Genomic DNA, 230,686 nt, shown 5'->3' on the forward strand with positions numbered 1-230,686 from the left:
TCAACAGAAAACGGCTCGCGATAAACAAAAACACACCCCGTTACAACGATTCCACCCTTACTGGAATCAGGATCGACATAAACAGTGGGGCTAGTGACAGAAAAAAGCGCGCAATCGACATAAATCGCACCGATTACACAACCCTCCATCCCCCCATCCAATCCCAAAATAAAAAACCGCCCTCAGGCGGTTTTTAAAATTATCGTACCTCTACCCAGCCGTTCTTGATCGCTGTTACAACAGCCTGAGTACGGTCGTTTACATTCATTTTCTGAAGAATATTACTTACGTGGTTCTTAACTGTTTTCTCAGAGATATAAAGCCCTTCTCCAATTCCACGGTTACTCTTACCATCAGCAAGCATCTGCAGCACTTCACACTCACGCTTCGTTAAAAGGTGAAGCGGACGGCGTACTTCAACCTGTTGGAAGTTACCTGTGAATTCAGCTTCAGCAAGACGGCGGAATTCATTGACAAGGTTTACGGTTACTTTCGGGTGAAGGTATGATCCACCTTCTGCAACAGTTTTAATCGCATCAATCAATGCTTCTGAATCCATTTCCTTCAGCATATAACCTAAAGCACCTGACTTAAGTGCATGGGATACATAGTTTTCATCATCGTGAATGGACAGGATAATAACTTTTGCATCCGTATAACGGTCGGTTAGTTTAGCTGTTGCTTCAACACCGTTTACTTCCGGCATATTAATGTCCATTAATACAACGTCAGGATTGTACTCTTCATAAAGTTCAATGATTTGTGAACCGTCTTCTCCTTCACCTACGATTTCAAATGTTTCTTCAAAATCAAGAATGCGTTTTACACCTTCGCGAAATAACTGGTGATCATCAACAATTAGAATTTTTGTCATGGTTGGTTCCCCCTCAATCTTTACTGTAACGGCACTTGAATAATAATCGTGGTGCCTTTTCCCGGATTTGAATTAACTGTCAGTTTTCCTGCAATGAGTTCTACTCTTTCCTTCATCCCGACAAGACCAAAGGAGCCCTGTTTCTTTTCGGTTGGATCAAAGCCTTTGCCATCATCTTTGATAACAGCTGTAATCGAGTCGCGGCGGATTTCCACTTTGACTGCTACTTCCTTTGCTTCAGCATGCTTGATCGCATTTTGAACTGATTCCTGGATTAATCGGAAGAGGGAAACCTCATACTTAGCATCCAGTCTGGAATCCTCTCCAACCTGGGTAAAGGATAATTTAGTACCATTGCTATATTCTTCGATTGAGCTCAGGTACTTTCTGAGGGTAGGAATCAGACCAAGGTCATCCAATGCCATTGGACGCAGATCGTAAATGATTCTTCTTACCTCTGATAAAGCAGCCCGAACATTTTTTTTGAGACTTTTAATCTCAGCTATCGCTTCTTCAGCGCCTTTTTCTTTATACACCCGTTCAATGAGGTCTGAACGCATCAGTACGTTCGCCATCATCTGGGCAGGCCCGTCATGTATTTCCCGGGAAAGTCTTTTTCGTTCTTCTTCCTGTGCTTCAATAATCTGCATCCCGAATTCCTGTTTCTGTTTGGCATCCTGTAAAGCTGCCCCTACCTGCTTTAAATCACTGTTCAAATAGGTTAGGACAACAGTAATTTGGGTGACCAGATTTTCTGCACGTTCAATGGTTTCGACCATGCCCAGTAATCGGCGCTCAAGATCATCTCTTCGTTCTCTCAGCTGTTTTTCTTCTTGTCGGTTAACAGAGAGTTTCATCTGGAGGTCGTGCGCCGTTTCGTACGCCTGTCGGACCTGTTCTTCAGAAAAATCTTTAAAGTGGTGACTTACCTCTGCCAGACGTTTCCTGGCAAAGCGTGATCGCCGCTCAAGATCGTCTCCAATATAAATAACGTTGGTTATTTTTTCACGGATCAATGCAAGTTCGTTGACCAGCAGATCATAATCGCTCCTGGTTTGTTCACCTATCTCAAAAATTTCTGACTTACTGCGGTCCACAGTCTCGATCATTTTACCCAGAATCGTATCAAGCATCTGGGTATCTATACTGTTTGCGGACACATGCCAGACTCCTTCCTCATTATCATATCTTTACAAAAAATTATACTGTTAAACCTGTAAAATTGAAAGTATTGTGAAGAATAAACTTTCGCACCACCACATGTCGAAAATAGGTGATCTTTTTGTTATTTCAATATATTTATATAAGCCTCACCTAATCAATGAGACCTTATTCATTATAACATCATCATTTTGTCGCGATATTAAAGTTGCATTACAATTGACGCATATGACATTTCACCTTTGTTTCATCATTGCAAAAAATGACGAACACCTCTATTTCTTGTTATAATGGCGTAATAAAAGGTCACGAATTAAGGAGTTATGACACAAATGCTAAAAAAGTATTTAACTGTACGTGGATACAGCGAAAGTGAAATCACGATTCAAAAGTCACGCTTTATTACGTATCTGGAAAGAACTGAAACGGAAGAAGACGCACAGGCGTTTATACAGAAGATAAAAAAGCTCCATCCAACTGCGAACCATAACTGCTCTGCTTATATGATCGGTGAGCACGACCAGATTCAAAAAGCGAATGATGATGGAGAACCATCCGGTACAGCGGGTGTTCCAATGCTTGAAGTTCTGAAAAAACGGGAATTAAAAGATACAACGGTTGTCGTTACCCGTTATTTTGGGGGAATTAAGCTCGGAGGAGGCGGTTTAATTCGCGCGTATGGTAAAGCTGTTACAGAAGGCTTATCAGCTGCAGGAGTCGTGGAAAGATCGTTAAACCGTGTTGTTACAACCAATATTGATTACACTTGGCTCGGGAAAGTCGAAAATGAAGTCCGTTCCTCGAAATATCCATTAAAAGAAATACGCTATCTCGATGCAGTAGCTGTTGACACTTATGTAGAAGAGGACGACTTGGAGAAATTTGTCGAATGGATGACGGAGATGACGAATGGTCAATCTGAAATCCAGATTGGAGAACAGGAATATTTAGAGAAACAAGTCGAATGATATCATCTAAATGTAATATAAGTTTCATTTTACGGATGCCGGGAAAACAAGTACAATAGAGATTGGCGATCTTTTCGTCGTGTTATGACAGGTTTTCCTAGTCATTAAACTGTTGATTTGGAAATCCCAAGCAAAGGAGCTTTATAAGTGAATGGATAGAAAAACCTTTAAAAAACAAAATAAAGCAAAAAAGACCCGAAAACGTATTCTTATGATTTTGTTACCAATCTTTATACTGTGTCTATCTGGTCTGGTATATGGCGGTTATTTATATACAAAGGCTCAGGATGTAGCAAATGAATCATTTGAAGCAGTTGAAGGCCGCGAACAGTCGGACTTGCGGGAAGAACAAGTGAATCCAGATGTTGATAATGTATCAGTTCTTTTTCTTGGACTCGATGAAAGTAAAGCACGGGAAGATATGCCCGGCTTTGAAAATGGTATGGCAAGAAGTGATGTGATGATTCTCGCTACACTAAACAATGAAGAAAAAACTGTTAAACTCACAAGTATCCCACGTGACACTTTGGCTTATATTGATGAAGTTGGATATGAGGATAAAATTAATCATGCACATGCTTTTGGCGGACCGAGAGCTTCAATGGAATCTGTAGAAGATTTACTAGGCGTTCCAGTCGATTACTATGTCAGACTAAACTTTTATGCTTTTATGGATGTAGTTGATGCGCTTGGCGGAGTGGAAGTAGAAGTTCCATTTACGATGTATGAACAAGATTCATCTGATCAGGCAAATGCCATCGTTCTTGAAGAAGGGCGTCAGACATTAAAGGGTGAAGAAGCACTTGCTTTCGTTCGTTCAAGGCATCAGGATAGTGATATCGCCCGAGGTGAACGTCAGCAGGAAGTAATGGAAGCTATTTTATCAGAAATGAAATCAGTGACTTCCATCAGCAGCTATGCAAATGTAATTGATGCGATTGGTGATAACTTAAAAACGAATATGCGTTTCTCTGAAATGCGCGAATTTATATCGTATGCTACGAATTCAAACCTATCTGTAGATACTCACACACTTCAAGGTGAAGGTGTAATGCTTGACGGTACTTTCTTTTATCAGGTAAGTGATGAAGAATTAGCAAATGTCCAGGAAGATTTGCGAAATCATTTGGACCTGCCATCTTATACTTCTGAAAACTCTTCATCAGAAGATGATGAATTCAGTACAACTGACAACACACAATCGGACACAGATGATAGTGATACTGAATAGAAAAAAAGCACCCTTAATGGGTGCTTTTTTTCTTGATTTTTGATCTACTCTGAAATATATGACGCCTCAAACTAACAAACAGTATAAGATTATACAGATTGCTTAAAACATGCCCTTGGTAATCGAAAAAATAACCTGACACGGATTAAACATTTAAATCATAATACAAAAAAGCATCCCGTAACGGGATGCTTTTTTGTATTATGACCGGCCTCTTGCACTTCTTGCGCGGATCATTTTAATCAATGGCTGATAATCTTTATTGACTAATCCGATGCTTTCGACAAATAATTCAATCGCAATCAGCATAACCCCAACGACAAGTACCGCTCCCCAAACAGTCGACATGGAGAAAAGCAGTGCCGATACGCCAAATGTAGCGGCAATAGCATAGATGATCAGGACTGTCTGTCTGTGAGTGTATCCCATTGCAAGAAGTCTATGATGCAAATGATTTTTATCAGGTGCAGATAGAGGCTGTTTATTAACGTATCTGCGTATTATAGCAAAAATCGTATCTGAAATCGGAACTCCCAAAATAATAATTGGAATAATCAATGAGATAATCGTTACATTTTTAAATCCTAATAATGCCACTACTGAGATCGCAAATCCCAGGAAAAGTGCTCCAGTGTCACCCATGAAAATTTTTGCAGGATGGAAATTGTACAAAAGAAAACCGAGCACACTACCTAAAAGCAGTAATCCCATAGTCATGACAAAAACATTTCCATCTAACATAGCCATTAAACTGATTGTTCCTAAGGCAATCGAAGAAACACCTGCCGCCAATCCATCCAGACCATCAATCAGGTTAACCGCATTAGTAATTGCAACAATCCAGATGACCGTCATCGGAATACTGAACCATCCAAATTCAAGCTGACCACCAAATGGTAAATTAATGAACTCAAGCTGCACTCCGCCCAAAACAACTACTAAGGCTGCGGCAATCTGTCCAAGTAATTTTACTTTAGCTGAAAGCTCACGGATATCATCCAGTACGCCAACAGCTACAATAATAAGACTTCCGAGAAGTAATGGCATTGCAGCTTCGTTTTCAGGACCTAATACAACAAATCCGATAACAAATGCTAAAAATATTGCCAATCCGCCTAATCTCGGCATGATTTTCTGGTGAACTTTACGGTGGTTAGGTTTATCAGTTGCCCCCACGATGAAGGCTAATTTCTTTACTAATGGTGTCAGTAAAATCGCACTGACAAAACAAATGAACATCGTTAAATAAAGCATACGTTTCCTCCTTGAAAACGATTCGTTTTCTTAATTGGAAAATGATAGATTGCATAAATCAAAGAGATTATAGCATACTTCACAATGAATAGAGAATAGGGTTTTTTACGAATGAACAGTTTGTCCCATCATAAGACCTGTACAACTTACTAGACGTTTTAATAAGTCAGATGGTTTCACCTTCGTAAAAATTTTTTAACCATTTGAATAAATTTGTTTTTCTCTATCCATAAAACCAACATTCCCAAACATAAGCATGTGATTGCAAATCCTACAAATAACTGGATAACGAGCTGATCAAACAAATCTGATACTAATGTAAAAATACCACATAATGTGACAGTTGAAACCAAAATTTTTATGACAGCAGTGCCTTGCATAGGTTTCAGACCCAGTTTAGACCAGCCAAACCATAGTAAAATAAACAGCTGGGTATAGCCACTAATCGTCATCCCCCACGCAATGGCCTCTGCCCCATATATCGGAGCAAAAAGGATAATAATAAGTCCATTTACAATAAATACATTAAATGCACTAATAAATACAGCCAGCCAATTCCTACTGTGTGCATAATAGAATCTGGTTAAGTAAACATTAATGGCATGAGCCGTCATTCCAAGAACAAAAATCATAAGCAGATCTGCTGTAAAAGCGGTTGCCGTCTGATTAAAGGCCCCATATTCAAAAACAAGGGAAATAATCTCATTTGAATAAAAATAAACAAACGTACTAACAGGGAGCATTAGCATTAACAAGTAGCGAATTCCTTGAACATAGACACGTTGCAGTTCTTTTTTATTTTGATCCGTAACCATTTTACTGATGAGTGGAAATAATACAGTGGTTACAGCAGTAATCAGTATACTTTGAGGAATTTGGATTAGCTTGGAAGAATAGTTCAGCGCTGCAATGGTACCTTCGCCCATACCTGATGCAAACACACGCTGAAGTAAGAAATAAAGCTGGATTGTTGCTCCTCCTAATAATATTGGCAAAACCCTCCATAAATAGGTAGGTAAGACCCTGATATGATCCTGTTTGAAAAGAAAGTACGAAAAGTGAAGATTTTTTTTCCTCAGATCCCACAATAAATACACATACATGACTACCGCTCCAGCGAGAACAGACCATGAATATGCTTCAATCCCTACTAAAGGCTGAAATATGAGTGCTCCACCAGCATAGATCACATTGAAATACAACGGCGCAAAAGCTGAAGTTTTATAGTAACGGTTTGCATTTAGATATCCTGTAAACAGCATTGATGTGGTAAGAAAAAAAGTGCCCAGCGACATAATTCTGAATAAATCAGATGTTAAGCCAGCTGCGACTGGATCCAATTGAAAAAAGAGCTTCATAAAAAATGACGGGAATAAAAAAAACATTATGGATATACCGGCTATCGTCAGGCCGATATAAGTAAATATTAAAGATACCACGGTATTTTTTGTCTGGTCCGGCTGATTAACGTATGTACTAATAAAAGCAGTTGTGAGAGCTCCTCCAACTGCTAAATAGAAAAAGTTAGGTATCGTATAAGCGGTGATAATGGCATCTGCCTGAAAACTCGTACCGTAATGAATGCCAATAGCGATTTCCCGAACAAATCCAATCAATCTGGCTATCAGATTAATTACAGCAACGCTTCCAATTATCGTAAGCAGATGCCCAGGTTTTAAGGACTGCATAAAAATCATCCGTTCAGTTTACTCATTTTGATCAATAAACGTCTCTAATATAGAAAGAATCTTCACCCTGCCGCTCGTAAACGGTTCAGGCTGAAAGACCCGTGCTTCTTTAATTGTAAGGCCAAGATCATCTTCATCTGTCCATTTTAGCAAATGGTTGGAGTTTGAGAATTGCTCAACAATTTCTATTTGATGATCATCATTGTGCTCTCCATATTTTTTTAACCGAGGTACCGCTATCATTTTTTTACCAATTTTAATCCCCTGTGTGATAGATCCAGTCCCTCCATGTGTGATAATTAATGAAGCTTGATCATATAATTCTTCCATTTGCTGATATGACATAAAAGGAATAAAAGTCATTTTTTTACTTTTAAAAGCAGTATGTCCATTTTGAACAATCACTTCTTCATCAATAATTCCTGCATCTATTTGTTTTTCGACTTGCTCCAGCAGCCTTTTGAAGGGCAGCTCATGGGTGCCCAGTACAACAAGTATCAATAGATTGAACCCCCATGCACCGCTTTCGGATAATGTTTTTTCATTGCCTCCCATTGTACAATAAATAAATCCGCAATGGGGTACACCATTCTCCCTGAAAGCGTTGGTGTTGTCGTTTTGGCAAAGCTCTCAATAAATACAACTTTTTTACCAAAAAGCTTTGCAATGTAACACATCGGAACGGCCGTATGTGCACCGGTCGTGATCACAACGTCCGGCTTTAATTGTAAGAAGTAAATAAATGAACGGATGACATTATATGAAAATTTAAATAGATACTTTATTGGGTAGTTTCTCGCACCATAGACGAGAAAGGACATATTATTATTATACTTTGTACGTAGCTCTTCAGTGATCACAGATCTTTCTGTAATGATATGATAATCATATTTTTCAAACAGTGGTTTAAGCTGAAGTAATTGCGTCAGATGACCACCCACTGATGAAATGAAGAGTACCTTCTTTTTTCTTTCTGTCATTCCTATTATCCTCCATTAGGAAAATAAGACCTCTTAAGCTCCTTAATGACTCTTTTCTGATCATTTAGTTCAGCTTTCCTGAAGCCGTTTTCCCTGAGCCTTTCCCTGTATTCCGTATCGTTGAGAAGTGTTCTGACTCCCTCTGCCAATGACGCCGGATTTTTAGGCTCTATCAGGTGACCTGATTCCTGATCCAGTAAATAAGGTAAGCCGCCTGTCCGGCTGGCAATGACGGGAGTACCACAGGACATGGCTTCAAGTGCTACCAGTCCGAACCCTTCGATATGTGAGGGAAGGATGAATGCGTCTGAGGCTGACATCCAGACTGCAATCTCTTGTTGATTTTTTGTTCCTACATATCTTACCACATCATCAAGATTTCGTTTACTAATCTCACTTTGAAGTCTTGATAAAAATGCCGGACTTTTATTAGCACCGATTAAATGAATCGAAGTCTGCTCAAAATCTCCACTTTGCTTTAATTGATCCGCAGCAGCAATTAGGTCAAGCAGACCTTTTTGTTCGATCATGTTTCCGACAAAAAGAAGGTTTCTGCTGTTTTCAGACCATCCTAATTTGCCTTTGGATTCATTTTTATCAGAAGGCTTGAAGACAGAACGATCAACACCCATGTTTAATAAAAGAGTTTTTTCTTCAGGTACTTTAAACTCCTGAAGCATCGTCTCATGTAATTGATGTCCAACAGCAATTGCACGGTCACTCTCATGGAGAATTTTTTTCGTCATTGAATGAATGACTGGAGAGATTCTGGCCATTTTATCCAGGTCTCCGCCGTGTGACGTCACAATCATTCTCGTTTTAAAGAGCTTTTTATAGAGCATTGCAAATACGCCGCTCGGAAATAAATAATGAGCATGAACAATATCCGTTTTTTTTCCGTTAGTCAGTAAATAAAGCAGGTTATGTAAAGCCCATATGCCATACTTTCTTAGCGCATTGAATTTACCTGACCTTGGATCTGTTATCGCCAGGACTTTAACATCGTAGCCTTCTGCTTTTAGAGCTTCTACCTGATTTTTAACAAAGATCCCGAAAGTGGGGTGCTCCTGACTTGGGTACATATTCGTAATGACGACAATTTTCTTAGTCAAGTTCCACACCTCCGATCAATTTTTTCTTTAATTGTTTAGGGAACTCTGTTGCTTTTTGATGAAGTTCTTCGGAAACAGTCAGGATATCACCCTGGTGTCTGTCCCAATTAAGATTCATCTCATTTACCATGTGTACGAGATTAAGCTCATCAAGCTGATCAATTTCACAATAAAATGACTCCTGATTAATAGATGAAGTAAACGCTCCGACTTTTCTATGATAGCCCACACCTATTACAGGTGTGCCGGTACGCACTGCCAGGATCAATGAATGAAGCCTCGTACCAATAATCAGGTCCTGTTTAGCTGAGAAAGCCATAATATCTTGAGGTTTCATGTTTTTTTCAACTAATGATGTAGCATTCCCGTGAAGCATTTTTTTCTGAATATCGTTTACAACCTCTACATCCTGTGGATACTTGGTCGCAAAAAACGTGATCTCTGCCTGCTGTTCTTCAATAATCCGGTCAAGGTTCCGGGCAAAACCCGTTATGTATGCCTGGTATTTTTCTTCATTGTGAACCGGCCAATATTGTTTACTGTAATAAGGTACAGCAGTCACACCGATTTTTCGAAGTTGATCCGTTTTGACTCTCGCGCGATTCCATGTCAATCCAAAGGCAGGATCTGTTGCGAGTTGTATCGGATTTGTCACACCTATTCTTTCAAGAAGTTCTTTGGATTCCTGATCCCTGACAGAGATGATGTCTGCTGAAGTCGCCATTTGTTTGATCAGCATCGTACCGAGCGGTGTTGTAATCGGACCCGCTCCCACTCCCCAAATGACTGTTTTACATCCAAAGCGCTTTGCTAAAAATGCCGGTACACTATAGACAGGCGCATCCCGTTTATAAAGGTCCATTAAGAGACCTCCCCCACCAATGATGAGGAGGTCCAGTTTCCGTATTGTGTGAATATGGGATCGAATAGTGGCTGTAATGGCCGCGATCTTCGATTTTTTGCGCGCAATAAGCGGTACCGATTGAACCTGGTGCTCTTCAATTGTCTTATGTGGATGATTGCTAAATACAACAACATCTCTTCTATTTATGCCGGCATGTTCTTCAAGACTTTCAAGTATTCCCGCCAGAATGGCTTCATCGCCATTGTTATCGTGTCCGTAGTTACCGACTATTCCAATTTTCATATCATCACCTGGTTTCCTGTCAAATCTGCAATATCCCCATTATATCAATTAAACGTGGAGGATAAAAACATAAAAAAGAACCAGTTTGCATCAGGGCAAACTGGTTCAGATCAGCAAGTTTATTTCAGATTGTAATAATCTACAATTCCGTCATAAATAGCTGTTGCATATATCTCCATATACGCGGAGCTCGTAAGTTTGGCTAAATCACTTGGGTTTGTCATAAAACCTAATTCCACCAGGATCGCAGGGATGTTCTGATTTCTCAGCACATAAAAAGCTTCAGATTTAATACCACGATCTCTCATACCTGCTCTTGTCACAATTTCCCTTTGAACCTCTCTTGCTAAATAAGAACTCTCAACCGCATTATCGTTATATTGAACATCATAGAATGTTTCAGCACCCGAAACGGTTGAATTCCCAATTGCGTTAGCATGGATACTTACAAAAATCTCACCGTAATTACGGTAAGCAAAGTCAACGCGATCCTGTAGAGAAGGGAACGTATCACCTGTTCTTGTCATTTTCACATTAGCACCTGCTGCCTTAAGTTTAGCCTCTACCCGGCGCCCTACTTCCATGTTAATTGCTTTTTCTGTATATCCATTAACAGTCGCACCAGGGTCTGTTGCACCATGTCCTGGATCGATGACAATGATTCGATCCTTCAGAATTGAACCGGAGTTATTAAGAAGTTTTAAATAAGTCTTGTTAACGTAACCTGTCGTACCATTTGCTTTGATCTTTGCCCAGAAACCGTTGATAGACTCCACAGTTACGCGATCATTAAGCTTTACTGTTGTTACGATAGGATGAGCAGTCCCTGCACCTGAGCGTACATTTAAAGAATCAGCTGTCACTTTACCTGTAAGTGCGCTCGTTGGCGTTGGAGTTGGTACATCAATCGTTACATATGCTTTATGAACAAACTGCGGAAGACTGTTATGTTCGATTTTAAGCCAATCGCCTTGTGTACCATAAATCACAACTTTGTTACCATTGTTAAGTTTCCCTGTAATTTGAGAAGTTGAAGAAGGCTGCGAACGTACATTTAAGCCATTCGTATTTACAGTTCCATTTGCCGTCGGAGCACCTAATGGATGTCCTGCATAATCAAGAAATGTTACATATGCTTTATGAACGTATGCCATTTTACCATTATAGTCGACCTTTGCCCAATCACCTGAAACGCCGTATACAAATAACCGGTGTCCCGTATTCAACTTCCCAAGAACCGAATAAGATGTTCCTGCGCCAGATCTTACGTTCAGACTATCCTCTTTTACTTCCAACCTGGCAATATAAGTATCTTGGGTAGGGGCCGGAGATGGTTCCTGCACAGCTAATTTAAAGTCTTCACTCAAACTTCTGCTCATAAATGCAGCAAATTGAGCTCTGTCTACATCCTGATTTGGCCTGTATAATCCATTATTAGCACTTGAAATTCCATTGTAATAGAGTGCATTGATAAAACTGAAGGCCCAATGTCCTGAAGAAGCATCAGTAAAAACTACCGGCTCCTGAGCTGCAGCTACATCATCAAGATCAAAAGCAACAGAAAGAATTTTACTCATTTGAGCTCTTGTTAAGTAACCGTTCGGATTGAAATTCCCAGAATCGTTCCCGGTGAAAACTCCTAATCTTGCAGCACGCTCAACCCAGCCTGATGCCCAATGGTTCGGCTGCACATCATCAAATGTAGGAGAGGTTACTTTCAGCTCTGTCTGACCTTTTGCCATTACGATCATTTTGGCTGCCTGAGCCCTCGTTACACTATTATTCCATTTATAGAGAGTTGACCCATTTTCTTCATAGCCTGAGATTATTCCTAAACTATGTAAATAATGAATTTCATCTTTTGCCCAGAAGTCTGATTGAATGTCATCAAAGATGGTCGAGGCTTGAGTGATGTTCCCTGGTATCAAAGAACTAAAAACAAGGAAGAGTACAGGAATAATCATAAGCCTACCTAATTTTTTCACACGTTTTTCTCCTTTCAGGTGGTTAATATTGTAACATTGTAATTCTACCAAAATACCAGCGTCAATTCTATGTTACATTTCTCATCTTTCTGACAAATTCGTCACTTTCATAGTTTAAATATCGGCATGACAGGGAAAGTTATATATTCTTTTACTTAAAAAAGGTTCTATTTTCCTAACTATTTTTTAAAGTTCTGCATTTAAAAATTCAATAAATAACTATTTCATATGACAAAAGCAGCCCGCCATTCCGGACTGCTTCTGTATTATCTGTTTATGATTCTGTATAAGAAGGCACTAAATTGACTTCTTTTTACATGATTATTTGGTTTATAGTAATTCCCATCGTAAAGATTCGTAATTCCTGATGCGGCTAATGCATTAATTTCCTTATGAGCCCAAAATGAAGCTGGTGCATCTGCAATCGGCTCGCTGTACATGCCTGTTAAATTATATGCTCTTGTAAGGATTGCAGCCATCTGGGCTCTTGTTAACGGATCCTGAGGATCATAACGTGTTCCATTGTCTCTTCCTGTAATAATGCCAAGGTTCGCGACTGCAGCAATCTCTTTATAATACGTATGACTTTCACTCACATCCTGAAAGCCGGGGTCCTTTACATTATCTGTAGAGAGATCCATCACCCTGGACAACAAAACTGCAGCGTGTGCTCTTGTAAGAGTAGCCTCCGGTTTAAAAGTTCCATCAAGATAACCTGTAATTAGTTCTCTTTCAGTCAAAAACCCGATTTCTTCTCTTCCCCAATAGTTATTAGCTACGTCTTTGAATATTGGTTCTGCATGATCTTTTCCAAACTCAGCTTTTAGATCATCCAGGTAAATTGTTCCTGTTCCTTGTTTTTCAGCTTTCGGTTCCGCAACATAAATCTGATTTACTTTTATAGGACCGATCGCTGTCCCAGGAACGGATGCTTTTACATACTTCCAGCCGTTCCAATTAAGCATTCCTTCTTCTGTAAAATTAATCGTCAAACTTTCTCCTGAAGCATCAGTGATCTTCCCTCTCAACCAGTGCCCGTTGCCATCTCCGTATACCCAGAGTCCAATGTAGTCAGGAGTTCCAGCTATCGTGACAGGGTTTGTTGCATTCACATATGCGGCAGTTGTACCTGTTTCACCTGCTGAGAAATCATAGTTTAATCTTAGAGAAGAAGCACCTTCTCTTGATGGAACTGACCGACTGCTTCCCGGGAATGAAATAGATGCATCAGCCCTCGCTGTACTCACACTCCACATGCCTGCCGATTCAAGAGAATCAAGTTTAATCGTTCCAGAAATAACATCAATCGTTGCAGAACTTGATAGACCCCTTACAGTTGCTGTAACAGTTGCTTTACCCGGGGTACTTCCAGCTTTATAAATTCCATTAGCAGAAATGGAGCCATTACCACTCACTTTCCATGAAATTGAAGATGAGTCAACAGATATAGCCCGTCCATTCGCATCTGTCCCTTGAACGGAGAGCTGAACAGTGTTTTCAGGCGATAGATATTTTGTACTGTTTGATAGACTGATTGCTTTTAATGTATCTGTTACTTCCATTGGTATTCTATGGATTGCGTTTCCTTTCTTTGCCACTATAGCTCCTTTCCCAGGTGCAGTAGCAATGAAATAACGCCCATCCATGCTGCCGATATTACCTTCGACCGAATAGTCGATATCTTCCTGTTTAAAAGTCAGGTTATGACGATTAATATCAGAAATATAATTGACCGTCATTAGTGACCTTGAACCAACAGGTATCTTTCCGCCAGCTTCAGAGTTCGCAGATAAATATGCCGGTTCCATATAAGGAGCTTTGCTTACAGCACCAAGAATAGCTGAAACAGAACGCATTTCCCCGTTAGAAGTAGCATTAATCATTTGTGGATATGCATAGCCATAAGGTCGAGCTACCATTGTAGTAGATCCCCCACCATCAAGATTAAGAGCCTGATATGCCCCAATACTCACTAAATATTGAGCAAACTCATTTAAAGTCATACCAGCACTTGCAGTAGTAGCATCAACAGTCACAAGCTTTACTTTTGTTCTGGTCGAATCTAAAATAACAGCTGTTCTGGCTGCTCTTTGAGTGGCACGTGAACTCGCAGGATCAATCGTCATATTAACTTTTCCATTTTGAACTAAAAGCGGACCACTGCCAAGGATGTATTCTGAATTTTTCCATTTATCCTCAACATTCATTGTTAGATTAATTGTGTCACCTTTTTTAAGTGATGTATATTGAGAAACATCCGTTCCATGAACAGAAATCACGTATCCATCAGACGGCAGCGGAGCATTTCCCGCACCCGGCAGTCGTACACTGTCCACCTTACCTGATATAGTCTCTCCCAGCATAGAACCGTTCTCAAGCTGTTTGGACAATCCGCGAACAACGACCTCAACACCATATGTATTTTGTCTCGTCCCATCAAATCTCCAGGCAGGAGTATAAATGATCGTTTCATTCGTTTGTCTTGTTTTATTGACAGAGGATACATTTAGTTTTTTTCCATTAAATTCGATCGAGGAATCATAAGAAAAAGTACTGATCAAAGGCTTCCCTGAAGAATCCACACCAAATGCAGATGGGATACTCATATATTCGTGCATCCCTGTTGAGATCACTCCAAAGGTAGAAACCCTATTGTCTTTAGCAACTAAATAAGCTGGAAGCGCCGTATTAAAGTGAAAAAAAGACGCGTTAACCGCTCCTACCATATGGTGATTATTTTGAGTTAGCCTTGAAGCCTGTGTTCTAACCGTATCCAGTGAAGTTAATGGATTTGGAATGCCAATATCTACGCTTATATATGGCGATGTTGTATCAATATCCAAAATATTAGATATTTGACCTCTGGCATTATAGGAAAAAGTATTTTGAGTATGCTTTACACCTGGGGTTACCTCGTATGTTGCCGCAGAAGCCTCTCCCCCGCCATTGACCATTGAAACTCCTATCAAAACCGTGGCTATCATACAAAAACGTTTGAACGATCTTGTTTTATTCATAGTACCTCCATATAAGTTGATTCTGGTTGTAAATAACCATTTCACCCTCTAACCTTTTCCATTTTAGTAGATTACTGATCGAAAATACAATGAGATAAAAGTAACAGTATTATGATATTCGTCATTTTAATGAAATTGATTTGAAATACTTTTGCATATTCGTCATACAATTAGGGTAAATGCCTTATACTATAGTAAAGAATTAGATTGGGGGAACACCTTTTGAAATCGTCTCTAAAGTTACATTTTCTTACTCCTTTTGTCCTTTTTTTGTTTATCTTTTTTCCCTCTAATACTCTTGCCTCTGATCAATGGATTCTTCATTTCAAAAATGCTTCTGACTTGGAAGAAACAAAGGAGTTTATCATTCACACTCATGAAATAATTGGAAGTGTTAATAATTCACTGCTCGTTTCAGGGGAAAAACCACACCATCGTCTTATAGAAAAAATAGAAGTAAACTATGAAAAGCAAGCTGTAAAGGATGAGATTCCTGACCCGTTAATACAAAACCAATGGGGACTTGGTGCTATTAACCAGCAAAACGTTCACGGTCTGTTTCCTGAAAAACCGGGAAACCTACTTAAAGACAACTTAATCGTTATAAACGGCAATCAGGAATTAAAAAACAGCTCATCATTTAAGGCTTCAAAAATTAAAATTGATATGTCGGAATTATCACTCTCGAGGTTATCCATCGAGCTCTCCGCTGCACAAAAGTGGGGATTTGAAGCCAGGGATGATAATGGAGATTTAATATCCTTAAATGAAGGGACATTCAAAAAGCTGGATCTATTACTTCCACATGATTTGGATACATCCTATATTGAATTGACATTACTTAACTCGCAAAATATCCCTTCTGTTTTTACAATTGAAGAACTTTCAGGAGTTGACAACCCCATTGTAGCTGTACTCGACTCAGGGGTCACCATGCACGAGGATTTTTGCTCTAACGTTCTGTACAGTCTAAGCAAAGACTATACAAAAGAAGAAATGGATTGGGCCATAGATACATACGGCCACGGAACCCACGTGACCGGCATCCTGTCTGCTTGTCATGATAATGGAATGGGCATATCAGGCGCACTGGGCAATACTCCAATTGATATACTACCTATGAAAGTATTGAATTCCCGTGGTGCAGGCTCTGATTTTCAGATAAGCGAAGCTTTATATGATGCGATTGAATTAAAAGTAAGCGCAATTAATATTAGTATTGCTGGAAAAGGAGAAACATTACTGCTTAGAGATGCCATTTTGTCAGCTGCAAAAAAAAATATCCCTGTTATTGCAGCTGCAGGGAATTACAATTCACTTACGACTGATGTTTACCCTGCCTCATATCCGTCTGTCATTACAGTAAGCGGGATTAATCAGGCGTTTCAAAAAGTAAATACCTCCAATTTCGGTTGGGAAGTAGATATTTCTGGACCGGGTTTTGAAGTGATGAGCACATATACATCACCTCTTTACAAAGCACTTAACGGTACTTCTATGGCTACACCATACGTCACCGGGGCTGCTGCAATATTAAAACATCAATATCCGGAAGACCTGTTGATTCACACACGCGAGAGACTGTTTAATTCAACCAGGGATATTATGACGAAGGGTTTCGATTTACAGACGGGGCACGGTCTGGTTCAATACAGCCCAAAGGATTGGGCGGTTCAACCTGAAGAAAAGTTTGAATGGGTAAATTACCGTGATGGTCAGCCGTTAACATTAAAGGAACTTCACCATTTAACAGACCGGTCATTACTTCAAAAAGACCTTTTAGTGTATGCTAACGGAACAGAGATAAGCAAAACTAAAATTAAATCAAATTACCAATCTATCGCAATAAACAGCTTCACCAAACCTACAGTAAAGTTATTTAGCGTGGTTCTTGACGGTAACAGGATTCTGCATCAATCATATTTAAACCTTACACAGCAGAATGCTCTCTCAGATTCGTTTACAGACGTCCCAACAACACATTGGGCTTTTAAAGAAATCAGCGAGTCAAATAAACTTGGAATTGTAAATGGATATTCTGATCAAAGCTTTAAACCAAATCAATCAATCAGCAGAAGACACGCTACGATGATTCTTAACCGTCTTTTCCAATGGGATTCTCTCGAAAGCATGGATTCCATGTTTGCAGATATTAATGATTTTGATTTTATCAGCCGACATTCAATATTATCTGCTAACAAAGAAAAGGTAATAAACGGATATTCATCAGGAGAATTTAAACCGGAGAACCCTTTATTGAGATCTCAGATGGCTCTGATTTTATATCGCGCGTTACAAATCGAAGACACTACTGATTCCAAAGACCTAAAATTTTCAGACGTTTCATCCTCTGATGAATTTTATCAGGCTGTTTCTTCTCTTACTAAAGCTGGAATTATTACAAATCAGGATCAATTCCGACCATATGATGAAATTACAAGAGCTCAATTTTCCGCAATGATATCAAGGTCTAATCAATATTTAACACAAAAAAAGAAAGAGACAGCACAGTAATGGCTGTCTCTTTCTTTTCGTATATGACATCACTGAAATGTTTTGTTACATAAATGTAAAACGAAATGTTCTGACATTATGCTATGATTTCCCTAGTTGATTTTTTAAGAGACTTTGAAACACTACTTTTGGAGGTACAGGAACTTGAAGTTTATTCGAAGAACGCTAGTTTTAATTTTGACCCTAACGTTACTTATTCCCATGGCCCTTGATGATAACCGAGCATCTGCAGCATCAGCGACCGATGTCGTAAATAATGCAAAGAGATATCTGGGAACACCATATGTATATGGCGGTGCATCTCCTTCTGGATTTGACTGTTCCGGATTTGTTCAATTCATTATGAAAGATGCAGGTGTCAGCCTACCACGAACAACAAGTTCACAGTATGGCGTTGGAACTAGTGTTTCAAAAGAAAATCTACAAGCAGGCGATTTAGTATTTTTCAACACTTTTGGCAGCGGCGTTTCACATGTTGGGATTTACATAGGAAATTCTCAATTTATTCACGCACATAGCTATAAAGGTATTAATATCGACTCAATCAATGACCCTTACTACTGGGGATCCAGATATGTCGGAGCAAAGAGAGTGGCTAACTTCTCAGCTGGAACTTCCACACCAGCTCCTAAACCTACCGGAATCTATGCTGATATCACTAAAAGCTTCTGGGCTTACAATGAAATTGCTTATCTGAAAAATGAAGGAATTATGTACGGTAAAAACGGAACGGAATATTTCCGCCCATCTGATAGATTAACACGTGCAGAGGTTGCATCTTACCTCGCAGAAGCACTTGATTTGCCTCGCGTAAACTCAAAAGCTCCATTTGGTGATGTACCAAGCGGTTATTGGGCACAAGGCGCAATTAACGCTGTAAACAATGCAGGAATTATTACCGGAGATCAGAATGGTAATTTCCGTCCAACTGATAACTTGAGCAGAGAACACTTGGCACTGATCTTCACTCGTGCTTTTAACTTAAAAGCCGCTGCTTCCGAAACACCTTTCACAGATGTTACACCGGATTACTATGCTTATGATGCAATTCAATCACTTGCAGCTTCAGGTATTACAACCGGTAAGGAAGACGGATCTTTTGCACCTAGAGACTTACTAAATAGAAGCCAGTTCGCTGCATTCCTTACACGTTCTATTAAATAGACGATCTGATTGATCAAAAGTTTCACCTTCGCCAAAAAAGACGGGGGTGAAACTTTTTTTGTTTTTAATAGGGTTATGTTCAAAACTGTGCTATTATAGTTTAGATTCAGTTCATTAGTTGGAGGTATTCAAGTTGAAAAAAGAAAGAATTACCGGGATTGACTGGATACGAGCCTTTGCTTGCTTAAGTGTAGTTTGGATACATGCCGTCACCCAGGTATTAGCTAACTATGATTTACCCATACCCTCTGTTGAGATCGCTAAACTATCTCAGATGGCTTTTATTTTTGCAACCCCTATGTTTGTTATGATTTCCGAGTATTTGTTGAGCTACTCCTATCAAAGTAAAGCACCTCAGGGCTTTTGGAAGAAAAGAATTCTTTACATTTTAGTTCCTTATTTCACAATGGCGACTGCATACGCAGTTTTTAATACTTTATTAAATACAATGACAATTGAAAGCTTTTTAAATGCCATGAGAAGCTTCATCTTTTTTGCTGGATGGCATGGATACTTTATTATTATTATTTTCCAATTTTATGTTTTGCATTTTATCTTTAATAAGTATATTTTGAAATACAATCCGTATTTCGTTACAGCTATTTCATTAGCTATCAATATTGCATTTTTACATTATTTCAGAATGACTGAATCACCGGGTGGAGCAATCTTTGATGCGATCTGGCAATCGTATGCAAGAGTGATGTTTCCAGCATGGATTGTTTTCTTCGTGATAGCATATTATGCAGGCCGATATTCAGGAGAGTGGATGGCATTTATCAGGAGGGCTGGAAGCGGTATTTTGCTAATGGCTGTTATGGCAATGCTGTTTATTTTTTATAATGTAGTTGAAGGTCACTATATTGTTGTATCGTCCAGACGTGTGGACGTATTGTTTTATACCGTTCTCGTCTTTTTGACCGGGCTTTATTTAACCACTTATATAAAGGGTGTACCGAAATTTATTAAGTTAATCAGTAAGTATTCATTCTCCATTTACCTTCTGCACATGATGGTGCTTATTCTTTTCAGCCGTTATCTACCAATTGAATTACCTGCACTTGTGTTTGGGATAACAGCTTTTATAATTGGAACGTTTGGAAGTATTGTTTTAGCCTGGATGATTAAAAAAATCCCGGGCTCCAGTTTATTAATTGGACAAGTTGACCGTCCTGCTAAAAAGCCGGACAGTACTCCTGTGCTACAGACTAGAAAAGCAAATTAAAAAACGGCCGGAGTCCTTTAGGGACTTCAGCCGTTTTTTTGTAAGTTAATACCCCCTGTCGTTAATTAGTAAATCTAATATTTTTGCTGTCTGAGCTTTCGTCATAGGTGAATTTGGTTTATACGTTCCATCCGGATACCCCTTTACATATCCATTACCGGACAGTGCACTTACATACTCTTCTGCCCATGCATTACCACCTGTCAAATCCTTAAACTTAACTGGAGTCCCGGGTTGAATGTCGAAAGATAACGTAAACACTTTAGCCATTCTTGCTCTCGTCAGGGATGATTCCGGATTAAATTTATCCGCTTTAATAAAAACCCCTTTGTGAGTCAAAGTAGCGATTGCTTTATAATTCGGATGAGTGAGCGGCACATCACTGAATCCCGGATCAGGAATATTAGTATCGGATTCATCTAAGTATAACGCCCTGTATACGGCTTCAGCAGCCTCTGCTTTTGTTAAGCTTGATTGAGGTTTGAATGACCCGTCAGTGTATCCTGACATAAAACCTCTCTGCGTAAGTGGATCGATATGAACCTTAGCCCAATGCGATACTGGTACATCTTTATACACAGGAACAGGATGATACACTGTGATAAACTGATTTGCCATTACACGGTACCCGTTCTTATTCGGATGAATATCCAGCGGGTTCGGAAAGAACTGTGTCGCATTACGCCCCATCTCAGTATCGATATCTAAAAATGTAGCACCGTTTTGAATAGCCGCTTCTCTTACCATTCTGTTTAGAAAATTAAATGTCTCGTTTAACTGCCTCTTTTGATCGTCTGTAAGCTGAGGGAGTGGGAATCCATATCCAAGCGCATAAATATCAATGTCTGGATTAATCTCATAAATCTCTTTATAAATTTCATTCAATCGCGGTTTCAGAGTAAGAAAGACCGTCGCAATTCGTGAACTGTCGTACCATAGCTCTCCCGTTTCTAAATCATATTGTAATAAAGAGAGAAAATCATTGCCTCCTGCGGACAAAGTTAACAGACTGGCCTCAGCCAAATCCTTCCTGAGATTTTCATCTGATCTCAATTGTTCAAGAATATCAGCGGAATTGAATCCTGATATTGCATATTCTTTTGAAAAAGAACTTAGTTTCCCTCTTTTCATAAAATCCAATGCAATATAATCTGCATAGCTTAAATCTTCTGTTAATTCAGGTGTAATACCTGCTGCGTAAGAGTCCCCTAACGCCAGATAACGTACTTTGTCATGAGTATCAGCGGATGCAGGAATATTCCAAGACACACATAAGAGCAATGTGATCAGAAAAACTGATAAAAAACGTCGGACCACCTTTCCACTCCCTCTCTCTCATTTTCTTCTATTATACATTGTTCGCTCAAAAGAATGGAAAAAACCTTTTTATTCCCTGATAAAAACAAAAAGGAAGATTACCTATCCTCAGGTAATCTTCCTTTCAATCTTTATTATTGATTGGTTCTATTGTATTATCTCACTCAAAGCTTCCATGATCTTCTCTTCAAGTGCCGGAGCCATCGTTTTTGCATAAGTAGCAGTTATATGATGGTTATCACGATAGATCAAAACATTTCCAATTACTGATGGACATTCCTCATCTGTGCAGAAGTATTCTGAAAGATCAGCGAAATAAACGTTTGAAGGAATATTTTCAGTTGTTTCCCATGGGGCTTCCTCTGACAGACCTTCTTCTCTTGGAATTGAACATTCACCCGGTGTTTCTTCAACACAAACGGGAGGATCCATCGGCATTCTTGGGTTATCCCTTATTGCAAAGACATTTGAAATCCCCTCAAATTCTCTCCACATTTCGAGATATCCTTCTGGAACATACTCATTGCGATTTACGTTTGCTGTAGTAAAGATCAGATCAGGCGGATCCTGTTTAAGAGGCTCAATGACTTCGTTATTCCAATCCATACATGACTCCGTTAGTGTTCCGTCAAAATCATCTTTTGAGAACCGACAGGCGTCTTTATTATACAGTTCAATTTCGATATTCTGATTTTGCGCAATGATTTCAAGTGCCGGGAACCAGTGCCCCGAATGAGATCCTCCAACCAGCGCAATCGTATAATCCGGATTTTCTGTTTCTCCATAAGAACACTTAGCAACCCCATCTTCTGTACGTTCTGTATAACAATCTTTCTCTGCGTAAAAAGTCGGGAAGTCCGTTTTAGCATTTACTGCATCAGGAATAGGTATAAGATCCGGAGCTGGCTCAAGGCTTTCCGAAATTGCTCTGGCACCCGGGTAGTCTTCTACACTCGCGTTGTCCTGACTTGCCTGAATCTCTGATAAATAAAGGCTCCAGGAAACGCCAACCAGGATGACCGGCATCATAAATGCCAGTAAAGCACCGGATAATTTCTTTTTCTGTAACTTGTTATTTAAATTTCTCACAGGTGATTCAATACCCTTTATAGAAATCACTGAGAGAATAAATGTAACCACAAGGATCATCATCCCCGCAAATACCGATACAGTCTCTGTCTGGAAAAAGGCAAAATAAAACACTAATAATGGCCAATGCCATAAATAAAAACCGTAAGAAATACTGCCGAAATAAACAAATGGCTTCGATCCAAGTAACTTGTGAACACCTAAAACACTGGCATTTTCAGCAGAAATAATAACCAGGATCACACCAAAAGTCGGAAGTAAAGCTGCATATCCCGGGAAAACATCTGAAACAGGAAGGAGTATTCCTGTCAGACAAATAATAGATAAGCCGACCCAGCCAATCACAAAAGTGATCACTTTGTTGAACTTTAAGTAAGGTAACAGAAGTGCGAGTATCCCCCCGAGACTAAATTCCCATGCGCGTGCAAAAGTATCAAAATATGCCCAGGGCTGGTTGACTTCAGTAATATAAACAGAATAAATCAGCGAACTGGTAAAGATCAGAATCAACACACCTAAAAGCGTTTTCCGTAATGCCGTTTTAAATAACCTTGTCGCAATTATATAAGTCAAAAAGATGATCAGCGGCCAGGTAACATAAAACTGCCCCTGAATGGATAGGGCCCAGAAATGCTGGAACGGGCTCGCAGTACTATTATCAGCAAGATAATCAACAGCTGTGTTCGCCAACTGCCAGTTCTGGTAATAAAACAATGATGAAAATACCTGAGGAATCGTCTGTCCCCATGTCGTTCTCGGTAAAATAAAAATGGCTGCAATAGCTGTGACAAAAATGACAGTGTAAGCAATAGGGAAGAGCCTTTTTCCAAGACCCAATATGTATTCAGTGTAATTAATCGTTTTTGTTTTTTCTAATCTGACAAGCAGGGTAGTGGTGATTAAATAGCCGGAAACGATAAAAAATACGTCTACTCCTCCTGAAACCGATCCAAGCCATATATGATAAACCGCCACAAGGAGTGCGGCTACCGCTCTTACTCCTTCAATTTCCGGGCGGAATTTCTTTTCCGGTATTCTTAAGTCCGTCAATCTTTTCCTCTCCATTTCAACAATAGTCATCTTGATATGTTTAACAACATGAAAAACACTCACTAGATCTTTTCATTTCAGGTCCATTTATTGCAATGATATCACACAAGTTCAATCCATTATTGTGACAATGAATTGAAAACAGGGAAAAAAATAAAGATCCCCGGAGAATGATGAATTCTACGGGGATCAACACAATATTATTTAACAATTGGCAGTGTCCGTATATAATGGCCTGATACATAAGCTTCCTGTTTTATTCCTAAATCAGAAGTAATTTTTATCCATGGAATATCAGATGCTCCTGAAACTTCTCCTTTAAGAATGACTGGCATATTCGTTTTAGGATAAGTAAACAGTTTTGATGTTTCAGTCAAATCCGGCGCTTTCCTTACGTTCAAACCATCCGTTGTCGTTATGCCAATTTGAACAGCATTTTGAAGATCACGGCCGCCTAATGCCTTATCAATACGATACATGTGGCCGGCAGCCTTTGAACCCCAATAAGGGTCCGATGCGTATTTTACATTAAAGCCATAGCCTTTATGACCGAAAGCAGCACCGTTTGCATGAATACCCGTTGGTGGAATATAGTTTTTATTCCAGAACTCGTTCAACAGTTCGTCTACATTTTCGGCCACTGTTTTAAAGTAGTCATTAGCCGGATTATCATCATATACTCTTAACCCGAAAAGGTTATTATAGGTTTGAGCCCGATCGCTTAATCCGTATGCAGATTCATGTTGAGCAAGCGCAAGGATCATCAGGGCATTTACGCCCTTCTCAGCTTCGACTTTCTTGAGATGTGACCCGATTCCAATCAGCTTACTTCGTTTTGATGCATCCTTATAAAGAGTGCTATTCGGATTTCTTTGTTCAAGTGCAACCAGTTCGTTTAGAATATATTGATTTATTTCATCAGCAGTATAACTCGTTTCGCTTCTTGCAGGTAAATGCTGAAAATACTGAAATCCTTCTGCCACCTGAGATCCGGCTGCATTGAAGAAGGTTGATCCATCCCAACTGAAATAAACCTGACCTTGTTGCAATTCGGATGGAGCTGGTCCAACTACGTAACTTGCTGCAGCGTCGCGGCTATTCTGATAGACTTTGTGGACAAGCTCTCCTGAAGAATTGACAGAATAGCTGGAGCGGTCTTTCAGTGCCGAGAAAGGAAACAGTTTTACATTTTCATGTTTAACATATCCAACCTTATTTCCAACTTGAACTTTCACCTTTGTATCATCTGAGTCCAGATAACGGAGTTCTGTATCATTTACTACATAAGTCCACGCAGAGCTCATAGACTCATTGTAGACATTTGTTAATGAACCTGCTTTTGTCGGTACTGTCAGCGCAATCCCTGTATTCATTTTGATAATGGAGTCACCATAAGTCAGTAACTTACCTGAGGAATTTTGCCATGCCTGAAGTGCAGTTTCATAAGAACTATATTCTTTTTCTATAAACAATTCACCGTTTTGATAGCTGGCAATTCCAAAACCAACGTCCGGCTCGACAGGATCCACAGGTGTCGGGTCTTCAACATCTGTTATTAAATTTAAAAGCCTGTACAATACAGCAGCAGCCTGTGCACGTGTTGAAAATTCTTTAGGAGCAAAATAAGTTTTGTTATCTATCGTCCTGCCACCCATAATTTCGTAAAATGTAACGACTGAAACATGCTCTTCATATTGTCTGGCAATCTGGCTGTTATCTACATAACGAAGGGTTGCCCTTTTGGATTCAATCTGCAAATAATCCAGTGCTCTTTTAAGCATAACTGACATATGAACGCGTGAGATTTTATCGTAAGGTTTAAATGAATCATTATCGTATCCGGTGACTATACCAGCCGCAGCTGCTCCCTGAATCCCTTCAGCAAGCCCCTGATCATCAGGCATATCACTAAATGTAATGGTTACATCCGGTTCAAGATTTAAAGCCCTTGTTAAAAGTGTAGCGAACTGAGATCGTGTTACATTTGCCTGTGGATTGAAAACTCCATCCCCATAACCCTTCATAATTCCAAGATCAATAATGGCTCTCATTTCTTTCTCCAGGCCATGCCCTGAAATATCATCCTCGGCGGCAGCCGAATTAATTCCTATAAGACTGAACATGAGACACATGACAACTAGCAACTTCATACCGGCATATATTTTAACCATCAGATTTCTACACTCCCCATCTGTTATTCTGGATGCACAATACGTAAAATTCTTCCTTATCAACTATCTTATATCCTATCATAAATAGATATAAAATCTTATATGTTTTTGTAAAAAAAGTTCTTTATTCATTACAAGTTAATTATATAACCATTAACAGGATGTCTTTTTTCTCTTAAACTACATTTATGTAAATGTTTTTAACAAGTAGTTACAATGCATTGTATTTTACAATATAAGTTGATATCATCTGACAATATCCGCTATTATTAAATGGTGTTAATAAAGTTATTTAATAAAAATGGATTTTCCATACTTAAATAAAAAGACTTAAATAGGACAGGAATGAAAATATGTTTAAATCACTACAGACGAACGAAAAATTGATATTGGTATTTTTCTATTTTATTGCACTTCAGCCTTTGATTGATGTATTGACTACATTTATGATTGTCCAGCTTGAAATGAGTGCAACGATCGGCGTATTAGTTCGTGTTCTTTTCATGGGGATCAGTGCACTTTTTCTTCTGATTAATTGGAAGACAAGCCGCATAGCTAAGTTCTCCGTCATTTATCTGATCGCATGGGGGATTTTCCTTATCCTCAACATTGGTATCAGCTATATGTATAAACCTGTCTTTATAGCCGGAGAAGAAATCAAGTACCTTGTAAAGTTATCCTATTTCAACGTAATTTTACTGAACTTCGTTTTCATATTCCGATATTTCTCAAAAAACCTGCAGCTTTCGAAATTACTCTTCCAAAATATTATGGTCGCTGCTCTAATCTATGGTCTTATTATGCTAATATCAATTTCCACTGGCACTGCTCTTAACAGTTATGGATGGCATAAGATTGGATTTAGCGGATGGTTTTTTGCAGGAAATGAACTTGGTGCATCATTGTCGATGATTTTACCAATTGTATTGTATATCGCTATTACGAAAACAGAGTCTTTTAAACAGGTATATTACTGGCTGCCAGTAGTACTCGTCAGCTTCTCCCTCATCATGATTGGGACGAAGGTTGGTTTTGGAGCGGTTGCTGGAACGCTGCTTGTAGGACTTGTGAGTCTTCTCATCGCACTTGTCTCTAAGAAAGAGCATAGAGGTAATTTAAAGGTCAGTGCCATTATCACTCTTATTCTCCTCGCAATTGTAGGTGCAACGACACCCATTTCTCCAGTTTATCAGAATACTTACACTCATGTGTATTTGATTATGGAAGAAGAGAAGCAGCAGAATGAGGAACCGCCAGAAGATGAGGCAGTTGAGGAAGAACCGGAAACTGACACAAGCAGGTTGAATAACTTAATACTCAGCAACAGAGACCTGTTCCTGGTTCAACAAAGAGAGTATTATTCTGAAGCTCCTCTGGCTCAAAAAATTGCCGGAATGGGTTATGCAGGTAATTTTGAAGAAGCACCAAAAATGATTGAAATGGATTACAGTGATGTTTTCTATTCAACTGGAATTATTGGTACCCTTCTTTATTTCCTTCCATTCCTGTATTTCGCCATTAGCGCAATCAGAAGGTTATTAAAAAATGTGAAGTCAATATTCTTACCTCATCACGCCATGTTTATATCAAGCATTGTACTCGGACTTGGAATCGCACACTTTGCAGGTCACGTTTTCACAGCGCCTGGAGTAAGTATTTTCCTTGCGATTATCACAGCTTATTTTTATCATTACGTTAAAGAAAATGAATTTGTATAATAGAGTATAAAAAATGGAACCGCGTTTAAAATGCCGGTTCCATTTTTATTTTCTCGATGCGGACATGTCCATTGCAAAAAAGGATGCTCAGATAACTGAACATCCTTTTTTGCTACTTTTACTGATTATATGAATACTTATTGAGTGTCTCTATCATACGCTGCAGCACAACGGCCATCTGTGCACGTGTTGAATAATCCTTTGGTGCAAAACGTCCATCTTTCTTACCTGTCATAATGCCTAACTGCTCAGCTTGATAAACAGCTTCCTCAGCGTATCCATCAATTGACTTGTGGTCAGTGTAGTTTTGGGCAAAATCGGTAGGTGGGACTAAATATGGATTAACATATTTAACAGCACGCATGATCATCGCCGCCATTTGTTCACGTGTAATCTTGTTACCAGGTTTAAACGTGCCATCTAATGAACCATTAACAATACCCGCTTTTTGAGCTGCTTCAATTTCTGCTGCTGCCCAGTGCGATGCCGGAATATCAGAGAACTCCCCTCTGTAATCCTCTGTTGGCAATTGTAATGCGCGAGTCAACAATACAGCAAACTCTGTTCTTGTCAGTTGACCATTTGGCATAAATGTATCCGGTGTTTTACCAGTCGTAACGCCAATGGATGCTAATACTTCAATCTGATCTTTTGCCCAGCTGTTTTGAATATCACCGAAAGTGACATCTCTTTCAGTAATGGTAACTCGACCAGTTCCGTTAAATTCAGCAGTAAACCACTGATCTTTTTTAACCCCACCGGCATACTTCCAAACGGAGTTGTCGTAGTCATATAACTGTGCTGAGACTTTTCTCCAGTCTGAAACCTTTTTACCTTTCAAATCAAAAGATGCTTTAAATGGAAGACCGAGATCCATTTCACCGTCTGCTGTTTCAGCAAATAACCCATAGATTGGCACCAATGAATCCTTATGTTGAATCTCTTCTTGTGAATCATAATTCACTGCGTATAAAAATAATGTTTCCTCATTCTTATATTTCTCCAGATCCTTTGCTTCTACTGAATAAACAACCTCTTCACCTATCAACTTGATACCATTTTTAGACTTTGATAAAGCTGATAACGCATCTTCTGTAAGCATAATGCTGTGACGGGTAAGCCCGTTAGTTTCAGGAGCTGCCGGAACTTCAATAAATCCGTTATTAGCATCTTTAATGAATTGATCTACATTAGAAGAATCAATGTCCGTTAAATCTTTTGCCGGAGCATCAGGACCTTCTTTATAAATAATCAGATCTCTAAGCGTTCCAACATTCCCAGCAGCATCTTCTGCTGTAAAGACAAAGCGGTTAACACCATCTTCGAGTGGAAGCTCAATATTTTCGATTACATCCTTCAAAGGATTCATCTTTAGTTCAGCTGTTGGTTCAGATGAATAAATCTCGTTACCATTCATTCGTACTTTTACATCATCAAAATTATCTTTTAATGATAATGAAACAACTGGATTTTCTGCTGCTTCTTCAACAATCGAATCCGGCTTATCACTGGTTAATGTTAACTCAGGTGCCTCAGAATCAACGATAACTGTTCTAATGATACTGATCTCATTTCCTTTTTTGTCTGTCGCAGATACACGGATATCGTGCACACCATCTTTTTCAAAGATAATGCGGTGGAAGAAATACTTATTGTTTGCATCAAACTCAAACTTTTCAACATCTTCACCGTTTACCTTAATGTCAGATACTTCATTGCCGTCTGTCACAAAGCCGGACACAAAAATATCTCTCCACTGGTAGGTACCGAAGAATTCAGGTGAATCCAGGAAAATCTGTGGTCCTTCTGAATCTTCCCCTTCAAGAACCGTTTCAGTTACTACGTTACCCGCATAGTCTCCAACCATCACCTGAACCGTCTGTCCTTCCTTCACACGTTTTGTGAATTCATAAACATCATCTTCAGGAGTCAGATAAAAGTCAATCACACTCATACCGTCAACTAAAACATCTACATACTGAACGCCAAGGTTATCTTCTGTATTAAATGTCAGTGTCTGAGAGTCGAAGTCGAAAGTCGCTTCAACTTCAGGCTTCTCATTGTCTACCTTAATTGGAAGAAGAATCGTTTGCCATTCAGCACCCGGGAAGTCAATTTTGGCCCTTACCTCGAAGTAATACTGGCCATCTTTCACTGTTTTCCCGTTTACTTTTCCATCCCACGCCCATCCAGGCATGTAAGTAGCGCCTTCTTCGTTTTCACCATCAATGTAATTCTTTCTCAGCTCTCCTTCAGTACGAATCGTTCGAAGGAAATTTTCGTTTTCGTCAAGGACATTAACTTTAAGTTCTTTAACGTTTCTTAAAAGAGATACAACAGGTAATACTTCATCCTGCATCATATCTCCGTTCGGAGAAAAAGCAATCTTTTCCGGGTCAGTCGTTCCATCTTCACTGAACCAGTCCTGACCGATTGGATAAGCATAATCCCATTCTCTCTCAACTGCTCTGACAGTAGTATAATCGTAATATTTCATTTCATCCCATACAGGCAGATCAAAAATTGGTGCCTGAGTCCAGTCTCCGTTAAAACCAACATAAGGAATGCTAAGCATTGGATTTACATCCTCAGGGTCTGTAAACGTTACAAATCCTTCAGCAAAATATCCGTTTGTAAATGCTTCTGCTGCTGAAACTTCTGCATCGTCAACAAAAACAGTTGCCTCAGATAAATCAACCTCAAGAGAAACAACTTCCTCGCTGTTTGCATCAACTGTAACTGTATTCGTTTCTTCTCCATCTACAGTCAGTACTGCACCTGTAATTTCCTGACCAAAAATCAAATTCGGTGCAACAAAAATATCAGAGACCGCATCTGTTTGTGCATTAAGTGCTACATCATATGAAACTTGATCTTCTGAAAGGTTTTGAACCGTTATATCGAATGTAGCAACATTATTTTCAATTTCTTTCAGTGCAACTGCTGACGTTCCATCCTCTGCTTTCACAATGGAAGGTGTGGAAAGTGCTGCATGAAGCTGCATTAATCCTGCTCCCTGACGGCGTGGTGAAACCTTTAATCCATTCGGATCAAGAACCGGATAAGAAGTAGACATCAAAATGCTCTTAACAAGCTGGACTCTATCTTCTTTTGAGGCCAGGTTTTCATCTTCAATGCGCTGCATCACAAGCGCAGATCCACCCGCTACGTGTGGAGCAGCCATAGATGTTCCGCCCATGACAGCATAGCCATTATCGTTATCTGTAGAATAAATACTTCCACCTGGTGCTGTAATCTCAGGTTTGAAATCAAGTGAAGGTGTAAGTCCCCACGAAGTGAAGCTACTCATACTTCCACCAGTCGGATTTGGCTGTGTGACCATTTCGCCAGTGAACGCGATTTCGACTGCAACGCCATTTTCAAGCGCATTGGCAAGCTTATCCCCTTCTGATTTCACCATAAATAATTGAGGGATTGTAATTTCAGGATCAGTCGCCATGCTGACAAATCCATCCGTATTGTTATAAATAATCGCCCCCGCTGCCCCTGCATATTGGGCATTCAGCATTTTAGAAACGAAATCAATTTCTCCACGCTGAATTAAAGCGTATTTTCCTGCTACATCAATTCCATTAAAATCTTCTTCATACCCTAATCCTGCATCAACCAATTCATAAGTATCCTGAACAAAATCAAATGGATCCTGGTCGTTAGCAACCGAATATGGTGCTGAACTCTGAGCTTCACCGTCAAAATAAGGTGTCAGAGCTGCAGAATCTACATACAAATTATCCAATGCTGCAACAGTCAGTGCTTCCATTGTAGTAGATGGAGAACCAGTTAAACCGTAATCTGGATTTGAAGCAAAAGGATAAAATGGATCTCCGAAATGAGCTGAGTTACCAGCTGAAATCGCTACAGCAATCCCGTTATCTACCGCTCTTTTAACTGCCTGCTGCTCCGGGTCAGCAGGATTCGTGAACCCAGCTGTTGCACCAAGACTCAAGTTTAGTCCATCTGCTCCAAGCTTAATGGCATCATCAATCGCTTTGATGAAGATATCACTGTACGTTGTAGAAATTTGCGGGTCACTACCGAAAACCTTCAAAGCCAGTAATTGCGCTTCCGGTGCTACCCCTTTAATTCCACCATTCTCTAAATCCCCATTTGCCGCAACGGTTCCGGCAACGTGCATACCATGAGACGCACCTTCTCCAACATCAATCACGTTATCGTTTTTATCAAAATAGTTATAACCATACGGCATTTTCTCAGTTAGATAAGCACCTTTAAGCCCGTGCTCTTCGGACAGAGCCTCAACTTCTTCTGCCGTTAAAGCAGTTTCAGTTCCTTCACTGATCACCATATCTTTATGAGCAAGGTCCATTCCGGAATCAATGATCCCAATTACAAGACCTTCTCCTTTATAACCATAATCCTCCCAGGCCAAATCTTTTTGAATAAGTTCACCTGAGTAATTCATATCCGGAGAGATTTCAGGGCGCTCATATTCGTTTGCAATATGTACTTGTTTAACCCCTTTTAATTCCGCGATATTCTGTACATCCTTCGCATTAATGACTGCACTGAATCCATTAAAAATGGTTGTAAATTCATTTTTATATTCAGCTGAAGACAAAGCTTTCTTCATCTGTGTCTTCACTTCCGCCTGTGCTTTTAATGCATTTTCATCATATGTTTCCTGCTGCTTTGAAGATAGACTGCGATAATCACGCCCGTCCTTCTTTGCTTTTTCCATTGCCGAATCCGCCGCCATTTCAACGATGACACGGACCTTGCTGTTCTCTTTTCCGGAAAGAGAATCGGCCTTTTCACTTTGTTCTGCATACGGCTTTGCTAAAGGAACCGCTCCATAAGCGGCACTGCCAAAAGCAAGTAGCATTACGATGCAGCTGATTAGTACTTTTTTAACCAACTCATCAACCCCTATTATGTAATATGTCTTAATTATCAGACATTACTAATATTACACGAACATTACATTATATGGCAAGTAGTTCTTTTATAATATAAAAAAACCGGAACCACTCCTATAAAGAGTAGTCCCGGTTTTGAAATTAATTTAAAGGATCATCATAAAAGAAATAGTCTGTCCCGTTGGATACAACGGTCGTAATATACTGATACTGTGGTGCATAAATACTGATCCCCTTTTGATCCAACAGCTGGTAAATGGAATCAGGTGTGTTGGACATGACAACTGCCTGATTTGGATTAATGCGGTCTAAAAACTCAGCACTGATTAAATCAGGATTTCCTGGAAGTTGTAGAATATCCGCTTCCGAATTTAATGAATTCAGCATGGCTTCATCTGCTGTAGCCGCAAATAATACTGTTACATCCTCATGGTTAAAGGTTAAAGTCAAAGCACCTTCGTTAACAGAGGACACGGTAAGCTCGATATCATCATCATTTAATATAGATAATCCCTGTTCAGCTTGAATTCTATTAAGGTTGTTCTCTTGTAGAATGTTTTCATACTCTTGAGGTAACGAACCTGTTCCTGCGTCCACTACGTTTCTTATCCAAAATTCATTTACAAGACCTTCAGTAAAGCCTTCAAGGCGATCATCTGAGAGGTCTGTTGAGATATAAGTATTAATGTATTCGATTCCTATTTTCTTTAAATCACGTATTAGATCATTTTCAGGAAGACCGGCATTAATCAATACAGTCTCCCCTCTCTGAATATCAATAACGGCTGCATCACCATTACCGATTCCGAGTCCATCACCCAGAAAATGAATTCTTGCTTCATTATTATCAAAGTCATAAATATAATCATATGTACGTGTAAGAAAAACAGCAAAATGCTGCCTGGAAGTATACTCATACGGGCGATATGTACCATCTTCATAACCTGTCGTTATATTTGCTGAAGCAATTTTACTGATATATTCCTGCGTCTCCTCTGGTAAGTTGAGCGTATCGCTGTAAGTGATGGCGAAGTCTTCAAGTAAACCATATGACTGCACAATGACCTTAGCCATCTGACTGCGTGTTAAAAGTCCTGATGGATCAAAAAAGCGGGTTCCGTCAGCTGCGGTTTTACCTTGAATAATTCCCATGTCTGCCGCGATTTTCACTTCATTGTAACCGTAAGACCCCGGCTTCATATCAGTAAAACCCGGATCAGGAGATGGGGTGTTTTTAATGATCTCTTCTGTAAAACCTAAGTCTCTTAAGATCATCTGGACAGCATTAATTCTTTTAACCTTATCTCTAGGTTTAAATGTTCCATCCGGATAACCATTAATGACTCCTCTCTCAACTAAGCGGTAAATTTCTGATTGATATGAAGTAACATCAGAAAATTGAGCTGCTCTGGTTTCCCCACCTGAAATTAAGGGCATTAGTAGAATTAAAAGGGCGAGGCTTAATAATGTTTTTTTCATGGTGTCTCCTCTCTAACTTTTTTTACTTTTCCTTGTCAATTCTATCACATTTAAACATCTATTTTAAATTCATGTTAGACTGGCGTGAGCATAACTTTCAAAGGAGTCCTTATGAGAAAAGAAAGAATTGATTCATTAAAATTTATGCGGGTTGTAGCAATGAACCTTGTTGTCCTGATTCATGTTACCGGACCTGCAATGAGCAATGTCCCTTACGATCATTATCTTTATGATGTCTACATGATTCTTAATCAATTTACCCGATTTGAAGGAGCAGTTTTTGTCTTTTTGAGTGGATTGGTTCTGTTTTATAATTATGAAGACCGGCCAAATACCCTAAAAACATGGCTGGTTTTTTACCGTAGAAGATTTATGTTCATCTTAGGGCCATATATTTTCTGGTCTTTATTTTATGAAGGATTTTCGTATTACATGGGGTATCGTCAGTTCGAGGGATTCGATGCTATTTTTAATAACCTGTTGGTTGGTGGATCCTTCTATCAGCTTTATTTTATCATGATCCTTGTTCAGCTGTTTTTTTTAACCCCTCTATTCATCTATTTAATTAAAAGATTTCGTTTTCTTAATAAATACATGTTTATTGTGGGATTTGTATTAGAAGTAACCCATGTTTTTATCAACTTTCAAACGGGATGGGTTACATTTCCGTTTTTCATGTCCTATCTGGGTAGCTTCCTTTTTGGAGGTTGGGTTGGCGTTCATTATCAAAAATTAAAAAATATGTGGTCTGGAAGATCCCTCCTGCTATTCGCTATCATGACCATCTCTTTTGGTCTAATTGATATTTACGGCCGTCATTTCCTTTACAGAATTGGAGACCCATTTCTTCCAATCGAAGCACTAGTCATTATACGTGTCTTATTTAATGCTACGTCATGCTATTTGTTGTTTAAAATTGGAATGGTAGTTGAAAGAAAAGCCGCACCGTTCATTCTGAATGGCATCGAAAGATTACGTATATATTCTTTTGGATTTTACCTTGTACATCCATTTATCCTTGCACTTTGGTCAAAAGTTCTCGTTCCGGAAACATTTTTCCAGTTTAATTTATTTCTGATGATTAAGTACTTCCTTGTACTGATCAGTTGTTATTTGTTTATCCGTTCACTGCACTTACTCTTCCCAAAAGCGTGGTTCCTGTTCGGGAATCTACCTTCACCTAAGTGAGCAAAGTGAATAGCACGAACATCATATTACAGATCTTGAACACCTGTAGAACGTTCAAATTAAAAGTGGATTTTTTTGCATAAAAAAAGTATAATATAATCAAAGATGAAAATGGGGTGTGAGTACACCCCATCTCCGCAGCAGCTTGCATTTGCATGGCTGACTCGGTTACATGATGAAGAAATAACCGTAATCCTGCCAGGGGGGACGGTTATTTCTTTTTTTGGCTGATTACCAAAGATAGAACTAGACTCAAAATACTAATTACAACAATACTAGCCTGTCCCACAAGACTGAGTGCTTCAAATACGGTCATCGCATCACCTCCCCTCGCCCGGGAAGCTGCAAATGCCTGCTGTACACTCATCATATCACAAAACGAACATACGTTCTATAATTTGTTGAAAAAAGTACCATTTCCCTTCTATTGATTCAGAAGAGTAATGATCTCTGTGTCTTTTTCCTTATTTATTTCACCGCATTCAGTCATAGCACAAACACGATTGCGTCCTGATTTCTTAACCAGATAAAGTGCTTTGTCAGCTCTTTCATATAAATTTTCACGATTACCTCCCTCATTTCATATATCTGATACGCCTATCGAAACGGTAATATAAATGGTTTGCTCATCGGAGATTGTAAAAGAATGGTCATCAATTAATCGCCGCATTTCCTCTGCCCTCTCAATCGTCTCCTGTAATCGGTATTGTGGAAACAACACTGTAAATTCTTCTCCACCGTTTCTAGAGACAACCCCACTCTAATCTGTATGTTGAACAATAAGAGCAGCAACTTCTCCTAATACACGGTCTCCTGCTACGTGTCCAAACGTGTCATTGGTTCTTACAGAAGCAGTTTTCTAATATAATCATTCTTCCAAAAGATAATACTCTCAATAAATTCAATTTAATTAAGTCAGAATACTCAAAAAAGTATTTCATAAGTCGATATAAATTTAGACAAATAATATAGACAGAGGGGTAAAACAGATGAAAACTGTAAAGGGAAAGCTATTGGGAGTATGCTTATCCATCTTACTTGTGCCAATTTTAGTTTTAGGAAGTGTCAGTTATTTTTCTGCTAAAAACAGCTTAACAGAGAATGGACAGGTGATGATTGAAAACTCTGTGCATCTTGCTCTTCAAATGATTGAAACAGTCAATCAACAAGTGGAAGCCGGGGAACTTTCATTAGAAGAAGCACAGGAAGCCGTTAAGGCACAATTAATCGGAGAACTTCAGCCTGATGGAACTCGTCCGATTGAAACACCGGTTGATTTAGGAGACAACGGATATTTCGCTGTTTATGATGAATCGGGCACTTTAATTGCACATCCAGTTATCGAAGGACAAAATCTTATGGATATTGAAGATGTAAATGGCTTCTCATTTGTAAAGGATGTTTTTGAAAAAGCTTATAATGGTGGCGGTTTTACAGAATACGCGTGGGCACTGCCAAATGATCCGGAAAAAATTGAAGATAAAATCATGTACAGTGCTTACGATCCGAATTGGGGATGGATTATCTCAACAGGATCTTATTACTCGGATTTTAACGAAGGGGCAAACGACATTCTCACACTCATCGCGATCACTGCAGCCATCGCGTTAACAATTGGCAGTGTTCTTGTCATTTTATTCTCAAGAAGCCTTTCAAAGCCAATCATTAAAGTGCGAAATCACTTGAATGAAATGAGTCAGAATAATTTAGCTCTTGCAGATATTAAAGTAAAAAACAAAGATGAGATTGGCCAGCTCGCCGACAGTTTAAATCAGATGAAAAACAACCTTTCCGGAATGGTGGGGAGAATTTATAACGTTTCTCATACACTAGCTGCTTCATCTGAAGAACTGACAGCCAGTGCGGAAGAAACCAACAGAGCGACAGAACAGATTGCCGGATCTATTCAATTAATTTCCGAAAACGCGAATGATCAATCATCTAAAGCGATGACATCGAAACAGACCGTTCAGGGAATTTCCGGGCGCATTTCTGATATACGTCAATACTTGATTTCGGTTAATGACGCTACCAACGATTCCTCCATAAGAGTTCAGGAAGGAAAAAAGAGTATTCAGGACACATCTGATAAAATGAGCACAATCCAGGAAAAAACGCGTGAGGCAGCTAAAGCTGTACATGAGCTGGGGAGCCAGTCTCAGCAAATTGGACAAATTGTCGGCCTTATCACTGAGGTTGCGGAACAGACAAACCTACTGGCATTGAATGCTGCAATTGAAGCAGCCCGTGCAGGTGAACATGGTAAAGGGTTTGCTGTTGTAGCAGATGAAATTAGAAAACTGGCTGAGCAATCAAGCCGTTCTGCCTCACAAATACAGGATTTAATTACTCATATCCGTAAGGGAATCGATCAATCTGTTTCTTTTATGTCAGAAGGAGAACATTCCGTATCCGAAGGTATGGAAGCCATGCACCAAACAGGTCAGGAATTCACTGAGATTGAAGCGTCGACGTCTTCTATTGTATCAGCAGCACAAAAAGTTTTAGATGCAGTCAGTGATCTTGATTTCAGCGCTTCACAAATGGTTAATTCCGTTCAGTCCACAGCAGAAATGATCGAACACTCATCTGCTGAAAGCCAATCCATTGCGGCTGCTTCAGAGGAACAAAGTGCCTCCATGGAACAGGTGGCTGCCAGCTCTCATGCCCTGGCGAAGATGGCTGAGGAATTGAGTGAAGTGGTGGGAGAATTTAAAGTTTAAAACCTCAAAACATAACAAAAACCACCTGTCAGGTGGTTTTTGTTATGTTTCCATGTAATGTTTCAATCCACTGAGTACCTTCGTCGGTCAACGTATAATGAACTTTATTAAACAATTTCAGTTTCTTCGTCAATGGTCTCGTACGGCTTAATCCAAGATGAACCGATCTAATCAACCCGTCATAGCCGTATAACTTAACCATTAAGATATACATAATATTAGGACGGACTGGTCCCTTCATCCCGTGCTTCTTAAGCAGGTACATAAACAAGATGATTCGCTGTTCCATTTCAACGGTCGCATTTAACATCTTCCTATCTTTTTCAGTTAATTGCCGCATAAAAGATTCCACTAATTTTTTTTGTTCAGCTGATTCATATAATTCAACTTTTTTATTTTCATTATCACTGACAATCTGTTTCTCAATAAACGCTTTACCGGATTCAGTGATAAAGTACGTCTTCTGTTTTTCAGATTTTCCGATCGGCTCAAGAAATTTCTTTCTGACACACTGATTAATACACAGATGAATATTTTTGGGAAGCTGAATACCTGCCTGATTATACATCGTCTTAATTGATTTGGCACTGATCAGCTTCTCCCCCAGCTTTTCAGAGAGAAAATATGATACACCCAGTGCATACAGCCATTCAATTCTTGTACCAAGCTCGTTAATAAAAGCAGTAAGCTTCTCGTTTCCGACCTCAGATGTCTCATGATCCGGAATAACCTTTTGCAGGTTAGACGGTGCAGTTTGTGAAACCTCAAACATAATTTTAAGTTTGCCCTGATTTTCTTCCTGATTTTTCAAATGATTGATTGCAAGTGAAAGATGCTGATTCACTGTTTTAAATGTTCCTTCTACGATGTAATCGAAATCCTGATATTTCATCAGTAACTCCCACTTATGATCTTCCACAAAATCCCCTCCAATAATATACCCCTCTTATAGTTAAATAGTCTTATTTAATAGTAGTATATATTTTCCTCAAAAGCAAATGAAACTTCCATCATTGTATATATTTATAAAATATATTTTATTTTCACTAAACGTTTGACTAAAGAATGAAAATAAATTGGAGTATATATGATGAAATCAGTGAAAAATTATATAATAAACACATTAAGTAAGTATAATTACCTATACCCCGCAACCCGCAAGACAAAACAAAAACACGCTCCCTCGAAGGAGAACGTGTTTTTGTTTTGTCTTACTCGTAGAAATCAAGGAAGATCGAAATCATTTTTGCAGCTTGTGAACGTGTTGAACTGTTAGCTGGACGGTACTCATCTCCATATCCGTTAGCAATTCCAAGCTCGAACATCGTTGATACTGCATTTTGTGTTTCTGCATCATAACGCTCAACATCATTGAAGTAATCAACAGCGTTTGGCGTATACGGTGTTTCTTCATCCAGATTGTATGCACGGTAAATCATTAGAGCTAACTGTGAACGGCTGACTGGCTGATAAGGCATAAACTTGCCATCCTTACCCATTACGATTCCAGCCTCATAAGCTGCTGCGATTTCTGCTTTTGTTTCATCTGCTACATTTCCAAGGTCACTGAACGGTGCATCTTCAGTTGCTTCAAGTCCAAGACTTCTAACAAGAAGTGAAGCGGCCTGTGAACGAGTTAATGTTCCATAAGGAAGAAATGTTGTTTCAGTTTTTCCTTTGATGACTCCATCATAGTAAAGATCTGCAACATATGGCTGGAACCAGCTATCGGCTTGAACATCTCCAAATGGAGTCAATGCTGTAATACGCCCCTCAGTCATAGGAGCTACTTCATCAAGGGAAGTGACATGCTCAATAAATGTTTCATAATCACGGTATCCTGGCTCTGAAACGCGCCCATCAGCATATGCTTCAGCAAATACAGTGTAGTTGTCTCCACCCTTAGCTGTAAATACGTTTGTTGCCACTTTATACATCATATCTTCTTCTAAAGCTACAGCCTCGTCACCCATCCAGATCATCACATCCTGAACACGTGAACCTGCTTCCATTGAAGGATCAAAAGAGAACTCCATTCCTGCAACGTGAAGGAATGCCCCATTTTCATTAGGATACTGACTTACACTGTGCTCAAGTGCTTCCAAAATTTCCGCACCTGACAAATTCATAATCGCAAGATCATTTCCAAAAGGTAATACAGTTAACGCTTCACCGATCGTAATATCACCAGCGTCAATAGAAGCACGGATACCCCCACCGTTTTGAAGAGCAATCACTGTATCCTCATCGATTGATTTTGCTTTCGCAAGCATACCATCAGTTATCAGATTTCCAAGATTCGTTTCTGCAGTACGAACACCGCCAAGTCCACGTGTTCCGTCAAGAAATACTTCGGAAACTGCACCTGTTGATTCTTCCTGAAGATCAGCAATAGCCTCTTTATATGGAGCCAGCAATTCTGCTGCTTCAGCATCTTCTTCAGCTTCAGCAACGTCATACAAAGTACCTGCGTAATTTGTAATCGCACCTTCCGCATCAAAAGTAACATCCAGCTGACCCAGGTTACTATTGTTTGCACCAGTTTGAACAACTAGCGTCAACTCTTCGTTCCCATCATATACGTATGGCTCATCCAACTGTGAATGTGTATGTCCACCCACAATGATATCAATACCCGGAACGTTTTCCGCCAGCAGCTTATCATTATCAAAATTGGCAGAATCATCAAATCCAATGTGAGTCAGTGCAATAATTTTATTGACACCCGCTTCTTCAAATGCCGCAACTGCCTCTTCAGCAGCTGTAATATAATTTGAGAATGTCACAGGACCCGGGCTGGCAATTCCTGAAGTTTCTTCAGTCGTTAGCCCAAAAATACCTACCTGCTCCCCATTTACTTCTTTAATGATTCCGTTGTAAATCTCACCGTTGCTAAACTCCCCAGTGTAAATATCGTTCTGAAGGCCTTCAAAATTTGTATCCATTGAGAAGTCTACATTTGATGCTACAAAAGGAAATTCTGCACCTTTTACAAATTCAGCAAGCTCTGCATTTCCTTCCGGTCCACCTAAATCAAATTCGTGGTTACCAAATACCATTGCATCGTAGCCCATTAAATTCATAAACTCTAAATCTGCTAAACCTTGAAATTCATTAAAATAAAGTGTTCCGGAAAATACATCTCCAGCGTCCAAAAGTAGGTTGTTCGGGTTTTCAGCTTTTAACTGCTTTACAAGAGACACACGTTTTGCAACATTATCAAGACTCGCATGCGTATCATTCGTATGTAGCACAGTTAAATCAAATTCGTGATTGTCAGCATGAGATATTTGTTCTTGAAGACCAAATACGCCAAACGCCATTGCCCCAGCAACTGTTGCTGTTACCAACTTCTTATTCATTCGACACCATCCTTATGTTTTGTATGTGACAACTTCTTCATCATACACTTGAACTATTAATCACAGGTAAATCCTATGTAAAAAATAGTACAGAATCATCTGAAAACGCTGTCAACTAAACATATCCTACCACTATTTAAGACCCCTAACAACTTTTAATTCGAGATTTTATTCATATTCAGCGTTCAGTTATTATGGTGTAACAATTTCTATTAATTCATATGAAGATACATAATCCTCACCTTCTTCTTCTGCAAGAATAAGACCAACATTAGGTGCATAATAATAGAAGATATTCATTACTGTATCTTCCACTACTACGACATGTTCAAATGTTCCTGCTTCTGTTGTAATAGTTTCATCAGTCGCAGTGATCACCATTTCATCTGTAGTCTCATCACTATACTCAGCCCATCTGCGGCCTTCTTCTACTGGATAAACAAGATTTACGTTATAAAAATCATCTTCTAACCAGCCATCATATAATCCATCAGCATCTTCTCCAGTATGAAACGGATATTCGAAACTACCGTCCATTGAATTTAACCACTGATCCCAATAAGAATTAACACTCTTATCAAAGCTTAACGTATCCTCTATGCTGTCCGAATAATCCGGAGAATCATAAACTCCTCTCATAATATACTGGTTTTCCGGATCAGGTGAATAACTGATATTTTTCTGATCCGTAGTTGAAATAAATTCTTCGTTTAATAAACGTGCCATAAACACTGCAAAATGCTGCCTTTGAATAGATGCATTTGGTTTAAAAGATTGATCATCATACCCTGTTGTAATGGCATACGATGCTAAAGTATCCACATAATCCTTCGCCCAATGGTCTTTACTTACATCACGAAATACATAACGCCATTCTTTCTCAAGTTCATACGCTTCTGTTAAAACTTTCGCCATTTGAGCACGCGTTAAAGATCCATGTCGGTCAAAAATTCTATTCCCTTTCGAATCTGTTTTACCTGAAATAAAGCCCAACTGAACAGCCTTAGCAACCTCATCATACCCATAGTCACCTTTTTTAACATCATCAAAACCAGGGTCAGGCGCTGACAAATCATTCACACCCATCTCCCGTAAAATCATCTGAACCGCCTGAAGCCGCGTCACATTCGCCCGCGGCTTGAACATTCCATTGTCATAACCATTAATAATCTTCAAGTCAGACAAATAACTGATCTCTTCTTTATAACTTGTCACATCTTTAAAAGACGCATTAACCTGACCCGTAAACCCTGCAGCAACTACAAAAGCACTTAAAATTGACAATCTCTTCTTCATTTTTCTAACTCAACCTCTCAATATTTCTGTAACATTATTAACACTTTTGTAATATCTCTTATTTTTGAGTTGTTCTCAAGAATACATCAGCCTATTAAAGATGGGGAACAAAAGACTCATTAGTGGGGACGGAGCGGGTGTTCTTTTTTCGAGAAAAGAACACCCGCTCCGTCCCCAAAAAAAGTTCGCATTTAGAGTCATTATAATATATAATGTTCTTTATAAAGAACGAAAAGAAAGCAGGTGATTTGAGTGAAAAAACAAAAAAACAGACGGTTATTAAAGATCTTAGTGATTATGGGAGTGATTATGTTATCAGTTGTTGGTGCTTATATGTTTATGATGTATCAGTCTATTGATGCAGCAGCCAATAATATGTATGTTGAGATTGACCGGGAGTTCTCTCCAAAGAGACAGGTACAGATTAGTATTGAAGAAAAACAGCCATTTTCCGTTCTGGTTCTGGGTGTAGACGAGCGTTCCGGCGACAGGGGCCGTTCTGATACGATGATTGTAATAACGGTCAATCCTAACCTTGAATCTATCCAAATGCTCAGTATACCGCGTGATACTTACGTCAACATTCCTGGAAGAGGGATGGACAAGATTAATCATGCTTACGCATTTGGTGATATAGAACTATCCATTGAAACGGTTGAGGATATGTTCGATATTCCAATCGACTATTTCGCTAAAGTGAATATGGAAGGATTTGAAGAAGTAGTAGACGCTGTAGGAGGCGTTACCATTCAAAATGATTTAGTATTTGAATATTCCGGGATCACCTACCCTGCCGGTGAGATCAGACTGGAAACAGGCGAAGAAGCAATGGGGTATGCGCGGATGCGTTATGAAGATCCACGAGGAGATTTTGGACGACAGGAAAGACAGCGGAAAATTGTTCAGGGAATCATCAAAGAAGCCGCTGCAGTTGAATCACTCTGGAACTTTGATGACATCATCTCAGCACTGGGAAGTAACCTTCAGACCAACTTCGAATTCACCAATTTAATAGACTTTCAAAGAGACTACCGTCCTGCGTTGAATACCATTGAGAACAGCTCACTTGATAGCGGCTCTGGTGAATACATTAATGACATCTATTATTATGTTGTTCCCGAGGCTTCGATTGTTGAGTGGAGCGAGCGGTTTAAGACACATTTGGAATTATGAGCCTGGGGGACGGAGCGGGTGTTCTTTTTCTGGAAAAGGCACACCCGCTCCGTCCCCCTAATGACAAACCATTAAAATTCTAATAAAATTAATCCATTACAAAAATGAATCCCATTTTAAAGTGAGGCACTAGATGAAAACTCAAACGATATCTGTTGTAATTCCAACTTATAACCGATTAGCCCAATTGAAGGAATTGCTTATTTCTTTGTCTGTTCAAACACTCCTGCCGGATGAGGTGATTATTGTCAATGATGCTGGTGCTCCAGTTGAGTTGATCACTGAGTGTTTCCCTCAACTTTCTATTAAAATATTTAACCAGCCTGTAAATCAACTTCATGTAGAGGCAAGAAAAAGAGGCGTAAAGGAAGCAACCGGAGAATTAATCATGCTAATTGATGATGATGACTGGATAGTTTCAAGTCATATTGAAAGAATGGCTGCTGCTATTAAAGACTATGACCTGGTTTATTCAGATGTAGAGATTGTAGAATATCACAACGAATCAGGCTTAAGAGTTCCGGTGAACCGATTTCTTTTTGCTTATGAATTGAATTTGCAGGAGATGCGGAAATTCTCTACTTTTGTTCCATCCGGCACCTTATACAGGAAAGCAATCCATGACAGTATTGGTGAATTCGACGCTGAAATGAAAAATTATTGGGACTGGGATTTTTTCCTGCGTGTATCAGAAGTATTTCGTATTCAGCGTGTCCCTGTTGCAGGCGTAATCTATGATTTTACCCCGGGTCACGACAATCAATCAGCAAACCTTGAGGGTATGCGGCACTTCCTCGACAAGCTGAGTGCTAAACATAATCTCGGAACTCTTCCCGTGAAAAACTTTAAGCTTCTATTAAAAGAACCGGAAATTATTGCCCGGCAAGCAGAGACTCTTCAGGTTTGGGATGGACAAATGCCTTATGTGGACAAATTAATAAAATAATGTAGTTCAAAAAAGGGATCAAATGTTGATTTAATAACATTTGATCCCTTTTTTAATAGTCATTGACACGAAAGCCCTATTAACTTAAGATAGCGATTATGTTAAAGTGTGTCAGTTAATAGAATCTCTCTTTCTATGGATTTATTTATTATTGCTGTCAATAGTGGTAGGATTTAGGTATTATGTTTATTTGAAAGGGCTGGTATACATGCAAAACTCAGATGCAAGAGTGTTAATTGTCGTTCCTGCGTATAACGAAGGAGCTTCAATCAGAAATACTCTGCATAATTTGCTGACAATTAAGCAGGAGATCCCTGCGCTTGATATATGTGTTATCAACGATGGTTCAGCAGATAATACGGCTGATGTTGTGCGAGAATTTAAGAATGTTATTTTAGTGGACCTGCCATACAACCTCGGAATTGGAGGTGCTGTTCAAACAGGATATAAATTTGCAAACGATTATGGCTACGACATTGCTATACAGTTTGACGCAGATGGACAGCATAATGCTGATGCACTTCAAAAAATCATTACTTCAATTACAGAAGATGATACGGACATGGTTGTAGGTTCAAGATTCTTAGAAAAAACCGATTATAAAGGCGCTCTATCCAGACGAATCGGTATCTATTATTTCACTTATCTGTTACTAGCCTTAACCGGTAAAAGATTTACCGATCCGACTTCAGGCTACCGTGCAATTAATCGTAGAGTAATTGAAATTTTCGCAAACGACTATCCAAGAGATTATCCTGAACCGGAAGTCCTGATCTCTTTAACGCGAAAGAAATTTAAAATTAAAGAAATCACTGTGAATATGAAATCGCGTCAAGGTGGACGTTCTTCTATTACTCCTTTCAAATCAATCTATTACATGTTTAAAGTTACACTATCAATCGTCATGCAAAAGATTGTAAAGGAGTGAATGAATCAGCATGAATGTTATATTATTATCTTTTTTCCTCGTTCTGATTATCTTTCTTGCCGTTATTGAATCTGTCAGAAGAGGAATTTTGGAAACAAAGTATTCTTTAATTTGGATTATCACTTGTGTCACGCTTGGTATTTTGAGTTCTAACAGTATTTTTATTAATACTCTGGCCAATTGGCTTAACGTATTTTACGCTCCTTCTCTACTATTTCTGTTTGGTCTGCTGTTTGCCATTATTATGATTTTCGACCTCACAAGACGAATTTCAAAGATGAACAAACAACTGGTCGCGATCACCCAGGAGCATGCACTCCTAAAAAAGAAATATGAAGATCGGGAATATGGAAAATGATTACTTTTTTGTTACTGATAATAAATGTTCTAATGCTCGTTGGCGGACAAGTACTATGGAAATTAGCTGTTTCACCGATCACGGCATGGTCATTGGAAGCGATTATGCAATTGGTGATCTCACCATTATTTTTAGGTGGAACATTCCTGTACGTAGTCGCTACTGTTCTATGGTTAATCATTTTATCGAAAATGCCTTTAAGTATCGCCTATCCTTTTCAGAGTTTCAGCTATATTCTAGGCGCCATTGCAGCATATTTTGTTTTTCAGGAAAGCATTTCTCTGGAGCAGGTATCCGGTATGGCTGCAATCGTGTTGGGTGTTTATTTAATTGCAAAATAACTATTAGAAAGTGTGCTTATATTTATGAAGAGATTAATGAAAAAGCAGTATATTCCCATAGCACTGATTATGCTATTGTCTCTGTCCATTCACCTGTTTTTCCTGGTCGACAACCCCGGCTTTTACAGTGAATATGGAAGCAGGGACGCAGAAAAATATGACGAAATGGCGCACCAGCTCGTAGAAGAAGGCTTTTACGGCTATAACGCAGATCATCCAAATGCATATGTAACCCCATCTCATCCACTTTATCTATCGGGAATTATTTTAATTGCCGACGCATTGAACGTGGATAATATGTTTTTAACTAAAATTTTCAATATGCTCTTAAACATGATTGCATTGCTATCCTTGTATTTTACAGCCAAACTTCTGTTTAAAAATGAGTGGATCGCTTCACTGACGGCCTTACTTTACGGTACGTATCTTGCCCCACTTCATTTCTTCAGATCTTTATTAACAGAAGCGCCTGGTACTGCGTTTTTCCTCATAAGCCTGTTTGCACTTGTCTGGGCTCTTAAACAAAACAATTGGAAATGGCATGTTGTGTTTGGAATTATAGCCTGTATCACCATTATGTTCCGTCCAACACCAGCACCAATGCTTTTGTTCGCCTGGTTCATTGTCATTTACCAGGTTGGATTCAAACGTGCTGTTGCAATAGGATTTTTATGGTGCGTTGGACCATTACTGGTGCTCCTTCCATGGGTAATTAGAAACTACCTGGCATTCGGAGAATTCTATTTGTTCTCTTCTCATTCGGGGAACCCGATGCTTGCAGGTACAAATCCGTTTTACCTTGAAGAGTTCGAAGGGATCTTTGCACGTTATCTTGAACTTGGGATCTCACAAGAAGAATATGCTCAAAAACGTATCATCTGGGGACTGCAGGAAAACTTTGCCCTTTGGTTCTCATGGTTTACAATCGGAAAAACCATTGTTATGTTTGAATTTGCTGAACCGATCTACAACTACCGCAGCTACTTCAATTCACTGATTCAACTATTTATCCAATTGCAACACCTTGTAATCGTCATTGGTGGTTTTGTATTTGGATTTATTTTCAGAAAAAACAAAGCGATTATGTGCCTGTTTGTCCTGTTATTAGGTTATGTAGCATTCTCAAACATTTTCCTGCCTTTAACGAGATACGGCTCTTACGTCATTGGCGTTATGTGTATCATTACGGCTTACGGCATTGTCACTTCTGGTAAATGGCTGATTGCCTTTTACCAGAAAATGATTCAGAAAAAGGCGAGTCATTCATGATCTATTTTCTTATGGTATTGAATGCCATTCTTTTGGTGACGGGACAGATTTTATGGAAAATCGCCGTCTCAAAACACGAGTCTCTTTCAGCCGGTACCATGGTGAAAGTCATCCTTTCCCCGTTATTTATCGGCGGCGGACTACTGTACGTCATCGCAACAGGCTTATGGCTCTATATATTATCTGTCATGCCGCTGAGCATCGCATACCCTTTTCAAAGCATCAGCTACGTACTCGGCGCCATGGCAGCCTACCTGCTCTTTAAAGAAACGATCACCAAAAGACAGATCACAGGCTTTCTCGTCATCATCTTTGGCGTATACTTAATCGCAAGCTAAAAAAAGCTTCCTGACTGAACTTCAGGAAGCTTTTCTCATTCATAACCATCCCCATACGCCTGCCAATCCAGAAGAACATTTCCTGGAATTTATCAAAAAGATGAAAAACATTAAAAACAACTAACAAACCAACCAAAACACTGGCACGAGGAAAAATATTATTGTATGATAATTCAACGCTATCCGGTAATACTTTGGTTGGTAAGCCATAGCGTGGGGGACGGAGCGGGTGTTCTTTTTTGCCAGCTCTGTCCCCTTTACTCAAAAAAGGAACGCCCGCTCCGTCCCCTAAAACAACATCAAAAATCCTCCCGCCAACACAATCATCACCAAAAAATAAACACCATTATATTTATAAGCTACGGTCATCCCGCTCCGCTCAACGCTTGTACTGACGATGATATTCAGTGCATTTAATGGAGACAGTGCTGATGCGACCATCCAGGTAAATACGCAGATGAAGGCGAAGAGCAGCGGATCAACATCTGACCCTGTTGATAGAAAAGCAGTTATCAGCAGCGGAACCGTAATAACCTGATGGATTCCTAAAAATGCGCAGATGGAAACACACAGTACAAAGAATAAGAATAAAAATATTAACGAGAATTCTGATGCGTAAATCATCGCATCCTCTAAAAGTGTCCTCACACCTGTTCCTGCCACAGCATTTCCAAAAACCCCAGCACTCAAAAACAGACAAATTTCATTTTTCGACTGATGTTGAAGACGGTTTTGAAAGGTACTCATCTCTTCTTTAAAGATCTTCTTCGTGGCCCGGAGCACAAACCAGATTCCCGGTACGATCAGACTGATCAGGCTGACAAGCAACAGCATTGATTCATCCAGCAGTTGCTCTGAAACTAGCAAGATACCTAAAATCATCAAAACAAACACCAGAATTTTGATTAAATCTAGCCGTTCTTTGCGACTGAATGCCGTCATTGAATCATCCTTTTGAAACTTGCCTGCCGGACGAAATAACAGAAGACCGATTACAAGCTGAAGAAACGCAAAAGTCACTGCAAGCGGCATAAAGGATAAGTATTGAAGATCAAGATAAAACAAAACAATACCTACCGGAGCGAGGAACGGAGACCAGATCATGGCCGGTGTCAAGCCGACGAAATACGATCTCGACAATACCTGAGGCGACGCTTTTATATGCGCAATCAGTCCATTCACAATCCGGATCGCGCCCATATTCAGCACAGGCGAAACAACCGCGGTCATCGACGAAATGCCATAAAATAAATACCTCGGATGATGTTGATACTGCTCCAGATGAGAAATCGCTCCTTCAAGCAATCCCTCCCGGCGGAGCGGGACAGACAATAGCGGTGCTAATAGCAATAGCGCCAGAAGTGGAACGTTTTGCGTCAATCCTTCAATGATGAAATCACCCGTATATATGTGAATCATCATGCCCGCCACAAGCAGGATCATGGTAAATACTTTTGTAAGTCCGGTTAAACGAACCCACATCAGGATAAAGACCCCAGCTGTCAGGATGAGATAGATACTGTTAATGATAGAAAAGGATAAAAATTCATTCATTATGTAAAACAAACACATTAAAACAATCAGGATAAATGCAAGCACGACCTTCCCTGCTTTCTCGTTACACTGTTTGACAATCAGTATAACATGTCATTGCATTGCCGACAGAGTATGTCCCCCTTTTAAAGAGGGACATACCTGCTAAAAAGGCACAGGCGCTCCGTCCCCCTATTCCCTCAGCCTTCTGAGCGCCCCACCCTTCCACTTCTTCACAGCCGAGATACTAACCTGATGCAGCTCAGCTATTTCTCTTACGGACAATTCGTCGATAAACGTATGCCAGAACCATTTTTTCTGGTGATCGGTCAGCAGCTCGGCATATGGCATGAGCATGTCAATTTCAAGCAGCCTGTCATGAATGGCCTCAAGGTTCATCTGCCAGTATTCATCTGACTTGACCGTTTCCCGCTCAGCGATCTTATTTTCTTTTCGCATCAGGTCAAGCATATGACCGCGGATCAGCTGGTAGGCAAATGGCGCAAACTCACCGTTTTCAGGACTGTACCGCTGGGTCGCTTTCCAAAGCGCAATTCTCCCCTCCTGCTCATACAAATCACGATCCCGTCTAATATGAAGCTTCCTCATCATATGAAAAATCATCGGCTGAAACTGTTCATACCGCTCTTCAAATGTCATACTGATCTCCGATTGGAGACGCGCGTCCACCTTGTATTCTCGAGTGGTTTCAGTATAGAAAAATTGGTTAGGGAACTCGAATGAGTAAACATTGCAAATGATGGGTGTAGGATGCTGATTCAGATCGTTTGCGGGGAAATGGTGTAAGTTTAGAAGATAGCGGGTTAAAAATGATCCATTTTAGTATTAAGAAAGGGTCAGACTATGACTCTACTGTGTTAGGGTTAGAATTCTCGTTCTGGTCGAGGATGATCTATTAACAGTTTTCAAGCTGCTATCAACAGTTTTCAGGTCCCTATCAACAAGAATTGTCGGACTATCAACAATGACAGCCTTTTTAAAAGGTCTATCGACATTAATTGACTTACTAACAACAGAAAGTTTCGGTCTATTGACAATATGATTGTTACGATCGGCATGCACTTTTGAAGGGCTGGCCAATTCATCCAGCCGCAACTGAATCAAAAAGGTTATTTCTTGTTGTTTCACAAACTCAAAAATCCTGCTCCAAATAAAGAAGCAGGGTTTCTGAGAATATACAATTATTTCCGCTGCTGATACACATCCATGTAAAACAGCTTTGCTGCGCGCTCGTATTGTTTAATGGCTGTTCTCGGTGAACAGTTGATGGTGAGCGTCTCGTAATTACGAAATAATACTTTTACCTGCTTTGGATCATCCGTTTTCATGAGGTCAACGATGTGTTTAAGGAATAACCAGGTGTTGTGTGGACTTGTTGGAGAGTGAGTAGGGAAAGCCAAGATGTCGGTGTAGGGGTCAACAAGCAGTGGTACCTTGTGCTGAATTCCGTGCCGTACTTTTGCAGAAGCAATGCGGCCCTCAAGCAGAACACCAGCCTGCAGACAGCGGTCATTCAATAAATCCTTCGCCGATTTTGGTGAGCGAAAAACACCGTTTTGATCATACGCAACCGTCTCATGCTCAATCGAAAAATCATACTGCAGAGCAAGAGTCGTCTCCGTTACGCGATAAGGCTCTAACGTAGAACTTCCTGTCATGAATCCGTCTCCTTTTGCACCCGGATACTCCATCCAGGCCTCCTTATTATGAGAGATTTCTCTCACAAAGAAGGTATTTCGACATTTATTTTGAAATTCCTTTTATATTTTTAAAAATATGTAAATTAATTTGAAGAGGGGGACGGAGCGGGTGTTCTTTTTTAAAAATAAAGGGACAGAGCCTGCGAAATTGCACACCCGCTCCGTCCCCCAGTTTAATTAGCAGCTTCCATAATCTCATCAAACGCCCAATGCCATTCTGGAACATCAGAAAACTTACGCTCTTTCCCTTCCTCAGGCAATCTTTCAAAGATGCGATTGAGCACTTTGACTGCCTGTGCACGGGTAAGTGGTGCATTTGGCTGGAAGGTCCCGTTTTCGTATCCTGTCATGATGCCAAGCTGACTGATTTGTTCGATCATTTCAGAAGCCCAATGATCTTTCGGAACATCTGTAAATTGATACGTCTCCGTTGAGGCTTCACATAAAGAATAAGTGTTACTTCCGCTGCACTTTTGATCAATCCATCTCGTGGCGATAGCGGCCATTTGTGCACGTGTGATGGAGTGGTGCGGACGAAATTCACTGGCTGTGTGTCCAGTCATGATACCCGCTCCCCGCACGTATTCAATCTCATTAACTGCCCATGCGCGTTTTAGATCTGAAAATGGGCTGACATTTGCAGCCGGAACGTTACTTTGCGTGAGCTGCCTTGCAAGCATGGCAGCCATTTGTTGACGTGTAATGGCCGCTTCCGGACGGAATGTGCCGTCTTCAAAACCTTTGATATAAGGATTAGATGCAGGCTTTTCAGGTTCTGTCGGCTCCTCACCTTCGTCTGGGACATCAGCAAGCTCAAGTGTCAATAATGTAAAGGTAGAAAATTTGTTCACTTCAAATTGGACTGACTTCTGTCCGTCTGGAAGATCAATAACGGCCCCTTTAATCACTTCTTTTGTGCCATCACTGTGCTCTATAAATACGGCAAGCGACTGTAGCTGACCATTGGATATTCCTTGTGGGAGCGGCAATGTCAGCGTGACCGGCCGAGATTGCAAGTTTGTTTCAATGGTCATTGGACGGCCCAATACTTTAATCGTTGCACCAGCACCAGCTGTTTCCTTTACCATTTCTTCCTGTTTGGCCCGATCCTCTATCTCATTTTTACCGTTTTCCTCTTTTACAGGTACCACGCGGAAGTATAAGTCGTCTGTAAACCCGGATAAAGAAGAAACTGGAATATCAATAGTGACATCATTCATATCAATTTGAACAGAGATATCATCCTGTGTGAGATTATCGAGGGAATCCTTTGGAATGCTGATGTTTGTTTCTATCACTTCATCGTTCGCATCCGGAATCACGATCCGGGCGATTTTATTTGTACTTGCCTCAGCAAATTCCTTTACCTTTTCAGGTGTAAGCAGCACGTCATCACTTTTCGTTCCATCCGTATTGGTGGAACGCTTAATAGGCGTTTGAACAATCGTACCACCGGTTGAACCATCCGTTACATCCACGACAATTTCTTCGACGCTTGGATCAGGTGTAGGTTCCGGGTTCGGTGATGGGCCAGGTACCGGAGCAGAGTTTTGATTCCATTTTGCGTAAAGAGTCAAGTTCTGCGTGACCGGTGTCGTGAAAGCATATAGTGACGTTAACGTGTCATTCGTATACCAGCCGCCAAACTGATAGCCTGAGCGGGTTGGATTCGCTGGCTGAGTCAGCGTGTGTTCGAATAAAACATTCACAGGTAAAACATCACTTCCACCTTTCGAGTCAAAAGTAACCTGGTATTCATTCGGCGTCCATTTGGCAATCAGTCGGACTGATCCAGTTAAAACTTCATCAAAATCAAATGGTTCAGAATCATTTTCATTCACATACCAATCCACAAATGTGTGACCTGTTCTAACGGGATGAGCCGGTTTCGTTACTTTTCCTCCTGGAATAACGGATTGACTTTGTACATCTTCAGGGTCAACTCTCGTATCAAATTCCACGAGATAGTCCCATCGTGCGTACAATGTCAAATCCCCGGTTACCTGGGTTGGAAAATCGAAAAGAGTTTCAAATGTCTGATCAGTAAACCAATTGCCGAAAATATAATCAGCTCGTAATGGATCATCAGGAGACTCCAAAATAGAATGATACTCTTTTGTAACAGTTTCTGTCAGGTCATCATAATTAAAATCAAAAATGATCTGATATTCATTAATCATCCATTTTGCATATAGGGTTAAATCACTTGACACTTCCGTATCAAAATCGTACTCCATTGTCAGCTGTTCATCTGTATACCAGCCAACAAACGTATGGCCTGCTTTCACAGGGCTCTCAGGTTCCGTATAAGTCTGATCATATTCAACTGTTTCAGGGGTGACAGATGTGCCGTCATTTGACACGTAAGTAACGACATAAGTGTTGATACTCCACTTCGCATACAGCGTCAAATTACTCGACACTTTCGTATCAAAATCGTACTCCGTTGTCAGCTCCTCATCTGTGTACCAGCCGACAAATGTGTGACCTGCTTTTACAGGACTGGTAGGCTCTGAAAAAGTCTGATCATAGTCCACTGTTTCAGCCGGGACAAATGTGCCTTCATTTGATACATAAGTAACTGAATAGGTGTTAATATCCCATTTTGCATACAGATCGGTATCTGCATAAATAGCTGTGCCTGGATCAAAAGATTGTGTAAAAGCTTGATCTGTGTACCAGCCTGCAAAGGTATGACCTGCTTTGATAACAGTAAGGTCACCATGCAGAACACCGCCATCATTCACAATTTGAGAGACTGGTCCGGTTCCTCCGTTCGTGTTAAAAGTAACCGTGTGCTTTTTGATTTCCCACTTAGCATAAAGCGTGAGATTTCCGTTTGGAACAATTAATGTATCTCCTGGTTCATACGTCGTCCCCAAACCATCAGCCTGTGTATTCCAGCCTTTGAAATCGTGTCCCGTCTTTACCAAAGAACCTGTATTCCCTGAAACGGTGACAGTCTGCCCGGCATAATTCTGAACAGACGCGGGGACTGAACCATCTACGGCTCCGTTATCGCTATAACTAATCTCATATAAAGGTGAAAGCCTCTCTATGACAACCGTATACGTTTTGACAGTCAAATCAGGCGCAGTCACCACAATGCTGATTGTGTTGAGTCCAACATTTAAAGGGACGGTTTGCTGATTTCCAGCCTGACCATTAATCGTTACCGTTGCATCCTGATCAGCAAGCAATACGTCGATTACCGCCGAGTCGACTGTATTGACTACGGATTGATTGTAAGAAAGCGTATCAGCAGTGAAATCATCTACGTGCATGTTGTTCACCGTAATGTCCATCAGATCGGCGTTGGATGATTTCCAGATAGCATATAAAGTCACATTAGCGGGCGGCATCTGGATAGTTTGACCGCTACTATAGTCAGTTCCTGATCCATTTGATGCTGTATTCCAGCCCATGAATGAATGGCCTGACTTTTGCAGGTCACCTTCAGTCGCAAGCGTGACAGACTCCCCTTCAGGGAAAGGGCTTGAAGGCGCAGGCACAGTCCCACCTTCATTCCCATTCCCATTGTAAGTAATGGTATAGGTAGGGATAAGCTCCCACTGTGCGTAAAGGGAAACGTCAGTATTCGGCATCGGGAACGTTTGTCCTGCAGCGTATGCAGTTCCTGAACCATTCGCTGCCGTGTTCCATCCAGTAAACTCATAACCCGCTTTATCCATTGATCCTTTTGTTGCAACTATGACTGTAGCATCTTGATTATAAGCACCTGAATCAGCCGGAACACTGCCAGAAGTTGAACCATTTCCGTCATAAGTGACTGAATAAGTTGCAAGCGGCGTCCATTTTGCGTAAAGGGTGATGTTTTGCTGAATGTTCGTAATCTGATCAGCGTTCTGATAAACTGTTCCGCTGCCATCCTGATTGAGGGTCCAGCCTGAAAATGTGTGACCGGCTTTCGCAAGGTTCCCTGTGTTTCCGGAAACTAAAACGGAAGCACCGTCTTCAACCGTTGCGCTCACAGGCAAAGAACCTGAATCTGCATTATTCCCATTGTAGGTAACGGACCAGGTCTTCTTTGTTGTAAAGCTGACAGCTTGGTAAATTGATTTATTACCGGCCGCATCTTTTACAATGACATTATAGTAATAGGTTGTATTCGGCGTTAACCCGGTAAGACTCGCTGAAAGCTTGTTCGCTTCAGAATTGCCAATTGAGGTACCGTTTGTTTCAATATTTTGTACCGTGTCCAGGTTGTTTGATGTTGATTGGTAAAGCTGGTACTCCAGATTCGCTGCTTGTGTCACATTATCCGACGCTGCGTTCCAGTTGAGGGAAGCCGTGGTGGATGTGATGTTTGAAGATGAAATGGCAGGATTAGATACAGTTGGTGGTATTGTGTCTCCTGGTGAGATGCCGGTTAGTTGTACCGGACCAGTATTAGTATTGAGATTTCCTGCAATGAATGTTAAATATTCATCGGGAGTAAAACTTGATACCTGTGGGGTAAGCACTAATGTAATGTAATCATCATCTCCAATATTCTCTTGTGTAAATAAAGATCCTATATTAATTTCAACAGGACCTGATACACCATGATTAAATGTTTTAAAAATACTTGCACTATTAGGTTTGATATCAGGATGCGAATTTATTATCTGGTCAGTGACCCAGTTATCATTGCCGCCTACACGAATTTCCATAGTAAGTGAACCGCCAGGATTTATAATTGTATTGTAAACCGGATCTTCAGAAATGTTTAACCTCAAAACTGCATTAGAGTAGTCCATACTCGGTGGAGCATAGAATTTCAAGTAAGCATAACAACAAAAATCTTCTGGTGAAGGCTCTGATCCACCCAAACTCACATCTAAAACATTTTGAAGAGCAGCAAGATCACCTTCACGCCCAACCGACACCTGCCCCACCAATGTCCCTGGCTCCATAGCAGCTTCCGCAACGTTTTGCGGCACACTAAATGAATGAACAAAAAGCAGCACAAGGGACATTAGCATGACATATACTCGAAACTTCTTTTTGTTCATTTTGTGATGCTCCCTTCCTTTACTGTTCTCTGATTGGGTAAATTCCATCATCTATACAAATGATATAATTTAATGCAAGATAAGGCTGCTGGTTGTTATGCGGCTGATTTCCGCCAACCGGATTCAACGCATCTGCTTTCATCGACACTTTGGTGTCCGTGCCCGACTTATAAGGTTTTCTGCTTCTCCCACTTTCTGTACACCAGATCGCCTGCTCAGGGCTTGATACACCGGTAGTTGATGCAGAGCTTTGTGGGATGTGATTATGCAGGGGTGTCTGGGATTCATTTAATGTTACTGTTGGATCTCCTTTTTTATCACCGATTTTCCAGTAGATTGTTCCACCGGTTGCCTGACCCTGTTGAACCGGCACACGGTCTCTTAAATCAGGAAGGTTAAAGTATGTCCTGCTGTCTCCACCATAAACAGATCCAATCACACTAAATAACCCCTGATATTGATTCACATTCAATGGTGATCCGTCACAAAAAGCCCATCCTTGTGGTGCATAAGTGCCTGAAAAGATTTTGATTTCTCCAAGGTATGAATTCATACTTTCACTCCTAACCTCTCGAAGGATAATAGCCGTTTAATGCTATGTAGTACATCATGGTTAAGTAAGGTTGCATATTTGTGTGAGGTGAGCTTGCACCCGCAGTGGCAATCGCTTCGTCACTCATTACTGTATCCCCGTTTGCCGAATAGGCGTTTACCGTATCAGTGGATGTATCCGAGCTGTATACTGTTCCCCATATATTATTGGCAGGAGACAGCTGATTCGCTCTTCCGGAATCAGCAAATACCTGATGCGTGTGATTCGGAATTTCATTGACTGTTAATGTATGTTGATCTTCACCAGCTGATGTTCCTTGCGGGTTTAAGGGACCTCTGTGCATCGGTACTCTCCCTCTGAGATCAGGTAACGCGAATGTCGTTTTACCATCTCCACCATACATTGTGCCGATTATTGAATATAAAGCCTGATTTGACTGGATAGACAGCAGTTGTCCATTGCATTCTGCCCAACCGTTGATTCCACGCTGATATGGAAAGAGTTGAATATCTCCTACATATTGTTCTCCCATGCTTCTTCCTCCTTTAATAGTCAGTTGGATATAGACCATTTAATGCAATGATAAAATTAACGGTAAAAGACGGCATGATATTTGAGTGTGGCTGGCTTCCACCGTAATTGGAAATCGTGTCAGTTCTCATACCAGCCTGCTGTGTAATATTATCCTTTTGATAATTTGCAAAGCTTGTATAGCCCCATACATTGTTTTCAGGATTACTTAAAGAAGCATTCGTCTGGGTTTTATTCGCCTGGGCCAGATGAGTATGTGAAGGTAGCTGGCTGCCAGTCAGTGTCACGCTTTCCGCTCCTCCGTTCATTCCTGGAGAATACACATTATTTCTGTGGATGGGCACTCTTCCACGTAAATCAGGAAGGTTAAAGAATGTTCGCGCATCTCCTCCATATGTAACTCCAATTAGTGAATACAATGTTTCATTATCACTAATCGGCAGTGCTTGCCCATTGCAGATTGCCCACCCCTGCGGCGCGTAATCTCCGGCAAACATTCTGATTTCTCCTACGTAAGCTTCAGCCATTTCATTTCCTCCTCATCTATTTTCTGAAGATCTCCAGACCATTTTTAAATCGAGGCTATTTTCCTCTATTACAAAAAAATCCAACCGTTTATAAAGCTTTAATGCGGGATTATTGCGTTTAACCATTAAACGAACATCTTTACCTTTGCTCTGTGCTTCCATTTGAACGAGTTCAATCATAAAAGAGCCTAATTTCTTATTCTGATAATCAGGCATAATTGCAATATCGATCAGTTGGATTGAACTATCATCTTCGTTTACCATAAGCCTACCGATTTGATCAGTATTCATTTGCACAATAAAGTTCTTTGCTCTACTAAACTGGTGTTGATACGATAGCTTTTGAGCCTGCCACTGCATTTTTAAAAAATGGCTTGCCATTTCATCAGACCACTGCCAACTGCTCACTTCTCCCATCCGGGTGGAAGCAAAAAGCGCGTATAAGAAAGGATCATGATGATTTTCGGCTTCGATCAGCTGAATCGCATGTTGCCCATTAAATTTGTCTGGACATTCAGAGATACGGATCACAATTAAGGATTAACCCCCTTCTCATTTACAACTACAAACAAATATTGCAAACCTTATGCTCTGATTATAAAATAGGATTAAAGTATCAAACCACTAATTTTTTCAATATTCAGGTTAAGATTTCTTAACCAAATAATAAGGAAATAAATCATTGTATGAATGAATACAGAAATGTGTGAGACAACACTTTGATGAGGGTTGATTAAAGTAATAAAATACTGATGAGTGTACAGTGGATTTAATTTACTTTAAGAGGGTGAAATAATGAATTCATATATTCTGGTTTTGACATCAGGTCAGGGAACATTTGATTTCCTTAGCCCTATTATGCATGAACATAGCTTTATTCCCATCACGGTGAAAGACATGACTCAGATAAAAGAGGTCTTTAAAACATTCGATTTAAAGCTGATTTTGATTATAGTTGATGCAAAAAATGATTCTGGATTTGAATGGTGCAAAGAAATTAGATCCACTTCCATCATACCTATTATTTTCATAAGCCCGCTTTATGACGGCACCGAAGTAATCAGAGGCCTTGATATGGGTGCCGATGACTTTATCATCATACCTACCGATCCAAACGTACTAGCAGCCAGAATCAGAGCAACTCTAAGACGTTCACAATATCATTCACAGGCAGCCAAAACAGCTAACACAATCTCCCTTAACAAATCGTTTCACACAATCACACTTAACTTCCAAAACCAAAAAGCCGACATCAACGGAACAGAAATCATCCTGTCATCAAAAGAATTCCACATCCTGGCCACCCTGATCCGTCAGCCCAACCAGCCGATCAGCCAATCAGACCTCTACACCACCATCTGGGGAACCGACAGCCTCGGCGACACCCGCACCCTCAAAGTCCACATCAGCCACCTTAGAAAAAAACTTGAAACTGCAGCACCTGGTACATTTACGATTAATGCTGTTAGGGGTGTGGGGTATGAACTTGGAGTATAGGGGGACGGAGCGAGTGTTCCTTTTTTGGAGCACAGGGACGGAGCCGGTGAAAGTGAACATCGGCTCCGTCCCCTATCTCGCCTTTCTAATCAACCCAACCGAAACACCTAAAATCCGCGACAGCTGCCGTTGGCTGATTCCCTTAATTTGTTTGAGTTGAGCAATGAGCTGATTGCGTTGTTCGACCGGGAGATTTTTGACTTGAGTGTGGGGAAGTTTTCCGATGTAGTGTTTCATTTCGTGTAAGGCCTGCTCGTCAGTGAGTGGATTTTTGGTAAGGACAGGTTGCTTGAGGCATTCGTCAGGAGTTGTTTGTTCGTTGTATTCTTTGAATTTCTGAAATGAGAGGTCAGGATTATCGGAAAAATGGTGGAATATTTCTTGTTTGTTGACGAGAGATGAAAAATAATCGTATTGCCCGTAATAGCTTTTACAGCTGCTCCAGTCCCATTCGGAGGGTCGCTTTACTAAATTTGCTTTTACAGGATTTTGGTGAACATAACGGATGACCGTGAATAAATATCTAATTGATTCCACCGTTTCGCTTCTAAACCTGTCATAAAACACTGGACCGCTCGCCTGGTATTTCCAGTTGTAATACATCGCATAACTACAGGCGATCCTCTGTATCAATCTTGAGACCGTTAGCTCTCCTTCTTCGAGCACAAGATGAACATGATTATCCATTAAACACCACGCATATAACTTAAACCCCTTATCAAGCTTCCCTTTCACTAGAATCTCCAAAAACTTCCGGCGATCCTGCTCATCATGAAAAATCCACTGATAATTAATACCGCGCAGCATGACATGGTACATACCTGTTGAACTCTTTTTTCTTGGTTTTCTTGGCATTTTAAAAACCTCCTTTTTTGGGGGACGGAGCGCCTGTTCCTTTTTAGAAAAAGGAACAGGCGCTCCGTCCCCTAGATGATGTAAAGCCACTCATCCACCACCCGCTTGCACTCCTCTTTTATTTTTCTCACGACCCATCGTTTTGGGATCTCGTCATTTACTGTGATAGGTGCTTTTGCATAATGTGGCAGCAGGAGCAGGAGGAGCTGATATAGCATGAGGGTTTCGCGGTATTCTTTTTCGAGTCCTTTGAGACCCTGATCTGATGAGAGGTAGCGCTTGAAGTAGGTGTCATAATGATTTTGGATGTGTGTTTCTATATGACTGGTGAGGTTTCGTTTAAATTCCTGAAGATCGGCAAGGTGTTCGTTTTGTCTCAGACATTCAGCTAAATGAAATTCGATTTCCTTGATCATTTCAATATAAAAAACGATTTTTTTCAGTAATTCATGCTTGTAATCATCCGGTTCAGAATAGATATAGTTTAGCTGGGTCTGCTTATTTTCTACTAATTTAATTAATTCAACGTGATTAATTTGACGAAGTTGTCTGCTAACATCGTCTTCGATCATGGCAGACAGGCGATCTTTCTCCGTTTGGACCTGATTCATTTCAACTGGTTCAAGGGATTGCTGCTTTTTAAAAAAGGACATCAAGACCACCCCCAAAAGAAAATAAAAAGCTGCATCAGCAGCTCTTAATTATAGAATCTCTTAAAACTTTCAAATTTAGTAGACCAATAAGAATGACTAAGGTTTGTGATTTCTACTCCTTTATCACTTGCGTGGATGAACTGGTCATTACCTAAATAAATGCCAACGTGGGAAATGCCGCTGCGATAGGTGTTTTCGAAGAACACTAGGTCACCCGGTTGTGGTGCACTGACTTCAAAAGATCTCGCATGCATCCCCACCGCATTTGTACGCGTAACGGAAAATCCGGCTTTTTGGAATACGTAGTAAATAAAACCGCTGCAGTCAAACCCATCTGGTGAACTTCCACCCCAGGCATAAGGAACATTTAATAATGCAGAAGCCTCTTTTAATAGAGAAGCTGCTCCTTGAATCGGCACAGCGGGATTAGAAATCTGTTCGGGCGCACCAGGCGAATTGCCTTTCAGCTTTAGCTTCTGTCCGACAAAAATAATATCAGACGTTAAACCATTAATCGTTTTTAATTCTGCTAAAGATATTTTATGTGAAAGAGCGATTTTACTTAATGTATCACCGCTTTTCACGATATATTCCACCGTCGATTGTATTGGCGGTGCGGATGGTGCAGTGACAGGCGGATTATTTACAGATGCATCCGCTGCAATCTTTAGTTTTTGACCAGCGTAAATAAGTGAACCACTTAAATTGTTAAGGTCCATTAATTTAGCCAGGGTGATATTATGATTGATCGCAATTTTGGACAATGAATCTCCAGGTTGAACTGTATAAATACTTTCTTTCGGTTTAGTCGCAATCGGAGTTTGAGGAGAGGATCCTGCATTACCCGGAGCTCCTTTTTTAATAGAAAGTACTTGACCTGGAAAAATAATATGAGAGCTGAGATTATTCGATTTCATTAAATCTTGAAAAGACATACCAGCCTTTGATGCAATCGCTGAAAGTGTGTCTCCAGATTTTACAGTATACGTTGATCCTGACTGCCTGACCGGCGCAGGAGCGGGCGTGTTATTTTGAACAGGAGCTGCTGCAGCCCCCTTCACCGATAAAACCTGATTTGGGTAAATGAGTTCAGAAGTCAGGTTATTCAACTTTTTCAAATGATCAACTGTGACATTATGCTTATTTGCAATCTTCCACAGCGAATCCCCATTCTCAACCTTATAAGTCTCAGCAGCCGCCTCGTCTTCCATCCCGACGCCAAACGCTGTCACAGTCGCAGTCGTTGCAAACGCATATAACCACTTTTTCAACCTGCACACTCTCCTTTTCCCATCCAATTAAAAAGCTGTCCAAGTTTCATTGCGATCTATTGATTCATTTTTCAAAATAATCTTTCATCCTATTTTACTTTGATTTTTATTATAATTGTATTACAAAAGTATTACAAAATAAAGCAGGGGGACGGAGCGGGTGTTCTTTTTCGACGAAAAGAACACCCGCTCCGTCCCCCCAGCCCCTCAAGGTGTATAATAAGAGTGAATTTTCAGAAAAGGAGAGAGACAAATGAGTGAACAGAGAAAAGCAACGGATACTCTTTTGGTGAATTCTTTTATTGATGGGGTACTGGATCCTGCGAAAGAGATGCTTGGACCGGTCAAGGATGGCGGACATATTATTGCGAATACGGCGCCAGGCTGCTGGGGGCCGATGATTACTCCCTGCATTCGCGGGGGTCACGAAGTAACGAAACCTGTATTTGTTGAAGGTGCAGAGCCTGGTGATGCGATTGTGATTAAGATTCATTCCATTAATGTCACATCACTTGCGACTTCTTCAGGTAATGATGCTCCGGTAGAAGGACGGTTTCTCGGTGATCCTTTTGTTGCCGTGAAATGTCCGGAGTGCGGTACGATGTATCCTGATACGGTGATTGAAGGAATCGGTCAGGAAGCCATCCGCTGTGCAAACTGTCATGCGGACGTAACGCCTTTCGTATTTACAAATGGGTATACGATCAGCTTCAGTGAGCACGGCGATGTCGGGGTAACGGTTAGTAAAGAAGCCGCGAAAACCATCGCACGTGATGGAAAAGCGTATATGAAAACGCCTGAGAACTCGATCCAGAATCCGATTGTAACTTTTGCTCCTCATGATCTCGTTGGTGTGGTGGCAAGAATGCGCCCATTTTTAGGACAGTTGGGCACAACGCCCTCACGACCGATCCCTGACTCTCATAATGCCGGAGACTTTGGATCGTTCCTCGTTGGTGCGCCGCATGATTATGTGGTCACGCAGGACGAGCTTGATGAACACCGTACGGACGGCCATATGGATATCAGCCGTGTCAGAGCCGGTGCAACGATTATCTGTCCGGTTAAAGTGCCAGGTGGCGGGGTGTATCTTGGTGACATGCACGCGATGCAGGGTGACGGCGAAATTGCAGGTCACACCGCTGATGTAGCAGGCATCGTCCATCTTCAGGTTCACGTCATCAAAAAAGCTAATCTAAAAGGTCCAATCCTTCTGCCAAATGAGGACGATCTTCCATACACAGCAAAGCCATTTACAAAAGAAGAACTCGCCTCTGCAAAAGCACTCGCAGCTCAATGGAACATCGAACAGCTTGAACAATCACTGCCAGTATCAATCATTGGAACCGGCTCCAACCTGAACCTGGCAACAGACAACGGACTGCAGCGCGCCGCCGACCTCTTCGGCGTCACCGTCCCTGAAATCATGAACCGCACCACCATCACCGGCTCCATCGAAATCGGTCGTAATCCGGGTGTTGTCACGATTACCTTCCTTGCACCGGAGCATTATTTGGAGAAGGCCGGGCTACTGGATGAGGTGAAGAGGCAGTACCCAGGGGCTTAAGGGGGACGGAGCGCCTGATCCTTTTTTAAAAACAGGGGACAGAGCTGGAGAAAAGGAACGCCCGCTCCGTCCCCCTCAAAGGAGATAAAATGAAGAAAACAACCATCTTTCTATTCCTTTTACTAATTTCCAATCTTATATTCGTCACTCTATGGGTTAAGGAGAGGAAGGAAACAGAACTTATATATTTCAATTTATTGGGTGATACACTTCTCTCGTTCCACCTTTTGCAGGAAAGTAATGAATACATAAATAACCCGGGAGATCTGCACGGCAACTTTGCTAGGGGTGTTTATTCTGCAGAAAAGGCAGCTGGTTGGGTTCTGGAAATCTCGTCTTCGGCTGATCAGGAAGAGGCAGCACTAGTAAAATTCTTGCATGAAGCACTTTTATTCAAATATTTAAAAGTATTCGAAGAGGACAATTCATCAGACGAACCCATTTCGACTGAACATCAAAACATTATGAAGGAACTGTATTCAAATCTCGAGGAGGCCTCCTTTCCTGAAAGGTTGAAAACAGAGGAAGACAGGGAACGCTTCTTTATTGCCGTTGAAAAGTTTTTGTGGCTTGAAGACAGGTGGCCCTGGCCTGAAGACGACCAAGGGAATGGAAAGCCTAGTCCATTTTAAAACAGGGGACAGAGCTGGCTAAAAGGCACACCTGCTCCGTCCCCCTGGTTTAAAACAGTCCCAAAGTGGTATAAAGAACTAGGTCGATCATACATAATGACGACTACCTTATCGCTGAAGCACGGATTCGATCCCGTGCTTCTTTTATTTGTTCGCAAACGAACGGTAACGGAGAATCAATTTTTCGTTAGAAAAGGAACGCCCGCTCCGTCCCCTATATGTATAATTGAAACAGGTGATGACAATGTTAATTGGAGTGTACAATGATCGTAAAAATCCACTGTCAGTTTTAACTCCGGAGCGGATTAAGGCTTATTTGGAAGTGGCTGCTGAACAATCTGTGGAGCTTGTGTTTTTCAGTATTGATGAGGTTGATTTTCAATCCTGTCAGATTCAGGGTAAGGGATTTGAGAATGGAACCTGGATCAATCGGTTAACGAACTTCCCTAAGTTAATTATGAATGATTGTTCAACTTCCCCTGATCGGGTTAAGCATCTTGATAAAGAGAAGTTACTTCGTTTAGAGGTTCCATTTTTATCGCATTTGATTGAAGATAAGTTATCGATTTACCAACGTTTAGAGGGAAGTGAGGATTTTTCAGACCTGTTAATACCTTCTTATCCTCTGAGGACACTGAGAGATTTTTCACAGATTGTCAGAGAATCCCCTAAAAGCATCTTGAAACCAACCAATTCTGGAAAAGGGCAAGGGATTTTTGTTGTTACCAGAAAGAGCGAACAATCGTTTATCTTTCAAAATGGTCAGAATAGATCCACATATAATAGATTCTTCACTCAAAAGATGATCAGTGACCTTTGTAAAAAAGGGAACTATATGATTCAGCCTTATATCCCTTCATTAACGCTAGAAGGCCACGTCTTTCATATTCGGGTCCATGTGATGAGAAATTCAAAATCAGTGTGGACATGTGGAGCGGTCATTGCAGACATTGCCGAAAAAGGGTGGCAAATCAGCAATTACAAAGGCAACAAAACCATCCGTGCTATTGACTTATTACATCAACAATTTGAAAAAAAAGGAATCACGATGTATAACAACATCATCCAGCGCTCACTCAAACTCGCTCAACACATCGATCAATTCTATCCCTTTATGATCGACGAACTCGCATTTGATTACGGTCTTGATCCCGACCACAACTTTCGACTATTTGAAGCCAACACCGGCCCAGAAATCATCACATTCGCAGAAACACGCGAAAAAGAACGCGCCAAACATCGTATCGGACTGGCCAAAACAGTGGTGCATGCTTTAGAAAAAATTCCGTTAGAGGATAGAAAGGGAAAGCATTTTAAAATTCATTAGGGGACGGAGCGCCCGTTCCTTTTTAGAAGCTCTGTCCCCACATAAAAGGGACAGAGCTCGTGAAAAAGCACACGCGCTCCGTCCCCCTGTTTATTTCAAAAACAACGACAACACCTTCGCAGCGTGTGCTCGTGTAGACGTGCCACGTGGGTCGAAGCTGCCGTTTTCTCTGCCGCTGATGTAGCCGAGTTCGGTTGCGGCGTCGATGTATTCGGTAAAGACGCTGCTGATGGCGCCTCGGTCTGTGTAGACTGAGTTATTTTCAGCATCGTATGCTTCTCCGTTTTTGACTTCATATGCACGCATGAGCATGGCCACCATTTGTTCGCGTGTTACGCGCTCGTATGGGTTGAAGGTTGCTGTAGTTCTTGTTGTAATGCCGTTTTCTATGGCAAGTTCAATTTCCTGCTCGAGTGTGAGTTCACCATCACTCAGGCCAAGTGAACGCACGACCATGGATAGGAATTGTCCTCTGAGCACAGGATTGTTTGGCTTAAACATACCGTTTGCATAACCTTTTACAACATTCTTTTCTGATAGATCATTGATGTAGGCTGCAGCCCAGAATTCTGCCGGCACATCGCTAAATGTTGGCTCTGCCGGGACTTCTGCTTCTGACTTCATGCTGAAGCGATAAACGCCAAAGCCTCTCTCATCCGTTTCACCTGTATAGCTGATGCGTCCGTCTGCATATTTTTCAGCAGCCGGGCTTGAAAGGAATGTCACGTTCAGGTCAGCGTCGATCGGCTTGATCTGCCAGTTCTGGTCTGCTGACGGGTTTACTTCGCCAAGCTCTGTGATGTAATCCATCAGGATCTGGCGGTTTTCTTCTGCTGAATCAACGACAAGTGGTGCATCTGCGAGACCCGGGAAGTTTCCTCCGCCGCCTGCACGGTAGTTATTGGTGATGACGATAAATTCCTGGTCGTCAGAAACAGGTTCACCGTTGTATTCAAGGTTGACGATACGATTAGCATCTGCCGTTTTCAGCGTGCCGTCATTGTTATATTTAGCCGGTTGCGTGATGTCGATTTCGTAAGTCACGCCGTCGATTACGTCAAAGTTAAACGCAGGGAAGTCAGGGTTCAGGAGCTCCTGCTGTTCTGTTGAATCCGGATCAACCTGATTGAATTTACCGGCTGACATTTCAAGCCACTCGCGCACCTGTGCACCTGTTAACTGAACGGCCTTTAATGTGTTGTCGTATAAATAAAGGTCACCTGCACTGCGGATAGTCAGGTCGCCTTCTGCGATGTCTGTGTATTCTTCAATGCTGTTTCGGCCTGCTTTAAATGGTGCCCCTGCTGACAGGATTGGTGTGTCTGCAAGCTCTGGTGAGTTAAGGCGAATGTATTCCTCCACGTACCATTTCTGCGCATCCGTTACGATTTGTACCGATGGATCGTCCTCTACTAAAGCAAAAAAGCTGTAGATCGGAGCCGTTGTTGTACCAAGTTTTCCTTCAGAATAGCTGATCGTTGCCTGATGATCCGCTTCAACGAATGAAGCAAGCTCTTCATTGATTTCCACATTGGCAATTGAGCGGTTGGCAGATTGAGAGTCTGTAACCTCCCACTCCCCATTTACCTCTTCAAGCGTCAGGTCGATCAGCCCGAGGTAGCCGCCGCCAAAGCCGGCCTGAACTGCAGGAACGCCGTTGATCGTTCCTTTGTCAGCATCAATATACGGAAGTACGCCATTTGCATCTTTAAAGCCCGAGCTTAACTGCGCGCCAGCTGGAGCAGGGAATGTGTTGTGCGTATGTGAAAACGTGATCGCATCAATGCCTTCCACTTCACTTAATGGAAGAATCGCATTTTCAGAGAATGCGCCTTTTTCCGCCATCTGATCAAAACCTGTGTGCGCAATCGCAATAATCACGTCCGCGCCTTCTGCCTTCATCTGAGGAACGTACTTTTCAGCTGATTCCGCAATATCCTTTGAAATGATTTTGCCATCTAAATTTGCTTTATCCCACTGCACAATCTGCGGTGCGACAAAGCCGATATAGCCAACGTTGATCGTCTGTTCGTTACCTTCTTCATCTATAACCGTTTTCGGCACAATCTTATATGGATCATAAGCCGGCTGGTCATTTGACGGATCGTCATCCCCGTCATCTACATATGTATTTGCACTCACATATCCAAAATTCGCATCTCCATACACCTGCTCCATAAAGTCAAGTCCATAGTTGAATTCGTGGTTACCAAGCGTCACCATGTCATAGTCAAGCTCATTCATCACCTTGATCATTGGATGAATTTCGCCCTCTTTCACAGGCTCCACTTTCGCAAAATAAGTCCCAAGAGGTGTACCCTGAATCGTGTCTCCATTGTCCACAAGCACAGAGTTTTTCGCTTCAGCATGCGCCTGCTCAATGAGAGTCGCTGTCTTCAATAAACCAACATTCTGATTCATTGTTCCGCGATAATAATCGTACGGAAATACATTCGTATGCAAATCCGTCGTTTCCATAATCCGCAGCTTCACCTGATCACCCTCCGCTGCCTTCGCGCCATCTGCCAAAACAAAAGGTGTTACCAAAAGCCCCAACGTTAAAACCGATCCTGCAACCTTCCTGCTCTTACCCAAAATCGTTCAACCCGCTTTCGTCATGTATTATGATGGAATGAATTCCATCAATTATCATTTTAGCACAATAAGGATGGGGTTTTTGTTAAATAATTGTTAGGGGGACGGAGCGGGCGTTCCTTTTTACCAAAAAGGGGACAGAGCTGGTGATTTTGAACACCCGCTCCGTCCCCCTGCTTTTATTTCCCTACAAAAACCTGCACAAAATAAGTCCCATAACTTCCGCCTTCAGAATACCCAATGCCAACGTGTGTATATCCTGGATTTAGAATGTTGGCACGGTGTCCTTCGCTGTTCATCCATGCATTCATGGCGGATGAAGCTCCGCTTTGTCCTGCGGCTATGTTTTCTCCTGCAGATTTTCTTGTGATTCCTTTTTCGTCCATCATTTGAAAGATGGTTCCGTATTTAGGCGAGAAGTGATCAAAGTAATCGTTATCTCGCATATCAGCTGCTTTCAGATCAGCAAGTTCCTGTACGGCTGGGTCAAGCTTTAACGGAGCAAGTTCTTCAGCAGCGCGCTCTTTATTTATCAATGTCAGGATCTCGTTCACCATTTGAGGATCTTGTCCACCCGTGCTTGAATCGTCCTTCTGAATTTCACCGTATAATGTACGGTAAATGAACACCGCCATTTGTGCACGATTCACATGCGCTTCCGGATCAAAACGGTCAGGCGTTCTTCCGGTGGTGATCTCATTAGCTAATAGAGTACTGATATAGCCACGTGCCCAATGAGCACTCGTTACATCAGTAAATGTCTTACTCGATGTTCCCGTTAATTCAAATGCCTCTACCAAAATTTTAGACATCTGTGAACGTTTTAAAGGAGCCGCAGGATTAAATTTCTCTGCTTTCATAAATACACCCTCATCAACTAAAGCAGCAATATAATCATATCCACTAGTCGTTGGGGACACATCAGAAAATCCAGGGTCCGGTCGATTCTGTGTATCCAATTCAAGCGCCCTTCCAATCAGCATAGCAGCCTGACCACGCGTCACCTGACGCTCAGGTTTAAACGTTCCATCCTCAAACCCTCTGATAATCTCCTGATCTACCAGCGGCATAATATAATCATAAGCCCAATAAGACACTGTCACATCAGACAACCCGCCAAACGACTTCCCTTCCTTACCAGGCAAGAAACTAAGCACCATGACAAAACTCATCAACAATACAGCAAGCTTCTTCAAAGAAAAACAAACTCCCTTCTCATACAAAATCTCTACTTCAGTCATATTGTAAGGGAAACCAATGAGGAAAAAAGCAATATTTCGACAATAAATTTAAAAAGAACCTTTTGGACTAACGGTGAGGACGTTCAGCTAAAACTTTATTCATGTTAAGAAGAAGCTTTTATCATAGGCTGAGGGACAGAGCGCACGTTCTTTTTTTAAGACTCAGGGACAGAGTTTGCAGAAAGGAACACTCGCTCCGTCCCTTTCTTACATGCAATGACCGATTGATAAATATGAATAAATAAAAAGTACCTATATGAGCAAAAAATGTATTCAAAAACCTCAATCCTTTTTTATCTCGGGGACAGAGCATCCTGAAAAGAACATCGGCTCAGTCCCCATAAAAAAACGGAGTTGTGCAAAATGCACACCATCTCCGTCCCCTAATCAATATTTATTCATTCTCGTCTAAATCATCATCACCATCATCATCTTCTTTATCATCTTTATCATCTTCATCCATTTCGTACTTGATTCGGCTGCCATCAGCAAATTTTACATGTACTTCAAGCTCTTCGGGTGTGAATCCTAGTGTCGCAATGATGGATGTGGTTAGTTCTTCTTCTGTCGTTTCTGAAGTCAAATTCCACTCTTTGACATAGCTGCTTATTAATTCGACTGCTTCAAAATCCTTGTATTCCTGTTCTTCGATACTGTTTTCGATTTCAATTTTGGCTGATTCTTTTCCTTTTTTCAGCTTGTAAGAAAGTTCGAATTCGTCTTCTCCATTTTCGGCTTCTACTTTCAGATGCTGAATTCCATTCATTGATGAGCTATTATCTGGTAATGTCGTATATACTGAAGCTTCCTGTACAACATTGTCCAGGACATAGAGCTCAACGAAGTCACCCTGTCGAATCTGATCTGCAGCCATAAATCTGGTATCGTATTGTACTAGCAAGTTTTTATTTATTGAATAGCTCTGCGCCTCGCCTGTAAACGAGTTGACACTGATCAAACCATCTTCTCCATCAAAAGAAATGCTTTCAACCTGGCCATCAACTGTGACTGATCCATTTTCTTCCAACATATTCCCATAAGATCTATCTAAAACTGCAGCCATTTGTGCACGAGTAATTGTTTTATGCGGATTAAAATTCCCTTCAAGTGTTCCAGTGAAAATGCCATATTCCAATGCTACATTTACATAACCAATGGCTCCAGCCGGGATTTTATCCAAGTCATTAAAATCAGGCAATTCATTCATTGAAGCGAGGGCTTCATCCTCAAGTCCCAATGCTCTTACCAAAACACCTGAAACCCATAATCTTGTAGCAGGTTTATAAGGATTGACAACTGTTTCTTGCATTTCAAAAAGTCCGTTTTCAAGTGCTACAGCCACATACCCTTTGACGTTGTCCGGTAAAGCTTTTGCATCCTTGAATTGTAGTGTTATTTCATCTGGATTCATAGCCTTAGCTTCATCCTCAAGCCCTAATAACCTGACAGCAGTAATGATTGTCTGCATTCTCAGAACCGGTGCGTTAGGCTTAAATGTTCCATCTTCATATCCCTGAAAAATTCCCTTTTCCTTCATCCGTCCAATCGAATCCTTAACCCACTCAAGCTTTTCTGTATCCTTAAAATCAATACTAATCGTCTCCCGATCCTCTTCAGCGAAAACCGGAGCCTGATACAATCCAAAAACAAGTAAAGCAATCATAAACGAAACCAAAACTTTTTTCATCGAATACCTCCCCGAATGAATTTTTGAGACTTAAATCCTATTTTATATAAGGATAGTCACATTTATTAATTTAAAAAAGAGTATAAAGGAGTGTTTTTGATTAAGGAGTGCGGAGCGCCCGTTCCTTTTTTAATAAAAAGACAGAGCTGCTGTTTTGAAAGCCCGCTCCGTTCCCATTCTCATCTAACCCCACCAGCATATAGATAAAGTAGCAACATCACTAAAGAAAACATAATCGCTCCTAAGCTAACAGGTATCTTTATTTTCTTTGTCAATAACCAGTAAGCAACATAACAGATGATGCTCATAGCGGCCGTGAATGGAATGATAGTTAAGTATATGTACAGACTTATGATTACCGATTCCAATAGCGGTTGTTCCAGCCTGTCATTATTATGAAAATATGTAACCACTAAAAATTGATATACGAGCGAGCATAATAGAAAAATACCGGAAAACTTAAGTAACCTAATCACAGTTATCCCTTCTCACCAGTTAAATTCGATTCCATAATACTCCTTAATCACTTTGTTCAAAACCGGGTGTGACTTCGTATGGTCCAGCTCAATAGGAAGAAAATCATTTGATCAGTCGTTTTGTTTGACTGAAAATCCTGTATATGTAAGATTAACTGGATCATTGGACAAGATCACTGACCTGTGATGTTGAACACATTGCATAGCGATCTCACTGCGATTTCCCTCTTCATTCACAAAATAAAAAGCATAGTTTATTGGAATACCGGGCTGAATACTTGAAATTAAATCAGGTGAGGAAGTCGCATAATAACCTTCTTCATTGATAGAATAAGTAACATTCAATTCATCCTCAAATTCCGTGGGCTCAGCAGATGCCAAGTCATTTACCACAACGAATTCCCCGGAAAAATGCTCAGGTATCAAAAATGTCACCGTCCCCTCTCTTATCGGGTCCATCTCCGATAACAATTCATCTTCCTTCATCTCTACTTCCACTGCTTCTCCTTTTACTGAACTGTCATTACCATTCCCCAAAAACATATTCAAAGGAAAATACAATAAAATAAATGAAAAAGCAAAAATCAAAACACCAAATCCCAACAAAACATGCCAGAAATCAAACAACCTCTTCACAACAATCCCTCTTTTCCAAATTTCTCTTTTTATCGTAACATAACTGACATATAAACAGAAGATAGTTTGTGAAGTTTTTCACAATAAAGATAGTGGGGACGGAGCGCCCGTTCCTTTTTAGCAAGAAAGGGACAGAGATGGTGAAAAGACACACCCGCTCCGTCCCCCTCTTCAAAAATCACTCTTAAAAAAAGGCTGTAATTTCATCTCTTCTATGATCAATTTCATAGAAGTCACATGCCGAGAAGCTAATTCTTCATCAATGACTTTTATTAAATGGTCACGAAGCACTGGATCCAAAGTGTTCTCTGTTCGAGATGTTTGAATATAGTCCCTATCTATGTTCTTTAGAAAATCAAGAAGCTGAATATACACATTGGGAAATTCCTTTTTCAACCGGTCTCTATTTCGCAAAATACTCCCAACGTGTTGATCAAATTCATCATCCTTATAAATAACAAAACTGCATGTAGCATCCCAGTTTCCCATGAGAACTAAAAAAGCAGCAAAGGAGTATCTTCTTACTTCAATATCTGGATGATCAAAATATTCATAGTATTGTTTTTTCGGTAATGGATGTGGCGTATCAAAATATCCGATTGGAAAGCTATTCAATCCAATTTTAACCTCTTTTACAAAATTCTCTTCCATGATGTCCTCCTTCATATGTTCTAATTGGCTGGATCGCTTTGAAAGGATGATTAATTATTTGCCAAATTTTTATTCAAGTTTAACATTGTTTTAATTGTAACTTTTTTACTCTCTGAAGCAACTAATCGTTATACAAAACAACCAATATGTTTTAGAGGAGGAAAATCATGAAGTATATCCCCGCTTTATTCGCACTTTTTTTGCTGGCAGAATGCAGTCCAAAGTATATGGAACAGGATGATATAGTAAAAGAATCTGTTACACCGGACCAATCCCTTAACATCTATTTAGAAGAAAAATATGCGGACAGCTTCAACTGGTCTTTAAACGAAGGGGAAAAACACGAATTTACTGCTACTTCTGCAACTTACCCAGAACTAATCGAGTCCTATCAACAACTCGGCATTGATATACAATCATTTGCGGGTCAAACACTATACTCCCACTCATACCCCTTGAGCGAAACTTGCATCCAAAATAACGGAGACACACAAACCTTCTCACTCATCGTGTACGAAGACCAACAGGGAACCTATCTGGCAGACTTTATCCAGCACAACGATTCTGTACCTGGCGGGATTAAGACAGCAAGCGTGGAGGAGGTTATGACATCAATTGATTGCGAATAGGGGGACGGAGCCGGTGTTCCTTTTCACCAGCTCTGTCCCCCCTATATGAAAAAGAAACGCCCGCTCCGTCCCCCTATAAAACACCAAACATCCTAAACTGCCCAATCTCCTTCACTTTCCTCACTTTCACAGGAAGGGCTTTAAAAAACCGTTCGAGATATTCGTAGTCTTTATGGGTGACGGTGACTTGGGCTGGCATGGCGTTTTGTTCGATGACCATTTTACAGAAGGCGTCTTGCAGGGCAAGGGGTTTCGGGATGGGCCCGTATGTCTCGTTGACTAAAAACAGTCCGCTTTTTTTCGAATAGCCTGCAACGATCAGTCCGAAGAATGGTCGGTCACCACGTTTTTCGACGATTGGCTGCCTGGTGTAAGTCCCTCCAAATTCGATATGATCATCCACAATCGGGATCGACTGCAGCTGCTTAATGAGGAGTTCATTTTCAACACTTTGCTGTTCCTCTTCAAGCATCCGGTCAAACTCCGTAATTTCAACGCCGTGTTCTTCATAGAAACCATCGCCCGCCACACGAGTGTACATATAACCTGTTTCAAAAGGGGCGATGACTTCAAGGCCCTCACGAATTCTTTTCGTCACATCAAGCACGTGCCGCACAACAAATGTCACCAGGGACTCTTCATGCTCATTTATGTACCACGGAATATAGCCAGGCTCATAACTGCGGAACATCGGCCATCTCCCTTTTCCTCTAAAGGAAATGCCAGTATCTTTTACCAAACCATAATCAATCGGATCAAGGTCGTTACGATCGTTAAATGTTGCTGTAATCGCAAACTGCTTATACCTATAGTCCTCATCATCTTCTCTAAATAGCGAACTCAACGTGCGCCATCCCTCCATCGAAGGATAAATAGCAAGACCTTTTTCCATTCCTGCCGCACCCATGACAGAGACAAACACCATAAATCCCTGCTGATCAATTGCGAACACCTGATCAGAATGTAGCACTTCCCAAGGAGCAGCTTTATGTAAATCCTTCATCAGCTGAATGAGATCATAACTCGGCTCCATCACTTCTTCACCCTCTGTTTCAGGATCAAAAAAGGAATCGTAGCTGCCTAATGTTTGATGGTATCCCTGAGAAAACAAATCATTAATCTCTTTTAATAACTCATCATTTGGAATTCGCCCAGCATCATTTACTTCTCCCCTGGAATCCTCAGCTGGAGCTGTTCCCATCACTTCCAAACAATACGGCACCACTTTACTCTCATCATGATCATATATATGCTCAACCACAATCTCATGCGCCCAGTCATCACCAAAATCATAAATATAAACAGCGTGATCATTCACGCGATTTAACCAATCCCCAACAATTTCATCCTTTTCCTTAAGCTTAGAGGGATCCTCATACAAAGGATCATCGTCCTCCATCCCAATAGACCTTTCATTCTCCAGCCCATTAGATTGATAAATCATAAAATGATGCAAATGCGAATTCGTCCAATCAAACGCCACCTGCAACACCTCATGCAACTCAAGAAAACTCATCCGGTCATCAACACGAATCCTTCTCCAGACCGGTTTTTCTTCATATAGCAAAGTTACTTTTAGTTCTAGAATCATAGAGTTAGCCTCCTTTTTAGATTCATTATAACAGGGGGACGGAGCCGTTGTTCCTTTTCACCAGCTCTGTCCCCACTAATTCAAAAAGAACGGCCGCTCCGTCCCCCCAGTTTCTCTTGACCCTCACATTAATGTTACAGTTTAAAATAAATATACATTCTTATGAAAGAAGGCATATGTCATGAAGATTGGTGAATTATCAAGGCTGACAGGGGTGAGTGTCCGGTCTCTGAGGTATTATGAGGAGCAGGGAATATTGATGGCTACCCGGTTGGCTAATGGATATCGTGTTTTCAATTCATCGGCTGTGGAGCAGGTGAAAACGATCAGGTTTTATTTGGAGTTAGGGCTTTCTATTGAACAGATTTCAGGATTTTTGCATTGTGTTCTGCAAAATAGGGAGTCTTTTTGTAAGGAAGTGCTTCCGGTTTATGAACAAAAGCTTGAGGAGATTGATAAACAGATCGAAACGCTTCAAATGATCCGCTCTAATTTACTGGAACGCGTGGCAGCCTTTCAACATGAGAGTAATAATGAAACGGGGGAATAAAAATGTTAGAGCTAACTAAAGAATCATTTAACAACGAAGTGAAAAAAGACATCGTACTGGTCGATTTCGGTGCATCCTGGTGCCCTCCATGCCGCATGCAGGAACCGGTGTTAGAAGAGCTGTTAGAAGAACTAAGCGACAGGGTTTCGATCAACAAAGTCGACACCGACGCTCAACCTGAACTGGCCTCACAATTCAGCATTATGGGATTGCCCACTCTATTGTTATTTAAAAAAGGACAGCTTAAGGAAACCATGAGAGGGTTTCACACGAAGGAACAAATTTTGAGAAAGATTGAAGAGGTTTATTGAAAGAGGGGACGGAGCCGGTGTTCCTTTTCACCAGCTATGTCCCCCCTACATAAAAAAGGAACGGCCGCTCCGTCCCCCAGTCAATTCACATCATGCACCTTGTTTTTCTTCTTATACAAATCATCCAACGCCGGCTGAAGTAAAAACGGCGTTCCAAATGGTAAGATAGCTGTTTCGTAGATAACCCCACTGGTGATGACTATATCGATTTCTTCGGTGTCAGGGTTGTATCTTAAGGTTAGATTGAAGGTGTCTTCTCCTGCCTTGGTGTTGATGTCTCCTTTATAACTTCCTTCGTAGATGGTTGAGCCGTCATCGAGTTGGACTTTGTACATCTCTCCATTACCGTTCAGGTCGAAGTTTCCGTCTGTTGAAAGGATAGTCCCTTCCACTTCTGTTTCATAGAGGCTTCCATTCTGTGATTCAATTAGAGTAATAAAATTGTTAAATTCAATTTCCAATTGAGTTCCTTCTAAATCTGTTCCCAGTTTCTCATCATTTTTTTCTGACAGGAGAGGACTGTTATCGAGAACCATCTGGAGATATTCCATATTTAAGTCGAGTTCAAATTGCATTTTCTCTGTAGCGGATTCAAGTACTGCAGCTTCATCAGAAGACGCCTCTTTCACTTCACTTTCCGACAATTCGCCCGAGCATCCCGCAAGCAGCATAGCCAGCACAGAACCACACACAATCTTCTTAGATTTCATCACTTTTCCCTCCATTTATCTCAGTAAAATCACACAAATGATATAGCTCCATTATACTCTAATAAAGGAAAAAATTATCATTTGACTTAAAAACCAATAGTGAATACACCACTTTTATGTAAATATATACATTCGCCAGCGCGTATCCTATCCATTATTTTAAATGACAAAACATTTCTACCAGGCAGAATATCGATACATAAATCATTATTTATTATCTTTTATTGTAAAAAAGAGCTATTCTATTTTATAGGTATTATGTCTTAAAAAATTTACAAGGAGGAGTTATGATGAAAAATCCGGGTATCGCAGCACTTCTTAGTTTCTTTTGGACGGGTCTTGGACAAATTTATAATGGTCATATTATGAAAGGCGTCCTCATGATCGGGCTTCAGATTGTTAATGCACTATTATTCTTTTTGCTTATTGGGTTTATTACTTATCCGATCGTCTGGGTTTGGGGACTCTATGATGCTTATAAGAGCGCTGAGAGAATTAATCAGGAACAAACGAGGCTTCAGAATACAACGGCTATTTAAGAAAAAAAGAGAGCAGTTCACAATGTGCTGTTCTCTTTTTTCTATACAATCATTTAAGAACGATTTGACCAAATTATGTGTTGAATGATTCAAGTTTTAAAAAACTTCATACTCCACTATTTTTTCATTTGATAGTCCGAACACTCGTATAACCCGACACACAACTCCTGTAAATTAAATGCACACAAATGGTCGTCAATACAAAATCAGTAACGGGCGAATCGGTTTTCATAAAAATCGCAAGGGCATAAAAAATAGTAGCAGAAAGAAAGATGGTCATTCCTACGTGTAAGAAAGTCATATAAGTGCGATCCATTAGCACTTCCCCCTAAATAATATAATTGATTTCAGACTACATCTCTTTTATAACTTTTATCGAAAAACTTTTATCCCATAAAATTCCAACACATACCGAGGCACAAAGAATCTCGCCGTCTTTAGCGGATCCACAATCTGGCTCACCTGAACCTGCCCGGTTGCGCTCATCAGCATGGTCAGCTCGGAAAGCGTTAAATCAGTATGTGGTTGAAGATAATCAATCATCAGTTCAACAGCCGTATCTGCCGCTTCATCCAGCGTTTCTTTAGAGACAAGCACAGAAAGACCTTCTTCGTTTTCTAAAAACGGATAAGAAATCTCGGTACCTTTTATCACTTCAACCGTAATTTTGACCTTTGCCTGAATTTCAATCCCTGAAACGCTGATCTCACCGTCACCCATTGCGGCATGCAGGTCACCTAGTGACAGCAGCGCTCCTTCATGGAAAACCGGGAAATAAAGTGTCGCCCCAGTCGTTACTTCCTTCGTATCCATATTTCCACCATGGGCGCCCGGCGTCCCGCATGAAATGCCTTCATTTTCAGGCGCCACTCCAATCACACCAATCATCGGGTTCAGCGGCAATACCAACCGGTCATTAAAAACCGCTTTTCCATCCTGAATCGGAATGATCTTCACCTGAAAATCCTCCATCCGGTGGCCCATCACACCAAGCCCCGGACCCGTCACCATCACACCGCGATCGCCAAGCTCAATATCATCGATCCGGACCTTCAGAATATCTCCCTTCTGCGCACCCTCCACAAAAATCGGACCCGTCGCAGGATTCACCTTATCCCAGTCAATCGCATTAAAATCCGTCATCTCCGACTTAATCTGATTCTCAAAACAGTCATATGTATCAATTTCAATCTGATCGCTAGACCTAACCGTGAGCACAGGCGCATTGCTTTTATCCATTTTATAAACGAAATGCTCCCTCGCAAGATGTTTTGTCATGTGAATCACTCCTTTTAAGAGTAGTTTACAGGAAAAGAGGAGGATTTTGAAATTTCTGATTTTAAGTCAGGGACGGAGCGGGTGTTCCTTTTTTGCATACCTTTCCCCTTTTGATCAACAATATTAATAGGGACAGAGCCCGGCAAATGGCACACCCGCTCCGTCCCCCTTCATCATTCTCCAAAAAGGCTGCTAAAATACCAACTCTGTCCCGCACTCACAAAATTGACCTTACCATCCTTATCAAGAAATTCCACATAATAAGGAAAGCCATCATAGACAAATCTTGAGTAATGCATTTCGCCTGACATATCCGTTAATTTGGTGTAAATTTGAATGTCTTCCCCAATCACACTCTCCAGTTGCTCCACAGTAAGGTCATCATTCCCATTTAGCAGGACATGAGTAATGATCTCGTTATCACTTCTGTAGAGAAGCGTAAACCCATCGTAAAAACGTGCCGAACTGCCAGTTACATATCCTTTTTCCCCCTCACCTGCTTTTTCAATTGCTGTTTCAAGTGAGTCTCCTAAAAGAATACCTGTCTGAAAAAATGCTGAGAATAAATTTTTGAATCCTTCATTATTTGTCAAAGTTTTACCATCAAATAAATTGATCTCATCACTGATGTTTGCCAACTGATCGCCCTGTAGCACGTAGCTTGTATCCGGCACTTCGTTATCATTCAATAAAATATCCAGACTGTCTTCCGTTACTCGATAGTCTGCTTGCTTCCCACCTGTGTCAATTCCCTCAAATCGATAAGCTTCTATTACTTTAAAAGCACTATCCTGATCTGAAAAACGAAGAAGTCTGAATGTATCTCCTGCTGCATCCATTTCGCCCTCATAGACAGTCGTCACCGCTGCCATTTGTCCGACAGTATCGTTTACCATTATTCCACTGAACCCTGTCGCCTCGACCTCATCAACGTATACAACTTCCCACTCACTGCCAGTCATTGCCCCTACCAGTAAATGTGTAGACGTTCCAATAACCATCTCATCCGTGCCATCCTGATTAAAATCCACCGCTTCTTCAAAAACAGCCCCACCATCAGCTGTCCACTTTGAATGCCACGCTGTAGACTCTTCAGGTACAACTGCTTCATCTGCTTTTGAAACTTCAATGCCAGTTTCCTTCGAAACATTAGATTCATCCGAACTATCATTTCCTTTCGAAGCATCCACTTTTTTCGTTTCATTCACCTCCTCAACCTCAGCTGCTTTCACCTCTTCCTTTTCGACCGGCTTAGCCTGATCATCCGAACACGCCGCCAAAGCAAGCGCTGCCGTCATAAACCATACATATCTTTTCATAAAAAATGCCTCCTGAACTCTAGTTGAAATTTTTCTAAATAAAACCTAAAATATAAATAATTACTATCGAAACGTTCCAGTAATATAGACGTAACATAATTGTAATAGTTACAACATGTTTCAAAAAAATTCAGGGGGAAAATTCATGGGGACGGAGCGCGTGTTCCTTTTATAAAAAAAGGGACAGTGCACGTGAAAAGAATCACGCGCTCCGTCCCCCCTCAAAAGGAGTATCATATGAAAAAATCAGTCCGAATTGTATTGAGTATTTCACTAGTGTTAAACGTCTTTTTTGCTTACAAGTGGTATGAACAAAGTCAATCTGTCAAAAATATTTATTATGATGTACTTAACAAAACGATTCGTGTTTCGTCTTTTTTAACGAATGAGAATCCTGATTTGGAGGAGAATAAAGATATCCTGTTTCGTTACTTTTCAGAGGCAACACACTCAGTGGAGATTGCAATAGGGATGGATCAGAATGGAGAAAATGTGCCTGTAAGTTATGACGAAGCTTATGAAATGAAGTCTTTTAACGAGGTACTTGAAATAAAATACCTTCCCTTTTTCGAAAGGATCAAGCATTCTGATGAACCACCCTCTCAGGAAGACATAGAGATTTATAACGAACTTATTTCCAAGCTTGAAAAAGCCGATTTTCCAAACTCCCTGATCACCGATGACCTTTGGGATGACTATATGAAAGCAGTCAGGGAATTCGTAGATTTGGAGGGAAGATAAGAAGCAGGGGGACGGAGCGGGCGTTCCTTTTTAGCAGACCTGTCCCCTCTTAATTAACAATTTCAATGGGGACAGAGCAAAGCAAAAAGAACACCAGCTCCGTCCCCCTAGAACATAATTGGCATTAAATCCGCCTTCAAAAACAAAGGGTGCCTTGGATGCTTTCCATTCTTTGTTTTCTTTATGCAGTGTGGGTCAGAATCTTTAAAGAGCCTGAGTATTTCTCTATTACGATTTAAGATACTTCCGTGTTTTTCTCCCCATGCAAGGATGGTAAGGTCTGAATGTTGAATTTCGCGCATGATGTAACGGTCATTTTCAGGGCCGACCGGGTCCTCATGCAGTTTTAAGTTGCTCGGGTCTGTTGAAATCAACGCAAACAAATTCACAACAGAAAAGCCTCCATAGCCCCAATTACGCGCAAATGTAGCGCACCGATCAAGTGTAGGATCACAAATTTTCTGATCAGCGACACTTGGATTCAGCATCACAAACATTACTGATCCGGCTTGCTCATTCCATCTACACTTTAAAAGGTACCTATACTTTCTGCTTTGTTCATCATTCGTATCAAAGATTGCTTCAACAACTTCATCACTTCTCCATAACCTGTTTGGCATATAACCTCATCCCCTTTTTATAAGTTCCAGGGACAGAGCTCTTCAAAAAGAACACCCGCTCCGTCCCCCTATTTCCCATCCATTACCGCTTTATCAATCAACTCCGATAAAGGATCCACTTCGACAATAAGTAAGCTATACAAAGCTCGTGTTAAGACCATGTAGAGCAGTTTTGAGAAGTATTGGTTGTTTGGATAGTCGATGTCTGATGGGTTGTAGACGATGACGTGGTTGAATTCCAGGCCTTTTACTTGGTGGGCTGGGATGATTGTAATGTTGGCATCGTCCAGACTTGTTTCGTTTTTTGTGATGACTTTTGTTTTGAATTTTCCTATTTTATTTACTACATTTTTTATGGTTTCCGCTTCTTGTACTGAATTGGTGATGATCGCCACTGATTCTTTGTTTTTGTTCCACTTTTCCAAATATTCTTGAGAGATTTGTTTCCAATTAAATGTTAAAGATTCATCTAAATCAAATTGGACGTGAACTGGCTTTACTCCTGTCTCTAACACACCAACACCTTTAAACTCAGGATCGATTAGGCAGCTGGTGGCAAGATCCATAATTTCTTTAGATGAGCGATAATTATAATCGAGTCTGATAAGTTCCGAATCAAAAATGGATGTGATGTGATCCCATGAATCCAATCCCCGCTGAAGATAGATTTGCTGATTTAAATCCCCTACAATTGTAAAGCTCGCGTTTTTATAGATCTTCTTTAAAATCACGTACTGTATATAATTTAAATCCTGGGCTTCGTCAATAAAAACATGATTATAGTCTGATCGCACAGATACAGAATCAATTAAATGTGATAAATAAACAAGCGCTGGTATGTCCTCTTCGAACCATTTTTCCTGCTGATGATTTAATCGGTCCAGCTCAGTGCCGCCAAACATATTTGACGTCTTTAAAAAGCTCTTATAAACCTTATCAGTTTTCGTTTTATGATTTCTGAATTCGATTGTGAAGAGCTGTGAAATCATCGCTGCTTTTTCTTTATCTATTTGATGAAGAATTTGATCAACATATTGTATGGTTCGATCAATCATCATATTAAACGAAACACCCTCAAGCTTTTGAAAAATATTCATCATCAGCTTCTCAGATAAAACAGGATGTATGTGTGCGTAACTCTTTTTAAATATTTGCAATTTCAGCGAATTGACATAGCTTTCGATTGATTCTATATAGGCTAATGACCCTTTATGCATAAACCATTTCGCATAAAGATTCCGCTTTGTTTCATCTAATGTACTGGTAAAATGATAAGTCAAATCGTCTTTAATTTTTGACTCCGCAATCTTTATTCCTTTTGGAGAAAGGTTGAAAAACAGATCCTGTACAGAGGTGAACTCAACTTTATTTAGGTTTAAATTAGGAACAAGGTTTTTGATATAATCGAGAAATAAATTGTTCGGGCAAACGGCTAGGATTTTTGATTGACGATTATTTTTCTCAAGCTGGTAAATCAGGTATGACAGCCTTTGCAGCCCCATCGTTGTTTTTCCTGACCCCGATACTCCCTGAACCAAAACATTTTGATTGCCGGGTGTTCTAATGATTTCATTCTGCATTTGATCGATGGTTTCAAAAACAGGCATCAGTTTTTTTGCATTCCTGTTTACCAGATGATTTTGAAGGAAGTCACTGGATATGTAATGATTAAACGCTTTAAGTAAATCTGATTGCTTTGAATCTAAATGCAGGATTTCAAAATCACTGAAATCAATCAAACACCCATTTTGTATATTGAAATTTCGAATATTGAGCAGTTTAATATTCCTACCGTCCTTCATTTCAAAGTTCGGAATTTTTTTATAAAAAAGATCCCCATACTCAGAAGCCCATGAAATAACTAAATTTCGCTCATTGTGATAAATGTCTGCCTCACCGATATAATACTCCTGTTTAATATCTCCTTCTTCTACATAAATCTTTCCGAAATAAGGCTGATCTTTTAAACTCTCAAGACGTTTGATTTTTTGAGGAAATGTTTTCTTTGCTTCAAGCGCTTTCATTTTCTTGACCTCAAAATCCCAGCTATTAAACAGATCGCCTACAGCATAAACATTTGGACTTTGCTCTTCATACTCTTTATTCAAATCATTAATACTCTCAACCAAGGCACTCGAAACCTTATCAAAATAATCCTGTTCAAGCTGCAGCTGACCATCCAATAGTCTCACCTCTATCAAGAAAATTACATGTTATATAGACTATTATACACATAAAAATGAGAACTTGACGGTGTTAATGAATTTTTTTCCAAAGAAAAACTGAATATAAAAACTCTATCACCAATTAGATTCGTTGATCTAACTCAGGTGATAGAGCTGAATTTGTTTACTTCTTATAATTTGGCGCCATTTTTAATACATCGATTATAAACTTAGCGAATTCTTCATTATTTAACCAGTCAATTTTTTCATCAAATTGCGGAACTGCGTGATCAAATAAATATTCCCAATCGTAATTGATTTCAGCAAGGTCATTCGAGTTCGCAATTTCCATCCTGTTTTCTCTCATTAAAATCCTATATTTATAGGGCCATAAAGGAGCGCCTACTTTATGCTCCTGCATAATAAAGTGTTCAGACTGCTTGATATTCTTCCACCAACTTAATCCTCCAAGTGTTGAAATAGGTTTTCTGAATGCCATTTAGTTTTCCTCCTAGTGTTTGGGGGTCGGAGCGCCTGTTCCTTTTTAGACAATAGGGACAGAGCCCGTAAAAAGGAACACCCGCTCCGTCCCCCATTATTTTAACCTACCTTCTTCCGTTCCTCCTGCCATCTAACAATCTTATTTTCGACCCAATCTATATTGTGACACTTGATCTTAAAGTCTTCTGCCTGAGCTAGTGCATTTTTTGTATAACCTGAGGTTGTGATAAATGTTGCCAGTATGCATTTATGGTTACGTTTTGCTGCATGCAGCTCTCTGATTTTTTCGACTCCAATTCGATTTCCTGAACCTATGTAATGTTTTATTTGGATTGCTTCCTGGGCTTTGTCACGTGGGTGATAGATGATCAGATCCACACCACCATCTGCACCTTTTCCTGTTTCTCTTGGTTTATATCCTTTTGCTTCATAATAAAGAAAACATAGTCTCTCAAATTCTCTCCATGAGAGGTTCTCTAACTTTGAAGCAATAATCTCACGGTCGGACCTCAATTGATTGGTTGATTGTTTTTGTTGTGATCTTGATGAACTTCCCGATCTTTTCCGGTTCGATTTTTCTTTAGCAGGAAGAATAGAATAAACAATTCTATCTACAAAAGGAGTAGACAAAATTAACCCCATCAAAAGATAGATATTACTGCTATCTAATATAATCCAATAAACATATAACCCTACCAATAAATAAATCATCGATATTGTATTTGATATATTTTTTCTTTGTTTCTTTAACATAATGTATCCTTTCCATCCATTCCTGATTTATTCAGACCATGCATAACCCTATGCAGTTGCGCCGCGCTCATATTCTAGGATGACTTCAAGGTATGTTCCCTGCTTAATTAAATCTATGATTTCATAATTTCTTACCAGATGAGCTACTTTTACTTCCCGAGCCGTGACAGCTGCTCCGTATTTTATTAAATAGGCTAAAATATATTTATTTTCTTTCAGAATGGCTAACTCCACGGCAGATTCTCCCGATACGGTACGGGGATTCACAGGGCACAAATCATTTTTCAGGCAATATTTGACCCCTTCAACATTGTCATTCACGATATGATCGAGCAGTCTCTCACTGCTAATCACCCGTTCTTTTTCTTTTTCCTTTTTACTTCTATAAATTGTAATGAGAATTCCTAAAATGATGACAATTGGCCATTTAAATGTCTCTAAAGTTTGCGAAAACACTTGATATTCATAAAAATTCAAGTAAAAACCTCCTTTAAGAATAGGGGAACGGAGCGCCTGTTCATTTTCAGAAAAAAGGGACAGAGCCCGGCAAAAGGCACACCCGCTCCGTCCCCTGTTTCCCCCTGTTTCAAGCGCTTCTCACCTATTAAACTGCACGTTCCAACCCGGTGCGTACTTCAAAATAAGGGCTTTTTCCAATGCTTTTACCGTTTGTACATCCTCACTGGAATTCCCTACAACAAGAATTGAAATCTGTGCATGATCAGCATTTTCGTTCATTAAACTGCCTGATCTGTGAGTTCTTGCGCTGTCACTGTTTCTGTTATAATCGCGGAGTCTTTTTCTGAACCCTCCATTACTGTGCTCAATCGCTCGACCAATATATTGAACTTTCCCGTTAACTTCCGCTTTATAAATGCCGATATCTTTGTTATATTTTTGAAGTTGTTCCGTGGAAAGATCCCGTAGATTACCCAAACGTCTCCACCTAGATTCCCATTGTTTAAGGGTATAGCCTCCAAATGTCACTTCTCCAGCAGCGTTTACAGTTACCTGCTCATTTACTGCACCACCACTATATGCTTTTACCTTTTGCTGCTCCAGGCGTCTTCTTGCCTCCTGAACCTTATTGGCATATTCAGGATCATCCATTCTATTAGATTTTGCAGCTTGGTTTAATTGTGATTCATATTGTTTTAGTGTTCGTGCATTCTGCTTTTGTACTTGAGCCTGCTTTTTCATTCCCTCTTCAAGCAAAGCAGCTCCAATTTGCCCTATAGCCTTCCAAAAACTCATGACATTAACCCCCCTTATTGTATAACTAAGTAGCACTTTATAAATACAAATACCCAATACTATAATATCACTAATATGGAATTTACGTGTTATTTTTCGGATCTGTTCTTACCCCTATAAAACCATCCATAAAAAAAGACCCTGCAACTGATGAAGTTGTTAGGATCTTACTTTTAAATTTGTCCAGTTCTTGTAGCAATAATTGGTCGAAAGCGTCACCTGTTTTGCGTTGAAACGTCTCCTCTGTCTCATCCTAAACTCGGGGGACACACCTGACAAAAAGGCACACCCGCTCCGTCCCCATCAAATTTTACAATTTTTACATCCCTTCTCCCTTTATTTCCTATATAATAAAAAAGTGAGTGTAAAAATCTCGCAATCTATCTATGTTCAAAGGAGAGAGTCTATTGTTCAAAAAGGTTGGTAAGAGGTTAGTTGGCGTGGCACTCAGTGCAACAGTTGCCCTTGGGGTTGTTTTGGTTCCGGCGGGTGAGACTGGTTATGCGCAGGGGGAGAATGTTCAGGTTCAGCTTTTGGGGGTAAATGATTTACACGGTTTTTATACGAGTACATATACCGAAATGGTGGATGGTGTAGAAACAGAGATTGGGCGCATGGATTATTTGGCGACTCATATGAAAAACAGGGAAGCAGAAAATCCGAATACGCTTCTTGTTCATTCTGGCGATATGATTGGTGGAAGTCCGTTGGTTTCTGCAGCGTTTCAGGATGAGCCGATCGTTGAAGTCATGAATGCAATGGGCTTTGATTTTGGTACTGCGGGCAACCATGAGTTTGATGAAGGAATTGCTGAATACCTTCGTATGGTAAAGGGTGGCGATCATCCTGAAGGAAAAGGCAGTGAAGGATACGCCGGCATGGACTTCCCTAATGTCTTAGCGAATGCGATTGATTCGTCAACTGGCGAGTTGTTACTTGAACCTTATGCGATCACTGAAATTGAAGGCCAAAAAGTAGGGTTTATCGGGGTTGCTACGACTGAGACACCAAGCATCGTTGTGAGACAGGGAAATGAAAACCTTGAAATCACAGATGAAGTAGAAGCAATCAATAAGTATACGGAAGAATTGAAGGAACAAGGCGTTCAATCGATTATTGTCCTTGCACATAACCCTGTGAATCAGGAAGGTGAAGGCGGCGCAGGATCAGCTGATGAAATCGCAAGAAATATTGATGCTGAAGTTGATATTATTCTGGCTGGCCATAACCACCAGGCAGTCAATCGTACGGTAAACGATATTTTAATTGTACAAGCCTATGAATATGGTAAAGCGTTTGTGGATGTAGATTTTGAAATTGACCCTGCCACTGGGGATATTGTGTCTAAAGAAGCAGAGATTGTCTATAACGTGCAGGAAGGCATTGAAGCAGATCCTGAAGTTAGCGCGATTATCGACAAATACGAAGCCCAGGTAGAAGACGTTCGTGCTCAGTATGCAGGCGATGCACCATTTACGATTACGGGTGGTTATGGATCACGCGGGCCAATTGGTGATAATGGGCTTGGTAATCTGATTGCTGATGGTATGGCATGGGAAATGGATGCAGACTTTGCCATGATGAATGGCGGCGGAATCAGAGAAAGCCTGTATGAAGGTGAGATCACGTACGGCGATTTATTTGATATCCAGCCGTTTGGCAATACGTTAACTAAATTTACGATTAAAGGCGAGGATCTCGTCACTGTTTTAAATACGCAATTGAGCGATAAATATGGTCCGGATTTTTCAATTTCAGGCTTTACTTATACGTGGGATGGAGAGTCAAACACGATTGATACGTTATATGATTATAATGGGAATCCGCTAGACCTCAATGAAGAGTACACGGTAGTCGTCAACAATTATATGTACGGACGTGAAGCACATCGTATGGAAGAATTCACAATCGGTGAGCCTGAAATCGGTCTTGTTGATGTAGATGCTTCATTTGAGTATATTCAATCATTTGACGGCCCTGTTGAAGCATATGCAGAAGGCAGATACCAGGAAGTAAGGTCTATTTTCAATGATGTCCCTACAAGCCACTGGGCAAATCCGTTTGTCGCTGACTTATTTGCAGACAACATTGTAAAAGGAACTACACCTGCTACGTTTTCACCGAATAAGTCTTTAACGCGCGCGCAATTCGCGTCCATGCTCGTTCGATCTCTTGAGTTAGAAGCTGAAGGAACATCACCATTTACAGACACAACAAGCCTGGCAGCTGAAACGCAAAATGAAATCACTGCTGCTTATGAGAACGGATTAATCAAGGGTACATCCGCTACAACATTTAAGCCGAATAAAGCCATTACACGCGGCCAAATGGTCACCATGCTCAAGCGTGCATTCGAGCTTGAAACAGGTGAGCAGATCATCGTTTCAGAAAACGACATGTTCACTGACCTAGGTAACCTTGATGAAGAAGCACGTGCTGCCGTTCAATGGGCTTCAGATTATGGCATTGTCATGGGTTATGATGATCAGTTCAAGCCTTGGGCAACTGCTACAAGAGCACAGAGTTCGAAGGTTCTTTCTATTAATAACTATATCATTCGATAAGCTTTGTTCATTTGGAAAACTGAGGGGACGGAGCGGGTGTTCATTTCTTAAAAATTGAACACTCGCTCCGTCCCCTTTTTTCCCGGTGTTTCCTTTCTTCATTATATAAATCTCTGCAACTCAGCTACTAACCTGTGGACTGTTGTACTTGGGTTCTTTCTAGCGTATGATTCGCATTTCACATTTTCACAAAGTTTCTCTGCATATGAGAAGGCCATTTTCTGGTTTCCGTGTTCATTTAAAAGTTCATATATATTCTTTTGATTTTTTTTATAATCACCTAGGTAACTTTTCAATTTTTCTACGTATTGATATCTTGTGAGAGCTGACTGACTGTATTCAAAGTGCAGCACATACCACAGTTCAAATGATTCATTAGAATATGCTAGAAAGATATCATTCTGTTCTGCCATTTGACATGCTTCATTAAATTGTTCATTTGTAAAGCTGTCTTTATCAAATACACACCAGACTTGCGAATAATCTGGATTCGCTTGTTCCTTTAGTTGTATAGCAGCTTTGACAAGACTTATGGTATTTGCGCCCTCTCCTTTGATTTCAATATCAACTGAATGTTTCTTTTTTTGATTAATCATTTCTTTAAATGATTTGAAGTAGTTAGGTTCCGTTTTCTCACCTTCACAAACAATTAAAAATCGATCAGGTGCAATAATTCTTTTCTTTCTTCTCCGCTCAAGTTTTCTTTTCTTAAATAAGTCATCAGAACCCATCTGGAACCTCCCGAACAGAATGGTTCACGTAAGGAATGGCTCCATATTTCCCCTGAATGTAATCCTTCTCAAACGGAGCATCTGACCGAATTTTTTGTCCATCTTCTGTTTCGAGATCCTCAAGTGAGTAAAGGTCAGTTCCACCATCCTCGGATTTTTCGGTAAACCAGATCTGATCTTTCCTGAAGAAGCGGTTTGATAAGAACCCAGTATCATGAGTGGTAAAAATGAGTTGTGCATTCTCAGGATTATTTTCTTCAGAATTAAAGAGCTGCACAATATATCTTGTTAACAAAGGGTGGAGTTTAGCATCCAATTCATCTAGAATCAGCACGCCTCCGATATGCAAAGTACTAATAACCATCGCACTTAATGAAAATAACTTTTTAGTTCCTTCGGACTCAACTTCAGAAAAATTAAATTTTTTATTTTTAATGGTACCATCCTTTTGACGGACACGATGTTCACTGTATACAACATAATCATTCATCATCGATTCACGAACCTCGTCCGGGAAAAACTCAGGAATTTCCTTGTCTTCTATCTTCCTGGCTGATAAACCATCAATCCCTACATCTGCATTATTCATGAAGTCAATGATTACCGAACTAATATCAGGTCTATCATGCAAGATCTCTGCAGAAAGTTGAAACAAACTAGATTCCCTGTCGTTCGTAAGAATATTCAGTTTATTAAACCAATCAAGGATTCGTCTCGACAGTTCACCGTTTAGTTCAGAAACTACTGTAAGAAACAGGACAGATTCAGCTGTCTTCTCGTCTAAACCTCTTCCTTCTTTAAACTCACGCCCCAATCTATATTGATTGTCCTTACGTTCATATTGCATCGTTTCGCGAGAACTATTTTTAGTGTATAGCCACTCATCTGTAATTATTGTTCCTTTAACACTAAAACCGAACCTGTAAATAATATCTTCAATTGCAAATACAAACTCAAAGGTCGTCGGTAATTCAAGACAGTTTTGATCAAGGTGAAATGGAGGCGCCATCGGTTTTCTTTTCATATTTACAAAAGATCGTGAATGTTTAATCATCATTGAAGCGTGTTTCAATGCTTGAATAAAATTAGATTTACCACTTCCATTTGCTCCATATACAACAGTTGATTTTAATATTGGACTATTTTTATAAAGAAAATAATTCTCGGGGTGTTTTTGTGAGCTTGATCCAATCATGCTAAAGGTGATTTTATTTTTAATTGATCGGAAATTCTCGACAGTAAATTCAAGAAGCATACTGCTCCCCCCTTCTAGTTTTGTTTTCATTATTAGTATAATGCAATGAATGTTAAAAATATACGATTAAGCTGCATGAAATTTAAATTCGGAGCGTTTTTTTGATCCGAAAAAACAAGAGAGTGAAGTAGCTGTTTCTTTTCAAGTTAGTTCTTTGTCCTATGAACGGAATCAGGACAGTGGTAAAACAAATGAAACATGATCAAATGTTGATCACATATTTGAATTCACTGAGTTTCACGCCCGATATATCAAACTCTGCGAAACGCCAAGTAGTCTTGCTGCCTGTCGGATTGAAAGGTGTGGGATTTGTTTAATTTGATGAAGGATCGGGTCGCGCTGTTCTTTTGGGAGGCTTTTGATGTGAGGGAGGATTTCTGTTCCAACTTTTGCGGCGATGAGCTTTCTTGCCTGCTGGTCAGAGAGTCTGTTTGTATCCGTAAAGGCTGACATACACCAGTCTTGTTTTTTCGTTTCTTCGTTGAAGGTTTTAAAATGAGGAATGCTGTGATTGAAGAAGTTCATGATCAGAGAGGTTTCAATGAGGCTGGAAAAAGGACCGTTTTCGTGATAGTAAGCACTGCAGCTGCTCCACTTCCACTCGTTGGGCTTGTTAGTGATCCCGGCGATAACCGGATTTTGGTGAATGTATCGGACGACTGTGAGCAAGTAATGTTCTGTTTCCACTTCCTCACTTTTGAATCTGTCCTGAAAAAGGTGTCCATTCGTTTTATATTTGCCGTGATAGTATTTCACATAGCTGACACCGATTCTTTTCATGAAGAGGGACAGTTTTTCCATCGGACATTTTATTAAAAAGTGGACATGGTTCCCCATCTGACACCAGGCATGAATGACCAAAGGAAAGTCTCGTCTTTTCCGTTCGATGATGTTGATAAACTCAATCCGGTCATCTTCATCATGAAAGATCTCCTGCCGATTTGCTCCCCGGATAATGACATGGTAAAAGTCAGTTTTACTTAAAGTTCTCTTTTGCCTCGGCATTTACTCACTCCTTTACGACAGCAGGCATTGAATGCTGGATTTTCCGAAGCGTCAGGGCTTCTTCGAGAGATTGATCTGTAATATGAATATCTCCTTTTAAATCAGCTATGGTTCTGGCCAGTCTGATGCATTTTATCTGCACACGGTTACTGAATGCGTATTGACTTGATATTTTTTGAATCCAGTGCATTTGAGCTGAGGTGAGTGGAGAATGTTTGATGAGCATTTCATATGGAACTTGACCATTACAAATGATCTCCTGATAGCGTTCATACTGCCTTTCTCTCGCCTGAGTTACACGGCTGCGAATAACTTCGGAGGTGTCAGCTGTTTCGAATTGCTTCTGTTCCAAATTGACAGGCTGGATTGATAAGAGGATATCAATTCGATCCAGAATGGGGCCGGATACTTTATTTTTGTATGTTTTAATCTGATGGACTGTACATGTACAATAATGTTCTTTTGATCCGTGAAATCCGCAAGGACAGGGATTCATCGCCGCAATAAAAATAGCATCGGCCGGATATGTAACAGTAGAATGGGCTCGGCTAATTGTCACTTTATGACTTTCAAGTGGTTGCCTCATCATATCCAGGGTCCGCTTTGAGAACTCACCCAATTCATCCATGAACAGAACTCCTTTATGCGCAAGTGAGACTTCACCGGGCTTGGGATTGCTGCCTCCTCCTATGATGGACACTGCTGATGCTGAGTGGTGAGGATGTCTGAATGGGGGCTGAGTGAGTGATCGATAAGGTGCTCCTGCAAGTTGGTACAAACTTATTTTTTCAAGCTGCTGTTCCTGATTTAATGGTGGGAGAATGCTGACAAAAGTTTCAGCAAGGAGGCTTTTACCACATCCAGGTGGTCCATCCAACATGAGGTAATGCTCCCCGGCAGCTGCGATTTCCATCGCTCTTTTAGCCATCTCATGACCAAAAATCTGGCTGAAGTCCTTGTCATGGAACCATTCGTCTGATAACTGATTTCTGACTAGGGGAAAAGATAATGTTTGTTTTCCATTAAAAATGTCGATGATTTGCTGTAAGTCATGAATGTAATTTAGCTCAAGTTCGGGAAGATCAATATGAGGTACGTTAGGATCAAGAGGGAGGAATAACTTGTTAAATCCAAGCTTTTTCGCTGCCAAAACCGCGGCCACCATCCCTTCAACAGGAACGACTTTTCCATCGAGTGATAATGCGCCGATGAAGGCTGTATCTGAAGAAATCTCTTTTGTGATCAGGTTCGCACCCTTCATCATCGCAATGGCGATCGGCAAGTCGAATAGCGGCCCGTTCTTTTTCTGCTCTGCCGGCGACAGATTCACAACGACTTTCTTTTCAGTCATCAGCAGACTTACTGATCGTAAAGCCGCGATCACCCGCTCCCTCGATTCACGAACTGACGCATCAGGAAGTCCTACAATCGTCACGCTTTCCATCCCTTTATTCACTTGAACCTCAACCGTCACCCGGTAACCTTCAAGGCCTTTTAAACCGATACTTGAAACGAAATAAGTCATAACAGACCTCCTGTGCGGATATTTTCATGCGTGGAATTGATTTTTATGGAATTCTGAGGAGTACATCTAATTTACCATACAACATTTGAAGCCACAATGAAACAGGGGGACAGATAACAAGGCTCTGTCTGGGACCTGAGGGATGGAGAGGCTATTCCTTTTTACTGATCTGTCCCCCTAATCAAATGGATAGATCATGACAAATAGCACAGCCGCTCCGTCCCACCTTCCAGGAGCTAACCTCTATTCTTCTTCAGCCTTTCGATCGGCGAATGAAACAGGATCTACGTCCCGGCGTTTCTTCCCTTCTCACACTCAATTGAATATAATAATAGTAAATCGATTAAAATACCGGTAACAGGAGTGATACTGATGCGAACCATATCTTTACAAGAGATCAATGAAAAAATCGTTAAAAATCGCAAAATGGCGGATGCAGTGATCAGATCTTCTTCTCATGGTCGCAGAAAGAAATCCCGGACGAGAACGCCTGGCGAAGTAAAAGCTCTGAATGAAATTTCCATTGCACGCTGGCAGAAGGCGGTTGAAAATAAGAAAATCATAAGAACAAGTATGAGGTCGATGTATTATGACTACCGTGAGTGATTTAAAACAAGCGCTTGTTAACCTGGCTGATAAACCGAAATTTGAAAGACAGCTTGAATTTGCTTCCCTACTGACTGATTACTTTCTTCAAAAAGGGATCAAACCCATCGTAGTAGGTGGACTGGCAGTAGAGATTTATACGCGTAATGATTACCATACCCATGATATTGACTTTGTCAGCGAAGGCTGGCATTTGTTTAACGACTTGCTGATAAATGAATTAGGATTTGAACGCAGCGAAAGAGAGTGGTATCACATAGATGCTGAAATTGCGGTTAAAGTTCCTTCTAATCATCTGGAAGGCAACCCGGACAAGGTCTATGAAATTACCATTCCCAATCAAAAAAAGCTATACGTGATAAGCATTGAAGATATCATTATTCACCGTCTTGAAGGCATTGCGTTTACATTGGTTTATCCAAAAGACGATGAAGACTATGAGTGGGCCTACCGAATGTTTCTCATTCATAAAGAGGATTTAGACCTTGATTATCTTACTTCCAAAGCAAAAGAAGTGAAGGTTTTTTCGTTGATTGAAGACTGGCTTTGAAGTAACTGGACCGAGCGGCCGTTCCTTTATTTCTGCATTGTCCCCGGATCAATAAATAAGAGTAACAGAGCCCTCCAAATAACGCACCTCTTGTCCATACAACAAAACTCCTGCCATCTCAACTAAGAGACAGCAGGAGTTTTCTTTTCAGGAGCACATCCAGTTCATTCAACAGCCTTTCGATCATCGAATGAAACAGAATCTACGTCCCGGTGTTTCAAAGAGATAACAGGAGTCTCATTTCAGGAGCAAACCCAGTTCATTCAACAACCTTTCGATTGCCGAATGAAACAGAATCTACGTCCCGGTGTTTCCCAGCAGGAGTTTCCTTTTTCAGATTCAAATCCAGTCCACCCAACAACCTTTCGACCACCGAATGAAACACCATCTACGTCCCGCATTTACCCGGTGTTTCATCTTAAATGAGAATGGAAAAACTTGAAGTAGGTCGAGACGGTTGTGTGAAATTTGATATAATGGAACTAAATAACTGTGCTGTGATTATCGACAATGGTAAAGCCAAAATGGTTCCTCTTCCTGAATACGGAGAAGCGCGGATCATCACTCACCAGGGTAAGATCAAGCGCGTAAAGTTTGAGGAAGGGGAAGAGTTTTGAATACTAGAAAAGAAAGATTACAAAATAAAAAAAATGTATTTAAGATTTTTTTGAAACAACTTCTATTTCATCCAATAGTTTTCCCGTTTGTAGTAATCATATTTAATATAGTAGTTATTTGGTTAATAGGTACTACAATTGAGTTCTTAGGAATATCATATAAAATTATAGAGGTTGTTACATTTTTTCTTTTTTATGCAGGTGCAGCTTACAGTGTTCGATTAGTAATAAATAACGTTTTGAATCGACCTCCAAAAAAACTATACAAAAAATATAAAGATGTTAACGACTGGTATCATAAAGGGGCAGAGTTAAATAGTTCTGAATATTTCATCGGAATTTTGAATAAATCAGATTTTAATAATGATCCAATAGAAGATATGAGATCTATTTTGAAACAATTCCAGTCAGAATCATTAGAAACTTTAAAAATTTTGAGAGTTCAATTTCAATCTGCTGTTACAACATCCAAACATGTAGCGATATTATCAGGTTCTTTAATAACTCTTGCAGTTTCAACTTTTATAGTTTATATAAGAACTTTCGATAATTTTGAAAATTCAATAAGTGATTTTTTTCAAACGACAATGTTATTAATTGTTTTATTCGTAGTTATTTTTGAGGCAATTCGGGGCTTTGTAATTGTTGGATTCAGATCAAATAATAAAGCTCAATTGTTTATCGATTTAGTTGATATTGTTATTGAGGAAAAAGATGAACAAAAGAAACAAGAGTCCGACCGGACACCTCCCCCCTAAATAACCCCTGCCATCTCAACTAAGAGACAGCAGGAGCCTTATTTCAGGAGCAAACCCAGTTCACTCAACAACTTTTCGATCACCGAATGAAACAGAATCTACGTCCCGGATTTATCTAGCACTTGACACACCAAAAAACTCCTACCGTCTCATCTAAGAGACAGCAGGAGTTTCTTTTTCAGGAGCACATCCAGTTCTTTCAATAACCTTACGACCATCAAATGAAACAAGATCTACGTCCCGGTGTTTCAACAGTTCACCCAACAACCTTTCGATCATCGAATGAAACAGAATCTACGTCCCGGTGTTTCCAGTGTTTCCTTTTTAAAAAGTCGATACAATCAGATTTATTAATATATACATTAATATATTTTAAATATATTGACACGAAAACGAAAGTGCTTTATTATCAAATTAACAAATATATTTGTAATATATCAACGGAAAAGAGGATAATATTATGTTTGAAAAAACAAATGTTCAAAATGCTTGGATTTTACGTCCAAAGCCGCACGGGACTGATCAAATGAGATATTTTCTGAAAAACAATCGAATATGTATTGGTTACCCTCTTGGATATTCATTAAATGACTTTAACTTTACAGAGTTAAAACGCGCTCTAATTGAGGAAGATGACAAACGTAAGAATAATGGTGAATTGAACTCAAACTGGATTGGAGGGTTGAGCAACTTAAACATTTTGGTCCGGGAAATGGGTATTGGTGATTTGGTGGTGGTCCCCCATGGAAACGAAATTTATTTCTGTGTGGTTAAAAGCGAGTACACCTACCTCCCTGAATTCGATGAAGACAAAAAAGGTTCAGGATTTCCGCATCAGCGCGAAGTTGAATGGCTTTTAGAGGGAAAATCCATTTCTAGAAATGAATTACCTGAAGCACTTAGACACTCACTACAGTTTCCAGGAACAGCTGCAAGTATTTCAAAGCATATTAATGTCCTTCTTGACTTGCTCTCAGATACCCGTATTGGCGATGTTCCTGAGAAAAATAAATTGAATATCTTAAAAGACGATAGTTTAAAATTCGTTACTAATGTATTACACAACGAAAAATATCCGACTGAACAAAGGCTACGTGCAGCTGAGATTATTTTGAATATGAAATAGTACTTTGATAAAAAGCTACTGTCTCAGTATTCAGGGGACCGAGCGGTCGTTCCTTTTCTTAAGCTCTGTCCCCTAAAGAGGAAAAAAACACTGGGACAGGGCCTCGGTAATAGCACAACCGCTCCGTCCCCATGTATCGGATTAATATAACAATTTAAAAGAAAAGGATGTTGCTCAATGAATTGCAATTCTAGCCCGCTCGGCGTCCCTGGCGAATTACTAAATGGATTTTCTGAGCTGAAACTATCTGACTTTGACAGACCAGGTGTGTATGGTCTCATTCTAAATGAAACAGAATATCTGTATATTGGAAAATCTAATACTTCTATGTTTAAAAGAATTTGGGATCATATAGGGAACTTGTTAACGAAACCCGAATTATTTGGGCTATTACCTTCTGAATTAAAATGTAGGAATATGAGGATCAGTATTGTCGAGGTTAAGGATTTTGGTGACGACAAAATTAGTTTAAATGATAAAGAACTAAATGCTATTAATAAAAATAAACCAATCTTACAAATACAACCTAACAGTGATCGGTGCATCCGCGGCAATGACAAAAGAAGGGCTGCTGTAAAAGAAAGGATGCATATTGTTTGAGTATTACGGTTTATAAATTAAGGCCGGAAAAGAATCAATCAAATTCGGCTCTTTTTCGTATTCGGAATTTTATGCGTCATATTAAACATCAGAGAACATATTTTAATTGGCAATTAAGTAATGTAGGTTTTGGCAATTAGCAGTACTCATTCATCTGTATTTATATACCTATTCGAGGGGCTTGACACGGAGCTTCTATGGTCATGCTTTTAGGCATTAGGGCAAGGTTTAAACTTGACAGGCGAGTTAGCATACCATGACCACCTCTCCGTGTAAAGCCATGAAGTATTCAATATGTCCTGCATACTCTTATTTGCCGTTTCCTACAATATTAAATTGACATAATTAGCCATACCAACCAAGAGACAGCAGGACCCTTCTTTTTCAAGACAAACCACACCTCACTCAACAACCTTTCGATTGCCGAATGAAACACAATCTACGTCCCAGTGTTTCCACATAGCATCGATCAATTAATAAAAACTAATTCCTGCCGATATATTTAAAGAGTGCAAATTTACCATAAGAGGTGAGGAAATGGGAATAAAAATGGAAGATGCTTTTTATTCAATAAAAAATGACGATATTAGCATTGACTATGCAACAGAAAATTCAATTAAAGAGCATTTGTATTGTGTTACACCAAATTGCAGAATTCCAATTTCCTATCGAAGGGCTTCTATACGTAAAGTTAATGATAAGGATTCTATAGTAAAGGCACATTTTATGAGAAAAGGTACAAAGGAACACGATGAAAATTGTAAATTTAATACGTTAGGTTTTGTGAAAGTAACAGCCCGGGATTCAGATGGTATATTAACAAGTATTGGGGATGGTATGTATAATTTTAGGCTTAATCTTATTACTTCTGCATTGAGGAGCCCCAAATCTATAAATCTGAATGGAGCTGCTAGACCGGACCTTGTACAACCCACAAAACAAGCAACTAAGAAATATGAGAACAAAGGCAAAATAGATCCATATTTATCTACAATGCATAAAATACTGAAATTACGTACTGAAATAGAAGATAATAAGGAATTAAGCAATATTATAAAACTTAAGTATAATGGTCAAGAAATTCCTTGGAAGAATTTTTATTTTGAAAGGGACGACTATAGAAGATGTTTTACTTATTTAGAAAAAAATAAAATTGAGCATCCAATTTGTCTTGAAGGTAAAATCAAAGAAATTAAAGAGCCTAATGAAAAGTTCGACTATTATTCCGTTAAACTTACATCTATTTGGATAGAAGATACAGATCGTGATGGAGTAAAGAGAATACCATCCGTATCAGTTAATGTGTATAACAAGAAGGTGGGCGAGTATATTCAATCCGAATACGTAAAAGGAAAGAGGGATTTAGCTTTTTACTCTTCTTTACAAACAAGAGCAGGAGTTTTTGATCAAGATACAACGTACCTAAACATTATTGGTTATATTAATCATAAACAACAGATTCAATTTCTTTAAAATCAACTTTGTTTAATTCGTTCCCTAAAAAAAGAGACTGTGTAACATTTACATTTGGCGGATTTTGCGTCACCATATCAAAAACTCCTGCCATCTCAACTAAGAGATAACAGGAGTTTCTATTTCAGAAGTAAATTCAGTTCAGTCAACAACCTTTCTATTATCAAATGAAACAGAATCTACGTCCCGGTGTTTCAAGACAAAGTGACAGGAGCTTTTCGATTTAAGAACCAATCCTGATCACCCGGTAGTCCTTCGACAGTCGAGTGAAACAGGATCTACGTCCCGGCGTTTCATGGAATGAAACAGGATCTACGCCCCGTCGTTTCCTTCCCTTCTCTTCCCCAATTGAATATAATGAGAGTAAAACGATTAAAATACCGGTAACAGGAGTGATACTAATGCGAACCATATCGTTACAAGAGATAGATGAAAAAATCGTGAAAAACCGCAAAATGGCGGATGCAGTGATCAGATCTTCTTCTAATGGTCGCAGAAAAAAATCCCGGACGAGAACGCCTGGCGAAGTAAAAGCTTTGAATGAAATTTCCATTGCACGCTGGCAGAAGGCGGTTGAAAATAAGAAAATCATAAGAACAGGTTCGAGGTCGATGTATTATGACTACCGTGAGTGATTTAAAACAAGCGCTTGTAAACCTGGCGGAAAAACCGAAATTTGAAAGGCAGCTTGAATTTGCCTCCCTATTGACTGATTACTTTCTGCAAAAAGGAATTAAGCCCATCGTAGTAGGTGGACTTGCTGTAGAGATTTATACGAGGAATGATTACCATACTCATGATATAGACTTTGTCAGCGAAGGTTGGCATTTGTTTAACGACTTGCTGATGAATCAATTAGGATTTGAACGCAGCGAAAGAGAGTGGTATCACGTAGATGCTGAAATTGCGGTTGAAGTCCCTTCCAACCATTTGGAAGGCAACCCGGACAAGGTCTATGAAATTACCCTTCCGAACCAAAAGAAGCTATATGTGATCAGTATTGAAGATATCATCATTCACCGTCTTGAAGGTATTGCGTTTACATTGGTTTATCCTCAAAATGATGAAGACTATGAGTGGGCCTACCGCATGTTTCTCATTCATAAAGATGACTTAGACCTTGATTATCTTACTTCCAAAGCAAAAGAAGTAAAGGTTTTTTCGTTAATTGAAGACTGGTTTTGAAGTAACTGGACCGAGCGGCCGTTCCTTTATTTCTGCATTGTCTCCGGATCAATATATAAGAGTAACAGAGCCCTCCAAATAACGCACCTCTTGTCTATACAACAAAAACTCCTGCCATCTCAACTAAGAGACAGCAGGAGTTTCTTTTTCAGGAGCAAATTTAGGTCATTAAACAGCCTTTCGACCACCGAATGAAACAGAATCTACGTCCCGGTGTTTCTACAAAAACACGTTGCCAGTTATGAATAACGCCCATCCTCTTCGTTACATCAGGCGGAAGATACGTCATAAAACAAAAGAAGCTCCAGATCACTCAATTAAGAGCAATCTGGAGCTTTCTTTTCAGGACAACCTCTTTCAACCACAACCTTTCGATTACCGAATGAAACAGAATCTACGTCCCGGTGTTTCACAACCGAAGGTTTACGAGCACTTAGTGGCCAGTGGAGTAGAATTTTTAGCGGTTGATTATCAACCCCCTACTGCTGAATAAATGAATATATTAAGAAACCTTAACTCTGTTATACTGATTATAAAATGTTTGGCATGGAGGAATAAAATTGGAGATAAGGTTATTAGATTCTAATGAAATTTCAAACTTAATTGATTTTGTTCATCAAGTAGAAGAAATAGATGAAAATTGTAATGATTTTCTTGAGGTAAGTCCGCATTTTTTTAAGGTAATGAAAGATAAAAAAGTAATTTGTTATGGAATATTTGAAGAAGATAAATTAATAGCATATTATCTTGTGCATTTTGAAGGAGTCCATCCATATAGTTTGCCAAAGGGAATTAACAAAGAATGTATAAACAAAACAGCAGAAATTTTCTCGTTTTTAGTGCACTCTTCATTTCGAGGGAGATCACTTCAAAAAATATTGACTGAAAAGGCAGAATTAGAAGCGATAAATAGAGGTTTTTTATACATGCTTGTAAAGGTAAAAAGTAATAATGAATACTCCAAAAATAACTTCGAAAAAATGGGATATATCACAGATACTCAAAAGAACGGATTGAGAACTTATTATAAATCATTAAGATAACGATTGAAAGAACAACACCCAACGATGATCTTGACCAAAATGAAGATTGTCCTGAATGTTATGTTTTAGATTTATGTCTCAATCGGTAATAGATGCGTCTCAATCACTCCCTAAAAACACGTTATCCGATATGAATAATGCACATCCTCTTCGCCACATCAGGCGGAAAATACGTCATAAAATAAAAGAAGCTCCAGATCACTCAATTCAGAGCAATCTGGAGCTTTCTTTTCAGGACAACCTCTTTCACCCAACAACCTTTCGATCACCGAATGAAACAGAATCTACGTCCCGGTGTTTCAACAGCATTTTAAGCATAGAATGAAACAAGATCTAATCTCTTTATTTCATTTATATATACAGTAAAAAGCCGACTATTTCTGATATTCAGAAATAGTCGGCTTTTTTATAGAAAATTTCAGAAATTTTCATCAAGGATTACTTACAACCGTATTTAAGTCTTAATTAGTTTACAGTTACTTCATAAGTAGCTACTAAACCATTTTCAGAAACGAATGCAATTACTGCTGTTCCTGCTGCTACTGCAGTTACAGTACCGTCAGCAGCTACTGTTGCTACATCTTCGTCAGAAGAACTATAAGTTCCATCAGTTTCTGCACCAGCAGTAATATCTACTCCATACTGATCCTCAACCGTAAGCACTACTGAACCAGATGTAGTTGTTACAGTATCCAAAGCTAATGAATCATCAGCAAATGACACTGAAGTTGGTACCGGAGCCTCTGTAGATGTTGTAACAGTCAAAGTAGCTAGACGAGTCGCACCGTCAAATGCTGAAATAGTAGATGTTCCAGCACTTAATCCAAATGCAACATCTCCAGTAATTCCAACTACACCAGGGGCTGAAGTTGACCAAGAAGTTACTTTTCCAGATACAAGTGCAACCTCTTTATTATCAGACGTCATACCCATAACAGTCAAAGTTTCAGCATAATCACTTGCAGCTGTATGAGCAGCATCAGCATATAATACGCCTACATCACTGATTGAGTAAGAAGTGATTTCATCTTCTGCAACTGAAGCTAATGTTAATTCAAATGTATCTGTTCCACCTGGAAGAGAGATTTCAACAACTTCATTGTTATCATAATCTGAAGTACCTGTGAAAGTGAAAACATCAGTAGTTGCATTGAATGTTCCATCTCCACCATCTGTTGTTTGGGATGCAGTTACAGTATCAAATGAACCATCAACAGCTGATACAGAAATTTCTTCTGTTGTTAGGTTGAAGTCACGTCCGTACTGATCCTTTACAGTGATGTCACTGAAAGTAAGTTCTGCAGTCCCACCATCTTCATATCTTTCAGCAAGATCAACTGAAACGATTGAGTTAGCAACAGCTTCTTCTTGAACGTCAAGAGTTACAGTACCAACTGTCACCCCACCTTTAGTTGCAGTAAGAGTAACCTCACCATCATCAAGTGTCGGAACTTGAAGTTTACCTTCAGAGTCAAAATCAACTGATGCTCCATTAACAACTAAATTGTTAGATGAAGTAAAAGTAATTCCGTTTAATAGAGTACTATCCGGCGCAATAGCATCACCGTACTGATCTACTGCACTGAATGGAACTTCAACAGTTTCTGTAGCAGCAACTAATACACTTGGCTCAGAAAGGTTAAGAGCTTCTAATTCAGCAGCTTCTTCAACAGTTACTGTAAAGCTTGCAGTTTCACCAGTCGAGTTAATGATCGCTGTTACGATAGCTGTTCCAGCAGAAGCACCAGCTGTGAATAAAAGTTCTCCATCAGCATTAACTGTAAATGTATCTGGGTTTACAACTGAAAGATTAGAAGATGTAAATAGTACACCATCAATTGTTTCAGTGTTAGCAACTCCATCTGCGTTAGCAGTGTGAGTATCAAATTCAATTTCTTCACCAAACTGATTAGATAAAACATATGGTACTTTCAATCCAGCGTTCGAAGGGGTAATTCTTACTTCACCTTCTAATGGCTCTACAGAACCAAATGAAACATCAGCTGCAGCTGGAATTTCAACAGCAGTTACAGTTTTTTGGATAGTTTCGCCTTGATAAGAGATAGTAACACGTACTTGATCCCCTACTGCAATTTGATCGTCATCGTTTCCAAGAACATCATCTGCACCGTCAACATCCGTGAAAGAAATTTTACTTTCTGTCGCAGATCCAGTTAAAGATACGTTATTTGCACCAGTAACATTGAATGCTGTCGCTACAACTTCATCTCCATCAATCTCCATGTCTGCTCCATATTGATTAACTACTTTAAAATCAATTGTTGCATTATTCATTGTAGAGAATGTATTAGAAATGATTTCAACTCCAGCTACTTCTTCTGCTTCAACAGTTACAGTTTCAACTAAAGCTTCTTCTGTAAGACCTTCAACTGTAACAGTGTAGTCTCCAGCAGGAAGATCAACTGCAGTTTCAAGTGTTGCTACAGTGCCTTCTTCATTGAAAGTGACGTCAGCATTGTAAACTACAGCACCTCTGCGTAGAGTAATCTCAGCATCTTCTGTGTTTACAGCCTGGTTAAACGTTACAGCAAGTTGATTAGTGTTAACCGCCATTACACTCTCAACCATTACTTCACCAGTAAGAACAGGTACCTCTACTACAGCACCATCAAATCCTACGATAGAAAGCTCAGTCACTTCAGAAAGGTCCTCTTCAACTTCAAAAGTGAATGTTGATGTGTGATCGTCAGCAGCAGCTGTTGCAGCTTCTACAGAACCTTCAACAACCGTTAGAGCTGGATCGAACTCAAGAGTAGATACAAGGTAAGCTGCTTCTTCTTCAGACACGTCGCCTTCGAAAGTTACAGATACTTTTCCGTCTACTACTTCAGCAGAAGCAATTCCGAACGTTTCAAGTGTGTAAGTTGCAGATGCTTCACCAATCATAAGTTCGATTTCTTCAGCATCAAGACCAAGTACACGTACTGCTACGTCAAGGTCAGTGTGAGTGAACGTTACTGCAGTGCGGTCTTCGTTCCACTCAGGCATTAAGTTAAGAGCTGCAAGAAGCTCAGCAGATGCAGGCTCACCATTTACCATTACGCCAGCGTCAACAACTGATGCAAGTAATACGTCGTCAGATACATCTTCAGATACCATTTCATCGAAAGTAGCAGTGAACTCGTTACCTTCTTCGTTGAACATAAGTTCGAACGCTGGAAGTGGGATTGGAACTGGAATCGGATTAACTTCAAGCGCACGGATCAGGAATGAAGCAAACTGACCACGAAGCGTGTTGTCACGTGGATCGAATTCTGTTTGTGTTGTTACTTCGTTCTCGCGAAGGATGTTGATGTTTTCGCGGTGAACTTCGAAAGCAGCGTCAAGGTCAGTTACATCTGACTCAACGTTTTCAAGATCTTCAAGTCCGAAAGTACGAACAAGAACTGTTGCCATTTCCTGACGTGAGATTGTGTCAGAAGGGCGAACATTGTTGTTGCTTCCAACGAAGATTCCAGCTTCTTTCACTACTAGAGAAAGGCTGTAAAGTTCTTTGTCAGAGATTGACTCAGGAATATCATTGAATGGTGTTACTTCTGAAAGGTCAACCATTTCCTGATAGTCTGCAAGTGTTTCAGCACCTGCTTGAGCAATTACGTAACGAGCAAGGATCTTGATAACGTGAGAACGTTTGATATCAGAGTAAGGCTTGAACGTTCCATCTGTGTAACCATTGATTAGACCAAGGTCAACAGCTTTGTAGATGTTTTCGCCGTGAACGTCTGTCACAGATACGTCAGTGAATGTTTTGCCTGCTTGTGCTTCCTGAGCGCCAGCAACTGGTGCTACTACAGATGCAACAAGAGCAGTTGTTACAGTACCCGCAAGAAACTTACGGTAAGACTTTGGTTGGTAAGCCATGTAAAAATTTCCTCCCTTAAATGGAAAATATATTAATGGTCTGCTTTTGAAGGATATGTATGTAGGTACTCATAAAGTCCTAAAAAGCACACCGTGAAGCTACACCCATCAGTATAGTCACAGACTCAAAGAATGTCAAACATTTTACAAAATGTCATTTATTCATATAAATTGACAAATCATAGAATATTTCGTATTCCTCTCGCCTTCCTTTATTCTACAAGATGACAGGAATATTTCAATCTTTTTTTCTGTTTTTTTCGAAGAAAACTGTCTTTACAACCTTTTTTTGAGTAGAATTTTCTGACCATTATATAAACAAACCCTTATGAAATATAGCTGTAACGGTTGTTACATTAAGTTCCAGTCCGGTGTCATTCAAGAAAACTTTTCCCTATTTACAATGACTTTTATCCTTTTTACAGAATATTAATTGTATTTTTACAAAAAATAAAACTGGCGAAAAAAGTCCCGAATATCCTTTTTACACCAGCTTTAATATTTACTATTCTATGAAATTACTTCTCTTCCATCAGTCTGATAGTCCTTTCGACAAACAACGCGTATTGGCCACGCGTCACATCTCTCCATGGATTAAAAGCACGATCAGCGTCAGCTACTGTAATGTCATTATAAACAAGTGTGGAAATGTCAGGGTAGTTCGCATCTGTGACAGCAATATCACGAATCCTGATCACGCCCGTCGGATCTTCATACACATCTCCAAATGCTCTATTAAGGATAGAAGCCATCTGTGAACGCTTCAGCGGTTTCGTTGCATCCATCGTACCGCCACGTCCCATAATATTGTGGTATTCCATAATCGCAAGATCCTCATATCCTGGAGTGGACGGCGTCAGATCCGGTGATTTCACCACATAGTTATCAGGCTTTGTCAGACCGAGTGCCCGTACAATCAGTGCAGCGGCATGACGTCTCTCCAGTACACTTCGCTCGCGGTAAGTGCCATCTGTATACCCATTAATAATGCCTCTATGCTGAAGATAGGCAACGGCTGTCTCTACCTCACCTGTATTCAGATCCGAGAACACCTTCAGATCGTCGCTTGATTGGAGATTTGAACTTGCGATGTATCCAGTCCCAAAGTTTCCTTTCACTTCATAAAACACGTACTGATTTGCTTCACCGGTTGCTTCATACGGTCCACCAGTGATCTGCATTGGCGTATAATGATTAATCCGCTCAGGAGTTGCATCCGTGATACTTTCTCTTAAGTTGGAATAAGAAAGGTCTTCATTATAGGAGAAAACCATATCCCCGATCTCAGCCAACTGAAGACTCTCTGTTTCTGTTGGCCAGGTGTAATCCAGATCTGCCGGGAATCGCATAATGAGGCGATCTTCATCCGTATCACCATAATTGATTGTTAGTTCCGGCGTCTCCCCGAGCGGAATCAGACTGTAATTACGCACATAATCAAACACCCGCTCCTGATAAGACGATACAGGATGCGTACCAGGATCATTAATCTCACTTAACCCGTTATACGCCATCACCGCAAAATACCAGGACTCAAGATCATGCAGCTCGTTGTCATTCACAAGTGGCAAATTCAGATTCTTCTTTCTCAACAGATGATCCGCTGCCTGTTCGATATGATACTTTACATCAGACTCCAGACGATCCGTATCTATCTGGTAACGTGAAATCTCCTCCGGTGTCAGCGTCAGCTGCATCAGCCCAATACCGCCGTCATCCGTCCGAATCGCTTTCCCATTCTCATCAAAATGAACAAAACCCTTACTCTCCGCATACGCCATTGCCTTTAAAATTTCAGGAGGAATGCCCTTATCCCGTCCAACCTCCGTTAACAGCTCCTTAAACCCCTGCACATCATTTTCCGCCGCGGCTGCTCCATCTGCTCCAAAAATCCCGGCAGACAGCACCGCAGCCGCGGTAAAAGTCATAACCTTCTTCAATACGCCTCCCCCTTTAGCATTGCACTTCCCTCTAACCATACCATAATTACCATTCCCATCCATGCAATTTTCCTAATATTCTAATGTCATAACTGGCAGTTAATGCTATACTGTAAGGTGTTTGTAACACTTTCAAAAAAGTTTCGTAATGTTAATTTTTATTTCGCGATTATTAGTTGATCGAAGCGGAGGGCAGGCGACTACTGCGGCCTCAGAAAAGCGGAGGCGACTCGTACAGCCCCGACAAGGATGAGTCAAAGATGATAAAGAGGGCTGACCTTCGCCCTCATTCAGCTTTGACTTATGACCTCGAGGGGCTAGTCGCCGGAGCTGGAAAAAGGAAAGCGCCTCCCGGAGCGGAGATCAACGATTCAGAAAACCATACAAGGAGCGTACACCATGATTACACTCATCAAAAAAATCACCGGCTCCCGGGACGACCGGCAGCTCAAGGACTACCGGAAACACGTCCAGGAGATCAATAAACTGGAAGAATCCATCTCCCTTTTAACCGACGAAGAGCTGCGAGCGCAGACAGCCCGTTTCAGAGAACGTCTCACAGACGGCGAAGAACTGTCAGATATCCGTAACGAAGCCTTTGCCACAGTTCGCGAAGCCTCAAAACGCGTTCTCGGCATGCGCCACTTTGACGTTCAGCTGATCGGCGGACTTGCACTATCTGACAGCAACATCGCAGAAATGCCAACGGGAGAAGGAAAAACACTTGTTGCCTCCCTTCCTTCCTACCTGCATGCACTTGAAGGGAAAGGCGTACACGTCATCACAGTAAACGAATATCTTGCCAGGCGTGACCGCGACTTAATTGGACAGGTTCACGAATATCTTGGTTTATCAGTCAGCTTGAACATCCCTGGCATCGATCCGGATCGCAAACGGATGGCCTATAAGGCTGATATTACATACGGAATTGGCAGTGAGTATGGCTTTGACTATCTGCGCGACAACATGGTCTACGATCTGAATGAGCGCGTGCAGCGTCCGCTTCATTTTGCGATCATTGATGAAGTGGACAGTGTACTGATTGATGAAGCAAAAACACCGTTAATCATTGCCGGAAAAGACGGGATCAGTACTGAACTTAGCTATCTGTGTGCCCGCATTGTGAAAGGCTTTGAAGAAGGCACTGAGTTCCACTTTGATCTGGAAACAAAAACAACGAACCTGACAGAAGAAGGAATTGCCAAGATTGAACGGGGCTTTGATATCGACAACCTGTATGACCTGGAGCACCAGACACTTTATCATTATGTCATTCAGGCGCTGCGGGCACGCGTTATGTTCAAGCGCGATGTGGATTACATCGTGAAGGAAGGTAAAATTCTTCTGATCGATATGTTTACAGGACGTGCCATGGAAGGCCGTTCGTTAAGTAACGGGCTTCATCAGGCGATCGAAGCCAAAGAAGGTCTGGAAGTCACGGAGGAAAACAAAACCCAGGCTGCCATCACCATCCAGAACTATTTTAGAAAATATGAAAAGCTTGCAGGGATGACCGGAACGGCTAAAACCGAAGAAAAAGAGCTTCGCGACATTTACAACCTCGGCGTTGTTCAGGTCCCAACAAACAAACCGATTGCCCGTGAAGATCTTGAAGACCGTATTTTTGATACGATTGAACAAAAGTATGAAAATGCTGTAGACCGCGCTGAGGAAATGCACCAGTTCGGCCGCCCGGTTTTAATCGGTACAACCTCCATTATCCAATCAGAACTAGTGTCTAAAGCATTGAAAAAGCGCGGACTGCCGCATGAAGTACTGAATGCGAAAAGTGTTGAACAGGAAGTCCGTCTGATCTCGATGGCAGGACAAAAAGGCAATATCACTGTGGCTACCAATATGGCCGGCCGGGGAACGGATATTGTACTCGGTGAAGGTGTGCGCGAGCTTGGCGGTCTGTATGTGATCGGCACTGAACGTCATGAATCCCGCCGTATTGATAACCAGCTAAAAGGTCGATCAGGGCGTCAGGGTGATCCTGGAACGGCGGAATTCTTCGTTTCACTCGAAGATGAGATGTACCGTCGATTTGCCGGCGAAGAGCTTGAAAAGTTAAAGAGCAAAATCAGTTCAAATAAAAACGGGGAAATCACAAACAAAAAAGTAAAAGAGTTCATTGATCGAGTACAGCGGATTTGTGAAGGCGCGAACTTCTCTATGCGTGAATATAACCTGAAGCTGGATGATGTCCTTGGGCTGCAGCGGGCAACCATTTACGACCTGCGCGACAAGCTGCTTGAGCGTGAAGCCGTCCACCCGATTCTGAAGAAAATCATCTCCTCTCATGTGGAGGAAGAAATCCGCATGCAGTGTCCTGAGGATGAGCCGGAAGAATCGTGGGAGCTTGAACTGTTAAAAGAAAACCTTTCTTACATGATTCCGACTGCTGAATTTGATTTTATAAATGAGGAAACACCTTATAAAGCAATGAAAAAGCAGATTAAAGAAGCAACAGATCATTATGTGGAGCTTGTAGATGAGCACCTGAAGGAACCGGAATTCGCTGAAAAACTGAGACGTTTTCTGTTATCAAGAACAGACTACTACTGGTTACGTCATATTGATGCGATGGACCGCCTGAAGGAAGGCGTAGGACTCAGAAGCTATTCACAGGAAGATCCAATGCGTCAGTATCAGCGTGAAGGCCTTGAACTGTTCCGCATGATGCACTATCAGCTTGAGCAGGATGTAAGCCGTCAGACCGCGCAGCTAATCACACAAATGGAAAAACGAAAGAACGGAGTGACAACAACATGAGCTGGCTGAAAAAATTCACACGTGATAAAAAGAAACAAGGTAAAGACCATGCAGTATCCTCTGATGAAGTGCTCGGCACATCATCAGACGGTTCAGGAGAAGAACAAATCAAAACCAGGCTTTCCATTCATCCGCAGGCGCAGGTAAATGATGAGAGCAAATACTTCTATCAGTTTTTAAATAATGAACTTCCTGATCTGAAGCGCAACCAGCTTTCTCTATCCGGTATTGATCTCGAGCATCACGAAAAAACCGGAATGGTCAGCGTAACAGCCTTTGTCCGCACGAGCCTTGAAAAGCCTGTTACTTTAGGCAAGACAACATTACTGCTACTTAATCCTGAAGGCGAACGAATTGCCCGTAAGGAGTTTGATCTTGCAGAACTAGGCGAGCTTCCGGCAGAAAGCAGCCGTCCATGGCAGTTTGATTTTGAGAAGAAGACCATTGAGGCTAAAGAAATTCCTTCTGAAGACTGGCAGCTTGCTTTTGAATTAAAACCAAAAGAAGTGCCACATCGTCTTGAGCTTGATGAAAACTGGGAGAAATCACTTGCTGTAGAAGAGCAGGAAAAGCTTTCAGCATTCGTCCAAAACACCGAACCGCCAAAACCAGGGGAAGTCAATTTCCTCGGACTGCAGCAGGCGATGAAACAGGACGGCAGTCTCCACGTCACACTGCTGATCCGTAACGGCAGTCAGAAAAACATCTCACTCGAGCAGCTTCCACTTGTGATTGAAGATGCAAAAGGAGATGTCGTGGCAAAAGGCGGCTTCAAGCTTGGACCGCTAAGCGTATCATCCAACACAAGCAAACCATGGACCTTCATCTTCCCAAAAGAAATGGTTCAAAAAACAGACGCTGACTTCAGCCGCTGGAAAGCCTATCCACCTCAGCAGGCATAGGAATTCAATCATAAAACCCCCTTGCGAAACGATTCGCAGGGGGTTTTGTCTTGGATAATACATGATAGAAAATAACAATTCTACCTAAAGTGACGGGGACATCCGAAGACTCCTGTGGCGGAAAGGGACAGGTGAAACCGACTAAAGCGCAGGCGGGTTCACCGCCCGGCCTAGGAAAAGCGGAGGCGGGCGTTTAGGGACGTACAAACTGGACTGGCACCGACGGAGATAAAGGAAACACAGCGAACGCAGTGAGCTGATGTTGACTTATCGTACGAGGGGGCTGGAAGTTTGCTAGTCCCTGCCCGACAGAGCTCGACAGCGGAAAGCGTAGGATGTCCTCGTCACGGTTTTTCAAAAAAATCTGCTGGCTGAAAATGAAAAAGCGCCCTTCAAAAAGAGCGCTCCCGGCCACCAACCAGCCTGTTTTATATTCTAGAGGAAAAATTTATCTGCCCTTACAGTTTACCATCTATTTCTTCTATTCACAATCTTTGTTTTTTTATTATTATATTTTCTTTTCAACGGTAGACGTAACAAAAGCAAAGAGAATCATAAAGATCAAACCAAGATCCAAAAGGCCGGTATGAAGGGAAACCGTAAAGATTGTCAGCACAAAAGCATAGGCGATTTTCTGATAAGAACGCTCTCCTACCTGACGGGTCTGGTTATATAAAATCGTAATCAGAAAACCTGCAAGGCCGAATCCAAGGATCACACCCACATACCCGAAGTCCGCATAAAACTGCCCAAATAACGTCGGTGATGTGGTTCTCCCCGGACGGGTAATATAGATTCCTTCCTCCACTGAAAGCGAGTTTGTCAGCTCTGCTACCAGCTTCCTTGGCATAATCTGCTCGCCCGGAAGTACAGGACCAAGAATACTTGCATGAAGATCTCCAAGCAGGTAACCCTCCTGATCGGTATATTCCATCAGTTTACTTAACACCACGTGTCCCGTCACATTCTTATAATTTATCCCTCTAATGACGTCAGGTGTCTCTTCCATCTTTGCACGCAGCAACGCATTTCGTTCCTCAATCTGGTCCACATTCAGTTCATCAGATACTTCAGGCAGATCACGGCTGTTTAACGGGTTTGACGGATCTTCCGTTGACAGCTGATAAAAACCGATCATGGAAAACGTCAGACCTACAATTAAGAGTGCCGTCATAAACCAGGTGAATTCAATCGGTCTCACCATGTAATGAAAAACAATAATGGCTGTAAAAAGCATGACAATGACTGGTGTAATATAGCCGATCAATGCAAACAAACCGATCAGGATGATTAAAAGTAAAAGAAACGCGCCAATTTTCCGATTTTTCACGAGGAAAAACCAGCTGCCAAGATATAATGCCGCGAACCAGAGCATCGCGCTGAAAAACTGCAGTGACGGATTCGGGTTTCGACGGACTTCCGCATCAAAAATACCGATTTGTCCGGAAATAATTAATAGTATGTATGCAACCAGTCCAACTCCTGCAAGCAAAAACAAGAGAGGTATGCTTTTTCCTCTCAGGCTGTCCGGGAGCGTGATCGTGAACCGCCAGTTTTTACTGCGGACAATCCAGACCATCAGCCAATAGGAGAGAAAGCCTGTCAGCACAACAGGCGCAACTGAATACGTTAAATCAAAGTATTCAAAGCGCCCGAAGTCAAACAGGCTCGTGGCAAAATAAATAAAAATGACAAAAGGGAAAAACAGGTATGGTGAAAACATATCGATGCGATTCAATTCCTGAAGCGTATGTCTGATCTTCATCCTGTTCGTCTCCCCCTCGTTCTGATTAATTCCTTAAATGGTTCACTCTTTAACAGCCACAATGCTGCAGCATAAATGACAATGCCGGCAACACCAATGACAATCAGGTATGGAATGACCGACCAGGAGACAATGGCTGTCTGCTGGAGTCCGTAAAGTACGGCAGCCATCATTCCTGCTGCTGTCATTACTTTAAGATAATTCCATCCGATACTCTTTATATTAAAGCCTTCTGTGATTTTATACAACGTCGTAAATGTCATCAGACAGTACAACATTCCGACCACAGATGATGAAAAAGCGAGTCCAACCGGACCAAAAAGGCTTGAGAACCACCAATTTAATAAGATATTCAGCACGATGGAAACAAGTCCTATTCTCATCATGAGGTATCCTTTTGACATCGTGTAAAAACCTTTGGCAATTACGGCCTGAATACTGTAAAACAGCACCGATCCAACGTAAAAAATCGCATATAGGCTTGTTTCTGACGTATCAGCCGCCGTAAATTCCCCACGCTGATAAAACAGCTGCACAACCTGATCCATCACCAGAATCATCCCGATCACGGTTGGCACAAGAAACATGAACATAAACATCAGACCTTTTTCAATCCCCTGCTTAAACAGCCCCATCTTTTTCTCACTATAGGCAGAAGCAATCAGTGGAAAAACGAGCGTTGCAATGGTGACACCAAAGATCGCCTGAGGAATATTCACAAGGCGGAAAGCCAGCGTCAGATTCGTTACAACCCCTTCCGCAAAACGCGCGGAGAAAATCGTATCCACCATAAGGTTAATCTGGCCGATTGCAATCGTCAGTCCAACGGGCAGGAAAATCAGATAAAAGCTTTTGATTTCCTGTTTGTCCATTTTCTGTGTCCAGGCCATCATTTTACTCGGTTTTAAATAGATCATTTTAATCAAAAACGAAATCATCGTCCCGATCAGATAACCGATTGGCACCGCATAAATACTCAGCTGCTGATAAAATAAAAACGTAAAACCAATCATCACGAGGACAACAACGGTCTGTGAAAACGTTGAAAATGAAAACTTTTTCTGCGAATCAAAAAAGCCTTCATACACCGCATTCATTCCCACAAAGATAATGGCAATGAAATAAATAATCGCCGTCCACGCGGCAATCTGGAACCCGTCTTCATAGTTGCTAAACTCCGGATATAACAGTCTTACGAGAAACGGTGAAGCTGCAATGCCAATCGCTGATATCGCAACAGAGATCCAAAATGTTCCCTTTACCACATTCGTTAAATGGGAAAAGCCTTTTCCCCGACGCTCAAATTCATAGTAGCTCGGCAAAAAGGCATCCTTCATTCCTGTCAGCATAAACAGCACAATCGCATTGGGCACCGTCATCGCCGCAAAATAAATATCCGCCTGGCTTGACGCACCGAACAGCCCCGCGATCGTCATGTCGCGAAGCATGCTCGAAAATTTCAATACAAGTGTAGAAAGTAAAAACAAAATACTCGCTGCTCTGAATTTTGACATCTTATTCTCCTATTTCTTCAGCACTTTCAGCAGAAATTTCGGAAGAATCATTTGTCTCTTAATCCGCTTCGGTTCTTTCAGCAAACGGTAAAACCATTCAAGTCCGAGACGCTGAAACCCCTCTGGCGCACGCTTAATCCGGCCCGACAGCACATCAAATGAACCGCCAACTCCCTGAAAAATATGCGGATACAGCTTTTGCATATTTTCAATGATGAAGTATTCCTGTGCCGGGCTTCCCATCGCTACAAACAGGATGTCCGGCTTTGCTTCATTGATCGCTGCTTCGATCACAGCCGGATCTTTTTCATAACCGTTCAGCGTTCCTGAGACCTGTATACCTGGATAGCGCTCCTCAAGACCTTTTTTAGCCTCTTCCGCTACACCAGGTTTGGCACCGAATAAAAAGACCTTTTTCCCTGTCTGTGCTGCCTCTTCACAAATTCGCATCATCATATCAATACCCGTGACCCGGCTTCTGACATTTCCGCCTTTCAGCTTCGATGCCAGAATAATGCCGATCCCATCAGGAATTTGAAAATCCGCACGATTTAAAAGAGCTTTTAAATTTTGATCATCCTGCGCCTTCATTACCTTTTCAGGATTGATGGCGACAATAAATGATTTCTGTTTCTGCTCAAGTCTATTAAAAAGGGCTTTAATCAGCTCATCATAGTTCTCAGGGCTGACGTCGACACCCAGAAAGTTTTCCTTCATGTCATCACCTATTTCATTGAGGCCTTTGCTCAGGATTGTTTGGAATCTCCAAGTAATCCAAACTCAAAGCCTGCTTCTTCCCACTTGCTGCGGTTCAGACAGTTTTTCGTGTCCAGTACAGCGGCCGTGCGGAGTTCATCCTTAAAGGATGCTGGGTTCAGTTCTTTAAATTCATTATGGTCCGTCAGTACAAGCACAAGATCAGCATGCTTAACAGCTTCTGTGAAATCCTGCGTCTGGCAGGGAACCTTATTTTCTTTCACATGCGGGTCAAATGCTGTGTAATCAAGTCCCGCTTCTTCAAGTTGGCGCAATACTTCCAATGACGGGCTTTCACGCACGTCATCCACATTTCCTTTAAAAGCAAGACCAAATACGGCTACGCGGCCATTCTGGATCTGCTTGCGCTGGAAATATTCCTGCACGCGGCCTACCGTATGAGCAGGCATGCCGTCGTTTGTTTCACGCGCCAGGTGAATCATTTTTGCAAGGTCCGGTGCCAATTCAACAAGGAACCATGGATCCACAGCGATACAGTGACCACCAACGCCAGGACCCGGCTTATGAATGTTCACGCGCGGATGGAAGTTTGCGAAATCAATCGCTTCCCATACATTAACATCGAGCTTTTCAGCGATCTTTGCAAGCTCGTTGGCAAATGCAATATTCACATCACGGTACGTGTTTTCAATCACTTTAACAAGCTCAGCTGTTGTTGCATCTGTTAAATGGATTTTTCCTTTAACGAACGTTTCATACAGCTCTTTCGTTTTTTGTGACGATTCTTCACTGATTCCGCCGACGATCCGGTCATTTTGAACAAGCTCTTCAAAAATTCTGCCCGGGATCACGCGCTCCGGAGAATGAGAAATCAGAAGCTCTGTTCCAAACTCAAGACCTGTTTCCTTCAGAACCGGCATCATCACATCTTCAACTGTACGTGGAGGAACAGTTGACTCAAGGATCACAAGGTTGCCTTTTTTAACAAACGGCACAATAGACTGAGTCGCTTTGCGGACATAGTCCAGGTTCGCTGTCTTATCATCATTAATCGGAGACGGAACGGCAATAATAAACACATCCGCTTGCTCCGGTGTTGTTGAAACGGTTAACGTGCCTGCATCTACCGCTTTTTCAAGGTATTCCTGCAGACCATTTTCTTCGATGTGAAGCTGCTTATTCTGAATCATGCTGACTGCTTTCTCGTTCACATCCACTCCATGAACTTTAATACCATGGTTTGCAAACATCACAGCTGTTGGAAGCCCGATATACCCAAGCCCAACGACACAAATTTTTTCAAACATACGTTACGTACTTCCTTTCACGGTTTATTCCCATAAACCTGCCTTTTATTATATCGAAAAACATCTTAAGTTGACATAGTGGAAATGAAAGAATTTCTTTCATTATCCACGTCCAATTGAATGGTAATCAATGCCATGCTTTTTCATGTCACTAACCGTAAAACAATTACGTCCATCAAAAATAACCGGACGCTTCATTTTTTCTTTAAAATAGGAAGGATCGGTTTCTTTAATTTGCGCCCAATCCGTAATAATAAACGCGGTTTCAGCATCCTGAAGAGCTGTTTCGAGTGAATCTGTATAAGTCAGATCCGGAAAAACCTCTTTCATTTTCTCTGTCGCAATCGGATCATACGCGATAATATCCGCTCCCCGGTTCTGGAGCTCTTCGATAAGACGGATCGCGGGTGATTCACGCGTATCATCTGTGTTCGGCTTGAAAGCAAGGCCAAGCACTGCAGCCTTCACACCTTTTTCAATTGCGTTCTCAGCATCCGCCTTTTCAAGCAGCTTGTTATGCTGAAGTTCATTGACCTCAAGCACCGCATTCAGCATACGGAACTCATAGCCCGCTTCTGCAGACATTGTGGTCAGGGCTTTCGTATCCTTCGGGAAACACGATCCGCCAAAGCCGATCCCTGCCTTTAGGAACTGACTGCCGATCCGCTTATCAAGACCCATCCCTTCAGCCACTTCCTCAACATTCGCACCTGTGAGCTCGCAAATGTTGGCAATTTCATTAATAAAGCTGATTTTTGTCGCGAGAAAGGCGTTAGATGCGTACTTAATCAGCTCAGCGCTCTTTGTGTCAGTCTTCACAATCGGAATCCCAAAAGAGCTGAAGCATTCTGCTACCTTGTCTACAGCCGGCTGGTGGTGTCCGCCGATCACAATCCGGTCTCCGTGGAAGGAATCATGAATCGCGTTTCCTTCGCGTAAAAACTCCGGGTTCGAGACGGCGTGCACCTGAATGTTTGACGCTGCCCGTTCCCGGATGATCGCCTCAACCTGATCATTTGTGCCGACTGGAACCGTACTTTTTGTTACAACGATCGCATCATCCTGAATCGTGTCACCAATTTCTTCCGCCACTTTTTTCACAAAAGAAAGATCAGCGTGACCATTTTCTCCTTCAGGCGTTCCAACTGCAATGAATAGAATATCTTTTCCACGGTAAGCTTCCGTTTTTTCAGTTGTAAATGTGAGCCGTCCTGCAGCCTGATTGCGCTGCATCATTTCCTCAAGCCCAGGTTCGTAAATAGGTGATTTCCCGCTTTTCATCAAAGCAATTTTCTCGGGTGAAACATCCAGACATGTAACGTGATGGCCTGCTTCAGACAGGCACACTCCTGTTACAAGTCCGACGTACCCGGTACCTGCAATTCCAATATTCATGATCTTATCCTTTCTGACGTGCCATTAGCTCCTTAATATATAACTCTAAATCTTCTTTAAGGTCTTCCCGTTTCAAGCCAAGTTCAAGCGTCGCCTTAATAAATCCTAACTTATCCCCTACATCGTAACGGTCCCCATCAAAAAAATAAGCCAGCAGACGCTGATCCTCTGACAGCTTTCTTAACGCATCCGTCAGCTGAATCTCATCTCCTGCACCCGGTTCAAGCGTTTCGAGAATCTCAAAAATCTCCGGCTGCAGAATATAACGCCCCTGAATCGCCAATGTAGATGGCGCATCCTCGATAGACGGCTTTTCAACAAGCGTCTTAATACTGTAAACGCGGTCTTCAAGCAGATGATCCGGGGCGACAATCCCGTACTTCGAGACATCTTCTTTCGCCACTTCCTGCACGCCTACAATAGAAGAACCGTCATAACGTTCATACACATCAATCAGCTGCTTTAAACACGGTGTCTCAGATTCCACAATGTCATCACCTAAAATCACCGCAAACGGCTCATCCCCAATAAAACTGCGCGCACACGAAATCGCATGCCCAAGTCCCTTTGGCTCCTTTTGACGTATATAATGTATATTCGCCAGATTCGAAATTGCCTGAACCTGCGCTAAAATCTCTTTCTTCTCTTTCTTAGCCAGGGTTTCTTCCAGTTCGTACGACTTATCAAAATGATCCTCAATCGCACGCTTCCCCCTGCCACTAATAATAATTATGTCCTCAACGCCCGAAGCAACCGCCTCTTCTACTATGTACTGAATCGTCGGCTTATCAACAAGCGGAAGCATCTCCTTCGGCTGAGCTTTCGTCGCCGGCAGCATACGAGTACCCAGACCTGCAGCAGGTATAATTACTTTTCTAATTTTACTCACGCTAAGTCCCCCTGATCTGCTACTTTTTTATCAACCTATTATAACGTAAACAGAACGGGAACTCCTACTATTACTCTTGAACATACAAGCACAATTCACCATTTTAATTCAGCAACGGTTCAAACGGTAGATTCCGTGATAAAATTTAAACGAAATGTAATTTTTAACGAAATCGCAGAAATGATTGAAATATTCCCGACTACCGCCATCAGGATATGAGATGACTATATCGAAAGTCTCATATATAATAGAAGAATCTAGAAAGTCTCCGGGGTGAGCAACATATGAACGTAGGGTCGATTATTAAATACTATCGAACGAAACAGGGGATGACGCAGACAGAGCTGGCCGAGGGCATTTGTTCCACATCTCATTTAAGTAAAATAGAAACGAATATGTATGCAGCCAATGAAGAAACTGTTGGAATGCTGCTGGAGAAGCTGGGGTTGAAGCTTGAAGAGGTTTCTGGGCGACTCAATGAAATGAAAGAACTGTTACAGGAATTTATTGAAGCGATTTTCACGCAGGATCGGGAGCTTGCAGCTACTTTGTATGTACAAGTTATTGAAAATCAAGATTACATGCTTTCAAGCGAATTAGTAAACCTCTATCATTTATATATATACAGGTATCAGCTTTGGAATCAGGAAGCTGAGAAAGCTAATGAAAGTTTAAAAATACTCCAGAAGATAAAAAATACGTTCAATTCAATTGAGCTGAATATATTCTCCTTTGTACAAGCTGTCCACTGTTCGACTAAAGAAGATCATGAGATGACGATTAAACATATGAACAATTTTCTGGAAAACCCTATTCCTATAGGAAATTATTGGGTCGCAGAGTGCCATTATCAACTAGCATATGCCCACATAAGTATTAATCAAAATGAAGCAGGCTTGATTACAGGAAAAAAAGCCTATGATTTATACGTTGCCGAATGTAATTTCACCAGGCAGATTCACGCACAAATGATTTTAGGTATTTGTTATACCAGACTTGGATTATATAACGAAGCTATAGTAGTTTATAGACCTTTACTAAGAAACGTTAGAATGCATTACAAAAACAGTTTATATGTGAGTGTTCTGATTAACTATTCACGCTGTATGTATTTGTCAAAGGAATATTCTAAGGTCCAACGTCACGTTGATGAAGCACTTCAACTAGTAGAACCATATACTGATTCGCACGGAACAGCATTACTAATATGGCTCGAAAATGCATTAAAAACAAAAAAAGTAAATAAAACCTGGCATAGTCGTGTACTTCTGCTGAGAGAAATTTCAGCAATTATTAACGATAAATACTATCATCATTACTCTATTTATTTAGAAAAGTTAGAATTTTCCCAAGTTGACGGGATCAAATATGCTGTAAAATGGTTATATCCTTACTTGATTAAAGTAAATGCCTATAGTGATGCCCGGGAAGTTGTTGAAGAAATTATCGATTATTTCAATCAGGTTGGGGATTATGTAAAAGCAAAAGAATACTACGATCAATGGCGCACATTGATTGAAAAGGAGAGAAATTATCATGTCTAAAACAGTTAAACTTTTGTTATCAAGCGGTTTGGCATTAGTTGTATTAGCAGGGAGTTATTCATTGACTGAGTCGTCTTTTGGAGATAAATCATCAAATGAATCTTATGGAGAATTACAAATAGCTGCTCCTAAAGGTGATTATAAAACTGAGGATCATAACCACGTAAACAGACCACCTGGTTATTAATGTAAACCCAATTTTCCCAATAGACTTTTGCATTATTTTATACTAAAATAAGATTATGAAATGACCCAGCAATACCCTCTCATTAACCACCTGAACAATCAGGTGGTCTTTTTTTATGATTTTGGCGGTAGATCGGGATTTGTAAGATTTACAGGTCGGATCAATCTTTTTACATGTGTAATGACACTCGTTCTTTAATCGGATAAACTTTTTGGTGAATTATTTGATTAGAAAAATATTTTTAATTCGAGATAAGTTGCTTTGAGTGGAATTGAGGGGCCGGTTCGGAAAAAAGTAATTTTTTTTGAGGGTCGTTTGGCATGTTTTTTAAGAATTTTCCCAAGTATAATACTTGGATATACAATCATATGAAAACCCGCATTTCATCTCTTGCTCATGAAATGCGGGTTTATGGACATCGCTGCGGAACCATTACTGTGCCGCCTCCTCTGTTTTGAGTTTTTCAGTCAACTCCATAAACAGATCACGGTCACCTTCGAGTAGCGCCTTGTCAATCAGCCGGTAGAGGTTTTGCAGTTCTAGGTTCGTAATTTCTTCATTCATGGCTTCTTCCTCCTCTTCTGACTGTATCTGCTGGATGTAAAATTGGGCGATGGCCTGTAGATGTTCAAGCAGATCAGATATCTGCAGCAATTGAAATAATGGGACTCTGAAAATTCTTGTACCGCGCTGGAATACAAAGATATCGGTGAGATTTTCAATCTGTTTCGTTTTCAGATTGATGCGGATCTCGTTCGATTCGACCGGGATAAACTGATAGACTTCGTCACCTTTGACAACGGAGAAATACTGGTACGCAAAGACAAGCTTTAGCTCGTTGCCTTCCTGGAGTGTATAAAACGGCTTCATCATCTTGACTGTCAGCAACATTGGACCCTCCCCCCGTCACGTAAATTTGAAATATTCAGTTATTTAATATCATTATCGTATATTTTATGTAAAAGATAAAGGGAAAATGCTTATGTTGTTGGCTGGAAGTGTTTAGGCGTTTACAGGATGGACAAAATTCGGGTGGTGGGACTCGTGGTGCGTTGCTTATTCTGGTTAGATTATTGGTTATTCTGTATAGATATGCTTGGATTTTATGCACTTTTTTCTTCATTCAGTATACTTTCCCGTTTATTCTGCACACTTCCCTTCTCTTTCTACACACCTCCGCATCCAAATCCCGGCGAAGCTCGGGGGCTCTTCAAGAACTTTCATTACCCAAAACCTGCTTGGCTGGACGCTTCGCTTGGATCCGAAAGCTGGATTCAGTGCGATTGTGAGCTTATTCTTCACACTTCTCCCCCGATTCGATACACCTTCTTCTTCATTCTGCATACTTTCCCGTTTATTCTGCACACCTCCCCTCCCTTTCTGCACACCTCCGCATCCAAATCCCGGCGAAGCTCGGGGGGGCTCTTAAAGATCTTAACAAACCAAAAACCCCTCTCCGAAGAAAGGGGCTTCTCATTAATGCCAGCCGTTCGCAATATGTCTTGCCTTCACTACGCCCTCAATGTTCTGAAGCCGAGCCATGATGTCGTTGGCTTCGTCGTCGTTGAGTTTGTTGTCGATGTCGATCAGGGTGTAGGCCCAGTCGCCTCGGCTTCGGTTGAGCATGTCGGCGATGTTGAAGTTGCGTTCGGCCAACAGGTTGGAGAATTGTCCAACCATGTTTGGGATGTTGCGGTGCATGATGGTCAGGCGGCCGGGTGATGTGAGTGGCAGGCTGACGTTTGGAAAGTTGACCGCGTTTTTGATGTTGCCGGTTTCGAGATAGTTTTTGAGCTGGCGCGCTGCCATGACGGCACAGTTTTCTTCTGATTCGGTTGTGGATGCACCGAGGTGCGGTGTGGCCACTACGTTATCGAGTCCGAAGATTTCGTCGTTCGGGAAGTCAGTGATATATTTTCCGACTGTTCCGTCTGCGAGTGCTTCTTTTAATGCGACTTCATCGACGAGTTCGCCGCGGGCAAAGTTGATGAATTGGATACCTTTTTTCATCGCTTTGAAGGCTTTGGCGTCGATCAATCCGGTAGTTTTCGGGCTGAGCGGCACGTGGATGGTGATGTAATCGCAGACGGCCAGCAGTTCTTCAAGCTGGTGAACACGCTGGACGTTTCGTGAAATGGTCCAGGCAACGTCGACTGAGACGAATGGATCGTAAGCCATGACGTCCATGTCGAGTGCAAGTGCATCGTTCGCAACGACAGAGCCGATGTTGCCGAGTCCGATGACGCCGAGTTTTTTACCGCTGATTTCATGTCCGATAAAGGCTTTTTTATTGGCTTCCACTTTTTCTGAGACGTTTTGTTCCCCGTTTAGCGTGCTGGTCCATTTAATGGCGTCAAACAGATTTCTGGCGCTTGCGATAAGACAGGAGATGACGAGTTCTTTTACTGCGTTGGCGTTGGCGCCTGGTGTATTGAACACGACAATGCCCTGCTCGGTGCACTGGTCGATCGGGATGTTATTCGTTCCTGCTCCGGCGCGCGCGATGGCCTGGACGGAATTCGGGATCGGCTGTCCGTGCAGCTTATGGCTGCGCAGTAAGATGGCGTCCGGATTCTGGTCAGTGTTGATTTCGTATTGGCTGTCGAGTAAATCGAGTCCTTTTTTGGCGATCTGGTTATAGGTTTTAATCTGATACGTCAACGGTAAGTACCTCCCACGGCAATTTTCTCGAATTCTTTGATGGCGTCTGCCAGGCGTTCCACGTGTTCAAGCGGCATGGCGTTGTACATGCTCGCTCTCATGCCTCCTACGGAACGGTGGCCTTTCAGTTCCACGAGCTGTTTGGATGCGGCGAAATGAAGAAAAGCCCGATCCTGTTCCGCGCTGTCTGTTTTAAATGGAATGTTCATAAGTGAACGGTCTTCTTTTTTAACAGGTGAACTAAAAATCGGTGATTCATCGATGACGCTATATAATAGAGAAGCTTTTTCACGGTTGCGACGTTCGATCTCTTCGACGCCTCCGAGCTCCTGCAGCCATTCGAGCATCAGGCCGATCATATAGATGCCGAACGTCGGCGGTGTATTATAAAGAGAGTCGGCTTTTACATGTGTTTTGTAATTGAGCATGGTGGGCACCCATTCAGGAGCCTGTCCGATGAGATCGTCACGGATGATCACGACGGTTACACCTGAGGGCCCGAGATTTTTCTGTGCGCCGGCGTAAATCATGCCATAATCACTGACGTTGATTTTCTCTGACAGGATACCGGATGACCAGTCATTGATAACCGGTACGCTGAAATCAGGTAATCTGGTAATCCGTGTTCCTTCTATTGTATTGTTTCCCGTGACGTGCACGTAGGATGTGTTGTTTTTCAGTGTAAGATTTGATAGATCGGGAATAGAAGTAAATGATGTGTCTTCAGATGTTGCGAGCACCGAAGTATTTCCGGCTTTTGTCGCCTCCTGAAACGCTTTTTGGGACCATGAACCTGTAATAATATAGGCTGCCTCGTGATCTTTTTGTAATAAATTTAAAGGAATCATGCTGAATTGTAACGATGCGCCCCCCTGCAAAAACAAAATTTTATAGTTTTCCGGGATGTTTAAACTTTTTTTCAAAAGGTCCTTGGTTCGCTGTAAAATTTCTTCAAAATGTTGTGAGCGGTGACTCATTTCCATAACTGACATGCCTGAACCATTTGTATTAATAAGCTCAGACTTCGCTCGTATCAAGACCTCGAGCGGCATAGCCGAAGGTCCTGCTGAGAAATTGACGACTCGATCCATTCTTCTATTACTCCTCTCTTCCACGTTAAATCGATAAAAGATTTTTCCTAAAAGATAGGTTATAGTATATGCCTCCTGTATACACATGTCAACGAGACAAAGACAATTAAGCTCGTAATCTAATTGTTACTACATTCTAACTTGAATGACACTCCACTGAAATCTATAGATGTTATGATTGGTCTCGTTAGTGAGAAGGAGGGTATTCATTTTATGAAAAAACAAATCGTTGCACTAACCGCAATCGCAGCTTTATCCGCTGGGACAGCCGCACAGGCGTCAGCAGCAGAGCACACAGTACAAAGAGGAGACACACTGTGGAGCATCTCTCAAAAGAACAATGTCACGGTAGAACAAATTCAAGAGTGGAATGACCTGTCATCAACACTTATATATCCAAATCAAACACTTACAGTATCAGAAGAAACAGCTTCTGAAGAAACGTACACTGTTGTGAAAGGTGACACTCTATACAAGATTGCCACTGAGTACGGCATTACTGTTGGCGAACTCATGCAATGGAACGGTCTTTCAAGTGACCTGATCTTTCCAGGACAAGAGTTTGTTGTAGCTGGTGGAACACCACAGGCAGCCGCTCCTGCTCAGGCAGAAGCAGCTGATCAGTCAGCCGTTGCCCAGGATTCAGGTATGACTCAGTCAGCTGAAGGTGTAGAAGGTACAGGTGGCGAAGCACCATCTGCTGAAGCAACTCAGGAACTGACTGTAACTGCAACAGCTTATACTGCATACTGTGCAGGATGCTCAGGTATCACTGCTACAGGTATTGATCTTCGTTCAAATCCTGATCAGAAAGTAATCGCAGTAGACCCTAACGTTATTCCATTAGGATCACGTGTATGGGTTGAAGGTTACGGTGAAGCGATCGCAGGAGACACTGGCGGCGCTATTAAAGGTAACAAAATCGATGTATTCATCCCATCTCAGGACGCAGCTCTTGACTGGGGCGTACAAACAGTAGACGTCAAAATCCTGGACTAATCAGGTTTGCTATATAAATAGTAAAAGCAAGGGACCCGGTCCCTTGCTTTTTTGTTATTGAGCGATATCTATGATGGCTTCTTTAAAATGAATTTTAACTGTTTCTTTTCCCATCGTGCTATACAGATTGAAGTAATGATACGCCTCGTCTGAACGAAGATATTCCACACGATACAACTGATAACCTTCAGCGTATCCTCTGTAATTGCGATTTTCCACGATGTTAGCTGCCTCTTCTACTGAAAGATTCAGCTCAGGGATATCATCAAAAACGTATTCATCGACTTTCCAATTGCCGCCTTCTTTCACAATCGTGATTTTGACCTGGCGTCCATAAATTAGTCCATCACCTGGCGTAACGGTTTGAATGGAGATCACATCTTCAGTATTCTCAAAGACTTTGTAATTCACTTTCATGCCAAGTGCATCATAATAAAATGAGCCGTCACATTCTCTGCATTGTCTATTGTAGTGATCTACTAAAGTAGGCTCGTAGTTTGCTGTGATGACTTCTCTCATCTCATTCTGGAAGTTTTCGTATGGATAAGCAGGCTCGTTCGGATACGTTTTGCTCAGATTTTCAAAAAAGATTTCAGTCATTCTATTGACTGTATCACGCACCTGAACAAGAGCACGCTCATCCGTGATGGCCTCATTTTCATAAATACGGTCAATAAATGCGGCCAGTTCATAACGTTTCACTGTCCTGTTTGGTGAATAGGTTGTGTCGGATGTCCCTGTTGTGATTCCTGCATCAACTAATGCTTTGACGTAAGGGGCTGACCAGTCGTCTTCAGCTACATCTTCGAATCCTGTCTGGCGATTCGTTTCGGAATAAGGAAGATCAAAGCCAAGCACGATCATCTTGGCAATTTGAGCACGTGTAAGGCGACCGTTCGGATCAAATTGACCATCTCTTCCCGATACGACTTCCTCATTTTCAAGGATTGCCACATAGTCGTGTGCCCAATGGAATTCAGTCATGTCGCTAAAAGTCGTTTTTTCCTGAGAAGCATTTGGATATCCCATTCCAATTGCAATCATTTTCGCAGCCTGTGCTCTGGTCACCTGATTAGTTGGCTTCATTGCATAACGTGGAATACGATTAATCGGGTCCATTCTGTTATAACCCGTCATGATATCCTTGTAATACACGCTTTCAAGGTTGTCATAAAAAGGTGATTCCTTTGATACATCTGTAAATTCGACTCCTGCAACAGGAGCTGCAAGACCTGTTGTTAATAGAATGGCTCCTGTAAATGTTGCTAATGTTTTTTTAATCATGTAAATGCTCCTTCTTATAATCTGTTAACGAATATGTTCCCAGCTTACTTCACCGTACTTCTTACCAACATACACTAATATTTTTTCTTTTGTGCCAGTTGCTTTGAAAATAAATACGTCATCACTTTGGCTTTCATATTGAATAGATTCAAAAGTTTTCATTAACGATCTTGCCATGGTTTCAGCATCATTTATTGCCTGATACCTGGTTGGGTAGTGCGGGATGTTTGATCCCCTGCACTGTAACCATCCAATTGCCACTCTCCATTGTCTCTCACTAATTTAAATTGAATATTATGTTCTCCAAAAGTGGCTGTCTCAAATTGTATTGTATCGTCATTCTTAGTAGAGAATTCTATAAAACGATCAGGATTCAGTTGCGTTTCAAAAAGTTGAACCGAACATTGAGTACAACTTTTTCCATAAACTGATTCCAGAGTAGGCAAGTAATTCTCTGTCATGAAGGGTTCAATGTCATTTTGAAAAGTATCAAATGCTGGCAAAACGGGCTGGGCACCGTCCAGGTAACCTTGCTGTCTATGATAGCCCGTCATCGATTCCAATCTGTACACTGTTTCAATGGCTATTAGTAAGGTTTGTCTTGTATTCATTTCATCTACGCTTACCTGGTTGTATGCCCTGTCCAGAAAAGCAGCTAATTGATAGCGGGTCACTTTGGCAAAAGGGTCAAATCTGTCAGCCGTTCTGCCAGTCGTAATCCCCGCTTCAGTCAGTGCATTTACATAGGGTGCGTACCAGCTGTCAGAAGGAACATCGGAATAAAATGAAGTGCCCTGATACGTCTTATTGAGATCGAAGGCATGCACTATCATTTTGGCCGCCTGTGCTCTTGTCAGTGTATCTTCCGGTTTGAAAGATCCATTCTCTTTACCACTCACAATATTATCCAGCGTCAGTTGCGTGATGTAATCATGAGCCCAATGAGATTCAGGGACATCATTATAATCATTGTTTTCCTGCGTATTCGGATGATATCCTGAAATAATTGAAATCATTTTACTTGCCTGTGCACGCGTCACATACTGGTTAGGGCGGAACTCTGCTTTATCCAGATAGTTCCCTCCATTTTTGTAGCCTGAGATGACTCCCTTATAAAACATACTATCAATTTCATCGAAAAACTCACTGGTTACACTCACATCAGAAAAGCGATTATATACTTCTTTCGTTTCAACAGCATCCGCATGATCGACTCCAATGAAAAGCAGCGCTCCGCAGACAAAACCTATGTATTGCTTTTTTAATGGTTTCATAATGTGTACACCTCCTAATATTAAAATCTACAGATCGTTTCTTACTACATAACAGATCATGCGCTTCTTCTTTCTGTAACAATAATGTAACATTAAATTAATTATATTGAAACAATAATGGTAAAATAAATCCAAAATAATTCTTTTGTCTTGTTTTTTTATTAAAAATAGAAAAATATTCAATCTTACAGACCGTTTTATATCAATTTATGAGCATAAAAAAGAACCCTTTTATATTCATATAAGTAAAATTATTCATTTTCGGTTATAAAAAAAGTCCAGACTGATATCTGAACTTTTACATTAATTATCGTTTAAATCCTATTTCACTAAGTGCTGCTTTCAGCGTGGCATATGATGGTATCTCTTTAAAATCCAGTCCCAGCTGTACGATTGTCTGAGCCATTTCCGGTGATATCCCGCTGATTTTTGGCACAACACCGATTAATTTTAAAGAGTCAATTACCTGGAAAAGCTTCTGGGCGACAAATGTATCGACCATTGCAACACCTGACAGATCAATCACAAATTGATCCACGTTCAGTTCCAGACATTTTGTGAGGGACTCCTCCATAATCATTTTAGCACGGTGTGTATCAATCGTTCCAACGAGCGGTAAGACGGCAACGCCATTGTCCACAGGCACAACCGGGACAGACATCTCAAGCATCTGCTCCTGAGAAGCTTGCAGATTCTTTGTCTGGACCTCTACAAAAGGCAAGCAGAAGTAATAGACAATTTCATTGACGGTCTGGTCCAGTACCGTGATGACTTCGTAAAGCTTTGCTGCTGAGTAATCATATGTAATGGCCACTTCTTTAATGAGTTCTCCAATTGCATTTCTGTACAAAGGGACTTCCTTTAACATTGAATCAAGTGTTGTACCCATTTCGGCACATTGTTTGCCTGTTTCCAGTCCCCATTTTTCAATTCGATTGGCCCGTTCAAGCGGATCCATGGAAAGTGCTTCACCATATAATGTAACAAGCCCAATTCTTAATGGTAATAGGTTTTCTGACATGGAACGCAGCCTGGAATAGCGTTTGTTCTGTTCTTCTGTGATTTGCTCAGCCAACTGTACTCTCTGGTCCAAAATCCGGTCAGTCAGCTCTTCTAAAGTAAGATCTATTTGTTCAGCCATGGGCGACCCCTTTCAAGCACGAAAATTAGGAAATTTCTTAAAAACTTTACCCTATATATTATAAATATAAACAATACTTTCGGGAATCTTTTCGTCACCAGAATGTCATATGAAAGCGGATATTTTGTCGAATCTTGTCTACATATATTATTTGTGTAACAAGCCGATTAAGAAACGATGATTTTGTTGAATCGCTAACTTCAGGGGTTGTATGATGTTGTCAAAAGGAGGCGCGGTCATGCATAAAGAAACGGTTTTCCATTTAGAAGAACGGTTTTTATTTATTCAGTCGCTAAAGCCTTCACACGTTCGTATTGACCATTTAACCCAGATTTCTCCGGAAGGATCCCGCTGGAAAAAGTCAGTCAGCCAGAAACATTTGCAGTAATGATTCAACTTAGAAGACTTACAGGAGGTGTACTTCAGTGAAACTGCTAAATGTCGCCACTTTATTGTCCACGGTCTTATTAGTATCTTATATATTCCTTAGATTTTTCACAGATCTCATTTCACCTGCGTTTAGTGAATCTTTCATTCTGGAGTTTCTTCTTATCTTTATGGTGATCGGCTTACATACTTTTCGGAGTTGGAAAGCTGAGGAAGAGGAGTATTAAAATTTCACAAATAAAAAAGCTGCTAAAATGGCAGCTTTTTTATTTTTTGAGCGTTATAGATCTTTCAGCAATCCCTTCATTATCAAGTTGTGCTATGTCGAATTCAAGAATCTGCTGACGTAAATTTTGCAGTTTGGCAGCATACTCATCTTTTGACGTAACAGGTTCTTCATTTGCGATTGTATCAATGATGTGTTCATTTACAAATTCATAGTAATGAACCGCATCGCCCATATAATTGCCAATATCGAACGTAATTTCTCTGTCATCCTGAAAATCATAAAGCTCTGCATTGTCATATTCGCTCAGTATTTCAAATACTTCTTCTTTGAAAGCCAGTCTTTCTTTTAAGTATTCCGGATGGATCTGATAGAATCTATAATGGTTATACACAGGGTATGGTGCATAGAAAAACGTAAAAGTGGTATCCGGGTTTTCTTCAAGGACAGTCACAACATTTTCTTTAAAGGACTTAATCATCATCTCTTTTGTCTGGTTTTCAGGAAGTTCCTCCAGCGGTTCAGCAGCTCCGAGCCACCTTTCAATTCTATCTGTTGTTTCTTCAGGTGCTACCTGTCCAAATTTATATAACGGCTCAACATCCCGCCTGATTTCACTTCCGTTTAAATTGGCCTCCAGATTATCCTGGGTCAATTGTACATTATAAGAGTTAAAGAGATAACGGATATCGTTAATTTTGTTTTCATCATACATATATGTTGGGAAAGGTGTAGCCGAATCCAGTACTTTGTCCGGATCCTCAGCAAAAGAATAATAATTTAACTCCCAAATAACCTGTTCAACATTTTCCTGTTCCTGAAGGGCAAATTGAGTGACCATCGACTGCTCTTTTGCATAAGAAGAAGCCAGCGAACCGTTTAAAGTATTCGTCTTCAATACTTCATCTACATAAGATTCACGAAAATTCCTGCCCATTGATGTAGCTGTAATTAACGTTTCATATTCCATATTCCTCAATAATCCTGGCATTTGATAACGTGCGTCCGCATTATACTGCGGCTCATAAAGCCCCTCATTCCTGTAATAAAACAATGGGTCGATTATATAAAAAATCAATGCAACAGTTCCGACAAGTGACAGGACTATACTAACGAAAAATAAAATGAATTTTTTGCTGGACAACTGTTTCACCTCTAAAAATTGAAATAGATAAACTCACTGACTCTTGTTAAATAAAGGAGCGATATGACAAAAAACACACTGGCTGCAATTCCTGTACGGACATTGGGCTCAAACGTATTCAAGCGCTCAATCGAATTTCTTGTAAAGAAGACAATCACATATCCTATTGCTAAGTAAAGAACAATCGTTAAATTAAAGAAGTAATCGGCCGATTGAAAATTCATATTCAAAAGGTTACTCAATGCAGCTGAAATTCCCGGAGGAAGATCAAGTGCCCTTACATTAAACATATTTGAAACCATTAGATTGGCCGTTGACAGGTCCGGTGCGCGAAAATACACCCAGGCAACATGTACGAACAGGAACGTGATTCCCCAGGCGATGACTTTCGGAAGCCTTACCTTCCCCTTACTCCATGCCCGGTAAATGATGCTGGCTACGCCATGCATGACTCCCCATACAATGAAGGTCCATCCTGCACCGTGCCAAAACCCACTGATAAAGAAAATCAGAAATAAGTTAATGTATGTTCTGACAGGCCCTTTTTTACTTCCGCCCAAAGGAATGTACACGTATTGTGTAAAAAATCTTCCAAGGGTGATGTGCCACCTTCTCCAAAATTCCTGTATATTTAATGACTTATAAGGAGAATTAAAGTTTACAGGTATTCTAAAGTTAAATAGTAAGGCTAATCCAATTGCCATATCACAATAACCGCTGAAATCAAAATACAGCTGTAAAGTATATGCAAGTGTTGTAATCCAGCTATCTACAACAGTCAATGATGCAAGATTTGAGTAGCCATCATTGGCATATTGAGCAAAAGTATCAGCAATCAAAACTTTTTTCGCCAAACCAATACTAAAAATGAACAATCCTGAAGCGAAATTATGGGAATTGAATTTAGCGTTAGCCTTATCCTTAAACTGTGAGATCATTTCACTATGATGAACGATCGGTCCAGCGATCAGCTGCGGAAAGAAAGTCACAAAAAGTGAGTAATCAACAAAGTTATAATGAGCCGTTTCACCTCGGTAGCTATCTACTATGTATGCAATCTGCTGAAACGTAAAGAAGCTGATCGCCAAAGGCAATGCAATTTCAAGTAACGGTAAATTTGTTTGAAAAAACTGATTGGTACTCTCTATGAAAAAATCGAAATATTTAAAGTATCCAAGCAATGAAATATTAAAAACAATACCAGCAACCAAGTATATCTTTTTAAGAATCGTCCTTTGAACACGATTAATGACGATTGCGATCACATAGTTGATCAAAATCGATATTAAGATCAACGGTAAGTAATTAATATTCCAAAAGCTATAAAAATACAGAGATCCCAATACTAATAGAAGTCTGGAATACAGTTTGTTGTCGAGTTTCAAAAGCAAATAATATGAAACGATGACAACAGGCAAAAAGCAGAGGATAAATACATAGGAATTGAATAACACGCTTTAACATCTCCTCTTTATGAATACAGAACTAGGAAATGTTACCATGATCTTTTCAGGCATGTCAATGAATCGTCAAAAAACTCAATCCTATGACATATCATTTTACTTCTATAGTCTTAGTCCTAATCGACATATAATAAGGAATAAATTAAGTTCTCCATAAAAAAATCCGGAAAATTGATTTTCCGGATTAACGCTATAATATGTTCTTTAGTTCTGATAATAAAGCGGCAAGTCCTGAAGTTTGACCGGAAGCAGAACAATCGGTATTTCCTTCATTTCATCACCGTAAAGTTCGACCATTTTCCCCTCCAGTGTCGTAAAGAGCTGATCCATCCATTGTTGAACTTCCTCATTTGCGAAAGGCTGGTCGATAAAAAACTCGATCGTTTTTGTATCTTTTTTATGCTGAAAATGTGCGACAGAACCAATCGCCTTATTTAAATCGAGTTCTTTTAGCCTTTTTGTATAAAAAGTAAGATGAACACCATCTATCTGGTTCTCCTTCATTTTATCAATTTCTCCTGCAAAGCTTACCTTTGCAATGACTTTCTCAAGCTCAGGATTGTCTTCAGTTTCGATAAAATGATCCGGCAATAAAAAGACTGCCTCTGTTATATCCTTATCATCATAGAAACGATGGTCATCCACCGTCCATTTCTGATCACGTAATTTCTTACATATTTCCATGAATAACATTTTTCCAATCGGGTCCAGTTGCATGATAAGATCCCCTTTCACTTTTGCTTGTTATGTGTATGACCTGTTTTTAGTTTTACTAAACATTTTAAGAGGCCGAATAACATTAAGTGAATACGAACATACTGTAAACATAATGAAGAGAAAAAAGTTCGTTATATAGAACAAAATTATTGTTTTTCTCTGATGAAAGGACTATAATAAAAACTAACAAACAGGATAAAGAGATAAAGAATCCTTTAGGAGGGTTATATATGGGTCAAGAATCGTATCACTTAAGTGTTCGTTATAAAGATTTCGAGTATACCGTCACGGGGGATCGATCTTATGTAGATGAACACCATCAAGAAATTAAAGGTTATTTGTCTAAGTTAATGCGTGAAGATCTCCATCCAAAAGCAACACGTGGATTAGAGAAAATCTCCAGCACATTTGAAATTGAAAAACAGTCTCCTGCCCCTAAGCCGCTTCCAACAGCTGATCCATCAAACAAGCCAAATATTCAACGTTATTTAGAAGAATTGCCATTGCATTCTGAATGGCAATTCACACTAGCCATGGCCTACTATTTATTTCAACACAAGCTGCAGCCCTCATTCACCGCCAAAATCGTCCGCAAACAATTCCGTGAAGCCAGGCATACCGTTCCAAACAATATCCATTTAAGTGTGCATACATGTGTTAAAAAAGGTTATTTAAAAGAGTCCGGTCAGGCTGACCTTCAAAAGACTTACGAAATTACTGAGTCTGGAATTGCTTATATTCAGGCACTGCAAAACAGCAGCGCAGAGGTAAAACAATCCGGAGTTAAAAATATCTCAGATAATGTCGAACAGGAAACAGACCGTACTATCGAAGACTTTAAACTTGAAAATAATCCGGATCCAAGACGTCTCGAACGAATTGAAGACCAAGCATTGAGTATTCTATATATTTACCGAAAAGAATTTGACGTTGAACATCTTTCCGCCCGCGAAGTACATGAAGTCTTGAGAAAGTATTTCGAAACAGAGCACTCATCAAAGGCCGTTCAGATCGCACTCAGCCGCTCCAGACCATTAGTTGAAAAAATAAAATTTGAAGGTCAAATGCACTATAAACTAACGACAAAAGGGTTGGATTACATGGAGACTTTACTTGGAAAGCAAGTTTGAATGGAAACCGGGGCTGCGTGCTCCGGTTTTTTGTGTGCATGGGGATTGAGGTGAGTTTGTTGGTTATTTGATCGAGTTTGCTTCTTATTCTGCACACTTCCCGCTTTATTTTGCAGACTTCGCCATTTATCCGATATACTTTCCACGTTATTCTGCACACCTCCTCCAGAAACATCCCGGCGAAGCTCGGGGGCTCTTCATGCCTTTAAGTATCCTAAAAACTGCTTGGCTGGACGCTGCGCTTGGATCAGGAAGCGGGATTGTGATGAGTTTGCTCCTTATTCTGAACACTTTCCGCTTTATTTTGCAGACTTCGCCGTTTATTCGATATACTTTCCACGTTATTCTGCACACCTGCTACCAAAGTAAAAAAGCAGGAAACCATCTCTGGCCTCCTGCTTCCCTATTAAGGTATTAACTCCAGCACGTCTCCTTCTGCTGTACCATCTGTTTTGGTAAAGTGATAGTTTCCGTCAACCCAGTCCTGTAGCTGGTTGTCGTACCATTTGGATTTGATGTGGCCTGATTGTCCTGGACCTACGAGATGATAGGCGCCGGTTTCATCAGCCATGTCTTTGACGAATCGCCAGGAGGCGCCGTGTGTGACGGTGCCGTCTTCGTTGTAGGATGCTGCCTGGACGGTAATTTGACTGCCACCCATTTCGATTGGGCGCTCCGGAGTGAAGATGCGCTCAAGGATAGGTGAGGCTGCGGCAAGCGGGTGGTCAAAGATGACCTGGTGATAATCTCCCCAGCGCCAGTCTGATGGGTCTTCTCCATACTCTTCAGACAGTCGTTCTGTTACCCGCTCAAGTGAATCAGTGAGCCACTTTTCGACTCCGCCGTATTCTTCAACCCAGACGCTTGTTTCGCCGCTGAATGATTTGCGGAGCATTTCGTCTGTGACGTGGTTCTGTCCGGCAAACAGGGATGCGACGTCTTCTGGGATGTCTTCTTCAAACAGCACAGCAGGCAGTTCTTTCATCCATAAATGAAAGAGTAATGGTCCGGCGCTGTCGACATGATCATAGCGGTCCCACTTGCTTAAAATATCGAGCTCTTGTTCAAAGCCTGATACGGAGCTGATCATGTCATCGAGAAATTCTTCTGCATATAGATTTTTCTGGTCCATTTGCAGGGCGATCATGTCTTCAGCAGTGACCCGATCGTTTTCGCTTAAATATTCATCGATGCGCAGATAACGGTATGGCTGGGCCCAGAAATCAGTGATGTGATAAGGATAGCTCTCATCTACAACAGCATTGTTAGCTGTTGCGATATAGCCTTTTTCCGGATTTACGACAGTAGGCAGCTCGTCAAAAGGAACGTACCCTGTCCAGCGGTAGGTTTCAGAATCACCTGGAACCGGCAGCTGACCGTCACCCGTTTCGCGTATTGGGATGCGCCCGTTTGCCTTATAAGCAATGGTTCCATCTTTACCTGCAAAAACGAAATTTTGCGCAGGTGAATGGAAGTCTTCTAGTGCGGTTTCAAACTCGTTCCAGTCAGTGGCTTTGTTCATGTTGAGCACGGCCTGTAATTCTAACGTCGGTTCCAGTGCTGTCCATTGCATGGCAAACAGAGGTGTATTGTCATCAGTGCCGTCCATTACATTTGAAATGATTGGACCGTGACGTGTGACGACAACTTCAAAATCAACTGTTTCACCGTCTTTTACCTTGATCGGCTCCTGACGGACAGTTGCGGGCAGCCACTGACCTTCGTATAAGAACTGATTTGGATTTTGCGGATTCTGTGTTTCAATATAGAGATCCTGTACATCAGGCCCCACATTGGTCACGCCCCAGGCGATGTCGTCATTGTGACCGAGGATGATGCCCGGAATCCCGGCAAAAATGACACCGCTTACATTTTGCTCTGGAGATGTAAGGTGCATCTGGTACCAGATCGCCGGTGTGCCAAGCCCTAAGTGCGGATCGTCTGCGAGAAGTGGCTCTCCGCTTTCTGTGCGTTCTCCGGAGACAACCCAGTTGTTACTTCCGTTAAACGGATGCGGAATGACTGCGTTATTAAATGCGCCTGCCACATCAACGGGATTTTGTTTATTTGCTTCGATAATGGCTGGTGCGTCCTCCGGGTAAGTAATAAACAATTCACGCGCTTTCTCTTCAGGCATTTCCTGAAGCGCCCAGTGTCTGAAAGCGAGTGATGACCAGTTGCCACCAAGATCAAAAGCCATGTATTTTCCAATAGTCAGGGAATCAACTTCTGTCCACGGCTCCGGCTCATAACCGAGAAGCGTGAATTCAACAGGGAGCGTTCCGTTCTGCTGTGCCTGCTCGATATAGGCATTTACACCTTCTGCATACCAGGCAAGAACCTGTTTGGCTTCATCATTATAACCGTCATATGAGATTTCAGCGGCGTTTCGCAGGCTGAATGTGCGGAAAAACTGATCGGTTTCGACAGCTGCTTCTCCTATGACTTCGGCGAGAGTGCCATTGGCCTGTCTTCTGGCAAGATCCATCTGAAACATACGATCCTGCGCCTGCACATACCCCTGTGCACGATACAGATCGGCATCATTTTTCGCCTCTATATGAGGAACCCCGATTTCATCCCTTGTGACGGTTACTGTCTCTGTAAGTCCATTCAGTTCGATTGTACCTTCTGTAACAGCCATAGATTTTCCTATGTACCAGTTCACAAATAATAATGCACCGATGACTAAAGTGATTAAAACCCCTATTGTGCCAAACACCCATTTTTTCCACCAGCCCGGTCTGAGGACTTTCGGTTCGGGTACGATTTCTCTCATCTCTTTCCTGCCCCCTTTACATAAAAAATTCGACAGTCAGGCCGTATACTCCTTTGTCGGTTTCGATGTTCCATTAAAAAATGACTGCCGGATTGAGTCGCGGCAGTCATTTTACTATTTCCTCATTTCACTTGCGAGCCATTGTACCATTTCTACAGGAGAAATCTTTTCCTGCTCGCCTTTTTTATGCGCTTTTTTTAATATGGCAGATAAATGCTGGCTTGTCAGCTGCTGTTTTGTTTCCATAGAACGATCGCTCCATTATCTGTTATTTTTCATTTAGATACCTGTTTTCGACAAGTATTAAACGTGATAATGGGACTGTTTTTAAACCCAGATTACAAAGTACTGTATTTTTTGTTTGGACGATTTCTGCACGGAAGCGCTGATCGTATTAGCTAAAATTTTGCCTATCGAGTAATAGCTGATTTCTGCACGGTTCGGCATGGACAGCATCAGCAGCTTGTTGTACAGATCGCACACAAAATAGATGGTAAAAGATGATTTTCCGTGAAGTTTGATCTGGAAGTATATGAGGTGGGGGCGATCGGGATGATGATAGGAATGGCAATCATCGAGTGAAACCTGGTGTTCCTGGAAAAAGCGATGGTCGAGCATTCTGAAAAAATTGTGAGGGGGCAGACATTCTGTGTTCTTTTCAACCCTGTACTCACAAAAATCCTTATGTAAAATAGCAAGGTATTGCGGAAGTGCCTGAAACTGCGATCTGTAAACAATCATGAAAAACCTCCAATGGAATTATTCAATATAATTCCATTTTAATGCATCTTTTGACATAAAAATAATAAATTTTTATTTATATTTAAAGAAATGTCATATTGTCATATTTCCATTTTTTCACAGATGTCCTGTGAATCGGTCAGGGCCGTTGTCATCCATTCAAGGAAATTAAGCTCGTCTGTTTTCAATGATCTGTTCAGTCCATGTTCAAATTCATTACATAGTTCTTCAAACCACTCTTTATTATTTTTCAATGACAAGTCCTCCCTGTATTCAGAAAATTACTAATTTATTGTATTTTACAATTCACTATTTTATTAAATATATTTTATTTTGTCATCACTTAATTTATGTCAATACGTCATTAAATTCCTCTGATTGTTTTCTGATCGCTATTGTGAAGGTATTCCGAATAAAGCAGGTGGAGACAATGGCGATTTATCAGCAGTTAAAATTTTACCGTGAAGAAATTCTGGATATTACACAGAGCCAGGCCGCACGTTTATTAAATATTGATCAATCTACTTTATCTCATTACGAACGCGGTAGCAGGCAAATTCCACTTGAGCTTTTGAGACTGTTTAAGGAAAAGTACTACATTGACGATGAAACGTTCATCGCCATGCTTTTTAAGAATCCTTCCAGCTCCGAAGTGATTAAGGAAGGGAAAAAAGAATTACAGGCTAAGGTGGTTAAAGCTGAAGAACAGCAGCTGGTTAAGCTGATCAGAGAGTACCCCTCTCTTCAGGAAGAATTGCGTGAGCTCGCCTCTTTACCAAAAAGTCATCAGAAAAACCGGGCAGAGGTTCTCGTTCGTTTATTGCAGATTCTAAAGAAAAGCCCCATTTAACTTTTACTCCTGCTGATTGAGGCGGGAGTAATTTTGTTTGATTTGATACGAACAATTTGTGACCGTTTTCCTGAATATTTTCTATGTTTGATAAGCGTGTTTTTTCAATGTTTATTAACCTCATCATATCATCTCCTATTTATTTGTTTTCACATAATATTCATCATTTTCCAACATTTAATTTCAAATTACTTCTAACAGTGACAAGATCAGCATTTTTCTTTACAATAGAGAAAGCATGTCATTTTGGGAGGTTTTTTCATGACGTTTCGCTTTCTGGCAGGGTTGAAGGATCCTGTTCAGTTTATTGAAAGCTTACATAATAGTGAATCTGTATTACATATAAAACGGAAGATTACAGGACTATTTTTAGTTTCATTATTGTTGTTCGGATTTGGCGCGTTTATTGGAATCGGTACTCAGGAATGGTCCGGGAATTTTGTATTGTTTTACGGTCTCGAATATGACCTTCAGCGCTTCTATTTTTTACTGGGGCGTCTCGTTCTTGGCATCGCTTTTGTCGGCATTCTGTTGTTCCTGCCTGCTTTATTCTATTGGCTTATCGCAAATGAAATTTCGTATAAAAAAGCGCTTGCTCTTGCTATTTTTCCTGTTGCTATATTGCTGTTCGAACAGCTGAGCTATTTTATTTTAATGGTATGGCAGGGTATTGAATGGTATTCATCACCTTTTTCATGGGGTGTGATTGGCCAGCTGTTTATTGAACAGCCATGGCTTGTTTATTTTACGGGATGTATTTCTTTATTTAAAATCTGGGTGATGTATTGGCAATTCCTTACACTTCGTATGTTTACAGCTTTAAAGTGGTGGGCAGTCGGACTGATCATACTCGGATTGAATCTTTTATTATGGTCTGCGACGGCTACTTTGGAATGGATGCCGTTTCACCAGTATTTATTTAATTGAGGGGGCATCCAGCATGAAAAAACGAATGAAATGGATCGGTCTTTCGGCGCTCATCGTGTTGTTTGCCGGTATTAATTTGTATTTAATTAAACATGACATGGAATTAATTGATCGCGCTTCAATTGTCTATGATCAAAAACCATCAAAGTCTGAAGACGTTGAAACGGTTTTGATGAAAAATGGTGTGATTGAATCATCTGTTGAAGAACGTGTTTATTTTTCAGAACAACTGGGGATGTTTACACGTTTTCTCGTTGAAATTGGGGATCAGGTTACAACCGGAACTCCATTATATGAATATACTGTTTCTGATTTAGAGGAACAGCGGCTGATTTTCGAGTCGGAAATTGAACAGCTTGAAAGCGAAATTGACGCTGTGGAAGACTATATTACAGAGCTTGAATCAATCGAACGGCAGCTGGATGATGCGAAATCCACTTCAACCGCCACAGCGAGACCCGCAGGCTCACTGTCCGGCGATGATGAAGAATTGCTGATAAATATTGAAATTGAGTTTGACCTCGGTATTGATATTTCTAATGCAACGATTGAACAGACAAGCGCGTTACTCGAGCAGAAAATTGGTGAGCAGGAGTCTCAGATTACACGCCTTGAAGCAGAGAGAGACAAGTTTCAGAGATTGACTGACGGTCTTGAAGACAGTCCGGTTGTCACGGTAGAGAGTGAATATACGGGAACAGTAGCAAAGCTTGCAGAGGACATCAGCAGTCCGCTTATCACGATTTACACAGATAATCTCGCTTCGAAGGTTTTACTGACAGATGATGAAGCAAAATTAGTAAAAGCAGATATGAATGCCCGCATTACTTCACCAGTAGCAGAGGAGCAGGTAAACGGAATGGTTACATCGAACCCGCTCCTTCCAGAACAGGATCCTGCTCTGACTGAGAAAAGCTTTTATCCTGTCAATATCGGCCTTCTGACAGCCACAGAAGACTGGTTTATCGGACAGCATGTTGTAAATGAAATTGTTTTGGAATCGTCACCTGGTGCCGTTACAGTACCAGTAAATAGCCTGGATGAATCAAGGCTGCATGTTCTGAATGCAGGTGGTTATGTTGAGCCTCGCTTGATTGAAACCGGTATTCTTGACGGTGACAGACAGCAGATTGCAAGTAATCTTGAGACCGGAGAATGGCTCGTTGTTGATACTGAACAGACAGAGCGGTTCTATCAGCCGTATATGACGCCGATGACATTTGAACGGATGAATTTTGATAATCTCACTTATACAGATTCACGTACGAATTGGAAATTTGTTTTATTAGGTGTATTACCTAACTGAGTGAAGTCTCCTGCTGATGCAGGAGGCTTTTTTGCTGGTCGAGGTGATATAGGATTGGGGCTGGCTTGGTTACTTTCGTACGCAACCTGGCAACGCTCGTGAATGATACTCTGTTTTTTGATGATTGACTCGATCCCAATTACCGATGCTTACCTGTTTTCAGCAATCCTCTCCCTCCCCTTTTGTTTTCAATCAATTATAAGGTATAATTAAAGATACGTTTTTTTTCGAAAAGGTGGAGATTGATTATGCAGACTGATTTGCTGTCTGATGGATTGGAACAGTTGGATCAGAAGCTGTTTCGCAGGTTTTCTCCTGGTGTACAGGAGGATGAGCGCCTGATTCAGAAGGGGCTGTTTTTGTATCGTCAGGGTACGGTTTATGATATGGGATTTGATGTGAATAATCAGATGCTGAAGGCGAAGGTTCGTGATGTCCATGGTGTCAGTGTGCGTATTTCACTAGATCCTGCTAAAGGCAGCAGCTGCAGTTGTCCGGAGGAATCCTGGTGCAGGCATCGAATGGCAGTTTTCTTTAAATTTTATCAGCAGCATGCCAGTGTGAGCCAATGGATCACCACCTGGCGAAATCAAAAGCATGATGTTTCGCGTTTGGAAAAAACGCCGGAATCCTGGGACAGAGTGATTGATCGTGTCTGGACATCCGGAGAGTTTGACGTGCTTTCAGATAAGCCATACCTTGCGGAGCATTACGTTTTGGCGGCTCTGCGAAAATTGACAGATCAGGCTCCTGTTGAAAAAGAATGGGTGCCTTTATATAAGTTATATACTTCCTTTTACCTTTTCTCGAGGCTTGCAGCGTTTTTTGCTGAAGAGCCTCATGAGGATATTAATCATGCATTGTCTATTCCGGTTGACCGGATAAAAGAAGCAATGTATGATCTTGCGGTTTATGCTCATCCGTTTTCATTTGATCCATTTTTAAAAAAGCTCAGGGAGGATAGTTCACAATTCCTGATGCATTCGAACCCGCTTCATTTTACGGTTTATGGGATGCTGTGGTTTCAGCTGTTCACGAAAGCGGGACAGCGTGATCAGGAGTGGCAGCGTTTGAAAGCTTTGAAGGAAACAGAAGAGGTACTGCTTGCAAAATCCCTGTTTTCTTTACTGCTGAAACACGATTCATTTTTAGCGTCATTTCGAAAAACACCGGATGCAGCCGTTCCTCATGCTGTACAGTGGATTGAGTGGCTACTTTGGGATGACCAGAAGCACCAGGCTGTAGAGGTGATGAAAGGCATTCAGGAGAAACTTGAAGGGTACCTTGAAAGGTTGCCGGATCATTCTGACCGCCGTTCCTTTGCGATGTGGCTCATTTATAAAATTGAAGGTGACAAGTTACGTATGCAATCGCCAGATGTAACGATTCGACTGTATGAAAAGCTTCTGCCCTACAGCGGTCGTCATCTCGGTTCCCTGTTGCTTGATGCCGGAAAATATAAGGAGTGGGTCGAGCTCGTTCACTGGATTGATTTTTCACCGGAGGAACTTGAAATGGCCGGTTTCAAAAAGCTGATTGAACAGAAGCCGGAGTATGCTGTACCGCTTTTACATCAGTGGATTGAGGTTCTGATAGTCAGAAAACAGCGGGAGACGTACAAAAAAGCTGTGAGATATTTGAAGAAGTTGAGAAGTATTTATAAAGAAATGGGACAGTCCGCGCGTTTTGATATTTACTTTGACCGGCTGATGAAAAAATATAAGCGTCTGCGTGCCTTCCGTGAAGAATGTGAAAGGGGGAAACTGATTGATGCAAACCATTGATGTATATCCGCTCACAGATGGATACTTTTCTTTGAGAATGGTTAGTGATGATGGTGAAATGATTCCAACTGAAGAGTGGCAAAACTCCCTCCTTCTATGGCATAAAGAAACGTTTCATGGAACGGTCCTGCCTGAAGTTACAGACCTTCCGTCACAAAGTATACCGCTTGACAGCTGGAGTCTGCTGACGCTATTTTCCCAGCCACAATTTCATGGACGTTATGAATGGGAGCTGTCTGAACAGGCACAGTTTGTATTTGATACTGCCCCTCTTCTCTATGAATGGATTACAGAGGGTAAATGGTTGTCAGAATGGAACCATGGGTCTAAAAACGAGACATTTGATATTTCTCTCAGTGAAGATTTTTGGGAGGAATGGACCGATATGTCAGGCGCGCCTGACAAGCCGGACCGTGATCAGCAGACTTTTATGAATGACTGGTATCGTCATTCCATTATCTCTTTTTTTGATCATCATCCCAGAAGCAGCGGGCTTGCTGAGCGTATTTTTAATGAAGGTCATATTCTGGAGGCTGAAGATCTGGCCGCTTATTTCGATGAAGAAAAGTGGCAGATGTGGGTGCAACAGAAGGATCTTGAACTCCCTTACCGGTTTGGCATCAGGCTGGAGGAACCCTCCTCTGAAGAAGAGCTCTGGACGATGCAGCCTTTTTTACGGGATCGCAGGAGAGCTGACTGGACGTATGACCTTAACCTGTATGCGCCGCTTGAGCGCTCTGTTCCTTCCCGCTGGACTGATCAAATTTCAGTGATTGAACAGGAGCTGGAACGATGGATACGCCTTATTCCTTATTTAAAAGAGGACGATGTCTGGCAGTTGGAAATGGCTGAAGAACGGGCATGGCTCTTTCTAACAGAAGGTAGTGAAAAGCTGCTTGCACTTGATGTGGAAATTCTTCTGCCTTCCTGGTGGAAGCAGATTCAGAAATCATCTGTTGCGCTGAAAGCTTCAGTTAAAGGAGATCGGAGCTACCGTCCTTCCTTTGTCGGACTTGAAGCACTTGTTGATTATGACTGGAAAATCTCAATTAATGGCAGTGATTTATCTGATGAAGAATTTCAGGCACTCGTTGATGAGAAAAAGAGATTTATTCAGGTAAATGGGGACTGGATAGCGCTGGACCCTGCCATGATCGCAAGAATTCAGCAGGCCATGAATGCGGCAAAGAGACATGGCATCAGTATGCAGGACCTGCTTGTTGATCAGCTGGATGATGAAGAAGAGGAGGATGCGGATCATCTGCGTATTCAATTTGAGCTGAACCGTTCCATGAAATCCATGATGGAAAAGCTTAATGATGTCGGCAAAATCCCCCTTCTCCCGCCTCCTGGAGGGTTGCAGGGTGAGCTTCGTCCTTATCAGCAGCAAGGCTACAGCTGGATGAGCTTTTTACGTTCGAATCAATTTGGAGCCTGTCTTGCAGATGATATGGGGCTTGGGAAAACGATTCAACTGATCAGCTATATGCTTCATGTAAGAGAATCTGAATCCCCTGAGCATCCATTTCTAATCGTTTGCCCAACTTCGGTTCTCGGCAACTGGCAGCGGGAAATTGAACGCTTTGCACCTGATCTTCGTGTTCACCTGCATTACGGTCCGGCACGTGCGAAGGGAGAAGATTTTCCAGCTTCCATCCGTCAGGCTGATGTCGTTCTGACGTCTTTTGGTCTTTGTCATTCTGATCAGGAGGAACTGACTTCACTGCAATGGGCTGCGGTTGCTCTTGATGAGGCACAGAATATTAAAAATCCGTTTACGAAGCAGTCAAAAGCCATTCGGAGTCTCCGTGGACAGCATCATCTTGCCCTGACAGGAACACCGATGGAAAATCGCTTGTCTGAGCTATGGGCAATTTTTGACTTTATCAACCACCGCTATCTCGGTTCACTGTCAAATTTCCGTAAGGATTATATTGCCCCTATTGAACGGGATGGTTCTGAGGAACTGACGAAAAAGCTGCAAAAGCGGATTCGCCCATTTCTGCTCAGACGAACAAAAATGGATCCTGCTGTCGGTTTAAATCTTCCTTCGAAAATTGAACAGAAGGAGTTTTGTCCGCTGACAACTGAGCAGGCGACCCTTTATGAGCAGCTTGTGAAAGATACACTCGAAAAAATCCCTGCATTGTCAGGTATTGAACGAAGAGGAATGGTACTTCAAATGCTCAATAGACTCAAACAGCTGTGTGATCACCCTGCCCTTTATTTGCAGGAGGAAGCACCGGAAATGCTGGTGGAGCGATCTGAAAAAATGGGTAAACTGATGGATCTTGTTGAGCAGATTATGGAGGCCCGTGAAGGAACCATCATCTTTACTCAATATCTTTCAATGGGCAGGATGATTCAGCAGGTGCTACAGAAGAAATATGGTCAAACTGTTCCATTTTTAAATGGTTCGACTCCTAAGCACCAGCGCGACCAACTTGTTGAAAGATTTCAGTCAGGAGAATTCCCAATCTTTATTCTATCTCTGAAAGCTGGCGGAACGGGGCTGACATTGACAGCTGCCAACCACGTGATTCACTATGACCGCTGGTGGAATCCTGCTGTTGAAAATCAGGCGACAGACCGTGCCTACCGGATTGGACAAACAAAGTTTGTTCATGTTCACAAATTCATTTCTTCCGGAACAGTAGAGGAAAAAATCGATAAAATGCTTGAAAAGAAGCAGTCTCTGAATGAGGAAATTATAAGGGGAGATCAGTGGATTACCGAGCTTTCAAATGAAGAGCTCGAGGATCTTCTTGTCTTATCATAAATGGAAGACCGTCTGGATGTATCAGACGGTCTTTTTATATCTTCTGTTAAACGGGGGTGCTGTTACGAAGTGACCACTATGACAGCACACTTACGGGGAGGGGAAGTTCACCATAAGCAGCTGTCCTGTGACCTGTTAAAAACGGGGAATCAAATGACGTTAACGGATGACTTCAAAATGTGTTTCAGCTGAAGCATTCTGTTCTGCAGGAGTCGGCGGTGGTTCAGGAAAAGGTTCAAATTCGGCTTCAGACGCAGCTTTTTTGCGGTCAAGAAATCTTACGGAGTCAGCGAACACTTCGGTAAAGTAGCTTTTTGAACCGTCATCCCTGTTGAATACCCTTGTCTGGAGTCTTCCGGTAATACCAACAAGCGATCCTTTTTCGCAATACTCCGATGTGTTTTGCGCCACGCGATTCCAGATAGTACACCGTATAAAATCAGCTTCATTTTCACCTGCCTGATTTTTAAAGGGGCGATTCACTGCAACGGTTACATTTAACACATGTTTATTTGATCCAATCTCCCTTAATTCCGGATCCCTGGTCAGCCTTCCGACAATCGTCACCTGATTAATCATGTCTTCCCTCCTTTCTCTTGAGGAATGACCTAAGCATACCGGGTGGGAAAATTGTTGTAAAACAAGGAAAAATTGATTTTACCCTTATCTTAAAGGAGAATTTTCGTTCATTTTGCTTGTGATTTCCCCTGAAATTATTCGATTATTCCCCGGGAAATTTCTAAATTCAACATTTTAAAACAAATTTTCAGAAAATAATTATGATATAATGAGGCAATGGAATGCTGAAGGAGGCGTAGCTATGAAAACGTTTAAACTTAAGCGTGTACAGATTGTTGAAAATGATACTATCCGTGATTTCAATTTGATCGACGGCCTGATTATAAATAAAGAAGATGATCACCACACATGGATTCTAGAGGTTTTTCTGGTTGATAGGGAATTAGAATACTTCCAGCGTATTCAGCAAAACAGAGAAAATATCGAGGTTCTTGCTGTGATTTCCAGCGAGAAAAATGACCCTGCTTCGCTTTATGCCCATGTTCATGCTGTCAGACCGATCGGTGAAAAAATCAGCGTTCTTTTTATTGGTCATATGAGAAATCAGCGAAATGAGTATGCTGAAGAGCTTCTTGCTTCCATTCTTGAAAAGGAAAACCTGAGTGGTGAAGAACTCCTGGCACAGTTTAAAAAGCAGATGAAGGAAAAACCGGGGCTTGTTAAAAGATGATAACAACAATTAAAGCGGACATCCAGTGGCATGGATGTCCGCTTATATTTATGTTATACATATTATGCCTGATTTTTTTCTAATTCACTAATGACATATTTTGCTTCTGCTTTACAGGAATAATCCCATTCTTTATTAGAATATGACTGGAGCTCCTGAATTCGCTCAATCTGTTCAGCTGTTGGTTCTTCATTCAGGATTTTTTCAATAACCTCATTGATCTTATCAGCGAGATTTTGATGAAAATCCGGGCTTTTCTTAATCCCATCATCGAGATTTTCATACCATGATGCCTGTGTTGTTATGTACTGGCTCCACGAATTCATAAAGTCAACCATATCAAATTTGTCCTCTTTCCACTGGATATCGGACATATATTGTTCAAAAGCGATGTTAATGGACCTGGTAATACTGATTTTGGTGCCCGTTGGCAATTGTTGTAGCATGAAAGAATTAAACCTCCTAAACTTTCTGTACACTCTATTTTACGTTCAAAGAATCCCTTAGTGAATTTTACATCATTGATCTCTAAAGCTCAATCATCAATACATCCTAAGAGAAAAACGTATGTCTTTATTCATATGCACCCACTTTTTTCAGGAATCTGGAATGAAAAAAGAATGATATGATATTGGAGAATCCGGAAAAATAATTAGTTATGTATGAAAAACTGCCGGACATTTCCGGCAGCCTGTTTCTTATTCGTCCCGGTTATCCCGGTCTTCACGGTCGATATCATCTTCAATAACATCTTCGCGATTGTTGTCGTTGTTATCAATAATGTCATTATTACCGTTTGTTCCATTGTTGTCACGGCCCATGTTATTATAACCGTCACCACGTTCGCCCGCATTGTTGTCCATGTCGTTTTGTACATCGTTGACACGGTTGTTATCCATCATGGATTCATTGTTATCCGGAACGCCGTCATTGACATTACATCCGACCATAAGTGCAGCTGCCATCATCGCACCTGCTGTAAGCTTTAGTGTTTTGTTCATACCGCTTCCCTCTCCTTTTGTTTTTTTGACCTAATAATGCGGTCTTTGGCTAGTTTTCCCGGAGAGGGTGGGATTATGTATGGGTTAGATATTTTTTGTAACCGGGCGTGGGCCATCCTTCGCTTTCCGCGGCCGCGCGGTGAGCCAGCTAGTGCTGCGCACTACGCTGTCTCACCTGTCGCTTCTCTGCCGCAGGAGTCTTCGGATGGCCCACGCCCTTGTATGAGAAACCAACATAATCTTTATTATAGAACACAGACAGGGATCAACATGTACTTTTCAAGATATAGTGATGAGCTGCAATGAACTACAGGTGGTTGTATTGCTAAAAACTAGCCGGGATTCATCTGACGCTTCTCTCCCTTAGGAGTCTTCGGTGGAATCCCGTCCTCGAATTGTATATTAGCTATATCGCGTATAAATTGAATTATTGAATTGCGAACATGATCTCAGTTTCGCAGGCGATTTCGCCGTCTACGGTTGCGGTTGCTTTTCCTTTGCCAAGCGGGCCTTTGATGCGGATGATTTCGACTTCAAGGCGCAGCTGGTCACCCGGTTTGACCTGACGCTTGAAGCGGCATTTGTCGATTCCGGTGAAAAAGGCGAGTTTGCCGCGGTATTCTTCCTGTTTCAGCATCGCGACTGCTCCTGTCTGTGCAAGTGCTTCAACGATCAGTACGCCTGGCATAACCGGATAGTCAGGAAAATGTCCGTTAAAAAATTCTTCGTTTGCTGTTACATTTTTAATAGCAACAGCACGTTTTCCTTCTTCAATTTCCACCATTTTATCAATTAACAAAAATGGGTAACGGTGAGGAATAATTTCTTTAATCTGCTGAATGTCTAACATCAAATAACCTCCTGCTATTCTGTATCCTGTGTGACAAGATCAATAATATGCGTCCATGTTTCCTTTTTGAGCGCGTCAGTCGGGCTACCGTCCCCAATTACACCGTAACCAACCATCAGTCCTAGAAGTAAACTTCCGGCAGCCAGAGCAATGACCAGAACAAGCCTGATCAGAATTGGAAACAGACGGACCTGTACCCATCTAGGGACACGTGACTCCGTCTTTTCTTCTGTAGGTTTACTGTTTTTTTCACTGCGGGTTTCAGACATTTTCCTTACTCCTTTAACGCATTCCGTTCACAAGACCTGACATCTGATCTGAGATCGAGATCGCTCTTGAATGAAATTGATAATTACGCTGAACTTCAATTAATTCTGTTGCGGCTCTACCCATGTCTACGTTTGACGTTTCCAGGGCTCCCTGCTCCAGTCCGATTTCCTGACGAAGGGCACCTTCCATTTGAGTGAGGAGTTCAGCTTCTGCGACGCCAAGCTCAGCCAGATTCCCCGGAATTCCGAGGTACACGCTTGAGACGCGATCCATCAGTTGAGGACGCTCAATGGTCACAACGCCTAGCTGAATTTCCTGTTGTGCGCCTCCTCCATTTGTGAAGACGAGTGTCCCGTCATCATTTAACTGTACTTCATTGACCGGACCATCAACAATGATCTGCTGGTCGTTCTGATCAAGGACGGCATTTCCCTGACCATCAACGAGCATGACTTCATCATCGTTCATTGGCGTGAAATAAAATGCTCCGTCGCGTGTAAAGTTCTGCTCCTGTGCACCGTCAGCTGATTGAACGAGCACCTTAAAATACTGGTTTTCACGCGTAAAAGCGAAATCGATCATCCGCTCTGTGCGCTGCAGTGCTCCCTGAGTGGTTACGAGCTGGGATTGTGCGATTTTCGCTCCGTTTCCGAGACGCAATCCATCAGGCGTCATACGGGGTGCACCTGTTTCACGTGTATGCTGGATTTCCTGATGCAATAAAGATGTAAAATTTGCTGTTGTCTGCTTGTAACCGGTTGTAGCAGAGTTCGCAAGATTATTCGCGATCATATCAAGCTGTTTTTGCAGCTGATTCATTGTATTGGTTGCAGTCACCATATTGCGGATCATTAATTATCCCCCTTAGTTAAGACGGCCGACTTCGTTGACCGTTTTCTCCATGCTGCGGTCATACGCCTGCAGCACTTTTTGATTGGCTTCAAATGATCGGTAAGCTGTCATTAAATCCGTCATTGTCCGTGCACTGTCCACATTTGACCGTTCAAGTGAGCCCTGCACGACAGTGAAATTCACATCTGCAGCAGCATATGCATCTGGAAGCAGAACGCCTTCAGGGGCACGATACAGCTCGTCTCCTTCTTTCACAAGAGAGCGCGGGTCATCAGAATATGCCATTCCGATTCTGGCAACAGGTGCGCCATCCTGAATGATCTGTCCTTCAGGAGTTATTTCAAACTGATCGCTTGTCAATTCAATTCGCTCACCGTTTTCATCCAGCACATAATGACCGGCCGGCGTTGTTAAAAAGCCGTCAGGATCAAGCGCAAAGTTCCCGTTTCTCGTATAGCGGATGACGCCATCTTCATGTTCGAGAGGGAAAAACACTGCTCCCGGAAAACCAGTTTCTTCGTTAACAGGCATATCTCCCTGTATAATGGCTGCATCGGTTCTCAGCCCCGTTTCCCGGATATCTCCCTGTGTAAAAAGAGGAATCGCTTCCTGCATATATACACCTGTGTTCAAGCCGCCGACTACAGGTGAATTCGGCAAGGTCAAGCCGTTTTGTGTCGGAATTTCTGTTTTGCCAAGGCTTGAGAGCAGCATATCTGGAAAAGCACGCATGGCAGATTGATCCGCCTTGAAGCCAGGTGTATTTACATTGGACATATTGTTGGTCAGCATTTCTGTTTTTCTTTGCTGGGCGATCATGCCGGTTGCAACGGTGTAGAACCCTCTGAACATGTTTGTTTCACCTCGTTATGTATTATGTATCTATTTATTATAGCAATTTTCGACAGCTGTGCCATGAGTTTTTGTAAAATGGTTTATACCTGTACCGGACAAATTCTCTTAGAAGAGCGGCTGACTTCCGCTCCAGGGGACGCTTTCCTCGGGCGGGCGGTGAGCCCTGCGGCTTCGCCACCAGTCTCACCTGTCCCGCTTCTCCCGCAGGAGTCGCCCCCATTCGCTGCAGTCAGCCTGGTTATATTCGTTTGAAATTTTTGATTTTCATTTCGAAAAATAAACATTTAATCTTTTCTACAAATTAAATGACTTGATGGCAGCTTATTTCCGGCTCGCTATTTTATCGATGTTCTCAAGCATGATGCCTGTTCCGATTGCGACACAGTCCATCGGGTTTTCTGCTATGAAAACCGGTACTTTCAATTCTTCAGCAAGCAGGTGATCAATTCCGTGAAGAAGTGCCCCACCGCCTGTCAGAATAACGCCGCGGTCAATGATATCAGCTGACAGCTCAGGAGGTGTTTGTTCCAGAACGTTTTTAGCTGCCTGAACGATCACAGCCACTGATTCGCGAAGTGCTTTTTCAACTTCAGATGAACGGATGGTAATCGTGCGCGGCAGTCCGCTTACCATATCACGTCCGCGGATTTCCATTTCTTCATTGCGGGAATCCGGGAATACCGTTGCAATATTGATTTTGATCGCTTCTGCTGTACGCTCACCGATCAGCAGCTTGTATTCTTTTTTCACATAGTTTAAAATGTCAGAATCGAATTGGTCACCCGCCATTTTGATTGATGACGACGTTACGATATCACCCATTGACAATACAGCTACGTCCGTTGTTCCGCCTCCGATATCCACAACCATGTTTCCGCTCGGCTGGAAGATATCCATGCCGGCACCGATCGCCGCCACTTTTGGTTCTTCTTCAAGGAACACACGTTTACCACCACTTTTTTCAGCTGCTTCACGAATCGCTTTTTGCTCAACACTTGTGATGTTGGTCGGGCAACAGATCAGGATGCGTGGTTTTGATAAAAATCCTTTTACGTTCAGTTTATTGATGAAGTGCTTCAGCATGGCTTCCGTTACGTCAAAGTCTGCGATGACGCCGTCTTTGAGCGGCCGGGTTGCGATGATGTTACCAGGTGTACGGCCCACCATGTTGCGTGCTTCTTCACCTACTGCAAGCACACGGTTTGTTGTTTTATCGATCGCTACAACAGATGGTTCATTTAGAACGATTCCTTTTCCTTTTACGTGGATCAGCAGGTTGGCTGTTCCTAAGTCAATTCCTATATCTTTTGCAAACATCTTACTGGTTGACTCCCTTCTTCTCGCTCACTATTTTTTATATGTTCATATACTCTGATCAAATTAATAAGTATTTATCTAAATCATGTCAGAGAAAAATGATCAGGTTGGATTCTGCAGCAGTCATTTTGGCATACATCGTTTATATCGGGTCAAAATGCACATTGTTTAAAAATAAGCATAGTCCAATAAGTATATCTTACCACAACAAAAACAAGAGGTCATGAACCAAACAAACGTTTGATTCATGACCTCTTATCCATGCTGAACTACTGCTTCTGACCCTCATACTTTTTCTTTGTGGCAAGGCCACCCCTTAAATGGCGTATAGACTTGTGATAATTAAGTATATGTTTTACTTCGTCTGCAAGCGCCGGTTGAAGCTCCGGCAGCCGCTCGGTAAGATCTTTATGAACTGTGCTTTTAGATACACCAAAGGTTTTGGCTGTGGCGCGTACCGTTTCACCCGTCTCAACGATGTGTCTGCCAGCTGAGATCGTTCTCTCCCTGATGTAATCATGCACGATGCCGGCCTCCTATAGGTCCGTTTGTGCATTATATGCCATCAGGAGGCGTCATTATGCTTACTCTGAGAAAGAAATCGGATCAACTGCTACATCATCTTTATATACTTCGAAATGTACATGTGTACCTGCGTCAGGGTTTAGTTCACTCACACCGGATGTTGCGATGACCTGTCCCTGCATAACCTTGTCCCCGTTTGCTACAGCGATATCCTGAACTGCCTGATATCGTGTAACGAGACCATCTTCATGCTCAATTTCCACAGCATTGCCGATAAATGGATCTTCTTGTACCAGTGTAACCGTTCCACTCATCGCAGCTGTTACGTTAAATGATTCACCACTCTGAACAAGATCCACACCCAGATTCGGATAATAAGTCTGATTTACAACAACGAGTGCATTTTGCTGTTCCTCAGCTGATGCTTCCTGATCGTAGAAAGCACGGTGAACCGTTACTGCTGAAGGGTCTTCGACAGGCAAAGCCATCTTTTCAACCTGACTGTTCACTTCTACAGCCTCTTCAGGTCCAAATGTGACGTCCTGCCCGTTTTCTTCATATGAAACTTCCTGCTGCGGATTGACCGCCATTTCCTCATTGCGATCCTGGAGTACGAACACGGTAGTCAAAACGAGTGCCCCGCATCCAAGATACAGCGCCGGTACAGCCCAGCGTTTTTGTGTAAAGCGTTTGAATTTTGTTTTTAGGGTAGATTGAGATTTGTCTCCCTTGATCATTTTCATCACCTCAGCAATCATTTTGAACGGTTAGAGGAAATTCTATACATTGTCACAAATTATTTCTTCAACATTCATCCTGACATGTTACAATCCCGTTAGGATGAATCCGGAAAGGACCTTTTCACGTTATGAAAAAATGGCTTAAGATCATCGTTACTGCACTTCCTTTTCTTTATATGATATTGATTTGGATATTGTCGGGCCTTCCGCATAATGCGGTTGTAGAGCTTCCAAACGGTACCGTAGACCGCTTCTTGAAAGAATCTCTTCACCTCATTGAATTTGGAATTCTTCATTTGCTGTTTATCGCTGCTCTGCTGGTTCATGGACGCCTGACAACGGCTACTCATGCTCTGGCAGCTGTATTTGCTGCTTTTTATGGATTTATTGATGAAATTCATCAGGCATTTGTCCCCTACCGCTCAGCAACCGCCATTGATGCCGTAAAGGATCTGATTGGCGTGCTGCTCGTTTATATGATCGTACAGCGTTTTTACTTCTCAAAACGTTCGAATTGGCTGAGATCTGTTTTTGTAAAGATAGAGGAATGGTTTGGCTATAGAAAAAGAGAAAGCTCTGATCAATGGTGATCAGAGCTTTCTTTTATTGTGTGTAGATTTAATTGTGCCAGGGAGTATGTCTGCTTTACGTTGCGGTGCTGTGGAATGTATACTGCGGCCATGGCTACTAAGTATCAATCATGTGAGGCTTTTGATACTGAATTGACAAACTTCGGGTGTGAGCTCACGAAAGTTCGGACTCAACTCACAAAAGTAGTCGCTGAACTCACAAACTTTACCACTAACCTCACAAATTCACTGCACAACCTCACGAACACAATTTCAATATGACACGAGAGGGCTGTGTTGGCTATGTGGTCTGCGGCCGCGCTACTAAGTATTTATCTTGTGAGGCTTTTGATACTGAACTCACAAACTTCGGGTGTGAGCTCACGAAAGTTCGGACTCAACTCACAAAAGTAGTCGCTGACCTCACAAACTTTACCGCTAACCTCACAAATTCACGGCATAACCTCACGAACTCAATTTTAATATGACATGAGAGGGCTGTGTTGGCTATGTGGTCTGCGGCCGCGCTACTAAGTATTTATCATGTGAGCCTTTTGATACTGAACTCACAAACTTCGGTTGTGAGCTCACGAAAGGACGGACTCAACTCACGAAAGTAGTCGCTGAACTCACAAACTTTACCGCTAACCTCACGAATTCACTGCACAACCTCGCGAACTCATTTATCTATGTGCTACGAGAGATGGCACTGCCTGCTCGATTGGTGAGATCGTGATGTCTTTAAAATAATGGGACACAATTTCTGAATAGTTTTTGCCTTCGAGTGCCATTCCATTCGCGCCATATTGGCTCATTCCGACTCCGTGGCCGTATCCTCTTGTTTCTATCACAACCTGGTCTCCCTGCATGAGCCAGTTAAAGTCTGATGACCGTAAATTTAAGGCTTCCCGGATCTCCCTGCCTGAAAATGTTTTTCCGCCTATTTCGATTGTTTTTACCCGATTTCCGGGGGTCCGTTCTAGAATATTTCCTGCTTCACCTTTAGCAAGTGTAATGCCCAGCTTTTTTTGAAACTCCCCAAGACTGATGGTTACTGTTTCTTCATAGCCCGGCGCTACTTCCTGGTCCCATTTGCTCTCCACCGATTTTAAATAAGGTATATCTTCATTCCAGTAGTCTCCCGCATTCTCAGTCCATCCATTGCTTGTTGAAAAAAAGGAGGCGGTTATGGGTTCCCCTTGATAAGTGATGATCTCTCCTTTTGTTTCCTGAACGGCTTCCTCTATTTTTTTCATTTTCCAATCGAAATCATCTTTCCAGATGGATTTGAGTTCTTCTTTATTTTTGTAGACCTGGTGAGTGGTCGTATCGGTTATTTCAGCACCACCGGGAAGCTCAGGCGCACCTTCTGCCAATATTCTGGTTACATAGGTTCTTGCGGCAAGTGCCTGGGCTTTTAGTGCTTCGATTTCAAATGAAGCCGGCATTTCACTTGCCACTACTCCTGCCACATAGCTTTCAAGGTCGATGGTCTCCACCGTCTGATCCGCATCACGTAATACCGTGATCATCAGCTCCTGATCTTCAGGGGTTTTCTGCTCCTGTAATTCTGGCGTTACTGCTTTCTCTTGAGCGATTGGCTCACTTTTCACGAGGGCCTCTTTATTTACAATTAGTGCAGGTATCAGCAGGATCACAAGAAAGTAAAGAATGGTGAAAAGAATAAGTCGTGTCGTCTGGTTCATCGTCGCTCCTCCTGAATTGGGACATTGTTGAAGCGTATGCCTTTAAAGAATCGATTAGAAGTATGGAGGGATTTTTTATTGACGGTCTTCTGAAGCGTTTAATAAAATGCAAATAAAAATAAAAAAGCAGTATACCCACGCAAAAACGTGTGTATACTGCATATAAACGTATAATTAAGAAATAGAATTCATGATGTATAAGAATAAGAAGGATGAGTTCGGAATTATACGCGTACTGCTTCTTCTCTTGTTTCTGTTTCTTCTTTAATACGTTCTACATCTGCACCAAGTGCAACAAGTTTGCCGTGGAAGTTTACATACCCCCGGTCGAGGTGCTTCAATTCTGTCACCTGTGTACGACCTTCTGATACAAGACCTGCAAGGATGAGTGCTGCTCCTGCACGAAGGTCAGTTGCGGCTACTTCTGCTCCCTGAAGATTGCTTGGCCCATTCATGATAACAGAGCGTCCTTCAATTTTAACGTTTGCATTCATGCGGCGGAACTCTTCAACATGCATAAAGCGGTTTTCAAAAACGGTTTCTGTAATTACACCTGTTCCAGTCGCTTTCAGCATGAGTGCCATCATTTGTGACTGCATATCTGTCGGGAAACCTGGATGCGGCATCGTTTTAATGTCAACGGATTTCAGTTCTCCATTTCCAATGACCCGAAGACCTTCGCCTTCTTCAATGACTGTAACACCCATTTCCTTTAATTTAGCAGTAACAGAAGTTAAATGCTCAGGTACAGCATTCTCAATCAGGACATTACCATTTGTGATCGCTGCAGCAATCATAAATGTTCCTGCCTCGATACGGTCCGGAATAATTGTGTGTTCTGCACCGTGAAGCTCTTCAACACCTTCAATGCGGATCGTGTCTGTTCCGGCTCCCTTGATTTTAGCACCCATTTTATTCATGTAGTTGGCCATATCAACGATTTCAGGCTCTTTTGCACAGTTTTCAATAATGGTTGTACCTTCTGCCAGTGTGGCAGCTGCCATAATGTTTTCAGTCGCCCCTACACTTGGGAAATCAAGATAGATTTTAGCGCCTTTCAGCTTGCCGTCAGCCTTCGCTTCAATAAAGCCATTCCCTACTGTTACCTCAGCACCCATTGCCTCAAAGCCTTTCAGATGAAGATCAATCGGTCGTGAGCCGATAGCACAGCCTCCAGGAAGCGCTACCCTTGCATGACCATTACGTGCTAAAAGCGGACCCATTACCTGAACGGATGCACGCATTTTGCGAACGTATTCGAATGGTGCTTCAATAGCCAGCTCGCTGCTAGCATCTACAATCAGCTTGTTTTCTTCCTTTGTGTAATCAACCTTGGCGTTCAAATGAGTTAATACCTGATTAATGGTACCTACATCAGAAAGTGCCGGCACTTCAAGTAATGTACTTTTTCCTTTTCCCGCAAGCAATGCAGCTGCTAAAATTGGAAGAACTGCATTTTTTGCTCCTTCAACCTTGACTGATCCCTGCAGCGTGTTACCGCCGCGTACGATGATTTTTTCCAAGTGAGTTCCCCTCCGCGTCTTCATTCTTCTATTACTATTCATATTCAACGTTAGTGACTGAAGTGATTGCTCCAATCGCCCAATAGACTCAGTTATCGTTCATCTCAAAAATACAAGTTAACATTTAAAAAACTAAAACATTACACATCTTATCAGTTTGAAACGCTTAAACACAAGAGAAAAAAGTCATAATTCGTCATTTTTCAACCAATTTCATCAATCTTTTACACTTTTATATCGGCAAAGACTAAATTAATTTCAGCTGATTTTCTCTTGTATAGTAAACGTTCCATGTCACATTTGGCCGTATGCTTGAGTATTCCACGGTTGAATAAATTTAAACCACTAAAATCTGCATAAATACAGCATTTTTTTGTTTAGTGCTCTGACTTTCTACCATAAATATGGGAGCTGCTGCGACCAGGTTGTATAGGACAGGAAAAAGTCCGCAACTGATGAACCGATTGCAATACTGACAAGGATAAAAAGAACTCGCGCCTGTAATACGCGGTTTGGCCGGATCGCTTTATCAAAGCGTAACGCCTGCATAGACCAGAACGCTAAAGCAATAAATACAAGATGGATCATCATGCTGATAAGTGCCTGCTGACCAAATACAGTCATCATCTGAACTCCTTTCACTTAGACGTATTAAGTTTATCAAAGGTTTCTTATAATATGGTGAGAATTTGACCGTCTTTCGATCATTTTCGCAAAACAGCCCTTAAGTCATTCCGTGAGGTGACTTATTGTCTACTAATAAAAAAATCAAAATCCGTTCGAAAGTCTTTGATACAACAATGTATTGCTTTCCCGAAGTATTTACAATATAAACATATATTCTTTTAACTATGATTTTGAATGTAAACGCATATACATTTCCATACGGTCGCTTTATATCAATAACATGAAAAAAGCTGTCTGATCCGGCAGGCATTTGCCAATCCGGATCAGACAACCGGTCAATCAAAATTACATTTTGTTTTCGTATACATCAATGCGGTTCATTGCACGGCGAAGTGCAAGTTCTGCGCGTTTGAAGTCAACGTTGTCCTGCTTGGCCTGCAGAAGGCGCTCAGCCCGCTGTTTGGCTTCCTTTGCACGGTCGATATCGATATCTGTCGCCGGCTCTGCAGCCTGCGCAAGAATCGTTACCTTATCAGGACGGACTTCTAAAAAGCCACCCGTTACCGCTACTAACTCTGTGCGTCCTTCTTTTTTCAGGCGGACCGCACCGATTTCAAGAGGAGCAACCATCGGGATGTGCCCTGGCAGAATGCCGAGCTCCCCGCTTTGAGCTTTCGTGCTTACCATTTCTACAGCGGACTCGTACACAGGGCCATCGGGAGTGACGATATTGACGTTAACGGTCTTCATTTTTTCCCCTCCTGGTCCCTAATTATACCTCTACGCCCATGTTCTTCGCAGCTTCGATTACTTCTTCGATACGTCCTACAAGACGGAACGCATCTTCCGGAAGATGGTCGTATTTACCTTCAAGAATGGCCTTAAATCCTGCAATTGTTTCTTTAACAGGAACATAAGAACCTTTTTGGCCGGTAAACTGTTCTGCTACGTGGAAGTTCTGGGAAAGGAAGAACTGAATACGACGTGCACGGGCAACGATCATCTTATCTTCTTCCTGAAGCTCATCCATACCAAGGATGGCAATGATATCCTGAAGTTCTTTATAACGCTGAAGCGTCTGCTGAACTTCACGTGCTACATTATAGTGTTCCTCTCCAACGATTTCAGGCGATAGTGCGCGTGAAGTCGAAGCAAGTGGATCCACGGCAGGGTAAATACCCATTTCAGAAAGCTTACGCTCAAGGTTTGTTGTCGCATCAAGGTGGGCGAATGTAGTCGCCGGAGCCGGATCCGTGTAGTCATCGGCAGGTACATAAATCGCCTGGATTGACGTTACAGAACCAACGTTTGTTGATGTGATACGCTCCTGAAGCTGACCCATTTCAGTTGCAAGAGTAGGCTGGTAACCTACGGCAGATGGCATACGTCCAAGAAGGGCTGATACCTCAGAACCTGCCTGCGTGAAACGGAAGATGTTATCGATAAACAGAAGTACGTCCTGACCCTGTTCATCACGGAAGAATTCAGCCATTGTCAGACCTGACAGGGCAACACGCATACGCGCACCCGGCGGCTCGTTCATCTGACCGAATACCATCGCTGTTTTCTTAATTACGCCTGAATCTGTCATCTCGTGGAAAAGGTCATTTCCTTCACGAGTACGCTCACCAACACCTGCGAATACCGAGATACCGCCGTGCTCCTGTGCGATGTTGTTAATCAGTTCCTGGATTAGTACTGTTTTACCTACACCGGCTCCTCCGAAGAGACCGATCTTACCACCCTTGATGTAAGGAGCAAGCAGGTCAACTACTTTGATTCCCGTTTCAAGGATTTCAGTATCAGTAGAAAGCTGTTCGAACGTTGGTGCAAGACGGTGGATAGGATCACGCTGAACGCTTGCATCAACATCTCCTGCAAGGTCAATCGCTTCTCCAAGCACGTTAAATACGCGTCCAAGTGTTGCATCACCAACTGGAACAGTGATAGGTGAACCAAGGTCTGTTACTTCAGCTCCACGCTTAATACCGTCAGTGGAGGACATGGCAATGGTACGAACAGCGTCGTCACCAAGGTGAAGCGCTACTTCTAACGTCAGTACTTCACCTTCTACGCTGGTTGGTACCGTTAGAGCGTTATAAATATCAGGCAGCTGGCCATTGTCAAACTTAATGTCAACAACTGGACCCATGACCTGTAAAACGCGTCCTTTATTCATTCTTTTCCCTCCTAGCTTGCTGTTAAAAAGCGGGCGGGAAGCCCGCTTTATCTTTTATTCTAACGCTGCCGCCCCACCAACGATCTCTGTAATTTCCTGAGTGATCGCTGCCTGGCGGGCACGGTTATATGATAATGATAATGAATCGATAAGCTCTTTGGCATTATCCGTTGCACTCTTCATTGCTGTCATACGTGCTGCGTGCTCACTTGCTTTTCCATCAAGCAGTGCGCCGTAGATCAGGCTTTCTGCGTACTGTGGTAAAAGCACTTCAAGGATGGCATCAGCAGATGGTTCAAATTCATAAGATGTCAGCTTGTTTGAAACGTTCGCAACATCTGTCAGAGGAAGAACCTTCTTTTCTGTTACCTCCTGTGAAATGGCACTCACAAAGTGGTTGTAGTACATGTAAAGCTCGTCAAACGCTTCATCTGCGTACATACCAACCGCTTTTCCTGTGATTTCTTTAATGTCAGCAAAAGTTGGCTGGTCGGGTAATCCAATGATGCTATCGATGATATTCATGCCTTTTTTCGCAAAGAAGTCACGTCCTACACGTCCAACTGCAAGAATAACGTACTCATCCTTGCTTGAGTGACGGCTGTTGATCGCATTCATTGCTGAACGGATTACGTTGGAGTTATAAGCTCCGGCCAGTCCTCTGTCAGAAGTGATCACGAGATAAGCAGTCTTTTTCACCGGGCGTGATACAAGCATTGGATGCGTTGCGTCTTTTGCACCTACTGCGATGGAGGCTACTACTTCCTGAATCTTGTCCATGTACGGGTTAAATGACTTGGCATTTGACTCGGCACGTGCAAGTTTGGAGGCAGATACCATTTCCATTGCTTTTGTGATCTGACTTGTCTTTTTCGTCGACGTGATTCTGTTTTTAATATCGCGTAACGATGCCACTGGTTCTCACCACCCTTTAATGTTGAATTGCCGGTTCTCTGGAGACTGGCTCCAGAGAATCAACCTTACTCGCTTTTAGCAAATGTCTTTTTGAATCCGTTGATTGCAGCTTCCATAGCGCTGTCTTCCGGCAGACCTTGCGTGGTGCGGATGTGGTCCAGCAGTTCTGTGTGGTTTGAATCCAGCCAGCTCAGGAATTCACCTTCAAAACGGCGAACATCCTCAACCGGAATGTCATCAAGATGTCCTTTTGTTAATGCATAAAGGATCATAACCTGCTTTTCTACTTTAAGCGGCTTGTTCAGGTCCTGCTTCAGTACTTCTACTGTGCGGGCACCACGGTTAAGCTTCGCCTGTGTTGCTTTATCAAGGTCAGAACCGAACTGGGCAAATGCCTCAAGTTCACGGTATGCTGCAAGGTCAAGACGAAGTGTACCAGATACCTTCTTCATCGCTTTGATCTGTGCTGATCCACCTACACGGGATACAGAAAGACCGGCGTTGATCGCTGGACGTACACCCGAGAAGAATAGATCTGACTGAAGGAAGATCTGTCCGTCAGTAATTGAGATTACGTTCGTTGGAATGTAAGCAGAGATATCTCCAGCCTGTGTTTCAACGAATGGAAGGGCAGTGATCGAACCTGCTCCAAGTGTTTCATTCAGCTTCGCTGCACGCTCAAGTAGACGGCTGTGCAGATAGAATACGTCACCAGGATATGCTTCACGACCTGGAGGACGGCGAAGAAGAAGTGAAAGCTCACGATATGCTGCTGCCTGCTTAGAAAGATCATCATATACAACAAGCACGTGCTTGCCGTTTACCATGAATTCTTCACCCATTGTTACCCCTGCATAAGGTGCAAGGAATAATAGCGGTGCCGGCTGTGATGCAGATGCCGTTACAACGATCGAGTAGTCAAGAGCTCCGTGCTTACGAAGTGTTTCAACTGTTCCACGAACCGTTGATTCTTTTTGTCCGATTGCTACATAGATACAGATCATATCCTGGTCCTTCTGGTTCAGGATTGTATCGATTGCAACAGATGTTTTACCCGTCTGACGGTCACCGATGATTAACTCACGCTGACCACGGCCGATTGGTACAAGTGCATCAATCGCCTTGATTCCTGTCTGTAATGGCTCGTGTACTGACTTACGTGCCATAACACCAGGTGCCGGGCTTTCGATTGGACGTGCTTTTGATGTGTTGATTGGTCCAAGACCATCAACCGGCTGTCCAAGCGGGTTTACTACGCGGCCAATCAGTTCTTCTCCAACTGGAACTTCCATGATACGGCCTGTACGGCGAACTTCGTCGCCTTCTTTAATGTCGCGGTATGGTCCAAGAATAATGATACCGACGTTGTTTTCTTCCAGGTTTTGCGCCATACCCATAACGCCGTTAGAGAACTCAACAAGCTCTCCAGCCATAACGTTATCAAGGCCATGAGCACGTGCGATACCGTCACCGATTTCGATAACCGTACCAACCTCCGTTACTTCGATATCCGATTGATAATTTTCAATCTGCTGCTTAATCAGCGCACTGATCTCTTCAGCTTTGATGCTCATGAATGTCACCCCTCATTTCGTGGATCTTATCGTTTCAGTTCACGTTCAAGGCGATTCAGCTTATTGCGCAGTGTACCGTCAAAAATACGGTTTCCAATGCGAATACGTACGCCGCCTAAAAGTGAGCTGTCTACGTGATTATGAATTTCAAGATGCTGCTTACCCACTTTATGGGCAAATGCTGCCGATAAAGCCTGTTTGTCTGCATCTGAGAGTTTTGTTGCTGATGATACGTGTGCAACCGCTGTTCCGCGGGCATTTAACGCTCTTTCAATATACGCATCTGCGACAGCTGCTGCCTCATTAATGCGGCGGCGGTCGATCAGGATGAATAATGTGTGCAGAACGTGTTCAGAAGCTCCGTTAAAGGATGTTGAAATCAACTGCTTCTTTTGATCTTTAGACCATTTAGGTGACTGTAGAATCTGAGCCAGTTCAGGGTTTTCAGAGAAAACCTGACGCACTGTGCGAAGTTCTTCTTCAATCCGGTCTACCTGATGGTGCTGAACCGCAAGCTCAAAAAGTGCCTGGGCATAGCGTGAAGCGACAGTTGATTTGCTCATCGCAGATCCCCTGCCTTTTCAATTGTCTCGTTGATCAGCTTCTGCTGTTCTTCAAGAGTCAATTCTTTCTCAATTACTTTAGATGCTACCAACACAGAAAGGGTTGCAACCTGCTCGCGAAGTGCGGCAACTGCCTGATCTTTCTCTGTTTCGATTTCGCGAAGCGTTGCTTCTTTCATACGCTCAGACTCAGCACGCGCTGCTGTAATGATTTCTTCACGCTGCGCTTCACCTTGTCTGCGGGCGTTTTCGATAAGCTCCTGTGCATCCTGACGAGCTTCTTTTAAAAGCTTGCGCTGCTCTTCAAGCTGCTCTTTCGCTTCTGCACGACTGCGTTCAGCCGCTTCGATCTCACCAGCAATGTGGTCTTCACGCTGTTTCATGATTCCCATTAACGGGCCCCATGCAAATTTCTTAAGTAATGCCATAAGGATAAGGAACATCACTAATTGGAATAGGATGTCTCCTTCACTGAAGCCACCGGCTCCAAGTACAAATGCATCAAGTGTGAACACGCTCGTTTCACTCCCTTCAGAAGTCGATCAAGTCCGAAAACCTTCTATTATATAAGTCATTTAGTTCTGTTTTAAAAAAATACAGAGACAATAACGTGCCTCTTCTTTTGGATCCAGTTCCGGTGCCTAGCCCCTCGAGGTCATAAGTCAAAGATGAACGAGGACAAAACCAGTCCTCTTTTCATCTTCGCCTTATGCTGGTCGGGGCTGAACAAGGCACCTTCACTTTTCTATGATCCAGTTCCGGTTCGCAGGGACTAGCAAACTTCCCACCCTCTCGTCCGATAAGTCAACATCGGCTCACTTCGTTCACCGTGTTTCCTTTATCTCCTTCGAGGGCAGTCCAGTTTGTACGTCCCTAATCGCTCACCTTCACTTTTCTTAAAAAATGGCGAAGGTTCTCTGAGAGTGATCTTCGCCATTTGATCGATGTAGATTATTGACCTTGTACGATGAACGCGATTACTACCGCGATGATCGGAACGGCCTCAACTAGTGCTACCCCGATGAACATTGTAGTTTGAAGCATACCACGTGCTTCTGGTTGACGCGCGATACCTTCTACTGTTTTAGATACGATCAAACCGTTACCGATACCGGCACCAAGTGCTGCCAATCCTACTGCTAGTGCTGCTGCTAAAAGACCAATTGAACCTGTCATTTGGATATATCCTCCTTGTTGTGGGTAATAATTTTTGTAATAAAGGTTTGTTCAATGACTGAACAGGTAAATATATTAATGGTCGTGACTCACTTTGTGCGCCATGTAAACCATCGTTAACATTACGAAAATGAATGCCTGGATTCCACCGATAAAGACAGAGAAACCAAGCCATGCAAGGGTTGGCAATGCTGCTGCCAGGGTACCCCAGACACCTGTTGCCAGACTTCCTGCAAGGAGTCCGAGAAGGATCTCACCTGCATAGATGTTACCGTAAAGACGCAAACCGAGTGTTAACGTGTTTGCAAACTCTTCAATAATCTTCAGCGGGAATAAGAAACCCATTGGACGGAAAAAGTCTTTTCCGTATTCGCTGAAGCCTTTCATGCGAATTCCATAGTAGTGCGTAAGCGCAATTACCATGACAGCAAGAGTCATCGTGATGATTGGATCGGCTGTCGGCGACTTCCACCAGAGATAATGATCATATGTAATCGCAAAAGGTAATCCTAAAAAGTTCGAAATCGCAACATACATAATCAAAGTAATCCCCAGGATGTGAAAGCTTCCACCCGTTTTCCAGTCCATGTTACTCTTGATGATATTCCGCACAAAATCCATAATCCATTCCATAAAGTTCTGCATGCCTGTCGGCTTCATTGCGAGTGTACGCGTTGACAGAACAGCAATCAGGAATACGATGACACTTGCAACGGTTACCATCAGGACATTGGAGAGATTAAAGGTCAGCCCCAAAAATTCTGCTAATGGCGCTTCATGATTCATTTATTTCACCTCTCTTCCCGCTTCTTATGTAAGAGTTGTTGCCAAAAATAATCTATCATAATGACGATGTACACCATCATTAATCCAATTACAGTGGAAATCAAATGAATGAGTTCCGGAAATTCCAGCGCAATCAGCACTGCAGCTCCTGCTGAAGCCATACGGGACAAAGTTCCAAGCGAACGCACTTTCTTTCCTTCATCCAATGCGCGGTCGAACCTTTCCATTCTGTTCTTCATCAGCCATAGATTAAAAAGGCTGAAAGAAGTTCCCAGTATCAGACCGAGAAAAACATCCGGGAAGGGTGTAAATCCCCAGCAAAGGACAAAAATCGATAACAAGTATATTATGTACCTGGTGTATCGCAAGAAGTGCTTTCTAATGTCAGGCATTCTTCTACTCTCCTGAGTCGAAATGATTCACTGTGCGAAGCATCGCGTAAATTCCTGCAGCTAATCCCAGGAGAAGACCGATGATCAAAAACAGCGGTTCTGAATTCCATTGGCGATCAAGCCATCTTCCGCCGAAAATACCGACAAGAATGGAACCAGTTAATTGTGACAGAATGGCTGAGTATAAAGCCATCGCATGGAACGGACGTCTTGACTGACGCATAAGCGCATCCTCACATTCTGAGAATGGAATTGGGGTTGGTATATCAAGGTTTTGACACCTTTGATAAGACTATGAAAACCTTATCATTATACCCTTTAAAAGCATACAATAGGCACCAATCTATGTCAACGCGATCTCGACAAAAAGTTCACAAGATCACATATGCTTTCTTTAGCGTTCACATTTTTGACAAAACGAAGATTTCAGGTGTGTTTTGGTAAGCAGGATGCTTGAGTTGGATGGAGGTTTTATGACATTGGGACGGAAGGATGATGAGGGATCCCACCTGCATAGTGCGCCTGTCAGTCTCTGGGCCAGGCATTTTATCATGGATCCAGAAAAAGACTTTGATGGAATTGTGCACTGATTTGATGGAATGATCGAATTTTGTGAAGGAATCCGGCAGCTTTAGTGATGGAATAAAGGTGATCGGTAGACTGAGTGAAGGAATTAACTTCTGGAAAGAATGAATTAAAATCTGAATAGAAGGGATTTATTTTTAGAAAGAGGGAATCTTTCACTTTAGTGATGGAATCCAATAGAGCTCTCAACTTGGACTCTTTCCCAGTCCGTCTTCCCACTTAAGATCCCAACATAAAACCGCACTTCTTTCCATAAAAAAACCGGAACCACTCATTAAGAGTATAGTTCCGGTTTCAAACCATTTCTTACAACACTTTAAACGTCTCTGGGCGCTCGTCCGTTTCCTTGAAATAATAACGGATCGCATCTGCAATTCTCTCGGATGCTTTGCCATCACCATAAGGATTTGACGCCTGAGCCATTGCTTTGTATGCTGCTTCATCAGTCAGCAGTTCAGTTGCCATTGAATAAATCTGTTTTTCTTCAATTCCGGCAAGCTTCAGAGTTCCGGCTTTAATTCCTTCCGGACGCTCGGTTGTATCACGAAGAACAAGTACAGGTACACCAAGTGAAGGCGCTTCTTCCTGCACACCACCTGAATCGGTCAGGATCAGGTGTGCTTTTGATGCAAAGTTGTGGAAATCGATGACATCAAGCGGCTCGATCAGGTGAATACGGTCATCTCCGCCAAGAATGTCCTGCGCAATTTCCCGAACGGCAGGGTTCAGGTGGACAGGATAAACGACTTGAACGTCTTTTTGCTCATCTACTACCCGTTTAATCGCGCGGAACATGTTTTTCATCGGTTCACCGAGATTTTCACGACGGTGAGCCGTCACAAGAATCAGTCGGTCATTGCCTAACCCGTCAAGGATGTCACTTGTGTAATTTTCATCTACTGTCGTAGAAAGTGCGTCGATCGCTGTATTTCCTGTAACAAAAATCGTTTCCTCTTTTTTGTTTTCGTTTAAGAGGTTTTGCGCTGATTGATCTGTCGGCGCAAAATGAAGGTCCGCCATGACACCAGTGAGCTGACGGTTCATCTCTTCAGGGTAAGGCGAGTATTTATTCCACGTGCGAAGACCCGCTTCCACGTGGCCGACTGCAATCTGGTTGTAAAATGCAGCAAGGCTCGCTACAAATGTGGTCGTTGTATCACCGTGAACAAGAACGATATCAGGTTTTGTTTCCTGCATCACTTTTTCAAGACCTTCGAGCGCACGTGTTGTAATGCCTGACAATGTCTGGCGATCTTTCATAATGTTCAGGTCATAGTCCGGTGTTATTCCAAATATCTCAAGTACCTGATCCAGCATTTGTCTGTGCTGTGCTGTCACCGTTACAATCGGCTCAAATTTATCGGACTGCTTTTTTAATTCCAAAACCAGCGGAGCCATTTTGATGGCCTCAGGACGCGTACCAAAAATCGTCATGACTTTAATTCGTTTCGACATGAATAATCTCCTCGTACAGGTTTATTTTGTTCCAAACAAACGGTCGCCGGCGTCACCAAGACCCGGTACGATATAACCTTTTTCATTCAGCTTTTCATCGAGGGCAGCAATGTAGATGTCTACATCATCATGTGCTTTTTTGATCTCCTCTACGCCTTCAGGTGCGGCAACGAGGCAAAGGAACTTAATGTTTTTTGCTCCACGCTTTTTCAGGGAGTTGATCGCTTCAACCGCTGATCCGCCCGTTGCAAGCATTGGGTCAACCAGGATAAAATCGCGCTCTTCCACGTCAGACGGAAGCTTGACGTAATATTCAACAGGCTTTAATGTTTCAGGATCGCGGTATAGGCCCACGTGTCCAACCTTCGCTGCCGGAATCAGCTTCAGGATCCCGTCAACCATTCCGATTCCTGCTCGCAGGATTGGCACGATCGCCAGTTTTTTACCGGATAGGACTTTTCCTTTTGTTGCACTTACCGGTGTTTGAAGATCAATTTCCTCTAAAGGCAGGTCGCGTGTGATTTCAAATGCCATCAGTGTTGCCACTTCATCCACCAATTCACGGAAATCCTTTGTTCCTGTTTTTTCATCACGGATAAATGTCAGCTTATGCTGAATTAACGGATGGTTAAATACGTGTACTTTTCCCACACCAGTCACTCCTCTTTTTGTGTCGAACTGAATGAGCAGCATTCGCCCCGCTCATTTCATCTTCACTGCTATGTTGTAAAACGTTCCTTCTATTATAAAACAAATCCTTACGAAAGTTATCACACTTCCGATTTTTTGACAAGAACCGTATGAAGGAATGGCCCTGCAACCGCTAAAAAGGCCCCCGTTAAGGGACCTCTTTCATTAAACGTATAGTTCAAAACGACTTGTGATCGCTTCTACTTTGTCCGCTGCTTCCTTCAGCTTCGCTTCATCTTCATGGTTCTTTAGCACGTCTGCAATGAGCTCGGCAATTTCAACCATTTCCGCTTCTTTAAATCCGCGTGATGTAACAGCTGGTGTTCCGATACGGATACCGCTTGTGACAAACGGACTTTCCGGATCGAAAGGAATCGTGTTTTTGTTTACAGTGATGCCGATATCATCAAGTACCTTCTCAGCCACTTTACCCGTAAGATTCAGAGAGCGTAGGTTTACAAGAACGAGGTGATTGTCCGTTCCGTCAGATACGATATCAATCCCCTGATTTTTAAATGCTTCAGCCATCGCCTGTGCATTTTTGACAACCTGATCAATATATTCTTTAAAGTCAGGCTTCAGCGCTTCACCAAAGGCTACCGCTTTCGCTGCAATCACATGCATAAGCGGGCCACCCTGAACGCCAGGGAAAATAGATTTATCAATCTTTTTCGCAAATTCTTCTCTGCAAAGAATCATTCCGCCACGTGGTCCACGAAGTGTTTTGTGTGTTGTCGTTGTCACGAAGTCTGCATGCGGCACAGGGCTTGGATGAGCACCTGTTGCAACAAGACCTGCAATATGGGCCATATCAACCATTAAGTAGGCACCAACCTCATCAGCAATCTCGCGGAATTTCGCGAAATCAATTGTGCGTGAGTAGGCACTCGCACCAGCCACAATCAGCTTCGGCTTATGCTCAAGTGCTTTCTGGCGCACATCTTCATAATCAATACGCTCGTCTTTTTCAGAAACGCCGTAATCGACAAAATTATATAGTTCCCCACTGAAGTTAACAGGGCTTCCGTGCGTTAAATGACCTCCATGAGACAGATTCATGCCAAGCACTGTATCTCCAGGCTCAAGAATCGTGAAATAAACCGCCATGTTGGCCTGTGCACCTGAATGAGGCTGCACGTTCGCGTGCTCTGCACCAAAAATCTCTTTCGCGCGGTCGCGTGCCAGATTTTCAGCAACATCCACATACTCACATCCGCCATAGTAGCGGCGGCCCGGATAACCTTCAGCGTATTTATTCGTTAATACAGATCCTTGCGCTTCCATGACTGCTTCACTTACAAAATTCTCTGATGCGATCAGCTCAATTTTCGTACGCTGACGTTTCAGTTCATTCTGCATTGCTTCAAACAATGCCTGATCCTGCTGTTGAATCTTATTCATTGTGTGTGAATCCTCCCTCATGTCATCGTCGGGACCCGTCCCGTCGTGGTCAAAAATCAACTTAATCTTAACATGATTTTAACGATTGTGAAAATAGAGATTGTGAAGGAATAGACAAATAGGTTGTTAGAATCGCTAATGAGGTGAAGTATTACACAAGAGTACCAGATCATTCCAAACGAATGACCTGGTACGGGTATTATCATTTCACAGCCTAAAACGTCAAATTAGTTTCTTCTCCTGTCCGTTCAAATAAAACCTTATGGCATCGCTGAACATCATGAAGGAGTTTTTCAGGAGCTGCATCCAATCTTAAAAGGTCTATTTTCAACAATGTTTCAAGCTCTTCTATCTCCTGGCATAACAACAGCCACGAATCATTTGATAGTCCAGGCGCTTCAAGCGCTAAATCAACATCTGATCTTTCTTGATAATCCCCATGTGCTCTTGAACCAAATAATAAAAGTCTTTTAACGTCCGGATAGGCAGCAACAATGTCAATCAGGTTATTTTTAAGATTAACAGGAATCAACTTGACCCCTCCTGATATTTATTCAAAACAAACTCACTTACCCTTTTCATTTCAGGAAAATACTGATGAATGTGTGCAAGTATTTCACGGGCTAATTCCTCATTATACGTATGTGACGTTTCATTCCGGTCCTTCAGCATTTGAAGCCACGCGCTCTCGTCATTTAACCATCCCGCTTGATATGCTTCTTTTAAAGCTTCTTTAGGTGTTTTAGTCTCTATCCCCTCTGATTGAAGAGCCCTTTTTAACGTCTTCCAAAAAAGTTCAATGGTAAATTCAAACCGTTGTATCGTTCCATCTACAATAAGTGGATTCGTTGCATCTTCTGATAAAGCTTCTTCGAGTCTTGTGACGGCCAGCTTAAGATTATTCAGGCTGTTTAATAACTTACGATGATTAACGTCCATTTTTGTACCTCCCTGCTCACTTTAACTTCTTGCTTACTATTATAGATGAATCGTTATAGAAAAAACCGGCTCTACGGCCGGTTTTTGGTTTATTCAAGCTCATATACTGCTCTCGCTCCGCCGATCAGCTTCGGGCGGGTGCGGGCGAGTGTGATGTGTGCTTCACCGAGTGTTTTGGTACTGACACGGACAGGGACGGCGACCGGTTTTAAATGCATGCCAATGAGCGTATCCCCGATATCGATTCCGCCATGTGCCTGAATACGTTCAACGGCTACAGGATCTTTAAAATGACGGTAAGCGTAGGAAGCCATCGCACCCCCGGCTTTACGGACAGGAACGACTGTCACTTCATCGAAGCCATACTTTTCCGCTGCTTCCCGCTCCATGATCAGCGCACGGTTAATATGCTCGCAGCCCTGAAACGCCAGATGAATGCCAGTCTGTTCAGAAAAGGTTTTGAACCCATCAAACAAATCAGCTGCCACTTCATCTGTCCCCGAAGTTCCAATCTTCTGCCCGATCACTTCAGATGTAGAGCAGCCAATAACAAAAAGCTGACCTTTTTTCAAAGAAGACTGTTCCTGATATTCATTCAAAATTTCCAGCAATTCCTGGTTCATTGCGATTCCTCTTTTCGTTAAGATTCCTGCGCTTCAAACTCAGTAATTTTGCCTACACGATTAGCGTGACGTCCGCCTTCATATTCTTCAGACAGCCAGATTCTTGCAATATCACGTGCAAGTCCTGGTCCAACGACACGTTCACCCATCGCAAGCATGTTGGAATCGTTGTGCCCGCGCGTCGCTTTTGCACTGAACGTATCATGAACAAGCGCACAGCGGATTCCCTTTACTTTATTCGCTGCAATACTCATGCCAATACCTGTCCCGCAAATCAGAATACCGCGGTCAAATTCACCTGACGCGACTTTTTTTGCGACAGGCAGTGCATAGTCAGGATAATCGACAGACCCTTCACAGTCACACCCGAAGTCCTCGAATGGGATTTCCATTTCCGTTAATAAATCAGCGATTTCTTTTCGTAAATTAATTCCGCCGTGATCTGATGCCAATGCTACCTTCATTAGTAAAGATCCTCCTTTATTGCTGGCTCTGCTTTTGAAGATTCGCCAGCATGCCATCCATTAAGTGATTAATTTCTCTGAACGTCTGTCTGTACATATCAACTGAACCGCCATAAGGGTCTGAAATATCCAGCCCCATTCCTGACGCAAATTCCTTTAAGGTGAAGATACGATCTGCTGCAAACGGATATTGATCCATCAGCATCGCTTTGTGAGCGCTTGTCATGGCAAACACGTAATCCGCCCAGTGTACATCACTCTGGTTCACGGTATGAGAACGGTGATCATGGGAAAGTCCCTGCTCATCCATTACCTGTTGCGCGTTATGAGAAGCTCTTCCGCCCTCCATCGCAAATAATCCGGCTGACCGGACTTCTATTTTCTCTTCAAGACGATTTTTCAAAATCGCTTCTGCCATAGGACTCCTGCACGTATTTCCTGTGCATACAAATAGGATCCTCATGACTGCACCCCCTGTAAAATTCCTTTACGTTCTAGGTTTTCCTATACCTTGCACCTTATTCTATCACAATTTAGACACTTTTTCGCGCGGGAGGGTTTTGAAGCAAGCGGTTAATTAAACGTTTGTTTGATGATGGTATTGAGAGATTTATTGCATAAGGTTGGGGGCGTGACTCCGCGGGAATTGTATCGTTCGTGAAGGTTTTTAAATCGAAAGAAAGGATTTTTTATTCAATCGATTGAGAGAATTTATGTACTGTTCAAATTTTTAATTGTATCGTTCCACTTCAGAGCCACCATTTTTGTTATGTTCCTGCTGTTTTTCACATCGAATCAACTCTGCATTTGTATCGTTTCAAAACTTATTTGTACTGTTCGCCACGAACAGCCTCCCAGTTCGTAAACCAAAATAAAACCCCCGATGATCACCATCAGAGGTTTCTGCTATCCTGTATACGGTCCGCTGCTTTCACGCACTAACAGTGATGTTGGCAGCACGACTTTTTTGGCAATGGTCCGCTTCAGATTGATTTGTTCGAGCAGCAGATCAATCGCTGCTTCTCCCATGTATTCTGTATGGACCTGAATGGTGGTCAGGGATGGCTGCAGATAGCGGGACATTTCGATATCATTGAAGCCGACGATGGAGACCTGTTCAGGTACGCGGACCCCTTTTTCATGAAGGGCACGCATGGCACCGATGGCCATCGAGTCACTTCCCATGATAAATGCCGAGGGACCATTCTTAAGCTTCAGCGCTTCCTTCATCATGGCATAGCCGTCTTCAGCGGTGAACTTCCCGGTCCAGATAAAGGCAGGATCAAACGTATGATAAAGAGACAGGTATTCATAGAATGTCACTTCACGCTCATCCTTGATCAGTTCGTCGCCGTGCACATATTCATGTCCACCGATGTAGCCGATACGCTCGTGCCCGAGATCAATGAGGTGACGCAGTACATCAATCATCGCTTTTCTGAAGTCAACGACAACGGAGTCTACCTGGTCAGATGGTGTGAAATCGACGAGTACGAGCTTGTCTGTCCATTTTTTAAATTCATCCAGATCTTCCACACTGAATTTCCCGACTGCAATGATTCCGTCAAGTGCAGCATCATTGCGGACCCGGAATGTGTCCTGATTTTTATACAATTTGACAAGGTTGATGCTCCTATCCACACAGGCGCGTTCAACGCCCAGCCGCACAGAAAGATAATAAGGATCCTCTAACTCCTGCTCCTCTGAGTACCAGTAGACAAGCCCCACCCGCAATGTTTTGGATTTTTTCACGGTTGCTTTTCGCCTGACTCCCTGGTAATTCATTTCCTTTGCAATCGTCATGACGCGATCCCTTGTTTCTGTCGTAACAGACAGACTGACATCGTCATTCAGTACACGGGAAACGGTTGCGAGCGAAACACCCGCTCTTGTTGCAATATCTTTTAATGTTGCCATTTTCGATCACCACCCATCGTTCTCCGGTTCAGATATTTTATCAGCACTCAGGGAAGACACTTCTCCCCTGAGATTTATTATTTTTCACTTACGTTAACTTTACCACTTTCGAACCATAAGGCGGTAGTGATTCACCCATCACCTTTTGTTCGATCCCGGTATGGTTCATCAGGAAGAGATGATTATCGCGTTTTACCGCCTCTGTCCCCTCCGGCGTTTCAGCATGCCAGATCCCGTGCTCCTGAATCAGATTCAGTGCAAGCGGCTCAAGGTCAGTTGTGGCAAGACCCGTTGCGAGGTAATACACCTTTCCTTCACCAAATGAATTTACAGTCATCGCTGCACGTTCTTCATAGAATTCATCGGCATACTTATATAGCACGTCTGCCGTTGTAACTGTAACCAGATCGCGCCATACTCTTCCTTCTGCCTTTTTGCCGTCAGTGGATTGTACCGGAACGGACTGGTGAGCAGCTAATGCTTCTGTTTCGTAAATTTCAATACCCGCAAGCTCTGCTACCGGCCCCGGCAGCGTCTGTTTGAAGTGAATATTGTTGTCGCGGTCCTTTAAGCCTGCGCGGAACGAGAAGATGATCGTGCCTCCCGCTTCAGCGAACGACGTCAGACGGGCAGCGAGTTCATCATCAATGATCTGCATTACAGGAACGAGCAATACGCGATATTTTGCAAAATCACGATCAGCCGGGATCACGTCGATGGATGCATTATGACGATAGAACGGCGTATAAAGACGCATCAGTTCTGCGTTGAAATCAAAACTCGCACTCTGCACCTGAGATTTCCAAGACCAGATATTATCGTAATCATAGAGGACGGCAATATCTGACTCGACTTTTTGGTTCAACACATTTTCATAAGGAAGAATTTCACTGAACAGTGATTGAACCTCTTTAAATTTACGTCCGTAGCGGTTATCCTGATCCACCACACCGAAGCAGAACTGTTCAGCTCCTTTTGTCATCCCGCGCCAGCGGAAGTACAGCATGTTGGTACAGCCATGGGCAAATGCCTGGTAGGACCACATTTTCGCCTGATTTGGCCGTGGCAGATAGCCAATGACGTTATGACCCTGTGCTCCCATCAGTTCCTCTACGATCCAGTAGTTCTGATCTTTCAGCCCGCGGTTGAAATCATGCGTCATCGCGATCGCGGCAGGTGGAATCGGTTCAGTTAAGCCGCCCCACACAGGATAATTATCGTAAGAAACAAAATCCATCGGACGAACGTTTTCTGCATGATCAAAGGCTTTATCGAAAAATCCGCCGGAAACATTGGTTGTAATCGGCTGGTGAGCACCCGCGTATTTTCTCGCAACGTCTGTCATCCGGTGTGCAAAACCGTTCACGGATTCGGAGCGGAAGCGTGAATAATCCAGCTTCAGTGAAGGGTTGTGCGTGGTCACAGTCGGAACAGGCATCGGAATCTCTGAGAATTCATTGTACGTCTGTCCCCAGAAAATCGTGCCCCAGCGTTCATTTAATTCTTCAACAGTCTTATATTTCTTTTCAAGGAACTGATGGAAACTGCTGTGACACTGTTCACAGAAGCACCAGTCGCTGCCTTCGTGGCCAAATTCATTATCGATCTGCCAGGCTACGACTGCCGGTTCATTGGCATAGTGCTTCACGACTTCCTCAGTGATTTTTGCTGCATAGCGGTTGTATTCATCTGAGTTGAAGCAGTATTGACGTCTCCCACCAAATGCACGCACATGCCCATATTCGTCTTTAGATAAAATGGAAGGATGTTTTTTAGCAAGCCAAGCGGGGAAAGTGGCTGTCGGGGTTCCAAACATCACATCAATGCCGCGCTTTTTGGCTTCTTCAATTACTTTATCAAAAAAGGAAAAATCAAAAGACCCTTCTGTTGATTCCATCAGGTGCCAGGCAAATTCCCCGATACGGATCATATTGGCACCCAGCTCTTTTATTCCGTCTAAATCCTTTTCAAGCATATCCTCCGGCCAGTGCTCCGGATAATAATCGACTCCCACATACATCGTCTGATTCCTCCTCCATTAAAGCTGAAGCTGCGTTACTTCTTCGCCAGTCAGTTCACGTGTTCCACGACCTACTTTGACAGTGTAGAATTCAGGAACTAACCCTGTTTTTGCTGTGTATTCCTCTTTTACATTGGCTTTAAATGATTCAACGTGCTGATCTTCCACGATATTGACTGTGCAGCCTCCAAATCCGGCTCCTGTCATTCTCGCGCCAACCACGCCTTTTTGTTTCCATGCAGCCTCAACCATGGCATCAAGCTCAAGGCAGGATACTTCATAATCGTCACGCAGAGAAAGATGAGAGGCCTTCATCAGTTCGCCAAAAGCAAACAAATCATCCTGCTCAAGCACATCAACGGCCTTTAACGTCCGTTCATTTTCAGTCACTACGTGGCGAACGCGCTGTTTTTCTTCAGGATCTAATAATTGCTCTGCCTGGACAAGCTGACCTTCATTTAAATGACACAGTTCTTGTATTGGAAATTCCGTCTTTAGTTTCTCGAGTGCCGACTCACATACCGCTCTGCGCTCGTTGTAGGCGGAATCTGCGAGCCCGCGCTGTTTATTTGTGTTGGCAATGACAATCGAGTGATTAGGAAGATTCAGCGGGACGTAGCGGTATTCGAGCGTTTCGCAATTCAGTAAAACCGCCTGATCCGCCTCGCCGAATCCTACCGCAAACTGATCCATAATACCGCAGTTCACGCCGATAAACTGATTTTCCACCTGCTGACTCAGCTTCACAAGCTCTATGCTTGAAAGTCCGATCCCATTCATTTCATTAAGGCAGACAGCTGTCACCAGTTCAATGGATGCAGATGAGGATAACCCCGCTCCGTTAGGGATATTGCCGCAGAAATAAAATTCATACCCTTCTGACCCGATCCGGTCTGAAAGGAAGCTGATGACCCCTTTCGGATAGTTCGCCCAACTGTGTGCCGGATCGTTCACGAGCGTTGAAAGATCCGCTTCAATCACCCCTTTATCCTGAAAGTTTTTCGAGTAAAAAAGGAGTCTGGAATCAGAACGTTTTCTCACAGCTAAATACGTGCCAATCTCAAGTGCACAAGGAAGGACATGCCCACCGTTATAATCAATATGCTCGCCAATCAGGTTCACACGGCCGGGCGCAAAAAATACGCGGACCTCTTCACTGCTCCCCCCAAACTGACTGATAAACGCTTCTGTGATCGTCTTCATTCTGATCATCCTTTCTTTACCTCCCTGAACTTCCATACAGCTGACTGAAAATCTCCATAAAAATGTGTGTGTGCGGTCTTTACCGTACCGTTATAAAATGGCGGCACCTGCCAGCCTATGTTCATCAGTTCATCCCCAAAGTAAGTACGTGTATGGATGCGGCTGCCTTCCTGCCACTCAACTTCATATTCCGACTCCGGATGTAATCCGGCTAATCTGATCCTTTTCATGCTACTATTCGGCTTTGCCAGCACGCGGTAAAAAGCAACAATGGCTTCAGACTGATCTTTGCTAACCGTCATCCAGGCTGTATCGTTACTTTCAAACGGGCTGAGCAGTCGGTAAAACGTGCCAAACTGGAGTAAGCCTCTCTCACTTTTAAAACGTTCGATTTGTTTTGCAACCGCTTGCCTGTCTGCAGGATTCATTTTTTCCGGATCCAGCTCGTATCCGAATGCACCGAACATCGCCACGTGAAACCTGAAGTCAAGCGGCGTGACCCTGCCCGTCTGATGGTTCGGAACAGCTGAAACATGCGCCCCCATTGAGGAAACCGGATAAACGAGTGAAGTGCCGTATTGAATTTTCAACCGTTCAACGGCATCCGTGTTATCGCTCGTCCACGTCTGTGGCATGTAATAGAGCATTCCCGGATCAAAGCGGTTCCCACCACTTGCACACGATTCAAAAAGGACATCCGGAAATCTTGATGTAATTGCATCGAGCACCCTGTATAAACCGAGTGTATAGCGATGCAGCACCTCCCCCTGACGATCAGCAGGGAGCGAATCCGAATACACTTCTGTCAGCGTCCGGTTCATATCCCATTTCACATACGAGGCGTTCGATTCTTCCAGAACCTTGCAAATTTCTTCTATTATATAGTCCTGCACGTCCTGCTTCGTCAAATCAAGCACCATCTGGTGACGGCCGGGTGTGTGAGGCCGATGAGGAGCACGAAGGACCCACTCCGGATGCGTTTCATACAAACGGCTCTTTTCAGAGATCATCTCGGGCTCCACCCAGATCCCGAATGAGACTTTCTTTTCTCTCACTTTATCAGCCAGGCTGCCAAGACCCTCCGGCAGCTTTTTCAGGTCAGCCGTCCAGTCACCAAGTGAAGTCTTATCGTTGTTGCGTCCTTCAAACCAGCCGTCATCGAGTACAAAAAGTTCAATGCCAAGATCCGATGCGGAATCAGCAAGACTGACGAGCTTCTTTTCATCAAAGTCAAAGTAAGTGGCTTCCCAATTATTCAGTAATACCGGACGTTCCTTCGTTTTCCACGCTCCCCTGATCAGGCGATCCTGATATAAGGAATGGAAGCTCTGACTGATACCGTTTAAGCCTGATGCGGAATAGACAAGCACAGCTTCAGGCGTTTGAAAGGATTCACCAGACCCAAGTGTCCAGCTGAAGTCAAATGGATTTAACCCGATCATCAACCGCGTTGTGTCATAGGTGTCTACTTCAACACTCGCTCTGAAATTCCCGCTGTAAATGAGGTTCAGACCGATTGCTTCCCCTTCGTTTTCCGAAGTATCAGGTGAACAAAGAGCAAGAAAAGGATTGTGCCAGGAACTGCTGACTCCCTTCTTGCTGTCTATGACGTGGAGGCCCGGCTGAAGCTTCGCGCGGTTGAGATGCCGCTCGCGAATCCACGCGCCATCCAGCTGAATCCGTTCAAAGTCCGAATGAGGTAAATCGATGGAAGCACTCATCAGTCGGTTGATGCTAAATGACTCCTTACCTGTGTTCGTCAGTTCCACATGCCGTAAAATGACGTCCCGATCATGAAACACGGTGTAAGAAAGAATAAGACGGGCATTTAAAATGTCATCCTCCAGCGTGATGTTCAACGTTTCGCATTCGTCCTCCGCCTCTGCATAAACCGCAGGAAGACCTGCAAGTGAAGGTTTCCCTTTTACGATGTCATAAGCGGAAAAGGTGAAATGAGACAGCCTGGATCCGATTGATTCCGTCAATTGAAGTGCTGGTTCGCGGAAATCAGAGGTCCCGAATGAAGGATATTCCTGCCTGGTCCATTCCAGAGAAAATGAACTGTCCTTTAATGGAAAGTTGGCGTTTCCAAGCGGTTCAGCCGGTAAAGGTGCGAGACCGGAGAAATCACTCCGATCCGCTACCTTCTTTCCAAAGTACGTCTGCTCAAGCTGTCCGTTGTCCAGCAGACGGATCACATAGCTGACGTTTCTGCCCTGCAGATGAAATTGTCTTGAGTCATGAACAAATATCGGCATCGCCTGAGTCTCCTTATTTCACTGCGCTTCCAAGCATCCCTGAGATAAACTGACGCTGCAGAAGGAGGAAGAATATAATGATTGGAATCGTTGCAATGGTTACCCCGGCCATCACCTGACCATAATCGATACGCGAAAGGCCAAATAATGTTGAAAGTGCCACAGGGAACGTGTACATATCCGTTGTTGAAAGTGCGATTAACGGCCATAGGAAGCTGTTCCACTGGTACAGGAACAAGAAAATCGCAGTTGCAGCGAGTGCCGGCTTCATGGACGGAAGTACGATGCGGAAAAAGATTTTCCACTCACCCGCTCCGTCAATCCTTGCTGCTTCAATAAGTGACGTTGGAAACGCCAGCAGATTTTGTCTCATTAAGAAAATCGCAAACGGATAAGCGAGGTTTGGTAAAATAACAGCCTGATACGTATTCAGCCAATTAAGCGCCGCCATCATTTTAAACAGCGGAATGATCGTGGCGTGATACGGTACCATCATCGACAAAAGGAAAATCGTAAAGATGACATTGCGTCCAGGGAACTGGAATTTCGCAAATGCATAAGCAGCCATCGTACAGATAAACAAAGCTAAAATGGTATACGTTGTGGCAATAAATAAAGAGTTAAACATGACACGGCTAATACCGATTGACTCATCCAGGTTGCGGATATTCTCCATCAGCATGCTGCCCGGAATCAGAGTCGGAGGCTTCGAGAACATACTTCCACTCGTATTCGTTGCCCCGATCGCTGCCCAGTAAAATGGGAACAGTGACACGAGTGCACCAATGATTAACACGGCTAATAACGATACTTTTTTCATTTTGTTTTGTGTTTTCATTCCTGATCACCCGTCACTTTAAATTGGATAAATGTCATGATTGCAATAAGGATTACGATCACGTATGCAATCGTTGAAGCATAACCGAAATCAAAGAATCGGAAACCTGTCTGGTAAAGGTACATCCCGATTGTCAGCGTCGCATCACTCGGTCCACCTTTTGTTAAAACAAACGGCTCATCGAATAACTGAAGTGTTCCAATTGTTGAAAGAATCACTGTAAACAAAATAACCGGCTTTAAGTTCGGAATCGTAATCGAGAAGAACTGTCTGATTTTACTTGCGCCATCCATACTTGCTGCTTCATAAAGCTCATCTGGAATATTCTGAAGTCCTGCAAGAAAAATGACCATATTATAACCCACCCATCTCCATGTCATCGCAATGATCAGAGATGCTTTTGCCCAGAAAGGATCTGAAAGCCATGGGATACTGTCGAGTCCAATTGCTGTAATAAACTGGTTCACAACCCCGTCGTTCATCAGCATGATTGAAAAAATAATCGAGTATGCTACTAATGACGTTACTGCCGGCAGGAAAAACGATACCCGGAACACGCCTTTAAATTTCAGTAATGCTGAGTTCAAGAGATTCGCAATAATGAGTGCGAGGAAAATCATAATCGGTACTTGAATAATTAATAGGATAAAAGTGTTTTTAAGTGCAGTAATAAAAATATCATCACTGAAAAGCCGTGCGAAGTTGTCTAGTCCTGTAAACTCCATATTGCTTCCCTGTCCTGACTGAAAGCTTAAGATAAAAGAGTAGATAATCGGATAGGCCATAAAAATAGAGAATAATATAACGGCTGGTGCAACAAACATATAAGGTACTAACGTTTTTGATCTCATCTTCTACCTTCTTTCACTCGTTCATTTAAAAGAAGAAGAGATTTAGCAATGGGTCCTGCTAAATCTCTTTTCTTGTCAGTTAGTTATTGATTTCACGATCCGTCCGTTCTGCCAGACGTTCCGCTGCTGCTTTCAATGCTTCTGCAGGATCCATACCGTTAAAGGCATCAGCCTGCGCTTTAATCGCTTCATCTAAACCAAGCGCATAATCTTCTGTGTAGTAAGGTGTTTCAACGTCTGCCATCTGGTTTGCAAACAGCTCCCAGATCTTCTGTCCGCCAAAGAACTCATCTTCACTTGTGAACAGTTCTTCTTCATACGTTGAGTTCAATGATGGGAATAAACCGTAATCCTGCATCGCTACAAGCTGAACTTCAGGTGTTGTAGAGAAGTACTCAAGGAACTCATAAGCCGCTTCCTCATTTTCTCCACCAGCAGGGATCATCCAGCTTGAACCACCAAGGTTAGATGCACGGTTGCCACCTTCTTCAAATGCCGGAAGCAGGAAGACGCCCCAGTCACCTGATGAATCAGCAGCCTGATCAATGATTGTTCCGTAGTACCAAGCGCCAAACGGGATCGCCGCAACAGAATTATCAACCGTTGCTGAAACAACACCATTCCAGCCGTCTACTTCTTTAATCAGTTCAGCTTCTTCAAATTCGATCAGCTTCTCCATCGCCATAACCGCTTCATCACTTGTCAGATCAATGTTGCCATTTTCATCAAAGTAGTAAGTGCCAAGCTGATTCAGCATCATACGGAAAGTTGGATCATCCTTGAATTTATCAAGCGGCATGGCAAATGCGCCTGTTTCTTCTTTAATTTTCTTACCAGCCTCTAAGAAGTCATCCCACGTTTCGATTTCATCCGCGTTCACACCAGCCTGCTCGAACAGCCCTCTGCGGTAGAACATGCCACCCGGACCTGCATCAAACGGCATCGCATAGTATGATCCGTCTACCTGTGCAAGCTCCTGTTTAAATGATGGGAACAAATCAGCATTGTCATCAAATCCCATATCCGACAGATTCACAAATCCTTCCGGGAACGCTGTTGCGTAACCGCCAATCCGGTCATCCTCCACCAGTACGATATCCGGAAGCCCGACACCGCCTGCAGCAAGTCCTGTTGACAGCTTGTCATAAACATCAAGACGGCCCAGATCTTCTACCTGAATTTCAACATTCGGGTTTTCTTCCTGATACATTTCCATCGCATCGTTTAAAGCACCAACGTTTACGTTCCATGCCCAGGCTGTTAACGTCGTTTTTCCGCCTTCACCATCACCTGACGAGCCATTTCCACCGTCTGTTCCTGAACATCCTGCCAACATCATTGCACTTGCAGCGACTAAACCTGTTGCCGACCACCATTTCTTCATTTTTGTTCCCCCTTGTTAAAATGAATAATTTGATGCGAGCGATCTTCATCCAAGCTGCTGTGATTGTCCCTTTGAAAGAAACCGCTTACATTTGATTTTATTTTAGTAAATTTTTTTGTTAAGGTCAATATATTTTAGTAAATTAACTGAAAATTTTTTAGTAAAATAGGTGGGTGGGGTTTGTGTTGTTTTATGTATAAAAAGCCGGACCGCCCACACCCTACGCTTTCCGTGGCCGGGCGGTGAACCAGCTAATGCTTCGCATTACGCTGTTTCACCTGTCCCTTTCCGCCACAGGAGTCTTCGGGTGTGGGCGGTCCTTTGGTAGATTGTAAGTCCACTACTCTATTAGGAGTGAAAGGATGTTTGACGCGGAGGTTTTTGGTGCAACGAGTGAGAGTGGTTTCGCGACAAGTAGGGGTGTGTAATGATGGAATGGTGAACTGGAAAGAAGGAATTCATTTTTCAAAGGAGGGGATTATTTTATGGAACGAATGAATAAGCAGCGCGAGTGAGGGAATCTTTCCACAGTCACTAAGCAAGCTTTCAAAGTAAGTACAGGTACTGTTTGACGCGGTGGTTGGGTCGGGTTTTACTAAGTTCTTTTCCGCGTGAAGTAATTGATTTGATAATTTGAAGTGGTGATCTATACGCAACATGCCGGGTTATTCTGCAGACTCTCTGCGGAATAACCCGGCACGGTTTTGAGATATATTATTCCATTTCTTCAACGTCATCAAGCGTCATGGTGAAGACCCATTTGTGGTTGGATTCGGGTGGGATTTTTGAGACTTTGTCGATTTTTTCTGCGACATAGACATCGTCGTAAATGCCGGTGCAGGGCTCGAGTGCAAAGTTGTAGTCTCCCTGGAACCCGCCGTGTGTTTTCCAGACGCCAAGGTAAGGAACTTTTTCAGGATCGAAGGTGTAGACGAGTTTCCGTCCGAGGTCTTCCTGAACGGTACGGCACCAGCCCTGTTTCAGCCGGTTGAGAAAATAAAACTTTTCGACTGTTTCAGCTTCAATCGGTTCCATTCTCGACAGGTCGAGCTGTTCTCCTGTGCCCTTTGAGGTTGTGACGGGATAAGGATGATGCGTTCCCCACTCTCCAAGGTGCTTTGTGCCTTTTTCAACGGTGATGACCTCTGTGCAGTCATCCGGTACTTCAATTTTTGTATGCTCGTTCATGTTAAGGAGCGCATGAGGTGTCCAGATATATGAAAATGGTGCTTCGCCAGTATTTTCTGCCTTATAACGGAACTCGAGTCCGTCTTTCAGCAGCGTGACGGTTTTCTCAAGCTTATACGGAAATACCGGGCTTTCCACACTCATGGTGATCCACGTTTCCCCTTTAGCGATGACCTGCCAAGGCATCGCCCATACTTCCCCGTGATCCGGTACGATTTTTCCGTTTAAAGGGTGCGGCCCTTTATCAATACCGGGAAACATTTCGTCAAAGCCGCTCGGCGTGTAATCGCTGAAGCTGGCACCGTAATGAGGCAGTTTCAGTTCATCAAGATGCGACTGATAAAGCCATTCATAGTCTGCTTTTTTATCGTAAAGGCTGGCAAGCTTCCCGCCGAAATCCGGTAAAATGACGGCTTTTAGCACATCGTTTTCCAAGATTAATGCCTCGATCCCTTTGAATGATGCTGTCATACTTTTTCACCCCGCACGGAAGATAACTGATTGGTAAAGCGTTTAAATGCCTGCAATCCTTCCTCTGATTGCTTGAATACGCCTGCATGACTGAGCACGGTTGCAAAAATCTCACCGACACGCTGCTTTAATACGCCCTCAACATTTGATGTGTTTATCTGCTTTTCAGTTGCCAGTGCCTTCGCCCACGCTGCATGCTTCGCTGTGCGCTCATCTGTATCGATCGAATCAAGATTACCTGAAGCTAAATAACCGCCAAGTACGGCAAGCTCTTCCTTCAGTCTGCCTGGCAGAACGGCAAGTCCCATGACCTCAATGAGTCCGATATTTTCTTTTTTAATCGCATGAACCTCTTCGTGAGGATGGAACAATCCTAGCGGATGCTCATCAGTTGTCCTGTTATTGCGCAGAACTAGATCCAGTTCAAACCGATCCCTATTCATCCGGGCAATCGGAGTAATTGTGTTATGTTTTTCTCCTGCTGACTCCGCCAGGACATCAGCTTCAGGATCCGAATATTGCTTCCATTGATTTAAAATAAACCCACCTGCTTCTGCAAGCTGCTTACGATCTTTAGAACGTAAGCGAAGCACTGACATCGGCCACTTCACGATTTCGGCCTCAACCTCGTCAAAGCCGCTCAGCTCAAAGCTGTAGATTGATTCCGCTTTTGCCATCGGAAATGTATGCCGTCCCCCCTGGAAATGGTCGTGACTTAAAATAGAACCTCCAACGATTGGCAGATCTGCATTAGAGCCCACGAAGTAATGCGGGAACTGTTCAACGAAAGCAAGCAGTCTTTCAAACCCTTCCTTTGACACCTTCATCGGGCGGTGATCTTCGGAAAACACGATCGCATGCTCGTTGTAATAAACGTATGGAGAGTATTGAAAAAACCATGGCTCCCCATTTAGATTCAGGTCAATAATCCGGTGATTATGCCGGGCAGGGTGATTGACTCTCCCTGCATAGCCCTCGTTTTCCTTGCACAATAAACAGAGCGGGTAGTTCACCGTTTTGGCATTTCGCTCTGCCGCAATCGTTTTCGGGTCCTTTTCAGGTTTTGAGAGATTGATCGTGATTTCAAGCTGACCAAATTCAGTTTTGCTGTACCAGTGCTCATTTTTCGCAATTCGGTCCATCCGGATATAGTTACTGTCTTTAGAAAGCTGATAGAAATAATCCGTAGCCTGCCCGGGATGCTTCTGATAATGAGTGGAGAATGTCTGACGAACCTCAGACGGACGGGGCATCAGACAATCCATTAAGGCTGCATCAAGCTGATCTTCATCATTCAATGTTTCTAGACCAAGCTCCTCCTGCTGCTTTGCCAGGTCAATGATCTGTCGAAGAATTGGCACCGCAGAATCCAGTTTTTCATCAGGTGCTCCCGGTTGATCCGTGCTGTCTTTTTGGAGCACATTTAACATTCGGTTTCTCGTGTAATCTTTATCCTCAGGCTGAATGAGCGCTTTTTGAATCCCAAATTGCAGGAGACGCTCAATCTGAAGATCCATTGTCATGATGTATGTCCCCCTCTGCCCTGACCATATCCATCCGGATGCTTCTGAAACCAGTTCCAGGCGGTCTCGATGATTTTTTCCATATCCGTATAGACAGGCTTCCAGCCAAGTTCACGCTGTGCTTTTTCAGAAGAAGCAATCAATACTGCAGGATCCCCTGCGCGTCTTGCTTCCACTTTCGCAGGAATCGGATGTCCCGTTACAGCACGGGCTGCTTTAATGACTTCCTTCACACTGAATCCGCTGCCGTTTCCAAGATTATAGGTATTACTCTGTCCAGTCTGCGCGATCTTTTCAAGTGCCAGCAAATGAGCGTCCACCAAATCTGAAACGTGAATATAATCACGAATACAAGTACCATCCTCTGTCTTGTAATCATCTCCAAATATCTTAATTTCATCACGCTTGCCAAGCGCCACCTGTAAAATAATCGGAATGAGATGCGTTTCGGGATTGTGGTCTTCACCCACGAACCCTTCATGATCCGCACCGGCCACATTGAAATAACGGAGTACCGCATATTTCAGTCCATATGCCTGGTCCGCCCACTTCAGCATTTTTTCCACCGCAAGTTTGGATTCCCCGTAAGGATTTGTCGGCTCAGTCCGGTCTGTCTCCTTGATCGGCACAGATTCCGGTTCACCGTAGGCAGCCGCTGTTGAAGAAAAGACGATTTTTTTAACATTGTATTTATTCATCGCCGTCAGCAGGCTAAGTGTCCCGCCAACATTGTTATCAAAGTATTTAAATGGGTTCTCCATGCTTTCTCCGACAAGTGAATTCGCCGCAAAATGGATTACCGCGTCAATATCATGAGTTGTAAAAACGTGATCCAGAAACGCAGCATCTTTCAGGTCACCCTGGTAAAAAGGAACACCGTTTTGAAGTGATCTCTGATGACCGGTCTGCAGGCTGTCCACCACAACCACTTCTTTATTTAAACGCTGTAAGGCTAAAACAGCATGACTTCCGATATAACCGGCACCGCCCGTTACTAAAATCGCCAATACAAACACTCCTTTTCACTAGATATTTTACTAAAAGTTTACTACTTAATTTCGTAAAAATCCACCCTGTTTTGAAAACGCTTTAATTTTGTGGTTATACTTAGTTATCATACCACGAGTGCCTGAGTCGAAAGGAGCCGTTATGGCGAAATACTCACTTAACATCATTCCCTATCATCCATCCCATGCCAGTGAAACCGTTCAGATGTGGCGAGACAGCAAAGAAAGAGCGATTCATCAGGGGGAACGCCACTCATTTGAGGATCAGATTCATTTTTTGAATCATATCTTGTCCAGGGATTACACAGTAGAGCTTGCTATATTAAACAATCAGGTTGCAGGCATAATTGCTTACAATAAAAATGAAATCAGCCAGCTTTATATTCATCAGGATCATCAGGGAAAAGGGATTGGGGAGAAGCTTCTGAACCGTGCTAAAAACAATTCCTCCGGTGAACTTTCACTTTATACATTTGAAATAAATACCAAGGCGCAGGAATTTTATCATAAACATGGTTTTGAGGTCATCGAGAGAAGTTCTGACAATGAAGAAAACCTTCCTGATTTATTATTAAAATGGCAGAGAGAAACCGGCTGATCCATGACCAGCCGGTTTCTAGCCTTGTACCATTCTCATGGCAAGACCAATTAATATACTCCCTCCAATCACTTCACTAAATCTTCCTGCCGTAAGTGTTACAACCTGACCAAGAGCAAGTCCTATCCGGGTCAAAAGAAAGGCTGCAATGCCAAACGGAAGGACAGCTGTCCAATCCTGAATATTGGTCAAGCCAAGCGTAATGCCAACAGAAAGGCTGTCCAGGCTGACTGCAAATGAAAACGCGACCCAATTTATTATGGACATAGGCGGGACTTCTTCCGACCGCTTTTTAAATCCTGCAAAAATCATCTGAAATCCAATTAAAGTCATCAGAACCACACCAATCCAATTAACAGCCTCCAATAGGTGACTGCCGATCAGCATACCGCTTAGTGGCAGGATAATATGTAACAACCCCGTCAACACACTGACCCCCCATTTCACAAACGGCGAGAGCTTTCGAGAACCGACAGCGATCCCTGCTGAGAAAGCATCCATTCCGAGAGCCAGGGCAAGTAAAATCGTAAATTCCAACAAGAGACCCCCTCTGATTATGTCATCTTAGTTTATGTAAAACAGAGCAGGTGTATGTTCAGTTTGTGAAGAGACTTGGGCCATCGTGTGAGGTTCGCGGGATTTTTGTATAGGTTCGAAGAATTTGCATAAAGGTTCAAAAGATTTTAGAAGACCTTCGAAAAGTTCTATCCTTTTTTCGGAACATTTCATATCAATATCGTAAAGTAGGGACTATTAGCTTATCTTTTAATGACGCCACACTAAAACCCGGAAAGCACTTCACCTTCCGGGTTTCTTCATAGGAATTCTTTTTTAATCCAGCCATTTCTGCCCGGCTGCTTTTTCAAGACGGTTCATAATGGCTTGAGCGATCCCCTGAGGAGGGTACGTTTCAGCTAAAATCACGTCTGCGTCTGTATCATCAAATGAGCGGATGCCGCCGTAAAGCTGTCTGGCCACCTCATCCAGTTGATGCCTCGAGCCACAAATACGCACAAAATCGGCCGAGAGATCCTCAGCCGTTTCACGTGTGACGAGTACACCAACTTTTTTCCCTTCATCCCGAAGTATGTTGATCTGCTTTTGCATGGAGGTCGAGTCTCTGACAAGAAACATCGGGGCAGTTGGGGCATAATGCGTATATTTCATACCCGGCGAGCGTGGCGAATCCTCTTTTTTCAAAGATGGGTCCAGATCCACTTTACCAATACATTGCTCGATTTCTTCTTTTGATACACCGCCTGGACGGAGAATCATCGGTGGTGTCACTGTACAATCTATCACAGTGGATTCCAGTCCGACACCGGTTTCGCCACCATCCACGATCCCTGCAACCTTTCCGGTCAAGTCTCTGGCAACATGGTCTGCTGTCGTCGGACTCGGCTTTCCACTCGTATTGGCACTTGGCGCAGCAAGCGGCTTCCCGGCTAAACGGATTAGGTTAAGCGCAACCGGATGATTAGGCATTCGAATGCCGACAGAGTTAAGGTCAGCGGTCACCAGACTGGAAAACACGCCTTCTTTTTTTCTAAAAATGATCGTTAAAGGCCCAGGCCAGAAAGCTTTCATCAGCTTCCGCTCCACATCTGTAATTTCAGCAACCAGACGATCCAGCTCGCCCACAGACGATACGTGCACAATCAGCGGATTATCTGATGGACGACCCTTTGCTTCAAAAATTCCCTTTACAGCTGCATCACTTGTTGCATCTGCTCCAAGTCCGTAAACGGTTTCAGTCGGAAAGGCAACGACATGGCCACGCTGTAAAAAATGAGCCGCTTCTTGAATCTGTGGATAACTTATTTTTTCATCCACACCACTATCCACAGTCCATCGTTTTGTCTCCATGCGAATCACCTCTCATATTAATATTTCTTTATGATTCTATTTTTTTCGACATATTGATTTATCAACATTCTAATCTCATTATTAGTATATTATATTGAATTTAAATAATAGATAACATTTTTTATCCACAAATTGTGCATAACTTTTACTGATTTGTGCACAAGTATGTGAATAAATCCAGTTATCCACTACTTTTCAGTTAAGCGGTTCCATGTCCCGGACACCCAATTGAGGATAAATGATTCCACCTTAATATCTTTATTCGACAGACTTTTTTCTGGGGATAAGTCCGATTCACACGCACTCTCTTCCTCCGATTTCTTTTCATCCACAAGCAGGATTTGTCCGCACAGATCAGGAAACAGCGCACACCACCAGTTCGCACCTTCAGCCTCACCAATTTTCACGACCAGCGTCTGAAACGTCTGACCATCCGGGAAAGTGTGCGGCTCAAACGAAACTTCCAATTCATCCGTTCCACCTATTTCATATAATGCATCCCGGTACTCCTCCTCAAGAACATTGACTTCCTTCTGGAGGAATTCGGTCATCCCTATTTTAGTAAGCTTCTGATTTCCAAATCGCCGCTTTAAATCAGCTGTCACCTCGTAAAAAAGGGCCTGCTTGACTTCCTGATCATATATGGAGTCGCTATGTCCAATCACACGAAGACGTACATCTTCTTCGGAAGCATGTGCCTTAATCACGACTGTAAAAGATAAAATGATTACAAGAATAATGGTTTTATAAAGCATGTTGATTCCTCCACAATGTTTGTTAACAGCATTGTGGACGAATTTTTCATGTTTTAAACGTGAAGCTCACAAAAAACCATTCTATCTTTTCCATTTATATCAAAAATCACTTCCGTTTTCCCCTGTGGAAAAGCGTTTCGAAGCATGTCAGCTACGATTTCCCCCTGGCCTGCGCCTACCTCAAATCCGATCAGGCCAGGCACGTTCATTAATCCCGGCAGCTGTTCACACATTTTACGGTACAGGACCAGACCATTTTCATCCGCAAATAACGCTTGATGAGGTTCGTGATCCGTTACGACATCTGACATCGTCTTCAGGTCATCATAGGGGATGTAAGGAGGGTTTGATAAAAGAATATCTATTTTAAGATCTTTAACCGGCTCTAACAAGTCTCCCTGCAAAAACGCTACATCTGCTCCTAATCTGTCTGCATTTCGTTTTGCTGTCTTCAGCGCCGCTTGTGAAAGGTCCGTTGCCGTCACCTTCCATGATGGACGTTCAAGCTTTAATGTCGTTGCGATCGCACTGCTGCCTGTGCCGATATCCACAGCCACAAGAGACTGATCATTTTCAAAAAGACGATCAGCTTTGTTCAGCGCATGGTAAATCAGTTCTTCGGTCTCAGGCCTCGGAATGAGCACATCCCCGTTGACCTCAAAGGAACGCCCGTAAAATTCCTCGTAGCCGATAATATGCTGAACAGGGATCCCATTTTTATGATCCTCAACCGCCTGCTGAAATTTTTTGAACGTTTCATCCGGGAGTTCTTCCCGCATTTCCGCAAAAAAAGCGGAACGGCTCAGACGTGTGACATGTCTGAGCAGCAATTCCGCCGCGTGCCCCTCACGATCATGCTCCTCTAAATAAGAAGAAGCCCATTGAAGGGCCTCATACAGTTTATAGCGAGTCGCCATTATTCATAGACTCCATTTTAGCGGATTGCTCTTCCATAATGAGCGCATTAATGACTTCATCCATTTTACCCTGCAAAATCTGATCGAGCTTCTGGATCGTCAGGCCGATTCGGTGATCCGTCACCCGGTTTTGAGGAAAGTTATACGTACGGATACGTTCAGAACGATCTCCCGTTCCTACCGCAGATTTACGCACTGCATCATATTCTGCCTGCGCTTCCTGCTGGAACTTGTCATAAATACGGGCACGCAGAATTTTCATCGCTTTTTCTTTATTTTTAATCTGCGATTTTTCATCCTGCATGGAAACCGTAACCCCTGTCGGTAAATGCGTCAGACGAACAGCAGACATCGTTGTATTAACCGACTGTCCACCCGGTCCACTCGACGCAAACGTATCAACGCGGATATCTTTCTCGTTAATATCCACTTCCACTTCTTCCACCTCAGGAAGACACGCAACCGTTGCCGTGGACGTGTGAATACGTCCTCCTGATTCTGTCTCAGGAACACGCTGAACGCGGTGCGCGCCATTTTCATATTTCATCTTGGAGTAAGCACCCGTTCCGTTGATCATAAACGTAATTTCTTTATAACCGCCAACACCTGTCGTGCTCGCATCCATCACTTCAATTTTCCAGCCTTGAGATTCTGCATAACGGCTGTACATACGGTAAAGGTCACCAGCAAACAGCGCCGCTTCATCTCCACCAGCAGCACCGCGAACTTCCATGATAACGTTTTTATCATCATTTGGATCCTTAGGCAGTAACAGAATGCGCAGTCGCTCTTCAAGCTCTTCAAGCTCAGCAGAAAGCTCATTTACTTCCTCTTTCACCATGTCGCGCATGTCAGAATCAAGCTTTTCATTGAGCATTTCCTTGGCATCTTTATGCTGCTCAGACACCTCTTTATAACGGCGGTACGCTTCAACCGTTGGCGTCAGATCAGACTGCTCCTTAGAATACTCACGCAGCTTTTTTGTATCATTGACGATCTCAGGATCACTTAGTAATTCATTTAATTTATCATAACGGTCTTCTACCGCTTGTAAACGATCAAACATGATTCTTCACCTCTTTAGATAGTATATCCGATGGATGGCGGTTGGACAATTATTTCCTAGGATGCGTTTTCCTTAAAAAACGGGCGGGACATGAGGTTGTCCCACCCGTTTAGGTTGAAATTTTCTAAAAACCGTGCCGGGACATTCCTACGCTTTCCGTGGCCGGGCGGTGAACCCGCCTGCGCTTCGCACAGTCGGTTTCACCTGTCCCTTTCCGCCACAGGAGTCTTCGGAATGTCCCGGCACTTTGTGGTACTTTCCCGCCTATTGAAATGATAAAAAGGGTAATGATGTTAACTAAGAACACTCTCTTTTGAAGCTACAAAAGAAGAGAGCTTTTAGCCTTCTTTACCGTTTATCACTCTTCACCAACCGTTACACCAGTTGGTACTTCGTGGTGGTGGCGGCAGCGTGGTTCGTAGGCTTCGGATGCGCCGACTAAAATGATCGGGTCATCATAGCCTGCCGGGCGGCCTTCGATCAGGCGCTGTGTTCGGCTTGCCGGTGAACCGCATACTGCACAAACAGCCTGAAGCTTCGTGACCTGTTCCGCCAAAGCCATCAGATGAGGCATCGGACCAAACGGCTCACCTCTGAAATCCTGATCAAGTCCCGCTGTTACGACACGGAATCCTTTATCTGCAAGGGTTGTAACCACTTCGATAATGCCTTCATCAAAAAACTGCACTTCATCAATGGCAATTAAATCTGCTTCCTCTGTGACCTGGTCAAGGATTTCACTTGAGTGTTCAACCGGCAGTGCAATAACGGATGCCCCGTTGTGGGAAACAATTGCTTCTTCACTGTAACGGTCATCGAGTTTCGGTTTAAATACAAGAATATGCTGACGGGCAAATTGCGCTCGTCTGACTCTCCGGATTAACTCTTCTGATTTTCCGGAAAACATACTTCCGCAAATCACTTCCACCCATCCCGTCTGTTTCATTACATACACGTTCCATTCAGCTCCTTCGATTCGTTTCGACCGCTTCTTTTATGTACCTGATACATAAATTAAGAGAAATTTTACTGATTTAGGGGATGCTGATTTTTTTCAGCGTTTTACGATAAAAAAGAAAAGAATGCCCCGCTTTGTGCTGCGGATCATCCTGCAGACTTGTGTATATCCAGCTGTTTTTCGATTAAACAGCATTGAAGTTCAGTGTCATATATCGCTTAAAGACATGACTTTAGTTTATGAAAAAAAACGTTCCAATTCAAGAGCGTTTCGACTGATTTCGATGTACTATTCCCTCTGACGCCTGATTTTAACCGTAAAAAAACAGGCAAGAAAAATTTTCTCGCCTGTTTTGATTTACGATTAAACGACTTACTTAAGGCCGTATTTCTTGTTGAAGCGATCAACACGACCGTCCGCAGCAGCGAACTTCTGACGTCCTGTGTAGAATGGGTGACACTCAGAGCAAACCTCTACGCGAATGTCTTCCTTTACAGAACCTGTTTCAAATTCATTACCGCAAGTACAAGTAACCTTTGCGACTTTGTAATTTGGATGAATTTCAGCTTTCATCTCTGTCATCTCCTTCCGCCCTGAACCATCTGGAACAGAGTAAGTATTTACTATACTAGCATGCCGCCAGTGATCTTTCAAGCACACTGCTTACATTATAACAGTGATGATTTGAGGTGACAATATGATTTTGAAAAAGAATCAGGTATGTTGGTGAACAGTCGAGCTGGCGGTAGTGAGATCTCGGGGAGCGGCGGGGATGGGACTTATTCCACTAAACTCACGAACTTTCCCGCAACCTCACGAACTTCGGGGCTAACCTCACATACCCGCCGCCTATCCTCACGAACTTCGATGATGAACTGACGAATTCCACCTGTAAACTCACGAATCTCCGTACCGCCACATTAAAAAACGGTCCTCTTCTTAAAGAAGAGAACCGTTTCAAATATGATTAAGATTTATTTCTCGCGTTGCTGCCTGCCTTCATTTCGTCGGTCAGGTTTTGGAAAAACTCATCATTTGTCTTCGTCTGGCGAATTTTACGGATGAGGCGCTCGCCGAAATCATGAGAGTCAGAAAGCGCGCGGCGGATCGCCCATAGCTTGTCCAGATGATCTTTCGGTACAAGCAGCTCTTCTTTACGCGTGCCGCTTCGGCGTACATCAATCGCAGGGAAGATGCGGCGTTCTGCAAGGTTGCGATCAAGATGCAGCTCCATGTTACCTGTTCCTTTAAATTCTTCATAGATGACTTCATCCATTCGGGATCCTGTATCAACAAGTGCTGTTGCCAGGATCGTTAAGCTGCCGCCTTCTTCGATATTACGCGCCGCTCCGAAAAAGCGCTTTGGACGGTGGAAGGCCGCAGGGTCAATACCACCCGACAGTGTACGGCCACTTGGCGGGATTACCAGGTTATAGGCACGGGCAAGACGTGTGATACTATCCATCAGGATGATGACGTCACGCTTATGCTCAACGAGTCGCATCGCACGCTCTAATACAAGCTCTGCCACCTTAATATGGTTTTCAGGCACTTCGTCAAATGTAGAGCTGACTACATCCGCCTGCACCGAACGTTCGATATCTGTTACTTCTTCCGGACGCTCATCGATCAGCAGCACGATCAGTTCAGCTTCCGGGTGATTCGTTGTGACAGAGTTTGCGATTTCCTTAAGCAGCATCGTTTTCCCTGCTTTTGGCGGCGCAACGATCAAACCACGCTGTCCGAAACCAACCGGTGATACTAAATCCATGATTCGCGTTGACAGCTGACGCGGCTGGTTTTCAAGCTTAATCTGGCGGTCAGGATATAAAGGAGTCAGTGCAGGGAAATGCACGCGCTCTTTAGACGTTTCCGGATCTTCACCGTTTACTGCTTCAACGTGCAGAAGTCCGAAGTAACGTTCATTTTCTTTTGGAGGACGCACTTTTCCTGACACCTTATCACCGTTTCGAAGATCAAATCGGCGGATCTGGGAAGCTGAAATATAAATATCCTCTGAGCTTGGAGAGTAATTAATCGGGCGGAGGAATCCAAAGCCTTCTGATTGAATGATCTCAAGAACGCCTTCCATAAAGAAATAGCCTTCCTGTTCAGCACGCGATTTCAGGATGGCAAAAATCAGTTCCTTTTTTGTCAGCTTGCTGTAATAGGAAACCCGGTACTGCTTGGCAAGTTCATATAAATCTTTCAATTTCATATTGTCGAGTGACGACATTTTTAACTCTTCCATAAAGACACCACACTTCTTTTATTTTTACATATAAAAAATTCGTTATGTTTGTCCGAGCATTATTTCATACACACATAGTTGATTGTAGCGGAAGGCGGCGACTCCAGCGGGATAAAGCGGGACAGGTGAGACCCTGAAGATGCGAAGCATCGAAGGGGCTCACCGCCCGCCCCGCGGAAAGCGTCCGCCTGCAGCGGAAATCAACGGCATTTAGAAATAATAATGCTTAGTTAGGTCTTCAGCGGATCATTCTATTGATGATAGTTCGGCAAGGAAATCAGATTTGTAGATATAATAGAGGCTGTCTAGCTGAAGTCATTCATCATTCTACTCTTATTGAGTAAGACAATCAATATTAAAAAAGAAAAGGCTCTGGAAAAATGGTCATTGACTGGATCCAGAGCCGGTTTAATCAGGCTTAGGGCCGGATTACGATTTCATGACAAGGTTCGGTTTTTTCTTCAGACTGTGCGTTCCTTCGATAAAGCGAACGGTTCCTGATTTCGCACGCATAACAAGAGAATGTGTCTCTCCGTAGGTGGCTTTGAACTGAACGCCTTTTAGAAGTTCGCCGTCTGTTACACCGGTTGCTGCGAAAATGGCATCATCTCCGCGTACGAGATCTTCCATCAGCAGCACTTTGTTCACGTCGATATTCATTTTTCTGCAGCGTTCGATTTCTTCGTCGTTTTGCGGAAGCAGTCGTCCCTGGATTTCACCGCCGAGGCATTTCAATCCGACAGCTGCAATCACGCCTTCAGGTGCACCACCTGATCCGAACAGAATATCGACACCGGTTGCATCAAATGCCGTGTTAATGGCACCGGCTACGTCCCCGTCATTAATCAGTTTGATTCTGGCTCCCGCGCTTCGAAGTTCTTCGATAATTTTCGCATGGCGTTCACGATTCAAAACGGTTGCCACTACGTCTTCGACATCCTTATTTTTCGCTTTAGCAACGGCTTTCAGGTTGTCCAGAACAGAAGCATTGATATCAATACATCCGACCGCTTCAGGTCCAACAGCAATTTTGTCCATGTACATATCAGGTGCGTTCAGAAGATTTCCATGGTCCGCAACCGCTAATACTGCGAGTGCATTCCAGCCGCCTGATGCGACAATATTTGTCCCTTCAAGCGGATCCACTGCCACATCAAGACGGGGACCATATCCGGTTCCAAGCTTTTCACCGATATAAAGCATCGGCGCTTCGTCCATTTCCCCTTCACCGATCACAACAGTCCCTTTCATAGGAATTGTATCAAATACGTCACGCATCGCTGTTGTCGCAGCATCGTCCGCTTCGTTTTTCAGACCTCTTCCCATCCATCTTGCTGATGCCAGCGCGGCTGCTTCGGTTACACGTACAAGTTCCATCGATAAACTGCGTTCCATTCTGCCCAACTCCTCACGATTTCATTGTCGGGAATAAGTATAACACATTGAATCGTGATTATGACATACTATTTAAAAAATCAGGCGTTTTTAACCTGTTCCAGCTCTTCTTCTGTCATGGCTTCCCGCCAGATATTAGCACCGAGTCCCGTCAGCTTTTCGATCAAATCACTGTAACCGCGGTCGATATGCTCAAGCCCTGTAACTTCAGTAATCCCATCCGCCATCAGTCCGGCAATGACGAGGGCTGCCCCAGCACGAAGGTCAGAAGCTTTTACTCTTGCTCCCTGGAGGTTGGACGGTCCGTACACAATTGCAGAGCGACCCTCTGTTTTAATATTTGCATTCATCCGCTTTAATTCGTCAATATGCTTGAAACGGGCAGAGTAAATCGTATCTGTAACCATAGCCGTACCTTGAATTTTCGTCATAAGAGACGTCATTGGCTGCTGTAGATCCGTTGGAAATCCAGGGTAGACAAGTGTCTTAATATCAATGGACTGCAGTGTATCTGCTTTACCAATGTGAATTTCTTCATCCCCGACTTCAATCGGAACGCCCATTTCACGCATTTTGGCGATCAGTGATTCCATATGAAGGGGAATGACATTTTCAATGGTGACACCATGACCGGCTGCTGCTCCGAGAATCATGTATGTACCGGCTTCAATGCGATCCGGAATGATCGTGTGGCGCGTACCTTTCAGTTCATCAACACCATCGATGCGGATCACGTTCGTTCCCGCTCCCTTGATTTTCGCTCCCATATTCGTCAGTAACGTTGCCACATCAATGATTTCAGGCTCTTTTGCGGCATTCTCAATAATCGTCTGGCCTTTGGCACGGACAGCGGCAAGCATGATATTAATCGTTGCACCAACACTTACAACATCAAGGTAAATGCGTGCTCCGGTTAATTCATCTGCACGAAGATAAAGCGCACCCTGTTCGTTTGTTACTTTCGCACCGAGCGCTTCAAAGCCTTTAATGTGCTGATCTATCGGGCGTGGTCCAAGGTGACAGCCACCTGGCAGGCCAATAGCCGCTTTTTTAAACTTCCCAAGCATTGCACCCATCAGATAATAAGAGGCACGCAGTTTTTTCACACGTCCATTTGGTAATGGCATCGCAACCATGTTCTCAGGGTTCACGTACATCTCACCATCATCAAATGACACGTCGCCACCAATTTCCTCAAGCAGTTCCTTCAGCGTCTGAACATCTGAAATATCAGGTAATCCTTCAATAACTGTTGGCGTATCTGCTAAAATCGTAGCGGGAATCAGTGCCACTGCACTGTTTTTGGCACCGCTGACTTTGATTGTTCCTGAAAGAGGGCGTCCTCCTTCGATTTTGAGTTTTTCCATGTTGTAAGAGCTCCTTCCGCTTGATCAGTGAGTTCTTTTTCTTAGTATGTCTACTCCTGATCGAATCATGTGAAGGAAGCCGGAATTCCTTTGTATCGTTTTATCGATTGTTCCAATCATTCAAAAAGGCTTCGATTCCTGCTTCCGTTAATGGGTGATTATACATTTGCTTCAATACCTTCATTGGACAAGTGGCAATGTGCGCACCATTCAGTGCAGCCTGTGTGACGTGCTGCGGATGGCGGATCGATGCTGCGATGATTTCAGAGTCAATGCCGTGAAGTGCAAAAATCTCAGAAATCGTACTGATCAATTCCATTCCGTCATGACCAATATCATCAAGTCTTCCTAAAAACGGTGATACATATGATGCGCCTGCACGCGCTGCTAAAAGTGCCTGGTTCGCACTGAAAACAAGCGTTACATTCGTTTTAATGCCTTCTTTTGCAAAAGCGGACGTTGCTTTTAAGCCGTCCGGCGTCATTGGAACCTTAACCGTAATATTCGGTGCGATTGCAGCCAGCTCTTTCCCTTCACGAATCATTCCTTCTGCATCAAGTGAAATGACTTCTGCACTGACAGATCCATCTACAAGAGACGTAATCTCCTTCAGACGATCGTGAAATGAAATGTTTTCTTTCGCGACAAGCGACGGATTTGTTGTTACTCCGCTTAAAATGCCCCAGCTGTGTGCTTCTTTAATTTCTTCCATGTTAGCTGTATCGATAAAAAATTTCATCTTAACCCATCCTTTCTCTACTCTAATTCTTACTATTTACTGTACCTCGTCCGGACCCTCTAACCGGATTAAGGCATATTTCAAAATGAAACAAGCGCTTACATCGTTTGCAAAAAAGCTGACTCAAAAAACGTTGGACCGCGATGCAAACTGCAAAGCGGCCTGTCTGTTTATGAGTCAGCCCTCTTTTCAAACGACTCAATTTCTACCCCTCTGAAACTAAGTGTTTAAATCGTTATTATGCTTGGTTTGAAGAACCAAACTCACGCATTTTGCCAATAACCGTGTTCTTAATGGCTTCACGTGCTGGTCCTAAGTATTTACGCGGATCATATACTTCGCTGTCTGCAGCCAGTACTTCACGTACTACTTTCGCAGAAGCGATCTGATTTTCCGTGTTTACATTGATTTTAGCTGTTCCGTAAGAAATCGCTTTTTGGATATCTTTCGTCGGAATGCCTGTACCACCGTGAAGAACGATTGGTACACCTGTTTCGCGGCCGATCTGCTCCATTTCAACGAATCCAAGGTTTGGTTCACCTTTGTAAGGACCGTGAACAGAACCAAGTGCCGGCGCAAGCGTATCAATACCTGTACGCTCAACAAGCTCTTTACATTCCTTTGGATCAGCATAGATAACGCCGTCTGCTACTACGTCATCTTCCTGACCGCCGACAACGCCAAGTTCTGCTTCTACAGAAACACCTTTTGAATGTGCGTATTCAACTACGCGTGAAGTTACTTCCACGTTTTCTTCAAAAGGACCGTGTGAAGCATCAATCATAACAGATGTAAAGCCTGCATCAATCGCCTCTTTACATTTTTCATAGCTTGAACCGTGATCAAGGTGAATTGCCACTGGTACTGTGATGTTTAAGTCTTCAAGAAGACCTTCAACCATTTTCACAACCGTTTTAAATCCGCTCATGTAGCGTGCCGCACCTTCAGAAACACCAAGAATAACAGGTGATTTCTCTTCTTCAGCTGCCTGAAGAATCGCCTGTGTAAACTCAAGGTTATTCAGGTTGAACTGGCCTACTGCATAGCCCCCATCCTTTGCTTTGTTCAGCATGTCTGTCATTGATACTAATGGCATAATCGTTTTCCTCCTTAAAATGAATGGTTATTAACGCTCGCCTTTTTCAAGTTTACGTCAAAACCATTACTCTTCACAACCATTTTCCATAGTATCATATCAAACACTGAGCGATTTGACCATGCAGGAGCCCTATGTTTCTTAAATGTACATAAAAACAGGACCGGACACATCTTCATTCCTAACGGGCAACTTAATCGATTACCCGCGAACGCTACGCGTGTACAGTCCAACCTTCAATAACGATCAGGCATAACCCCTTACCCGACCTGAACATATGATCTTACGACTTTTCGAATATCCTCAATATCAAATGGTTTGGCAATATGAGTCAGTGCACCCATCCGCTTCGCTTCCTTGATCATATCCAATTCACCATAAGCCGTCATAATAATGACCCTGATATCTTCACGAATTTCCTTCATCCGTCTCAAAATCTCAATTCCATCCATCCCGGGAATCTTCATATCCAGCAGGACTAAATCAGGTTCTTCCTCAAGAAGTGCTAATGCCTCTGGTCCATTCGCAGCCTGAAACGTCTTATATCCCTCTTTATAAAGAACCTCATTCAGAAGAATCCGGATGCCGAACTGATCATCGACAATCAAAATTTTCTCATCCATTCTTACACCTCTTCATCAAAAGTATCCCAGTCAATTTTTGAACTCTCCCTCTGTATTATGGTACATTCAACACAAGTTGTACAGAATCCTCTTAAAGATTTTTACAGAATTTGTTTACAAGATTCGACAAACCCTTTAGGGGTATGGAAAGGCTTGATATGGATGTTAAAAATGTTTACAACACAGCTGACCGGCCTATTCGGGCGGCTGCATAGCAAGGAAGAAAACGAAATCGAAAACGCAGCACGCCTGCTCGCTCAGGCAAACGTCGGAGCAGGATCCATTTACGTTGCAGGCTTCGGTGAAATGGAAGGCGTCACAGCAGAAGCGCTCCGCGGCGAAGAACCTTTGACTGGCGCACGCGAACTTACCGGCGTTACTGAACTGACAACCGCTGACCGCGTACTGCTCGTAACCCGCCGCTCCACAGACCCGCAAGCGCTTAAGCTGGCGGCAGAACTCCAGTCACACGACATTCCTTTTGTGGTAATTGCAGGTAAAGTGAAGGACGCTGAAAACGATCTGGCTGTCTCAGCCGATTCATTCCTGAACACCCAAACCGTCCGCGGCATGCTGCCCGACGAAACTGGCGGACGCTTCGGATTCCCATCTCTGATGGCCGCACTGTATTTGTACCACGGCGTGAAGTTTGTGGTGGAAGAGATTTTGGAAGAATATTGAGCGGGACCCCTGCTGATGCAGGGGTTTTTTGTGGAGTGGGGCTGTATCAACGCGAGCCGGTCGCGAAAGGCTAGAGGCGCTGTGTGTGAAGGAGTCCGCGGAAGGCACAGGGCCGAATTCCTTCACTATCGACACTTATTCAGGCTTTCTAGAATTTAATCCCTTCTTTTGAAAAATTAATTCCTTCTTTCTAGAAAATGATTCCATCAAGCGCCCTCCAGATACAGTTAATTCCTTCATTCTCCTTTCGATTTCCTTCAAACGAGCTTACTTATTCCTTCTTTTCAAAATTTAATTCCATCACTCCAACAACCATCCCACCTCCCTAAATGCCCTTAACCAACAAGCCCTTCAGCTACATAACCCATTTTTCACCAAAATAAATAGCGCACCACCATCCAAACGGCTATAATAACCAAAAGGAGGTGAATGTAATGCAGAAACTCTACCAGCTTTCTAACTGGAAAACGTGGCTCATCGCTGTCCTGATCTTTGCCGGCTTTATTGGATTGATCCTGCCGAATGAAGCAGCCGAATCCTCGCGTGTCACAGGCACATCTGAATCACCGGATGGCTCCTTCTTTTACACCCCGGAAACTCTTTTTTCCATTGCAGATACATACGGTGAGGAAGGCAGAGCTTATTACGTCCGCGCCCGTTACACCTTTGATGTCGTCTGGCCTATCGCTTATTTTCTTTTTCTCACGACCACAATCGGTATCCTATTCAAACCTTTCCGCCAATCTAAATGGAAATGGTTCATTCTTTTGCCGCTTTTCGGCATGATCTTCGATTTTCTTGAAAACTTGAGCACGTCACTGGTCATGTCATTTTATCCGGAGGAACTGACCTTTTTCGCTGTGATCGCACCATTTTTCACTGCTATTAAATGGTCATGCATTTACGGAAGCTTTGCACTAATTCCAGTGGGCATTGCCGCAAGATTAATCAAAAGGAGGAAATAACATGATCATGAAACCGCAGGCATTGCCCTGCCATATTCAAACACTGCAAATCATCGCAGACAGGCTGCCGCACTATCATCAGAAATTCGAGGACATTCAAAAACATCTTCGCAACTTAATCGCCGGCTATAAAGGTGAAGCCGGACTGGATTATAACCTCAGCTTCATCAAATCCCCTCACATCATCCTTCACAACCTTCGCCTTAAAGGACAAAACCACCACTTCCAAATGGACACGATCATCCTGTTCCAAAACGCAATCATTATTTTAGAAACTAAAAACATCTCCGGCTCGCTCCAATTTAAAACTGATTTCCAGCAGGTTCTCCGCACGTTAAACGGGCAAACAGAAGCTTTCAAAGACTTTCACCTGCAAATTAAAAGACAATCAGAACAGCTGACAGAGCTGATGAAACGCCATAAGCTCGGCGCACTACCCGTCATTCCATTCATCGTCATGGCAAACTCCCGAACCATTATCCACGCCGAAACGCCACACATTTTGCGAAATGTCATCCCACCAGAAGCCATCGAAAGCGAAATTTATAAGGCTCTGCAAACGATCCAGACTAAAAAGTTTGGTCAGGCACATATGAAAAAAGTGGCTGATGTGTTAATCAGTTTGCATGAGGAACTTGAGATTGACTGGTTCAAAAAATATTCAATTGGTTTCAGTGAACTGCAGATGGGTGTGCAATGTCCGGGGTGTAGAAAGATTGGAATGGTCAAAAGCAGACGTGGATGGACTTGTGGGGATTGTCATCATTTTTCCAGCAGCGTTCACCATGAGGCTTTGGAGCAGCTGTTTCAATTGAAAGGAGATAATGGAATAGTGAATAAGGACATTCGGCTGTTCTTTAGAATTTCTGATGAGCAGGCAGCAAGGAGAATGGTGGAGAAGATGGCTGTAAGAAAAAGAGGGACAACTAAAGGGGTAAAATATTTTAAGCTTACTTTATAATTGCGTTCCGATTTGTGAATTGAGTGGTGAAGAACTTTTGTGAAGTGCATTTAGGAGGTCGCCAGAAATGAAGGAAACATTTTTTCAAAAGAGGGAATTGGCATTCAGTTATGAAGGGATTACGTCAACAAATGAAGGAATTCCTGGTATCTGAAGACTGTTTGAGGGAATCTTTCTCCAGAAAGAGGGAATTGATTTTTCAAAAGAAGGAATTAAAATTTGAAAAGCCTGAATAAGTTCAATTAATGAAGGAATTCCACAACGTTCATCGTTCCGTCACTCCCCACCTTAACCAAAATACCCTTAAAACTGTAAAACAGACCCCCGCCCAAGCAGGGGTCCAATCATCAAATTACTTCTTAATAGACGCTTCAATAAAGTCTCTGAACAGTGGCTGTGGGCGGGTTGGGCGCGATGTGAATTCCGGGTGGAACTGGGACGCGACGAACCATGGGTGGTCGGCAAGTTCGATGATTTCGATCAGGCGGCCGTCCGGGCTTGTGCCTGAGAAGATGAATCCTGCTTCTTCCATTTGCTCACGGTACTGGTTGTTGAATTCGAAGCGGTGACGGTGACGCTCGTATACGACTTCGTTATCGTAGGCTTCAAAGGCTTTTGTGCCTTCTGTCAGCTTACATGGGTATAGTCCGAGACGAAGTGTTCCGCCAAGGTCTTCGATATCTTTTTGCTCCGGCAGAAGGTCAATGACCGGGAATGGTGTTTCCGGGTTGATTTCTGCTGAGTGTGCGCCATCCATTCCAAGCACGTTGCGGGCAAATTCTACACTTGCGAGCTGCATGCCTAGGCAGATCCCAAGGAATGGTGTTTTTGTTTCACGTGCGTAGCGAATGGCTTCGATTTTACCTTCGATGGCGCGGTCTCCGAATCCGCCAGGGACAAGGATTCCGTCTACATCACCAAGCTCCTGCTCCACATTTTCACGTGTGATCAGTTCAGAATTCAGCCATTTCACTTCAACGTCCGTGTCGAAGCTGTAGCCGGCATGCTTTAAAGATTCTACGACTGAAATGTAAGCATCCTGAAGCTCAACGTATTTACCGACAAGGGCAATTTTCGTTTTGCCTGACAGGTTACGGACGCGGTCAACAAGTGCATTCCACTCCGTCATTTCAGGCTGTGGTGCGTTGAAGCCGAAATGGTCGCAGACGATCTGATCCATGTTTTGCGCCTGAAGGGCAAGTGGTACGGCATAAAGTGTGTCAGCGTCAGTCGCTTCGATTACTGATTTTTCGTCAATGTCACAGAACAGGGCAATTTTGTCCTTCATGTCCTGAGAAATTGGCATTTCGGTACGAAGCACAATGATGTTTGGCTGGATACCAAGGCTGCGCAATTCTTTTACGCTGTGCTGAGTCGGCTTTGTTTTCATTTCTCCGGCAGCTTTAATATAAGGGACAAGTGTACAGTGAACGTACATTACGTTTTCGCGGCCTACATCGCTCTTGATCTGACGGATCGCTTCAAGGAATGGAAGAGATTCGATATCCCCTACCGTTCCACCGATTTCTGTGATCACGACATCTGCATTTGTCTCACGTCCGGCACGGAAAACGCGCTCTTTCAGCTCGTTTGTAATATGCGGAATGACCTGTACTGTTCCGCCGAGATAATCACCGCGACGCTCTTTTTTCAGCACTGTTGAGTAGATCTTACCTGTTGTCACGTTGCTGTATTTGTTGAGGTTAATATCGATAAAACGCTCGTAGTGACCAAGATCGAGATCCGTTTCCGCACCGTCATCTGTGACGAACACTTCCCCGTGCTGGTATGGACTCATTGTTCCAGGGTCTACGTTGATATATGGATCGAATTTCTGGATGGTCACGCTCAATCCTCTGTTTTTCAGAAGGCGGCCAAGTGAAGCAGCCGTGATTCCTTTTCCTAATGATGATACAACTCCGCCAGTAACGAAAATATATTTTGTTGACATCGTTTGTTCTCCCTTCATCTAATCCAAGTTTTATTGAGTGGGTGGAAAAATCTCTTATAAAAAATAAAAAGCGCCCCTCCTGCGTCAGAGACGCAAGGGAGCGCGTATATGTGCGTTTGATCCCTTTTCAGGGAGCCCAAATAAAATACTACCATCATTTTATAAAAAATCAAGGAAGTTTTTTCAGTGGGATTTTTGACAGCGTTTTAACAGTTGATGTTAAAGGCTTTTAGTTTAATGAATATTTTCCGGCTGTTGGGAAATGTATTCCTCATTCCATGGAGGACGGACATTTTCTTTTTGAAGGGAACATCATATAGGCATATCCTGCGCTTTTCGCGGCCGCGTAGTGAAATAGTCAATACTTCGAACCACCAGTTAAAAAGGTTCGCAGGATTCCACTCGAGGTTCTCAGAATTTTGGAGCAGTTTCCTAACATTCAGCCACGGGTTCACTGAATTCCATCGCTCTTTCAAAAGATTTTCTCATTCTTTCGCAAGATCCGGACTTTTGACTCATAACTCCATTCAGCAATGTTTCATCATTTGCATACAAAAAGAGACTGCCTAAGCAGTCTCCCTGTTTTACAGATCGTCATCCTCATCTTCAACATCGAGGTCTTCGTCGTCATCGGTTTCACCGATATCGTCAAAGTCTTCACTGTCTAGTTCATCATCGAAGTCCTCATCGTCTTCATCATCTAGGTCATCGACATCATCGACATCGTCGTCTAGTTCATCGTAGACAAGGTCGTCTTCTTCGTCATCCAGGTCGTCGAAGTCAAGATCTTCATCCGCGACTTTCTTTTTCTTGGATTTTGTTTTCTTTTTCGTCTGGATTTCGCTTGTTACCTGCTCGTCCTCTACCTGGTCAAGCGGATACCATGAGCGGAGTCCCCAGCCTTTTTCTGCGCCAAGGAAAATGAAGCGGCCGTCCATGTTCAAGTCGGTGTAGAATTGAACAATTTTTTCACGTGCCTCTTTATCAGTTAAGCCAAGCAGACGCTGCCATTCATTCACCATTTCGTTAAAAGTAATTGAATCGTGGCGGTCCACTAAAAGCTGGTGGGCAATTTCAATAAAAGAATACTCTCTCAAGTCTTCTACTGAGCGGTTTTTAAGTTCCATTCCGTGCACTCCTTTTTATCTGGTATGCGTGATACGCTCTATCTTAAAACATGGTTTTTAGCTGAAAGCATATTATCCATTATAACCAAAGATGTACCCGGAATGCCATACTTACCCCTGTTTTTTATAAATTCCTGATGATGCTTTTTTGGTTTCACGCCAGGCCAGCCAATAAAAGAAGGCGGAAAGCAGCAAAAAAGCAACAGCACCAAACATTTTGCTGTAGAGATATAAGGTTGCTGAAGAAATAACTAAAATAGAGCCGCTTAGAATCAGCAGTCTTTTCACTTGATCACGTCCTACAACTTGTTGTTATCTCCATTATAGTACAAAAGAAAACCTGCCGGGAGTGATTTGATGGTTTCCCGGGCAGGTTTTACTGAAACTTTACATATTGCGTCGATATTGTCCGCCCACTTCATACAGTGCATGAGTGATCTGACCTAATGAAGCCACTTTTACTGTTTCCATGAGTTCAGCAAACAGGTTGCCGCCTGAAACAGCCGTTTCTTTCAGTCTTGCCAGTGCAGCGTCTGCTTCATTCTCGTGCTGTTTTTGGAAAGAACGGAGATTGGCAATCTGGGTTTCTTTTTCTTCCTGCGTTGCACGGGCCAGCTCCATACTGTCCATTTCCTCTTCTGATGGAGGATTCGGATTCAGATACGTGTTGACACCGATGATCGGCAGTTCACCCGTATGCTTTTTCATTTCATAATGCATGGATTCTTCCTGGATCTTTCCGCGCTGATACTGCGTTTCCATGGCGCCAAGCACACCACCCCGGTCGTTGATCCGTTCGAATTCCTGCAGCACCATTTCCTCTACAAGGTCCGTCAGTTCTTCTACGATAAAGGAGCCCTGCAGTGGATTTTCATTTTTACTTAAGCCGTGTTCTTTTGTGATGATCATCTGGATCGCCATCGCACGGCGGACTGATTCTTCAGTCGGCGTAGTAATCGCTTCGTCATACGCATTAGTATGAAGGGAATTACAGTTGTCCTGAAGGGCCATCAGCGCCTGCAGCGTTGTCCGGATATCGTTGAAATCGATTTCCTGCGCGTGCAGGGAACGTCCTGACGTCTGGATATGGTACTTCAGCTTCTGACTCCGCTCATTAGCACCGTATTTATCTCTCATCACTGTCGCCCAAATGCGGCGGGCAACGCGGCCAATCACGGTATACTCCGGATCAAGTCCGTTGGAGAAGAAGAATGACAGGTTCGGTGCAAAGTCATTAATATTCATACCGCGGCTTAAATAGTACTCCACATACGTAAATCCGTTTGCGAGTGTAAATGCAAGCTGTGAAATCGGATTCGCACCGGCTTCAGCGATATGGTAGCCGGAGATAGAAACAGAATAATAGTTACGCACTTTCTGGTCGATAAAATACTGCTGGATATCTCCCATCATGCGCAGTGCAAATTCGGTTGAGAAAATACACGTATTCTGGCCCTGATCCTCTTTTAAAATATCGGCCTGAACCGTTCCGCGCACGACCTGAAGCGTCTGTTCACGCACTTCCGTAAATTCCTCAAGTGACAGCGTGCGGCCAAGCGCTTCCTCACGCTTTTTCACCTGCTGATCGATCGCTGTGTTCATGAACATCGCTAGAATAATCGGCGCAGGTCCGTTAATCGTCATCGAAACGGATGTCGAAGGGGCACACAGATCAAAGCCTGCATACAGCTTCTTCATATCCTCTAGTGTACAGATGCTGACGCCACTCTCCCCGACTTTTCCGTAAATGTCCGGACGGTAATCCGGATCTTCACCATATAGGGTTACTGAGTCAAAAGCAGTGCTTAAGCGTTTGGCATCGTCGTCCTTTGAAAGGTAATGGAAACGGCGGTTCGTACGCTCCGGTGTTCCCTCTCCGGCAAACTGACGCTTCGGATCTTCACCCTTCCGTTTAAATGGAAATACGCCCGCTGTGTATGGGAATGAACCCGGTACATTTTCTTTATACACCCATTTTAAAATCTCGCCGTAATCCTCATATTTCGGAAGCGCGACCTTTGGAATGGATAGTCCTGAAAGGCTTTTCGTCGTCAGCTCAGTGACGATTTCCTTGTCACGGATTTTCGTTGTAAACTGATCCTGTGCATACATGTCCTTCAGTTTCGGCCAGTTTTCAAGAATTTTCTTCGACTCAGCCGTCAGCTCATCCCAGGTGTTTTCCTTCAGTGTTTCAAGCGGTGCGACAGCAGCATCATTCCCCTGCTCTTTTAGCGCCTCAATACTTCCTTCAAGCTGGAAGAAACGGCGGGCAAGCTTTGTCTGCTGTTCAGCTGACTGATGATAGCGGCGCACGGTTTCCGAGATTTCACGCAGGTAATAGCGGCGGTCATTTGGAATAATGACGTTCTGCTTTTCAACCTGGGCTTTTTTCGAAAAGGCTGTTGACCAGTCCGTCTGCGCTTTTGTGTTAATCGTTTCGATCAGTGCAGCAAACAGCGCGTTTGTTCCTGCATCGTTAAACTGGGAGGCAATCGTACCGAATACCGGCATTTCATCAAGGTCCTGGTCAAACAGCATACGGCTGCGCTGATATTGCTTCTGCACCTGACGTTTCGCATCCTCAGAGCCTTTACGCTCAAATTTATTGATAACAACAAGGTCCGCATAATCAATCATATCGATTTTCTCAAGCTGTGACGGCGCACCGAATTCACTCGTCATCACATACATCGAAATGTCGGAGATTTCGGCGATCTCAGCATCCCCCTGCCCGATTCCGCTCGTCTCCACAATGACCAGATTATAGCCTGCTGCTTTTACAACGGAAATCGCATCACGAATCGCGAGTGACAGCTCACTCTTGGATCCGCGAGTCGCAAGACTTCTCATAAATACCCGATCAGAGAAAATAGCATTCATCCGGATTCTGTCCCCTAAGAGGGCACCACCCGTTTTTTGCTTCGTCGGGTCGATGGATAAGATCGCAACCTTTTTATCCGGTACTTCATTAATGAAGCGTCGGATTAACTCATCAGTAAGGGAGCTTTTACCTGCTCCACCTGTTCCGGTAATCCCCACAACAGGCGCATGCTTTTCAGCTGCCTTTACACGATCCATAATCTCCTGCCACTGCTCGCTGTCATTTTGCATGCGGTATTCAGCAAGTGAAATGAATTTCGAGACAATCGGTGTTGTACCGCTTTGCAGCTCTTCAATCTCATGCTTCATTTCCTGTTCAACCGTGGCAAAATCACATTCCTTAAGCATCTGGTTAATCATGCCCTGAAGCCCGTGCTGACGGCCGTCCTCCGGAGAGAAAATTCGGGCAATACCGTACTCATGAAGCTCTTTAATTTCACGCGGGATAATGACTCCGCCACCTCCGCCGTAAATGCGGATATGCGGAGCACCACGCTCTTTTAACAGGTCATACATATATTTAAAATATTCAACGTGACCACCCTGGTAGGATGAAATCGCAATACCCTGCACATCCTCCTGGATCGCTGCATTGACGACCTCTTCAACAGAGCGGTTGTGGCCGAGGTGAATGACCTCTGCACCACTCGCCTGAAGAATGCGGCGCATAATGTTAATGGAAGCATCATGTCCGTCAAACAGACTCGATGCCGTCACAAAACGCACCGGGTTGGCGGGCTTGTAAATCACTGGTTCATTGACTGCCATGCTTTGTTCCCCCTATTCCGCCACGGTCTGAAAGCCTTTAATGCCGTTTAACAGCAGACCGGTCTGGCGTTCGATGTATTGTTCGATCGTGTAGGAGCGCAGCGCCCAGCGTCTGAACGCCCACATCTGCCCCTGAACAAAAATATTCTGCGCCATGAGATGAATCATTTCCTTCTCCATCTCAAGTTCCCCTTCATCGACGCATTTCTGAATCAATATTTCAAACATTTCCACCATCTCAAGCTCTTTTTTCAACACGTAAGGCAGGGCATCCTTCGAGAGTGATTTGGCTTCCTGATACATGACGAGCACTTCGTCCTGCATGTCGTCCACAACTCTGAAGTAGTGGGCAATACCTGTTGAGAGGGACTCAAGCGTTCCTCCGTTCAGGTCCATGCCGTGGAGGCGGGCCCTTACCTGGTCGTAGATCCGGTCGCAGACGAGGTACAGGACGTCTTCTTTTGTCCGGATATACTCATAGAGGGTGCCGATACTGAAGCCGGACGCTTTGGCGATTTCGCGTGTCGTGGTCCGGTGAAAGCCTTTTTGTTTGAAGAGTGAAACGGCTCCTTTTATCATCTGATCTCTGCGCATTTCGACGAGTCGTTCGTCTTTTACGGACGATTGTACTTCGCGTCTTTTATCCAACCGCATCCGCCACCTTATTCTGGAGTAGGCCGTTGATTTCCGCTCCAGAGGTTCGCTTTCCGCGGCCGCGCGGTGAGCCAGCTGTGCTGCGCACACCTGTCTCACCTGTCGCTTCTATGCCGCAGGAGTCTCACCTCTTCCGCTCCAATCAACTCTGTAAAATATTATAGAAGCGTTGATCTCCGTGGAAGGTACTCGCTTTCCTTTGTCTAGCTCCGGCGACTAGCCCCTCGAGGTCATAAGTCAAATCTGAACGAGGGCAAAGATCAGTCCTCTTTTTCATCTTCGCCTTATGCTTGTCGGGGCTGGACGAGTCGCCTCCGCTTTTCCCGCAGGAGTCGCCACCTTCCGTTTAGATCAACTAAATGAACTCTTATGAGAGCCGTTGATCTCCGTGGAAGGTACTCGCTTTCCTTTGTCCAGCTCCAGCGACTAGCCCCTCGAGGTCATAAGTCAAAGATGAACGAGGGCAAAGGTCAACCCTCTTTTCATCTTCGCCTTATGCTTGTCGGGGCTGGACGAGTCGCCTCCGCTTTTCTAAGGCCGCGCGGTGAACCCACCGTGCTTCGCACGCCGGTTTCACCTGTCGCTTCTATGCCGCAGGAGTCTCGCACCTTCCACTCCGATCAACTCGATGTTTATTTGTAAGATCGTTAAGGTCAAATAATGAATCTGATCTTATTAATTACTTCGTCACCATTCTTCCAATCACGAGGCGTTGGATTTCCTGGGTGCCTTCGTAGATTTGGGTGATTTTGGCGTCGCGCATGTAGCGTTCTACCGGGTAGTCTTTTGTATAGCCGTAGCCTCCGAAGATTTGGACGGCTTCGACGGTTACTTTCATGGCTGTGTCGCCGGCGAATAGCTTGGACATGGCGGATTCTTTGCCGTATGGCAGGCCTTCTGATTCGAGCCATGCTGCCTGGTAGGTCAGAAGTCTTGATGCTTCGATGCCTGTTGCCATGTCGGCGATTTTAAAGGAAACGCCCTGGTTAGCAAGGATGGTTTTGCCGAATTGTTCACGGCCTTTTGCGTATTCAACGGCTGCATCGAGTGCGCCCTGTGCGATTCCGACTGCCTGTGCAGCGATTCCGTTACGGCCTCCGTCGAGTGTCATCATCGCGATTTTAAAGCCCTGTCCTTCTTCTCCGAGGAGGTTTTCAGCCGGTACTTTGACGTTGTCAAAAATGAGTTCCGTTGTTGGTGATGAACGGATGCCGAGTTTTTTCTCTTTTTTACCGATCGAGAAGCCTTCCCAGCCTTTTTCTACGATAAATGCGCTCATGCCGCGTGTTCCTGCGTCCTGATCTGTTACGGCGAAAATGATGTACAGCTCTGCTTCGCCACCGTTTGTGATCCAGACTTTAGAGCCGTTTAACACGTAGTGATCACCGTTTTTCACAGCGCGTGTTTTCATGGATGATACGTCTGAACCTGCGCCAGGCTCTGATAAGCCGTATGCGCCAAGCATTTCACCCTGAGCAAGCTTTGTCAGGTAGTGTTTTTTCTGCTGCTCGTTACCGAATTTATAAATGGGCCAGCTCGCAAGTGAAAGGTGGGCTGATAGCGTTACGCCTGTTGATGCACAGACACGTGACAGCTCTTCTACCGCGATGACGTAAGCAAGATAGTCACTGCCGATCCCGCCGTACTCCTCCGGCCATGGAATACCTGTCAGACCAAGCTCCGCCATTTTGTTGAAAATACTGCGGTCAAAACGTTCTTCTTCATCGCGCTCTGCAGCGGTTGGTGCGACATCCTTTTCTGCAAAGTCGCGGACCATTTTACGGATCATTTCGTGCTCTTCAGTTAATGTAAAGTTCATGTTCAAAAATCCCCCATCCTATTTTGTCACGTGCTTACTGATCACGATTCGTTGTATTTCACTTGTACCTTCATAAATCTCACTGATTTTCGCATCGCGGAATAAGCGCTCTGCCGGGTAATCCTCTGTATAACCGTTACCGCCAAATACCTGTACGCATTCAATCGCGTTCGTCATAGCAGTAGATGAAGCAAACAGCTTTGCCATAGAGGCTTCCTTGCCGCATGGCTTACCCTGCTGACGTAGATCCGCTGCCTGGTACACGAGAAGGCGTGCCGCTTCTGCAGCTGTGGCCATATCCGCGAGTTTAAATCCGATTCCCTGCTGCTTGGCGATTGGCTTACCGAACTGCTCACGCTCTTTTGCATAGGCAACCGCATGTTCAACGGCTGCTTCTGCAATACCGAGTGATTTTGCAGCAATCCCGATCCGCCCGACATCGAGGTTTCCGAGGGCAATTTTAAAACCTTCTCCCTCTTCACCTAACAGATTTTCAGCTGGTACCTTCATATCTTCAAACGTTAGCTGAACGGTACGTGATCCATGCAGCCCCATTTTTTCTTCATCTTTTCCGACGATAAATCCTGGTGTATCCTTTTCAACGATAAAGGCACTGATTCCGCGCGTTCCTTTTTCAGGATCTGTGACAGCAAACACGATATACGTATCCGCTTCACCACCGTTTGTGATAAAGATCTTTGAGCCGTTTAAGACGTAATGATCGTCTTTTTTCACTGCCTTCGTTTTCAGGCTGGCAGCATCTGAGCCTGCACTTGGCTCTGTCAGGCAGAATGCACCGAGGTATTCACCGGTCGCAAGTTTCGTTACATATTTCTTCTTCTGCGCTTCATTCCCGTAGTAAAGAATCGGGTTTGTACCAACAGAAGTATGCACGGATAAAATCACGCCGACGACCGGACTGACCTTCGACAGCTCGTTAATCGCAATAATATAAGAGATAAAGTCCATTCCTGCCCCGCCGTATTCTTCCGGAACCGTAATGCCCATGAGACCGAGCTCAGACATTTTGTTCAAAATATCATGCGGAAATTCGCCCGCTTCCATCCGTTCAATAAACGGCTCGACTTCTTCCTTCGCAAAGTCGCGCACCATTTTGCGCATCATTTCCTGCTCTTCTGTAAAACGGAGTTCCATCTTTCTGCTCCCCCTTGCTGATTATTCGTAGCTGTAGAATCCGCGGCCTGTTTTCTTACCGAGCCAGCCGGCTTTTACATATTTCCGCAGAAGCGGACACGGGCGGTATTTGCTGTCGCCAAATCCGTCATGCAGAATTTCCATAATGTACAGACACGTATCAAGACCGATAAAGTCCGCAAGCTGAAGCGGTCCCATCGGATGATTCATGCCCATTTTCATGACATCATCAATCGCTTCCTTCGACGCAACCCCCTCATAAAGCGTGTAAATCGCTTCATTGATCATCGGCATCAAAATGCGGTTTGACACAAATCCAGGGAAGTCCTCCACCTCAACTGGCGCTTTGTTCAGTGATTTTGTCATGTCTTCGACTGCCTGATATACCTCGTCTGTGGTGGCGAGTCCGCGGATAATTTCAACGAGCTTCATAACCGGAACCGGGTTCATAAAGTGCATCCCGATCACTTTTTCCGGACGGTTTGTGGCTGCTGCAATCTCCGTAATTGGAAGTGATGAGGTGTTTGACGCTAAAATTGCGTGTTCCGGTGCGACCTCATCGAGCGTTTTGAAGATTTTCGTTTTGATCTCCATATTTTCAACTGCTGCTTCAATGACGATGTCGACGTTTTTCGCATCATTCAGATCCGTTGAACGCGTAATGCGGTTCATTGTGGCCGTTTTATCCTCTTCTGTCATGCGTCCTTTTTCCACCGAGCGTGACAGATTTTTTTCAATGACCCCAAGACCTCTTGTCAGAAATTCATCTTTTAAATCATTCAGCGTGACCTCGTAGCCGGCCTGTGCACATACCTGCGCAATGCCTCCACCCATCTGCCCTGCTCCAATGACCATTACCTTTTTGATCTCCATATCCAATCTCCTTTGTTCGTAAAGTGGATTAAACCTGAATTAATACAGCATCTCCCTGACCGCCGCCGGAACAGATCGATGCAATACCGAGTCCGCCGCCGCGACGCTTCAGCTCGTAAGCAAGCGTTAAAATAATCCGCGCTCCGCTCGCGCCAATCGGATGACCAAGCGCGACTGCACCGCCGTTTACATTCACTTTTTCAGGATCAAGATTCGCAATTTTTGAGCTTGCCAGTGCCACTGCAGAAAATGCTTCGTTGATTTCAAAAAGATCAATATCCTCAAGCTTATAGCCTGTTTTCTCGAGCAGCTTGTTGATCACAAGACCAGGCGTCTGCGGGAAATCCTTCGCTTCCACTGCCACTTCTGCATGGCCAAGAATCGTTGCAAGCGGCTTTTTACCTTCTTTTTCAGCTCGCTCGTCACTCATCAGCACCATCGCACACGCCCCATCGTTAATACCTGGTGCGTTACCGGCTGTGATCGTGCCGTCTTTGTCAAATGCAGGACGAAGGGTGGCAAGCTTTTCAACAGATGTATCTTTTCGAACCGATTCATCATGCGACACAGTAATTGGATCTTTTTTGCGCTGGGGAACTTCTACAGGCACAATCTCTTCAGCAAAAATCCCGTTTTCAATCGCTTCCCCTGCGCGCTGATGGCTTCTGAATGCCCAATGATCCTGCTCCTCGCGCGACAGGTTAAACTCTTCAGCCGTTGAATTGCCGTACGTGCCCATATGTACATGGTTAAACGTACAAGTCAGCCCGTCATGAACCATCATATCCTTGACTGTCGTATCACCCATACGGAAACCGGATCTGGCCTTATCCATAAAATAAGGTGCATTCGTCATCGACTCCATACCGCCCGCAACAATCAGCGACTCATCCCCAAGTCGGATCAGCTGGTCAGCAAGCGTGACACTTCGCATACCTGATGCACATACTTTATTGATCGTTTCTGTTTTCACTTCCCATGGAATGCCGGCTTTTTGCGCTGCCTGACGTGACGGGATCTGCCCCTGTCCACCCTGAAGCACAGTTCCTAAAATGACTTCGTCAATGGATTCCGGTGCGACATCGGATCTTTTCAGTGCTTCTTTGATCGCAAATGCACCAAGGTCTGATGCAGAAAAGGAAGCGAGTGCGCCTCCGAGCTTCCCAAATGGTGTTCTTGCGCCGTCGATAATGACTGTTTTTGGCATGGTGATTCTCCCCTTTGTATGCGTTTTCAAAAATAAGTGAGATGAACGTTGACTGAACGCTCGCTCAGTAATTCCCCTTTAAAAAAGCCGTCAGGAAACGGCATATTAATAGAATATTCTTGATTCTATTGTAAGCGATTACAAGTTTTGATACAAGGAGTTTTTCAGATGAAGGGAGGGGTGAATTAAAAACCGTGCCGGGGACATCCTACGCTTTCCGTGGCCGGGCGGTGAACCCACCTGCGCTTCGCACAGTCGGTTTCACCTTACCCTTTCCGCCACAGGAGTCTCCGAATGTCCCCGGAACTAATAGTATCAATATATCATCAACATTATTTTCAGATAAAAAATCCAAAGGAAAGAAAAAATCAAGATATTAAAGAGTTAAGGTTATTTTATACCCGCTATAACTGGCTCTATATGCTGATCAGGCACTGACTGAGATCAATGCGTGATCATCTGCAAGGATCCCTTGGACTTTGACGTGTGATGGGATGAGCGGGTGGCGGCTGATGAGGCTGACGGTTTTTTTCACGCTTTCATGGCTGCTCTCTGTTTTGAGCCACTCTTCAACTGTATCAGCCTGTAGTTCCGGCATATGGTGCTTGAAGAGATAATTGAGTGCCGGGATGGATTCTGATTGAATTTTTTTCTTCGTGTCAGTGGCCGTTTTGTCTGATGAACCGACGACATAGATGGTTTCGATGTTTTCGTTATAGACACAATGGATGATCGATCTCATGATTTCATCGTAAGGGTGCACGATTGTTGTATCGTAGGATTGAATTATCATCATATTTTCTGAATCCACGTCTGTTATTTCCTTCATGATTGATTCGATGCCTTCTTGTATATCAGTCAGGATTAATACTTTTTTATCCGTGTTCATGTCAGTCTCTCCTTTTCAGTTTTTAAATGAGCGCAATGGTTTATGACCAGCTTCTCCAGCCTCCTTGAGGATTGACGCTGGCGAGGCGGATCCAGCCGTTTTTCACTTTTTCACTGAAGGACTTGTCCGCGTTCAGTAAACGTTCGATATAGTCATCCGGTGACTGAATGACGATGAGCAGACGGAGCGGTGAGTGGTAGGCTTCATCGTCTGATTTCATGACTGATTGCCATGGAAGTCCTGCGAGCAGATCACTGGCATTTCCCTGCATCACACCAATGCCCGATGTGACAGTTTGGGTCGTTTTATTTCCGCTTCCGTAAAAATGTGGTGCAACGGTTGACGCGTAATATTGCAGGTTGATCCACTGCGTCACTGTTCCCGGTCCTGCGATGATATTGGCTAAAAGGCTTCCTTCCTGATCCTGTGTCCAGTCGTAGTTATGAAGAAATGCTCTGCCTTCGAGATCACTTTCCTGTGTCAGTTCCCGTTGTCCGATAATGAAAGCAGCATTTCGCGCAAGTCCCCATTCCGGACGGATTTCGCTCCAGTCGTCTGCAAAACGGTGCGCCTCTTCAACCGGATGTTTTGATTTTGAATCGATATTCGGCAGCTGTACGAGACGTTCTGAATTGGCTTTCTGACTGACATTTGGCATTGCTTCTTCAATACGGTCAAACGCCTGCTTCGCTTCTTTTGAGAGCGCTGGCACGTAGATCCAATGCAGTTCATCCACCGTTGTTTTATGTTCTGCAGCAACAAAGACCGTTTCCTCAGGAATATGAATCCCTGACATCGAAAGCTTCTCTCTTACTTCCGGAAGATTACACAGCGTGGCTAGCACTCTTGCATTGAATCCTCCGGCAGCCCCGCCGCAGGCCCCGCAGTCAAGGGATGAAGCATAAGGGTTGTTGGTGCTGTGACTGCCGTGCCCGCAAATGACAACCAGTGGGGCAAAATCTTTTGTAAGTCCCATCATTCTCAGCGCCTGCTCCGCATAAGTCACTTTTTCCTCATCAGAAAAACCAATGTCTACTGGAGAATGTTTCTGCTGATTTTGTTCAAGCGACAGGCTAGTTTCAGGCTTTCGCAGCCAGCTTTGATGAAGGTTTCTGATAAAACGGTCTGCACGGGTTGGAATGAAGCTTCTTGCCGCCATTTGAAGGCTCAGCCATGGACCGCTTAATTCAGGTAAAAGCAGACTTGACACAACACTCTGCTTCATCGTTTTAAACGTGCTGCCAAGCGACTCGACAGTCTGTTTCCGGTCCTGGTACATCGTCAGCTCCTGCTTGTCCGCCTGCTCTTTTATGTGATGCTGAGGATTTAATATAACGGGCAGGGAAGCGTGACTGTGGCGGCTGCCAAGCTCGCTTGTGGCAATCGGCAGACCAAAAAATCCGGCTATACCAATCGTTTCAAATGGCCCCGCCTGTTCAAGCTGACGGCGGAATGGCTCAGAGCGCACATCAATACAGAACGCTAACTGGGCTAAAGCTGTTTTTTCATCCACCGCTTCAGCACGTTCTGCAGAAACCTTCTGACGAAGACGGTCTTCATGGGTAAGCTCCCAGGCCTCCAGCCAGAGCTTTCGGCGTACCTGATCGTTAAATTGGGATGCGAAACGGATATAGTCATTTTGTTCACTAAATGAGAGTGATGACCATTGTTCCAACGTCAGCTCTCCCCAGTGCATCCATGACGCAATAAGCTTTTTGACTGGAACCTCCTTATAAGTCTGCACGCTTTCCAAAGGTAAAAAAGGCTTCAGGAGCAGCCACTCAATGGACAACCGAACAGCAACGTACTCCTTCAAAAGCGTTTTTTCCTGCGCAGACTGTCCGGAGCGCCATAACATCATCCCTGCCCAGCCCGGTAAAGACAGCAAATGACCTTCAACATAATCCTGCCAGTCTGATTCTGGTATATTCAGACCTGTCAGTGCTTCTTTTAGCGCAGCATCTGCCTCTTCCGGCCATCCAGACAGGCTTTTGCGCTGCTTCTTACTGAACCCAGGATCAAATTTCGCCAGGTGCAGCCACGCTTTATACAGTCCTTTATCTCGATTTGGCATTTCCCACGCTGCCTGGGAATCATCCAAATACAGCTTGCTCCATTTGATTACATGCTGATCAAGCGTTTGAATCAACCGTTCTCCGCTGTCATTTTCGATATGCGCACTTAATGGCTGCCCATATTCCGGACTGTCATCTTCTTCATTCATCCCGGCAAATGGAGCTGCGGCTTTTTCAAGTTCAGGCGAATCCTCTATCTCCTTTGGAAGCGGCTCAAATGTCAGCGCAGCCTGACAAAAACGCTCTGCTGTCTCTTTTGGAATCTGATACTTGCTTTGACGCAGCCAGTGCTTAAGACGGCTGGTCACAAAACGCTCATCAATGTCACCCTGCTCTTTAGCAGAAAGGATCATGGACGCGCCTGGATACATATCAACATCTCTCGTATGTTTCAACCACTGTGCCACCTGATCAAAAGATTGCTTTTCAAGCCCCATCCACGGATTACGTGCAGCAAACGTGGCAATTGGCCAAAGCGGTGCAATGACGCGGGTTGATGACTGGATGATTTCCTCTACACTGCGTTTACGAGGCGCAGTGATCGCTTGATCTTTTTTCACAACTGATGAAGTGACCATCAGGCATCTCCTCCTCAGGAAACATATTTTTTAAGATAAGACGGATGATTTTCGACTGATTTCGCTTCTCCTAAACGGACCAGCCAGAGGTAAAGTCTTGCATGGAATATCGAAGTCCGGTTTCGTGACGACCATGCAGCGATTCCACTGCCAACTAAAAGGAATGCAATCACTGTGAAGACAGCTGCAAAAGGCGGTTGTGCACTTTGAGAAATGCTGATTTCCAGCACGTTGTAGAACAGTTCATGCACCGCAAAATAGACCGTTCCCGTTATCCCGATAAAGACAAGCCCTGCAACACGTCCGATCTTGCCAGGTCCAAAAGCAATTAGCTGCGTCCATGACACGGATAACGACCACCCGAGAATAAGGGCGCTGATTAACCGGTAACCTTCACCTGTATCCATCAGCCAAAAAGCTGCTCCGGCAACCGCACCGAGTCCCCAACCTGCGATGACCCATGCTCTTGAAGCTCTCTCTGTAACCCGTGATGAAGCCTCAAAACGACGCACTGCTGAACCTGCCTGTAAAAACAACGTCCCTTTAAAGATCCCATGTAAAATGAGGTGGATAATGGCCGCGATGTAAGCGCCAATCGCACATTGAATCAGCATAAAGCCCATCTGCGCGATCGTAGAGCCAACGAGCTGGCGTTTATAATCAACCTGAACAAGACTGATGCCCGTTCCAAGCAATACGGAAACACTGGCGACAACCAGCAACAAAATAGAAGCGGCATCTCCGGTGAAAAGAGGAGAAAACCTTGTTAAAATAATGCCCCCTGCATTCACAAGCCCAGCGTGCATGATCGCAGAAACAGGTGTTGGGGCAACTACTGATTCAATGAGCCATCTGTGAAATGGAAACTGGGCTGCCGGAATGATGACGGCTAACACAATCAGCAAGTTGATTCCTGTTTTCTCCCCGGCATCCAACTGCCCCAATGCTGCATCGTTTAAAGCAAGTGATAGCTGCCATTGCCCCGTCACCTGATACAGCCAAATCGCAGCTGCCGATAAAGAAATCCAGCTAACGATAAACAGACCGGCCGTCAGCCTGGATGCCTGAATCGACATCTTCCATTCCCGATTCGATCTGATAAGTAACGTCAAGCAAACAAGCGAAGCACCCCAGCCTGCTACCATCAGCCTCACATCACCGCTCAGCCAGGCTAAAGAGGCAAAAGTGGTCATCAGCGTGAAAAGAACAAAGTATTTACGATAAGCGCGATCTCCTAACAAATATCTGATCGAAAAACGCTGAATGATGACACCGATTGATAAAATGAATAACACCATCAGCCAGGCCAGAGAATCCAGATAGAACGGTCCAGTCATCCCACTTATTGAGGGATTAAACAAGCCAAATACGGCGATGAGCGGCGCAATCATCAGAATGGATAAATGAATCCGGATATAAGCAAGCGGCACTTTAGGATGTAGAAATAACAAGCTGCTGATGCCGCCAGCAATCAGCGCAATAAGAAACAGTATTAATAACATTTCCGGTGAAACGGACATATTCAAAACTCCTTTCTGATCACCATTTATGAGGTTTGCGAATGAAAAAAACCGGCAACGATCCCACCCTAAGATCTAAAGATCGTTAAGGTTGGACAATTGCCGGTTTTACTTCAACGAACATTTCCACGTTTTTTGAAGTACTCCCATTCAATTTGCAGCTAAAAAAATCGGCATACCTCCTCACCCATTAAAAGGATGAGGAAATATACCGATTTACGTTTATTTTTCATTACGCTGACTCACAGGATTTTTCATACGCTCCCTACAGATTGTTTGAAGCGAATGCTAAATCCGGGGTCTATCAGGCGGTAGAAAACAAACGTCTCTCGCTCATTAAGTTATATTTAAAATATAACAGGTGATGATAATTGTCAACTTGATGGGTCTTTTTGGAGGAGTGGTTTTGGTGAACCGTTGATTTCCGTGGAAGCCCCTCGCTTTCCTTTGTCTAGCTGCGGCGACTAGCCCCTCGAGGTCATAAGTCAAAGCTGAACGAGGGCAAAGGTCAGCCCTCTTTTCATCTTCGCCTTATGCTTGTCGCGGCTGGACGAGTCACCTCCGCTTTTCTGAAGCCGCGCGGTGAACCCGCTGTGCTCCGCACACCGGTTTCACCTGTCGCTTCTATGCCGCAGGAGTCTCGGGTCTTCCACTCCAATCAACTTTGGCAGTGAAAAAATGATGGAATTTAAAGGATAACTGTATGTTCTATCAGAATATGAGAAGCAATGTTGAAAACTGGAGGGTGACATGATGTTTGTGGTGAATGTGGAGGCGGAGATTTATAAGGATGATAAATGGCTGATGATTCGAAGAAGTGAAAAGGAAGAGCATGCGGGTGGTGGGCTTGCTTTTGTTGGAGGTCAGGTGGATCATGAGGGTTTTTCATACGACATACTGGAGCGCAGTCTTGAACGTGAGGTTTTTGAAGAGGTTGGTATTAAGGTTGAGGTCGAGCAATATGTGAATAGCTCTTCTTTTGTGACTGATAAGGGAGAGCACGTCGTGGATATTGTTTTCTTGTGCAGACATTTGAGTGGTGAAGCTTTTGCGAAGAGTGAGGATGAGGTGGATGAGGTTTACTGGTTCACGCAGAAAGAGCTGATGGAGCAGACTGGTTTACCAGATTTTTTGATGTGGAATCTTGAGATGGTGTTTAAGAAAACATCCGCTGCAGGGAACTTTTGATATTGTAAAACGACTAATGTTTTAAAGTTCTATTGTGGAGGAGACAACGAATGAAAAGACCCTTATCCCTATTTTCATTACTGTTTTTATTGACTGGATGTACAGGTTCATCGAGTGAAGAGGCAGTTGATTACAAGCTACTGGCTTCAGAAAATCAGCTTACCGCTGAGTTTGCTGAAATTGCTTCTGGTGATCACGAAGAAGTTGATTTTTCCCGCTACGTTTTTTTAGCTGAAAACGATGAAGAATTTAACAAAGCTTTTTCAACTTTGAATTACCAAGAAGAAATTCCTGACAACAATTTTTCTTCAAACTCCGTATTAATCGTTGCTCTTTATGAGTCAGGATGTCAAGCAGAGCTGATGGAGATTTTCAGAGAAAAAGAAGATCCGAGACTTCACGTTTCTGTAGAAGAGCCAGACGGGGATTGTAAAACAATAGCAAACCCCCGTTCGTTTATAATTTCATTACCCAAAACGGAAACAAACGACATGGAGGAAGTTGTTCTCATTGATGACGGAGAAGAATCTGTTATTTCTTTTAATTAAGGGCACCACCAGACAGCGCCACCCTGTCAAGGTGGCGCTCCCCACAAAAAAAGACCCGCCAAAGCGGATCTTTTTTATTTACTCTATGAATCAAGCAGTCTCTTCAACCGGCACGACGTTACCGAATACGCTTAGTTCGAGCAGTTCTGCTACGTCGTAGGTGCCGACTTCTTCTTCGACTTCTTTGGCTTTTGTGCCGTCGGATAGCATGGTCAGGCAGTATGGGCAGCCGGAGCTGATGACAGAAGGCTGGACGACGAGTGCCTGCTCGGTGCGGGCAACGTTGACTCGGTGGCCTTTGTCTTCTTCCATCCACATGAGTCCTCCGCCGGCGCCACAGCACATGCCGGTTTCGCGGCTGCGTTCCATTTCGACGAGTGTGACACCCGGAATGGATTTCAGAATTTCACGTGGTGGATCGTATACTTCGTTGTAGCGGCCAAGGTAGCAGGAATCGTGGAAGGTGATTTTCTCGTCCACGGCGTGCACCGGTTTCAGCTTGCCACGTTCCACCAGGTCAGCCAGTACCTCTGTATGGTGGTAGACTTCTGCTTTCAGGCCGAAGTCAGGATATTCGTTTTTAAAGCAGTTGTATGCGTGAGGGTCAATCGTGACGATTTTCTTCACGTCATTTTTTTCGAACTCGGCGATATTGGCTGTTGCGAGCTCCTGGAATAAGAATTCATTTCCAAGGCGGCGCGGCGTATCTCCGGAGTTCTTTTCCTTGTTGCCGAGAATCGCGAATTTCACGCCAGCTTCGTTGAGCAGCTTGGCAAATGACAGAGCGATTTTCTGGCTTCGGTTGTCAAATGATCCCATTGATCCAACCCAGAACAGGTACTCGAATTCTTCTCCCTGTTTGCTGAGTTCTTTTACCGTAGGAATGTGAACGTCCTCGCGTGCTTCACGCCAGTTTTCTTTTTCCTTACGATTCAGTCCCCAAGGGTTACCCTGACGCTCGATATTTTGCATCGCGCGCTGAGCATCCGGCTCCATTTTACCTTCAGTCAGTACGAGGTAACGGCGAAGGTCGATGATTTTATCAACGTGCTCGTTCATGACCGGGCATTGGTCCTCACAGTTACGGCAAGTTGTACATGCCCAGATTTCCTCTTCTGTGATGACATCTCCGATCAGGCTCGGGCTGTACATATCAAAAGCAGCTTCCGGTCCGCCGGCAGCTGATGCAGCGGCGAGCTGGTTTCCTTTTGTATGGGCAAATGCCGGTGCCGGAACCCATGGTGACTGGGATGTAATCGCAGCACCTGTCAGTGTTAAGTGATCTCGGATTTTTGTGATCAGATCCATCGGTGACAGCATTTTCCCTGTACCGGTTGCCGGACACATATTCGTACAGCGTCCGCACTCCACGCAGGCATACAGGTCAATCATCTGTGCCTGGGTAAAGTCCTGAACCTTTCCTACACCAAATGTCTCCTGAGACTCATCCTCGAAATTGATTTTGCTGAGCTTACCAGGATTATCAAGACGGTTGAAATATACGTTTGCAGGCCCTGCAATTAAGTGGGCATGCTTTGATTGTGGTACATAAATCAGGAATCCTAAAAGGAATAATAAGTGTACCCACCAGGATACATAAAATAGGAATGCGGCAAAGCCTGTGCCAAGCCATCCTATTGCAAGTGCAACGCCGGATGCAACCGGCTCTGTCCAGACAGGATCATGATTCTGCCAGACGATATTTGCTCCATTTCCAAGCAGTACAGAAACCATCAGTCCACCGATAAAAATCAGCACGAGTCCTGATTTAAAACCCCTTTTCAGACGGACGAGCTTTTCCATGTAACGGCGGTAAAACGCCCAGACCACCGCCACTAAAATCATTAATGTGACAAGCTCCTGGAAGAATGTAAATCCAGGATAGAAAATGCCAAGCGGCAGATGCTCCCCAGGGACTAATCCCTTATAAATGAAATCGATGGCACCAAACTGAACCATTAGGAATCCATAAAAGAACATCACGTGGATCAGACCACTTTTCTTATCCTTCAATAACTTTTTCTGTCCAAAAACCTGAACCATAATTTTCTTCATACGTTCTTTTACGTTCTCTTCAAATTCGACTTTTTTGCCGAGTCTGATGAATTCGTAACGCGTTTTCAGTAAGTAACCGAACAGATAAACGGCGTAAGCGGTTACAAGAATGAACGCAATCCAGTTAACAATTAATAAAATATCCCCTGCACTCATGTTCGCTGCACTCCTCCCCAATGTTGTCGAAACTTGCTTGCTTAGTACCATTATATAATGAATGAGCATTCAGTCAATGACTTTTCAGAACTTTTCTATAACTATTTTACAGGTTTTGTGAGTGTTTGGATATACTAATTACCGGAAAGGAGGCAGATGGATGAAAGTGCTAATTTGGATTGCCGCGATCTGTCTTTGGCTCAGACTGGACTGGCTGATCGGGTTGAAACGCGACCGTCAAACTAAATGCGGAACACATTATCCGTGCAGACAGGGTGAAGCAGCCTTTTTTGATGATGGGGTTGTTTGGATGAAACAGCTGGAAGAGGATTGCGCGCTTGCCTCTGCCTCGATCGATATGATGTTCTATATTTTCCAGCCGGATGATGCCGGGAAGCGGATGCTTGAGCTGCTCGTGAACAAAGCACGTGAAGGCGTAAAGGTACGTTTGCTGCTTGATTCAGTCGGCAGCCGTCCGCTTAGAAAAGCAATAAAGCAATTCAACACAAAAGGTATTTCAATAAAATTCAGCCGCTCTGCTCTGTTTAAGGGCTCGTGGTTTGACGTGCAGAAACGAAATCATAAAAAGCTGACGGTGATTGACGGAAAGGTTGCGCATGTTGGCGGGTTTAATATTGGTCGGGAGTATCTGCATCTTCACCCGGTGCTTTCACCGTGGCGTGACTACCATTTACGGTTAACTGGTAATATTGTGCAGGATTGCGGGCAGGAATTTGAACGTGACTGGTCGCTTAAAGAAGTTCAGACTGACGGTAAAAATGAGGACGGATATCAGATTGTATCATCGAGTGCGGTGGATCAGGAAACGTTTATTTGCGGACTTTTGTCAAAAGCAAAGAGTTCCATATTTATCGGATCACCGTATTTCATTCCAACGTCGACTGTTTTTGATTGTCTGATGGACCGTGTAAAACGTGGAGTCCGGCTGACGATTCTCGTACCCGGTACGCCGGATCACCCTCTCGTGCAGCCAGCCTCTTACCGTTATTTACGGGCACTTTTGCAAATGGGGGCAGACATTTATCAGCTGCAGCACGGCTTTTATCACGCCAAGGTCCTGCTGATTGACGATGAACTATGTGATATCGGAACGATGAACTTTGACCGGCGGAGCCTGCTGATCAATGAAGAGTTAAATGTGATCACGCGTGATCGCAGCGTGATTGAGCCAATGAAGGAAAGCGTGGCAGAGGATCTGATGCAGTCGGTTCAGCTGACAGAAGATGATTTGAAAGTGAAGCCGTTGAAGGAAAGCGCGGCGTGGTGTATCGGGCATTTGCTGTGAGGCAGATGCCTTTTTTGTGATTGGAGTGGTAGGTGATTTGGCGCGGGGACGGGATTCCTTCATTCATGTGACTTATTCGGCCTTTTGAAAAATTAATTCCCTCGTTTCAAAAGTTATATCCTTCTTTCTGGAATTTAATTTCTTCATTAAGGCTTTGTCCGGTCCTAATTCCTTCACTAACCAACGGAATCCCTTCTTTTGAACGACCGGATTCCTTCACTGCCAGACACAATTCTCTCACTCCCCCCTTCTCCCCAAATATGGTAACCTATTTAAAAACCTCAAGGAGTACAACCCACATGAGACAAATCATTGCACTATCAGGCGGCGGCTTTTCCACCGGCAGGCATCAGGATGACGATTATATCGTGAAGCAGATCAGCAAAACCGGCCCATTAAACGTTTGTTTTATACCAACAGCAAGTGGTGATGCGGCTGGCTACATAGAGAATTTCCATCATGCTTTTAAAAGCCACCAAACGTCACACATACTTTTTCATCATTTAGCTGAAGCTGATCTCCTTGATCAGGACCTCATTTATATAGGAGGCGGCCATACTCAGTTGATGCTTTCTAAATGGAGGGAAACAGGATTTGATCTTCGATTGAAGGAAGCGTACGAACGGGGTATTGTGCTTGCGGGCATCAGCGCAGGTGCGATGTGCTGGTTTGAAGAGTGCTTCAGCGAAGGCGCGAATGAAACTTGGGAGCAGTATGCAGGCCTTGGATTCCTAAAGGGAACACTTTGCCCGCACTATCAGGAAAAGGAACGGCAAATTGCTTTTGACCAGTGGTTAGAAGAAGAGAAGATTGAACCTGCTTTTAAGCTGTCAGACCATGAGGGTGTGCATGTTGTGAATGAGCAGGTTCAGCATTGGTTACTGTAAAATCGTTTACCAATACGGTTCGTCCTTATTCGAAAGTTCGATTCCGTATGGCAGGATCAGCAATGACAGGACAAGAATGATACTCGAAAAGATCAGCAGCTCAGGCAATGAAAAATTGAAGAAAAGTGCAGCTGCAATGATGATAAAGCTGACGAGTCCGGATAAGGATGCCGAACGTTTTCTTGATTGTTTAGTGACGTATTGTTTTTCACCGCAATGCGGACATGTGACGCCACTGCTAAAATTCAGAGAGCGTTTCAGCGTTGCAAGATGGGACCATTTTTGATGACAGTTCTGGCAGCGTGGCATCGACGTTTTCTCCTTTCGCTAGCAAGTATGCTTATCCTTATGGGTGAGGAAGCTTGTTAACTTTTATACGGATGAGGAGGGCAAAAGTTCCAGTTTTAAGCGAGTGTTTTTTCCGCTAGGGGCAACATGGAACGGTACAATTCCATTTTAGAACGATACAATAACTCGGCGGAACGTGACAATTCTGTTCATGAACAATACAAAAATCGATGCTGCAAAGTCTAACGATACAAATAAATGTTCATTCGATTGAATACATTTTGAAACAGTACAATTCTCAGCTGAATCGATACAATAACTAAACCAAACAGTACATTTCCCGGAAACAGCCCCGCTCAGTCATAACACGCTCAAAACAGCCACACTCCGCCAAAACCACCTGCACCCTTAAACTCTCCTGCCCACCATCAAACAAGTCGCCGGCCCACCCGATTTACACACATCCACTCCGAAATCAGGCATGTCAACCGCAACGCCAGCCTGCTCACACAGTCTCCTCCATTCAGCCTCCACGCCACCTGATCCAACCGGCCACAGCACACGCACAGCGGGATCCGCAAACAGTCTGGCAACCTCAGCCAAACGCGCAACCTGATCAGCCAGCTCTACCACTTCATTTCCTACAAGTGGCTTCCCGACTAAAGACCATTCCAGCCCTTCTTCAAACTGAAACGCACGTTGCCGCTCACCCATTATCGTGACACCAACCGCTGACTGCAGCAGCGTCATGTTCGTTTCAGAGCTGCCGGTAAGCGTCACATCACCTAAAAACCCAAGCTCCGAAAACCCACGTCTCACACCGGCTTCAAGACTTCCCCATGCCTCATCACCGCAAAAGTTATGAAGCACAACAGACTTCGGCACAGCTCCGGCTGACAGGCCATCAAGCACCGCACAGCGCGTGGCATAATAGGAAACGACATCATAAGGTACCTGCACTTCATCAGCAGGTTTTTCCCCAATGCCTCCACTATTATCGGTTGTCAACACGATCACATTGTCGCCGGCATGCCATTCCAGCGCATTCCGGCCAAATGGCGATCTATTCATCCTTTGATTTTTTACCGGTACGAAACACCTTGGCACTGCGGATATACTCTACATCTGAAATGCCTAATCGGAAGTTCACGACACGTGCGCAGGCAAACAGATAATCTGATAAACGGTTTAAGTATTGCTGCGGCGTTCCCGGAAGCTCTGCATCTAATTTTGCTAAAGAGACGGTTTGACGTTCAGCGCGGCGCGTCACGGTTCTGGCAATGTGAAGCGTGGCTGCTGCCGGTGATCCGCCCGGTAAAATAAAGCGCTCGAGATCCGGAGCTTCCTCCATTAATTCATCAATCCGATTTTCAAGCTGCTCTACCGCTTTCGGGTCAAGCTTCCACTCACGGCGGCTTGACACGTTCGCAAGGTCGCCGCCCGCATCAAACAATTCGTGCTGAATCGCTTCCAGATCTTCAAGGATGTCAGCAAATTTTTCACGATCAAGTTCTGTAACAGCTTTGCCGACAAAGCTGTTTGCCTCATCAATCGTTCCGTACGCTTCAACGCGCACATCATCTTTATACACACGGCCGCCGATTAAGCTCGTCTGGCCTTTATCTCCTGTTTTCGTGTAGATTTTCATATTTCTATATCCTCCCTTGTTTTCAGGTCCTCTGAGATACCATACCAGATGCGCGTGACACGCTCCGCTTTTAATGCGGTGAACTGATGACACCAGCCGAGCACGTCGCGGGTGAACCGCTGTGATTGGTCGATTGGCACGATGCCTTTTGACTGATCCTCACCAATGACGATCACCCGTCTCTCAGGCTTCCCGTTCTCCCATTCCAATAAACGCGCAACCTCCTGCTTCCATTCATCCACCACTTCATCGCTGTCTCTCTGACCAAATTGATCAAACACCCATTTTTCTAAATGAGTAAACACAATCACATCTCCGGTCCATTTCTCACCTGGTCTGTGAATTTCCGTAAAAGATTCTCCTTTTAAAAGCTGTTCACTCACCCATTTCCGTTTGCCGTTGTGGGCACCTCCGATAATAAAGTGCATCGTTCACCCCTCCTGAAGGCTTCGGCATCTTTCCAGACGAGTGTAACGCCCTGTCCATGAAGCGGCTTCCAGTCCCAGAAGTCCTTTTTTTCCGGGGCAAGCTCAACCAGCAGCCGTCTGATCGGACCGCCGTGAGAGACAATCGCGATATCGCGGACTTCATCCTGATAGCACCATTCACGGATCATGTTCCAGGCATCGAGCACTCTGCCTGAAAAATCCTCAAACGACTCACCATTTTCAGGCTGCATCAGGGCAGGATTGCTGAGCCACTGGGCAAAATCATCCCGCTTTTGGAGTTCATCCGCTTTACGGCCTTCCCATTCACCAAAGTTGATTTCACGAAGGCCGCGGTTGTGAATTTTCGGCTGATCGGGAAACAGGATCTCCGCCGACTCCACACAGCGTTTTAAATCGCTGATGATAACACGCTCCGCCTCTGGACGGTGCTCCTTCGTTTCGTGCAGCCGGTCAATTCCGGCTTCTGCAACAGAGACATCTGTCCAGCCAATATAAATTTTATCCTGATTCTCCTTCGTCACCCCATGACGATAGAGAGATAACACCACACGAGTATCAGACTCCATAATTCTCCTCCTTCTATACACGCACCAAGTGAATCACCGGTCATGCCACCGAATTCTTTTTGAAAAAAGCGCAGGCTGCATAACCTGAATACAACCGCTCCTGTTAAAAGCAGCAGCATTACCGGCCAAAACTCTACAAATACAAGCAGTCCGGCTGAAAGCAGCACGCCGGATACCGCCAGCAGCTTAAAACTGTCCTTCCTCTGAAGAAATCCTCTTAAGAAAAAGGCCAGTCCGTCTTTTCTGGCGAGCGGTGCATGGATCAACAGAAGTCCTGCCACTGATCTCGACAATACGAGTATCCAGAATAGCCAGATGACATTAATGAGGTCACGGTTTGCCAGATCAATCAGCAGGATCAGCTTAGCTGTTAAAAGCACAATGAGTGATAATACACCAAAGGCACCTACTCTTGGATCCTTTAAAATGTCATGCCGTTTCTCTATGTTTCGGTATGAAAAATACGCATCACTCATATCTGTCCAGCCATCCAAATGAAGACCGCCAGTGAACACAATAAGACTGACCCAGATCAGAAATGCGATGATCAGCGGACTTGCTGCAAAAAGCCCTTCGGCAAGCGAGATCACACCGTACAAAATCACACTGATCAGCAGACCTGCCACCGGCAGAAAGCCAATCATCCACGGAACACTTCTGTGGTCCATATTGATTTCCTTCCGCAAGGGGATGACGGTGAAAAACTGAACCATCAGCAGCCATCCTCTACCCATCGGATGCCTCCATCAGCTTCCGGATGAGCGGCCAGTCAAGATGCGGCTTCAGCCTGTCCGCAAGCTCATCATACGGGTCCACTTCCTCTTTAAGCGGCTTTTCAAGTTTTTTCCCTCTGATGAGATCGAGCACATAGGTGCGTGCCGTTGTTTCTCTAAAAATATCATGCAGATACGTTCCAATCAATCGATCCTCCTCAGACAAAAGGCCATCAAGCTCCCCAGTATCAAATTCGATCAACGGTTGAAAACGGCTGCTTTCCTGAGGTAACGTTTCTCCAAGATGAATTTCATAGCCGGCTACCTTTTCACCGCTTCCGATAAATGTGCCGCGTCGCTGCAGCACCCGCTTTTCCTGACCGAAAACGGTCTCGATATCAAATAAGCCAAATCCGTGTTCAGCCGTTGCTTCACCTGAATCGATTCCTTCCGGGTCATGCAGCATCTCCCCCATCATCTGAAAGCCGCCGCAAATGCCCATCAGCCAGACGCCTTTTTGATGAAAACGCATCAGTGCTTCCTGCCAGCCAAGTTCTTTTAATGTGCGAAGCGCCTGGATCGTACTTTTCGTTCCCGGAAGCAGGATCAGGTCCGGTGTATGCTTCAAATCCTCCTGCCGTTTCACCCATTCAATCATCACTTCCGGATCAGCGGCAAGCTTTTCAATATCAGTAAAATTCGAGATAAAAGGCAGGTCAATAATGGCGGCAGACAGCGTTCCTTTACCAGGTGATTGAACGGCACGGACACCTAACGAATCCTCCTGTTCAATGCCGTGATGTTCAATATAAGGAAGCACCCCGACAACCGGAAGTCCTGTAAAGTCCTCAATCCATTGCACGCCATCATCAAATAAAGCCCGGTCACCCCTGAATTTGTTAATGATAATCCCCTTCACCCGGCGACGGTGCTCATCCGGGAGCAGTGCAAGCGTTCCGGCAATACTGGCAAAAACGCCGCCCCGGTCAATGTCCGCAATCAATAAAACCGGCACATCAGCCATTTCCGCTACAGCCATATTCACGAGCTCTCTCGACTGCAGATTCATTTCAACCGGACTGCCTGCTCCTTCAATGACCACCATCTCAAACTCACGATTTAGTAAAGCAAGTGCTTCCTGAATCGCCTTTTTACCCGTTTCGTAAAATTGCTCCCGATAGTCCATTCCGCTGAAAGAGGCATGCCGTTTCCCGAGCAGCACGACTTCCGCAGCGCGGTCATTTTGCGGTTTCAGAAGAATAGGATTCATCCTGACATCTGGTTCAACCCGGGCCGCTTCCGCCTGAATCCCCTGTGCCCGTCCGATTTCCAGTCCGTCCTTTGTGACATAGGAATTGTTGGACATGTTCTGTGATTTAAACGGTGCCACCCTGATGCCTTCATCTGAGAGAATGCGGCAAAACAGTGTAGCGATCAGGCTTTTCCCAACGTCAGATGACGTCCCCTGAAGCATGATTCCTTTCATGAGACCGCCCCCTTTCTGACCAGCGCAAGCCCGGATTCCATTTCAATCGCTGTATGACTCAGTTTCACCATCATCTGATTGAGCTCACCGATGATTCTTCTGAAATCAGCCGTCATTTGATCTGGCCCGCAAGCCTCAGCCAGCACTTCATTTGAAACAATCAGCAGATCATGAGAAAGGGCAGCTTCATTGATAAACGTGCAGCAGTCGTCAAGAACCTGATGCTCTTCCGTTCCCGCCATCATCTCATTAGTCAGCCAGGTCGTCACACAGTCCCAGACGATGATGCTCTCTGAAGGCAGTTTTGATATCGCTTCGCGAATGCGGATCGGCTGCTCGATCGTCAGCCAGTCCTGCCGACTGCGATCTACCTGATGACGGTTTATTCTCTCTTTCATTTCGTGATCAAAGGCAACACCTGAAGCGAGATAAACGAGCGGTTTTCGTCCAGTTTCAGCCCGCTTGATCGCTTCACGCTCTGCCCATGCTGTCTTCCCGCTTCTTACGCCTCCGATGATGATGACTGTACCCATGTTGACAATGCCTCCAGAAGTTTCGTGTTTTGTTCTGCCGTTTTAATCCCTGCTCTCAGCCACTGTCCATCAAGCTGCTGATAGTTCCATGTGTGGCGCAGGACGAGCCCATGTTCAAGCAGTGATCGCCAAAGGTTTTCTGTATGATCCGGGTCCGGTGGCTGAAGCAGCACATAATTGGCTTCAGATTGCGTGATCTGAAAACCCATATC

The 230,686-nt window shown here is 42.8% G+C and carries 206 protein-coding genes and 1 pseudogene (1 of these 207 only partly in view); 57 read left to right on the forward strand and 150 right to left on the reverse strand.

All coding sequences use genetic code 11. The features are described from left to right. Nucleotides 1–199: 199 nt before the first annotated feature. Both H7968_RS00590 and H7968_RS00595 read right to left on the reverse strand, forming a co-directional pair. Entirely contained in the window at nt 200–874 is a 675-nt protein-coding gene (locus H7968_RS00590) for a response regulator (RefSeq protein ID WP_227394315.1), read from the reverse strand. Nucleotides 875–894: 20 nt separating this feature from the next. After that, entirely contained in the window at nt 895–2,034 is a 1,140-nt protein-coding gene (locus H7968_RS00595) for a sensor histidine kinase (RefSeq protein WP_227394316.1), read from the reverse strand. Between the two features lie 333 nt (nt 2,035–2,367). Here H7968_RS00595 and H7968_RS00600 point away from each other — a divergent pair, with 333 nt between their 5' ends. Next, complete coding sequence (locus H7968_RS00600; protein ID WP_227394317.1) at nt 2,368–3,003, forward strand: YigZ family protein; 636 nt, start codon at nt 2,368–2,370, stop codon at nt 3,001–3,003. 151 nt (nt 3,004–3,154) lie between these two features. Continuing rightward, a complete protein-coding gene (locus H7968_RS00605) occupies nt 3,155–4,234 on the forward strand; it encodes an LCP family protein (protein ID WP_227394318.1) in 1,080 nt (359 codons plus the stop codon). A gap of 201 nt (nt 4,235–4,435) precedes the next feature. Here H7968_RS00605 and H7968_RS00610 read toward each other — a convergent pair whose 3' ends face one another. The 8 genes from H7968_RS00610 to H7968_RS00645 form a co-directional block, all read right to left on the reverse strand. After that, nucleotides 4,436–5,488, reverse strand: coding sequence for a glycosyltransferase family 4 protein (locus tag H7968_RS00610; RefSeq protein ID WP_227394319.1), 1,053 nt, complete (start codon nt 5,486–5,488; stop codon nt 4,436–4,438). A 176-nt stretch (nt 5,489–5,664) separates the two neighbouring features. Then, nucleotides 5,665–7,185, reverse strand: a complete 1,521-nt coding sequence (gene murJ / locus H7968_RS00615) for a murein biosynthesis integral membrane protein MurJ (RefSeq protein ID WP_227394320.1) — start codon at nt 7,183–7,185, stop codon at nt 5,665–5,667. A gap of 9 nt (nt 7,186–7,194) precedes the next feature. Further along, complete coding sequence (gene pssE / locus H7968_RS00620) at nt 7,195–7,677, reverse strand: PssE/Cps14G family polysaccharide biosynthesis glycosyltransferase (RefSeq protein WP_227394321.1); 483 nt, start codon at nt 7,675–7,677, stop codon at nt 7,195–7,197. Further along, on the reverse strand, nt 7,674–8,156 hold the full coding sequence (gene pssD, locus H7968_RS00625) for a PssD/Cps14F family polysaccharide biosynthesis glycosyltransferase (protein WP_227394322.1): 483 nt from the start codon (nt 8,154–8,156) through the stop codon (nt 7,674–7,676). Before pssD ends, pssE begins: the two co-directional genes overlap by 4 nt. A gap of 5 nt (nt 8,157–8,161) precedes the next feature. Next, on the reverse strand, nt 8,162–9,268 hold the full coding sequence (locus H7968_RS00630; protein ID WP_227394323.1) for a glycosyltransferase: 1,107 nt from the start codon (nt 9,266–9,268) through the stop codon (nt 8,162–8,164). Then, entirely contained in the window at nt 9,261–10,415 is a 1,155-nt protein-coding gene (locus H7968_RS00635) for a polysaccharide pyruvyl transferase family protein (protein ID WP_227394324.1), read from the reverse strand. The genes H7968_RS00630 and H7968_RS00635 overlap by 8 nt, the downstream gene beginning before the upstream one ends. A 119-nt stretch (nt 10,416–10,534) precedes the next feature. Beyond that, complete coding sequence (locus tag H7968_RS00640) at nt 10,535–12,400, reverse strand: N-acetylmuramoyl-L-alanine amidase (protein WP_227394325.1); 1,866 nt, start codon at nt 12,398–12,400, stop codon at nt 10,535–10,537. Nucleotides 12,401–12,666: 266 nt separating this feature from the next. Beyond that, a complete protein-coding gene (locus H7968_RS00645; RefSeq protein WP_227394326.1) occupies nt 12,667–15,462 on the reverse strand; it encodes an S-layer homology domain-containing protein in 2,796 nt (931 codons plus the stop codon). A gap of 177 nt (nt 15,463–15,639) precedes the next feature. Between H7968_RS00645 and H7968_RS00650 the strand changes: the two genes are divergently transcribed. From H7968_RS00650 to H7968_RS00660, 3 genes are all read left to right on the forward strand, one after another. After that, nucleotides 15,640–17,931, forward strand: a complete 2,292-nt coding sequence (locus H7968_RS00650) for a S8 family peptidase (protein WP_227394327.1) — start codon at nt 15,640–15,642, stop codon at nt 17,929–17,931. A 144-nt stretch (nt 17,932–18,075) separates the two neighbouring features. Further along, nucleotides 18,076–19,095 (forward strand): C40 family peptidase, encoded by a 1,020-nt coding sequence (locus tag H7968_RS00655; protein ID WP_227394328.1) that lies wholly within the window; start codon nt 18,076–18,078, stop codon nt 19,093–19,095. 133 nt (nt 19,096–19,228) lie between these two features. After that, complete coding sequence (locus H7968_RS00660) at nt 19,229–20,320, forward strand: acyltransferase family protein (RefSeq protein WP_227394329.1); 1,092 nt, start codon at nt 19,229–19,231, stop codon at nt 20,318–20,320. A gap of 45 nt (nt 20,321–20,365) precedes the next feature. Here H7968_RS00660 and H7968_RS00665 read toward each other — a convergent pair whose 3' ends face one another. The 3 genes from H7968_RS00665 to H7968_RS00675 all read right to left on the reverse strand — a co-directional run bounded on the left by H7968_RS00665 (nt 20,366) and on the right by H7968_RS00675 (nt 25,947). Continuing rightward, nucleotides 20,366–21,637: an S-layer homology domain-containing protein gene (locus H7968_RS00665; RefSeq protein ID WP_227394330.1), complete on the reverse strand. Its 1,272-nt coding sequence runs from the start codon at nt 21,635–21,637 to the stop codon at nt 20,366–20,368. Nucleotides 21,638–21,784: 147 nt separating this feature from the next. After that, entirely contained in the window at nt 21,785–23,776 is a 1,992-nt protein-coding gene (locus H7968_RS00670; protein WP_227394331.1) for an acyltransferase family protein, read from the reverse strand. A 200-nt stretch (nt 23,777–23,976) separates the two neighbouring features. Continuing rightward, nucleotides 23,977–25,947: an S-layer homology domain-containing protein gene (locus tag H7968_RS00675; protein ID WP_227394332.1), complete on the reverse strand. Its 1,971-nt coding sequence runs from the start codon at nt 25,945–25,947 to the stop codon at nt 23,977–23,979. 353 nt (nt 25,948–26,300) lie between these two features. On the opposite strand from H7968_RS00675, the gene H7968_RS00680 reads away from it, so the two are divergent. Beyond that, entirely contained in the window at nt 26,301–27,665 is a 1,365-nt protein-coding gene (locus H7968_RS00680; protein ID WP_227394333.1) for an O-antigen ligase family protein, read from the forward strand. A 118-nt stretch (nt 27,666–27,783) separates the two neighbouring features. On the opposite strand, the gene H7968_RS00685 is transcribed toward H7968_RS00680, so the two are convergent. Then, on the reverse strand, nt 27,784–32,562 hold the full coding sequence (locus H7968_RS00685; protein ID WP_227394334.1) for a S8 family serine peptidase: 4,779 nt from the start codon (nt 32,560–32,562) through the stop codon (nt 27,784–27,786). Between the two features lie 142 nt (nt 32,563–32,704). Further along, nucleotides 32,705–34,042 (reverse strand): S-layer homology domain-containing protein, encoded by a 1,338-nt coding sequence (locus tag H7968_RS00690; protein WP_227394335.1) that lies wholly within the window; start codon nt 34,040–34,042, stop codon nt 32,705–32,707. Between the two features lie 111 nt (nt 34,043–34,153). Here H7968_RS00690 and H7968_RS00695 point away from each other — a divergent pair, with 111 nt between their 5' ends. Next, complete coding sequence (locus tag H7968_RS00695; RefSeq protein ID WP_227394336.1) at nt 34,154–35,230, forward strand: acyltransferase; 1,077 nt, start codon at nt 34,154–34,156, stop codon at nt 35,228–35,230. A gap of 211 nt (nt 35,231–35,441) precedes the next feature. Here the strand turns inward: H7968_RS00695 and H7968_RS18135 are convergent, their stop codons facing one another. Beyond that, the gene (locus H7968_RS18135; RefSeq protein WP_406566336.1) at nt 35,442–35,600 is read right to left on the reverse strand and encodes a putative holin-like toxin; all 159 of its coding nucleotides are present in this window, start codon (nt 35,598–35,600) and stop codon (nt 35,442–35,444) included. A 210-nt stretch (nt 35,601–35,810) separates the two neighbouring features. Beyond that, nucleotides 35,811–35,975 (reverse strand): annotated as a pseudogene (locus tag H7968_RS18140) (diguanylate cyclase); the annotation flags it as partial. 244 nt (nt 35,976–36,219) lie between these two features. Here H7968_RS18140 and H7968_RS00710 point away from each other — a divergent pair. After that, on the forward strand, nt 36,220–37,953 hold the full coding sequence (locus H7968_RS00710; RefSeq protein WP_227394339.1) for a methyl-accepting chemotaxis protein: 1,734 nt from the start codon (nt 36,220–36,222) through the stop codon (nt 37,951–37,953). 28 nt (nt 37,954–37,981) lie between these two features. Here H7968_RS00710 and H7968_RS00715 read toward each other — a convergent pair whose 3' ends face one another. The 3 genes from H7968_RS00715 to H7968_RS00725 form a co-directional block, all read right to left on the reverse strand. Then, on the reverse strand, nt 37,982–38,872 hold the full coding sequence (locus tag H7968_RS00715; RefSeq protein WP_227394340.1) for a hypothetical protein: 891 nt from the start codon (nt 38,870–38,872) through the stop codon (nt 37,982–37,984). A gap of 292 nt (nt 38,873–39,164) precedes the next feature. Continuing rightward, nucleotides 39,165–41,315, reverse strand: coding sequence for a 5'-nucleotidase C-terminal domain-containing protein (locus H7968_RS00720; RefSeq protein ID WP_227394341.1), 2,151 nt, complete (start codon nt 41,313–41,315; stop codon nt 39,165–39,167). Nucleotides 41,316–41,507: 192 nt separating this feature from the next. Continuing rightward, the gene (locus tag H7968_RS00725) at nt 41,508–42,611 is read right to left on the reverse strand and encodes an S-layer homology domain-containing protein (RefSeq protein ID WP_227394342.1); all 1,104 of its coding nucleotides are present in this window, start codon (nt 42,609–42,611) and stop codon (nt 41,508–41,510) included. Between the two features lie 252 nt (nt 42,612–42,863). Here H7968_RS00725 and H7968_RS00730 point away from each other — a divergent pair, with 252 nt between their 5' ends. The 7 genes from H7968_RS00730 to H7968_RS00760 all read left to right on the forward strand — a co-directional run bounded on the left by H7968_RS00730 (nt 42,864) and on the right by H7968_RS00760 (nt 47,964). Then, nucleotides 42,864–43,784, forward strand: a complete 921-nt coding sequence (locus H7968_RS00730) for an LCP family glycopolymer transferase (RefSeq protein ID WP_227394343.1) — start codon at nt 42,864–42,866, stop codon at nt 43,782–43,784. Nucleotides 43,785–43,917: 133 nt separating this feature from the next. Then, complete coding sequence (locus H7968_RS00735; RefSeq protein ID WP_227394344.1) at nt 43,918–44,730, forward strand: glycosyltransferase family 2 protein; 813 nt, start codon at nt 43,918–43,920, stop codon at nt 44,728–44,730. Between the two features lie 208 nt (nt 44,731–44,938). Beyond that, nucleotides 44,939–45,658 carry a glycosyltransferase family 2 protein gene (locus H7968_RS00740; RefSeq protein WP_227394345.1) on the forward strand — a complete coding sequence of 240 codons (720 nt, stop codon included), beginning with the start codon at nt 44,939–44,941 and terminating at the stop codon, nt 45,656–45,658. 10 nt (nt 45,659–45,668) lie between these two features. Then, nucleotides 45,669–46,016: a DUF2304 domain-containing protein gene (locus H7968_RS00745; RefSeq protein WP_227394346.1), complete on the forward strand. Its 348-nt coding sequence runs from the start codon at nt 45,669–45,671 to the stop codon at nt 46,014–46,016. Further along, nucleotides 46,013–46,357: an EamA family transporter gene (locus tag H7968_RS00750; protein WP_227394347.1), complete on the forward strand. Its 345-nt coding sequence runs from the start codon at nt 46,013–46,015 to the stop codon at nt 46,355–46,357. The genes H7968_RS00745 and H7968_RS00750 overlap by 4 nt, the downstream gene beginning before the upstream one ends. A 36-nt stretch (nt 46,358–46,393) precedes the next feature. Then, a complete protein-coding gene (locus H7968_RS00755; RefSeq protein ID WP_227394348.1) occupies nt 46,394–47,626 on the forward strand; it encodes a glycosyltransferase family 39 protein in 1,233 nt (410 codons plus the stop codon). Continuing rightward, entirely contained in the window at nt 47,623–47,964 is a 342-nt protein-coding gene (locus H7968_RS00760; RefSeq protein ID WP_227394349.1) for an EamA family transporter, read from the forward strand. The genes H7968_RS00755 and H7968_RS00760 overlap by 4 nt, the downstream gene beginning before the upstream one ends. Here H7968_RS00760 and H7968_RS00765 read toward each other — a convergent pair. The 9 genes from H7968_RS00765 to H7968_RS00805 form a co-directional block, all read right to left on the reverse strand. After that, on the reverse strand, nt 47,933–48,229 hold the full coding sequence (locus H7968_RS00765; RefSeq protein ID WP_227394350.1) for a hypothetical protein: 297 nt from the start codon (nt 48,227–48,229) through the stop codon (nt 47,933–47,935). The two genes, H7968_RS00760 and H7968_RS00765, sit on opposite strands and share 32 nt — an antisense overlap. A gap of 23 nt (nt 48,230–48,252) precedes the next feature. After that, entirely contained in the window at nt 48,253–49,563 is a 1,311-nt protein-coding gene (locus H7968_RS00770; RefSeq protein ID WP_227394351.1) for a hypothetical protein, read from the reverse strand. A gap of 126 nt (nt 49,564–49,689) precedes the next feature. Continuing rightward, a complete protein-coding gene (locus H7968_RS00775) occupies nt 49,690–50,157 on the reverse strand; it encodes a sigma-70 family RNA polymerase sigma factor (protein WP_227394352.1) in 468 nt (155 codons plus the stop codon). A 542-nt stretch (nt 50,158–50,699) separates the two neighbouring features. Further along, nucleotides 50,700–51,209: a competence protein ComK gene (locus H7968_RS00780; RefSeq protein ID WP_227394353.1), complete on the reverse strand. Its 510-nt coding sequence runs from the start codon at nt 51,207–51,209 to the stop codon at nt 50,700–50,702. A 182-nt stretch (nt 51,210–51,391) separates the two neighbouring features. Beyond that, nucleotides 51,392–56,233, reverse strand: a complete 4,842-nt coding sequence (locus H7968_RS00785) for an InlB B-repeat-containing protein (protein WP_227394354.1) — start codon at nt 56,231–56,233, stop codon at nt 51,392–51,394. Nucleotides 56,234–56,252: 19 nt separating this feature from the next. Further along, on the reverse strand, nt 56,253–56,786 hold the full coding sequence (locus H7968_RS00790) for a phage tail protein (protein WP_227394355.1): 534 nt from the start codon (nt 56,784–56,786) through the stop codon (nt 56,253–56,255). Nucleotides 56,787–56,796: 10 nt separating this feature from the next. Continuing rightward, nucleotides 56,797–57,318 (reverse strand): phage tail protein, encoded by a 522-nt coding sequence (locus H7968_RS00795; protein ID WP_227394356.1) that lies wholly within the window; start codon nt 57,316–57,318, stop codon nt 56,797–56,799. A 13-nt stretch (nt 57,319–57,331) separates the two neighbouring features. Further along, nucleotides 57,332–57,844 carry a phage tail protein gene (locus tag H7968_RS00800; RefSeq protein WP_227394357.1) on the reverse strand — a complete coding sequence of 171 codons (513 nt, stop codon included), beginning with the start codon at nt 57,842–57,844 and terminating at the stop codon, nt 57,332–57,334. A gap of 12 nt (nt 57,845–57,856) precedes the next feature. Continuing rightward, nucleotides 57,857–58,375, reverse strand: coding sequence for a GNAT family N-acetyltransferase (locus tag H7968_RS00805; RefSeq protein ID WP_227394358.1), 519 nt, complete (start codon nt 58,373–58,375; stop codon nt 57,857–57,859). Nucleotides 58,376–58,639: 264 nt separating this feature from the next. Between H7968_RS00805 and H7968_RS00810 the strand changes: the two genes are divergently transcribed. Continuing rightward, on the forward strand, nt 58,640–59,341 hold the full coding sequence (locus tag H7968_RS00810; RefSeq protein WP_227394359.1) for a response regulator transcription factor: 702 nt from the start codon (nt 58,640–58,642) through the stop codon (nt 59,339–59,341). 72 nt (nt 59,342–59,413) lie between these two features. Here H7968_RS00810 and H7968_RS00815 read toward each other — a convergent pair whose 3' ends face one another. The 3 genes from H7968_RS00815 to H7968_RS00825 form a co-directional block, all read right to left on the reverse strand. Then, a complete protein-coding gene (locus H7968_RS00815) occupies nt 59,414–60,196 on the reverse strand; it encodes a transposase (RefSeq protein WP_227394360.1) in 783 nt (260 codons plus the stop codon). A 71-nt stretch (nt 60,197–60,267) separates the two neighbouring features. Continuing rightward, nucleotides 60,268–60,849 carry a hypothetical protein gene (locus H7968_RS00820; RefSeq protein WP_227394361.1) on the reverse strand — a complete coding sequence of 194 codons (582 nt, stop codon included), beginning with the start codon at nt 60,847–60,849 and terminating at the stop codon, nt 60,268–60,270. Between the two features lie 44 nt (nt 60,850–60,893). Next, nucleotides 60,894–62,120 carry a C40 family peptidase gene (locus tag H7968_RS00825; RefSeq protein ID WP_227394362.1) on the reverse strand — a complete coding sequence of 409 codons (1,227 nt, stop codon included), beginning with the start codon at nt 62,118–62,120 and terminating at the stop codon, nt 60,894–60,896. A gap of 253 nt (nt 62,121–62,373) precedes the next feature. Here H7968_RS00825 and H7968_RS00830 point away from each other — a divergent pair, with 253 nt between their 5' ends. The 3 genes from H7968_RS00830 to H7968_RS00840 all read left to right on the forward strand — a co-directional run bounded on the left by H7968_RS00830 (nt 62,374) and on the right by H7968_RS00840 (nt 65,646). Beyond that, nucleotides 62,374–63,687 (forward strand): acetamidase/formamidase family protein, encoded by a 1,314-nt coding sequence (locus tag H7968_RS00830; protein WP_227394363.1) that lies wholly within the window; start codon nt 62,374–62,376, stop codon nt 63,685–63,687. 89 nt (nt 63,688–63,776) lie between these two features. Continuing rightward, on the forward strand, nt 63,777–64,319 hold the full coding sequence (locus tag H7968_RS00835; protein WP_227394364.1) for a hypothetical protein: 543 nt from the start codon (nt 63,777–63,779) through the stop codon (nt 64,317–64,319). Nucleotides 64,320–64,641: 322 nt separating this feature from the next. Continuing rightward, nucleotides 64,642–65,646: a YheC/YheD family protein gene (locus H7968_RS00840; RefSeq protein WP_227394365.1), complete on the forward strand. Its 1,005-nt coding sequence runs from the start codon at nt 64,642–64,644 to the stop codon at nt 65,644–65,646. Nucleotides 65,647–65,736: 90 nt separating this feature from the next. Here the strand turns inward: H7968_RS00840 and H7968_RS00845 are convergent, their stop codons facing one another. From H7968_RS00845 to H7968_RS00865, 5 genes are all read right to left on the reverse strand, one after another. Further along, on the reverse strand, nt 65,737–68,241 hold the full coding sequence (locus tag H7968_RS00845; protein WP_227394366.1) for a bifunctional 2',3'-cyclic-nucleotide 2'-phosphodiesterase/3'-nucleotidase: 2,505 nt from the start codon (nt 68,239–68,241) through the stop codon (nt 65,737–65,739). Between the two features lie 179 nt (nt 68,242–68,420). Next, the gene (locus H7968_RS00850) at nt 68,421–69,437 is read right to left on the reverse strand and encodes an S-layer homology domain-containing protein (RefSeq protein WP_227394367.1); all 1,017 of its coding nucleotides are present in this window, start codon (nt 69,435–69,437) and stop codon (nt 68,421–68,423) included. 439 nt (nt 69,438–69,876) lie between these two features. Further along, nucleotides 69,877–71,169, reverse strand: coding sequence for an S-layer homology domain-containing protein (locus tag H7968_RS00855; RefSeq protein WP_227394368.1), 1,293 nt, complete (start codon nt 71,167–71,169; stop codon nt 69,877–69,879). Nucleotides 71,170–71,756: 587 nt separating this feature from the next. Beyond that, nucleotides 71,757–72,272, reverse strand: coding sequence for a DUF6843 domain-containing protein (locus H7968_RS00860; RefSeq protein WP_227394369.1), 516 nt, complete (start codon nt 72,270–72,272; stop codon nt 71,757–71,759). Between the two features lie 180 nt (nt 72,273–72,452). Next, a complete protein-coding gene (locus H7968_RS00865; protein WP_227394370.1) occupies nt 72,453–72,932 on the reverse strand; it encodes a hypothetical protein in 480 nt (159 codons plus the stop codon). Nucleotides 72,933–73,099: 167 nt separating this feature from the next. On the opposite strand from H7968_RS00865, the gene H7968_RS00870 reads away from it, so the two are divergent. Then, nucleotides 73,100–73,561 (forward strand): hypothetical protein, encoded by a 462-nt coding sequence (locus H7968_RS00870; RefSeq protein ID WP_227394371.1) that lies wholly within the window; start codon nt 73,100–73,102, stop codon nt 73,559–73,561. A 73-nt stretch (nt 73,562–73,634) separates the two neighbouring features. Here H7968_RS00870 and H7968_RS00875 read toward each other — a convergent pair whose 3' ends face one another. After that, a complete protein-coding gene (locus H7968_RS00875) occupies nt 73,635–75,152 on the reverse strand; it encodes a plasmid pRiA4b ORF-3 family protein (RefSeq protein WP_227394372.1) in 1,518 nt (505 codons plus the stop codon). 181 nt (nt 75,153–75,333) lie between these two features. On the opposite strand from H7968_RS00875, the gene H7968_RS00880 reads away from it, so the two are divergent. Together H7968_RS00880 and trxA are read left to right on the forward strand one after the other, a co-directional pair. Beyond that, the gene (locus tag H7968_RS00880) at nt 75,334–75,702 is read left to right on the forward strand and encodes a MerR family transcriptional regulator (protein ID WP_227394373.1); all 369 of its coding nucleotides are present in this window, start codon (nt 75,334–75,336) and stop codon (nt 75,700–75,702) included. Between the two features lie 2 nt (nt 75,703–75,704). Then, nucleotides 75,705–76,013, forward strand: coding sequence for a thioredoxin (gene trxA, locus H7968_RS00885; protein ID WP_227394374.1), 309 nt, complete (start codon nt 75,705–75,707; stop codon nt 76,011–76,013). Nucleotides 76,014–76,093: 80 nt separating this feature from the next. Here the strand turns inward: trxA and H7968_RS00890 are convergent, their stop codons facing one another. Continuing rightward, entirely contained in the window at nt 76,094–76,723 is a 630-nt protein-coding gene (locus tag H7968_RS00890) for a hypothetical protein (RefSeq protein ID WP_227394375.1), read from the reverse strand. 287 nt (nt 76,724–77,010) lie between these two features. Here H7968_RS00890 and H7968_RS00895 point away from each other — a divergent pair, with 287 nt between their 5' ends. After that, complete coding sequence (locus H7968_RS00895; protein WP_227394376.1) at nt 77,011–77,262, forward strand: hypothetical protein; 252 nt, start codon at nt 77,011–77,013, stop codon at nt 77,260–77,262. Between the two features lie 372 nt (nt 77,263–77,634). Here H7968_RS00895 and H7968_RS00900 read toward each other — a convergent pair whose 3' ends face one another. Both H7968_RS00900 and H7968_RS00905 read right to left on the reverse strand, forming a co-directional pair. Then, nucleotides 77,635–78,540 (reverse strand): acetamidase/formamidase family protein, encoded by a 906-nt coding sequence (locus H7968_RS00900; protein ID WP_227394377.1) that lies wholly within the window; start codon nt 78,538–78,540, stop codon nt 77,635–77,637. A 173-nt stretch (nt 78,541–78,713) separates the two neighbouring features. Continuing rightward, entirely contained in the window at nt 78,714–79,859 is a 1,146-nt protein-coding gene (locus H7968_RS00905) for a hypothetical protein (protein ID WP_227394378.1), read from the reverse strand. Between the two features lie 237 nt (nt 79,860–80,096). On the opposite strand from H7968_RS00905, the gene H7968_RS00910 reads away from it, so the two are divergent. After that, nucleotides 80,097–80,600, forward strand: coding sequence for a hypothetical protein (locus H7968_RS00910; protein ID WP_227394379.1), 504 nt, complete (start codon nt 80,097–80,099; stop codon nt 80,598–80,600). 107 nt (nt 80,601–80,707) lie between these two features. On the opposite strand, the gene H7968_RS00915 is transcribed toward H7968_RS00910, so the two are convergent. From H7968_RS00915 to H7968_RS00940, 6 genes are all read right to left on the reverse strand, one after another. After that, a complete protein-coding gene (locus H7968_RS00915; protein WP_227394380.1) occupies nt 80,708–81,220 on the reverse strand; it encodes a DUF1643 domain-containing protein in 513 nt (170 codons plus the stop codon). A 68-nt stretch (nt 81,221–81,288) separates the two neighbouring features. After that, nucleotides 81,289–83,403, reverse strand: coding sequence for a UvrD-helicase domain-containing protein (locus H7968_RS00920; RefSeq protein WP_227394381.1), 2,115 nt, complete (start codon nt 83,401–83,403; stop codon nt 81,289–81,291). 166 nt (nt 83,404–83,569) lie between these two features. Beyond that, the gene (locus H7968_RS00925; RefSeq protein WP_227394382.1) at nt 83,570–83,884 is read right to left on the reverse strand and encodes a hypothetical protein; all 315 of its coding nucleotides are present in this window, start codon (nt 83,882–83,884) and stop codon (nt 83,570–83,572) included. Between the two features lie 101 nt (nt 83,885–83,985). Continuing rightward, complete coding sequence (locus tag H7968_RS00930) at nt 83,986–84,639, reverse strand: restriction endonuclease (protein WP_227394383.1); 654 nt, start codon at nt 84,637–84,639, stop codon at nt 83,986–83,988. A gap of 48 nt (nt 84,640–84,687) precedes the next feature. After that, the gene (locus H7968_RS00935) at nt 84,688–85,116 is read right to left on the reverse strand and encodes a hypothetical protein (protein ID WP_227394384.1); all 429 of its coding nucleotides are present in this window, start codon (nt 85,114–85,116) and stop codon (nt 84,688–84,690) included. A gap of 120 nt (nt 85,117–85,236) precedes the next feature. Continuing rightward, nucleotides 85,237–85,893: a GIY-YIG nuclease family protein gene (locus H7968_RS00940; protein ID WP_227394385.1), complete on the reverse strand. Its 657-nt coding sequence runs from the start codon at nt 85,891–85,893 to the stop codon at nt 85,237–85,239. 407 nt (nt 85,894–86,300) lie between these two features. On the opposite strand from H7968_RS00940, the gene H7968_RS00945 reads away from it, so the two are divergent. Next, nucleotides 86,301–88,457 carry an S-layer homology domain-containing protein gene (locus tag H7968_RS00945; protein ID WP_227394386.1) on the forward strand — a complete coding sequence of 719 codons (2,157 nt, stop codon included), beginning with the start codon at nt 86,301–86,303 and terminating at the stop codon, nt 88,455–88,457. Nucleotides 88,458–88,558: 101 nt separating this feature from the next. Here the strand turns inward: H7968_RS00945 and H7968_RS00950 are convergent, their stop codons facing one another. From H7968_RS00950 to H7968_RS00965, 4 genes are all read right to left on the reverse strand, one after another. Then, the gene (locus H7968_RS00950; RefSeq protein WP_227394387.1) at nt 88,559–89,188 is read right to left on the reverse strand and encodes an RloB family protein; all 630 of its coding nucleotides are present in this window, start codon (nt 89,186–89,188) and stop codon (nt 88,559–88,561) included. Further along, on the reverse strand, nt 89,178–90,443 hold the full coding sequence (locus H7968_RS00955; protein ID WP_227394388.1) for an AAA family ATPase: 1,266 nt from the start codon (nt 90,441–90,443) through the stop codon (nt 89,178–89,180). The genes H7968_RS00950 and H7968_RS00955 overlap by 11 nt, the downstream gene beginning before the upstream one ends. 237 nt (nt 90,444–90,680) lie before the next feature. After that, entirely contained in the window at nt 90,681–91,448 is a 768-nt protein-coding gene (locus H7968_RS00960; RefSeq protein ID WP_227394389.1) for a transposase, read from the reverse strand. A gap of 4 nt (nt 91,449–91,452) precedes the next feature. Continuing rightward, the gene (locus tag H7968_RS00965; RefSeq protein ID WP_227394390.1) at nt 91,453–92,973 is read right to left on the reverse strand and encodes a YifB family Mg chelatase-like AAA ATPase; all 1,521 of its coding nucleotides are present in this window, start codon (nt 92,971–92,973) and stop codon (nt 91,453–91,455) included. A gap of 372 nt (nt 92,974–93,345) precedes the next feature. On the opposite strand from H7968_RS00965, the gene H7968_RS00970 reads away from it, so the two are divergent. The 10 genes from H7968_RS00970 (at nt 93,346) to H7968_RS01015 (ending at nt 100,931) form a co-directional block, all read left to right on the forward strand. After that, complete coding sequence (locus H7968_RS00970) at nt 93,346–93,579, forward strand: hypothetical protein (RefSeq protein ID WP_227394391.1); 234 nt, start codon at nt 93,346–93,348, stop codon at nt 93,577–93,579. Next, the gene (locus H7968_RS00975; RefSeq protein ID WP_227394392.1) at nt 93,563–94,129 is read left to right on the forward strand and encodes a hypothetical protein; all 567 of its coding nucleotides are present in this window, start codon (nt 93,563–93,565) and stop codon (nt 94,127–94,129) included. Before H7968_RS00970 ends, H7968_RS00975 begins: the two co-directional genes overlap by 17 nt. A 422-nt stretch (nt 94,130–94,551) precedes the next feature. Next, nucleotides 94,552–94,746 (forward strand): XtrA/YqaO family protein, encoded by a 195-nt coding sequence (locus H7968_RS00980; RefSeq protein ID WP_227394393.1) that lies wholly within the window; start codon nt 94,552–94,554, stop codon nt 94,744–94,746. Further along, nucleotides 94,743–95,504 carry a hypothetical protein gene (locus H7968_RS00985; protein WP_227394394.1) on the forward strand — a complete coding sequence of 254 codons (762 nt, stop codon included), beginning with the start codon at nt 94,743–94,745 and terminating at the stop codon, nt 95,502–95,504. Before H7968_RS00980 ends, H7968_RS00985 begins: the two co-directional genes overlap by 4 nt. Before the next feature lie 460 nt (nt 95,505–95,964). Then, on the forward strand, nt 95,965–96,630 hold the full coding sequence (locus tag H7968_RS00990) for a hypothetical protein (protein ID WP_227394395.1): 666 nt from the start codon (nt 95,965–95,967) through the stop codon (nt 96,628–96,630). 177 nt (nt 96,631–96,807) lie between these two features. Then, nucleotides 96,808–97,230: a GIY-YIG nuclease family protein gene (locus H7968_RS00995; RefSeq protein ID WP_227394396.1), complete on the forward strand. Its 423-nt coding sequence runs from the start codon at nt 96,808–96,810 to the stop codon at nt 97,228–97,230. Between the two features lie 537 nt (nt 97,231–97,767). Further along, the gene (locus tag H7968_RS01000) at nt 97,768–98,703 is read left to right on the forward strand and encodes a hypothetical protein (RefSeq protein ID WP_227394397.1); all 936 of its coding nucleotides are present in this window, start codon (nt 97,768–97,770) and stop codon (nt 98,701–98,703) included. 401 nt (nt 98,704–99,104) lie between these two features. Further along, entirely contained in the window at nt 99,105–99,338 is a 234-nt protein-coding gene (locus H7968_RS01005; protein ID WP_227394398.1) for a hypothetical protein, read from the forward strand. After that, nucleotides 99,322–99,888: a hypothetical protein gene (locus tag H7968_RS01010; protein WP_227394399.1), complete on the forward strand. Its 567-nt coding sequence runs from the start codon at nt 99,322–99,324 to the stop codon at nt 99,886–99,888. The genes H7968_RS01005 and H7968_RS01010 overlap by 17 nt, the downstream gene beginning before the upstream one ends. Nucleotides 99,889–100,448: 560 nt before the next feature. Next, a complete protein-coding gene (locus H7968_RS01015) occupies nt 100,449–100,931 on the forward strand; it encodes a GNAT family N-acetyltransferase (protein WP_227394400.1) in 483 nt (160 codons plus the stop codon). Nucleotides 100,932–101,396: 465 nt separating this feature from the next. Here the strand turns inward: H7968_RS01015 and H7968_RS01020 are convergent, their stop codons facing one another. Then, nucleotides 101,397–104,813 (reverse strand): S-layer homology domain-containing protein, encoded by a 3,417-nt coding sequence (locus H7968_RS01020; protein WP_227394401.1) that lies wholly within the window; start codon nt 104,811–104,813, stop codon nt 101,397–101,399. Between the two features lie 518 nt (nt 104,814–105,331). Continuing rightward, a complete protein-coding gene (locus H7968_RS01025; protein WP_227394402.1) occupies nt 105,332–106,753 on the reverse strand; it encodes an S-layer homology domain-containing protein in 1,422 nt (473 codons plus the stop codon). Nucleotides 106,754–107,152: 399 nt separating this feature from the next. Between H7968_RS01025 and secA2 the strand changes: the two genes are divergently transcribed. Both secA2 and H7968_RS01035 read left to right on the forward strand, forming a co-directional pair. Beyond that, entirely contained in the window at nt 107,153–109,528 is a 2,376-nt protein-coding gene (gene secA2 / locus H7968_RS01030) for an accessory Sec system translocase SecA2 (protein WP_227394403.1), read from the forward strand. Further along, on the forward strand, nt 109,525–110,430 hold the full coding sequence (locus H7968_RS01035) for an accessory Sec system S-layer assembly protein (RefSeq protein WP_319799471.1): 906 nt from the start codon (nt 109,525–109,527) through the stop codon (nt 110,428–110,430). The genes secA2 and H7968_RS01035 overlap by 4 nt, the downstream gene beginning before the upstream one ends. Nucleotides 110,431–110,938: 508 nt before the next feature. Here the strand turns inward: H7968_RS01035 and H7968_RS01040 are convergent. From H7968_RS01040 to galU, 6 genes are all read right to left on the reverse strand, one after another. After that, nucleotides 110,939–112,195: an oligosaccharide repeat unit polymerase family protein gene (locus H7968_RS01040; RefSeq protein ID WP_227394404.1), complete on the reverse strand. Its 1,257-nt coding sequence runs from the start codon at nt 112,193–112,195 to the stop codon at nt 110,939–110,941. Beyond that, nucleotides 112,192–113,709, reverse strand: coding sequence for a murein biosynthesis integral membrane protein MurJ (gene murJ / locus H7968_RS01045; RefSeq protein WP_227394405.1), 1,518 nt, complete (start codon nt 113,707–113,709; stop codon nt 112,192–112,194). The genes H7968_RS01040 and murJ (H7968_RS01045) overlap by 4 nt, the downstream gene beginning before the upstream one ends. A gap of 9 nt (nt 113,710–113,718) precedes the next feature. Next, nucleotides 113,719–114,426, reverse strand: coding sequence for a WecB/TagA/CpsF family glycosyltransferase (locus H7968_RS01050; protein WP_227394406.1), 708 nt, complete (start codon nt 114,424–114,426; stop codon nt 113,719–113,721). 29 nt (nt 114,427–114,455) lie between these two features. After that, nucleotides 114,456–115,733, reverse strand: coding sequence for a nucleotide sugar dehydrogenase (locus H7968_RS01055; protein ID WP_227394407.1), 1,278 nt, complete (start codon nt 115,731–115,733; stop codon nt 114,456–114,458). A gap of 102 nt (nt 115,734–115,835) precedes the next feature. Next, nucleotides 115,836–117,128 carry a UDP-glucose dehydrogenase family protein gene (locus H7968_RS01060; RefSeq protein ID WP_227394408.1) on the reverse strand — a complete coding sequence of 431 codons (1,293 nt, stop codon included), beginning with the start codon at nt 117,126–117,128 and terminating at the stop codon, nt 115,836–115,838. 4 nt (nt 117,129–117,132) lie between these two features. Continuing rightward, a complete protein-coding gene (gene galU / locus H7968_RS01065; RefSeq protein WP_227394409.1) occupies nt 117,133–118,017 on the reverse strand; it encodes a UTP--glucose-1-phosphate uridylyltransferase GalU in 885 nt (294 codons plus the stop codon). Between the two features lie 284 nt (nt 118,018–118,301). Here galU and H7968_RS01070 point away from each other — a divergent pair, with 284 nt between their 5' ends. Both H7968_RS01070 and H7968_RS01075 read left to right on the forward strand, forming a co-directional pair. Then, nucleotides 118,302–119,561: a helix-turn-helix domain-containing protein gene (locus tag H7968_RS01070; protein WP_227394410.1), complete on the forward strand. Its 1,260-nt coding sequence runs from the start codon at nt 118,302–118,304 to the stop codon at nt 119,559–119,561. After that, nucleotides 119,554–119,748 (forward strand): hypothetical protein, encoded by a 195-nt coding sequence (locus H7968_RS01075; protein ID WP_227394411.1) that lies wholly within the window; start codon nt 119,554–119,556, stop codon nt 119,746–119,748. The genes H7968_RS01070 and H7968_RS01075 overlap by 8 nt, the downstream gene beginning before the upstream one ends. Nucleotides 119,749–120,180: 432 nt before the next feature. Here the strand turns inward: H7968_RS01075 and H7968_RS01080 are convergent, their stop codons facing one another. The 4 genes from H7968_RS01080 to serC form a co-directional block, all read right to left on the reverse strand. Continuing rightward, entirely contained in the window at nt 120,181–120,639 is a 459-nt protein-coding gene (locus tag H7968_RS01080) for an IDEAL domain-containing protein (protein ID WP_319799472.1), read from the reverse strand. Nucleotides 120,640–120,888: 249 nt separating this feature from the next. Continuing rightward, on the reverse strand, nt 120,889–121,113 hold the full coding sequence (locus tag H7968_RS01085; protein WP_227394413.1) for a hypothetical protein: 225 nt from the start codon (nt 121,111–121,113) through the stop codon (nt 120,889–120,891). 111 nt (nt 121,114–121,224) lie between these two features. Further along, on the reverse strand, nt 121,225–122,409 hold the full coding sequence (locus H7968_RS01090) for a phosphoglycerate dehydrogenase (protein ID WP_227394414.1): 1,185 nt from the start codon (nt 122,407–122,409) through the stop codon (nt 121,225–121,227). After that, the gene (gene serC, locus H7968_RS01095; protein ID WP_227394415.1) at nt 122,406–123,500 is read right to left on the reverse strand and encodes a 3-phosphoserine/phosphohydroxythreonine transaminase; all 1,095 of its coding nucleotides are present in this window, start codon (nt 123,498–123,500) and stop codon (nt 122,406–122,408) included. Before serC ends, H7968_RS01090 begins: the two co-directional genes overlap by 4 nt. A gap of 213 nt (nt 123,501–123,713) precedes the next feature. Between serC and H7968_RS01100 the strand changes: the two genes are divergently transcribed. After that, nucleotides 123,714–124,499, forward strand: a complete 786-nt coding sequence (locus H7968_RS01100; RefSeq protein ID WP_227394416.1) for a 3D domain-containing protein — start codon at nt 123,714–123,716, stop codon at nt 124,497–124,499. A 54-nt stretch (nt 124,500–124,553) separates the two neighbouring features. Here H7968_RS01100 and H7968_RS01105 read toward each other — a convergent pair whose 3' ends face one another. The 4 genes from H7968_RS01105 to H7968_RS01120 form a co-directional block, all read right to left on the reverse strand. Then, nucleotides 124,554–125,783, reverse strand: coding sequence for an S-layer homology domain-containing protein (locus H7968_RS01105; RefSeq protein ID WP_227394417.1), 1,230 nt, complete (start codon nt 125,781–125,783; stop codon nt 124,554–124,556). 24 nt (nt 125,784–125,807) lie between these two features. Beyond that, complete coding sequence (locus tag H7968_RS01110) at nt 125,808–125,960, reverse strand: hypothetical protein (RefSeq protein ID WP_227394418.1); 153 nt, start codon at nt 125,958–125,960, stop codon at nt 125,808–125,810. Nucleotides 125,961–125,974: 14 nt separating this feature from the next. After that, on the reverse strand, nt 125,975–127,057 hold the full coding sequence (locus H7968_RS01115; protein ID WP_227394419.1) for an S-layer homology domain-containing protein: 1,083 nt from the start codon (nt 127,055–127,057) through the stop codon (nt 125,975–125,977). A gap of 307 nt (nt 127,058–127,364) precedes the next feature. After that, on the reverse strand, nt 127,365–128,198 hold the full coding sequence (locus H7968_RS01120; RefSeq protein ID WP_227394420.1) for an STAS domain-containing protein: 834 nt from the start codon (nt 128,196–128,198) through the stop codon (nt 127,365–127,367). Nucleotides 128,199–128,436: 238 nt separating this feature from the next. Between H7968_RS01120 and H7968_RS01125 the strand changes: the two genes are divergently transcribed. Then, a complete protein-coding gene (locus H7968_RS01125) occupies nt 128,437–128,586 on the forward strand; it encodes a hypothetical protein (RefSeq protein WP_227394421.1) in 150 nt (49 codons plus the stop codon). Nucleotides 128,587–128,851: 265 nt separating this feature from the next. Here H7968_RS01125 and H7968_RS01130 read toward each other — a convergent pair whose 3' ends face one another. From H7968_RS01130 to H7968_RS01140, 3 genes are all read right to left on the reverse strand, one after another. Further along, nucleotides 128,852–129,781, reverse strand: a complete 930-nt coding sequence (locus H7968_RS01130) for a hypothetical protein (protein WP_227394422.1) — start codon at nt 129,779–129,781, stop codon at nt 128,852–128,854. A gap of 185 nt (nt 129,782–129,966) precedes the next feature. Next, entirely contained in the window at nt 129,967–131,409 is a 1,443-nt protein-coding gene (locus H7968_RS01135) for an MBOAT family O-acyltransferase (RefSeq protein WP_227394423.1), read from the reverse strand. 213 nt (nt 131,410–131,622) lie between these two features. Continuing rightward, nucleotides 131,623–132,135 carry a hypothetical protein gene (locus H7968_RS01140; protein ID WP_227394424.1) on the reverse strand — a complete coding sequence of 171 codons (513 nt, stop codon included), beginning with the start codon at nt 132,133–132,135 and terminating at the stop codon, nt 131,623–131,625. Between the two features lie 230 nt (nt 132,136–132,365). Between H7968_RS01140 and H7968_RS01145 the strand changes: the two genes are divergently transcribed. Next, on the forward strand, nt 132,366–133,265 hold the full coding sequence (locus tag H7968_RS01145) for a hypothetical protein (protein WP_227394425.1): 900 nt from the start codon (nt 132,366–132,368) through the stop codon (nt 133,263–133,265). 406 nt (nt 133,266–133,671) lie between these two features. On the opposite strand, the gene H7968_RS01150 is transcribed toward H7968_RS01145, so the two are convergent. From H7968_RS01150 to H7968_RS01160, 4 genes are all read right to left on the reverse strand, one after another. Next, nucleotides 133,672–136,044: a penicillin acylase family protein gene (locus H7968_RS01150; protein ID WP_227394426.1), complete on the reverse strand. Its 2,373-nt coding sequence runs from the start codon at nt 136,042–136,044 to the stop codon at nt 133,672–133,674. 114 nt (nt 136,045–136,158) lie between these two features. Continuing rightward, on the reverse strand, nt 136,159–136,290 hold the full coding sequence (locus H7968_RS17980) for a DUF1993 domain-containing protein (RefSeq protein WP_264476590.1): 132 nt from the start codon (nt 136,288–136,290) through the stop codon (nt 136,159–136,161). An 81-nt stretch (nt 136,291–136,371) separates the two neighbouring features. Further along, nucleotides 136,372–136,785, reverse strand: a complete 414-nt coding sequence (locus H7968_RS01155) for a hypothetical protein (protein ID WP_227394427.1) — start codon at nt 136,783–136,785, stop codon at nt 136,372–136,374. Between the two features lie 101 nt (nt 136,786–136,886). Next, on the reverse strand, nt 136,887–137,039 hold the full coding sequence (locus H7968_RS01160; protein WP_227394428.1) for a hypothetical protein: 153 nt from the start codon (nt 137,037–137,039) through the stop codon (nt 136,887–136,889). 176 nt (nt 137,040–137,215) lie between these two features. On the opposite strand from H7968_RS01160, the gene H7968_RS01165 reads away from it, so the two are divergent. From H7968_RS01165 to H7968_RS01185, 5 genes are all read left to right on the forward strand, one after another. Beyond that, a complete protein-coding gene (locus tag H7968_RS01165) occupies nt 137,216–137,635 on the forward strand; it encodes a helix-turn-helix domain-containing protein (RefSeq protein ID WP_227394429.1) in 420 nt (139 codons plus the stop codon). A gap of 261 nt (nt 137,636–137,896) precedes the next feature. Next, nucleotides 137,897–138,562 carry a hypothetical protein gene (locus H7968_RS01170; RefSeq protein WP_227394430.1) on the forward strand — a complete coding sequence of 222 codons (666 nt, stop codon included), beginning with the start codon at nt 137,897–137,899 and terminating at the stop codon, nt 138,560–138,562. Between the two features lie 13 nt (nt 138,563–138,575). After that, nucleotides 138,576–139,868, forward strand: a complete 1,293-nt coding sequence (locus H7968_RS01175; RefSeq protein ID WP_227394431.1) for an efflux RND transporter periplasmic adaptor subunit — start codon at nt 138,576–138,578, stop codon at nt 139,866–139,868. Nucleotides 139,869–140,116: 248 nt separating this feature from the next. After that, nucleotides 140,117–141,652: an SWIM zinc finger family protein gene (locus H7968_RS01180; protein ID WP_227394432.1), complete on the forward strand. Its 1,536-nt coding sequence runs from the start codon at nt 140,117–140,119 to the stop codon at nt 141,650–141,652. After that, nucleotides 141,639–144,431 (forward strand): DEAD/DEAH box helicase, encoded by a 2,793-nt coding sequence (locus H7968_RS01185; RefSeq protein WP_227394433.1) that lies wholly within the window; start codon nt 141,639–141,641, stop codon nt 144,429–144,431. Before H7968_RS01180 ends, H7968_RS01185 begins: the two co-directional genes overlap by 14 nt. Before the next feature lie 159 nt (nt 144,432–144,590). Here the strand turns inward: H7968_RS01185 and H7968_RS01190 are convergent, their stop codons facing one another. Beyond that, nucleotides 144,591–145,010 (reverse strand): single-stranded DNA-binding protein, encoded by a 420-nt coding sequence (locus H7968_RS01190; protein ID WP_227394434.1) that lies wholly within the window; start codon nt 145,008–145,010, stop codon nt 144,591–144,593. Between the two features lie 241 nt (nt 145,011–145,251). On the opposite strand from H7968_RS01190, the gene H7968_RS01195 reads away from it, so the two are divergent. Beyond that, nucleotides 145,252–145,680, forward strand: coding sequence for a YwpF-like family protein (locus tag H7968_RS01195; RefSeq protein WP_227394435.1), 429 nt, complete (start codon nt 145,252–145,254; stop codon nt 145,678–145,680). Between the two features lie 62 nt (nt 145,681–145,742). On the opposite strand, the gene H7968_RS01200 is transcribed toward H7968_RS01195, so the two are convergent. The 9 genes from H7968_RS01200 to H7968_RS01240 form a co-directional block, all read right to left on the reverse strand. Next, on the reverse strand, nt 145,743–146,126 hold the full coding sequence (locus H7968_RS01200) for a hypothetical protein (RefSeq protein ID WP_227394436.1): 384 nt from the start codon (nt 146,124–146,126) through the stop codon (nt 145,743–145,745). A gap of 252 nt (nt 146,127–146,378) precedes the next feature. Continuing rightward, the gene (locus H7968_RS01205) at nt 146,379–146,681 is read right to left on the reverse strand and encodes a hypothetical protein (protein WP_227394437.1); all 303 of its coding nucleotides are present in this window, start codon (nt 146,679–146,681) and stop codon (nt 146,379–146,381) included. A gap of 427 nt (nt 146,682–147,108) precedes the next feature. After that, nucleotides 147,109–147,531, reverse strand: coding sequence for a 3-hydroxyacyl-ACP dehydratase FabZ (gene fabZ / locus H7968_RS01210; RefSeq protein ID WP_134375504.1), 423 nt, complete (start codon nt 147,529–147,531; stop codon nt 147,109–147,111). A gap of 14 nt (nt 147,532–147,545) precedes the next feature. Continuing rightward, nucleotides 147,546–147,800 (reverse strand): DNA-directed RNA polymerase subunit beta, encoded by a 255-nt coding sequence (locus H7968_RS01215; protein ID WP_227394438.1) that lies wholly within the window; start codon nt 147,798–147,800, stop codon nt 147,546–147,548. Between the two features lie 13 nt (nt 147,801–147,813). Then, complete coding sequence (locus H7968_RS01220; RefSeq protein WP_227394439.1) at nt 147,814–148,653, reverse strand: flagellar hook-basal body protein; 840 nt, start codon at nt 148,651–148,653, stop codon at nt 147,814–147,816. 12 nt (nt 148,654–148,665) lie between these two features. Further along, nucleotides 148,666–149,505, reverse strand: a complete 840-nt coding sequence (locus tag H7968_RS01225; protein WP_227394440.1) for a flagellar hook-basal body protein — start codon at nt 149,503–149,505, stop codon at nt 148,666–148,668. 324 nt (nt 149,506–149,829) lie between these two features. Then, nucleotides 149,830–150,825, reverse strand: a complete 996-nt coding sequence (gene mreB / locus H7968_RS01230) for a rod shape-determining protein (protein WP_227394441.1) — start codon at nt 150,823–150,825, stop codon at nt 149,830–149,832. A 269-nt stretch (nt 150,826–151,094) separates the two neighbouring features. Next, complete coding sequence (gene spoIIID / locus H7968_RS01235; protein WP_227394442.1) at nt 151,095–151,349, reverse strand: sporulation transcriptional regulator SpoIIID; 255 nt, start codon at nt 151,347–151,349, stop codon at nt 151,095–151,097. Between the two features lie 60 nt (nt 151,350–151,409). Next, complete coding sequence (locus tag H7968_RS01240) at nt 151,410–152,087, reverse strand: M23 family metallopeptidase (protein ID WP_227394443.1); 678 nt, start codon at nt 152,085–152,087, stop codon at nt 151,410–151,412. A 131-nt stretch (nt 152,088–152,218) separates the two neighbouring features. Here H7968_RS01240 and H7968_RS01245 point away from each other — a divergent pair, with 131 nt between their 5' ends. After that, nucleotides 152,219–152,680 carry a VanZ family protein gene (locus H7968_RS01245; RefSeq protein ID WP_227394444.1) on the forward strand — a complete coding sequence of 154 codons (462 nt, stop codon included), beginning with the start codon at nt 152,219–152,221 and terminating at the stop codon, nt 152,678–152,680. Between the two features lie 662 nt (nt 152,681–153,342). Here H7968_RS01245 and spoIID read toward each other — a convergent pair. The 31 genes from spoIID to galE all read right to left on the reverse strand — a co-directional run bounded on the left by spoIID (nt 153,343) and on the right by galE (nt 184,917). Further along, the gene (gene spoIID / locus H7968_RS01250) at nt 153,343–154,365 is read right to left on the reverse strand and encodes a stage II sporulation protein D (protein WP_227394445.1); all 1,023 of its coding nucleotides are present in this window, start codon (nt 154,363–154,365) and stop codon (nt 153,343–153,345) included. 224 nt (nt 154,366–154,589) lie between these two features. Then, entirely contained in the window at nt 154,590–155,888 is a 1,299-nt protein-coding gene (gene murA, locus H7968_RS01255) for a UDP-N-acetylglucosamine 1-carboxyvinyltransferase (protein ID WP_227394446.1), read from the reverse strand. Nucleotides 155,889–156,281: 393 nt separating this feature from the next. Continuing rightward, nucleotides 156,282–156,515 carry a DUF1146 family protein gene (locus tag H7968_RS01260; protein ID WP_227394447.1) on the reverse strand — a complete coding sequence of 78 codons (234 nt, stop codon included), beginning with the start codon at nt 156,513–156,515 and terminating at the stop codon, nt 156,282–156,284. 345 nt (nt 156,516–156,860) lie between these two features. Then, nucleotides 156,861–157,265, reverse strand: a complete 405-nt coding sequence (locus H7968_RS01265; RefSeq protein WP_227394448.1) for a F0F1 ATP synthase subunit epsilon — start codon at nt 157,263–157,265, stop codon at nt 156,861–156,863. A 22-nt stretch (nt 157,266–157,287) separates the two neighbouring features. Beyond that, a complete protein-coding gene (gene atpD / locus H7968_RS01270) occupies nt 157,288–158,694 on the reverse strand; it encodes a F0F1 ATP synthase subunit beta (protein ID WP_227394449.1) in 1,407 nt (468 codons plus the stop codon). 54 nt (nt 158,695–158,748) lie between these two features. Then, a complete protein-coding gene (locus tag H7968_RS01275) occupies nt 158,749–159,609 on the reverse strand; it encodes a F0F1 ATP synthase subunit gamma (RefSeq protein ID WP_134375489.1) in 861 nt (286 codons plus the stop codon). 65 nt (nt 159,610–159,674) lie between these two features. Continuing rightward, nucleotides 159,675–161,183, reverse strand: coding sequence for a F0F1 ATP synthase subunit alpha (atpA, locus tag H7968_RS01280; protein ID WP_134375487.1), 1,509 nt, complete (start codon nt 161,181–161,183; stop codon nt 159,675–159,677). Nucleotides 161,184–161,209: 26 nt separating this feature from the next. Beyond that, a complete protein-coding gene (locus tag H7968_RS01285; RefSeq protein ID WP_227394450.1) occupies nt 161,210–161,746 on the reverse strand; it encodes a F0F1 ATP synthase subunit delta in 537 nt (178 codons plus the stop codon). After that, a complete protein-coding gene (atpF, locus tag H7968_RS01290) occupies nt 161,743–162,261 on the reverse strand; it encodes a F0F1 ATP synthase subunit B (RefSeq protein ID WP_227394451.1) in 519 nt (172 codons plus the stop codon). The genes H7968_RS01285 and atpF overlap by 4 nt, the downstream gene beginning before the upstream one ends. A gap of 436 nt (nt 162,262–162,697) precedes the next feature. Then, entirely contained in the window at nt 162,698–162,910 is a 213-nt protein-coding gene (atpE, locus tag H7968_RS01295) for a F0F1 ATP synthase subunit C (protein WP_134375595.1), read from the reverse strand. 87 nt (nt 162,911–162,997) lie between these two features. Beyond that, nucleotides 162,998–163,708: a F0F1 ATP synthase subunit A gene (gene atpB / locus H7968_RS01300; protein WP_227394452.1), complete on the reverse strand. Its 711-nt coding sequence runs from the start codon at nt 163,706–163,708 to the stop codon at nt 162,998–163,000. A 5-nt stretch (nt 163,709–163,713) separates the two neighbouring features. Continuing rightward, entirely contained in the window at nt 163,714–164,100 is a 387-nt protein-coding gene (locus tag H7968_RS01305) for an ATP synthase subunit I (RefSeq protein ID WP_227394453.1), read from the reverse strand. A 4-nt stretch (nt 164,101–164,104) separates the two neighbouring features. Further along, nucleotides 164,105–164,323, reverse strand: coding sequence for an AtpZ/AtpI family protein (locus H7968_RS01310; protein WP_134375478.1), 219 nt, complete (start codon nt 164,321–164,323; stop codon nt 164,105–164,107). Between the two features lie 668 nt (nt 164,324–164,991). After that, nucleotides 164,992–166,140 (reverse strand): non-hydrolyzing UDP-N-acetylglucosamine 2-epimerase, encoded by a 1,149-nt coding sequence (wecB, locus tag H7968_RS01315; RefSeq protein ID WP_227394454.1) that lies wholly within the window; start codon nt 166,138–166,140, stop codon nt 164,992–164,994. A 21-nt stretch (nt 166,141–166,161) separates the two neighbouring features. Further along, nucleotides 166,162–166,791 carry a uracil phosphoribosyltransferase gene (gene upp / locus H7968_RS01320; RefSeq protein ID WP_134375476.1) on the reverse strand — a complete coding sequence of 210 codons (630 nt, stop codon included), beginning with the start codon at nt 166,789–166,791 and terminating at the stop codon, nt 166,162–166,164. A 204-nt stretch (nt 166,792–166,995) separates the two neighbouring features. Next, the gene (locus H7968_RS01325) at nt 166,996–168,231 is read right to left on the reverse strand and encodes a serine hydroxymethyltransferase (RefSeq protein WP_227394455.1); all 1,236 of its coding nucleotides are present in this window, start codon (nt 168,229–168,231) and stop codon (nt 166,996–166,998) included. Nucleotides 168,232–168,445: 214 nt separating this feature from the next. Continuing rightward, nucleotides 168,446–168,763, reverse strand: coding sequence for a nucleotidyltransferase domain-containing protein (locus H7968_RS01330; RefSeq protein ID WP_227394456.1), 318 nt, complete (start codon nt 168,761–168,763; stop codon nt 168,446–168,448). After that, complete coding sequence (locus H7968_RS01335) at nt 168,760–169,170, reverse strand: nucleotidyltransferase substrate binding protein (RefSeq protein WP_227394457.1); 411 nt, start codon at nt 169,168–169,170, stop codon at nt 168,760–168,762. Before H7968_RS01335 ends, H7968_RS01330 begins: the two co-directional genes overlap by 4 nt. Nucleotides 169,171–169,259: 89 nt before the next feature. Next, nucleotides 169,260–169,793, reverse strand: coding sequence for a TIGR01440 family protein (locus H7968_RS01340; RefSeq protein WP_227394458.1), 534 nt, complete (start codon nt 169,791–169,793; stop codon nt 169,260–169,262). Nucleotides 169,794–169,810: 17 nt separating this feature from the next. After that, on the reverse strand, nt 169,811–170,257 hold the full coding sequence (gene rpiB / locus H7968_RS01345) for a ribose 5-phosphate isomerase B (protein ID WP_134375468.1): 447 nt from the start codon (nt 170,255–170,257) through the stop codon (nt 169,811–169,813). Between the two features lie 16 nt (nt 170,258–170,273). After that, a complete protein-coding gene (locus H7968_RS01350) occupies nt 170,274–170,720 on the reverse strand; it encodes a low molecular weight protein arginine phosphatase (protein WP_227394459.1) in 447 nt (148 codons plus the stop codon). A 443-nt stretch (nt 170,721–171,163) separates the two neighbouring features. Continuing rightward, nucleotides 171,164–172,174, reverse strand: coding sequence for a LacI family DNA-binding transcriptional regulator (locus tag H7968_RS01355; RefSeq protein WP_227394460.1), 1,011 nt, complete (start codon nt 172,172–172,174; stop codon nt 171,164–171,166). Between the two features lie 88 nt (nt 172,175–172,262). Further along, nucleotides 172,263–174,194 (reverse strand): beta-galactosidase, encoded by a 1,932-nt coding sequence (locus tag H7968_RS01360; RefSeq protein WP_227394461.1) that lies wholly within the window; start codon nt 174,192–174,194, stop codon nt 172,263–172,265. A gap of 18 nt (nt 174,195–174,212) precedes the next feature. Continuing rightward, complete coding sequence (locus H7968_RS01365; RefSeq protein WP_227394462.1) at nt 174,213–175,406, reverse strand: galactokinase; 1,194 nt, start codon at nt 175,404–175,406, stop codon at nt 174,213–174,215. Beyond that, nucleotides 175,403–177,655 (reverse strand): alpha-galactosidase, encoded by a 2,253-nt coding sequence (locus tag H7968_RS01370; protein WP_227394463.1) that lies wholly within the window; start codon nt 177,653–177,655, stop codon nt 175,403–175,405. Before H7968_RS01370 ends, H7968_RS01365 begins: the two co-directional genes overlap by 4 nt. Before the next feature lie 13 nt (nt 177,656–177,668). Next, nucleotides 177,669–178,475, reverse strand: coding sequence for a carbohydrate ABC transporter permease (locus tag H7968_RS01375; protein ID WP_406566353.1), 807 nt, complete (start codon nt 178,473–178,475; stop codon nt 177,669–177,671). Nucleotides 178,476–178,489: 14 nt separating this feature from the next. Continuing rightward, nucleotides 178,490–179,344 (reverse strand): carbohydrate ABC transporter permease, encoded by an 855-nt coding sequence (locus H7968_RS01380; protein ID WP_227394465.1) that lies wholly within the window; start codon nt 179,342–179,344, stop codon nt 178,490–178,492. 79 nt (nt 179,345–179,423) lie between these two features. Further along, nucleotides 179,424–180,728 carry an ABC transporter substrate-binding protein gene (locus H7968_RS01385; protein WP_227394466.1) on the reverse strand — a complete coding sequence of 435 codons (1,305 nt, stop codon included), beginning with the start codon at nt 180,726–180,728 and terminating at the stop codon, nt 179,424–179,426. A gap of 714 nt (nt 180,729–181,442) precedes the next feature. Continuing rightward, nucleotides 181,443–182,387, reverse strand: a complete 945-nt coding sequence (locus H7968_RS01390; RefSeq protein WP_227394467.1) for an aldose epimerase family protein — start codon at nt 182,385–182,387, stop codon at nt 181,443–181,445. Continuing rightward, the gene (gene galT / locus H7968_RS01395) at nt 182,384–183,910 is read right to left on the reverse strand and encodes a UDP-glucose--hexose-1-phosphate uridylyltransferase (RefSeq protein ID WP_227394468.1); all 1,527 of its coding nucleotides are present in this window, start codon (nt 183,908–183,910) and stop codon (nt 182,384–182,386) included. The genes H7968_RS01390 and galT overlap by 4 nt, the downstream gene beginning before the upstream one ends. Then, a complete protein-coding gene (gene galE, locus H7968_RS01400) occupies nt 183,907–184,917 on the reverse strand; it encodes a UDP-glucose 4-epimerase GalE (protein WP_227394469.1) in 1,011 nt (336 codons plus the stop codon). The genes galT and galE overlap by 4 nt, the downstream gene beginning before the upstream one ends. A 142-nt stretch (nt 184,918–185,059) precedes the next feature. Here galE and H7968_RS01405 point away from each other — a divergent pair, with 142 nt between their 5' ends. Continuing rightward, nucleotides 185,060–185,515 (forward strand): GNAT family N-acetyltransferase, encoded by a 456-nt coding sequence (locus H7968_RS01405; protein ID WP_227394470.1) that lies wholly within the window; start codon nt 185,060–185,062, stop codon nt 185,513–185,515. A gap of 18 nt (nt 185,516–185,533) precedes the next feature. On the opposite strand, the gene H7968_RS01410 is transcribed toward H7968_RS01405, so the two are convergent. From H7968_RS01410 to H7968_RS01470, 13 genes are all read right to left on the reverse strand, one after another. After that, nucleotides 185,534–186,052, reverse strand: coding sequence for a manganese efflux pump MntP (locus H7968_RS01410; protein ID WP_227394471.1), 519 nt, complete (start codon nt 186,050–186,052; stop codon nt 185,534–185,536). 294 nt (nt 186,053–186,346) lie between these two features. Continuing rightward, nucleotides 186,347–187,381: an L-threonylcarbamoyladenylate synthase gene (locus H7968_RS01415; protein WP_227394472.1), complete on the reverse strand. Its 1,035-nt coding sequence runs from the start codon at nt 187,379–187,381 to the stop codon at nt 186,347–186,349. A gap of 188 nt (nt 187,382–187,569) precedes the next feature. Continuing rightward, nucleotides 187,570–188,136, reverse strand: coding sequence for a stage II sporulation protein R (locus H7968_RS01420; RefSeq protein ID WP_227394473.1), 567 nt, complete (start codon nt 188,134–188,136; stop codon nt 187,570–187,572). A 53-nt stretch (nt 188,137–188,189) separates the two neighbouring features. Further along, entirely contained in the window at nt 188,190–189,053 is an 864-nt protein-coding gene (gene prmC, locus H7968_RS01425) for a peptide chain release factor N(5)-glutamine methyltransferase (protein ID WP_227394474.1), read from the reverse strand. Continuing rightward, on the reverse strand, nt 189,037–190,119 hold the full coding sequence (prfA, locus tag H7968_RS01430) for a peptide chain release factor 1 (RefSeq protein WP_227394475.1): 1,083 nt from the start codon (nt 190,117–190,119) through the stop codon (nt 189,037–189,039). The genes prmC and prfA overlap by 17 nt, the downstream gene beginning before the upstream one ends. A 358-nt stretch (nt 190,120–190,477) precedes the next feature. Next, nucleotides 190,478–191,074 (reverse strand): thymidine kinase, encoded by a 597-nt coding sequence (locus H7968_RS01435; RefSeq protein WP_134375438.1) that lies wholly within the window; start codon nt 191,072–191,074, stop codon nt 190,478–190,480. 375 nt (nt 191,075–191,449) lie between these two features. Beyond that, nucleotides 191,450–191,650 (reverse strand): 50S ribosomal protein L31, encoded by a 201-nt coding sequence (gene rpmE, locus H7968_RS01440; RefSeq protein ID WP_227394476.1) that lies wholly within the window; start codon nt 191,648–191,650, stop codon nt 191,450–191,452. 394 nt (nt 191,651–192,044) lie between these two features. Continuing rightward, on the reverse strand, nt 192,045–193,328 hold the full coding sequence (rho, locus tag H7968_RS01445) for a transcription termination factor Rho (RefSeq protein WP_227394477.1): 1,284 nt from the start codon (nt 193,326–193,328) through the stop codon (nt 192,045–192,047). 429 nt (nt 193,329–193,757) lie between these two features. Beyond that, nucleotides 193,758–194,723, reverse strand: a complete 966-nt coding sequence (gene glpX, locus H7968_RS01450; RefSeq protein WP_134375432.1) for a class II fructose-bisphosphatase — start codon at nt 194,721–194,723, stop codon at nt 193,758–193,760. An 80-nt stretch (nt 194,724–194,803) separates the two neighbouring features. Beyond that, a complete protein-coding gene (locus H7968_RS01455) occupies nt 194,804–196,090 on the reverse strand; it encodes a UDP-N-acetylglucosamine 1-carboxyvinyltransferase (protein WP_227394478.1) in 1,287 nt (428 codons plus the stop codon). Between the two features lie 100 nt (nt 196,091–196,190). Then, entirely contained in the window at nt 196,191–196,829 is a 639-nt protein-coding gene (fsa, locus tag H7968_RS01460) for a fructose-6-phosphate aldolase (RefSeq protein WP_227394479.1), read from the reverse strand. A gap of 238 nt (nt 196,830–197,067) precedes the next feature. Then, entirely contained in the window at nt 197,068–197,925 is an 858-nt protein-coding gene (locus H7968_RS01465) for a class II fructose-bisphosphate aldolase (RefSeq protein WP_227394480.1), read from the reverse strand. A 260-nt stretch (nt 197,926–198,185) separates the two neighbouring features. Continuing rightward, a complete protein-coding gene (locus H7968_RS01470) occupies nt 198,186–198,548 on the reverse strand; it encodes a response regulator (RefSeq protein WP_227394481.1) in 363 nt (120 codons plus the stop codon). A 171-nt stretch (nt 198,549–198,719) separates the two neighbouring features. Between H7968_RS01470 and H7968_RS01475 the strand changes: the two genes are divergently transcribed. The 3 genes from H7968_RS01475 (at nt 198,720) to H7968_RS01485 (ending at nt 201,155) form a co-directional block, all read left to right on the forward strand. Beyond that, nucleotides 198,720–199,229, forward strand: a complete 510-nt coding sequence (locus H7968_RS01475) for a DUF2529 family protein (protein WP_319799473.1) — start codon at nt 198,720–198,722, stop codon at nt 199,227–199,229. A 434-nt stretch (nt 199,230–199,663) separates the two neighbouring features. Continuing rightward, nucleotides 199,664–200,194, forward strand: coding sequence for a hypothetical protein (locus H7968_RS01480; RefSeq protein ID WP_227394482.1), 531 nt, complete (start codon nt 199,664–199,666; stop codon nt 200,192–200,194). Nucleotide 200,195: 1 nt separating this feature from the next. Next, a complete protein-coding gene (locus tag H7968_RS01485) occupies nt 200,196–201,155 on the forward strand; it encodes a nuclease-related domain-containing protein (protein WP_227394483.1) in 960 nt (319 codons plus the stop codon). A gap of 352 nt (nt 201,156–201,507) precedes the next feature. Here the strand turns inward: H7968_RS01485 and H7968_RS01490 are convergent, their stop codons facing one another. From H7968_RS01490 to H7968_RS01545, 12 genes are all read right to left on the reverse strand, one after another. After that, a complete protein-coding gene (locus tag H7968_RS01490) occupies nt 201,508–203,106 on the reverse strand; it encodes a CTP synthase (RefSeq protein WP_134376524.1) in 1,599 nt (532 codons plus the stop codon). A 584-nt stretch (nt 203,107–203,690) separates the two neighbouring features. Beyond that, complete coding sequence (gene rpoE / locus H7968_RS01495) at nt 203,691–204,233, reverse strand: DNA-directed RNA polymerase subunit delta (RefSeq protein WP_227394484.1); 543 nt, start codon at nt 204,231–204,233, stop codon at nt 203,691–203,693. A 111-nt stretch (nt 204,234–204,344) separates the two neighbouring features. Continuing rightward, nucleotides 204,345–204,521, reverse strand: a complete 177-nt coding sequence (locus H7968_RS01500) for a hypothetical protein (protein WP_227394485.1) — start codon at nt 204,519–204,521, stop codon at nt 204,345–204,347. Between the two features lie 99 nt (nt 204,522–204,620). Further along, the gene (gene icmF / locus H7968_RS01505; protein ID WP_227394486.1) at nt 204,621–207,881 is read right to left on the reverse strand and encodes a fused isobutyryl-CoA mutase/GTPase IcmF; all 3,261 of its coding nucleotides are present in this window, start codon (nt 207,879–207,881) and stop codon (nt 204,621–204,623) included. A gap of 12 nt (nt 207,882–207,893) precedes the next feature. After that, nucleotides 207,894–208,475 carry a TetR/AcrR family transcriptional regulator gene (locus H7968_RS01510; RefSeq protein ID WP_406566354.1) on the reverse strand — a complete coding sequence of 194 codons (582 nt, stop codon included), beginning with the start codon at nt 208,473–208,475 and terminating at the stop codon, nt 207,894–207,896. A gap of 739 nt (nt 208,476–209,214) precedes the next feature. Then, nucleotides 209,215–210,354 carry an acyl-CoA dehydrogenase gene (locus H7968_RS01515; RefSeq protein WP_227394487.1) on the reverse strand — a complete coding sequence of 380 codons (1,140 nt, stop codon included), beginning with the start codon at nt 210,352–210,354 and terminating at the stop codon, nt 209,215–209,217. 18 nt (nt 210,355–210,372) lie between these two features. Then, complete coding sequence (locus H7968_RS01520) at nt 210,373–211,509, reverse strand: acyl-CoA dehydrogenase (protein WP_227394488.1); 1,137 nt, start codon at nt 211,507–211,509, stop codon at nt 210,373–210,375. Nucleotides 211,510–211,530: 21 nt separating this feature from the next. Beyond that, entirely contained in the window at nt 211,531–212,382 is an 852-nt protein-coding gene (locus tag H7968_RS01525) for a 3-hydroxybutyryl-CoA dehydrogenase (RefSeq protein WP_227394489.1), read from the reverse strand. A gap of 28 nt (nt 212,383–212,410) precedes the next feature. After that, nucleotides 212,411–213,589: an acetyl-CoA C-acetyltransferase gene (locus H7968_RS01530; protein WP_227394490.1), complete on the reverse strand. Its 1,179-nt coding sequence runs from the start codon at nt 213,587–213,589 to the stop codon at nt 212,411–212,413. A 427-nt stretch (nt 213,590–214,016) separates the two neighbouring features. Beyond that, nucleotides 214,017–214,478 (reverse strand): carbonic anhydrase, encoded by a 462-nt coding sequence (locus H7968_RS01535; protein WP_227394491.1) that lies wholly within the window; start codon nt 214,476–214,478, stop codon nt 214,017–214,019. A gap of 40 nt (nt 214,479–214,518) precedes the next feature. Next, nucleotides 214,519–217,131, reverse strand: a complete 2,613-nt coding sequence (locus tag H7968_RS01540; RefSeq protein WP_227394492.1) for a DUF2309 domain-containing protein — start codon at nt 217,129–217,131, stop codon at nt 214,519–214,521. Nucleotides 217,132–217,145: 14 nt separating this feature from the next. Next, nucleotides 217,146–218,657 carry an NADH dehydrogenase subunit 5 gene (locus H7968_RS01545; RefSeq protein WP_227394493.1) on the reverse strand — a complete coding sequence of 504 codons (1,512 nt, stop codon included), beginning with the start codon at nt 218,655–218,657 and terminating at the stop codon, nt 217,146–217,148. Between the two features lie 747 nt (nt 218,658–219,404). On the opposite strand from H7968_RS01545, the gene H7968_RS01550 reads away from it, so the two are divergent. Both H7968_RS01550 and H7968_RS01555 read left to right on the forward strand, forming a co-directional pair. Further along, complete coding sequence (locus H7968_RS01550) at nt 219,405–219,839, forward strand: NUDIX hydrolase (protein ID WP_227394494.1); 435 nt, start codon at nt 219,405–219,407, stop codon at nt 219,837–219,839. 50 nt (nt 219,840–219,889) lie between these two features. After that, a complete protein-coding gene (locus H7968_RS01555; RefSeq protein ID WP_227394495.1) occupies nt 219,890–220,387 on the forward strand; it encodes a lipoprotein in 498 nt (165 codons plus the stop codon). Nucleotides 220,388–220,477: 90 nt separating this feature from the next. Here the strand turns inward: H7968_RS01555 and H7968_RS01560 are convergent, their stop codons facing one another. After that, nucleotides 220,478–222,598, reverse strand: a complete 2,121-nt coding sequence (locus H7968_RS01560; protein WP_227394496.1) for a heterodisulfide reductase-related iron-sulfur binding cluster — start codon at nt 222,596–222,598, stop codon at nt 220,478–220,480. A 160-nt stretch (nt 222,599–222,758) separates the two neighbouring features. Between H7968_RS01560 and H7968_RS01565 the strand changes: the two genes are divergently transcribed. Then, the gene (locus H7968_RS01565; RefSeq protein ID WP_227394497.1) at nt 222,759–223,904 is read left to right on the forward strand and encodes a phospholipase D-like domain-containing protein; all 1,146 of its coding nucleotides are present in this window, start codon (nt 222,759–222,761) and stop codon (nt 223,902–223,904) included. Nucleotides 223,905–224,203: 299 nt separating this feature from the next. After that, the gene (locus H7968_RS01570) at nt 224,204–224,791 is read left to right on the forward strand and encodes a Type 1 glutamine amidotransferase-like domain-containing protein (protein WP_227394498.1); all 588 of its coding nucleotides are present in this window, start codon (nt 224,204–224,206) and stop codon (nt 224,789–224,791) included. Nucleotides 224,792–224,797: 6 nt separating this feature from the next. Here H7968_RS01570 and H7968_RS01575 read toward each other — a convergent pair whose 3' ends face one another. The 9 genes from H7968_RS01575 to cobD form a co-directional block, all read right to left on the reverse strand. Continuing rightward, a complete protein-coding gene (locus H7968_RS01575; RefSeq protein WP_227394499.1) occupies nt 224,798–225,100 on the reverse strand; it encodes a TIGR04104 family putative zinc finger protein in 303 nt (100 codons plus the stop codon). A 387-nt stretch (nt 225,101–225,487) separates the two neighbouring features. Further along, the gene (locus tag H7968_RS01580; protein WP_227394500.1) at nt 225,488–226,150 is read right to left on the reverse strand and encodes an ATP-binding protein; all 663 of its coding nucleotides are present in this window, start codon (nt 226,148–226,150) and stop codon (nt 225,488–225,490) included. Then, nucleotides 226,143–226,727 carry a cob(I)yrinic acid a,c-diamide adenosyltransferase gene (locus H7968_RS01585; protein WP_227394501.1) on the reverse strand — a complete coding sequence of 195 codons (585 nt, stop codon included), beginning with the start codon at nt 226,725–226,727 and terminating at the stop codon, nt 226,143–226,145. Before H7968_RS01585 ends, H7968_RS01580 begins: the two co-directional genes overlap by 8 nt. Further along, entirely contained in the window at nt 226,724–227,155 is a 432-nt protein-coding gene (locus H7968_RS01590) for a bifunctional adenosylcobinamide kinase/adenosylcobinamide-phosphate guanylyltransferase (protein WP_227394502.1), read from the reverse strand. The genes H7968_RS01585 and H7968_RS01590 overlap by 4 nt, the downstream gene beginning before the upstream one ends. Beyond that, nucleotides 227,107–227,742, reverse strand: a complete 636-nt coding sequence (locus H7968_RS01595; RefSeq protein ID WP_227394503.1) for a histidine phosphatase family protein — start codon at nt 227,740–227,742, stop codon at nt 227,107–227,109. The genes H7968_RS01590 and H7968_RS01595 overlap by 49 nt, the downstream gene beginning before the upstream one ends. Then, nucleotides 227,694–228,476, reverse strand: a complete 783-nt coding sequence (gene cobS, locus H7968_RS01600) for an adenosylcobinamide-GDP ribazoletransferase (RefSeq protein ID WP_227394504.1) — start codon at nt 228,474–228,476, stop codon at nt 227,694–227,696. The genes H7968_RS01595 and cobS overlap by 49 nt, the downstream gene beginning before the upstream one ends. Further along, entirely contained in the window at nt 228,469–229,941 is a 1,473-nt protein-coding gene (locus tag H7968_RS01605; protein WP_227394505.1) for a cobyric acid synthase, read from the reverse strand. Before H7968_RS01605 ends, cobS begins: the two co-directional genes overlap by 8 nt. Next, entirely contained in the window at nt 229,938–230,474 is a 537-nt protein-coding gene (locus H7968_RS01610; RefSeq protein ID WP_227394506.1) for a bifunctional adenosylcobinamide kinase/adenosylcobinamide-phosphate guanylyltransferase, read from the reverse strand. Before H7968_RS01610 ends, H7968_RS01605 begins: the two co-directional genes overlap by 4 nt. After that, a protein-coding gene (gene cobD / locus H7968_RS01615) for a threonine-phosphate decarboxylase CobD (RefSeq protein ID WP_227394507.1) crosses the window boundary here: on the reverse strand, nt 230,444–230,686 show its 3' end. Its footprint extends 849 nt past the window's final position; the window shows 243 of its 1,092 coding nt (coding positions 850–1,092); its start codon lies beyond the right edge, outside the window — the gene reads right to left on this strand; it ends in the stop codon at nt 230,444–230,446. Before cobD ends, H7968_RS01610 begins: the two co-directional genes overlap by 31 nt.

Origin of the sequence: Jeotgalibacillus aurantiacus (assembly GCF_020595125.1) — a bacterium.
Taxonomy (GTDB): domain Bacteria; phylum Bacillota; class Bacilli; order Bacillales; family Jeotgalibacillaceae; genus Jeotgalibacillus; species Jeotgalibacillus aurantiacus.

Excerpts from the sequence above, each read along its gene's own strand:
- H7968_RS00590 (WP_227394315.1), bottom strand. The coding sequence starts at position 874 with ATGACAAAAATTCTAATTGTTGATGATCACCAGTTATTTCGCGAAGGT.
- H7968_RS00600 (WP_227394317.1), top strand. The coding sequence starts at position 2,368 with ATGCTAAAAAAGTATTTAACTGTACGTGGATACAGCGAAAGTGAAATC.
- H7968_RS00605 (WP_227394318.1), top strand. The coding sequence starts at position 3,155 with ATGGATAGAAAAACCTTTAAAAAACAAAATAAAGCAAAAAAGACCCGA.
- H7968_RS00610 (WP_227394319.1), bottom strand. The coding sequence starts at position 5,488 with ATGCTTTATTTAACGATGTTCATTTGTTTTGTCAGTGCGATTTTACTG.
- murJ (WP_227394320.1), bottom strand. The coding sequence starts at position 7,185 with ATGATTTTTATGCAGTCCTTAAAACCTGGGCATCTGCTTACGATAATT.
- pssD (WP_227394322.1), bottom strand. The coding sequence starts at position 8,156 with ATGACAGAAAGAAAAAAGAAGGTACTCTTCATTTCATCAGTGGGTGGT.
- H7968_RS00635 (WP_227394324.1), bottom strand. The coding sequence starts at position 10,415 with ATGAAAATTGGAATAGTCGGTAACTACGGACACGATAACAATGGCGAT.
- H7968_RS00675 (WP_227394332.1), bottom strand. The coding sequence starts at position 25,947 with ATGGTTAAAATATATGCCGGTATGAAGTTGCTAGTTGTCATGTGTCTC.
- H7968_RS00680 (WP_227394333.1), top strand. The coding sequence starts at position 26,301 with ATGTTTAAATCACTACAGACGAACGAAAAATTGATATTGGTATTTTTC.
- H7968_RS00690 (WP_227394335.1), bottom strand. The coding sequence starts at position 34,042 with ATGAAAAAAACATTATTAAGCCTCGCCCTTTTAATTCTACTAATGCCC.
- H7968_RS00695 (WP_227394336.1), top strand. The coding sequence starts at position 34,154 with ATGAGAAAAGAAAGAATTGATTCATTAAAATTTATGCGGGTTGTAGCA.
- H7968_RS18135 (WP_406566336.1), bottom strand. The coding sequence starts at position 35,600 with ATGATGAGTGTACAGCAGGCATTTGCAGCTTCCCGGGCGAGGGGAGGT.
- H7968_RS00710 (WP_227394339.1), top strand. The coding sequence starts at position 36,220 with ATGAAAACTGTAAAGGGAAAGCTATTGGGAGTATGCTTATCCATCTTA.
- H7968_RS00720 (WP_227394341.1), bottom strand. The coding sequence starts at position 41,315 with ATGAATAAGAAGTTGGTAACAGCAACAGTTGCTGGGGCAATGGCGTTT.
- H7968_RS00725 (WP_227394342.1), bottom strand. The coding sequence starts at position 42,611 with ATGAAGAAGAGATTGTCAATTTTAAGTGCTTTTGTAGTTGCTGCAGGG.
- H7968_RS00735 (WP_227394344.1), top strand. The coding sequence starts at position 43,918 with ATGAAAACTCAAACGATATCTGTTGTAATTCCAACTTATAACCGATTA.
- H7968_RS00740 (WP_227394345.1), top strand. The coding sequence starts at position 44,939 with ATGCAAAACTCAGATGCAAGAGTGTTAATTGTCGTTCCTGCGTATAAC.
- H7968_RS00745 (WP_227394346.1), top strand. The coding sequence starts at position 45,669 with ATGAATGTTATATTATTATCTTTTTTCCTCGTTCTGATTATCTTTCTT.
- H7968_RS00750 (WP_227394347.1), top strand. The coding sequence starts at position 46,013 with ATGATTACTTTTTTGTTACTGATAATAAATGTTCTAATGCTCGTTGGC.
- H7968_RS00755 (WP_227394348.1), top strand. The coding sequence starts at position 46,394 with ATGAAAAAGCAGTATATTCCCATAGCACTGATTATGCTATTGTCTCTG.
- H7968_RS00760 (WP_227394349.1), top strand. The coding sequence starts at position 47,623 with ATGATCTATTTTCTTATGGTATTGAATGCCATTCTTTTGGTGACGGGA.
- H7968_RS00775 (WP_227394352.1), bottom strand. The coding sequence starts at position 50,157 with ATGACATTTGAAGAGCGGTATGAACAGTTTCAGCCGATGATTTTTCAT.
- H7968_RS00780 (WP_227394353.1), bottom strand. The coding sequence starts at position 51,209 with ATGGAGTATCCGGGTGCAAAAGGAGACGGATTCATGACAGGAAGTTCT.
- H7968_RS00785 (WP_227394354.1), bottom strand. The coding sequence starts at position 56,233 with ATGAACAAAAAGAAGTTTCGAGTATATGTCATGCTAATGTCCCTTGTG.
- H7968_RS00790 (WP_227394355.1), bottom strand. The coding sequence starts at position 56,786 with ATGAATTCATACCTTGGAGAAATCAAAATCTTTTCAGGCACTTATGCA.
- H7968_RS00795 (WP_227394356.1), bottom strand. The coding sequence starts at position 57,318 with ATGGGAGAACAATATGTAGGAGATATTCAACTCTTTCCATATCAGCGT.
- H7968_RS00800 (WP_227394357.1), bottom strand. The coding sequence starts at position 57,844 with ATGGCTGAAGCTTACGTAGGAGAAATCAGAATGTTTGCCGGAGATTAC.
- H7968_RS00810 (WP_227394359.1), top strand. The coding sequence starts at position 58,640 with ATGAATTCATATATTCTGGTTTTGACATCAGGTCAGGGAACATTTGAT.
- H7968_RS00815 (WP_227394360.1), bottom strand. The coding sequence starts at position 60,196 with ATGCCAAGAAAACCAAGAAAAAAGAGTTCAACAGGTATGTACCATGTC.
- H7968_RS00820 (WP_227394361.1), bottom strand. The coding sequence starts at position 60,849 with ATGTCCTTTTTTAAAAAGCAGCAATCCCTTGAACCAGTTGAAATGAAT.
- H7968_RS00830 (WP_227394363.1), top strand. The coding sequence starts at position 62,374 with ATGAGTGAACAGAGAAAAGCAACGGATACTCTTTTGGTGAATTCTTTT.
- H7968_RS00835 (WP_227394364.1), top strand. The coding sequence starts at position 63,777 with ATGAAGAAAACAACCATCTTTCTATTCCTTTTACTAATTTCCAATCTT.
- H7968_RS00855 (WP_227394368.1), bottom strand. The coding sequence starts at position 71,169 with ATGAAAAAAGTTTTGGTTTCGTTTATGATTGCTTTACTTGTTTTTGGA.
- H7968_RS00865 (WP_227394370.1), bottom strand. The coding sequence starts at position 72,932 with ATGGAAGAGAATTTTGTAAAAGAGGTTAAAATTGGATTGAATAGCTTT.
- H7968_RS00870 (WP_227394371.1), top strand. The coding sequence starts at position 73,100 with ATGAAGTATATCCCCGCTTTATTCGCACTTTTTTTGCTGGCAGAATGC.
- H7968_RS00875 (WP_227394372.1), bottom strand. The coding sequence starts at position 75,152 with ATGATTCTAGAACTAAAAGTAACTTTGCTATATGAAGAAAAACCGGTC.
- H7968_RS00880 (WP_227394373.1), top strand. The coding sequence starts at position 75,334 with ATGAAGATTGGTGAATTATCAAGGCTGACAGGGGTGAGTGTCCGGTCT.
- trxA (WP_227394374.1), top strand. The coding sequence starts at position 75,705 with ATGTTAGAGCTAACTAAAGAATCATTTAACAACGAAGTGAAAAAAGAC.
- H7968_RS00890 (WP_227394375.1), bottom strand. The coding sequence starts at position 76,723 with ATGAAATCTAAGAAGATTGTGTGTGGTTCTGTGCTGGCTATGCTGCTT.
- H7968_RS00895 (WP_227394376.1), top strand. The coding sequence starts at position 77,011 with ATGATGAAAAATCCGGGTATCGCAGCACTTCTTAGTTTCTTTTGGACG.
- H7968_RS00900 (WP_227394377.1), bottom strand. The coding sequence starts at position 78,540 with ATGACAAAACATCTTGCGAGGGAGCATTTCGTTTATAAAATGGATAAA.
- H7968_RS00905 (WP_227394378.1), bottom strand. The coding sequence starts at position 79,859 with ATGAAAAGATATGTATGGTTTATGACGGCAGCGCTTGCTTTGGCGGCG.
- H7968_RS00910 (WP_227394379.1), top strand. The coding sequence starts at position 80,097 with ATGAAAAAATCAGTCCGAATTGTATTGAGTATTTCACTAGTGTTAAAC.
- H7968_RS00915 (WP_227394380.1), bottom strand. The coding sequence starts at position 81,220 with ATGCCAAACAGGTTATGGAGAAGTGATGAAGTTGTTGAAGCAATCTTT.
- H7968_RS00925 (WP_227394382.1), bottom strand. The coding sequence starts at position 83,884 with ATGGCATTCAGAAAACCTATTTCAACACTTGGAGGATTAAGTTGGTGG.
- H7968_RS00930 (WP_227394383.1), bottom strand. The coding sequence starts at position 84,639 with ATGTTAAAGAAACAAAGAAAAAATATATCAAATACAATATCGATGATT.
- H7968_RS00940 (WP_227394385.1), bottom strand. The coding sequence starts at position 85,893 with ATGAGTTTTTGGAAGGCTATAGGGCAAATTGGAGCTGCTTTGCTTGAA.
- H7968_RS00950 (WP_227394387.1), bottom strand. The coding sequence starts at position 89,188 with ATGGGTTCTGATGACTTATTTAAGAAAAGAAAACTTGAGCGGAGAAGA.
- H7968_RS00955 (WP_227394388.1), bottom strand. The coding sequence starts at position 90,443 with ATGCTTCTTGAATTTACTGTCGAGAATTTCCGATCAATTAAAAATAAA.
- H7968_RS00960 (WP_227394389.1), bottom strand. The coding sequence starts at position 91,448 with ATGCCGAGGCAAAAGAGAACTTTAAGTAAAACTGACTTTTACCATGTC.
- H7968_RS00965 (WP_227394390.1), bottom strand. The coding sequence starts at position 92,973 with ATGACTTATTTCGTTTCAAGTATCGGTTTAAAAGGCCTTGAAGGTTAC.
- H7968_RS00970 (WP_227394391.1), top strand. The coding sequence starts at position 93,346 with ATGCGAACCATATCTTTACAAGAGATCAATGAAAAAATCGTTAAAAAT.
- H7968_RS00975 (WP_227394392.1), top strand. The coding sequence starts at position 93,563 with ATGACTACCGTGAGTGATTTAAAACAAGCGCTTGTTAACCTGGCTGAT.
- H7968_RS00980 (WP_227394393.1), top strand. The coding sequence starts at position 94,552 with ATGAGAATGGAAAAACTTGAAGTAGGTCGAGACGGTTGTGTGAAATTT.
- H7968_RS00990 (WP_227394395.1), top strand. The coding sequence starts at position 95,965 with ATGTTTGAAAAAACAAATGTTCAAAATGCTTGGATTTTACGTCCAAAG.
- H7968_RS00995 (WP_227394396.1), top strand. The coding sequence starts at position 96,808 with ATGAATTGCAATTCTAGCCCGCTCGGCGTCCCTGGCGAATTACTAAAT.
- H7968_RS01000 (WP_227394397.1), top strand. The coding sequence starts at position 97,768 with ATGGGAATAAAAATGGAAGATGCTTTTTATTCAATAAAAAATGACGAT.
- H7968_RS01005 (WP_227394398.1), top strand. The coding sequence starts at position 99,105 with ATGCGAACCATATCGTTACAAGAGATAGATGAAAAAATCGTGAAAAAC.
- H7968_RS01010 (WP_227394399.1), top strand. The coding sequence starts at position 99,322 with ATGACTACCGTGAGTGATTTAAAACAAGCGCTTGTAAACCTGGCGGAA.
- H7968_RS01020 (WP_227394401.1), bottom strand. The coding sequence starts at position 104,813 with ATGGCTTACCAACCAAAGTCTTACCGTAAGTTTCTTGCGGGTACTGTA.
- secA2 (WP_227394403.1), top strand. The coding sequence starts at position 107,153 with ATGATTACACTCATCAAAAAAATCACCGGCTCCCGGGACGACCGGCAG.
- H7968_RS01035 (WP_319799471.1), top strand. The coding sequence starts at position 109,525 with ATGAGCTGGCTGAAAAAATTCACACGTGATAAAAAGAAACAAGGTAAA.
- H7968_RS01040 (WP_227394404.1), bottom strand. The coding sequence starts at position 112,195 with ATGAAGATCAGACATACGCTTCAGGAATTGAATCGCATCGATATGTTT.
- murJ (WP_227394405.1), bottom strand. The coding sequence starts at position 113,709 with ATGTCAAAATTCAGAGCAGCGAGTATTTTGTTTTTACTTTCTACACTT.
- H7968_RS01050 (WP_227394406.1), bottom strand. The coding sequence starts at position 114,426 with ATGAAGGAAAACTTTCTGGGTGTCGACGTCAGCCCTGAGAACTATGAT.
- H7968_RS01055 (WP_227394407.1), bottom strand. The coding sequence starts at position 115,733 with ATGTTTGAAAAAATTTGTGTCGTTGGGCTTGGGTATATCGGGCTTCCA.
- H7968_RS01060 (WP_227394408.1), bottom strand. The coding sequence starts at position 117,128 with ATGAATATTGGAATTGCAGGTACCGGGTACGTCGGACTTGTAACAGGA.
- H7968_RS01070 (WP_227394410.1), top strand. The coding sequence starts at position 118,302 with ATGAACGTAGGGTCGATTATTAAATACTATCGAACGAAACAGGGGATG.
- H7968_RS01075 (WP_227394411.1), top strand. The coding sequence starts at position 119,554 with ATGTCTAAAACAGTTAAACTTTTGTTATCAAGCGGTTTGGCATTAGTT.
- H7968_RS01080 (WP_319799472.1), bottom strand. The coding sequence starts at position 120,639 with ATGTTGCTGACAGTCAAGATGATGAAGCCGTTTTATACACTCCAGGAA.
- serC (WP_227394415.1), bottom strand. The coding sequence starts at position 123,500 with ATGGATCGAGTCGTCAATTTCTCAGCAGGACCTTCGGCTATGCCGCTC.
- H7968_RS01100 (WP_227394416.1), top strand. The coding sequence starts at position 123,714 with ATGAAAAAACAAATCGTTGCACTAACCGCAATCGCAGCTTTATCCGCT.
- H7968_RS01105 (WP_227394417.1), bottom strand. The coding sequence starts at position 125,783 with ATGATTAAAAAAACATTAGCAACATTTACAGGAGCCATTCTATTAACA.
- H7968_RS01110 (WP_227394418.1), bottom strand. The coding sequence starts at position 125,960 with ATGGCAAGATCGTTAATGAAAACTTTTGAATCTATTCAATATGAAAGC.
- H7968_RS01115 (WP_227394419.1), bottom strand. The coding sequence starts at position 127,057 with ATGAAACCATTAAAAAAGCAATACATAGGTTTTGTCTGCGGAGCGCTG.
- H7968_RS01120 (WP_227394420.1), bottom strand. The coding sequence starts at position 128,198 with ATGGCTGAACAAATAGATCTTACTTTAGAAGAGCTGACTGACCGGATT.
- H7968_RS01125 (WP_227394421.1), top strand. The coding sequence starts at position 128,437 with ATGCATAAAGAAACGGTTTTCCATTTAGAAGAACGGTTTTTATTTATT.
- H7968_RS01130 (WP_227394422.1), bottom strand. The coding sequence starts at position 129,781 with ATGGAATATGAAACGTTAATTACAGCTACATCAATGGGCAGGAATTTT.
- H7968_RS01140 (WP_227394424.1), bottom strand. The coding sequence starts at position 132,135 with ATGCAACTGGACCCGATTGGAAAAATGTTATTCATGGAAATATGTAAG.
- H7968_RS01145 (WP_227394425.1), top strand. The coding sequence starts at position 132,366 with ATGGGTCAAGAATCGTATCACTTAAGTGTTCGTTATAAAGATTTCGAG.
- H7968_RS01150 (WP_227394426.1), bottom strand. The coding sequence starts at position 136,044 with ATGAGAGAAATCGTACCCGAACCGAAAGTCCTCAGACCGGGCTGGTGG.
- H7968_RS17980 (WP_264476590.1), bottom strand. The coding sequence starts at position 136,290 with ATGGAAACAAAACAGCAGCTGACAAGCCAGCATTTATCTGCCATATTA.
- H7968_RS01155 (WP_227394427.1), bottom strand. The coding sequence starts at position 136,785 with ATGATTGTTTACAGATCGCAGTTTCAGGCACTTCCGCAATACCTTGCT.
- H7968_RS01165 (WP_227394429.1), top strand. The coding sequence starts at position 137,216 with ATGGCGATTTATCAGCAGTTAAAATTTTACCGTGAAGAAATTCTGGAT.
- H7968_RS01170 (WP_227394430.1), top strand. The coding sequence starts at position 137,897 with ATGACGTTTCGCTTTCTGGCAGGGTTGAAGGATCCTGTTCAGTTTATT.
- H7968_RS01175 (WP_227394431.1), top strand. The coding sequence starts at position 138,576 with ATGAAAAAACGAATGAAATGGATCGGTCTTTCGGCGCTCATCGTGTTG.
- H7968_RS01180 (WP_227394432.1), top strand. The coding sequence starts at position 140,117 with ATGCAGACTGATTTGCTGTCTGATGGATTGGAACAGTTGGATCAGAAG.
- H7968_RS01185 (WP_227394433.1), top strand. The coding sequence starts at position 141,639 with ATGCAAACCATTGATGTATATCCGCTCACAGATGGATACTTTTCTTTG.
- H7968_RS01190 (WP_227394434.1), bottom strand. The coding sequence starts at position 145,010 with ATGATTAATCAGGTGACGATTGTCGGAAGGCTGACCAGGGATCCGGAA.
- H7968_RS01195 (WP_227394435.1), top strand. The coding sequence starts at position 145,252 with ATGAAAACGTTTAAACTTAAGCGTGTACAGATTGTTGAAAATGATACT.
- H7968_RS01200 (WP_227394436.1), bottom strand. The coding sequence starts at position 146,126 with ATGCTACAACAATTGCCAACGGGCACCAAAATCAGTATTACCAGGTCC.
- H7968_RS01205 (WP_227394437.1), bottom strand. The coding sequence starts at position 146,681 with ATGAACAAAACACTAAAGCTTACAGCAGGTGCGATGATGGCAGCTGCA.
- fabZ (WP_134375504.1), bottom strand. The coding sequence starts at position 147,531 with ATGTTAGACATTCAGCAGATTAAAGAAATTATTCCTCACCGTTACCCA.
- H7968_RS01215 (WP_227394438.1), bottom strand. The coding sequence starts at position 147,800 with ATGTCTGAAACCCGCAGTGAAAAAAACAGTAAACCTACAGAAGAAAAG.
- H7968_RS01220 (WP_227394439.1), bottom strand. The coding sequence starts at position 148,653 with ATGATCCGCAATATGGTGACTGCAACCAATACAATGAATCAGCTGCAA.
- H7968_RS01225 (WP_227394440.1), bottom strand. The coding sequence starts at position 149,505 with ATGTTCAGAGGGTTCTACACCGTTGCAACCGGCATGATCGCCCAGCAA.
- mreB (WP_227394441.1), bottom strand. The coding sequence starts at position 150,825 with ATGTTTGCAAAAGATATAGGAATTGACTTAGGAACAGCCAACCTGCTG.
- H7968_RS01240 (WP_227394443.1), bottom strand. The coding sequence starts at position 152,087 with ATGATCAAGGGAGACAAATCTCAATCTACCCTAAAAACAAAATTCAAA.
- H7968_RS01245 (WP_227394444.1), top strand. The coding sequence starts at position 152,219 with ATGAAAAAATGGCTTAAGATCATCGTTACTGCACTTCCTTTTCTTTAT.
- spoIID (WP_227394445.1), bottom strand. The coding sequence starts at position 154,365 with ATGAACCAGACGACACGACTTATTCTTTTCACCATTCTTTACTTTCTT.
- H7968_RS01260 (WP_227394447.1), bottom strand. The coding sequence starts at position 156,515 with ATGATGACTGTATTTGGTCAGCAGGCACTTATCAGCATGATGATCCAT.
- H7968_RS01265 (WP_227394448.1), bottom strand. The coding sequence starts at position 157,265 with ATGAAGACCGTTAACGTCAATATCGTCACTCCCGATGGCCCTGTGTAC.
- atpD (WP_227394449.1), bottom strand. The coding sequence starts at position 158,694 with ATGAATAAAGGACGCGTTTTACAGGTCATGGGTCCAGTTGTTGACATT.
- atpA (WP_134375487.1), bottom strand. The coding sequence starts at position 161,183 with ATGAGCATCAAAGCTGAAGAGATCAGTGCGCTGATTAAGCAGCAGATT.
- H7968_RS01285 (WP_227394450.1), bottom strand. The coding sequence starts at position 161,746 with ATGAGCAAATCAACTGTCGCTTCACGCTATGCCCAGGCACTTTTTGAG.
- atpB (WP_227394452.1), bottom strand. The coding sequence starts at position 163,708 with ATGAATCATGAAGCGCCATTAGCAGAATTTTTGGGGCTGACCTTTAAT.
- H7968_RS01305 (WP_227394453.1), bottom strand. The coding sequence starts at position 164,100 with ATGCCTGACATTAGAAAGCACTTCTTGCGATACACCAGGTACATAATA.
- H7968_RS01310 (WP_134375478.1), bottom strand. The coding sequence starts at position 164,323 with ATGCGTCAGTCAAGACGTCCGTTCCATGCGATGGCTTTATACTCAGCC.
- wecB (WP_227394454.1), bottom strand. The coding sequence starts at position 166,140 with ATGTCGAAACGAATTAAAGTCATGACGATTTTTGGTACGCGTCCTGAG.
- H7968_RS01325 (WP_227394455.1), bottom strand. The coding sequence starts at position 168,231 with ATGAATAAGATTCAACAGCAGGATCAGGCATTGTTTGAAGCAATGCAG.
- H7968_RS01335 (WP_227394457.1), bottom strand. The coding sequence starts at position 169,170 with ATGGACGTTAATCATCGTAAGTTATTAAACAGCCTGAATAATCTTAAG.
- H7968_RS01340 (WP_227394458.1), bottom strand. The coding sequence starts at position 169,793 with ATGAACCAGGAATTGCTGGAAATTTTGAATGAATATCAGGAACAGTCT.
- rpiB (WP_134375468.1), bottom strand. The coding sequence starts at position 170,257 with ATGAAGGTAGCATTGGCATCAGATCACGGCGGAATTAATTTACGAAAA.
- H7968_RS01350 (WP_227394459.1), bottom strand. The coding sequence starts at position 170,720 with ATGAGGATCCTATTTGTATGCACAGGAAATACGTGCAGGAGTCCTATG.
- H7968_RS01355 (WP_227394460.1), bottom strand. The coding sequence starts at position 172,174 with ATGGCAACATTAAAAGATATTGCAACAAGAGCGGGTGTTTCGCTCGCA.
- H7968_RS01360 (WP_227394461.1), bottom strand. The coding sequence starts at position 174,194 with ATGTATGTGGGAGTCGATTATTATCCGGAGCACTGGCCGGAGGATATG.
- H7968_RS01365 (WP_227394462.1), bottom strand. The coding sequence starts at position 175,406 with ATGATCAGAATGAAGACGATCACAGAAGCGTTTATCAGTCAGTTTGGG.
- H7968_RS01370 (WP_227394463.1), bottom strand. The coding sequence starts at position 177,655 with ATGCCGATATTTGTTCATGACTCAAGACAATTTCATCTGCAGGGCAGA.
- H7968_RS01375 (WP_406566353.1), bottom strand. The coding sequence starts at position 178,475 with ATGAAAAAAGTATCGTTATTAGCCGTGTTAATCATTGGTGCACTCGTG.
- H7968_RS01380 (WP_227394465.1), bottom strand. The coding sequence starts at position 179,344 with ATGAGATCAAAAACGTTAGTACCTTATATGTTTGTTGCACCAGCCGTT.
- H7968_RS01385 (WP_227394466.1), bottom strand. The coding sequence starts at position 180,728 with ATGAAGAAATGGTGGTCGGCAACAGGTTTAGTCGCTGCAAGTGCAATG.
- H7968_RS01390 (WP_227394467.1), bottom strand. The coding sequence starts at position 182,387 with ATGACAGCATCATTCAAAGGGATCGAGGCATTAATCTTGGAAAACGAT.
- galT (WP_227394468.1), bottom strand. The coding sequence starts at position 183,910 with ATGACAATGGATCTTCAGATTGAGCGTCTCCTGCAATTTGGGATTCAA.
- H7968_RS01405 (WP_227394470.1), top strand. The coding sequence starts at position 185,060 with ATGGCGAAATACTCACTTAACATCATTCCCTATCATCCATCCCATGCC.
- H7968_RS01415 (WP_227394472.1), bottom strand. The coding sequence starts at position 187,381 with ATGGAGACAAAACGATGGACTGTGGATAGTGGTGTGGATGAAAAAATA.
- H7968_RS01420 (WP_227394473.1), bottom strand. The coding sequence starts at position 188,136 with ATGCTTTATAAAACCATTATTCTTGTAATCATTTTATCTTTTACAGTC.
- prmC (WP_227394474.1), bottom strand. The coding sequence starts at position 189,053 with ATGGCGACTCGCTATAAACTGTATGAGGCCCTTCAATGGGCTTCTTCT.
- prfA (WP_227394475.1), bottom strand. The coding sequence starts at position 190,119 with ATGTTTGATCGTTTACAAGCGGTAGAAGACCGTTATGATAAATTAAAT.
- rpmE (WP_227394476.1), bottom strand. The coding sequence starts at position 191,650 with ATGAAAGCTGAAATTCATCCAAATTACAAAGTCGCAAAGGTTACTTGT.
- rho (WP_227394477.1), bottom strand. The coding sequence starts at position 193,328 with ATGGAAGAGTTAAAAATGTCGTCACTCGACAATATGAAATTGAAAGAT.
- glpX (WP_134375432.1), bottom strand. The coding sequence starts at position 194,723 with ATGGAACGCAGTTTATCGATGGAACTTGTACGTGTAACCGAAGCAGCC.
- H7968_RS01455 (WP_227394478.1), bottom strand. The coding sequence starts at position 196,090 with ATGGAAAAACTCAAAATCGAAGGAGGACGCCCTCTTTCAGGAACAATC.
- fsa (WP_227394479.1), bottom strand. The coding sequence starts at position 196,829 with ATGAAATTTTTTATCGATACAGCTAACATGGAAGAAATTAAAGAAGCA.
- H7968_RS01465 (WP_227394480.1), bottom strand. The coding sequence starts at position 197,925 with ATGCCATTAGTATCAATGACAGACATGCTGAACAAAGCAAAGGATGGG.
- H7968_RS01470 (WP_227394481.1), bottom strand. The coding sequence starts at position 198,548 with ATGGATGAGAAAATTTTGATTGTCGATGATCAGTTCGGCATCCGGATT.
- H7968_RS01475 (WP_319799473.1), top strand. The coding sequence starts at position 198,720 with ATGTTTACAACACAGCTGACCGGCCTATTCGGGCGGCTGCATAGCAAG.
- H7968_RS01480 (WP_227394482.1), top strand. The coding sequence starts at position 199,664 with ATGCAGAAACTCTACCAGCTTTCTAACTGGAAAACGTGGCTCATCGCT.
- H7968_RS01485 (WP_227394483.1), top strand. The coding sequence starts at position 200,196 with ATGATCATGAAACCGCAGGCATTGCCCTGCCATATTCAAACACTGCAA.
- H7968_RS01490 (WP_134376524.1), bottom strand. The coding sequence starts at position 203,106 with ATGTCAACAAAATATATTTTCGTTACTGGCGGAGTTGTATCATCATTA.
- rpoE (WP_227394484.1), bottom strand. The coding sequence starts at position 204,233 with ATGGAACTTAAAAACCGCTCAGTAGAAGACTTGAGAGAGTATTCTTTT.
- icmF (WP_227394486.1), bottom strand. The coding sequence starts at position 207,881 with ATGGCAGTCAATGAACCAGTGATTTACAAGCCCGCCAACCCGGTGCGT.
- H7968_RS01510 (WP_406566354.1), bottom strand. The coding sequence starts at position 208,475 with ATGCGCAGAGATCAGATGATAAAAGGAGCCGTTTCACTCTTCAAACAA.
- H7968_RS01515 (WP_227394487.1), bottom strand. The coding sequence starts at position 210,354 with ATGAACTTTACATTAACTGAAGAGCACGAAATGATCCGTAAAATGGTC.
- H7968_RS01520 (WP_227394488.1), bottom strand. The coding sequence starts at position 211,509 with ATGGAACTCCGTTTTACAGAAGAGCAGGAAATGATGCGCAAAATGGTG.
- H7968_RS01525 (WP_227394489.1), bottom strand. The coding sequence starts at position 212,382 with ATGGAGATCAAAAAGGTAATGGTCATTGGAGCAGGGCAGATGGGTGGA.
- H7968_RS01530 (WP_227394490.1), bottom strand. The coding sequence starts at position 213,589 with ATGCCAAAAACAGTCATTATCGACGGCGCAAGAACACCATTTGGGAAG.
- H7968_RS01535 (WP_227394491.1), bottom strand. The coding sequence starts at position 214,478 with ATGAACACGGATAAAAAAGTATTAATCCTGACTGATATACAAGAAGGC.
- H7968_RS01540 (WP_227394492.1), bottom strand. The coding sequence starts at position 217,131 with ATGGTCACTTCATCAGTTGTGAAAAAAGATCAAGCGATCACTGCGCCT.
- H7968_RS01550 (WP_227394494.1), top strand. The coding sequence starts at position 219,405 with ATGTTTGTGGTGAATGTGGAGGCGGAGATTTATAAGGATGATAAATGG.
- H7968_RS01555 (WP_227394495.1), top strand. The coding sequence starts at position 219,890 with ATGAAAAGACCCTTATCCCTATTTTCATTACTGTTTTTATTGACTGGA.
- H7968_RS01560 (WP_227394496.1), bottom strand. The coding sequence starts at position 222,598 with ATGAGTGCAGGGGATATTTTATTAATTGTTAACTGGATTGCGTTCATT.
- H7968_RS01565 (WP_227394497.1), top strand. The coding sequence starts at position 222,759 with ATGAAAGTGCTAATTTGGATTGCCGCGATCTGTCTTTGGCTCAGACTG.
- H7968_RS01570 (WP_227394498.1), top strand. The coding sequence starts at position 224,204 with ATGAGACAAATCATTGCACTATCAGGCGGCGGCTTTTCCACCGGCAGG.
- H7968_RS01575 (WP_227394499.1), bottom strand. The coding sequence starts at position 225,100 with ATGCCACGCTGCCAGAACTGTCATCAAAAATGGTCCCATCTTGCAACG.
- H7968_RS01580 (WP_227394500.1), bottom strand. The coding sequence starts at position 226,150 with ATGAATAGATCGCCATTTGGCCGGAATGCGCTGGAATGGCATGCCGGC.
- H7968_RS01585 (WP_227394501.1), bottom strand. The coding sequence starts at position 226,727 with ATGAAAATCTACACGAAAACAGGAGATAAAGGCCAGACGAGCTTAATC.
- H7968_RS01590 (WP_227394502.1), bottom strand. The coding sequence starts at position 227,155 with ATGCACTTTATTATCGGAGGTGCCCACAACGGCAAACGGAAATGGGTG.
- H7968_RS01595 (WP_227394503.1), bottom strand. The coding sequence starts at position 227,742 with ATGGAGTCTGATACTCGTGTGGTGTTATCTCTCTATCGTCATGGGGTG.
- cobS (WP_227394504.1), bottom strand. The coding sequence starts at position 228,476 with ATGGGTAGAGGATGGCTGCTGATGGTTCAGTTTTTCACCGTCATCCCC.
- H7968_RS01605 (WP_227394505.1), bottom strand. The coding sequence starts at position 229,941 with ATGAAAGGAATCATGCTTCAGGGGACGTCATCTGACGTTGGGAAAAGC.
- H7968_RS01610 (WP_227394506.1), bottom strand. The coding sequence starts at position 230,474 with ATGGGTACAGTCATCATCATCGGAGGCGTAAGAAGCGGGAAGACAGCA.